Raw genomic sequence first — 230686 nt, 5'->3', positions numbered from 1 at the left:
ATTATTGACCAGCGCATGCAACGGATCATCGCCAAGTACGTCATTGGCCTGTGCGATAAAGGATTCGACTTCTTCAGGCTTGGAAAGATCGGCGCGGATATGAATACCTTGCGCCGGATCACGCGGACAAGATGGCGGCGGGGCTTCGCGTGAACAACAAATCACCCGCCAACCACGTTTGGCAAAATATCCAACAGTGACATGACCAATGCCACGACTGGCACCTGTCAGGACGACTGTTTTCGGGGCGTTGCTGTTCATTGGCTTTGCTCTCTTCGCGACTTAGATATGCAATCATGCTTTGACTGCTTTCTTATAGCATTGCCATGCCAAACCCTTGAAGGAAAAGCCCCGATTTGGGGAATAATTCTATCCCCGAACCTTGGAAAATCATCCGCAGGGCGTTTGGCAAGCCACCCTAAAGCCGGTATGCTGAATTTCGGACGGGGTGGATAAAGACATGTGCAGCCGATTTGATCTCAATAGCGATATTCAGGCGCTTCAAGTCCAGCTTGGCTTGGATATGGAAGATATCCGCCGCACGGCAACACCTGCTGGGATTGAAGATGCCCGCAATGCCCGTAATCCAGATGATTTGTCAGATGAATTTGAAGCGGCCTTTGAAAGTCTGACAGGTACGCGGCGCCCAACCGATCCGATTGCCGTCATTTTACCCGACCGCAAAGCCGCCATTCGAAACTGGGGATTAAGTGTGCCCGGCCTGAATGCGCCCATGATCAATGCCCGATCCGAAACACTCGAAGCAAAACCGACATTCCGTCTCCTTCTGGAACGACGCTGTCTGATCCCGGCGACGGGTTGGTATGAATGGCGCAAGGATGGCACAGCAAAACATAAAAACCAGATCACGCTTCCTGATCACCAACCGTTCCTGTTTGCCGGATTGGAAAACGGCCATGAGGCAACCATCATTACCTGCGCCCCGTCTGGTGCGATTGCCCATATTCACAATCGCATGCCGGTTGTGATCGGCCCCAATCACCTGTCGCACTGGCTTGACCCGGACAGCTCATTTCAAACCATCCGCCATGTGCTGGTTCCGCTTCCTGACCACGTTCTGGCATGGCAGGAACAAACATCGCCCCCGGCCAATGCCGGTCAGAAAGCCGATCAGAACAGCAATCAGATTGATTTTTTCTCGAAATAAAAACTTAAATCAGAAAACAGTGATCCTTCCCGCAAGCGCATCTACGCTTTGCAGCGATCAAACCTTATTTGCCATCGACATCGTTGGCCGCACACGGTGTTGCACCGCATTCATGCAAGACGCCACCAACAACCGCTTGGTCCGCAGCAACTGCGCCAAGATCGGACAAACCTGTTTTCGGGTTATTGAGTTCATGTACCAGGTCCTCGGACATGGCCGCGAAATCAATGATATCACGCATTGATAGCATGTGAATTCCCCTGTCAGACGCTTATTTTCCTCGATGCGAAACGCCTCGTTTATCGGGGTTTCGTCTTTGTAAGATTAGTGCAACCCTCTCGCGATTTGTTCGCGGATGCAACAAAAAAGGCGCATCAAAATGCGCCTTTTGAATTCGACCCTGTTGGGCAGATCATTTAATTTTGCGAAATCATATGGTTATGATGACCTATTGGTCAGTGCATTATCCAAAGGGGTAAGGCACATTTCGCCAGCATATCCTGCGTCACACCGCCAAGGATCATTTCCTTGAACCGGGAATGGCTATAAGCGCCCAGAACGATGGTATCGGCACCGCATTTTTCTGCTTCTGAAATCAAGGCGCTAGCAACATGGCCAGACTCGGTATTGTCAACGACCTTGGCATCGACTCCGTGCCAGCGGAATTGTTCGGCCAATGCGGTGCCACTGGCCCGGCCATAGGGCACATCGCCAATGCTAACAATTGTGACTTCCTTTGCCGTGCGCAAAAGCGGCATGGCCGAGGTTACGGCACGGGCGGCTTCAACCCCGCCATTCCACGCAATCATGACCTTTTCGCCAACTGTAGCCGGTGCGTTTTCCGGGGCGACAAGAATGGGACGGCCCGTTTCCATCAGGGCCGCATCAAATGTCAGGGATGCCGAAGCCTCCTTGGGATCGCGGCCAATCACCACCAGATCAAACAACCGCCCACGGCGGGCAACGGTTTCATCTTCGCGCCCGTTATCCTTGCGCCATGCGCAGGTCGCCTTGTTCTCGGTCGAGGAAGCTTCACTGACTTCAATACCAGCGGCTTCAAGTGCCGCCTTATAGGAAGCTTTACCGTTGGTTTCGCGTTTTTGAGTTTCCGTTTCAGCAGCACGGATCATTTCTTCTATGATCAGGCCCGACATGCCTTCACCGACAATCGGAATTGCATCCTGGGGTTCTGCTGCGACAAATAACGCCTCAAGATGGGCATCAAACCGTTTGGCCATTCGAAAGGCCGTATGCAAGACCCGCTGATCAATGGCAGTTCCTGCCACCGGCGCCAGAATTGTTCGTATTGCCATCGTACTCACTCCCGCATGTCAGCTTGATAACTTCGCCTGTCTCTCACCTGCCCCGTTTGGTGCAGGCTTGGCAAGAGACTGCGCTCTTTAATCGCGAATTTCTTTGTCCAAGATCAAAACGTTCCGAATGCGTTTAATGTTTCAGCATCCTATCGAAACCTGACCCGGTTTTCCTAGAGCGTAACATATAAAATGATTGTATCATCAATGGTTGTGATTACGATTAGGGTTTCATTATCGAAACCTGACGTACGCCCATAAAAACCTTATGCCTATAGGGATATGGGCAGATTATCCCGCAGAACAAGGAATGGGTTTTCCGCCAAATGGATTATGAAATGCTCCATGAGAATGCACGCGAAGCTGCGGAATTTCTTAAAACACTGGGCAATGAATGGCGTCTGATGATCCTGTGTTCCCTTGGGGATTCCGAGAAATCCGTTGGGACGCTTGAAAGCGAATTGGGCATCAAACAATCGGCCCTGTCCCAACATTTGGCACGTCTTCGCCGCGAAGGTCTGGTGAAAACCCGCCGGGATGCCCAGACCATTTTTTATTCGCTGGCCAATCGCGACATCATGAAAATCATTGCTGTCTTGCAGGAAACCTTCTGCCCGCCAGAACAGGACGCCTAAGGCACTTTCAATTGTCCAAAGAAAAACGCACAAAGTCACATGACCTTGTGCGTTTTGATGTTTCTGATCGGCCTAGCACTTCTTAAGGGAACAGCTTTTCAATGTTCCAACCGGCATCCTGATCATCGCGGGTGAAAAGCTTGCGGTCATGCAGGCGGAATTTTCCTTCGGCCCAAAATTCGATCCGATCCGGGATCAGGCGGAAACCACCCCAATGATCCGGACGCGGGACTTTGCCAAGGCCAAACTTGGCAGTGAATTCTGCAACCCGTTTTTCAAGATCAAACCGTCCACTCATCGGGCGTGACTGAATGGATGCCCAGGCACCAAGCTGGCTGCCGCGCGGACGCGATGCGAAATATTCATCGGATTCTTGCGCATCAACCTTGGAAACCTTGCCTTCAATCCGCACACATTTTTCAAGGGTCTTCCAATGAAAACACAGTGCAGCAAAGCTGTTTTCACCAAGCTGTCTGCCCTTTCGGCTTTCATAATTGGTATAGAAAACAAAGCCGCGCGGATCGAATTCCTTAAGCAAAACAATGCGTGCCGACGGGCGCCCTTGCGCATCCGCCGTCGCCAAGGTCATGGCATCCGGATAGGCCTTTTCTGCTGATTTAGCCTCATTAAACCAGGTATCAAACATCTCAAACGGGGCGTTGTGGGGTTCGTGCCCAATTTTTGGCGTATTTTTTTCGTCCATTGGGGAAAGATTTCCTTTGGCTGATTGAATTTCGTTGCCATACGGATCAACTAATTCGGAACATCGGTGGCAGACGCTACGTTCAGGTTATATATATACGCAAAGCATATCGGTTGGGACCGTAAAGACAAGATGGGCAAAACAAACATGAAATTCCGTCATATCGTAATTCCGGTCATGATGACCGCCTTTATTGCCGGCTGCGCCCAAGATCAGGGCCAAAAACAAACCGCTGGCACCTTGCTTGGTGCTGTTGGCGGTGCTGTTGCCGGTGCACAATTTGGTAAGGGCAGCGGGCAGCTTGTTGGTGTCGCCCTTGGTACGCTCGCGGGTGCTTTTATCGGCAGTGAAGTCGGCCGTTCGCTTGACAATGCGGACCGGGCCATCATGGCCAAAAGCACACAAAAAACGCTTGAAGCAACCCCGACGGGGCAAACCTCAACCTGGCAGAACCCCGATACGGGTGTTCAAGGTACGGTAACCCCGACGCGGACCTATCAGGCGCCTAAAACGCAGGAATATTGCCGCGAGTATCAGCAAACCGTCACCATCGGAGGGCAGGAAGAAACCGCCTATGGCACCGCGTGCCGTAAACCTGATGGCAGTTGGCAGGTTGTGAACTGATCAAAATGTGCGGCCTGCGTCGTACAGAATGAAACAGGCGGCGCGTTCCATGAGACAGCGTCGCCTTTTTCTTGTTCTGACAAACCCACCAATCAACCATCGCATGGTTCGCCCCATGCAAATAAGGTTCATATTTGACTGCTCATGATCTAATAATGAACCGACGTGCTTTTAGTTTTTACAACCGGTCAGTACATGCAGGATCCCTATAAGATACTTGGCGTTGCCAAAACCGCCAGTCAGGACGAAATCAAGAAAGCCTATCGCAAACTGGCGCGTGAGCTCCATCCCGACGTAAACCCCGGCGATGAAAAGATCGAAGAGCGTTTCAAAAAGGTCTCAAGCGCCTATCACCTTTTGGGCGATGCCGAACGCCGCAAGAAATTCGACAATGGCATGCTTGATGCCGATGGCCGCGAAACCGGACCGTTTGGCCGTGGTGGCGGCGGCGGTGCCCGTTCAGGCGGCACGAACGATCCATTTGGTTTCTCCGGGGCCAATGCAGAAGATATCTTTGACGAAATTTTCGGCAAAGGTGGTCGCGGCCGGGGCGGCGGTGGCGGTTTTGGGGGATTTGGCGGCGAACGACGCCCGCAAAAGGTCAAAGGCCCGAACATCTCCTATGAACTCAGCCTTGATTTTAGCGAAGCCCTGCTGGGTGCGACCAAACGCATCAACCTTGCCAGCGGTAAAAGCCTTGAAGTCCGCATTCCACCGGGCAGTGAAGATGAACAAACGCTGCGCCTGAAGAATCAGGGCATGGCCGGCATGAATGGTGGTGAGGCGGGCGATGCGCTGATCAAGCTGCATATTCATCCCGACAAAACATTCCGCCGCGAAGGCAATGACATTCATTGCGATCTTGCGATCACGTTGTCAGAAGCCATACTGGGTGGCTCCATCGAAGTGCCAATTGTCGCAGGCAAGGTCAATATGAAGCTACCCGCGAATGCCAATAGCGGAACCAAGCTGCGCCTGCGCGGCAAAGGGGCCCCCTATGATCGGGGGGACAAACGCGGTGATCAATATGTCCATCTGACGGTCAAGCTTCCCGAAGAACGCGATGATGAACTGATCGAATTCATCAAAACCTGGTCCGAAAACCATCCTTACAAAACGCGCTAATCCGACATTTTAAAAGCTGGCATCTGCCAGCTTTTTTCTTGCCCGTTTGAACCACCCTGTCCCGAACGACCGTAAAAAAACCAAGGGTCTGACGCCCCCAAACCAGCCGTGATACGCCTGACTGCCTGTAAATGCAGTTCCGTGTTACCATATGGTTTCAAAGGGTTTTGTTGCGGCAAAACACAACAGCCAATCAGGGAACAGATGGAACAGTTCACAAATCCGGATCAATATTTGCAATGGCTTGAACAAGCGATCGACTGGCTTTCGGCCAATGTATTGTTGGTCCCGATCCTGATCCAGATAGCGGCCTGTATTGTTGCAACCATCCCGGCCTATTTACTCCGTTCAAAACTGGCAGCCCTGCTTTCCCTGCTGCGAAACTGGAAACCGCTTTTGCCCTATGCCGGGTTCAGGCGCTTTGCCAATGTTCTGCCGGATCTGGCTTTCCCGCTGCTGTTTGTCGTTCTGATCTGGTTGATTGATGCCATCGCCATTCAGGCCGGTTACCGCCATAACATTGTCCGCCTTGTCGCAAGCTTGATGAATGCCTGGATCGTCATTCGCCTAGCCTCGGCTGTGGTCAACGATCCGGTATGGTCGCGCACCATTGCCACCGTGGCATGGGGGTTGGCCGCGCTTAACATTGTCGGCTGGCTTGACCCGGCCATTGGAATTCTTGACGGGCTTGCCATGCAGATCGGCGATTTCCGTGTGTCGGTCTATGGCATTCTGAAAGCCGTCCTGTCGCTTGCTGTCCTGCTGTGGGTCGCATCCTTTGCATCGCGCCTGTTCGAACAACGCATAAAAAAGACCCACCGCCTGACCCCGTCGGTTCAGGTATTGATGTCCAAGCTGCTCAAGTTTGTTCTTCTATCCGTTGCGGTTCTGTTTGCACTCTCGACCATTGGTGTCGATTTAACCGCCCTTGCGGTCTTTGGCGGTGCGGTTGGTGTCGGTCTTGGCCTTGGTCTGCAGCGCATTGCCGCCAACCTGATCAGTGGCGTGATCCTGCTTTTGGATCGGTCGATCAAGCCGGGCGATGTCATTGCCATTGGTGAAACGTTTGGCTGGATTCAATCGCTTGGCGCACGCTATACCGCCGTTCGGACCCGTGACGGGACAGAATTCCTGATCCCGAATGAAGACCTGATCACCACACAGGTCGAAAACTGGAGCCATTCAGACGTCAAGCTGCGCCTGAAAATTCCGGTTGGCATTGCCTATAGCTGCGATCCGCATTTCGCCATTACCCTATGCAACGAGGCGGCGGGAAAATGTTCGCGTGTGCTGGAAAACCCCGGCCCCAATACCCTGTTACGCGGATTTGGCGATAATTCCGTCGATCTTGAAATCCGGTTCTGGATTGATGACCCGCAAAATGGGCGCGGCAACATTATCAGCGAGATTTTGCTGAATGTCTGGGATGCCTTCAAGGAACACAATATCGAAATTCCGTTCCCGCAGCGCGATTTGCATCTGCGCAGCGGCGATGCCACCTTGCGTGTTCAGATGGAAACGCCTCAGCAACCTGTTTCCGAATAGGCAGGTGTGCGGTGTTAACTACACACGCCCCGCCCCTATTCGACGGTTTGCGCCATGTCGTTTTGATCAATCTCGGTTGGTCTTGGCGTTTCCGGGTCTTCCTTGATCTGTTCAGGAACCTTGTCAGCCTGTTTTGGCGTATCAAGCAATTCGCCAACGATAATATCCAGAACGACATGGCGGGTTTTCTCAAGCTCGATCAGGCGCTCGCGCATGCGCACCGGCCACCCGCCATCGGCCGGAACAACCAAAAGCCGATCATAATCAAGAAACAGCCCCAACCGTGCCATCAGATCGTTCAATGTTAGCCGTGACAGATTGCCTGACAGCAACCAGCGATGGTTTTCCGAACGGTCAATCAGCTTTTCCCGCCGCAAGGCCGCCAAGGCCCAATTTAAATCACGCCCGCCCAGTTTCAACTCGCGCAGCATACGACGATAGGTTGGTGGCTTCGTGGCATGATGGAAACCGTTTTGCAGATATTCCAGAACCCGAAGAACCGCGATAATCCGTTCCATATGGCCGGGAACAGCACCGCGTGGATCGGGGATCAGTCCGGCTGCGCGTGCCGCCCGCCATTCAGATCGTGCTGCGGCAACCTGTGCGCCAAGCAGGATCACAATCCAAGTCAGATACATCCACAAAAGAAAGATCGGAACAACGGCCACTGCACCATAAATCGTCTGATAGGTCGGGAAACTTGTGACATAGAAGCCAAATCCCTTTTTCAGGGATTCGAACAAGACTGCCGCCACCAAACCACCGACAAAACCATCAAGGATTTCAACAGACCGGTTGGGCATGCCGATAAACAGCAATGAAAACGCCGCAGCTGACAGCAAGAACGGCGCAAGGAACGTCAATTGCCCGATTTGTGTACCAAGTACATCGCCACCAACCATGTGACGCATGGCAAAGATATAGGATGCCAGCGACAGGCTAAGCCCCAGCAACATCGGCCCAACGGTCAGAAGCGTCCAAAAGACGACAAGACGCGATAGCAATTTGCGCGGGCTTGTGACGCGAAAGACATCATTCATCGCCCCTTCAATCGCGCCAAGCAACATAACCGCGGTCAGGCCCAGAACAATGGTGCCAATCGCCGTCATCTGGCCGGTATTTTGCAGGAAATTTCCAAGGTATTCTGTGACTTGTTCGCCGGTTTCGGGCAAAAAGTTATTTAAAACAACGTCCATGATTTGATCTTTGAACTGATCAAAAACGGGAAATGCCGACAGCACCGTCAAGGCAACCGCAAGGAACGGAACCATCGCCAAAAGCGTCGTATAAGACAGTCCAGCCGCACGTTGTATGGATTTGTCATGTATAAAACGCATAAGGGCATAGCGCCAGAATGCGGTTCGATCCGCGATCAATTTGTGAAATTCGACCATTAAACGCTTATCCCCGCGCATTTTCCGGTTATACTGCAATTGATCAACAGGATAGCGTGCCCGCACACGTTATAACAGGCCAGATTGACGTTGGCCTTGCTTTGTGTAGGATGCGCCCAATGACTAATAGCTCCTGTGCCGGTCGCGGCTTTAAGTGAATGCCTCCACCTGCCAGAGAGAGATCGTGGGAACGAGAGGGAATATGAGCCTGTCCACCGAAAACATTTCGGGCCTGATGGCCGGTAAGCGCGGCCTGATTATGGGCGTCGCCAACGACAAGTCGATTGCTTGGGGTATTGCACGCGCTGCTGCGAATGCTGGTGCCGAAGTTGCTTTTACCTATCAGGGTGAGGCACTTGAAAAACGTGTGCGCCCATTGGCGGAGTCTGTTGGCAGTAACATCGTCTTGCCATGCGACGTAACCGATGCAGCAAGCATCGATTCCGTTTTTGACGCGCTCAAGGAAAAATGGGGCAAACTCGACTTTGTCGTCCACGCCATCGGTTTTTCCGACAAAAACGAATTGCGCGGTCGCTATGTCGACACCTCGCTTGAAAACTTCACGATGTCGATGAACATCTCGGTCTATTCCTTTACCGCTGTTGCCCAGCGCGCGGAAAAGCTGATGACAGATGGTGGGTCGCTTTTGACCCTGTCCTATTACGGGGCAGAAAAAGTCATGCCGCATTACAACGTAATGGGTGTTGCCAAAGCAGCCCTTGAAGCCAGCGTGAAATATCTTGCCAATGACCTTGGCCCGGATCGCATCCGCGTCAACGCAATTTCGGCTGGTCCGATGAAAACGCTTGCCGCTTCGGGTATTGGCGACTTCCGCTATATCCTGAAATGGAATGAGTTTAACTCGCCTATGCGCCGCAACGTCACCCTTGATGATGTTGGTGGTTCGGGGCTGTACTTCCTGTCTGACCTGTCAACCGGTGTGACCGGGGAAACCCATCATGTCGATTGCGGCTATCATACCGTTGGCATGAAACAGCCAGACGCACCTGACATCAATGTTCAGAAATCCTGATCTGAGCATAGAATGATTTTGCGGGCTGCTCTGATGGGCGGCCCGCTTTGTTCTCTTTAATATTGAATTCTGGATTATCGGTTATGGCTGGCAACAGTTTTGGAACGCTCTTTCGCTTTACCACCTTTGGCGAAAGCCACGGCCCGGCAATCGGCTGTGTCGTTGACGGGGTTCCCCCGCTGCTTGATCTGTCTGAATCCGATATTCAGAGTTTCCTTGAAAAACGCAAACCCGGTCAGTCGCGCTTTACCACCCAGCGCCGTGAACCTGATCAGGTCAAAATTCTTTCGGGCGTGTTCGAAGGCAAAACCACCGGAACCCCGATTGGTCTTCTGATTGAAAATGTCGATCAGCGGTCCAAGGATTATGGCGAGATTAAAAATCAATTCCGCCCTGGTCATGCCGATTACACCTATTGGGAAAAATACGGCACACGTGACTATCGTGGCGGCGGACGTTCATCGGCCCGCGAAACAGCAATGCGTGTTGCTGCGGGTGCGATTGCCCGTAAAATTCTGGGCGATGACATCAAAATCCGCGCAGCCTTGGTCAAAATGGGCACCAAGGAAATTAACCGCGACAACTGGGACTGGGATGAGGTTGATAACAACCCGTTCTTCTGCCCGGACGCAAAAGCCGTTCCGGTCTTCGAAGAATATCTTGATGGCTTGCGCAAGGATGGCTCATCGGTCGGTGCTGTAATCGAAGTCGTCTGTTCGGGCGTTCCGGTTGGGCTTGGCGATCCGGTTTATGATAAACTTGATGCCGATCTGGCCAAGGCCATGATGACGATCAATGCGGTTAAGGGTGTTGAAATCGGCAATGGCTTTGAAGCGGCCGAACTGACCGGCATTGAAAATGCCGATGAAATGCGCCTTGGTAATGATGGCAAACCTGTCTTTGGCTCAAACCATGCTGGTGGCATTCTGGGTGGCATTTCGTCGGGTCAGGATGTTGTCATCCGTTTTGCGGTCAAACCAACCAGCTCGATCCTGACCCCGCGCAAAAGCATCGATATCTACGGCAAGGAAGTCGATGTCGTCACCAAGGGTCGCCATGACCCGTGTGTTGGCATTCGCGGGGTTCCGGTGGGCGAAGCCATGGCTGCCATCGTTCTGGCAGATCATTTATTGCGCCATCGCGGTCAGTGCGAAGGTTGGAACACCAACAAGCATTTTCCAAGCTAGAGCACCCACCGACTGAAATCCTGTCACAACCGGGTTGGTGCCACGTCGTAGAGGCATGAACCCGATCATGCTCAAAACCCTGATGACACTTGCCGCCTCCAACAACAAATCCGCACGCAGCGGATCAGTTGGCGAGGACGCGCAACTTAAAAACCGAACGGTCCTGTATCCGGACGAGACGGTTGACCTGCCCGAATGGGGCATTGCGGGCCTGCCTGCGATGATCCTTGGCGCAGCGCCGCAAACCTGTCTGTTCGTCAGCGACCTTAGCACCGATAGCACTGCTGACGAGAACAACGACAGTGACGACAGCGATGAAAGCAGCGAAGTCAAAACGGCCGATATCGCATCGTTCTCCCTCACCCTGAAATGCCCGCCGGATGCGCAAAGCAGCCTGAAATCACGCACCATTGTCTGGCAACTCGCAGCCCCCGTTTCCGGATATCGTGACATTCAAACAAGTGCCAATAGTGCCAGCGTGCGCGCGCCGGTGATCAAAACCCGCATGGTCTTGCATGGCATTGATCGGGATGTTGATATCGGCCTGCTTGAAATGGCCGGGCTGGAACAACCGCTTTTGATTGGTCAGGACACTTTGGGCGATAAATTCCTGATCCGCCCCGACCGGGCCAAAACCGACAAAACCCCGAAATCCCCGGCGGTCGACCTTAACCCTCCCCCGTCACAGAACACCCCAAAAACGGCACCTGCTGACAAGTCACCGGCACAAAGTGCTGAGGATGCAAAACCAACGGATGCCACTCAGCCAACGGTAACATCCGATGAGACTGACCAGACCACGCAACCCGATACGTCCAGCCCAACAGACGACAAACCCAACGCTGCCGACACAAGCGAAAACGAGCAAACTGCAACCACTCCGTCAAGTAGCCCCGATGAAACAAAAGACAGCAACGAAACGGCAGCCCAAACGGGCGCGGTCACAACACCGGCACCTGCAGAATCGGACGCACAACCGAGCGTAAACACATCTGATCAGCCACCACCGGCAGATACGGCCAGCAACCAAGCGACAGCCCCCGACGCAACGACGCCCGCAGCAGAAGCAACAACAACAGAAACAACGCAGCCCCCTGCAAACACCGAATCGGCAAACCCAGAGGCCAGACCGGAAACGGCACCAGCCACTTAACGGCCGAACATCCAACTCCCTCCCGAACCAACTGCGCCGCCCTGTCCCCGGGGCGGCGCCTTTGTAGATGCTAGTGGCTTTTCCGGCACACAGACTTGCCACGTCAGCGTTTTGCGATATCTCTAGGGTTAGGGTTTAAACAGAATGTCCCTTGCAACGGGGAAGGATGCGGCATTGATGTCACCCAGAACGGATCTATCGTTATTGTCGCGACGCGCGGTTCTTAAGGGCTGGCTTGCCGCGGGGTCTGCTGCCATCGGAAGCACGATCCTGGCCCCGGTTGCACAGGGAAATGACGCCAAACTGCCTGCCACCCCCAATTGCGGGACCGACAGCGGCCCGACACGTTCAAGCACCGAAGGCCCCTTCTATAGCGACAATCCACCTGAAAAGCGTGATTTCCGGCCCGATGCCAACGGAACACCCATAACCTTGATCGGTTTTGTTCTGACCACCAATTGCCTGCCGGTTGCCAATGCGATTGTCGATCTTTGGCATGCCAATGCCGATGGCGACTATGACAATCGCGGTTTCCGACTGCGCGGTTATCAGAAGACTGATGCACTGGGCCGCTATTACTTTGAAACCATTCGCCCGGCCGAATATGGCGGCCGCACGCCCCACTACCACGTAAAGATTCACACACCACCGGACAATACCCTGACCACCCAGCTTTACTTTCCCGATGAACCGCGCAATGAACGGGACTTCCTGTTCAATGACGCGCTTATGATGAAAATCGAAAAAGCCAGTGACGGGGAAATTGGCCGGTTTGATTTTATCCTGTCCTGACAGCACTTTGGCCAGCCCACCGCATTAGGTCCCTCCCTGCCCAATCATGTCACTTATCGCCAAGCTTTGATCTGCCAACACTCGGCAGATCAAGTGTTTGCATGTCCAGTTCATGTCCGGATAACGACATTTCGTAGAAATTTATCCTTGAAACCTGAGATGTCTCGCGTTAATGTTAACAAAGTTAACATAAGAAAAACGAGATGCGAGCTTATGGGGAAATACCATCACGGTGACGTCCGTAATGTGCTGCTGGAAAAAGCAGAAACCATCCTGACCAAGGAAGGCCCGACCGGCCTTTCCCTGCGCCGACTGGCCCGCATGACCGGGGTTTCAGAAGCAGCACCTTATCGTCATTTTGACGGTAAGGATGGCATTTTAGCGGCAGTGGCGATTTCCGCCTTTGAACGCTTTGCCGAACAGCTTGAAGCCGTCGCAGAGGCCATCGAAAGCCACGAAGAACGCATCATGAAACTGGGGGCCGCCTATGTCGCCTTTGCGGTCGAGCATCCTCAGCATTTTCGCCTTATCTTTGGCCGCGAACGCCCGCCCCTTGATCAATACCCGGAATTACGCGATGCGGCTGATAACGCATTCGACGTGCTTCAACGCGCTGTGACCTCGGTAGACCGCAAAGCCGACATGACCCTGACCGAAGCCGCCACCGCCTATAACCGGGCCTTGGCCGCCTGGAGCCGCGCACACGGCATTGCGATGCTTGTGATTGATGGCATGATCGTGCCACCTGCCGATCAGGACCTTGGAAGCTTTGTTCTTGGCCTTCTTGAAGAAGACCTGACCGCACCGACCGGAGCATAGGCCCTTAAACGACGGCACCATTCTCCCCTCACCCTAATCTGCTGTCTTTCAGGCGGGACCATCTGATGGAATATTTCACTGTTAAGTTCATTCACGTTCTTGGTGTCGTCCTTTTCCTTGGCAATATCATTGTATCCGCCGTCTGGAAAATGCAGGCCGACCTCACCAAAAACCCGGTGATTATCGCCTTTGCCTGTCGCTTGGTGAACATGACCGATTTGCTTTTTACCGCCCTTGGCTCGGCACTGATTGTGATTGGCGGCATTGGATTGTTTCATGCAACAGGCATTGCTCTTACCGATGCGCCACATCTGACAATCAGCATCAGCCTGTTTGGCATGGCAGCAGTCCTTTGGATTACCGGATTGCTTCCGCTGCAGATTTACATGTCCAAGCTTGCAGAACGGGCCGTCAATGAAGGTGAAACCGAAATGCCGCAAAGCTATGAGAAATGCCGCAAGCTTTGGAACATTATCGGGATCACAGCGGTTCTCCTGCCGATGGGTGCACTTTATTTCATGATCTATCGTTAGGGAATCGGACGTCCCCCAGACATATCGGCAAACGTTCCACCATGCGGAAAGACGTTTTATCTGATTGATCACTCTTTGGCAGGGCCCATAAGATGCCGCCAACTTAATTTAACCATCCCTTGGGAGACGTCCTATGCTGACCATCAAACGCCTGTCGATTGACGATGCCTATATCCTGATTGAAGGCGCACGCAACCGTGCCACTGAAATCGGCATTCCCATGTGTATCGCCATCACCGATGAATCCGGGGTTTTGATCGCCTTTGAACGCATGGATGGCGGCAAGGTCACCAGCACCACGATTGCACAGGACAAATCCTTTACCGCATCAGGTGCGCGCAAAGCGACCCACGAATATGCCGCCGCCGCACAGCCGGGCAAACCGGCTTATGGCATCGATTCCGAGATTGGTGGTCGACTTTCCATCGTTGCCGGTGGCCTTCCGGTCTTTGTTGACGGTGAATGTGTTGGTGGTATCGGGGTTAGTTCCGGCACCCCGCCACAGGATCAGGATTGCGCACAGGCCGGGATTGATTTCTTCATGAAGAAAATCGGCAAGTAAGCTCTAAGCAGGACCTCGGAAATTGGCCTATATTCAGGCCGATTTCCGCCCGCAGATCAAAAATTCCACATTGCCTTCTGGCCCGGTAATCGGGCTTTTGGTGATGCCCAAAACTTCCCAGCCCGGCAAACTGCCAAGCCATTCGGAAATCGTGTCGCAGACTTCTTGATGAAGCTCCGGTTCGCGAACCACGCCTTTTTTACCAACCCGTTCTTTGCCGACTTCAAACTGCGGTTTGATCAATGCGATCACATGCCCGCCATCCTTTACCCGCGCCAAACTGGCCGGAAGAACGGTGCGAAGGCCAATGAAACTGGCATCACAGACAACGATATCAATCGGATCAGGAATATCTTCTTCGGTAAGGTGACGGGCATTGGTTTTTTCCATGACGATCACGCGATCATCATTACGTAATTTCCAATCAAGCTGCCCCTGCCCGACATCCACGGCAAAAACCTTTGCCGCACCGTTTTGCAACAAGACATCGGTAAAGCCACCTGTTGATGCGCCAACATCAACACCGACAAACCCGGTGACATCAATTGCAAATTCGGCCAAGCCCTTTTCAAGCTTTAACCCACCACGCGACACCCATGGATGCGGTTGCCCGCGCACGGTAATTGCAATGTCTTCTTTGCACTGCAGTCCGGGCTTATCTAGCCGCTGTTCGCCGCTAAAGACATTACCCGCCATTATAAATGCCTGCGCCTTGGACCGGCTTTCCACCAATCCACGCTCCACAAGCAACTGATCTAAACGTTTCTTTGCCATGACTGCGTTTTAGCGCACCATCGAAAAAAGGTCACGTGCTTTAGGACAGGTTTTTGAAGGATAAATCAGCTCGCCAAAGGCTCCAGATAGCCGCGCGGGACAATGGCCAGAAGATCATTAAGGGCCTCGCCCTGAACCGCGACATGCTGATGCATTAAGGTCCCTGCGGTGTCGGCTTCGCCGTTTGCGATGGCACTTAGGATATCGGCATGTTCATTGTTTGAACGCTTCACACGTCCCGGACGATGAAGTTGTAGACGACGATAAGGTGCAAGGCGGTTGCGGACGTTTTTGGTCTGACGTTCAAGGAAACTATTGCGGCATCCGGCATAAATTGCTTCGTGGAAACTTACATTCGCCTCGTAATAGGCATCCGCATCAGAATGTTCCTGAAGCGCACTGCATTCATTGGCCAGTGCAATCATATTATCAATATCAACACGCGGCATCCGACGCGCAGCAAGACGTGCGCACATGGCTTCAAGTTCCGCCATGACTTCGAACATCTCGATCAATTCCCCCACCGTGATAGATGCAACAATGGTTCCGCGCCGTGGCATGGTTGCGACAAGTCCGGAACTGGCAAGCGTTTGTAAAGCTTCGCGCACGGGAGTCCGCGAAACTCCGAACCGTTCGCTCAGCGAACGTTCGTCAAGCTTGTCCCCCGGTTTAAGAACACCGGTCACAATGTCGCGTTCAAGTTTTTGCACCAAATCGGTGGCAAGCTTTCCAGTCTGCGCCATAAACGCCCTCATTTCGCATCCATTTACTGGTATACCAGAACACATTATCTGGTACTGATCAAAGCCTTTTCCTCGCTGCTTCGCACTGTTTTTGTATTGCGCTGCAAAAGTTCAGTCGCAGTTTCCCAATATGTGTAGGCAAATACTGATGATACGTCTTGTGGCACTGCAAAACGCATTTCTGGTATACAAAATTGCATAGACAGCATGCCAGAAATCTGTAACGCTTTCATCCAATGCGAAAACCGCATCAATAAAAAGACGCGTAAAAGCTTTTAAATGTGCCTCTAAAACACATGCTTCATCCGGGAGGAAAAGATGAAGACTTTCAAGAAGACCCTTACGGCGTCCGTCGCCGCCATTACCATGTCTGTTGCTGCTTTTGGCATGTCTGTATCGGCACAAGCCGAAACACTGAAGCTGTCGCATCAGTGGTCAACCAGTGACATCCGTCACAAAGTTGCACAGATCGTTGCCGACGAAGTCAAGGCCGCCAATGTCGATCTGGAAATTCAGATTTTCCCGTCAGGCTCCCTGTTCAAGGCGAAGGAACAGTGGACCCCGATGACACGTGGCCAGCTTGATATGATTGTTTACCCGCTGGCATATGCCGGTGGTCGCGTACCAGCCACCAACCTGACCTTGATGCCAGCCCTGGTTAAAAACCACGACCATGCAAACCGCATCAACGAATCTCCGTTCATGGAGAAAATTGAAGAACTCCTGCACGAAGACGGTGTTGTCACGGTTGCCAAAGGCTGGCTCGCAGGTGGCTTTGCATCGACCAAAGGCTGCATCCGCAAGCCTGCAGACGTAAAAGGCCTGCAGATTCGTGCGGCAGGTAAATCCTTTGAGCAGATGCTTGAAGGCGCAGGCGCATCGATCGCTGCAATGCCAAGCTCGGAAATCTATCCAGCAATGCAAACCGGCGTTCTTGACGCGACCAACACAAGCTCGTCTAGCTTTGTTTCCTATCGTATCTACGAACAGGTAAAATGCTATACTCCGGCCGCAGGCAATGCTTTGTGGTTCATGTATCAGCCGGTTCTGATGTCGAAGAAAAGCTATGACAACCTGAACGACGCACAAAAAGAAGCGTTGGCAGCAGCTGCGAAAAAGGCAGAAGCCTATTACACCGCAGAAGGCAGCAAGCAGGATTCTGACAGCATCGCAGTCTTTAAAGAAAACGGTGTTGAAATCGCAGAATTGAGCGACGAGGACTTCGCCGAATGGCAGAAACTTGCCATGGAAACTTCTTATAAGAAGTTCGTCGAAGAAACCCCGAACGGTCAGGAACTTCTTGATATGGCACTTGCCGTCAAGTGATCCGTCCGTGATGTGATTTGATGGTGGTGCCGGACGATCCGGCACCACCCCATCATTTCCCAAAGACTATAAACAAACAGAACAATACGGTTCCGTCAGAGGAGTACGCGCGTGTCGAACGCCATGTCCCCGCACACACTTCCGATTGATCTGCCCGATGATTTCGCGCAGACACCAAGTGCGTCGCATTCCGTTAAATCCGATATGCCGCCCCCACCGGATGTCGAGCCGATCGATCCGCAAGATGCACAGGCAGAAGATCGTAGACGACCGCCCAAAGGGCCGCTTGATACGTTCATTGCCACCATTCATTTTGCGTCAAGAGTTTGCGGCGTTGCCGCTGCTGCGATGTTTGCCTTGGCAATGCTGGTCATTTGCCAGTTGGTCTTCATGCGCTATGTGCTGAATGCCTCCACCGTCTGGCAGACCGAAGCTGTTATTTTCATGATGATTGGCGCCACACTTGTTGGCCTGCCATATGTTCAGTTGATCCGCGGGCATGTGAATGTCGATCTTTTGCCGCTGTATCTTAAAAGCACGGCCCGCATGACACTGGCCGTTGTGACCTTGCTATGTGGCATGGGGATCAGCGCCCTGTTTGCCTTCTATGGTTTGGAATTGGTTGTCGAGGCATTTGAAGGTGGTTGGCTTTCCGAAACCATCTGGGCTGTGCCTTTGTGGAAACCATATGCTGCTTTGCCCATCGGTTTTGGTTTGCTGTTTTTACAGTTCCTTGCCGATTTCCTGTCCCTGATCACCCGCCGGTCGACGCCGTTCGATCTGCGTGACGACGCATTCTAAGGAGGCCGCACCATGGATCCCTTGCTTCTTGCGGCCATCGTTGGCATCGCAACCACTCTTGTTCTGTTTTCTGGCATCCCTGTTGGCATCGGCCTTCTACTGGTAAGCCTTGGCTTTATCATCGTCTTTGATGGCACCGGTTCTTTGCCGCTTCTGCCAGAAATCCTGTTTGGTAAGCTTGAAAGTTTCGAAGTTCTCGCCATCCCGATGTTTATCCTGATGGGGGCGGTTGTTGCCTCCTCCCGGGCGGGGGGAGATCTTTATTCCGTGCTCGATCGCTGGTTGACCCGCGTTCCGGGTGGTTTGGTGATTTCAAACCTTGGCGCCTGTGCAATTTTCTCGGCCCTTTCGGGTTCCTCACCTGCAACCTGTGCGGCCATTGGTAAAATGGGTATCCCGGCAATGCGTGAACGCGGCTTCCCCGATACGGTTGCGGCCGGATCAATTGCCGCAGGCGGCACACTTGGCATTCTGATCCCGCCAAGTGTCACCATGATTGTCTATGGTATCTCTACCGAAACATCGATCGGGCGTCTGTTCCTTGCCGGTCTGTTGCCCGGACTAATGTTGACGGCACTGTTCATGGCCTGGTCGCTTTATTCGACCTGGCGTCAGGGCAATGCGCAAGGCGCGCTCAGTGCTGTCAAATATAGCTGGAAGGAAAAATTTGAAATCCTTCCACGTGTGTTGCCATTCCTTGTCATCATCGGTGCGGTTTTGTTTGCCCTTTATGGCGGCGTTGCGACCCCGTCCGAGACGGCTGGCGTTGGTGCCCTGTTCTGCCTGATCACAGCGATGATTGTTTATCGCATGTGGAAGCCGGGACAGCTGTGGAACGTCATGCGCGACACCACCAAAGAATCGGTCATGATCCTTCTGATCATTGGTGCAGCGGGCCTGTTTAGTTACATGCTGTCATCTTTGTTCATTACCCAGTCGATTGCACAGTGGATCTCGATGCTGGATGTCAACCGCTGGGTCCTGATGGGCTTCATCAATCTGTTCTTGCTGATCAGTGGCTTCTTCCTGCCACCGGTTGCCGTGATCCTGATGAGTGCGCCGATCCTGCTTCCGGTGATCATTAATGCCGGATTTGACCCATACTGGTTCGCCGTCATCCTGACCATCAATATGGAAATCGGCCTGATCACACCCCCGGTTGGATTGAACCTGTATGTGATTAACGGGATTGCCCCGGACATCCGTCTGCAAAGCATCCTGAAAGGTGCGATGCCCTATGTGATGTGCATGGTGGTTGCCATTATCGTTCTTTGCTTCTTCCCGCAAATCGCGACCTGGCTTCCTGAAACGGTTATTGGAGGACGCTAATGTCAGGCATTTCTGTCAGAAGCTGGATTTCAAGTATTGCCGACCGTGGTCGGGAACTCCTTGATCTGCCAATTTCCACCCCGCAGGAACCCTTCACGCAACTGGTTGCCATGTGCAAAGACCTTGTTTCGCAAAAGGGCGAAGCAAGGGGCACGGCAGTCGCCCGTGAAGTGGTCCGCCTGTGGGAAAACCTGCCGGAAAAGGATCATCTTCGCTTCTTCCAGATGATCCAGAATGACTTTAGCGCAAATCGCGCGACCGTCATCAAGGCAGCCGAAGCATTCGCCAAAGACCCGTCAGAACCCAATCTGGCGGTCCTGACCCACGCATCGGAACCTGTGCGTCAGGAACTGTTGCGCCGGATCAACATGGCCCCGAACGGGACGCGGGCAATTGTCGATATGCGCGAAACACTGGTTGGTCTTTTGAAAACCAATCGTGATCTTGAACCATTGAATGCCGATATGCAGCATCTGCTGACCAGTTGGTTTAACCGTGGCTTTCTCGAACTTCGTCATATTGATTGGGATACATCCGCCGCCGTTCTTGAAAAACTGATCCGCTATGAAGCAGTTCATGAAATTCAGGGCTGGGATGATTTGCGTCGCCGTCTGGCAACGGACCGGAAATGCTTTGCCTTCTTCCACCCGGCCATTCCCGATGATCCGCTGATCTTTGTTGAAGTCGCATTGGTGCATGGTTTGGCGGACAGTGTTCAGGCCCTTCTTGCGCCGGAAATTGACGAAAAAGCACCGAAGACAGCCAAGACCGCGATTTTCTATTCCATTAGCAACTGTCAGGCCGGGCTTAAGGGGATTTCATTTGGCAACTTCCTGATCAAACAGGTCGTCGAAGAACTCAAACGCGAATTCCCGCAGCTTAAAGAATTCGCCACCCTGTCGCCAATCCCGGGCTTTATGGGCTGGTTGCGCACCCGTCAGAAAAGCAAGGCCGATGACGCCGATCTTGCGGGCGAGGTTCTTGAAGGACTAAGCAACGAAGATTGGATCAACGATCCGGAAAAGGTCGAAGCCCTGCGCAAGCCGACGGTTGCCTTGTGTGCCACCTATCTTGCGACATGTAAGCGCGGCAAATCGCCACTTGATCCCACCGCACGGTTCCATCTTGGCAATGGTGCACAGCTTGAACGGCTGAACTGGTTGGGTGACACATCGGACAAAGGTCTGCGCCAAGCCGGTGGCATGATGGTCAATTATGCCTACCACCTTGACTATATTGAGAAAAATCACGAAGCGCTGATGAATGACGGAAAGGTTGCAACATCGAAATCCGTCGCACAGCTTGCCGGTATTTAAGTAGGTATGACCATGTCAGATAATCTTTTTCAAACTTTTCTGGACCGGTTTCCGGCCGATAAATCCGAGACGTTCCTTATTGAACGTGATGGTACCGAACGCAGTTTTGAATGGCTTTTGGACCGCACAGGCCGTTATGCCGCTGTTCTTGCATCGCATGGTGTGATCAAGGGGGACCGGGTTGCCGCACAGGTCGACAAATCATCCGATGTGATTGCGCTTTATCTTGCCTGCCTGCAAGTCGGTGCGGCGCACCTGCCGCTCAATACCGGCTATACCGGCGATGAAATTGGCTATTTCCTTGGTGATGCGGCACCGCGCGTTTTTGTCTGCCGTGCTGCCAACATTGATGCAGCCTTGGAACTGGGTCGTCAGAACAATGTCGGGGCCGTCCTGTCGCTTGGCACCGACGGGGATGGCAGCCTGAACGATCAGGCTGCATCGATTGCGCCAATGGTTGATGTGATTGCTGCGGATAAAGACGATGTTGCCGCGATCCTTTATACGTCAGGCACGACCGGCCGTTCCAAGGGCGCGATGCTGACCCACAACAATCTGGCGTCCAATGCCAAAACATTGCATGCGTCATGGGGTTTCAAACCCGGTGACACGCTGCTTCATGCATTGCCGCTGTTCCACACGCACGGCCTGTTTGTTGCGATCAACATCATGCTGATGAATGGTGGCAAGGTGATCTTGCTGCCGAAATTTGATGCCGATGATGTGATTGAACGTCTGCCACAGTCAACGGTCCTGATGGGGGTTCCGACCTTCTATACCCGTCTGCTGTCGCATCCCGGCTTTACCAAGGATGTTACCGCTAACATGCGGTTGTTCGTTTCGGGTTCCGCCCCGCTTTTGGCCGAAACCCACGATGCGTTCTTTGAACGCACCGGACATAAGATCCTTGAGCGCTACGGCATGACCGAAACCTGCATGAACACGTCCAACCCTTATGACGGCGAACGTCGTCCGGGTGCGGTTGGCCCGACCCTTCCGGGGATTGAGGCCCGCGTCTGTGACAAGGACGGCAACGTTCTTGGGGCTGGTGAAATCGGTGTTCTTGAAGTCCGTGGCCCGAACGTCTTTAAGGGCTATTGGCAGATGCCGGAAAAAACCGCATCGGAATTCCGCGATGACGGGTTCTTTATCACAGGCGATCTCGCAACCATCGGGCAAGACGGCTATGTCACCATCGTTGGCCGTGACAAGGATCTGATCATTTCGGGTGGCTTTAACGTCTATCCAAAAGAAGTCGAAGAAGTCATTGGCGAGTACGACGAAGTTCAGGAAGTTGCGATCTTTGGCCTGCCACACCCCGACTTTGGCGAAGCCGTTGCTGGCGTGATTGTGGCGACAAACGGTGATCAGACCGATACCGACGCACTGATCAAAAGAACCCAGGACAAACTGGCAAAATTCAAGGTTCCCAAACGCATCTGGGTGATCAAGGAATTGCCGCGCAATACCATGGGTAAAATCCAGAAGGCAGAATTGCGCAAACTGTATGCCGATACGTTTACCTCCCCTGCTGCATAACGAGATGTAGCTAATCTCCCGCTGCCTTGCCGGCAGCACCCACAGGGTCTTTGGACCCAACCTTCCGGTCAGAGCCGATCTGACCGGATTTTTTTTGTCTACTGCGTGGCCCCCAAAACCATTCCATCGCCTTGCTGCTTCCCCTTGCCCATTGCAATCGCCCCTGAACCAGACCATTTTTGCCAAGATTGGCCATATGGCTATTTCCAAATGCATATAACGTGAATGAACGGGACAGATATGAGCAATGCGTCTGATCAAAGGGTCGCTTTTGTAACCGGGGCGGCACAGGGCGTGGGCCTTGGCATATCAAAGCATCTTCTTGATCTTGGCTGGCGTGTGGCCCTGTTTGATCTTGATGAAGAAGCCGGGGGCGAAGCGAGAAAGTCGCTGACCGATGCACAGCAGGACCGCGCACTTTTCTTACACGGCGACGTGTCCGATGAAGCCTCCGTCAAGCTTGCCATACAGCAAACCGTTGATCGCTTTGGCCGGATTGATGGTCTTGTCAATAATGCCGGTATTGCCGATCCGCATTCGGGCAGCATTGAACATCTTGAATGGGATCAGTGGCAGCGCGTGATCAATGTCAATCTGGGCGGGGTGTTTCTGGTGACCAAGCACGCAACCCAGCATTTGCGCCAGACCAAGGGTGCTATTGTCAACATCACCTCGACCCGCGCATTTCAATCAGAACCCGATACGGAATCCTATGCCGCGTCCAAGGGCGGAATTGTTGCCCTGACCCACGCATTGGCGGTCAGTCTTTCCGGGGCAATACGGGTGAATGCCATCGCACCGGGCTGGATCGAAGTCGGCGACTGGCAAAAATCGGCAAACCAAACAGACCCCGACCACAGCGATATCGACAAATCACAGCACCCGGTCGGGCGCATCGGCACACCAAACGATATCGCACAGGCCGTAAGTTTCCTGCTTGATCCGGCAATGTCCGGCTTCATGACCGGCGAAACCATCCGTATTGATGGTGGGATGACGCATAAGATGATTTACGCTAATTAAGACCCTATTGCTGTTGGCAATAGTGCGCAGCCCTAACCCGGCCATACAAAAACAGCGCAGATGAACCATCTGCGCTGTTTAACTTCTAAGGCCGTCAAATCTACAAGCAATCAGGATCAGGCGCGCGCCTTGCTTTCGGAAATGCCCAATGCCCCAAGGGCGGTTTTGACAATCGCCTTGGCATCAAGACCGGCTTTTTCATACTGAATTTCCGGCTTGTCATGATCCATCAACATATCTGGCAATGCCATGGTGCGGATTTTAAGCCCGTTATCCAAAAGCCCCTGCCCCGCCATATGTTGCAGAACCATCGCGCCGAAACCGTTGATCGATCCTTCTTCGATGGTGATCAGGACTTCGTGGTTACGCGCAAGATCGGCAATCAATTCATGATCCAGCGGCTTGGCAAATCGCGCATCGGCAACCGTTGCCGGGAGCCCGCGCGCAGCAAGGTCTTCTGCCGCCAAAAGGGCTTCGGCCAGTCGTGTACCATAGGACAGAATAGCGATCTTGCCCCCTTCGCGCAGGATGCGGCCCTTCCCGATTTCAAGAACCTGGCCTTCGGTCGGCATTTCAACACCAACACCTTCACCGCGCGGATAACGGAACGCACTTGGGCGATCATCAATCGCCCAGGCGGTTGTCGTCATATGCACCAACTCGGCCTCATCAGCCGCCGCCATCAGAACAAAGTTCGGCAAACAGCCAAGATAGGCAATGTCATAGGCCCCGGCATGGGTCGCGCCATCCGCACCCACCAACCCCGCACGGTCCATAGCAAACCGCACCGGAAGGTTTTGGATGGCAACATCATGCACAACCTGATCATATCCACGCTGCAAGAAGGTCGAATACAGCGTGCAGAACGGTTTATATCCTTCGCAGGCCATACCGGCCGCAAAGGTCACAGCATGCTGTTCAGCAATCCCGACATCAAAGGCACGATCCGGAAAATGATCGGCAAAGATGTTTACACCGGTCCCCGAAGGCATAGCAGCCGTAATCGCGGTGACTTTTTCGTCCTTCTCAGCCAGCTTGACCAATGTTTCGCCGTACACCTTGGTGTAGCTTGGCGCATTCGGGGTCGGCTTGGCCTGCTTGCCGGTGACGACATCAAACTTGGCAACGCCGTGATATTTATCGGCAGCATTTTCAGCCGGACCATATCCCTTGCCCTTTTGCGTCACCGCATGGATCAGGATCGGGCCATCAACATCGGCATCGCGCACGTTTTTAAGAACCGGCAACAAATGATCCATGTTGTGACCATCAATCGGCCCGACATAGAAGAAGCCCATTTCTTCAAACAGCGTCCCGCCCGTGACCATGCCACGGGTATATTCTTCAAGTTTACGTGCGGCTTCTTCGATCTGGCGCGGCAGATGTTTGGTCAGGCCCTTGGCCGCATTGCGCAAACCCTGATAGCCCTTACCGGAAATAAGACGCGACAAATACCCCGACATGGAGCCCACCGGCGGGGCAATCGACATATCGTTGTCATTCAGGATCACGATCAAACGCTGATCAGTGGCCGCGGCATTGTTCATGGCCTCATAGGCCATGCCTGCACTCATCGATCCATCGCCAATCACGGCAATGACGTTTTTGCGTTTGCCATTGGAAAGCTGGTTGGCAACCGCCATGCCAAGACCCGCCGAGATCGAAGTCGAACTATGGCCCGCACCAAACGGATCATACTCGGATTCGCTGCGTTTGGTGAAACCCGAAAGCCCGCCACCCTGACGAATGGTCCGCATACGATCACGACGCCCGGTCAGGATTTTATGGGGATAGCATTGATGCCCGACATCCCAGATCAACCGATCAGACGGGGTATCAAACAGGTAATGGATCGCAACTGTCAGTTCGACAACACCAAGCCCCGCACCCAAATGGCCACCAGTAACAGATACCGCATCAATCACCTCGGCGCGCAGTTCGTCTGCCACCTGCTTCATCTGGGCAGGCTGCAATTTGCGCAGCTCGTCAGGGGTGTTAATCGTATCCAATAGCGGGGTTTTGGAGGTCGCAGTCATATCGATCTCAATTTTCAATTTTTATAGGACTTTGATGACAACAGGGTGACGTTTCCAAGTCCATGTTGCAAGCTGCGTAAAATAGCGGGGTTCAATCGAATTAGCGACCCTGAATTTCACCTGTTTTTACGCGATCAAGGAAACGATGGATGACCTGCTCGACCGTGCGGTGAATCACATCCCGATCCTGACCGAAATCCCGGCATAAATACCCGAAATTCTCCGCAATATATGGGGTGCATTTTGGCAAGAATGAATAATGCCCGGCACCTTTAACCTTCACGAATTTTGCCCGCCCGCGCAAAAGGTTACGGAAATGTGCCGCGTTGACGTGATCATGTAGGATTTCGTCTGTGTCCGCCTCGACAAACAACATCGGCACATCAACATTGCCCAGCCCCTCATCGGTTGCCGCCACGCCAAATGCCGGTGTGATGGCAATGATCGCGGCAATCCGGTCATCACGTTCAGAAATTACCGGCCCGCCATAGGTCTGATGTAACTGATCAATGTGATCATCTGATGGCGAAAACTGGCAAATTACCTTGTCAGTGTCGGCATTTACCGCGCAATAACTTTGCCAAGCTTGGGCATCAAAATCCCATCCGGCCATTTTAAGAACAGTCGCCCCGCCTGCGGAATGCCCCAGCGCATAGATTTTAGCGCGGTCAGTCTGATCGGCGATTTCGCTGTGATCCAACAGCAAATCAAGCGCAAGTCGCATTTCACGCGGGCGGCGTTCAATGATCGCCAATTGCCGTGCATCGGATGCATCAAGGTAATTGTCACCGGCATGTTGTGGGGCCGCAACGATATACCCCCGCCGTGCCAGATATTCCGCCAACCAGAACTGATTGAACCGATGGCCTTCGGATCCGTGCGAAAACATCACGATTGGAAATGGACCTTCTCCCTTGGCAAACGGCGCATTGCGTGCCGCACCCGATGCTACGCCCATATGGCGAACTGGTTTTTCGGGCACATTTGCCGGATACCAGATCGCCAAGGGAAACGGGTCTTTGTCAAACAGCCGGTCGCGAAAACCGGCTGTGTATTTTGGTTGTTCAGTCATTGTGGGACGCTTTGACTGTGAGGATGATGGGCTTATCGGCCGCGTTCGACAACAAAACGTGCAACGGCACGCAGCGGCTCCGCCTCGTTATCGAAACAGCCAAGATGATTGATCGCCTGATCACACAACATTGCCGCCTGATCACGGGCCTGATCAAGTCCCAGCAATTTAACAAACGTTGATTTATCCTGATCAACATCCTTGCCTGCGGTCTTGCCAAGTTCTTCGGAACTGGCTTCAACATCAAGCAAATCATCCTTGATCTGGAACGCCAACCCCATGTCATGGGCATAAGATCGCAGCGCCATGCGAATGCTTTTGGGCGCCTTGCCCAAAATCGCGCCTGCTTCACAGGCAAAGGCAAACATCCGACCGGTTTTAAGCAGGTGCAAATGGGTCACCTGTGCCTGATCAAATGACTGGCCTTCGCCCGCCAGATCGATCATCTGCCCGCCAACCATGCCATGCGGGCCAGCAGCCCGCGCAAGGGCGCGCACAAGATCGGTACAGACGCGCGGATCAGGATGGGTATCTTCATCGGCCAGCACTTCGAAGGCTTGCGTTAAAAGCGCATCGCCGGCCAGAATCGCCGTCGCCTCGTCAAATTGCTTGTGGCAACTTGGCTTGCCGCGTCTGAGATCATCATCATCCATCGCCGGCAGATCATCATGGATCAGCGAGTAGCTGTGGACCATTTCAACGGCTGCTGCAACGCGCAGTGCAGATCGGCGTGACACTTTGAAAAGTCCCGCCGAACTTAACACCAGAAACGGGCGCAGTCGTTTGCCATCGCCAAGCGTAGAATAGCGCATCGCCTGATACAGGCGTTGCTCAATCTGGCCATTGGCACGTGGTAAAATATCGTCGAGTGTCTCGCCAAGATCAGCAGACGCAGCACTCAGTCCGGCAAGCAGGTCGTAACTCACCACGGTCTCCGCAAGTTAACAGGCCAAAGCCCTATTCGATTTCAGTCGGCGTTGCTGCCGGGCGGCCATCCGCATTCAGGGTAATTTTTTCAATGCGCTCTTCAGCCACGCGCAGCTTGTCTGCACAGTGACGTTTCAGTGCGGCACCACGTTCATAGGATGCAATCGCATCATCAAGCCCAACCTGCCCCTGTTCAAGCTGACGGACAAGGGTTTCAAGTTGCCCCAATGCCTCTTCAAAGCTGAGTTTTGCGATATCGTCGGGGATGGTAGAAGATGAAGTAGCCTCGGACATGTAAGCTCCATTTCATTGAATGGCGCGGAGTTTACGCGCAAGTCCCGATCAGGGCAACCAGACAGAGCGGAATTCCTTACTCTGAAACAATCTTTATTTTGCCCCCAACCTTCTGAAAACAAACTGCTCCGTTTTCATTTGCCGGTCGTCAGGGACAGGACCTAGCCCGTCATAAGCGTGCGCACGTGATGCAAAACACTGTTGGCCAAAGATGGTAAGTCATATCCCCCTTCAAGAAGGGAGACCAACCGGCCTTCACAGTGCTGATCGGCCAAGGCCATCAATTGCTGGGTCATCCAGACGAAATCTTCTGTTTCAAACGACAACCCGGCCAATGGGTCGCATCGATGGGCATCAAACCCGGCAGAAACGATCAAAAGTTCCGGCTTGAACGCGGCGATTCCCGGCAGAACAGTCTGGGTGAAGACGTCTTGTAGCTCAGCCGTCCCTGACCCTGAGACCAGCCCGATATTAAGGATGTTATTGGCACATCCCCGTTCGGTTTCCGCCCCCGTTCCGGGATAAAGCGGCCATTGATGCGTCGAACAATAAAAAAGGTCGGGATCGTTATAAAAAAGATCCTGCGTGCCATTGCCGTGATGAACGTCAAAATCCATCACGGCGATCCGTTTCAGCCCATGGCGGGCGCGGGCATGATGGGCGGCGACCGCCGCATTGTTAAACAGGCAAAACCCCATCGCACGGTCATATTCCGCATGATGGCCCGGTGGGCGTGTTGCGACAAAGGCATTGCGTTCATGGCCATCAATCACCGCATCAACCGCAATACAGGCCCCACCCGCCGCACGTAATGCAGCCTTTCCCGATTTTGGCGAAACATATGTATCGCCATCAAGTGCGCTAATCCCGTGACCCGGAATGGCATCCATGACCTTGTCGACATAGGCCGGGTCATGGACCTTTTTAATCAGGTCTATATCGGCCAAAGGGGCTTCTTCGCGATGAAGAAACATGAATTCTTCGGCCTCCAGCACGCGTTGTATCACGCGCAACCGATCAGCACATTCTGGGTGGCCGGGACCGGTATCATGTTCAACGCAATCGTGATGGGTCACGAACAATGTCGCCATTTATCTGGGCCGCCTTCCTGATATTACCAAAGCAATCTGGTTTATGTGCCGCGCACTTATTTGAATGCTTTTTCATTTTAAACACACCATAAGGCATGCTGCTTTGTTCTAAATCATCACATCAAACAGGGATGCTGCAAGTGCTTTGGCAGGAATTTTGGAAATCTCTTTAGGGTGTAAATTACCAATTGCTGTGATGACTTGCACAGTTTTGCCGTTTTTTCAGTGTTATGTATTAGCAATCGGTCAACTTACCGCGCAACAGCATGGCAAGCAGGCTTGATCATATTTTGCCCTTAATTTGGCGCAAAATTACCTTTAAACCCTGCAATTAGTTGGGGTACTTACAAACTCGGAACTACCAGATAATACTCTGGTATTTGGACGAAAACTCGACAAAAAAGTGGGATTTCAACCAGACCACAGACCATCATGGAACTGTCGCTTATAAAGACTATACTTGACAGAACCGGCATATACTTGAGAATAACACATCTACCCGGCCATCAGAGTTCGGGAGATTCAAGAGCCACAACCTTTCAGGTTATATGAAGGATGGAATTCCCGCTGCGAGATCATTATTTCTTGAAATAGGATCAAACAGCAAATGTCGGATTTTCATTGGGACAATGGCCGTACGCGGTCAGGCTTAATAAGGAAGCCAAATGGAACTTAACCATTTAGAACAAAAGGCCCCACAGGCGAGCACCCTGTTAAAGGCCATGAGCAATCAGAGCAGACTGCTAATTCTTTGCCAACTTATCGAAGGCGAAAAGTCCGTTGGCCAACTCGAACGCATTGTCGGGCTGAGCCAGTCTGCCCTTTCGCAGCATCTTGCACGCCTGCGTCGTGACAAACTTGTCAAAACGCGCCGCGAAGCACAGACCATCTATTATTCGTTGCATGGCGATCAGGCATTATGTGTCATCAAGACACTTTATGCGCTGTATTGCCAGTCCACCAACGAAGCCGCTGCTGCGTAAATCATCAGGGTATTTTCCCCACAAAAAAAGCCTGCCATCCGTGGCAGGCTTTTTTTGTGGTTATGTCTCGTCCTGAAATACGTTGTCACCTATAGGAGATGACAATGTCGATGTCAGGCATAGAGCGCCGTAAGCGCACACAACGTGATTACAATATGGGCTTTAAGCTGGCTGTTGTAGATCAGGTCGAAAAGGGCGAAATGACCTACAAGCAGGCACAGATGCGGTATGGCATACAGGGCCGTAGTACTGTCCTGAAGTGGTTGCGCAAACATGGTAAGCTTGACTGGTCGACAACGAGGCACAAAGCCATGTCCCCATTGAAAGAAACGCCTGAACAGAAGATCAAGCGCCTTGAAAGGGAGCTTGAAGACGAACGGATCCGCGTCATGGTGATGGATGGCATGATCACCATCATGGATGAGGAATATGGAGCGGGTCTGCGAAAAAAGTACTTATCCGAACTGCGAGAACATTACAGGCGCAAGGGCAAGTCAGTCTGAGCCGGACCTGTCGATGTTTTGGTCTTTCAAGGCAGTCGGTTTACCAGTTGTTGCAACGCCGTTGCCGACGACAGGAACAGCTCGCACCACTTTATGATTGCGTCATGCGCTTGCGCCAGCATATGCCCCGGATTGGCGCACGTAAACTCTATCATTTGCTGCAGGATGACTTGCGTCGTCTTGGCATCAAGATGGGGCGTGACCGTTTGTTTGACTGGCTCAGAGAGCATCGTCTTCTGGTACAGCCACGAAAGAATTACACCAAAACCACCCACAGCAAACACTGGATGAGAAAGCATCCGAACCTGTTGGCAGGGCACAAGCCAAGCCGCCCTGAGCAAGTGTTTGTCAGCGACATCACCTATATCGAGAGTGATGAAGGTGTGCATTATCTGTCACTGGTGACAGACGCCTTCTCGCGCAAGATCATGGGGCATGTGCTGAGCCACAGCATGGCCGCTTCTGAGGTTGTCGGAGCCTTGAAGCAAGCAATCAAAAACCGGATCACCAAAGAGCCGCTGATCCACCATTCTGATCGGGGGCTCCAATATTGTTCAGGCTGTTATCAGGAGGTGTTGAGAAAACATCAAATTACACCGTCAATGACCGATGGCTATGATTGTTATCAGAATGCCTTGGCCGAGCGCATGAACGGTATTCTCAAACAGGAGTTCCTCTTACACCGGTGCAAAACTTTCGAGGATCTCCGTAAACTGGTCAAAGAGGCCGTTGATACTTACAATACCATCCGACCGCACATCTCTCTGGAAATGCAAACTCCAGAAAATGTGCATCAAAAAGCCAGCGGATGATCATCCGCTGGCTCAAGTAAAACCGTCAACGTATTTTAGGACGGCACATTAAATCCCGACCCCGACTGTTCGTCAGGGCAATGATCCTATGAACCGCATTCCGGTTGCGGCAACACCGAAACCTTATCAAGGGTTCCCAGAACTTCGAATTCGCCATAGTCAAAACGCATACTATGCGCGACACCATTCGCGCCGAAATCAACGGCCATCTCGGTTGACGGACCATTTTCCGCCTCGCCAATCGGATAAAATGCCAAACTCATGCGATGAAATTGTGTCGATGCGATTTTGTCGGGGTCATCCGCAGACGTCGCCGCATCCTTTGCCCCCGAAATGACCGCAGCAATGCGATTGGTCGGCGTTTCGCCACTGCCATCAAACACCAGATCATTGGCGAACTTCTCGCCCGCCTGTGCACGTTTAAGCAACATGGTCGAATGCTGGGTCGGGAACATTGTATCGGCGGGAAGTTCTTCGACCACTTCGACCGGGATTTCATAGGTCACCGTCACGCCATCGTCGTTACGAACAGCCGATCCGACAATCTCGTCTACTTTGGTGCCATCAAGATAATCACGCATGCGGAAACGGTATTGCGATCCGGCGAAGTCTTCCCATTGGGTCATGGAATAGGCTGAATTGATCGCAGTCCCTTCGGCACCTTGCAAGATCATGATCTGCTGCATTTCCGTAACCCAACCATCGCACATCTTCTCAAAGCGATAGCCAAGCACCCCGGATGCATCAACAATCGAGCTGCCCTGCTCGGCATTGACCATTTTAAAGTGATATTCCCCGACATGCGGGACCATCACATCATCAATGCTTGAAACATTACCTGCCTGCGCGGCACATCCGCTCAGACCCAAACACAAGATCAGCGTCCCTGCAAAGGAACGCCGACCGACTTCAATCTTCTGAAACAAAACCGACAACATCACTCTCCGGTGGCGGCAACTCCGACAATCCAGGGATCCTTGATCCCCTTTTTGGCAGCAAGAAGGCGCAGATCATGTGCATGCTGGGCCGAAAGCGGACCAACAGCAACCCGAAGATACGCCTGTCCGGCAACCTTTGCATCCAAAAGACGCGGTTGGTATTCCTCATAAAGTGCTAGGGCCTTTTGCGCCCGCACCTGATTAGAAAAACTTGCCAGCACAACGTAATCACCCGGAAGCGGGGTGCTCAAAACATCCCCGGCCAATCCATCACCATCGGCCTTAACATCAATTGGGGTGACAAACTGATCAACATCGTCGGTCATCACCGTCGTATCAACCAATGCCGCTGTGACCGTTTCGGGTTGTTTTTTCGGGGCGATCTTGTCGTCCGGGACATAGCCCGCAATCGCAGCGTCTGCTTCGCCCTGTGGATCAGGAACGCTGCTGATCTCAGCGCCATAAACCCCAATTTCATCGGCATTAAATTGTTCGGTCGCAGCGGCAACTTCAACAGGTTTAGCCTCGGCAACCGGTGCGCGCGGCGGCAAATCGGTCTTTACGATAACCTTCGCAGCGCCATTTTCCGGGCGTGACCAGTTTTCAGCCGGTGCGTTCACCGCGTAAATTTCAGGACGGGCAGCACGAATTTCTTTCTTGATTTCCGGTGCGCCCAAGTCGGCCAATGCTGCGGGTTCTTCCGCAAGGATTGTATCTTCATCCTTGCAGATATCTTCGTCCATAAACGGGCGGTGTAAGGCACAGTCCTGTTCTGCGACGAAGGAAACGGCATGATCGGTTGTGCTTTTGCCTGTCGTGACATAGCTGATCAAATCGCCTGCCAGTTTGGCAACCGTAAGCTCAATCGGTCCACCACATGCGCTAAGGGCCAAAGGTGCCAGCACAACAAGTATCTTTTTCACAAGGCCTTCCCCCGAAGGATAAATTTTATGATCTCCAAGGCACTGTGCGACAATGGCGGTTAATATTAGGTAAGCATCAGGGCCAGAACCGGGACAAAAGAAAACGGCCCGGTAAAAACCGGACCGTTTGTTTCTTTACTGGCTTTGGCCAATGACCAATGTCAAATCAGTCTTTTTTCGCTTTTGGCGGCAGCTGCACCCGCAGGTGCAATTCTTTAAGCTGCTTGTCTTCGACAACGGCCGGGGCATTCATCATCAAATCCTGTGCCTGCTGGTTCAGCGGGAAGGCAATGACTTCGCGAATGTTTGGCTCATCGGCCAGCAACATGACGATACGGTCAACACCCGGGGCCGAACCACCGTGCGGCGGGGCGCCGAATTTGAACGCGTTAAGCATGCCACCAAACTGTTCCTCGACCACTTCCTTGCCATAACCGGCAATTTCGAACGCACGGTACATGATGTCCGGACGGTGGTTACGAATGGCACCCGATGACAGCTCGATACCGTTACAAACGATGTCATACTGCCATGCTTTGATATCAAGCGGGTTCATGTTTTCCAGTGCGTCGAGGCCACCTTGCGGCATCGAGAACGGGTTATGGCTGAACTCGATCTTGCCGTCGTCGTCTTCCTCGAACATCGGGAAATCAACGATCCAGCAGAATTTGAACATGCCGTCTTCGCGCAGTTCAAGTTCGTCACACACCTTGTCACGAACTTTACCGGCAAATTTGGCTGCTGCCAGTTCCTTGTCACAGACAAAGAACACGGCATCGCCATCGGCAACACCGGTGATTTCCTTGATCTGTGCGATACGCTCTGCATCAAGATTTTTGGCAATCGGGCCTTTTGCTTCGCCGCCTTCGGCAAAGACGATATAACCAAGACCTGCCGCACCTTCATCACGCGCCCATGAATTGAGCTTATCAAAGAAGCTGCGCGGACGATTTGCTGCACCCGTTGCCGGGATGGCGCGCACGACCGAACCTTTTTCGATGTTCGATGCAAAGATGCCAAAGCTTGAACCACGGAACGGCTCGGTAACGTCCGAGATGATCAGCGGGTTACGCAGATCAGGCTTGTCCGACCCGTATTTCGCCATCGATTCATCAAACGGAATACGCGGGAACGGGAATGGCGTGACATCACGACCACCGCCAAACTCGACAAAGATGTCATGCAGAACCGGTTCGATCGCGGCAAAGACGTCTTCCTGAGTGGCAAAAGCCATCTCGAAATCAAGCTGATAAAACTCGCCCGGTGAACGATCCGCACGCGCGTCTTCATCACGGAAGCACGGTGCGATCTGGAAGTATTTATCAAACCCTGAAACCATCAGAAGCTGTTTGAACTGCTGCGGTGCCTGTGGCAGCGCATAAAACTTGCCCGGATGGGTCCGCGACGGAACCAGGAAGTCACGCGCACCTTCTGGCGAACTTGCTGTCAGGATCGGTGTCTGAATTTCAAGGAAGCCCTGAGCGGTCATTTTCTGGCGCATTGCCGAAATGACGTTCGAACGCAGAACGATGTTTGAATGCACACTTTCGCGACGCAGATCAAGGTAACGGTGACGCAGGCGAACTTCTTCACCATATTCAACATCGCCAAAGACCGGCATCGGCAGAACGTCTGCCGAAGACTGAACTTCGATGTTTGATGCGTAAACTTCGATCTCGCCGGTCGGCAGATTCGGGTTAATGGTTTCCGCAGTACGTTTGACAATCTTCCCATCAACCGTGATCACGCTTTCAGCGCGCGCTTTATCAAGCGTTTCAAACAGCGGGCTGGAGATGTCGATGACGACCTGGGTGATGCCGTAATGGTCGCGCAGGTCAACGAACAGAAGGTTGCCGTGGTCACGTTTACGGTGAATCCAGCCAGACAGGCGTACTTCCGCATCAGCGTCAGTCGCGCGGAGCGCATTACAATTGTGTGAGCGATAAGGATGCATTGTCATTCCAGGTTGCTTTATATTTTGGGCCGTAAATTTGGCCGCAAAGGTGCATGCCAGACCCGCGCTGTCAAACAAAAAAACGCACCACAACATCCGCGCCAAGCTTAAATCCCGGCGTTCCGTTGTAATGTGTTTCAGGCCAGCATAACGCGGCGTCCAAAATTTCAGCGGTATAAAACGCTTATGGGGGCTTCTCGTCAAGTGCCCGTCGTGTGAAAGATCAAATCATTCTGCGCCGATTTTAACGGCCTGCAGATCCTTGACCTTGGTGAAGCCGATCAGGCGGCCGGTTTGAAATGCGATATCCGTCCAGTTTTCCACATCAAATTCAAAATGTGCCAAACCACAGGTCGGATATTTGCGCCCCATCACCGCAAGGTCCTCTTGATCACCAGTGCCAAATAACTTTTGGGCAAAACTCTCGATCCCGGGATTATGCCCGATGATCATGACGGAGTTTGCATCTTCATGGGTGTGATGAAGACTATCAAGATGGACCGCCTCGCTGGCCATATAAAGGTCTTGGCTATAGATCACATCGGCATGGCTGGCAAAATCACGCCCCAGCAGGCCAAGTGTCTGAACCGCACGTGCAGCCGTCGAGCACCAGACAAGGTCTGGAACCAATGCATGTTGGCGCAAGAACCGCCCCATAAACGGGGCTGCTTTTTCACCACGGCGGTTAAGTTCGCGGTCATGGTCTGCTCGTCCGGGGTCGGACCAGCTTGATTTGGCATGCCTGAGTAACAGCAGCGTCTTCATGTCTTCGTTTCTTTACAGTCGCGAATGGTGATCAAACGGTGTTCTTCCATGCCATATCATGGGCTTGGACGCCATCAGAAAAACTGACATATAAATTTAAGAAAATTGCACCCACAGAACCAGTTATCCTATACTCCATTTGTAACCGGGAACTGTCGCGTAAATTCAAAGACATTCCCTCAATCCGCAGGAGGCATAGCGTGACACACGCCGCCGCAGTTCAATCAAGCGCGATCACTTTTGATTCGGAAAGCCGCTTTATCAACCGCGAACTTTCATGGTTGGCTTTTAACAATCGCGTTCTTGAAGAAGCCCAGAACAAGGGCCACCCGCTGCTTGAAAGACTGCGTTTTCTGTCGATTTCAGCCAGCAATCTTGACGAATTCTATATGGTACGTGTCGCCGGCTTGATCGGACAGCTACGTGCAGGCATGTCCAAGGTCAGCCAGGATGGCATGAGCCCGTCCGAGCAGCTCCGCGCCATTACCTTCGATGCCAACCAGTTGATGCAGGATCAGCAACGTGTCTGGCGTCAACTCAGCAGCGAAATGGAACAAAAGGGTATCTCGGTCATTGATCAGTCCGATCTGACCCAGACGGATCGCAAATGGCTTGATGGTTATTTCTTACGCGAAATCTTCCCGACCTTAACCCCCCTTGCGATTGACCCATCCCATCCCTTCCCGTTCATTCCAAACCTTGGCTTTGCCATTGTGATGCAGCTGTTTGATCCAGCCGATGGTCACAATATGCGCGGCCTGATCCCGGTTCCGCAAAAAATCGGGCGATTCTTGCGCCTTCCGGGCCGCAATGAACGCTATCTTCCGGTCGAACAGGCCATCTTGCTGTATCTTGGCAAACTGTTCCCTGGCTTTGATATGATCGAGCATGGTTTCTTCCGCGTCATCCGGGACTCGGATGTTGAGATCGAAGAAGAAGCCGAAGATTTGGTCCGCGTTTTCAAAACTGCGCTTAAACGTCGTCGCCGTGGCAACATCATCCGGCTTAAAGTCAATGCCGCAATGCCCGAAGACCTTTTGGACTTCGTGATTGACGAACTTAATGTCGCACGCGAAGAAGTCGTCAAGGTTGATGGTCTGCTTGGCGTTGTTGACGTCAAACAGCTTATTGATTCGGATTTGCACCACGACTTGCTGTTCGCCCCCTATGCCGCACGTTATCCAGAACGGGTCCGTGACTTTGGCGGGGATTGCTTTGCAGCAATCGGTAAAAAGGATCTGGTGGTTCACCATCCGTTTGAAGATTTCGACGTGGTGGTGCAGTTCCTTCTTCAGGCCGCGCGCGATCCGGATGTCGTGACCATCAAACAAACGCTTTACCGTACATCGGAAAACAGCCCGATCGTCAAAGCCCTGATTGCCGCGGCCGAGGCCGGGAAATCGGTTACTGCGATGGTCGAACTTAAAGCCCGCTTTGACGAAGAAGCCAACCTGCGCTGGGCGGCTGATCTTGAACGTGCTGGCTGTCAGGTGGTTTATGGCTTCCTTGACTGGAAAACCCACGCCAAAGTATCGTTGGTGGTCCGCCGCGAAACCCACGGGCTTCGGACCTATGTCCATTTTGGCACGGGTAACTATCACCCGATCACGGCGAAATTCTATACCGATATTTCGTTCTTCTCGTGCGATCCGGCCTTGGGACGTGATGCCGGCAGCATCTTTAACTTCATGACCGGTTATGCCACGCCAAGATCGCTTGAGAAAATCGCCATCGCCCCGCATACCATGCGGCCGACCATCCTGACCCATATTGATCAGGAAATCGAAAATTGCAACGCGGGCAAGCCATCGGGCATTTGGGCCAAGATGAACAGTCTGGTCGATCCGGTGGTGATTGATGCCCTCTATCGCGCAAGTCAGGCCGGCGTTCACATCGAGCTGGTTATTCGCGGCATCTGCTGTTTGCGTCCGGGAGTTCCGGGATTGTCGGAAAACATTCGGGTCAAATCGATTGTCGGCCGGTTCCTTGAACATTCGCGGATTGTTGCCTTTGCCAATGGTGCGAAATTGCCCTCGCGCAAAGCCAAGGCGTTTATTTCGTCTGCCGACTGGATGCCGCGCAATTTGAACCGCCGTGTTGAAACCCTTGTTCCGGTTGAAAACCCGACCTGTCAGCGCCAGATTATTGAACAGATCATGATTGCAAATCTAAAAGATACAGCGCAGGCTTGGCACCTTCAGCCGGATGGCTCGTATGAGCGGTGCGAAGCAGATGAAAACGCCTTTTCATCGCACAAATACTTTATGACCAATCCTTCCTTGTCAGGTCGCGGAAGCGCCCTGAACGAAGAGGACCCGAATGTCCCGGTTCTGCAACTTGATGACTAATATCAACAAGATGCAGGCAGACGACCAACAGGTGCCATCAATAGTATGCTAACTGACCAACGGGCTTCCAACCGCATCGCGATCATTGATGTTGGCTCCAACTCGGTACGCCTTGTAATTTTCGATGGCATGACACGTGCCCCCGTCCCGATTTTCAACGAGAAAGTCATGTGTGGATTGGGGCGCGACCCCGAAGATACCGGCAAGCTCAACTCAGAAGGTGTCGAGCTTGCCGTTGTTGCCATGCACCGGTTTGCGACACTTTTGCGCGCGATGAAAGTCACCCGCATCGATGTTCTTGCAACCGCGGCAGTTCGTGCCGCAAGCGACGGCAAGGAATTCTGTGATCGCGTCGCGGCGGAAACCGGATTAACGGTGAAGGTGATCGACGGGCTTGAAGAAGCCCGTCTTTCGGCCCTTGGCATTATTTCCGGAGATCCCGTTGCTACGGGCATCATGGGTGATATTGGCGGCGGGTCGCTTGAACTTGTTTTGCTTGAAAACGGCGAGATCAAAAAACGCGTCAGCCTGCCTTTGGGGGCGATGCGTCTACAGGCTGTTTTCGGATCAGATCGTGCGCGCCTGACGGCTGAGATTACCCGACATCTTGACAGTGTCGATTGGCTACAAGAAGCTGCAGGACAGCAATTATTTGCCGTTGGCGGATCATGGCGATCCATCGCCAAACTGTTCATTGCACAGGAAGATTATCCGATTTCGGTCGTGCATAATCTGGCCATGCCGCGATCTGAAATGGATGAACTGACCCATATCATTTCGCAGCAAAGCCGGGTGTCGCTTGAAAAGGTTGGCGGCGTTTCAAAACGCCGTATCGACAGCCTGCCCCATGCGGCCCTTGTGATGAATATGTTGATGGCCCGCATGTGCCCAAAAGAAGTTGTCTTTTCCGGCCATGGGCTACGCGAAGGCTGGATGTATGAAGTCCTGCCCGAAGATTTACGTCAACGTGATCCGTTGCTTGACGCCTGCCTAAGCTTTGCCGAAGACGGCGAACGGTTCCACCAGCACGGCGAAGAAGTCGCACGTTGGTGCGCACCGATTTTTGCCGAACTCCCGGCCAATATCGAACGCCTGCGTCTTGCGGCCTGCATCATCGGTGATATCGGCTGGAACGAACATCCTGATTACCGTGCCATCCAAAGCTATAACCGCATTTTGCGCCATCCCTATCTTGATCTGAACCATCATGACCGGGTGCTTTTGGCCTATACTATAGGGTCGCGCTATACCGGAAATTTCAAAGGTGATTCTTCAAGCGACCGTATTCTGGACGAAGACAATCGCCTTACCGGCCGCCTGTTTGGCCATGTCATTCGCCTGGGCCATACGCTTTCAGGCGGTGTCGAAGGCATTTTGCCGCAAACCCGGTTGTTGCTTGAAAACGACAAACTGGTCCTGCAGTTCGAAAAAAAGGCATCTGCCCTCTACGGCGAAGTCGTCGAACAGCGCCTTAACAAACTGGCCAAATTGATGAACCGCGAAAGCGAAGTCCGCTTGGCGTAATTTCAAGGCCACGCCAACCAGAACTCTTTGCATTTGCGGATAAACCCGTTATTTTGGGGCTGCTTTCCAAGCACCCCGTCCGCGGAAAGGGCTGCGCCCGGTATCGACCATTGAAACACACGGTTTCCTTGCCTGTCTTGCGGACACAGGCATTATAAACAGGGGAATCGTATGTCTGCTTCGCGCACATCGAAATCCGATAACACCAAAAACACCGAACAAACCTCAGCAACGCCACCACCCCGCAAAAGCCCGATCTTTGACGGCCGCCTCAACCTTGAACAGCAGCGTAAACGTGCCAAGGAACTTTTGCGCGATCTGCAAAATGGCAAACCCGGTGCCCTCGCCCGGTTCAAAAATGCCGGCCATCCCGTCTCCCATCCAGAAATCCCCGCCCTCAAACTTGCCGACGCACAGTTAATCATCGCGCGCGAAAACGGGTTTAGCAGCTGGCCTAAAATAAAGGCCCATATCGACAAGATTTCTGAACGCAACCGTCAGATCACGCAGGGCACGCTGCCGACCCTTGATGCCAAAACAACGCTGCATCTGCGCTGCGGATCAGATATCCGTCACGGGCTTAACATTGCCGGATTTGTCGGTGACTTCCTTGAATTCGCCGATCCGTTTTGTCAGGGCCCCGTCCCCAACCTACCACTCGATCAATTCATCCAGATCCGTGCGGACTTCATCGCCGATGCTTATCACATCACGCCAAAGGACGCCCTGGCACGAAGCCATCTGGAATACGCATCGCTTGCAACATTGGGCGATTACGAACAGGTCGTCTTGTGGTTCGAACATGACAGCTACGACCAGCTTATTCTGGCGTTTCTGATGGATTTCATCGCGACCACTCGGCCCAAGACCCGGATCGAAGTCATCTCGGTTGAGAAGGTGCCCGGTATTGATCGTTTCATCGGGCTGGGGCAACTCTCGCCAGAACTTCTGATCTGGTGTTGGGAAAACCACCGGGTGCCGATTACAGATGACATGATAAATTTTGGCCGGGATGCATGGTCCGCCATTCGATCCCAAACGCCTCTTGATTTGGCAACATTCATCAAAGCAGCGCCCACCGCCCAGCCCCTGCCTCATATGATCAAGGCCCTCAAACGTCATCACGCCGAACTGCCAGATCCAAATACCGGCCTTGGCTTAACCCAACAGTTGACCTTACAAATCATTCAGGATCACGGACCGCTGACAATTGGCAAAGTGTTCGGACACTTAATGCGAAGCTATGATCCATTGCCCTATTTGGGGAATTTGATGTTCTGGGCCGATGTCCAACGGATGATGGATTGCAATGATCCCCTATTCACCATCACATCCGATGTCCCCGATCAAAACTGGACAGACCAGACCATCACCCTTACCGAAACCGGCACGGCAACATTGGCAGGCAAAACCAACTTCCTTGAAAACTTCACCGGCATTCGCTGGGTTGGTGGCATACAGGTCACAAGTGCCTCAAAACGGGTTTTGTAAAAACATCATCCCCCTATCTGCATCGCTGTTCATTTTATTGCCAAGATGAACAATCTCTCATTGGACATTGTAGGCAGATTGAATATGTTCAGCCCCAAAGAGAAAGAACGCAGTACATAGGAAGTATTGATGGCGGCAAGAACGACTGTAATTACAATTACCCATAATGGGGGGCTGGTCATTGGTGGCTTGTTAAAGTCACTGCCTGCTGACCTTCCTTTGATCGTCGTTGATAATGCGTCGCGTGACGACACCCTTGATATTGTCGCTGCCATTCGTCCTGATGCGCAGATCATCCGAAATGAAACGGGTCTTGGATATGGGGCTGCGGCAAGTCAGGGCTTGGCTGCTGTCAAAACAGAATTCGCCTTGCTTGCAAACCCAGACTCATTAATGACCGCTGATGCCATCAATGCACTGGTCGAAGCAGCAGACACCTATCCCGAAGCCGCAATGTTTGGCCCCATCCACAAGGATGGTGATGGGAACATAGAACCCAGCCACAATGTTGAACTATGGAAACGTAAGTCATATGGAAAATCGGCGTATGACTGCGTTCCAGAAGGCCCAATTTCTGTCGAATTTCTTTCAGGCGCGGTCAACCTTGTGCGCATGAATGTCATGTCACAAATCGGCTCTTACGATCCGGAAATCTACCTTTATTACGAAGATGATGACATGTGTATGCGCTTGCGTCAGGCAGGCTACAGCCTCATCTTGGTGTCCTCATCTGTCGTCACCCATTTGAATGGCGGGTCCGTCAGGCCCAATCGCGCCTATTATTGGGAAAAGTTCTGGAACATTGCATGGTCCAGAATATACTTTGAAACCAAATATAAAGGACGGACCGCAGGAAGCTGTCTTGGTATCCGATACGCGCTTCGATTTGCCGGAAAAGCTTTGCTATATGGAATTACCATGCACCGCGCAAAAGCGTGGCGAGATTTGGCACGCTCATTTGGCTCTATCGCAGCCGTCATAGGTGTAAGAGCATCCAAACTACCCCGCGCGAACGCCCGCTAACGTTATTGGCAAACAAACCTGAATGAGTGGATATATTTTCAAATGAAGGCAGTAATTCTTGCTGGCGGGTATGGCAGCCGACTAAGCGAAGAAACATCCGTCAAGCCAAAACCAATGGTCGAAATCGGCGGCAAGCCGATTTTATGGCATCTGATGAAAATCTATTCTGCTCATGGTGTGAACGAATTCGTCATCTGCCTTGGCTACAAGGGCTATGTGATCAAGGAATATTTCGCCAATTACTTCCTTCATCATGCGGATGTCACCATCGATATGGCCTCCAACCAGCTAGAGTATCACAACGCCAATGCTGAACCGTGGAAAGTCACACTGGTTGATACAGGCCTTAACAGCATGACAGGTGGTCGCATCAAACGTGTTGCCGACTATCTTGACGATGACGAACCGTTCTGCCTGACATATGGTGATGGTCTGGGTGATGTTGATATTTCCGCCAGCATCGAATTCCATAAAAAGCAGGGGCGCAAGGCGACAATGACCGTTGTGTCTCCCCCCGGTCGTTTTGGTGCGACCGTCCTTGATGGCGACAAGGTTTCTGCTTTTCAAGAAAAGCCACTTGGCGATGGTGCACGGATTAATGCCGGATTTTTTGTCTGTGACAAATCCGTATTAAGTGAAATCAAAGAAGACAAAACTGTCTGGGAAGCAGAGCCTTTACGCAATCTTGCCGACAATGATGAACTTTCTGCCTGGCGCCATGACGGTTTCTGGCAACCGATGGATACACTTCGTGAAAAACAGTTGCTTGAGAATCTCTGGGCGACGGGTGATGCCCCTTGGAAGGCTTGGTAATCAGCATGCTTCCAAGTGAAAAACTTCATAAATTCTGGTCTGGAAAACGTGTTTTACTGACAGGTCATACCGGTTTTAAAGGCAGTTGGGCCGGCGCCTGGTTGATGCAGATGGGTGCGAAAGTCCATGGCTTTGCACTTGCACCAGATACAGAACCGAACCTACATGACCTGCTTGACCTTTCCTATGAGTCCGAAACAATTGCAGACCTGCGTGATCGCGCGTCCGTCGCCGACATGATCAACAAGGTTAAGCCGGAACTGGTTTTGCATATGGCCGCCCAGCCGCTGGTACGCCGCGGATACCGTGAACCGGTTGAAACCATGGCGACCAACATAATGGGGACGGCGCATCTACTGGATGCCTTGCGAAACTGTGAAACAGTATCGGGCATTCTCGTCGTGACCAGCGACAAGGCCTACGACAATGACAGTTATGATCAGGCCCACGGCGATATTGTTTTCCGTGAAGGCGATCCACTTGGCGGCCGCGATCCCTATAGTGCGTCAAAAGGATGCCAAGAGATTGTCGCACGCAGTTTTGAGCAAAGCTATTTCCGTGCCCGTAACATTCCGCTGGTAACAGCGCGTGCTGGAAATGTCGTGGGTGGTGGTGACTGGTCCGAAGATCGCTTGATGACCGATATCATCCGCGCAGCTTCACATGGACAAGATGTCGAACTCCGCAATCCCGGCACGACGCGCCCTTGGCAGCATGTCATTGAACCGGTAGCAGGCTATTTGATGTATCTGCAAGCTGCTGTCGAAGGACAGAGCGCCGTTCCAGCATTGAACTTCGGCCCCAAAGAATCTCATACTGTAGAACACGTAACACGACTGGTCCTTGATACGTGGGGGGGGGGCTTCAAAAACAGCACACCAGACGGGTGCTGAGGCCCGCAAAGAAGCACGAACCCTTGCCTTGGATTCAAGCCTTGCGACCACAACCCTTTCGTGGCAACCACGCCTTAATCTGGAGACGTGTGTTCAATGGATTGTCGATTGGCACAAGGCACATCTGGATGGCCAGAACATGCATATAATAACCGAGGCCCAGATTACCTCGTTTGAATCGATGATGGATACCAAATGACAACGCCAACCTGCCGCGCATGCGGAACGGATCTTACGCACACCCTTGTTGACCTTGGGCTCAGCCCGCTTGCGAACTCATATGTTCCGCTTGATCGCACAGATGCAAAAGATCCTCGATATCCCCTTCATGCCAGAGTCTGCAGTACCTGCTTTCTCGTTCAGGTTGACGACGTCGTTCCACCGTCAGACATCTTTAGCCATTATGCATATTTCTCCAGCTACTCAAGCAGCTGGGTCGAACACGCACGCAAATATTGCGTAAATGCATCCGAAAAACTGAACTTGAATGATCAGTCCTTTGTGGTTGAGATCGCCTCAAATGACGGTTATTTGCTCCAACATTTTGTCGAGAAATCTATCCCTGTCCTTGGGGTCGAACCCGCCGCCAACGTCGCTAAAGAAGCCGAAAAAAAAGGTGTTCGCAGTCTTGTCGCATTCTTTGGCAAAGAGACGGCGCAAAATGTCGTCGCCCAATACGGGCAGGCTGATTTGACCGCCGCCAACAATGTGCTGGCGCATGTTCCTGACATCAATGATTTCGTATCTGGTTTCGCCACAGTTCTTAAGGATGACGGTGTTGCAACCTTTGAGTTCCCGCACCTTTTGAACCTGCTGGAAAAAACGCAGTTCGATACAATTTATCACGAGCATTTTTCGTATCTGTCGTTATATGCCGTTGAAAAATGTTTTGAATTGAACGGCCTTAAAGTCTTTGACGTCGAAGAACTCCCCACCCATGGCGGCAGCTTGCGTATTTGGGCGCAGAAAGCCAGCGGAACGCGCGCCGAAACGGATCGCCTCAAAGCCCTCCGCGCCAAGGAAGAAACTGCTGGTATCGCGACCCTTGCCGCATACGAAGGCTTTGACGCCAAGGTCCGTAAAATCCGCGATGACCTTCTCGCATTCCTTAAAAAGGCCAAGGCCGTAGGAAAAACCGTTGCCGGATATGGGGCAGCGGCAAAGGGCAACACGCTTTTAAACTATTGCGGTGTTGATACCGGGCTGATTGACTTTGTTGTTGATGCTAACCCGCACAAGCAAAACACCCTTTTGCCAGGCAGCCACATCCCCGTTCATGCACCTGACAAACTCAAAGATGCCAAACCTGATTACGTTCTGATCTTGCCCTGGAACCTTCAGAGCGAAATCATGAAAGATGTCTCTTACGTTCAGGACTGGGGAGGGAAATTCCTTGTTGCTGTTCCCGAAGTGGCCGTTCTGCGATGATTTTTACCAAGACAGATATCGCAGGCGTTGAGCTTATCGAACTTGAGAAGTTCACAGACGACCGTGGATTCTTTGCAAGATCATTTTGCGTCGAAGAACTCAAACAAAATGGTCACGCCTTCGAAATAGAACAAGCCAATCTGTCTTTTAACCATCAATCGGGCACCTTGCGCGGAATGCATTTTCAACGCAACCCGGTAGGCGATCCCAAAATCGTTCGCTGCATTTCCGGAAAGATATTTGACGTTGTCATCGACCTTCGGGAAGGCTCCCCAACCTATTGCCAGTGGGTATCTGCGGAATTATCTGCTCAGAACCGCAAGTCATTCATCATCCCGTCTGGATGTGCTCACGGCTTCCTGACCCTAGAACCTGACAGTGAAGTCATGTATTTGATGGGCGCACCCTTTGTTCCAGACTTGGCAGCAGGCGTTCGCTGGAACGATCCTGCCTTTGCGATTGAATGGCCAAGCCCCCCAAAGGTCATCAACGATCGCGACGCAAATTACCCGGACTATGAGCGCCAGAAATGAAAGTCTTGGTCACCGGTGCAAATGGCCTCATTGGCCCCCATGCCTTTAAGACACTCATTGCTGCCGGACATGATGTCATTACATGCGGGCGATCAGCCCCTGCCACACCAACGTCGCACCATGTTACCGGCGATCTTTTAGATCCGACATTTAGGGATCAATTGATCCGTGATGAACGCCCGGACGGTTTGGTCCATCTTGCCTGGCAAACCAAGCACGGGCATTTCTGGAATGCTCCAGACAATCCTGATTGGCGCAAAGCGTCGATTGATTTGCTAAGTCGTTTCCTTGATGCTGGCGGCACGCGCGCGACACTGGCGGGAAGCTGTGCTGAATATGACTGGCTGAATTCTAAAGACGGCGCAAAACTCGGTGAAGATGCCTTTTGCGCACCAGCAACACTTTACGGACAAGAAAAACTCACCCTTGCGCGCCATTGTCTTGATCTGAATGCACAAGGCGCATCGATCGCCTGGGGGCGTCTTTTCCTGTTATGCGGACCAAACGAAAATCCGGCACGCTTCGTTCCTTCTGTCACCAAGGCCCTGCTGGCGAACGAAGCCGCTCGAATGAGTTCGGGCACACAGGTAAGGGACTTTATGCATGTCGCCGACGCTGGGGCAGCGTTCGCGCAGGTGCTAGACAGCCAATTTAACGGCATCGTAAATATTGCCAGTGGCGAAGGCCATAGCCTGCTGTCGGTTGCAAACAGTCTTCATGACCTCATCGGGCGCGGCACTGTTCTTGCCGGCAGCCTACCAGACAGGCAAGATGACCCGCCTTACTTGGTTGCCAATACTGACATCCTTGAAAATACCATTGGCTTCCAGCCGAAGTTTGACCTTACATCCGCGCTGAAAAACTGCATCGAATGGTGGAAAGACCATGAAGCTTAAACATCGCTTGCGTAAACTTCTGGGCCTGCCAGACAAAAAATTCAAACTTCCGGCAAACGTGTTCGTCGGCAAGCATTCCTATGGTCTCAGTAAAAATATGGTCGCCGGAGCCTCACCAGATGCGACCTTAACAATCGGATCATACTGTTCGATCGGCCCTGACGTCCTGTTCTTGTGCAAGGTCGATCACCCCCTAAACCTGCCGAGTACCTACCCTTTCAAAACATTGCTTTGGAATATAGATCAAGGCAACAATGACGCCATCACCAAAGGATCAATTAGCCTTGGTCATGATGTCTGGATTGGCGCAAGAGCCATCATCCTTTCCGGCGTAGAGATCGGAACGGGTGCTGTCGTGGCCGCTGGTGCTGTCGTCACCAAAGATGTCCCACCATATGCCATTGTTGGTGGTAACCCTGCCAAGGTAATCCGGAAACGCTTTGACGATCATCAAATTCAAAAGCTTTTAGCCACACGCTGGTGGGAACTAAGCGACGCAGAGCTGAAAGAAAAATCTCAGCTTCTTTACGGAGACGTCGACACATTTATCGACGGTGCCCCATCTAAGTAAATCAAGTCGTTTTCGTCAGTCAAAACTTCCTACTCTCACTCGAAAACAACCAGATCTTTACTTCTCCCAATCATCAAGTCCGATAAAAACGATCTATGGTAAATTTCGACTGATCTTGAACAACTCGCCGCGCAGCCATTTATGTGCGGCGTTTGCTGCGTTTCGGACGTGCCAATATTGTGCAAAGCTGTAATCAGGAAAATCAAGCGGCAAGTCACAATGTGCAAAGCCCTGCATCATGCATTCCGACAGACGCGATGGCAGGGTCGCGATGATGTTCGTACCACGGATCATATTGGCGACACTGGCAAAGGTTGAGACCTGTAACACTGTTTTGCGCGACTGGCCCAGACCGCGCAAAACATCATCAACGGCCGAGTTTTCATTCGCACCTAGCATCACACGCGCATGTTTGGCATCGCAATACCGATCAAGTGTATCGGGTGGTGTATCGTGGAATGGTGCATCATAAAAACACCGCGTCTGCTCCTCAAACAATCCTTGCTGCGTGATGTCACCATACTTGCCGGATGACTCGATGCTGATCGCGTGATCAATGGTGCCATCGCGCAGCCAATTGATCATTTGTTCTTCGCCCGTAATCGGGATGATTTTAAGCCTGATGTCCGCCGAACAGCGATCAAGGCGCTTCATCAAGGTCGGTAAAATGACTGCGACTTCATAATCGTTCGTCCCCAGAACAAACCGCGCAGAATGATCGGGGGTGCCCGGATCGAACGTCACCACACGGGTCAAATCACGCATGTTTTGCAATAACAAACGCACCTGCGGGGCGATTTCATCAGCATGCGCCGTCGGCGATATTGACCGGCCTGACCGCACAAAAAGCGGATCACCAATAATCTGGCGCAACCGATCCAGCCCATGACTAACCGTTGGCTGCCCGACAGCAAGCCGATTGGCCGCAGCGGTCACTGATCCCTCGTCATAGATGGTCAGGAACAACCGCAGCAAACGATAATCAAGGTCTAACTCATCGATACTCATGCATATATATTATCATATTAATCGAATTGATCATATGTATGATTGCGCGCAAATTTCTCCCATGAACAGGCAACGCCTGACCACCACATCGGAGAATGAAAAATGAAAACACTGATTACAGGCGCAACCGGACAGCTTGGCACCCTTGTCGTCACGCACCTTCTGAACCACCTTCCCGCAAGCGACATTGCGGTCAGTGTCCGCACACCGGGCAAGGCGACCGACCTTGCGGCCAAGGGGATTGACGTCCGCCATGGTGATTTTGATGATCTGCCCCTGATGACCGCTGCCTTTAAGGATGTGGAAACCGCGCTGATCATTTCAGCAGAAGCCGACAATGCCACCCGAATTGCCCAGCACCGAACGGCCATTGATGCCGCCAAAGCCGCCGGGGTCAAACATCTGGTCTATACAAGCATCATTGACCCGCGCGCTGATGCTGATTTCACCTATTCCGCCATTCATCTGGATACGGAAAACTACATCAAGGAAAGCGGCCTGAAATACACCCTGCTGCGCAACAGCTTCTATGCGGATCTGCTGTTGGCGGGTGTCCCCCACGCGCTTGAAACCGGCGATTTTGGTGCCCCGGCGGGGGATGCAAAAATCACCTATATCACCCGCAATGATCTGGCCGAAGCCGCCGCAATGGTTCTCGCCAACCCGCAAACACACGTGAACGCCACCTATGATCTGACCGGTGGCAAAGCCGTCACCCACAGCGAAATTGCCCGCTATATCGCAGACACCACAGGCAAACCGGTCAAGTTCGTTGATCTTCCGGCCGAGGTTCATGCCGGTATTCTAGGCAGCTTTGGCCTGCCGGACCATCTCGTCGAAGCCCTTGCCGGACTTTATGTCGGCGCGAAAAAGGGGGATTACGCGACTGTAAGCAATGATTTCCAAACCGTTGTCGGCCGCGCCCCGCAAAGCGTGCAGGAATTTATGACCGGAGCACTCAAATGATCCGATCAAAGTTCCTTTTGGCATCGGCATGCGTTGCCCTCAGCCTAAGCACAATGCAGCCACTTCATGCCGGTGAGATCGAAGACCGCAACACAACCAATGTCGTTGCGTTTTATGACACTGTGTTCAATCAGCATGACGTTGAAGGCGCGATTACGAAATATATTGGCGATGAATATATTCAGCATAATCCGTTTGTCGCAGACGGGGTTGACGGTTTCCGTGACGGCATCACGGGCTGGCTAAACTCGGACGCCACCATCCGCGCCGAGATCATCCGCACCATTGCCCAGGGCAATCTGGTCGCCGTGCATGTCCGCTCAACCACTGCAGGGGGCGAAAGTGCGGTGATGGATATTTTCCGTCTCGATGAGGATGGCAAGATTGTCGAACATTGGGATGTTTCCCAGCCGGTTCCCGCTGAACAGGCCCATGACAACACCATGTTCTAGAGTTTGCCCGCTGGAGTATCCCAGTGGATTTTTGAACCAGCCGAAAACAAAAAAACGGGGCCGTCATGGCCCCGTTCAAGTTTTTCAGGGAGGCATTCCTGAGAGATATCAGGGAACAAAAATCATAAGTGTGGACACAAAAAGCAAGGCGGTGGACGTAATCGAAAACAGCGTATATTTGACAATCATGTTCGTAATCCTTTGCGGATAGAGATAAGCGTCCCATGTGGGGAGCACGGTTCAACGCCGACCTTGATCAGGGTTGCTGGCCTTCCCTGCCGCCTCAAGCTTGGGGATTTGGGGACTTGGCAGAAGAGTCGCTACAGCGCATTAAAGTCCCAACTCGGACAATCCCGGGTGATCATCCGGACGACGTCCAAGCGGCCAATGAAACAGGCGTTCTTCGCTCGATATCGGCTTGTCATTAATTGAGGCCACGCGGCGCCGCATAAGACCGTGTTCATCGAATTCCCAATTCTCGTTGCCATAGGCCCGGAACCAGTTGCCGCTATCATCAGAATATTCATAGGCAAAGCGAACGGCGATGCGGTTCTCCTGAAATGCCCAGAGTTCCTTGATCAGACGGTAATTCAACTCTTTCTGCCACTTACGGGTCAGAAAGGAGACGATCTTGTCGCGCCCTTCAAAAATCTCGGCACGGTTGCGCCAACGACTGTCAACCGTATAGGCCAGCGAAACCTGTTCCGGCTGGCGGTTGTTCCAGCCATCCTCAGCCATGCGAACCTTTTGCTTGGCCGTTTCTAAATCAAAGGGAGGCAATGGTGGTCGTGACATGGTTCAGGTTCCTTAAATACTGACAGCGAAAAAAGGGGCCCCGGTCGACTGAAGGGCAACGAAGCGGTTGGGGGGAACCGTCGACCGGGGCATTCCTGAATGTTAGGCCGCAGCGGCACTAACAACCGGGAAATCAATAGGCGTGCCAAAGGCTTCGTTGAGATAGTTGGTCAAGGTATTCAAAGCCACATGGGCAACGATCTCGACCAGTTCGGCTTCGCTGTAACCGGCCTCTTTGACCGCTTGAACGTCGGTATCGCTGACCTGTCCGCGTTTCTGGACAAGCGCCACAGCAAAACCAACAGCAGCATCGGCTTTCGCGTCCGTCGAACCACCATTCCGGTTGGCCGCGATTTCGGCATCATCAAGCTTGGCAAGGTTTTTTCCGAGATAGGTATGTGCTGAAAGGCAATAGTTGCAGCCATTAATCTGGGCAACGGCAAGTGCAATACGTTCGCGGGTCTGGGCATCAAGCGCACCTTTTGCAAGTGCACCATTCAAACCAAGATACCCTTCCAAAGCAGCCGGGCTGTTTGATGTCAGACGAAACAGGTTCGGAACGGATCCAAGCAGTTTGTTCACACCTTCCAGAAGCGGCTGAGCAGCAACAGGAGCAGCGGAAATCGTCGTTGGTAGTGAAATACGGGTCATAAGAACTCTCCTAAACAGGATGGAATTGATCAGTTGATGAAAGATGTATACAGACTGGTCTGTCTATTTGTCAAATATATTTTTCGGAATAATCGTTCTGAAATTGTAAATGCTTGCTTTTCTGGCGTTCTCGCCGCAAAAGAATACAGACCGGTCTGACTATTGGAGATATGAAATTGAAGTCGAAACGCGACGATCTTGTTGATACTGCCCTGCGCCTGTTTTACACACAGGGCTTTAATGCGACCGGAATCGATAAAATTCTGGCCGAATCCGGCGTCGCCAAAATGACGATGTACAAGCATTTCAAATCAAAGGATGAACTGATCCTTGCCGTCCTTAACCGTCGCGATGAACAGTTCCGCGACTGGTTAACAGGTGAAATGGATAAGGCATCAGAAAACCCACGCGACCAACTGCTTGCCATGTTTGACGCGCTGGAAGACTGGTTCAAAGGTCGGGCTTTCAAGGGTATGGGCTTTGCCGGTTGCGCCTTTATCAATGCCGCAAGCGAGTTTTCCAAACTCAATCATCCTGCCCACCGCATCGCAATCGAACATAAGCAAAGCGTGCGTGACGATATTGCCAAACGATGTGCCGCGGCCGGGGCCCCTGCCCCTATGGAATTGGCTGAAAAGCTCGCCCTTCTTAAAGAAGGTGCGATTGTAACGGCACAGGTCCGTGGCCTGACCGAATCCGCTCAGATCGCCAAATCTGTTGCACAAGCCTTGCTGGATGACGCGTTACCGGTACCGGCAAACTGAACTTTCGTTATTTTTCCGCACAAACACAAAACGGGGCCATAAGGGCCCCGTTTTTGCGTTCCGTTCGTCTGTCGGTTTTTGGGCTTAGCTGCTATCGCCAAGCTCGACCAACGTAACTTCACCATTTTCAAGCTTCAAGCCAAGCTGACCGTGTTTAAGACGCAGGGCATATTGACCATAAAGGTCACGACGCCAGCCCCGCATGGCCGGAACATCGGCATTGTCGTCTGCGGCAATGTTCTGCAAATCATCACCAGAAGCAACAAGACGCTGTGCAACGCCTTTTTCTTCGGCGCAAAGCTTTAGCAGAACTTTCAGCAATTCGACCGTTGGTCCGATCCCAGCCGGAAGCTCGATACGATGTTTTGGCGTTGGCCACTGATCTTGCGGACTATCAAGGGCAGCCTTGATGGCATCGATAATCGCCTGGCCGGGCTTGGAACTTCCGAAATTGCGACCAACACCGCGTGTCTTGTCCAGATCAGCCTCGGTCATCGGCTGACGGGCAGCGATATCAAGCAATGTATCATCGCGCAAAACCCGATTGCGCGGCAGGTCTTTGCGCTGTGCTTCGGTTTCGCGCCATTCGCCCAATGCACGGGCAACAACCAGGAATTTCGGGCTGTTGGAACGGGTTTTAAGCCGCTTCCATGCTTCGGCCGGATCAACCGAATAAATCGATGGATCGGTCAGACGTTCCATTTCTTCATTCAGCCAGACGGCACGGCCATTGGCTTCAAGACGTTCATGGAAGTCTTCGAAAATCACCCGCAGATGGGTCACATCCGACAGCGCGTAACTGATCTGCTTGGTTGACAGCGGACGACGCGACCAATCGGTAAAGCGCATTGATTTATCAATGCTTTTGCGTGTGACCTTGTTGACCAGCGTTTCATAGCCAACCTGATCGCCATAGCCAAGCACCATCGCCGCCACCTGTGTATCAAACACCGGATGGGGGACTTTGCCAGACAGATGGACAAAAATCTCGATATCCTGACGGGCAGCGTGAAATACTTTGATCACGCTTTCGTCTTGCATCAGATCAAACAGCGGAGACAGGTCGATGCCTTCTGCAAGAGGGTCGATCGCGGCACCGTTGTCAGAAAATTCAGGACTCGCAAGCTGCACAAGGCACAGTTGCGGCCAATAGGTCGAATCCCGCATGAATTCGGTATCGACCGTGACAAATTCGAACTCCCGCAGCTTTTCACATAAGCTGCGCAGTTCTTCAGTGGTTGTAATAGGTTCCATGTCGATTGCTATAACATTGCACGCAACAATTCGCCAGTGGCTTCGATGCAGGGCTGATCTTCATCAATCACAACCTCGTAAGGCACCATAAGCCACGGTCTGAATTGGGGTTAGTACCTAGGGTCAGGACCTATTAATTTGGTTTGAATGGTCACCCGGATTTGTGCGGATACGCGAAGCAAGACCGCAGGAAGATATGCATCTTTCAAGGTTTTGCGACAAAGTAGCCCGTACAAATCCGGGTGATCCGTAGGACAGGTGTTATATTTGCAAACTCCTGCGTTAAACCCTTTGCCCGGGGGGATTACCCCGCGCTGCAGGCTTTATTCTTGTATTTCACAAATATAACGCCTGCCATTCCAATCAAATTAACAGGTCCTGACCCTAGATAATCTCGTCTTCATCAAGCAACGGATCGGATTGCAGATGGATCTCGATGGCATCCATGCGTTCCTGAACTTCTGAATGACGCTTGATCGATGCAATATGAAACAGCGCATCCCCCTGATTGACAATCGGGTGGTTGGTCCGCCCGATAATCAACCCGTCATCGCGTGCCAGAACTTCTTCATCGGTCTGGCCAAACGGATCGGCCACCGCGGCAACCACATCCCCCGCATAGACAAATTCACCGGCCAGTTTGAATGTCCGCAAAAGCCCGCCCACCGGGGCACGCAGCCAGTGACTGTTTGATGATCTAAAGGATGGCAACCGCGGTTCGCGCACGGTCCGCTGGGAAATCATGCCCAGCTTGCGCATCACACGCAAAACGCCCGAAACCCCGGCACGGATAGACATTTCATCAAACCGAAGCCCCTCGCCGGCTTCAAACAGCAAAATCGGCACATCAATTTCACGGGCCGCCTGGCGCAATGATCCTTCGCGCAGCGGACTGGTCAAAATGATCGGCGCGCCAAAGGCCTCGGCATATTCCATGATCTCGGGATCGTCTTCATTGACCCTGATCTGGGGCAAGTTAACACGGTTAACCGCCGCCGAATGAAGATCAATGCCAAAATCAGACCGCTCGACAATTTCGGTTAAGAACAAATGCGCAAGCTGTGCGGCAAGCGATCCGCGCGCATGCCCCGGAAAACACCGGTTCAGGTCACGACGGTCTGGCAAATAACGGGTGTGGTTTAAAAACCCGAACGCATTGACCACCGGCACGGCCAACAAAGTCCCACGCATACCGCGCAAGGCCGGTGATTTCAACACACGGCGGATAACTTCAACACCGACAATCTCGTCACCATGAACCGCACCGCTGACAAACAACACCGGACCGGGCCGTTTGCCGTTAACAACATTAACCGTCAGATTAACCGGTGTGTGGTTCGACAGCAGCGAAATCGGAATATCAACGATCTGACGCGTACCTGGAGCAACTTTTTGGCCACCAATTTCAAAATCAGGGACCTTGGAAGATTTGCGGCTTCCTTTGGTCGATCCGGTTTCGCTCATGCCGTCATCCTTTGCCTTTGGTCCGAACTTTGCCCGGACGGAAATCTTTTTCAAGGAAGTCGATAATCATTCCGGCAATATCCTTGCCCGTCGCCCCTTCGATGCCTTCAAGCCCCGGTGACGAATTAACTTCCATCACCACAGGCCCATGATTAGAGCGAAGAATATCGACACCACAAACATTTAACCCCATTGCCTTGGCTGCTTCAACGGCTGTTGAACGTTCCTGCGGGGTGATACGGATCGAACGGGCCGAACCACCGCGATGCATGTTCGACCGGAAATCACCTGCGGCGCCTGTGCGTTCCATGCTGGCAACAACCTTGCCACCAATCACAAAGCAGCGAATGTCGGTATTGCCGGCTTCCTTGATGAATTCCTGCACCATGATATCAACGCTCGCCCCTCGGAAAGCCTCGATCACGGATTTGGCCGACTTTTCGGTTTCGCCAAGAACCACACCAATACCCTGGGTACCTTCAAGCAGCTTGATCACCACAGGTGCGCCACCGACAATCGACAACACCTCGTCGGTTTTCTTTGGATCATGGGCAAAGGCCGTCACCGGCAGGCCAACACCACGACGGGACAGGATCTGCAAACACCGCAATTTGTCGCGCGAACGGCCAATCGCCACCGATTCATTAAGCGGATAAACCCCCATCATTTCGAACTGACGCAAAACCGCCAGACCGAAAGAGGTCACCGAAACGCCGATACGCGGAATCACCGCTTCATAACCAACCAGCTTGTCGCCGCCGTAATAAATTTCGGGTTTCATTGATGTGATATTCATCGAGACACGCAACGTGCTGATAATATCAATCTCATGCCCACGGGCTTCAGCGGCCTCTACAATCCGCTTATGGGAGTAGAGATTAGGGTTACGCGCAAGCATCGCGATTTTCATACAATGAACTCCCGTGGGTCGGCATGAACAGTCACACAAACGATCAATGACCGTCTGCCGGACCTAAAAATACTGTCAGAAAGAAAAAACGATCTTGGACGCATTTTGTTCCTGTCCATGATCGTTCTTCTGCGCATCTAACTCTGTTCTGGGTTCCCTGCAAGATAAGATTTTGATGGCAACACCAAAAATCTCCCTGCCTTCATTGCTGTGCGCCCCAAAAGCATGGGAAAGCCCATGATTGAACGGTTCGCAAGGGATACTTCAACTTTCAATTTGTGATGCCCGACAACAATATGCGTCGACACAACAAACCGTTTCTCGGCTTTTCCGTTTGATGAACGAATCTCGCGACGCTCGACCAAAGGTGCAAGACACTGGATTCGACCATGCCCGTCGCCACGGTAATGCGGCAAGGTAAACGCAACAAAGTCACGACCATCGCGTTCAACCTGTGTCGGGTTTAACGCATGCAACGACGACGTCCGCGCCCCTGTATCAACCTTGGCCTTGATCAGGGGAACGTCAAGGTCCGGAAGTCCGATCCATTCCCGCCACCCCAAAACATGACCGCCGTCAATCAAGGTATCGGTTTGGACTTTTAAGGATGGTTTTACATTAAGACGTTGTGGGCTCACATGCACTGTCCGTTGGTTGAAAGTGCCTTGAATATAGCGGTAATCAGCTGATCGACCTATGAATTTAACGCAAAAGACGCATTCAAGATCAAAGCAATGCAGTGTCGTTACGACGGATTTTGCATCTCGTCTATAACGCCGCGTACCAGCGGCAGCGTCACTGCACGTTTTTCGGCCAAGGCACGGCGATCAATTGCCGCGACCAGTTCGCTTAAGGAGGCAAAGGATCGCTCGATACGCGGCAGAATATAACTGATGGTCTGCGGACCCGCCTGAATTTGCCGATCAGCAAACAGCTTTAACAACAATCCAACAATCAGATCATCATCGGGTGGCGAAATTTCACACACCAATGCCGCGCCAAGCCGTGATTTCAAATCGGGCAAATCGACCTTCCACCGTGCCGGTGGCTGGGTTGCGGTCAGTAATAAATGCCCACGGCGTTCTTTCAGCATGTTGTAAAGGTGAAAGCAGACCTTTTCATCAATGCCGCTATCGGCATCTTCAATCACAAGACCCTGCGCATCCCCCAACAACGTGTCGGGATTGGCATCACGCAGATCAGACGCCGCAACGCTCAAGGCCGCCGATCGCGCCCGCCACACTTCGGCCAGATGACTTTTCCCGCACCCCTTTGGCCCATACAGGCACAATGCCGGCACCGGCCATTTCGGCCATTGGTCAATCCAGGCAACGGCTTCGCGGTTACATTGGGCAACCATAAAATCATCCCGACCAAGTGCTGGACGCATTTCAAGCGCAAGCGGCAATTGCTGCGGGGCAGCCTCTGCCATCACAGCATCGGGCAAAGCCTGTACATCCGCACCTGGCTTGGGGGTTTTATCCGCCGCTATGTGTTTCGCCCGGGTCACTGTGGTTTCATTTCTCGCCGTTTGCGACCGCACCATCATCGTCATGGTCCGGTCCATGGTCATATAACCGACTGTCGAGATACTGTCTTAAGCTATAACGCACAAGCACACCAATCACAGCCGCCACCGGAACGGCAAGCATCACGCCAAGCAACCCAAACACCGCAGCACCGGCAAGCAAGGCAAACATCACCCAGACCGCATGTAGTCCGACTTTGTCCCCAACCAGCTTGGGTGTCAGGAAATTACCTTCAAGAACCTGGCCAATACCAAACACCAGCGCAACCAGCCCCAGATCAAGGCCAAAGCCAAACTGCGCGATGGCAACCCCCATGCCAACCGCAAACCCGGCAAACATCCCAAAATACGGCACAAAGGATACAAGCCCGGTCATCAACCCGATGACAAAGCCAAACTCCAGCCCCACAAGCGTCAGGCCAAGACCGTAAAACAGACCAAGCAAGACGCAAACTGTCGCCTGCCCACGCACGAAGCCCGCAAGGGTTTCGTCAATCTCGCGGGCACATTGGCGGATATCGGTCGCGGACCGGCGCGGAAGATAACTATCAACCTTGGCAACAATCCGGTCCCAATCGCGCAGCAAATAGAACGACACGACCGGGGTAATGAACAGCAAACTGACAAAGTTCAGCAACGCCAACCCGCCCGAAAGCACATTGGTCAAAACATTGCCGACCCATTTAAGCGCATTGGCACTTTGTCCCTTTACCGCATCAGAAACACTTTGCAGGGTTTCCGGCGCAACCCGGTCAAGGATGTGCTGCAAATAAGGCGCGACATTGGTGCGCAGCGCATCAACATAGCCCGGCAACCGTTCAAGGAACCCGGCAAGCTGGCTGCCAATCATTGGCACGACAAGCAAAAGAACCAGAACAAACACAAGGAAGAACAACACCGTGATGATGCTGGTCGCCACCGTTCGGCTTGTACCGCGTTCTTCAAGCCTGTCTGCCAGCGGATCAAGGAAATAGGCAATCGCCATCCCGGTGACGAATGGCAAAAGAATGCTTGAAAACAGCCAGACCAGGAAAAAGAACCCGATCATGAAAATAAGCCAGAATCGTGCCTGTTGACCCAACCTCATGTCTGGTTCCCCTTTGATGTCCAGACGCCCGAAACGTATGGCGAAAAATACTGATGGATGTCGGTCCCCTGCCCGATGAGCAAGGGTAATCTCGTTACCCGCCCAACGATAAGCCCTGCAACCGGTCAGACCCTGTTGGCTGAATGAACCACAATTCACCCATCCGGCTCAGATTAAGGTTCTGCTGATTAAGGGCTGTCTGAAGCTGATCGGTCGAGCCGACGAATTCCAGCGACAATTGCACTTCACGGCGCGACATGGCGACAACACGCGAATTGCGCACCACCGGCAATCCGACCAGTTTGTCCTCAATCTTGGCCCAGTCTTGCAGACCCGTGATCGGAATAAACACCATCAAGCTACCGCCCGTGCTGTAATTGATCAGGTTTGCCCGTTTCCAGCCATCGGCCAGTTGATCCTGTACGGATTTTGCCGCCCGCACCAACGTTTCTTCAAGCGTCTCATCGGGCAAGGTGCTTTCCTGCACGCCAAAGACCTGCGGCGCACCATTCGGATCATACCGCGTGACCGAAACATTGACGGTTTCACCACCGGTTGGTCCGGAAATCTCGGCACTGGCAACCACGGCAACATCCGCGCCATAACGTTTTGCCAACATCGACAACTGGTCCATCGCGCCGTTTTCCGCCTGCTCGGCCGAAACCGTACCAATATCGGTCAGATCACCAATCGGCGCCTTGATCGGCACCAGTCCGGATGTTGCGATATTCCGCGACCAGACTTCACGCCACGGATTGGGATCATCCCACAAAGTGACATAGCCGGACGTGCGATAGACCGGCACAATCATCACCGGTTTGGACTGCAATTCAGCAAATGAAATATCGCGGAACCGAAGATATCTGCGCAATTCGTCATCTTTGAACCGAACGGTCATATCGGCGATATAGCGTACAGACGATGTTTTCTCGTCCGAAACACCGAAATCGCGCACCATATTGGTGATCTCGCCCGTGTCAGGTGACGCAAGTCCGGCGCGATCTTCTGGCAGGGTCAAGCGCGCAACCACTTCTTCAAATGCACGACGCTGACCAATCTCAAGCGCCTTTTCACGTGCGGCGGCGGCTGTTTCTGCACTTTCATCGACATGAACACCGGTAACGGTAAAAATGTCCTGCGCGAAAGCAGGAAATGCCATCATCGCCGAGATGGTTACGGCGCCAGCCAACAACTTGATATTTTTCAATGAAGTAAGCACGTATGCCTCTTTGTCCTAATCGTATCTTGTTGAATTTTATGTAATGCTCTTTGTGGCATGTTGCAGGCATTCTGCAAAGAAAACTCTGTCATGCGCAGGTGATCATTGCATATTGTCCGCGTTTGAGTATTTTCGGCCCAGCGGAAATTATCAAGCCCGCGTTTTTTATCAGTAGGACACACCTGTTTCTTACATCTGATTAAAGACGTCAGTAAGGCGGATTGGTCGAATAGTAGCATATTTGCTGCGACCCGGACCGCAAGTGACAGTTGGACGTCAGGACGTACTGATTAAAAACGCGGGTTATGCCGCCCTTTTTTCATGCATGCTTGATGCCAAGGATCACCAATATGACCGCCTCTAACGGCCTTACCTATAAGGACTCCGGTGTCGATATCGATGCTGGCAATGACCTTGTTGAACGCATTAAACCGCTTGCAAAAGCAACCACGCGCGCTGGTGTTTCCGGTGGCCTTGGCGGTTTCGGTGCCTTGTTCGATCTCAAAGCGGCCGGTTATAATGATCCGGTTCTGGTTTCTTGCACCGATGGTGTCGGCACCAAACTCAAAGTCGCCTTTCTGGCCGACAAACACGACACCGTCGGGATCGACCTTGTCGCCATGAGCGTGAACGATCTTGTCGTTCAGGGTGCTGAACCGCTTTTATTCCTTGATTACTTCGCAACTGGCAAACTCTCGGTCGATAATGCCGCCGACGTTGTTGCGGGTATTGCCGAAGGCTGCAAACAGGCTGGCTGTGCATTGATCGGTGGCGAAACCGCCGAAATGCCGGGCATGTATGCCGACGGCGAATATGATCTTGCCGGTTTTGCTGTCGGTGCGGCTGAACGCGGTGAACTTCTTGATGGCTCCAACGTGTCTGAGGGCGACGTAATCCTTGGTCTGGCCTCAAGCGGTGTTCATTCCAACGGCTATTCTTTGGTGCGCAAGGTTGTCGACAAGGCGGGCCTTGGTTACGGCGATGACGCCCCGTTTGCACCGGGCAAAACCGTTGGCGAAGCGTTGCTTGAACCCACCAAAATTTATGTCAAAAGCTGCTTGGCGGTTCATAAGGCTGGTCTGGTCAAGGCACTTGCCCACATTACCGGCGGCGGGCTAACCGAAAACGTTCCGCGCGTGTTGCCCGAAAACCTGACCGCTGTCTTTGACGCCAGCACGTGGGAATACCTTCCGATCTTTAAATGGTTGGGCGAAAATGGCGGCATTCCGGCCACCGAAATGGCGCGCACCTTTAACTGCGGCATTGGCATGTGCGTTGTTGTTCCGGCGGATAAAGCCGACGAAGCCGAAGCTTTTTTGCGCGAACATGGCGAAACCGTCAGCCAGATTGGCGTGATTGGTCCGCGTGCAGGCGATGGCCCACAGGTCGTGATTAAAAACATGGCCCGTTCATGGGAAAAGTAACCAAGCTAAAACTCGCCGTTCTGATTTCAGGCGGCGGGTCGAACCTTCAGGCCATTCTGGATGCCTGCAAGTCGGCGGATTATCCCGCCGAAGTCGTTCTGGTCTTTTCCAATCAGATTGATGCAGGTGGCCTGACACGCGGACGCGACGCCGGTATCCGGTCCGAAGCCATTTCGCACAAAGGCTATCCCGGCGGGCGCGAAGCCTATGACGCAGCAGTCAGTGCCCTGATCGAAGAAAGCGGTGCGGACCTTGTGGTTCTTGCCGGTTACCTGCGTTTGGTCAGTGAAAGCTTCGTGACACGCTGGAAAGACAAACTGATCAATATCCACCCCTCCCTTCTGCCAAGTTTCAAGGGCTTGCATGTGCATCAGGCAGCTCTGGATGCCGGGGTGAAATTTGCCGGATGCACCGTGCATTACGTCGTCCCCGAAGTTGATTCAGGACCGATCATTGCACAGGCCGTTGTTCCGGTTCTTCCGGGTGATGACGCAGGCAAACTGGCCCAGCGTATTTTGCGGCAGGAACATAAAATCTATCCGCAGGTCATCCGCTGGATCGCTAATGGGCGTGTATCGGTTGATGCCAAGGGCATTGTCACCGTCGCCGATGCCAAACCGGCTGAAATGGCCGAGTTTAATCCGGTGCTTGACCCCGGCTGAAAGAACCTTTGGCGCTGGTTGCGCAAGATGTTTTAAGGGCGGATTTTTCCGCCCTTTTTCATGCCTACTGCTTGCGAACTTACCATTTCACACCAGATTACGCGTGCCACTTACCTTATCCAACGATCCCCAAAGGCGCCCCGATGAAGAAATCCGTTCGCAATGCCGTCCTTGGCCTCATGCTTGTGTCCCTCACCCTGCCGATCGGCCTGTCGCTTACCCACAGCACAGCTCAAAGTGCAGCTCAAACCGCGGCCCAAACTGCAAGCTGGCGTGAAACCAAATGCGCGCTTTATCAACAGCACCGCGATGAAACCCGCGCAACAATGCCCGAAAACACAACAAGTGCGCTGTTTGATGATCAAGAAACCGCCTTCATCGCATCTGGTTGCACCCAACGCAGTTACGTTTGTCCCAACAGTCCGGGCGAACTTGATTATGCCAACCTGATGGCGGTCAAATTGATGAATGAAGGTGCCACCGGATCGTTTCTGCCCTTTGCCTGCAAGGAAACTGGCAGATAAGCCGGTGTGATCTTGGTCAAAGGAATAATATCAACGGTTAATTGACGTCTTGCACTGCACCAACTTCGTGGATATACATTTGAAAAATCCCAAATCGCAGGAGGCAAGTTTGCAGGGTAACGATTACGAACTCACCGAAACCCACGTCGATATCTATAACGGCTATACCGTCTTTATGAAGTGGGGCACCATTTCAGTGATCGCCATTCTGATCCTGATGGCGACCTTCCTTCTGTGATCTGCCAACCGGCATTGATCCGGGATGATATCCGAATTTAAAAGCTGCCGAATTTCGGCAGCTTTTTTTATGATCAGATCGTGTCGCTGTCATAGGTGATCATATCAAATCCCTCATCATCGCTTGGCGGTTCAAATGCCGCGCATATCTGATAAAACTGCGCGTCACTGGCAGCAAATTGATGCGTCCCGGCAAGGTTGCGCGCACGCAGTCTTTGCATGCAAATATCTTCATCCAGATCAAGAAAATGCAGCTTGTGCCCTGCCCCGACATCTTCAAACACATCGCGCATCCAGTTGCGCGAACTTACTGTATTTGCTTGGAAATCCAGCACCACAGACACTCCGCCAAGCAACAACATACTGATATGCGGCCCCATAACCGCACGAAGCTTGGCCGACAGGCGCACATAGTCCCCAACTGACCCCATCTGATCGCCAAACAGGGTCGATAGCCATTCATCTTCGGCAATCAAAACCGTACCGGGTTTACGTGCCAGTTCGGCCGCCAATGTCGATTTTCCCGCAGCAATTTTGCCGCACATCATATGCAGCATTGGCGTTGCGGGGTCAGGTGCGCTGCGCGGATTTCGGGGATGGGTTAATCCAGATTGCGGCATCGATGTGTCTCCTGTTTCGGACTTGGCCGGGAGACAGCCACAAAAAACCCGCCTCTCCGGCGGGTGGTATCAAATGGTCAAAACGCTCCTACCCCGCCTATCTATGAAAGGCGGTAAAAATTCGTGCGGTGCAGGTAGCACAAAGGGTCATGACGTTTTCCATCCGAAAATCATGGCATAGGTATTTAAGCGTGTCCAGTTCTTCGCAGCGCACAAAAAGACATAAAAATAAAAGCTATTCACCCATAGGTTAAATAACGCTAAGATTTCTCCGTTATCTTTGCGTGATAACGGGGGTGCCATGCCCCCAAATATTCCGAAACAATCGGGGAGGAAACAATGCAAGGAAGCGATTACGATACCGATCTTGTCGCCGTACACGAAGAAGGCTGGCACCACTGGACCAAGTTTATGCTTTGGAGTGTGATCTCCATCGCGGTCCTGCTGCTTTTGATGGCCGCAATCCTGATCGACTGATTAAATCGTCCAATTCGCCATAAAAAAACGCCCCGCAATTTGCGGGGCGTTTTTCGTTCCGGATGAACCGGAACGGGTATTCTAACGCTTAGCCGACGATTTCGGTCTGTGCGAAGAAGTATGCAATTTCGATTGCAGCATTTTCGAGCGAGTCCGAACCGTGGACCGAGTTCGCTTCGATGGATTCTGCAAACTGTTTGCGAATGGTGCCTTCCTCGGCATTTGCCGGGTTGGTTGCGCCCATTACTTCGCGATACGTCGCAACAGCGTTTTCGCCTTCCAGAGCCTGGACAACAACCGGGCCGGAAATCATGAAGTCTACCAGTTCGCCGAAGAACGAACGTTCTTTGTGAACTGCGTAGAAACCTTCAGCCTGAGCGCGGGTCAGAGCGACACGCTTCTGCGCAACAATGCGCAGGCCGGCTTCTTCGATGACGGCATTGATTTTGCCAGTCAGATTGCGGCGCGTTGCGTCCGGCTTGATGATCGAAAGTGTGCGTTCGACAGCCATTGGTTTCACCTAGCTACTTATAAAAAATTTTACCCAAAGACGGGTCTGCAGAAGATAAAGGAACATACATAAGCATTCCCTTATCATCTACAGACCCGAAGGTTGGCGCTATATAAACGGGGTTTGATCGCAACGCAACAGATAGTTCGGCCCGCGCAATCCAGACCTGCGGTAGGTGCATCCGTCCACAATGCACAATCAAAACGCCCCGAAACCCGCAAAACTGCGATTTTCCCGACAGTTGCATCGACCCGCATGTTCCCCGATCACCAGCCGTTACACTTTCAAGAAACCTTGATTCCAAGCGCACTCTGCCCTATTGAGGGCACAGAATTCCTGACGATTCCCCGGAACCGACCAAGAGAACGACCGAAAAAATGCTCCAAATTACCGATCTCACCTATCGCATTGGTGGCCGCGTCATTCTTGACCAGGTTTCCTTGACCATCCCCGCAGGGCACAAAGTTGGCCTGATCGGGCGCAATGGCGCGGGTAAATCCACCCTGCTCAAACTGATTTCCGGGGAACTGGCAACCGATGGCGGCGATGTGCGCCTCTCCAAGCGCGCCCGCATGGGGGTTGTCTCCCAGGAAGCGCCTTCTGGTAGCCGTTCCTTGCTTGAAACCGTTCTGGCCGCCGATACCGAACGCGCATCCCTGCTTGACGAAGCCGAAACAACAACCGATCCCAACCGGATCGCCGAAGTCCATACCCGTCTTGCCGATATTGATGCGCATACCGCCGAAGCGCGTGCAGCATCCATCCTTTCGGGTCTTGGCTTTGACGCCGATGCACAACAACGCGCCTGCGATGACTTTTCCGGCGGCTGGCGGATGCGTGTGGCCCTTGCTGCCACCCTGTTCCTGCGCCCTGATCTGTTGCTGCTTGATGAACCGACCAACCACCTTGATCTTGAAGCCACCATTTGGCTTGAAAACTATCTGATCAACTATCCCGGCACGATCATTCTGATCAGTCACGATCGCGACCTTTTGAACCGCGCAGTCAAAACCATTGCCCATCTCCATGATGGCACGGTCACCCTTTATGGCGGCAATTACGATAAATTCGCCAAGACCCGCCGCGAACAGATGGAACTGGCGTCTAAGCATTACGACAAACAGATCGCCCAGCAAAAGCACCTGCAATCCTTCATTGATCGCTTCCGCGCCAAGGCCAGCAAAGCCAAACAGGCGCAAAGCCGTATCAAGATGCTTGAAAAAATGGGCCCGGCAATTGCTGTTGTCGAAGATCGCAGCATTTCGTTTGACTTCCCAAGTCCCAAGGAACTGCCACCGCCCCTGATCAACATTCACGAGGGCGATGTTGGCTATTCCGAAGGCAATCCGGTCTTGCGCAATATCAGCCTGCGCATTGATATGGATGACCGCATCGCGCTTTTGGGTGCTAATGGTAACGGTAAATCGACCCTGGCAAAGCTTCTGGCCGACCGTCTTCAATTGATGTCGGGTGAAAAGGCGTCATCGAACAAACTGCGCATCGGCTATTTTGCACAGCACCAGACCGATGAGCTGCGCGGTGATGAAACGCCGTATCAGCACATGGCATCCTTAATGCCCGATGTGATCGAACATAAAGTCCGCGCTCAGCTTGGCCGCTTTGCCTTCGAAGGCCAAAAAGGCGACACCAAGGTCAAAGACCTTTCCGGTGGTGAAAAGGCGCGGCTTTTGTTTGCGCTGATGACGCTTGATGCGCCGCATATGCTGATCCTCGATGAGCCGACCAACCACTTGGACATCGACAGCCGAGATGCGCTCAACCATGCGCTGAATGCCTATGAAGGTGCAGTGATCATCATCAGCCACGATCCCTATCTGATCGAAGCCTGTGCGGATCGTCTCGTCCTTGTTTCTGATGGCACAGTCTCCGCCTTTGAAGGCGACGTTGCTGAATACCGTCAGTATCTTCTCGACCGTGCCCGCATGGAACGCCGTGCCAATAAAAACGGCGGCGATGATAGTGACGGCAATGGCAAAGGAAACGGCAAAGACGCCAAACGCGACCGCAAGGCCGAACGCCAACGGGCCGCTGAAAAACGCAAAGTCGCCGCCCCGGTCAAACGCGAAGTTCAAAAGCTTGAAGCCGACATGGAAAAGCTGTCAGCCAAAAAGGCAAAGATCGAACTCGATATGGCCGATCAATCGCTCTACGAAGACGCCAACGCCGACAAGCTCGCCAAAACCCGCCAAGAGCTTTCCAAAGTCGAAAACGACCTTGCCATGATCGAACAAAAATGGATCGAAAAGCAGGAAGAATATGACGCGATGGTCGCCTGATCGCGGCCTCGCAGCTTTCAGTAACTTCTGAAAACAAAAAGGACAGGCTGAGAAATCCAGCCTGTCCTTTTTTAGGGGCGTTTAACGCGAACCCGTCATCAAGAAGGTATATTTTTCCGCTCTTCCACCGACTTCCTGACCCGCTTTTGCTGATACATCTTATCATCTGCAAGGCCAAGAAGTGCGACCGTTTCCCGACTATCTTGCGGGAAAACAGCGATCCCGATACTGGCCCCGACCGATACATTCAGCCCGCCAATTTCCATGTCACGCTGGATCGATGCCGCAATTTTCTGCGCCACCCATTCGGCTTCCTCATGTCCTTTGACATCATCGGCAATCACGGCAAATTCATCGCCGCCAAGACGGGCGACGGTATCGCCCTGACGAATGGTGTTTTTGATCCGTTCGCCAACCTTGCGCAGAACCTGATCCCCCACTTCATGGCCATAGCGGTCATTGATCGGCTTGAACCCGTCCAGATCGATAAATAACAAGCCGATCGAATGGCCTTCGTTCTCGGCATGGCCACAGGCAACTTCCAGACGATCCTCAAACAGCAAGCGGTTCGGAAGACCGGTCAGGGCATCATGGTTGGCCTGGCGCCAAAGTTCCTGCGCATTTTCCATATGGCGTGAGATATCAAGCCCCATCTCGACGAAGTTAACTTGTGAACTGCCGGGGTCGGTAATCGCACTGACCACAATATTGGAATAGAAGAAATCCCCACCTTTGCGACGATTGCGGACTTCACCTTCCCAAATGCCGTTCGCACGTGCCGCCATCAGAATTTCATCAAGATGCTGCGCATCTTCACGTTCGGCGCGCAGGAAGGAAAGCGGTTTGCCAATCGCTTCGTTGGGCAGATAGCCGGTCATGGCGGTAAAGCCGGGATTGACCTTCAAGACCAAACCATTTTGATCGGCAACTACAACGCTGTTTTTCGAAGCGCGCAACACCTGTTCTGACAGGCGGGCATCGAAACTTGCCACAATCTGGCGCTGACGTGTCCACGCATAGGCCGCACTGCCAATCGTGATCAACAAGATAAAGGCGCCCGACACAATGATCAGCATGCCCCGCTCTGACCAAAGACGTTCATCTAAAATCTCAGGGGGCAGCCGTGCCCCGATATAAAGGCTCAGACGGCTTTCTTGGCCATCATCATCACCATAGATCACTGAAAGAGACCGCGTTGCATTGCGCGCAAGCAGCAAATCAGCAACGTCAAGCTGCTGTACGGAATAAAAACCGCTATCATCACGGAAACTTTCCGTACCCCGCTGCATGCTTTCCCACGCATCGGGGAACCGATCCGCGATGACGACCTCCTGACCGGTCAGTTCCTGGGCCCAGTTTTCGCCTTCTTGCCCGCCAAGTATCCAGTTCCCGTTCTTATCAAGGACAAATGGCTTTGCGCCATCAAGGGCCAGCGATGAAATCACTTCCTGCAGGATGGGTGCCGCCCGCAAGTTCAGAACAACAACCCCAAGACGTTCGCCAAATCTGTCAAAGACCGGCGCAGACAGACGTATCACGGGTTTGATCGGCTTTTCGATTTCGCCGAACTCTTCGTTCAGATCAATGCCTGAAATGTAAATCGTCCCGCGTGATGCGTTGCGGGCCTGCGTGAAATAGGTGCGATCCGCTTTGTTTTGAAGTTCACGCGAGGGCACAGAAAATGGAATACCACTACCATAATTAACCCGGACCACTTCCATTCCATCATTATCAATAAAACGGATTTGGTCATACACACCACGGCGCAAGGAAAATGTCGCATACTCGCCGGCCAGTTGGGTGTAATCGGCACGCCCTTCGATAATGGCGTCCAGATCCCGGCTTTCTGATAAAATCAAAAGGTCCGATACAACAACTTCGATACGTTCACGTAAGATCGAAATCGACTTTTCAAGGGTAAAGCGCTGGTCATCGACAATCGCCCGTTCTCGGGCCGAACCACCTTCCCACGCAAGAAAGCCGATAACAGAAAGGAAAACAGCACTCAGCGGCGCAAAACACACCAGAAACGACTTGATATGTCCAAAATTGATCATCGCTATTTGGGTCCTTGGGTAAGAAGGAGCATATAAACTCTTTGGCGGAAGGACACATAACAGACGTATGCAAATATCCATAAGGATGAAGACCTTCCATCCTATCCCATGAGGATCAAGACTCAAGAAAACTTCGCGTATTTTCAAGAAAACTGTTTGTTTTCAAAGACAAAAATCATTTTTATGTTTCAGACATCAAAACTGACCGAACCAGAAATCAGCGGATTCGCAAACCGTCCGTGATCTGCAACGACGTCAACTTCCTATAAACACGACGGCGCATCCCCTGTCGGGTTTTCATCATTTTATGACAAGAAAACCCCTTGTCCTCCGAAGGCTTAACCCCACTTGTTCTAATTATTTACATATTTAATTACATCATACATAATATGTATGATTAATCGCGATGAAGCCGTACCACAGCAACAGAACCAACAACCCGTTTTTGCCCTGATATCAAACCTGTTTGACGGTTTTCATCCAGACAACACACACCGAATTAAGACACCCGGTCCAAAGGCACGCCATGCTCTTGCCTGAAACTCTGACCTGAAAGTTCATGATGTTGCGCGTTTTCCTGACCCACACCCCGACGGCACTGTCATTGCAGTTCCCACCCACCGTCCGCACGGCACTGGCCCGGCATTGTGATCTTGTGCTAAATCCGACCGATAATGTGCTCGCCGGTGCGGCTTTGGCCCGTGCGGCTGCGGGATGCGATCTTGTCATTGCCGATCGGCAAACCGCCATTGACAAACAGTTTTTCGAATCCTCCCCTGATACCCTTGCTGTCATGCGCTGTGCCGTTGACATCAGCACGATTGATGTTGATGCCGCTTCTCAGCATGGTGTGCTGGTAACCCGATCTATTCCGACATTCGCAACATCGGTCTCGGAACTTGCACTCGGCTTTATAATCGATGGCGCGCGCGGCATCAGTCGGGCGGTTGCCGGATATCGTTCGGGACAAAAACCAAGCCTTCCCATGGGCAACCAGATATCTGGGCAAACGCTCGGGATTTGTGGATTTGGCGTCATCGGGCGGCAGCTCGCCACCATGGGACAGGCCCTTGGGATGAAGGTTATCATCACCGACCCGGCACCGGGGCCCTTGCCCGACGGCATCACGGATGTTGCCTTTGACACCCTGCTTGGTACTTCGGATTTCGTGGTGTGTCTCGCCCCTTCGACCCCGCAAACTGCCGGGATGTTCGGGACCAAGGCATTTTCCATGATGAAACCGACCGCAATGCTGATCAACCTCGCCCGCGGCGAGCTTGTCGATGAAGCCGCATTGGAACAGGCACTCGATAAAAAACTGATCGCCTGCGCGGCAATGGATGTTGGCAGCGCGGCGGATCAATGCCCGGCCCCATGCCTTGCCAGCCGGGAAGATGTTATTGCGACCCCCCATATTGGCGGACAAACCCCGCAAGCCAGCGAAGGCCAAGCCATGCATGTCGTCTCGCAGGTCATACAGCTCGCACAGCAGCAATTCCCGGACGAAGCGGTAAATGTCTCTGCCGCACGTCGGCTTCACGAACGCTTTGCCGCCCCTTCATCCCCCCGCATCGACACCAGCAACGACAAGGGAACGATATGACCAGTGACATGATCGTCCCAAAGGGGGCCTGCGACACCCACATCCACGTTTTCAAAAAGGGCGCACCAACGCTCCCCGGTGCCCTTGCCGCCCCAGAAGAAGATGACGCCCCCCGTTACCGGGCGATGCGTGACGCACTTGGTCTTACCCGTGCCGTCATTGTTCAGCCAAACGCCTATGGCACCGATAACAGCGTCACCGCCGATGGCATCAAAGCGCTTGGCTCTGATGACACGCGCGGCGTTGCGATCATTGACGAAACGGTCAGCGACGCCATGGTGTCCAATCTGACACAGGCCGGTTTTTGCGGCGCACGGTTTCACATGCTGCCCGGCGGTATCCTTCGCTGGGATCAGCTTGACCGGATTGCCGCACGGGTCAATACATATGGCTGGCACGTTCAGGTGCAACTCGACGGGCGCACCCTGCCCGACCGTACCGAACAAATTCTCTCTTGGCCCGGACGGATTGTCATTGATCATATCGGCAAATTCCTTGATCCCGTAACCCCCGACCACCCGGCGTTTCAATGTCTGCTACGCCTCGTTGATACCGGGCGCGTCTGGGTCAAACTTTCCGCCCCTTATGAAGTGTCGCGTATTGGCGCCCCCCGATATGACGATGTTTCAGCCCTTGCCTCTGCGCTTGTTGACCATGCGCCAGAACGGATGATGTGGGGGTCGAACTGGCCATATCTTATGACCACGCCCCGCCCCAATGACCGTAATCTTCTTGAATTGCTACAGGACTGGGCACCCGACACAGCCATCGCACAGCGCATCCTGTGCGACAATCCACAAGAATTTTATGGTTTTGACACCGCCACGGCCAAAGCATAACCGCAAAAAGAAGAAGTCTCTGAATGCATGTGACAGACCGGCAAACTAGGACAGCTATGCGCTCGCTCCATCAAGACGCCGTTGAAACCATTGCCAAATGGCTGATGATCGGGCGCTATACTGTCGGGGACATTCTGCCGAACGAGGCCGAGATCGGTGACGAGCTGGGCATTTCGCGAACTGTCGTGCGCGAAGCTGTCCGCACCCTTGTTGCCAAGGGTATGCTGCAAGTCCGCCGCAAGACCGGCACCATTGTCCGCCCCTTGTCGGGCTGGAGCCTGTTTGACCCCGAAGTTCTGGCATGGCGGTTCCGCTATAGCCGCGATCAGACCTTCGTTGATGATATGGCACGTTTTCGGGCGGCGATTGAAACGATTGCGGTTGAAATTTGCGCATCAAACCCCGATTTCGACTGCACTGTCCTGTATGATTGCTGTGATGCGATGGAAGCGGCCTTAAATGGCAAAGGCGACTGGTTCGTCGCCGACCATGCTTTTCACCGGCATATTTTGCAAGGAACCGGCAACCAGTTCATCCTGCATATGCAGCCGATGCTCGATAACTTTTTCGATGCCATGCTGTCACCGGAAGTCCTTCTGCCCGAAAACATGCGCATAACCCTGCCCTATCATCGGGCAATTGCCGATGCCATTGCCGCAGGCGATCCGGCACGCAGCCGTCAGGAAATGCTCCACCTCATCGAAAAAGGCCGCGAAGATATCCTAAGCCGGATCGAAACGATGGCAAATTAGGTGCGGAAAGCAAAAAGCAAAAATCCGACGCACATAGCAATAACGCCCTCGATTGCTGCGTGATAAACAACCAGCATCGGCATACAGACACGGATCAATTACCGGGAAAAGCTGCGAGGCGGACACATCGCATAAATTCCAGTCATCATCATTGATGGCTGTACCATGGAGTGGTACAATGGTGCATATGCGATGGAGAAAGCTGGATGATCGGAAGTTTTCGGGACAGGTGGCTCGAGACATTTTACGTCATGGATCAATCGGAAAAGAAAATCCCGGCCGATATTGATGCCCGGCTGTTCCGCAAATTGCAGTTGATCGACGATGCCACATGCAGCAACGATTTACGCATACCGCCCAGCAACCATTTCGAATCCTTGCAGGGCAAACTGGCGGACTATCATTCTATCCGAATAAATCGCCAATGGCGGCTGATCTTTTGCTGGGATGACGCCAAAGGCGAAGCCACCGATCTTTACCTCGACAACCACAGCTATCGATGAGGCGCACCATGATCATGACAACCAGAAAACCCGTCAGTGTCGGTGAAATGCTCACCGTCGAGTTCATGGAACCGATGGCACTGACCCAGACCGCCTTGGCCGACGCCATGGGGGTCCCGCGCAAGCATGTGAACGAACTGTGCAACAATCGCCGACGGATCACCGCCGATACCGCCCTTATTCTCGCCCGCGTCTTTGGCAACAGCGCTGAATTCTGGATCAATACCCAAACCCGCAATGACCTGTGGGATGCCCTGAACATCCCGGATCGCCGCGAACGCATCGAACGTGCGCGCCCGGTTGCTGCCTGATAAATATTTCTCGTCCTCACGCCTATTCCTGACATGAGCCTGTCAGGAGCGTCTTGCTAGTTTATCTCCGCCGATCAAATGGTTCGGCTGATAAACAACGAGCGCCCCATGACATAAGAAAAAGGGGACTGTCCCCTTTTTTTAAGACGTCATGCCCCCTTTCTCTTAGGCCGAAAGCTCGGTTTGCAGCCAGGTAATATACTCTTGAATCGCGCGATCATCACGCTGGCAATATGACCATTTCTGATGCTTCTTGACGGTAATGAACCCCGCCTGCCTAAGGATATCAAGATGCCGGCTCGCGGTGGGCTGTGCGACGCCAAGCGCCTTGGCAATCAGGGTCATGCACACCCCGAATGCCACCGGGTCGGCCGACCATTGATCTTTGAAATGCTTTTGCGGTTCCGCCAGCAGCCGAAGGATCGACATCCGAACCTCGCTGGCCATCGCTTTAATCTGTATTGACCTGTCCATCGATCAATCATATCGTTATTTAGCTAAATGACAATATGAGATCGTTATGCTGGAACTGCCAAACACATTGAACGTCGCGGGAAATGCCATCAAATGGGGTTGCATTGGCAACGGGCCGCCACTTGTTGCCCTTCATGGCACCCCCTTTTCGTCGCAGGTCTGGCGTCGGATCGCGCCACAAATCGCCGACCACCGCACCGTCTATTATTTTGATCTGGTCGGCTATGGCCAGTCGGAAATGCGCGACGGTCAGGATGTCTCGCTGGCTGTTCAAAACAATGTTCTCGCCGCGTTGGTACAGGAACTCGACCTTGGCCGCCCGGATATGCTGGCCCATGATTTTGGCGGTGCCACGGCCTTACGGGCCTATTACCTCAATGGTCTACGCTATGCGTCCCTGACAATCTTTGATGCGGTTGCGCTGGCCCCGTGGGGCTCCCCATTTGTTCAGCATGTCCGCGCCCACGAAGCCGCCTTTGCCGGGATGCCTGATTATATGCACCGCGCACTTCTGCGGGCCTATCTGCAAACCGCGGCCTTCAATCCATTGTCCGAAGATGCCTTAAACATCTATTGCGCGCCGTGGCTCGGCCCCGTCGGTCAGCCCGCCTTTTACCGTCAGATCGCCCAAATGGATCAACGCTTCACTGATGAGGTACAGGGCCTTTACAGCACGATGGAATGTCCCGTCACGGTCCTTTGGGGCGAACAGGACGACTGGATCCCCTATGAAACAGGCCCAAAACTGGCAAATTTGATCTCTGACACCGCCTGTGTCCCCATTCCCAGCGCCGGACATCTGGTACAGGAAGACCGACCAGAAGCCATCGTTGCCGCAGTACTGAAACAGCTGGCACATAACTATTCCTGACATGAGCCTGTCAGGAGCGCACTGCTAGTTTATCTCCGCCGATCAAATGGTTCGGCTGATAAACAACGAGCACCCCATGACATATGCTGAAAATCTCTGGCTGTTCTTCATCCTGCTTTCGGGCATCATCATTGTGCCCGGCATGGACATGTTTTTTGTCATTGCCAATTCCCTGACCGGCGGCAAACGCGCCGGGTTATCGGCCACCGCCGGCATCATGCTGAGCGGGGTCTATCACACGCTACTCGGCGCAATTGGCATCAGTGCGCTGCTGGCCATCGCCCCCTGGCTTTTAAATGCCCTGCTGTTTGTCGGGGCGGCCTATATGGTCTGGATCGGCATCACACTTTTAAAAAGCAGCATCACAGTCGACCGCATCCGGGCGGCCAAAATCGCATCGCTTTGGATTGCCTTTCGACAAGGTATGTTTACCGGCATCCTCAATCCAAAAGCCTACTTGTTCATTTTCGCCGTCTATCCGCAATTCATCCGCCCCCATTACGGCCCGCTTTGGTCACAGGCCCTTGTCATGGGCATCATGACCGCCCTCGTGCAGCTTGCCGTATATGGCGGGCTTGCCCTTGCTGCGGGAACCAGCCGGACCCTTATGACCGGCAACCCGGGGGCAACGATTTTCATCGGGCGTGCGGCGGGGCTGCTGTTTATCGGCGTTGCCCTTCTGACCGCATGGCAGGGCATGATCACGCTCGGGCTAACAACTTATGATTGACAGCGCGTTCTGAATGGATAAACACTTAACCCCATGGTTAAGTATCAAGAAGCCGAATTGAACGACATTTTCGCAGCCCTGGCCGATCCGACGCGCCGGGCATTGCTCGCCCGGCTCGAAGGTGAAGACGCCTTGTCCATCAGCGCGCTTGCCCAGCCGTTTGATGTGTCGCTGCCTGCGGTCATGAAACATTTGAATGTTCTGTCTGATGCCGGGCTGGTCACACGTGAAAAAACCGGGCGCACGGTCAGCATCCGGCTTCAGGCCAAACCAATGTCACACGCCATGGAATGGCTGGCGCGCTATGAACATTTCTGGACTGAACGCCTCGACCGGCTTGCCGCCTTTGTCGAAGCCACCCCGGATGCCGATCCTGATCCTGAAACGGCCAAATCGCCCAAACGGCGCAAGCGGCCTAAGCCAACTGCAAAAAAGGCCCTGTAATGGAACGACAAAAACCAAGCCTGACGATCCGACGCCGCCTTGCCGCCCCACCGGCAACGGTTTTTACCGCTTGGACCGATGGGCAAAAACTTGCGCAATGGTGGTCGCCACATGACTGCGAAATGATTGATGCCAATGTCGATCTCCGGGTTGGCGGCGGCTTCCGCATCCGGTTCAAGGAACCCGGCCAAGATGGGGAAATTCATGATGTCAGCGGCACCTATGATGCGGTTGAAACCAACCGCCTGCTGTCCTTTAGCTGGCAATGGATCACCATGCCCGAACGCGTATCCCACGTCACAGTTACCCTTGCACCGGATGCGAACGGCACGGCAACCATCCTTGTTCTGCATCACGAACAATTCGCCGATCAGGCCGCCCGCGACGGTCACGAAGGCGGCTGGAACAGCACATTGGACAAACTCGAAACCTTTTGCGCAGCAGGCAAATAATATTCTTGACCTTAACTATGGTTAAGATCCGACCATCGCCCCGCATTCAAACAGCATCACACTGGATGATACACCTTAAATCCCCGAAACCCCGCGACTGCCCCAATCTGTCGCACTCTGACGTCACCACAGAAGAAACTTTAGGAAACACAAGACATGAGCGCCCCGACCCGACCCGACGCCCCAATAGACAGCACCGCCGCCACTGGTGACAAGGCCACCAGCAAGGAATGGATCGGCCTTCTGGTTCTGACCCTGCCGTGCCTTCTGATCGCCATGGATATGACGGTCCTGCATCTTGCCGTGCCCCATCTGACCGCAAGCCTCAACCCGACCAGCGACCAATTGCTGTGGATTGTCGATATCTATGGCTTTTTCATCGCCGGATCGCTGATCACGATGGGCACCCTTGGCGACCGGATCGGTCGTCGCAAACTTCTGATGATTGGCGGTGGATGCTTTGGTGCGGCCTCGGTACTTGCCGCCTTTTCCGATACGCCGGAAATGCTGATCTTTGCCCGCGGTGTGCTGGGCGTTGCCGGGGCAACCTTGATGCCCTCTACCCTGTCGCTGATCCGCAACATGTTTCACAATGACAAGGAACGCTCCTTTGCCATTGCCGCATGGATGACCACCTTCATGGTTGGCACGGCGGCCGGGCCGCTTCTGGGTGGTGTGGTGCTGAGCTATTTCTGGTGGGGCGCTGTATTTTTGCTCAATGTGCCGGTGATGGCGCTGTTGTTGATCGTCGCCCCGATCCTGCTGCCCGAACATAAGGCCGAAAGCCTTGGCCGGCTTGACCTGTTCAGTGCCGCCCTATCGCTTTCCTCGGTTCTTGCCATCATTTACGGGGTCAAGGTCTTTGCCGCTTATGGCTTTGGCATGGATGCGCTTGCGTCCCTTGTCTTTGGTCTATTTGGGGCGTGGGTTTTCTTTCGCCGTCAGCGCAAACTGGCCGACCCGTTGCTTGATCTGGATCTGCTCAAACAGAAAACCATCGCACTTCCTATTGTCATTCAAACGGCAGTGATCTTTGCCGGGATGGCCTTTTTCATGTTCTTGTCCCAGGCTCTGCAACTTGTCATCGGCCTTACCCCCATTCAGGCCGGGCTATCGATGTTGCCCGCAACCATCGCCGGGATCGTCGGATCGATGGGCGCGCCGGTTCTGATCGGCCGTTATAAGCCGGGACAGGTCATGACAGCCGCCCTGATCCTGACAGCACTTGGCTTTGGCATGTTGTCCTGGCCGGGCAGTGTTGTCAGTCTCTATATGCTTGTCGCCGGTGCAACGATCTTTTCACTGGGCATCACACCGGTTGCCATGATCTGCACCGATATGGTCGTGGCCTCTGCCCCGTCGGATCGGGCCGGATCGGCCGCCGCCATGTCCGAAACCAGTGCCGAGCTTGGTGGCGCACTTGGCATTGCCATTTTGGGCAGTGTCGGCACCGCCATCTATCGCGGTGTCATGATCGATGCCGTGCCATCAGACATTGATGCCACGGCCGCAGATGCCATTCGCAGCACACTGGGCGGGGCGGTCAATGCGCTGACCGATCTTCCTGTGGCCCTGTCGTCCGATATCTTGCCCATAGCGCGCGCCGCCTTTACCGACGGGCTTCAGGTCATTTCGATCATCTGCACCATTTTGATGGTTCTATCGGCCATTGGCACCCTGATTGCGCTGCGCGATGCACGCTGTGACACCAGCGACAGTCATGACGCCAATGACGATGACGGGGCGGACGGCGATGCCGTGATTGATCCGACCATAAAACAGCCCGCCTATGTGTCGGGCACCATCGATTAGGAGAAGACAGCCATGCGAACACCTGAATTTCCCGTGCATTTTCTCAGCACACGGTTCGTCTTTCGCGACTTCACCGAAACCGACCGGGCAGGTTTCATCGCCTGTCAGATGGATGAACGCTACCGTGCATTGTATGGCCATCCCGACACCGCCGAAACGCGTGATCGCAGCAACGCCCTGTTTGACCGTTTTCTTGACTGGCAGCACGCGCAGCCCCGCCGCAATTTCCAGATCGGGATTTTTGATCGTGCCACAGCGGAGCTCATTGGATGCACCGGCCTGCGCTGCCGCGATACACCGGCCAACAGTGCGACGTTCGGCATCGAACTCTCCCCCACCCATTGGGGCCGTTACCGTGCCGCGATTGAGGCAACCGCATATATGATCGCCTATGGGTTTCGCGAACTCGATCTTGTGACGATCATCGGCGACACCGCCAGCGGCAATAAACGCATTGCCAAACTGGCGAACTGGTTCGGGGCGGAAATTACCGCCGAACGCCCCGGCCCCGACTGGATGGCCGAACGCGGCTGGACCGAACTCGACTGGTCCCTGCACCGCCATGTCTGGGAACTGGAAACCGCGCACATAACGCAAACAGAAACAGCAGAATCGATCCACGTGCCTTACCAAAATGACGCAGAAAACCAATGGACTTCAACGACTGACAACAGACAAGGAGAACCGATATGACGCGCCCCGACATTGTATCGCGTGCCGAATGGCTCAAAGCGCGCCTGGACCATTTGAAACGTGAAAAAGACCATATGCGGGCCTATGACCGCCTGTGTGAAGAACGCCGTTCCTTGCCTTGGGTCCGGGTGGACAAGGACTATGTCTTTGATACCCCCGATGGCAAAAAATCGCTGGCCGATCTGTTTGACGGGCGCAGCCAGCTGATTGTCTATCACTTCATGTTCGGGCCGGGCTGGAAAGAAGGCTGCGTTGGCTGTTCCTTTCTTGCCGATCATTTTGACGGGGCCAACCTGCATCTCAAACATCATGACGTGACGCTGGTTGTCGTCTCACGCGCACCGCTTGCCGAATTTGAACCGTTCAAAAAACGCATGAACTGGGATTTCCCGTGGTTTTCTTCGGCCGGGTCAGATTTCAATTATGATTTTGATGCCTCGTTCCGCCCGGAAGACGTCGCAGCGGGCACCGCAACCTATAACTTCCGCCCCTATCAAGGCAAGATGGAAGACCTGCACGGCGAAAGCGTCTTTGTCCGCGATTCCGAAACCGGCGAGATTTTCCACACCTATTCCAGTTATGCCCGTGCCGGTGATGCCTTGATCGGTGCACACACATTTCTCGACATGACCCCGAAGGGTCGAAACGAGGACGGGGTGATGAACTGGGTGAAGCTGCATGATTTGTATGAGGAATACAAACCGGCAAATCCGGGCTGTCATTAACCGGCCGAAACTGACCGGGAATTTCACCCGAAAATCCCGGAAAAAACCCGACGAAATCCGTATTATGTACGCACATAACAGCAACGCCCGCGCACCAGATGATGCGCGGGCGCTACTTATTTTGAATAATAGCTTTGATTATTCAGAAATTTTGAATACCGGAAGCACCGAACCTTCGTATTTGGTTTCGATGAATTCACGAACAGAATCATCGTGATAGGATTCAACCAGCGTCTTGACCCAAGGCGCATCTTTGTCCTGGGTGCGGGTGACGATCACGTTGGCATACGGGCTGTCATTGCCTTCGATCACAATCGAATCCTTGACCGGGTTCAGACCGGCTTCAAGGGCGTAATTGGTATTGATTGCCGATGCATCAAGATCGGCCAAGGAGCGCGGAAGCTGTGCGGCATCAAGCTCTACAAAGCTGATATTCTTCGGGTTTTCGATAATATCAAGCGGGCTGACAACCAGACCAGCCGCCGGATCAACCTTGATCAAACCCTGTGACTGCAGCACCAGAAGCGCACGGCCACCATTGGTCGGATCGTTCGGAATACCGATTTCCGCACCGTCTTTAAGCTCGTCCAGGCTTTTGATTTTATCGGAATAAATGCCCATCGGGGTCAGGATATTATAGCCAACCACCGCAAGGTCATAACCACGGTCTTTGATCTGGTTATCCAGATACGGCTTATGCTGGAAGCTGTTGGCATCCAGATCACCATCATCAAGTGCCTGATTCGGAATGACATAATCCGAGAAGCTGATGATTTCGATGTCCAAACCCTTGGTTGCCGCGACTTTGGCGACTTGTTCCATGACTTCTTCATGGGCACCCGGGGTCACGGCGACCTTGATTTTGTCATTGGCAATTGCCTGTCCGGTAAGGGCGGCAGTCAGAACGGCAGCAGCCGTAAGTTTAAGTAAAAACCGCATGATAAAGCTCCTTATATGCTTTGGTGTTTTGCGGGAATTCGAAAATCGAATGTGGGGCGTCAATTCTGTATTCCGGGATCAGATGTTGCGTTTATCGGCCTTGCGCGCCAAGCGATCGCCCAGCATCTGCACCGCCTGAACCACAACAATCAGCGTGATTACCACCAGCGCCATCACATCAGGACGGAACCGCTGATAGCCATAGCGAATGCCAAGATCGCCAAGCCCACCAGCACCGACCGCACCCACCATCGCCGAATAGCCAATCAATGTGACGGCAGTTAAGGTCAGGCCATGAATGATCCCCGGCAGGGCTTCTGGCAAAAGGACTTTAGAGACCACTTGTAACGGGCGTGCGCCCATGGCTTGGGCTGCTTCGATCAGGCCGCTATCCACTTCACGGATCGCCCCTTCGATGATGCGCGCAATGAACGGAATTGCCGCCACCGTCAGCGGCACAATCGCAGCCGACGTGCCAATTGAAGTCCCGACCACAAGACGGGTAAACGGAATGATTGCCACGGCCAGAATAATGAATGGTACAGAGCGGGTCGCATTGACAATCGGGCCGATGATTTTCTGAAACAGCGGCGCTTCAAGAAGCTCGCCGCGGCCTGATGTTGCCAGCAACACGCCAAGCGGCAAGCCCAGTGCGGTCGCAAGGAAAAGCGAAACGCCGACCATATACAGCGTTTCCCAAGTCGCCTGAAGCAGAATTGGTGCAAGTGTTGACAACATGGCTTATCCCTCCTGCCTGTCAGCTATCCCGGCATCCGTACCGGCACGAAATTCAATAAACTCATCAGCCAAAAGCGACTTGGTTGTCTCATGGACCGGATTGGCGAAAATACCGGCAACTTCGCCTTCTTCGACAATCACACCGCTATCCATGACCGCAACACGGTCACACAACGCCTTGACCACCGCCATTTCGTGGGTGATCACCACCATGGTCAGACCAAGACGACTATTGATGTCTTTCAGTAGGTTAAGGATTTGACGGGTGGTTTCCGGATCAAGGGCGGAGGTTACCTCGTCACACAAAAGAACCTTGGGATTGGATGAAAGTGCGCGGGCAATGCCAACACGCTGTTTCTGACCGCCCGACAATTCAGCCGGATAACGGTCGCGTTTGTCATCCAACCCAACCAGCGGCAAAAGCGGATCAACCGCAGCCGCGATCTCATCCTTCGTCGCGCCGGCCAATTCAAGCGGCAAAGCGATATTGTCGTAAACCGTGCGCGACGACAAAAGATTGAAGTGCTGAAACACCATGCCAAGTTGGCGGCGGAACAGCGGCAAGTCGCGCTTGGAAAGGGCTGTAACATCCGTACCATCAACAATGACGGAACCCGATGTCGGCATTTCAAGCAAATTGATGCAGCGGATCAGGGTTGATTTCCCGGCACCCGAACGGCCAATCACACCGACAATTTCACCTGCTGCAATATCAAGATCGATACCGCGCAATGCTGCGTGTGCTTCGCTACCGCGTCGGGCAGGATAAGTCTTCTGGACGTTCGAGAGCCTGATCATCGGTCTCAACCTTTCCGTACATACAAAAAAACCGCCGCGGCTTTACCGAGGCGGTCGTACATACAGAGCATATACGCCCTCTCGCTTTAGCCGCATTTTTATCGCGCCCGCAAGCTGAGGAGCAAATCGGCGCGTTCGATACCAGTCTACCTATCTGACTTAACGTCATTGTTCAATGGAGAAAAACATGCATTTTACGCATGGCGAGTATGCCTCCCTAATATACCACAGTATTTTTAGTGTTTAAAATGCCGTATTCCCCGCACAACGAGAACCTTGATCATACTCAGATTATTGCACGTAAGCAGCTTTTTCAGGGAGTTGCTGAATATTGCACCATTGTCGCGGTGATTTCCCATACATCCGTTTGAATTCCCGGCTGAATTGAGACGCGCTGACATACCCCACATCCATGGCTGCCTCATTGACCGTCATACCTGTGGCAATCTTCATCGCCGCACTGCTCAGCCGCATCGATTTCACAAACTGGATCGGCGACATTGTTGTTACGTCTTTGAATTTTCGGTGAAACACTGCACGGCTCATTCCCGCATGCGCGGCCATATCATCGATGGAGACGGGCTGGTTCAAATTGGATGAGACATGGGAGATAGACCGGGCAATTGCATTGCCAACACTGAAGGCCTGTCTGGCAAAGTAACCTGCTTCGCCCTTTAAGATGGCGTAATAAAGTTCCCGTAATCGCGTCTGCCCAAGGACGGCGGCATCTGACGGGCTACTGTCCAGCTTTAGCAAACGCAATAGCGCATCCGAGAATGCCTCATCCCAATCGGCAAGGACAATCCCTTGAGCGGTCGGATGCCCCTTATTTGATCCGACAACACCCCCGACACGATCCATTTCCATTGCCAGTTCGGTCATCATGCGCTGGTCAAGCGAGATGTAAACACCATAAAGCGGGTTGTCAGGCGAGGCGGCGGGTGTCCCTGCCCTTACCGGCATCGCCATGGGGCAACATAGATACCGGTTGTCGTCATAAACAAAGCTTTGCCCATTCAGGATGGCTTCTTTGGAGCCGCTCACGATAGCAATTACACTGGGTTCATACACCGCCGGGGCACAGGGGATCGGTTGGGTTGCACGAAAAACCTGCACCCCCTTCACACCGGTTTCCATCAGGCCGTCCTCGTGAAGGCGGCCTTCGATGAGTTGTCTGATCTGCCATTTGTTCATGTCACCAATGTAAATCTGATAAATGCTTATGGCAATCAAAACGATACAATTAGGCAAGTTTTCAAGACCATTTCGTCTATTTTTTATCCGCTCCAAGAGTTATTTGATCACTCAGGATACCCCCCATATCGCGCGACAACTCAACCGCCGCCAACAGGAGCATGAAGATGACAGACACCCAATTTGGTTCCAAAGGCTGGACGCCGGAACGCCTTGGTTCACTTGCAGGCAAAACCTACGTTATCACCGGGGCCAATAGCGGCACGGGATTTGAAGCCTCGCGCATCCTTCTATCCAAAGGAGCAAAATTGGTCATGCTGAACCGCAGCGCAGAGAAATCGGCTGCTGCTATTGAGAAGCTAAAACATGAGTTCGGCTCAAGCGCAGATGTGAGTTTTATTCGGATGGATCTAGCAGAGCTTGCAAGCGTGCACGCAGCAGCAACGGAGGTTTTGGAAACGGTTCCTCAGATTGATGCGCTGATCTGCAATGCCGCCATTGCACAGGTGCCTATGCAAAAATTAACGAAGGACGATTTCGAAAGCCAAATTGGCACAAACCATTATGGTCATTTCGTCCTGTGCGGAAAGCTCTTTGATCGCATAGATCTGTCTTTGGGACGGATCGTTATCGTAGCCAGCCTTGGTTACAAAATGGGGTTAAGAACGATCCAGTTCGACGACTTGAACTGGGACAACAATTATCGTGCCAATTCCGCTTACAGCCAAAGCAAGTTGGCACAGATGATGTTTGCATATGAGCTACAAGACCGGATCAACACCGCGAACAAGAATGCCAAAGTTCATGTGTGTCATCCCGGTGCCTCTGCAACATCGCTGATCAAAACCAGCGGCAGCCTCACCTCCCGGTTTGTTTTCGGCCTTATGTCGCTGTCACCGATGGTTCAATCAGCGAAAAAAGGAGCTTACCCGGAAGTCATGTGCGCGACTGAAGATGGCTTGGACCAGCGGGCTCTTTATGGTCCTACAGGTCGTATGGAATGGGTGGGGCCAGTCGGTAAATGCACGCTGGAACCCTACGCTTACGACAAAGAAACCATGGGCAGGTTATGGGGTCGATCAGAGAAGGACACAAATTTCAGTTGGAAATTGTGACGGAGAAGCTGCTTCAAGGCCGGAAGCAATCAGCTTTCGGCCTTTTTTTCCCACGCACCTTGCGGGGTTTGCTGCCAATAGGACAGTTTATGTCCTGCGTCTTTCCAGTCTTTCCAGCGTGTGCGGGCTTCGGCAACCGCATCGTGATCACGGTCATCAAACAGCATGATGACGCGTTCAAAATCCGTGATTTTTTCGCTGATTGCGCGGTCGGTCAAAAACAGGAACTGTGCGCCGTTGGGGTTTTCGTCGTCAGCCGTGATCCAGACCGGCTGCATTTCCGGATCACCATCGGTCTTTGCCCCGTGCGGCAGCCAGCTTGCAGCATCATAGGTCCAGAGCAACGTGTTGATCGCATCAATGCGCTGTTCATTGCCCGTCATCACCACAGCACGTTTTTCCCGCTCCAGTGTTTTGGACAGCAGGGTTGGCAATGCGCGTTCCAGCGGCATGCTGGTGAGATGATAAAACCAGATATCAGCCATAAGGCGTTTCTATCCCGAACACCAAAACGGGGCAAGGTGATCATCACCCTGCCCCGTCGATTGTTTTGAACTGAAACCTGAAAATCAGGCTGGATGCTTAAGATTCGTAGTTATCTGCAACAAAGCGATCCAGCAGACGTACCCCAAAGCCCGTCGCGCCCTTTGGTGTGACTTCCTTATCGGATGTCGACCATGCGGTTGCCGCAATATCAAGATGCGCCCAAGGACGATCTTTGGTGATAAAGCGTTTAAGGAACTGGGCTGCGGTGATCGAACCCGCGGCACGGCCACCGACGTTTTTCATATCGGCAATGTCAGATTTGATCTGCTTGTCATAGCCCGATCCCAGCGGCAAACGCCAAACGGTTTCATCAACCGAAAGACCCGCCGTGGTGATTTGCTGTGACAAGTCATCATTGTTGGAAAACAGACCGGCATTTTCATGACCAAGGGCAATGATCACGGCCCCCGTAAGGGTCGCCAGATCGACAATCAAACGCGGATTATGTTTTTCCTGAACATATGTCAGGGCATCACACAGAACCAAGCGGCCTTCGGCGTCGGTGTTGATGACTTCAATCGTCTGACCCGACATCGAGGTGACAACATCACCCGGACGCTGTGCAGTTGAAGACGGCATGTTTTCAACAAGGCCAATCACCCCGACCACGTTGCATTTCGCCTTGCGACCGGCCAAAGCCTTCATCAGGCCGGACACAACACCGGCACCGCCCATGTCAAACTTCATGTCTTCCATGCCGGCAGCAGGTTTGATCGAAATGCCGCCGGTGTCAAAGGTAACACCCTTGCCAACAAAGGCGACGGGGTCTTCTTTTTTCTTGCCGCCGTTCCAGCGCATGATGACCATATAAGGCTTGCGCGCCGAGCCCATGGCAACACCCAGAAGTGCGCCCATGCCAAGCTTTTTCATTTCTTTTTCGTCAAGCACGTCAATCTCGACACCGAGCTTTTCAAGTGCGCTGACTTCTTTCATGAAGCTTTCAGGATACAGCACATTGGCCGGTTCAGACACCAGATCACGGGTGAAGAACACGCCTTCGACGACCTTTTTGGAACTGTCGAACTGTTTCTTGGCTTCCTTATGATCGCGGGCTGCGATGCTCAACCCCTTAAGAACCGGCTTGTCATCTTTGGTCTGGGTGGTGCGGTATTTATCGAAACGATAATCGCGCAGCATGGCACCGGTTGCGAAATCACAAGCCAGACCTTCCATATCGAACAAAACCGAAAGGTCTTTTTCACCGGTTGAAAGGGCCCGTACTGCCACCGATCCGCCAAGCTTTTGCGCGGCGATCACGTCAAATTCGGCTTCTTTGCCAATCCCGAAAACAATCACGCGCGACAGATCAACATTCGACGGGGCAAGAATTTGCAGGCTTTGCCCTGCTTTGCCCTTAAAGGTCGATGCCTTGATCGCCTTGGTGATCAGACCACCCGTTGCTTCATCAAGTGCAACCGCACTTGGCATCAGATCGGCACCTTCGGTGGCAAAGGCAATAACGGCACCGCTGGCGGGGATGGCGAGATCGGTAAACGTGATCTTCATGGTGAACAGGACTCCTGTCATGTTTCAGGGCAGTACGACGTCATGCGCCGTATGTTTAAAATGCTGCCCCTAATCTAGCGCGTTATATCCGCTTGAAAAGGCTTATCATCGAAAAACATATGCGATTTCACGCAATAGCAACGCACCGGGTAACAAAACTTCCCTTTTGCCGATTGCGCAAAGTCAAAGACCTTCTGCACAAAGCGGCTATCATGGCGCATTCGAGCTTGCAGGAGTCTGCATCATGACGGCCAAAACTGCCCCTATTTCAATCAACGAACCGATCCCCGCCACCCATCCGTTCTGGAGCGGCGCATTTCGCCCGCTTTTTCTGTGTGCGGGCCTTCTTGCGATTGTGGCTGTGGTCTGGTGGGTTGCCGGATATGTCCATGGCATATCAACGCCAAGCCTTGGCACCCCGGCATTCTGGCATGCCCATGAAATGATTTTCGGGTTTGGCGGGGCGGCGATTGGTGGTTTTTTGTTAACCGCCATTGCAAACTGGACAGGACGCCCACAGATTTCCGGCCCTGTGTTAATGGCCCTTACATTCTCGTGGCTTTTGGGGCGGATTGCCATCGGGTTTGGCGAAACCCTGCCCGCCATATTGGTGATTGTTGGCGCCCTTGGCTATTTCGTCTTTTTGATTGCACTTGGCTTGCGGGAATTAATCGCGGCACGCAATTTCAAAAACATGCGCGTTCTGGCCGTGATTGCCGTGCTTGCGCTGTTTGACGGGCTTTTCACAGCTGCCTGTCTTGATGTTGTCGCCCTTGATGCCGCCCTGCTTTATCAAACCGCGATCTTGACGATCATTTTGTTGATTTCACTGATTGGCGGGCGGGTGATTCCGGCTTTTACCCGCAACTGGATGCAACGCGAACTGATCACTGCCCCGATGCCCGCGCAATTTGGCCGGTTTGATATGGTCTGCTTGGCAAGCGTTGTGGTTTGCATCATGATGGGAATTATCCAATCTGATGGCGCTTCATTTGGCTATGCCTTGTTGATTGCGGCCCTTTTGCAGACCATCCGTTTGGTGCGCTGGCGCGGCATTCATAGTTGGCGCGAACCTATTGTTGCCATGCTTCATCTTGGTTATTTCTGGGTCCCGGTCGGGCTTGGCCTTTTGGGCGTATCCATGATCTGGCCTGACACAATTACAAACCGCGATGCATTGCATGGACTGACCGGCGGGGCGATGGCCTGTATGATCATTGCCGTGGCTGGGCGTGCGGCCCTTGGCCATACGGGGCGCGAATTGCGGGCAAGCTGGATGCTTAATACCGCCTTTGGCCTGATCTGGTTTTCAACCATCTTTCGGATTGTTGCGGGCCAAAGCAATGCCCACTATGTCACCTTTCTTGCCATTGCGACCCTCATGTGGGTTGGTGGATGGCTGGCGTTTCTGATCGGTTATGGCCCGGTATTGCTTGGCCCATCGCGCAAGAAAACCCCTAGCATTCCGGTGCGCTAGGAAGCGTGTTTAAAAATCAAACAGCGACAGTGACGGGTTTGATTTGATGTATTCAATTTCATCGCCGTCGACATCGCCCGTGCTGTGCCAACCATGCATGTCATAAAATCCATGCGCACGGTTTTTGGGATCGACCCCGGTTGTCAGGGATATGTCGTCGCATCCTTGGGCAAACAGCCATTCTTCGGCCATGCGCAAAAGGGCCGCGCCAACGCCACGCCCTTCAAAATCGGGATCAACGAACAAGGCCCAAAGGGTGGATTCATGCGGGATGGCGATGGCAAAGCCCGCCGCCGATCCATCCAGATCGGCAATCCAGATGCCATAACCATCAGTTAGCCATTTGCCAAAGGCTGCTTTGGTGATGCCGCGTTCGGCAAGCTCGAATGCGGAAAGATGGTTTTCCCGAACACGGCTGCGGATGGCAAAAATGGCCCCGACATCGCCCAAGCGTGCTTTGCGAATTTTCATCCCGGCCATGCTGTTCTTTCCATACGCGTTCTAAACCGGCGGCACTTTAGCCAAGATGGGATAATGCACCAGCAAAAACGTCATTGAAGCTGTGTTTAAGCCCCAAGATAATCAGCATCACTGACCGGTTCGAGCCAATCAACCGGCGATCCGTTGAGCTTTTCCTGAATGGCGATGTGGGTCATGGCGGTATCGGGTCCGGCACCGTGCCAATGCTTTTCGCCCGGTGCGAACCATACGATATCACCAGGACGGATTTCCTCGACCGGGCCGCCTTCGCGTTGGGCGCGGCCAAATCCGACGGTGATGATAATTGTCTGGCCCAAAGGATGGGTGTGCCAGGTTGTGCGTGCACCCGGCTCAAACGTTACATTGGCGGCTGCCACCCGTGCCGGATCAGACGCACTGACGATGGGTTCAATGCGCACCTGTCCGGTGAAATATTCCGGTGATCCGATGGTGGATGCCTGTGATCCGGCGCGTTTGATTTCCATGATAAACTTCCTAATCTGTCTTTTAACTATGACTTGTAACTATGACTTGGTGATCAACCGAACCGGTTGGCGTTTTGGACCCCACGTACCCGGTCGGGTTTGAAACACGCCACCGCATTCAGTGCCGCAATTGTTGCATTTGCCATGGGCATCAAGGTTCCAGTCCGACAACTGATACCAGTCACGGCCGATCAAAACTTCGCCGCAGGAATGGCAATAGGTGCTTGATCCCGATTTGTCGTGGACATTGCCAACATATGCATAGCGAATGCCGTTCTTCATCGCGATATCGCGCGCCCGCAACAGGGTTTCGGGCGGGGTGCGCGGATGATCCATCATTTTCCAGTCGGGATGAAAGGCGGTGAAATGCATGGGCACATCGGGGCCAAGTTCATCACGCACCCAATTTGTCATTTCATCAAATTCCGCGTCCCCGTCATTTTCACCGGGAATGACAAGGTTGGTGAGTTCGAACCACACGCCGGTTTCATGTTTCAGGTATTTCAGCGTTTCCAGAACGTCATTCAAATGGGCCGAGCAAAGCTTGTGATAGAACCCCTCGGTAAAGCCCTTAAGATCGACATTGGCCGCATCCATATGGCGGAAGAATTCTTCGCGGGCTTTATCGCCGATATAGCCTGCCGTCACCGCCACAGTGCGCAGCCCCAATTCGCGGCAGGCCTGCGCAACATCGACAGCATATTCAAGAAAGATCACCGGATCGTTATAGGTAAAGGCAACCGACGAGCAGCCATGTGCCTTGGCGGTTTTGGCGATCATTTCCGGTGTGGCGAGCGAACTTAGCTTGTCCATCTCGCGTGCTTTGGAAATCTCGTAATTCTGACAGAACTTACACGTCAGGTTACAGCCCGCCGTGCCAAAGGACAGGATCGGGGTGCCGGGCAGGAAATGGTTCAGCGGTTTCTTTTCAACCGGATCGATGCAAAAGCCCGATGATCGCCCCCATGTGGTCAGAACCATCTGATCATCCTGGCGTGCCCGGACAAAACAAAGCCCGCGCTGCCCGTCTTTGAGCTTGCAAAAACGCGGGCAGACATCGCACTGAATCCGGCCATCCTCAAGGTGATGCCAGTAGCGTCCGGGGACCGTATCGACCAGCGGGATGGTCTCATTCATGGTGCGGGCTTTCTTTTGACAAAGCTTCCTCTTTGAAAACCTAGTCCCAATCGCTATCTTTTTCAAAGGAAGTCATGCGATTGGAGTGCGAATGACCATCATCCGACCACCTGCCGTTGCCGGATCGTTTTATCCTGCTGATGCCGATATTCTGCGCAGCGAGATTGACGGGCTGATTGATGCCGCTTTGCATTCCGATGTGACGCAGGATGACGCCATCCCCAAGGCGATCATTGTGCCGCATGCCGGATTGATGTTTTCAGGAGCGATTGCCGCCCTTGGTTTTGCGACGGTTCGGGCGTTGAAAGGCAAGATAAAGCGCATTCTGATCATTGGTCCGGCGCACCGCATGGCGTTTCAGGGCATTGCCTTGGCCAAGGCGGATGGTTTTGCCACACCGCTTGGCAATTTGCGCTGTGATCTTGGCGCGCTGCAAAGTGCCCTTGCCCTGCCGCAGGTTCAGATCCTTGATGACGCGCATAAGCAGGAACACGGGCTTGAGATCGAATTGCCGTTCATCCAGCGCCTGTTTGGCGAGAATGCGGATATCGGCATTGTGCCGCTTTTGGTTGGTCGGTGCAGCCCGCGTCAGGTCAATGAAGTCATTGAGAAACTTTGGGGCGGGCCAGAAACATTGATCGTGATTTCGTCCGATCTGTCGCATTTCCATGATTACGACACGGCCAAACGTATGGATGGCCGCACGCGCGCCATGATCGAGGCCTTTGATGCCGAAAACATCGGAAGCGATGATGCCTGTGGCGCGCTTCCGGTTACCGGGATGTTGTTATCGGCGCGCAAACGCAACATGCGGATTGCAACCCTTGGCATGCGCAATTCCGGCGATGTTACCGGGGATAAATCCCGTGTGGTCGGATATGGCGCATGGGCATTGTATGACGGGATACCGCAAGTGACAGCAACGCATGATCAGGAAAATGACTTTACCGGTGCGACGGAAAAGCTGATCAGCAACCATGGTGCGGCGATGCTTGATCTGTGCCGCAAATCGATCCTGAATGGGCTTGAACACGGAACGCCGCTTCGCGTTTCGCCAAATGACATTGACCCGGCGCTTAATGCCCCCGGTGCAAGCTTTGTTACTTTGAAAAAGGCCGGACAATTGCGCGGCTGCATCGGATCTATTATTGCCCATACGGGGCTTGCAAATGATCTGTGCGAGAATGCGTTTAAGGCCGCCTTTCGCGATCCGCGTTTTCCGGGATTAAGCATAGACGAGATCAAGGATGATCTGGAATTATCGATCTCGGTCCTGTCGCCACCGCATCCTTTTCCGTTTACCAGTCAGGCCGATTTAATTGGCAAGCTTACCCCGTTTGAAGACGGGATCATTTTGTCAGACGGCAATCGGCGGGGCTTGTTCCTGCCGCAAGTCTGGGATCAGTTGCCCGAACCCGCCGACTTTTTGGCCCATCTTAAACGCAAGGCCGGGCTTCCGATGGATCATTGGTCCGATACCCTGCGGGCTGAACGGTTTATTACGCGCGGCCTGTCGGCCAAGGATATCAGGCCGACAGGATTCTGGCAGATTGAAAGTTCCCGATGAGCGACGATAGATATAGCGATTTCATTGCAAAGGTCGCGCAATGGGAAGGGGTTTGGGCGCTGTATCATAATGGCTGGTTGCTCCATACCACGGATGACGGACAAAAATTCTGCCCGCTTTTTGCCACCCGCGAAGATGCGCAAAGCTGGGGTGCGAGCATTCAGACCAACCATGTCGCCACCGCGATTACACTGGTCGAGATGATGGAAGATTTGATCCCGGAATGGCGTGATCAGGATATTTTACCGGGCATTACCCCGACACCCGCCCTTGGCCCGGTCGTGGTTGATCCTGATCGATTTAGTTCGGATTTGCTGAGCGCCCTTAAGGCCGTTATGACCGCGCGGTTTGGAAAAAAATCCTGAAATCGTGATTTTGGGTCATCGCAGGCTGGACCTTGGTGCGAAAATTCCCTATCCCAACAGGCTAGGCCCTGCCCCTAGTGACTTCACGCCAACAAACGAGATCGCAATGACTCTTGCCCTGCCCGCCAATGCCGATGCGCTTGAAAACGGATTGATCGAAATTGCCCGCAAGGCCGGTGCAGCGATGATGGAAATCTACAAAACCGATTTCGACGTGCGGTCGAAGGATGATGCATCGCCCGTGACCGAGGCCGATGACGCGGCAGAGGCCGTTATTTTGCCGGGCCTGCGCGCACTGACCCCGGATGTTAAAATCGTCTCGGAAGAAAGTGCTGCGAAGGGCGATGTCCCGGACGTTAGTGCGGATACGGATTTTTTCTGGCTGGTGGATCCGCTGGACGGTACGAAGGAATTCATCAAACGCAATGGCGAGTTTACCGTCAATATCGCCCTGATATCCAAAGGTCAGCCGGTTCTGGGCGTGGTCTATGCCCCGGCGATTGAAAAGCTTTATTACGGCGGGCCCGATGGTGCGAAATTGATTGATGGCGATGCCGCCCCGGTCACAACCGACATCACCGTGCGCGACATGCCAGAAGACGGCGTTGTTGTGGTTGGATCACGATCGCATGGCGATCCCGAAGCCATGAAGGCGTTTCTCGGCGATCTTCCGGTCAAGGAACTGCGCCCGGCGGGAAGTTCGTTAAAGCTTTGTCTGGTGGCAGCGGGGGAAGCAGACCTTTATCCGCGCCTTGGCCCGACCATGGAATGGGACATCGGGGCCGGTCATGCGGTTTTGCTTGCTGCCGGTGGTCTGGTTGAAAATATGGATGGCAGCCGATTCCTTTATGGCAAAGCCGATTTTCGCAATCCGTTCTTCATCGCACGCAGCCCATCCGTTCCGGTAAAATACCAAGCGTAATTTGCCGCGCAGCGAAGGCATTGATAAATTAATACGCATGATCAGCGGCTTGTGTTGTGTGCAGCGCACATTATGTAGGCCGCTTTTGTTTCCGGTGAAGTTTTCATCGCAAAAACCCGCAGTTTTATTGACTTTTCGCGTATTTTAGATTACACACATCTTATCGCCACACACAGTGTAGGTGACGTAAATAGCCGCCGGAATCACGGCGACGCGGTCTTGTTTCACCACTGCAGGGCGAAACCGGGCTAGAGCGTAAATTGGAGCCGCCATTCTTTATGGCGGCTCTGCGCTGTTTGGGGAAAATCCCCCTTCTATGTCCCGATATTTTTAGCAATCCTCACCGTCAATTCCGCAATCGTCCTTGTCTTTGGCAAGTATCGTCGCTAGGTATTTGAGTAGCTTATCTTTTCAGAGATTGTTGCATGTGCCCTGCACTTACCATTCGCCCCTATTCCGAAGGTGCCTTAAGTCAGGCCGCAGGAAAACTGCGCGCGGGCGAATTGGTCGCCTTTCCGACAGAGACCGTTTACGGGTTGGGTGCGGATGCCACCAATGCCGATGCGGTTGCCGGTATTTATGCTGCCAAGAAGCGACCAAGCTTCAATCCCCTGATCAGTCATTTCCCCGACCGTGACGCTGCGGCCAAGCATGGTGTGTTTGACGCGCGTGCCGATAAACTTGCCGATGCATTCTGGCCCGGTGCCCTGACCCTTGTTCTGCCAAAACGCAAAGAAAGCACAGTGTGCGAGTTGGTAACAGCGGGCCTGCCCAGCATTGCGGTGCGTGTTCCGGCCCATCCGATGGCGCGTGAATTGCTGCGTGCGGTAAACCGCCCGATTGCCGCCCCGTCGGCCAACCGGTCCGGGCGCATCAGCCCGACGACGGCAGGCCATGTTGCCCATTCGCTGGGCAATGCCATTGGCATGATCCTTGACGGCGGGCCCTGTGGTGTTGGTTTGGAAAGTACGGTGATTGATCTGACGACGGATCGGGTGGTGATGTTGCGCCCGGGTGGCATCACGCGTGATCAGGTTGCCGACCTACTTGGCACCGATGTTGTCATGGCCGAAACCGATGACACTGCACCCAAAAGCCCCGGCATGCTGACCAGCCATTATGCGCCGGGCCTGCCTGTGCGCCTTGATGCCACCACCGCCAACACGGCGAAATACGGCAATGAAATCTTACTCGCGTTTGGCGATTGCACTACCAAGGGGTTTGATGCGGTTTTGTGGCTTTCGAAAAAGGGTGATGATGTTGAAGCTGCTGCCAATCTGTTTGCCAAGCTTCACGAAGCCGATCAGAAACGTTTTGACGGCATTGCGATTGCGCCGATCCCTGATCAGGGGCTTGGCCTTGCGATCAATGACCGGATGAAACGGGCCGCCGCCCCGCGCGCGCCGCACCCATCGCCTTAAGCGGAACCAACAATATGCCCTTTCTGCCCGATGCCGTGATCAACGAACTGAAAGACCTGCTTGGCCCCAAGGGCTGGAGCATGGATCTTGACGTTTTGACCACGCATAATCACGAGGCACGTGGCAAGTTCAAGGGCCATGCCGAACTTATCCTGTTCCCGGAAAACACCGACCAAGTTGCCAAGGCCGTTGCGATCTGTGCCGCACACAATATCAGCATCGTTCCGCAAGGCGGCAATACCGGGCGCTGTGGCGGTGCTGTGGCGGAACGTAAACAGGTTCTGGTGAACCTGAAACGCATGAACCGCATCATCGAAATTGATCCACGTGATTTCACGGCAACCGTCGAAGCCGGTGCGATCCTTCAGACCATTCAGGACGCCGCATCCGAACATGAACTGTTATTCCCCTTGTCGTTGGGGGCTGAAGGAAGCTGTCAAATCGGTGGGAACCTTGCGACCAATGCCGGTGGATTGAACGTTATTCGATATGGCAATGCGCGCGATCTTGTCCTGGGGCTTGAGGTCGTCTTGCCCGATGGCAGCATCTGGAACGGGTTATCAAAGCTTCGCAAGGACAATACCGGTTATGACCTGCGGGATCTGTTTATCGGGTCCGAGGGAACGCTTGGCATCATCACCAAGGCGAGTTTGAAGCTTTTTGTCCAGCCGATCCACATTGCCACCGCATGGATTGCCGTGCCATCGCCGGAATGCGCGATTGATCTTCTGGCCCTGTCGCGGCGTCACAGTGGCGATGCGGTATCGGCGTTTGAATTGCTAAGCCACTTTGCCCACGATCTGCCCGTCACCTATTTACCCAATCTGACACGCCCCTTGGCGACCAAGACGGACTGGCATGTTTTGATCGAGCTGACGTCTTCGCGCCCGGATGATGATTTGCAAGCGCTTCTTGTCGATTTGCTGGGCAAGGCGATTGAGATTGGTCTGGCAAGTGATGCGACACTTGCCCAATCAGATGCGCAGCGCAAAAACCTGTGGGCGATCCGCGAAGGCATCCCCGAAGCACAAGGGTTTGAAGGCGGATCGATCAAGCATGATGTGTCGGTTCCGGTATCACGTGTGCCTGATCTTCTCGAACGCGGCATGGCTGCGGCACAGGCGCTTATTCCCGGTATCCGCCCCTGCCCGTTCGGGCATGTGGGTGATGGCAATATCCACTTTAATTTCAGCCAGCCGGTTGGCATGGAGAAATCCGACTTTCTGGCACGTTGGGAAAGCTTGAACAGCGTCATTCACGACATCGTTGCCGATCTTGGCGGGTCGATCAGTGCCGAACACGGCATTGGCCAGCTTAAACGGGGTGAGCTGGCCCATTACGCCAGTGACGAGAAGATGAAACTGCTACGTGCGATCAAGTCGGCGATTGACCCGGACAACCATCTTAATCCCGGTAAAGTCGTTTAAGGCCGCAGCGCCTGCATCACCAACGGCACTGGCACTGGCACTCGCATGGGACCACCACTCCCGCATAGAAAAAGGGCGCCCCATAGGGACGCCCTTTCGACTTATTGTGTATCGAATGAGCTTATTCGCCCGGACCAGCCCATGGATCCATTGCGTTCAGCTTGTCCTGACGGCGTTCTTCGCCTGACTTGCCCCAGTCGCCACCGAAAGCTGCGGATTCCCATGAACCGTAGCTTGGGTTTGGCAACATGAACCAACGTTCGCCCCAATAGGTGCCGTATTTGTTCATGACTTCAAGGCGCTCATCAATGGTGCCTTCGATATCGTCGGTGAAATCACCGAAGTTATCACCAAACATCATGATGACGCGGTAATCGTCGGCAACGGCCTTACGGCGCGGTTCTTTGGCTGAACCCCATGCTTCGATCTCACCGCGCAGCATGACGTGTTTTTCATCCGCATACGGGAAACCATATTTTTTCAGGTTTTCAATCGTCGGGGCTTCTTCCGGTGCCTTACGATTTGAAATATAGAAAACTTCAACACCGTGTGCCGCAGCCGCCTTGGTGAATTCAAGCGCGCCCGGTGTCGGGGTCGAAACCATGTCATGAACGAATTTCGCCCAGGTTTTAGAACTGTAATAGGAATTTTCGGTCACAACCCAAGACTGATATTTAGAGTTATCGAGAACCGTTTCATCAACATCCAAAATCACGGCTGGCGGCTTGGCCATATAGTTGCCGTCCTGCTCAAGGGCGGCGGTCCAGCTGTGATCACCAATGGCAGCATCCAGCAAACGGGTCGCACCGGCAAATACTGACATCGCGGTCGTTTTATATTCGACCGAAGTTTGGAGCCAAAGTGTGCCGTTCAGACCATCATTCTGTGCAGGTTCTTGCGCCTGTGCGCCAAAGGCAACAAACGCACCGGTCGCCACAATGGCAGCAACGCCAAATGATTTAACAATAGAAGTCATTTTTATTCTCCCTGTTGGTTTCCCGTCCGGTGGATGTTGACCATCCAGACAAGATTGAACCAGCATGCCATCGCACCGCAGCAAATAAAAAGCCTTTTTCCAATATTCCAAGGAAAAAGGCTTATTAAGTTATTTTGACAATGCTGCCAGACGCAGGCCTTCAGGCCGTTCGGCGCTTTTCAAACGCTGTAAACCCGTCTTCAAGACCGGGTTCTTCATGAATGCGATCCACCCGCGCGTGCGGTGGTCCTTCATGGCAGGCCGTGATCATGGATTGCACGACATCGACCGGGCCACAGAAAACGGCTTCAACCGTATGATCGGTGCGATTGCGTACCCAGCCGGTCAGCCCCCGCTTGGTTGCCTGTTCAACCGTCCAGGCACGATACCAGACACCCTGAACCTTGCCTTCAATCCGCACTTGCACGGAAATATTGCCAGATCCGGTTGCGGGATCGGGACGCGTATCGGTCATGACAGGCCTCCTCCTTTGCCGGTTTGATCAGGGTCTGAACTCGCTTGAATTCAGGTCCTGATCGCCGATTACTTGGCACCCGGAATTTTGGCATGCAGATGGGCGGTGTCCTGAAACTTTTGTTTCTGCTCGTCCGATGCCGGTGCCTGATGGGTATCTTTCCATGCGTCATAGGTCATGCCATAGACGACTTCACGCGCCCCGTCATAATCCATTGCAACACCCTTTTCGCGCGCCGCTGCCAGATACCATTTCGACAGGCAATTGCGGCAGAACCCGGCAAGGTTCATCAGATCAATATTCTGAACGTCCTTACGGTCCTGCAGATGCGTGACCAAGCCCCGAAAAGCCGCCGCTTCAAGTTCAAGCCTGGTTTGCGGATCAAGATCGGCGGCCGGACCGTTGGCCAAGACAGCCTGTGTTGACATTTCAGAACCGGCGCAATCAGACATGTTCCATACTCCCTAAGGGCTCAAACTCACTCAAACTATGGCATCGGTCGATCGGATTTGTGCGGATGCCAGGAGCAAGACAGCAGGAAGATATACATCTTTCAATGTCTTGCGACAAAGCAGCCCGTGCAAATCCGGTCGATCGATAGACAGCTGTGATGACAGCAATCTCCATCGTCAACTCCCTTGACCGGGGACGAGCCCCGCTCTGCGGGAGCTTCCTTGTATCTCACTGTCATCACAGCTGCCGATGCTATAGTTTGAGTGAGTTTGAGCCCTTGTTCGGTGTTGTTCAAGTTGCTCGATCACCGAAGGCACATCCTTGATGGTTTCCGCCGTCACGACATTCTGATTGTCGATTTCGGTCTGGTCGACCATTTCATGGACCCAGGTGATTTCATAAGGAATGTGGATCGCAGCACCACCGCACGCAAGGACCGGCAAGATATCGGATTTCATCGAATTGCCGATCATGATCGCGTCTTCCGGCTCCACGCCATATCGGCCAAAGATATTGCGATAGGTTAGCGGATCTTTTTCCGAGACGATCTCGATCCCGTCAAACAGGTCTTCGAACCCGGACCGGTCGATTTTAAGCTGCTGGGCAATCAGATCGCCCTTGGTGATCAGAACCACCTTATAGCGCGGATTTTTCGCATATTGGTGCAACACATTTTCAGCCCCGTCAATGATACGGGTCGGCGCGCGCAACATGGATTTTCCGGTTTCGGCCAGTTTGTGGATGTCCTCGGCACTGATCTTGCGATCTGAAAGTTCAATCGCTGTTTCAATCATCGACAGGGTAAAGCCGGTGATGCCATAGCCATAGATCGAAAGATTGGCCAGTTCGGCCTGATACAAACGGTCATCGACCTGTTCTGCGGGAACATAATGACCGAGCATTTCGCGCAGCTGAATGTGGGCTTCGCGGAAAAGTGGCTCATTGTGCCACAGGGTATCATCGCCATCAAAAGCAATCAGTTTATACATAGTCACGCCTCGTTTCTTGTTATTGGATGGCCTTTGCATACGGGTATCAAACCCTTGATTAACGACCATATGGCACGCCAAATCCTGCGTAAAGCCCCGTTATGTGTATTTAATATGCGTTTGGATCGTTCGAAAGGGGTTGAAACGACAACAGTTTGAACAGGTTAAAACAAAAGACGCTGACGATTTGATCGCCAGCGCCTTTATCAAGCATCGCCACAGAGGGATCGGGCGGCCTATTCCTCTTTTTCAAACTCGATGATGATGGCATCAACCGACAGGTTTGCGCCCTGTTCGGCGTGGATTTTTTTCACCACGCCTTTGCTTTCGCATTTCAGGACGTTTTCCATTTTCATCGCTTCAAGAATGCAAAGCTCCTGCCCCGGCTGAACGGTCTGGCCTTCTTCGACCGAAACTTTGACCAGCAAGCCCGGCATCGGCGACAGCAGGAAGTTCGACATATCTGGCGGGGCCTTGAACGGCATCAGTTTTTGCAGTTCAGCAACGCGGGGCAACAACACCTTGAAGCCGCGCTGAACACCGTTCGAAGACAGTCGGAAACCAATGCCGTCAATATCGATCTGCACACAGACCGGTGCGCCATCAATTTCACCGACAAACATCGCATCGCCGATTTTCCAATCGGAAACAACGCCGTAACTGCGATCCCCGATCGCGACAATGTAATCGCCGTTAACACCGTCAAATTCGATATCAAACGGGGTGTGCTCATCGCCGCTGACCGCAACCCAGCTTTCGGCGATTTCCAGCGGATGATCGCTGACCTGTCCGGTGATGCCGGAATTACGTTCGACATAGCGTTGGTTAAGATAGGCCGCAACCACGATCAGGGTTGCCGGGTCATCATTTGGCAAATCATCAGAAGAGAACCCGTTGGGGTATTCTTCGGCAATGAAATTGGTGGTGATGTTGCCATCCTGGAACCGTTTATTGGCCATAACAGCGGCCAGGAACGGGATATTGTGCGAAATGCCACGAATGTAATAGGCATCAAGCGCGCTTCGCATTTCGGCAATCGCCTGATCACGGGTTTCGCCATAGGTGATCAGCTTTGCGACCATCGGATCGTAATACATCGAAATTTCGCCGCCTTCAAAGACGCCGGTATCGACACGCACCGTCGCACTTTCGGCTGGTGGCTGATAGCGCACCAGACGCCCGGTGGATGGCAGGAATTCGCGGAACGGGTCTTCGGCATAAACCCGGGTTTCCATCGCCCAGCCGGTCAGGGTGACGTCATCCTGTTTAAGGGTCAGTTCCTGACCATCAGCGATCTTGATCATCCATTCGACAAGGTCCTGACCGGTGACCAATTCGGTCACCGGATGTTCGACCTGAAGACGGGTGTTCATTTCAAGGAAGTAGAAATTTTTGTCCTTATCGACGATGAATTCCACCGTCCCGGCCGAACAATAATCAACAGCACGCGCGAGTGCGACGGCCTGTTCACCCATAGCTTTGCGGGTGGCGGGATCGATAAAGGGTGACGGGGCTTCTTCGACGACCTTCTGGTGGCGACGCTGTATTGAACACTCGCGTTCACCCAAATAAATCGCGTTGCCGTGCTTATCGGCCAGCACCTGAATTTCAATGTGGCGCGGTTCTTCGACGAACTTTTCGACAAAGACGCGGTCATCACCAAACGAGCTTGCGGCTTCCGACGTTGCGCGTTCGAACCCTTCGCGGCATTCGGCGTCATTGCGCGCAATACGCATGCCCTTGCCGCCACCGCCAGCCGATGCTTTGAGCATCACCGGATAGCCGACTTCATTGGCGATTTTAACCGCCTCGTCGGTATCCTTGATCACGCCCATATAGCCTGGAACGGTTGAAACACCGGCATCAGAAGCGATCTTTTTGGATGTGATTTTATCGCCCATGGCGGCAATTGCGCCGTTTGGCGGGCCGATGAAGGCAATTTTTTCGGCATCCAGCGCCTTGGCAAAGGCCTGATTTTCCGACAGGAACCCATAGCCCGGATGGACTGCCTGCGCCCCAGTGGATTTGCAGGCGGCAATGATCTTATCAATGATCAGATAGGACTGGTTGGTCGGGGCCGGGCCGATATGCACGGCCTCATCAGCCATTTGCACATGCAGGGCCGATTTATCGGCATCGGAATAAACCGCAACGGTTTTGATGCCCATTTTCCGGGCTGATTTGATCACACGGCAGGCAATTTCACCGCGGTTGGCAATCAGGATTTTCGTAAACATGGATGTCTCCCAATATGTCTTGGCGGCTTACAACGGAATGTTGCCGTGTTTCTTTTCCGGGTTCTTGATGTCTTTGTTGCGCAGCATACCCAGCGCCTTGCACACGCGCCGGCGCGTACCGTGCGGCATGATGACATCATCAATGAACCCCTTGCGACCCGCGACGAACGGGTTGGCGAATTTTTCGCGGTATTCTTCGGTGCGGGCCTCGATCTTGGCCGGATCATTCATATCCGCCCGGAAGATGATTTCGACCGCCCCCTTTGGCCCCATCACGGCAATTTCCGCCGTTGGCCAGGCATAATTGACATCGCCGCGCAGATGTTTCGACGCCATAACGTCATAGGCGCCACCGTAAGCTTTGCGCGTGATGACGGTGACTTTGGGGACGGTTGCCTCGGCATAGGCATAAAGAAGTTTCGCACCATGTTTGATGATGCCGCCATATTCCTGTGCAGTGCCCGGCATGAAGCCCGGAACATCAACAAAGGTCACAATCGGAATGTTATAGGCATCGCAGAAGCGCACAAAACGTGCAGCCTTTTTCGAACTGTCGATATCAAGGCAGCCGGCCAGAACCATGGGTTGGTTGGCAACAATACCGACCGTGCGGCCATCCATGCGCGCCATGCCAATGATGATGTTTTTGGCGTAATCGGACTGAACTTCAAAGAAGTCGCCTTCATCGACGACCTTGGTGATCAGTTCCTTCATGTCATAGGGCATGTTGGGGTTTTCGGGCACCAGGGTATCAAGCGAGATGTCATCACGCGTGATCGGGTCTTCGCACAGATGGGCGGGCGGGTCTTCCTTGTTACACAGCGGCAGGAAATCCATGAAACGCCGGGTCTGAAGCAAAAGATCGACATCATTGTCAAAGGCAAGGTCCGCCACACCCGACACACTGGTATGGGTGGATGCCCCGCCCAGTTGTTCATGGGTGACTTCTTCGTGGGTCACGGTTTTGACAACGTCCGGGCCGGTGACAAACATATAGGAGCTGTCACGTACCATGAAGATAAAGTCGGTCATGGCCGGGCTGTAAACAGCACCACCGGCACAGGGCCCCATGATCAGGGAAATTTGCGGAATGACGCCGGATGCCTCGACATTGCGTTGAAACACATCGGCATAGCCGGCAAGGCTTTCGACGCCTTCCTGAATACGGGCACCGCCTGAATCATTGATGCCGATCACAGGGGCGCCGACCTTCATCGCCTGATCCATGATCTTGCCTATTTTACGCGCATGTGCGCCCGAAAGTGCGCCGCCAAACACGGTGAAATCCTGTGAGAAGACAAAGACCAGACGGCCATTGATCGTGCCGTGGCCGGTCACCACACCATCGCCGGGAATGCGGTTTTCGGTCATGCCGAAATCCACACAATCATGTTCGACAAACATGTCCCATTCTTCGAACGACCCAACATCAAGCAACACATCAAGCCGCTCTCGCGCGGTAAGCTTGCCTTTGGCGTGTTGATTATCAATGCGGCGCTGACCACCGCCCATGGCGGCTTCGGCGCGTTTCGCTTCGAGTTTGGCGACGATATCTTGCATATTGCGTTTTCCTTGCTGTAACCGGCCGGTCCGCGCATTTCGCCCAATGCACGGGTCATGGGATTCAAATAGCATTATTCGGTACTGGAATGCCAATTATTTTTAGCATTGTCGAGGCACAACAAAAATCGGCGCAAACGCCTGATTTCCCTAACGTCATCCCGATATATGAGATTGGGCTGGACTAAAGTCTAGACACGGCTGAATTGTCACAGAGCCGGATCAACCTGATTTCGCGTTGATCACTGCTCCACCCAAGACTCAAAAAAGCAGGCCCGGCTAACAGAGCACGGTTTTGAAATCGACAAATTTCGGACTGTTGCCAACTGCAACAACAGCCCCAGATTAACAGTCCGTTGCGAGTAATTTCTTATTTTGAATAATCACAGAATAACTTTCCAAGAAGTTATTTATCTCTAAAACACTCGCACACAGACTTACAATTCCATGAAATACTACCCAAGCCTGCATAGGTCGTTTTTTTTGGGGAGGGGAGAGTAACTGCATGAACTCTAATCGGAAGAATCAAAAATGCCCGTGTGGCAGCGGTAGAAAGCTCAGATATTGCCACGGCAGAAAACTGAACCTTCCTGCACCAGATAGGGTTTGCTCAATAGATATCGACAGCAAAAACAACAACATAATTGTTGTATCAAAAGACATGCTAATCAATCAATTAAAACGTGACGGCCCCAAAATTGCTAAATCGTTTGATAAAATATTGTCAAAAGACATTGATGAAATCAGTGAGCTATTTTCAGTGTCTTCATCTTTACTACGCCGCCATTTTAAGCCTAACGATAAAAGCTTCAAATCCACGTGCGCGGGACTCTTATCAAGTAGTCAGACAACCTTTTTAGCTAGCATCGAAGTTGCTCGTCACGGATTCCGGCTCCCATATGGAACTCTTGCTCGACAAATCATCGAAACGCTCTGCACTATTCTAGACTTGGCAACTGACGAGGAATCACTATCAAAATTCCACGATGGAAACCTAAAATCCACGAAGTCGGTCACAAAGGCCAAAAAACTCATACCAAACATCGGTGAAATATATGGAATGTACAGCAACGAGTTTACTCACATCAGCAATACCCATTCCAAACTTCACCCTGTATCCCTCTACAAAGAAAGCGACTCTGAATTAGGATTTATACTACCGTCAATAAAATCGAACACTTGGATGATCTACATCATATCGGAATTGATATTCCACAATGACATCAGTCAGCCCCGCTACTGGAAAAGCGACGGGAACAACGGTTACAATTTCGCTCCATCTGATGAGGAAATTGCATGGGCTGAGAGATTTCTCGGGACACCAACAATGAAAACGGAGACGAACTAGTCCCTCAAGGATTCCAATGCCCTAACTCACAAAAGATCCAGATAACGGCCCGTTGCCAGAAGTTCGGCCTGATGACGATCCCGGCGGATGACGGCTTCGGCGTCGTCGCCCCATTGTTCGATGGCATATTCGTCATCAAGCATGGCGCATTCAAATGCCTTCTGCGCATCAATATGGCCTTTGACCGTTGCCAGGCCAATGATCACGGATCCCGACACCGTCGTCAGGCCATGCAAAGCCGTCAGGTAATAGTCATCCAGGCCTTCGACATGATCCTGCAGACGCAGCAAGGCGTGATCATCCTGATCGATCGGCATGACGCCTTCGGTCACGGCCAAGGCAACGCCAAGATCACTTTGCGCCCAATCGAGAAGCGGCTGCCATGCCTTTGCCTGACGTTCAATCAGGTCTTCGGGGAATGTCGCCCGGTAGCACAACAGGTCAGACCGCCCATACCCGACAATCTCGCCAATCACCATGGGACGGTGATGCGCCACACGGTCGATGGCGGTTGCAGCACGCTGCATGATCGGCATGGTATGGGGCAGGATTTTTTCACCCTGTGCTTCCCATTCGGCCGCAATTTCTTGCGCCAGAACTTCGGAAGGCAAGAGAAACTCGGCCTTTGCCGGTGATTTCACCGCACGCCCATCAAGATGCACGCGCCAGCCCGAACCGCTGTCATCTGCGACAGCTTCGGCTTTTTTATAGAATCGATTGATCGTTTTTGTAAGCATGATCGCCATATGCCTAAAAGCGGCGCCCTGTGCAAGGGGTTTAACAGGCACAGATCGCCAAATGAGCGATTATCAAGAAATTATGTATAATTTTTGGTCAATTTACCCCATTGACCAAAAAACAAACACCCTTACTGTGCGATATGGAAATTACAAACCCGCGAAAAGCGGGCGAATTCGCGACATGGCATGTACATTGCTATGTCATCAGGGAATTTATTCGGGTTCAGGGTCGGCATAATCGGCCCGAAACAGGAGGCTTCTTATAAAATGACCACGTTTACGAACCGACTATTAGGTGCGGCTGTTGGTGCGGCATTCGCACTTGGCGCACATTCGGCTATGGCTGAAATGGCGATCAAATTTTCACTTGATTGGAAATATGAAGGCCCGGCGGCACCGTATCTTCTGGCCAAGAAGAACGGATATTTTGACGAAGAAGGTCTGGATGTGACCATTGATTCGGGCAATGGCTCGGTCGGGGCGATCACCCGCGTTGCCAGTGGTGCTTATGACGTATCGCTTGCCGATATCAACTCGCTGGTCGAGTTCAATGCATCGAACCCGGACCGGGCGATGAAATCGATCTTTATGGTCTATGACCGCCCGCCTTTCGCGCTGTTCATGCTCAAGAAATCAGGCATCACCAAACCAGAAGACCTGATTGGCAAGACCCTTGGCGCACCGGTCTTTGATGCATCGCGCAAACTGTATCCGGCATTTGCATCGGCAACCGGCCTTGAGCTGGATGCCGTGACTTGGGAAAGCATGGACCCGCCGCTTCGTGAACCGATGTTGGTGCGTGGCGATGTGGATGCGATTTCCGGTCACTATTTCACCTCGGTGCTGAACTTGCAGGCACAGGGTATTACCAAAGATGACCTGACCGTCTTCCAATACAAAGATTTCGGCATGGACTTCTATGGCAACGGCCTTCTGGCATCGCCAGAAATGATGGAAGATCATCCTGAAGAATTGCGCGGCTTCCTGCGCGGTGTGGTTAAAGGCTGGCGTGCAGCCATTGCCGACCCGGCATCGGCCATCGCAGCCCTTAAAGAAGTCGATCCGCTGATCGATTCTGATCTGGAATTGCAGCGTCTTCAGATGGCGATTGATGAAAACGTCGTCACCCCTGATAGCATTGCAAACGGCATGGGCCTTGTGAAAACCGACCGTATGGCAAAGGCCATCGATCAGGTTGCACTGGCATTCGGCTTTGAAAACAAGCCAACCGTTGGCGATGTCTTCACCGATATCTTTATGCCGGGCGAAGAAGACCGTAAGATCAAGTAATCACCTTTGATATCCGGGGCGGCTGTGCTGCCCCGGATCACTTTGATCCAAACATATAATAAAAACGACCGAGACAAGCAGGGGGAATAACTGCAGTGTCGAAGAGCTTTGTCGAACTCAATAACGTGACACTTCGCTATAGCGAAGGCGATGAACTGGCACTTGATACCACCAACATGAAGATCGACAAGGGTGAGTTTATCGCTGTTGTTGGTCCGTCCGGTTGTGGCAAGTCTTCCTTGCTTAAGCTGGTATCCGGCCTGATGCCCGCCTCTGAGGGTTCCGTCATTGTGGATAATCAGGAAGTCACCGGGCCGCTCAAGATTGTTGGCATGGCGTTTCAGAACCCGACCCTTTTGCCATGGCGCACCACGCTTGATAACGTGCTGTTGCCCATGGAAATCGTCAAACCGCATCGCAATCGCCTGCGCAAGCATCGCGCAGAATATGAGGAACGTGCCCGCAAACTTCTGGCAAGTGTTGGCCTTGAAGGCCACGAAGGCAAATTTCCATGGGAACTATCGGGTGGCATGCAACAGCGCGCGTCCCTTTGCCGGTCCTTGATCCATGAACCTGATTTGTTGATGCTGGACGAGCCGTTTGGCGCCCTTGATGCCTTCACCCGTGAAGAGCTTTGGGACATTTTGCAGAACCTTTGGATGGTGCGTCCCTTTACCGTCATTCTGGTGACCCACGATCTGCGCGAAGCTTCCTATCTGGCGGACACAATTTATGTGATGTCCAAACGTCCGGGTAAAATTCTGGTTGAACGTAAAAACACCCTGCCCCGTCCACGGGATCAGGAAGTGACCTTTACCCCGCCTTTCATTGATCTTGTCCACGAATTGCGCAGTCACATCCGTGACGTGCGAGAATCTTGAAGGGGGACGGGCAGATATTATGACCAAGAAACTCAACCTTTCCAAAGCAGCCCCGTGGCTTAGTGCAATCGGCCTGTTCGTCCTGTGGGAATTGATTGTCCGCATTTTCAAAATCCCGCCCTATGTCCTGCCAACCCCGTCCGAAAGCCTCATTGTCGGCTGGCAGTATCATGAAGCGATCTGGATGCATGCGGTTCATACGCTTTATACAACGCTGGCGGGCTTTGCCATTGCGGTGGTGTTTGGCGTGGTCCTTGGGGCCCTTGTCGGATCAAGCCGGGCGATTTATGACGCAGCCAATCCGCTTTTGGTCGGGTTTAACTCCGTCCCGAAAGTTGCCCTTGTCCCAGTTCTGGTCATGTGGTTTGGCATCGGAACCGTTCCGGCAATCATCACCGCGTTCCTGATTTCGTTCTTCCCGATTGTTGTCAATGTGGCGACCGGGCTTGCAACGCTTGAGCCGGAATTACGCGATGTGTTGCGCTCCCTTGGCGCCACCCGCCGTGACATCCTGATCAAGGTCGGGTTCCCGCGCGCCATGCCGTATTTCTTTGCATCGCTTAAAGTCGCGATCACGCTGGCCTTTGTCGGATCGGTGATTTCCGAAACGGTGGCATCGAATGTCGGCGTCGGGTATCTGATGCTGTCAGCATCGTCGAAATTCAACATGCCGCTGGTGTTTGCCGGTCTTCTGGTGATCGCGGTGATGGGGATTGCGATGTATGAAATCTTTAACGTCATTGAACGCCGTTCGACCAAATGGGCCAATCGCGGCAATCAAAGCGTTTAAGAAACTCAGACCCGTTCAAAGATTAAAAGCAAGAAGGCCGGGCATCATGCCCGGCCTTCTTTGTTGCGCACAAGATCCGTGATCCGCGCTATGCCTTGTTCAGATGATATTTAAAGAACGCCATGGTGCGTTCCCAGGCAAGCATGGCATCCTCGCTGTCATAGCGGCCACCGGTCGGGTTGGCGAACGCATGATCGGCGTCATACCAATAGAATTTATAAAGCGACTTGCCCCCGATCCGTAAGGACCGCTCAAAGCCATCCACCATTTCCTTGTTGATGCTTTTATCAAGGCTACCGAAATGCCCCATCAAAGGCGCGTTCAAGGTCGCAACCTGTTCGGGTGTTTTATTGACATTGCCGTAATAGATCACAGCCGCATCAATATCGGTTGCAAGGGCGGTATTAAGCGACCAGCCACCGCCAAAGCACCAGCCAACCGATCCGACCTTACCTGTTGAATCCTTATGGTTTCTCAGGAACTCGACCGATGACTGCAATTTGCGCGTTGCGGCGACCGGGTCCATCCCCGACATCAAGGCACGCGCACCATCGGGTGTGGTTGCAGGTGGTTGACCATACAGATCAACCGCAAGGGCGATATATCCCTGTTTGGCATATTCCGCAGCAACTGCACGGATATGATCATTAAGCCCCCACCATTCATGGATCAGAATGACGGTCGGCGCAGGCAAGGTTGCCGGCATGGCGATTTCGGCCACCATGCTCTCACCTTCCGGCGTGGTGATGGTGACCTTATCAAGCATCGACCCCGCCGCATGGGCCAGCATCGGGTCGGCAAGAATAACTGCGAGTGGCAGGGCAACAGCACCTTTGAGAAACAGTCGGCGATCTTCGTCGGTTGCCTTGGGTGGCGGACCGAGATGTTCGTTGGAACCACATCCATCAAGCGTACACATGTTCAAGCCTCCTCTGATTCTTGTTTGTTGGATTTCCATCATTTGCGACAGCATGCCTGATTGGCAAATGACAATCGTGTCATCTGCGTTCAATCAGCCACTTGGTTGCCGTCTGGTTCTTTACGACATTGTTGCGCAATAAGATCAGGACATCGGACAGCTTTCAAGAAACTGCCGCTTGCGAATGCGTCCCTCAGCTGATTTAACGGGGCAATATTACGCTATTGCTGCAAGGAAATATCATGCGCACCATCGAAACCGTTCTGTTTGACCTTGGGGGTGTTCTTGTCGATTGGGACCCGCGTCATCTGTATCGCAAGATCTTTGACGATCCGGCCGAGATGGAAAAGTTCCTGAATGAAGTTTGTCATCCGCATTGGAATTTCCTGCATGATAAGGGTGCGCTAAGCTTTGCCAATTCGATCCCGGATTTGCAGCATCGCTATCCGCACTATCATGATGAAATTGCCGCATGGCAGGACCGCTGGCCGGAAATGATGAAAAGTGCGATTGAACGCACGGTCGCCATTCTTGAAGATTTGAAAACACGCAAGAAAGTCCGCCTGTTCGCCCTGACCAACTGGTCGGCGGAAACCTGGCCGCATGCCTTGGAACGGTTTGAATTTTTGAACCATTTCGAAGGCATTCTGGTGTCCGGTCAGGAAAAACTCGCCAAACCTGATCCACGGATTTTTGATCTGGTCTGTGAACGGTTCAAACTGAACCCGCGCGAAACGCTGTTTATCGATGACACTGAAAAGAACATCCAGCAAGCCCGCGAAATGGGTTTTCACACCCATTGGTTCCGTGATCCGGTCAAATTGCAGCGTGAACTGATCGAAGAACGCTTGTTCTAAAACCTGTAACGATCCGACATGGCAAAGGGCACCTCAATAGGTGCCCTTTTTCGTACGTTCGGTCCTGTTGGTCTTTACAGGTTTCTATTTGCGTGATGTGCGCAGGTAATTGGCAAAACATTCGCCAAAGACAAATTCCCAGCCCGAAAGATACCCATCGCGCAAGGTGGGTGCGATTTCGCCGAGATTTTCCCATGCTTTATGTTCAAGCCGGATCACGCAACGACCAAAGTCATTGAGATCAAAGCTCACATCAACCAGGGTAAAGTCGCCTGCACTCCATCCCGGATGCCAGGTAAAGGATAGATGTTCGCCGGGCTGCCATTTTTTAACGGTGCCCCAAATCACATCTTTTTGCCCCTTGGCACGCTCAATGATCTTTCCATCAACGCCTGAGCCGAACTCAATCGCGATACAGTCCTTTTTGGACAGGGAATGACTGTCAGTCGGCCACCAGTTACCAAATCCTTTGGTAAAGGCGTCAAACGCATCTTCTGGATCAATTGCCACGGTCAATTCAAAGCGGATTGGGGCAAGTTCGGGATTTTTAAGCGGCGTCACGGTTATTTTCCCAAATCTTGTCGAGAACAAAGGCAAGTTCGTCAAAATGGCTAATCACGGCATGCGCACCTGATGCATGCAGCGTATCAACGTCATGATAGCCCCAATCAACGCCAATGGCGATCATTCCTGCTGCACGGCCCATTTCGATATCATAGCTGGTATCGCCGACAATCACCGCATTGGGTGCATCAACGCCGGTTTCTTCAAGGGCTGCCATCAACATCGCCGGATTGGGTTTTGACGGATGATTGTCGCAGGTCTGGAGCGTTACGAAACGACCTTCCAGTTCATTGCGCGCCAAAACAGCATCAAGCCCACGGCGGGCTTTACCCGTCGCCACACCGCTGAGCCATTGGCGACGATCAAGTTCGGCAAGAACTTCGCACACACCGGGGAAAAGCGGTTCGTGGAAATCAGGTGTTTGGCGCAGGGCAAAGAACGCGTTCTTATAAGCAGCCGTCACCGCATCAATCAGATCAATTTCAATACGCTTGGGGGCTGCCAGCTTTGAAATGGCTTCTGGCAGGCTCAGACCAATGATTGTGCGGGTGTTTTCCAATCCCGGGCAATCCAGCCCATGCTCGGAAAACGCATGATCCATGCAATGTGCAATCGCATGCTGGCTATCAACAAGGGTACCGTCACAATCAAATATTACAAGTCTAAGCGGGTCATTGGCCATGTGGGGTCTTTCATCCTGATTTTCAGAAAGGCGGAGACTAATAGATCGGACACCAAAGATCGAGTCTCTCACTGCTGCAATGCGAAAGCATTTTTTGCCCCCTCCGAAGCAATGGAAATCAATGGTTAATTTTGATCGGCTTTTGATCACCCATAAGGAGGCGTATGATTTCTGTCTGGCTCATAACAACGGAGGCAGAAGATGCTCACGCTACGTGACTGTATCGATTTCAGCGATCTTAAGGAGGAAGAAATTCTCGCTATTGCTGAGTGTGAGCAAGTCCCAATTGGAACCGCCTTGGAGGAAGGCGAAAGCATGATCCACACACCGCAAGGCCGCAAACGGATTGCGGTCATGATAAAAGGCCAAGCTGAAATGTGTGAACGTACGGGAAACACGGTTCATGCCCGACATTTGAACCGGGTGCGAGATGCCTTCATCGAACGTTTCAGAAAACACTAATTACCGCTATCACCTACAAATGTCATTCAACGCCTTTTGGTTTTGACCTCTGACAGGGACGAAAAAGCCGACGCACTGCGTCGGCTTTTCGCGGTTTTAGGCCAGAATCAGATCGGCATTATCTTTTGCGCAAACGCGACGGCTTAGCCTTTGGTTTCGGCTTTTCTTCCTTTTCCCGATGAATTTCCGGGGTCAGGAATTTGGTCGGCGTTTTCGGATCAAAATTCAGCGCCTTGAGGCTTTCGGCGAAATGCGCAGGCACCGGTGCTTCGATGACCACACGATGTCCGGTGACCGGATGCGGGAAGTCAATCGCGCGCGCATGCAGATGCATCTGGTTGGACATGCCATCGACAAAGGCCTTTGGCCCACCATATTTACCATCGCCCAAGATCGGACATTCCATGGCTTCGCAGTGAACGCGCAGCTGATGGGTACGGCCGGTCAATGGTGACAATGCCAACCAAGCAGCCCGACGCCCTGCACGGTGCAGTTGGCGGTAAACGGTCTGGGCTGATTTACCCTGCTTTTCATCGATGACCATTTTCTCGCCGCCCTTGCCAGACAGCTTTGCCAGTGGCGCATCGATCAGGCCTTCGCGGTCAACCGGCGCACCGGTCACGATGGCCCAATAAAGTTTGCGTGTTGATTTGTCTTTAAACGCCTTGGTCAGCGCATGGGCTGCCGATGACGAACGGGCCAAAAGCAAGACACCACTGGTGTCTTTGTCCAGACGGTGAACAAGCTTTGGGCGTTCCTTGCTATCAAGTTTCAGCGCATCAAGCATGCCATCAATATGCAAGGATGTGTTGGTCCCGCCCTGCACGGCCAAGCCCGCAGGTTTATTGATCGCCATGACAACTTCGTCATAGAAAAGGACAGAATCGCGCAATGCCTGAAGTTCTGCTTCGCTGGCATCGGACTTTGCCGGACCGGCATGTTTGCGCTGCTGGACTTCGGACGGATCGTAAGACCCGTCTTTTGACCATGGCTCCTCGCCGCCACCCGACATGACAGGAACCGGCGGGACACGAATTTCCTGTCCCGGTTCAACACGCTGGTTGGCCTTGGCACGTTTGCCATCGACACGGATCTGACCGCCGCGCAGGAACTTTTGAACCTGCCCGAAGGTAAATTCAGGACAGTTGCGCTTAAACCAACGATCAAGCCGAATATCAGCTTCGTCAGCCTTGACCTTGCGCAGAGTGACACCACTCATTGCAGAATACCCCTTACCAGCGCAATAGCGCCAAACAGTGCCGAAATACCAACCACGACGGAAACAATCACATAAAGGGCGGCTGCGCCCATATTGCCCCGTTCATATAGGGTCGCTACATCCAGCGAGAAAGTCGAAAAAGTTGTAAACGCCCCAAGAAAACCGGTCACAAGGAGTGCGCGCATCTCAGGCCCCATCGAAAGTTTAAAGGCCGAGACTTCGATCAACACCCCCATCAGGAACGAACCGACGATATTGACCGTCAAGGTTCCCCAGGGAAATCCACTGCCGAGCATAGAGCCCATCATAACAGACACACTGTGACGTGCGACCGCACCAATGGCGCCGCCCAAGGCAATGGAAGCGATTAACAACGGTGAAAATTGCATGGCGCGGAACCTATTCTTTCAAGGATCAAAAGTCACGTGTGAAAACGGTATAGGGCCAAGGCAATAACAGGGCCTTAATTCAACCAAAGCCTGATCGTGAATTCGATCTGCTATCAGACCGCAATATACACGTATTTTCAATTGCCTAAGTTTGATCTAGCCCGCCTGCCCCATTCTGACCGTTACATCAGCAATCCACGCACGTGTACGCTTTTCATTTTGGCCAAGGTCCTCACTGCCATAGACCGATTGGGCAAACATGCAGAAGGTCACTTCATTGCCGGTTTCCGGCAAAACAAGTTCGACTTCAACCCAGTCGGGGAAATGAAAAACAGGGCTGCGTGCCAGAAAATACAATTTCCCGGGCTTTGCGCCATTTGCACCGCGCATCAAGGTCATGCCGTGCGCCGGTGCGGTTTCAATCAAAAGATCCGCCAAGGTCGAGGCGGCGGCATCAAAGACCGGACTTTGCATTTTCCGGTCCGTCTTGGGGACCAACCGATCCGGGCATGCGATAAAGAAGTTATTGCTTTGGGGTACATCAGCCCCCGGATCAAATGTGGAATTGGGTGGATCACCCGCAGGCAGCATATGATCAATCAGGCCGGAAAAGCGCACCACTACAAAGAGCCCGGCCAGCACGAGAAGTCCCCAGATAGCAACCATCGCAAACCGTTTCAATTGCACCACCCACCTGTTCAAGACGCTTCTTGGTCAAAACCACCGAACGCCGATAGGACATCACAATAGTACGGATTTCACCGAAATCAAAATGCCCGACTGAGGAAACAGTCGGGCATTCTTTTTATGCTAAATCCGGCACCCAACGATACGGGGGGAGGGGAAGCTCGTTGATTACCGGGTTCGCATTACGTTTGGTAAACTTGGCCTGATCTTAGGCAACAGACGGAAGGGCAACGGCTTCGACATTCGAGATCGCGCGCGCCATGGCTTCTTCGGCATTTACCGCGAAACCGGATGCATCGATGATTTCAATGTCGGAAATGCCGACAAAGCCGAGAACCTGTTTGAGATATGGCGATGCAAAATCAGCCGGGCTGTTAACCGGAACGCCACCCGTCGCAACAACAACATAGGCTTTCTTGCCGGTCAACAGGCCAACCGGGCCATTTTCGGTGTACTGGAAAGTCACACCAACGCGGGCAATCAGATCGACCCATGCTTTAAGCGTCGAAGGAACGCTGAAGTTATACATTGGCGCACCAATGACAACGACGTCAGCAGCTTGAAGTTCGGCAACCATTTTGTCGGAAACAGCAATGACTTCCTTCTGGGCGTCAGTGCGGTTTTCTTCCGGGGTGTAGAATGCGCCAACAACTTCGCCGGTCAGGGCGGTGAGTGCGTTGGTATCGCGCTCGACAACATTGGCAGAGCTGTTTGCGGAAACAATTCGGTTGATCAGTTTGGACGCGATCTGGCGGGAGTTGGAATTCTCACCATTCACAGATGCATTCACGTGCAGAATATTGGTCATTTGGGGTCTCCAAGTCGGTGTTGATTTGTTGACCTGAACCTAACCTGTCTTCTGTTTGGTGTTTATCCCATGAGTCTTCACCAGATTGTTTCCAAAATGACACCGAACCAATAGTCAGCTATTCATCGCGGCGTTTCTTCTGACGTTCCTGTCGCAGTTTATCGAAATATTCGACCCGCTTTTTAAGATCGCGTTCAAAACCACGTTCAACCGGCTCATAGAAATTCTGACGGCGCATGCCTTCGGGGAAATAATTCTGCCCGGAAAAACCGTCTTCCTGATCATGGTCATAGGCATAGCCATTGCCATACCCGATATCTTTCATCAGTTTGGTCGGCGCATTGAGAATATGAGCCGGTGGCGTGAGCGATCCGGTTTCCCGTGCGATTTTCAGGGACTTTTTATAGGCCGAGTAGCCGGCATTCGATTTCGGTGCCAGGGCCAGGTAAATTACGGCCTGTGCCAAGGCCAACTCGCCTTCGGGGCTGCCAAGCCGCTCATAAGATTCCCACGCACTGATGCAAAATTGCTGGGCTTGCGGATCGGCCAAACCGATATCTTCGACCGCCATGCGTGTGAGACGCCGGGCAAGAAATTTCGGGTCTTCGCCCCCGGCCAGCATCCGGTTAAACCAGTAAAGTGCTGCATCCGGGTCCGACCCGCGAATGGATTTATGTAGCGCACTGATCAGATTGTAATGGCTGTCATCGCCCTTGTCATAAATCGGCATGCGCTTTTGCACAGTGCGGGCAAGTTCGGCAACACCAAGCGGACCATCATCACTTGGCGGCATTGAGAACAGTTCTTCCGCCAGGTTCAGCAAATAGCGCCCGTCACCATCGGCCATCGCACATAGGGTTTCACGGGCTTCGGGCGTGACCGGAAGATCAAACCCCATTTCCTTTTCCGCACGCACCAGAAGTTCTTCAAGCCCCTGATCATCAAGACGCTTCAGCACAAGCACCTGACAGCGTGACAGCAAAGCAGCGTTTAGCTCAAACGACGGATTTTCGGTTGTTGCCCCAATCAGGGTGATGGTGCCGTCTTCGACATAGGGCAGGAAACTGTCTTGCTGGGCTTTGTTGAAGCGATGGATTTCATCGATAAACAGCAATGTCGCCCCGCCGGTTGACCGGCGCCCACGCGCCCGTTCAAACACCTTACGCAGATCCGCCACCCCGGAAAAGATCGCAGATAACGGCTCAAACGCCATATCGGCAACATCAGCCATCAAGCGGGCCAATGTGGTCTTACCGCAGCCCGGTGGGCCCCACAACACAACAGAGGGCACCCGACTGGTCTTAATCATGCGCGTGATCGGGCCGTCTTCGCCAAACAAATGTCCCTGCCCGACCACTTCGTCAAGCTTTGCCGGACGTAGTCTGTCGGCCAACGGGCGCGTTACCTGACTTTCAAACAGGGAAACCATGCAAAATCATTACAATGTTGACTGGGAAAGGGTGACTTTCGCGAAAAGTAACATGCTGATGACATCTGTGACAGACGAAACATCGACAATTGACACCTCGATGGTCGAGGCATAGTTTTCAGCAGCATCTGCAGTTCGAAAGCCAACCTCATGACACCTAGTGTTGATTACACCAACCGGGCCTATTGGCAAGGAACGATCAAGATGTCCTTGTCGAAGTTTTTCGTGCTGTGCGTTCTGCACCGAAAGCCGATGCATGGTTATGAGGTCGTTCAAGCGGTTGAAAAAACCACAAACGGCTGTTGTTCCCCATCCGAAGGCACTGTCTATCCGGTGCTTAATGAATTCGAAGCGGGCGGTTATCTCACATCCCGACCTGAAACCGTGCAAGGCCGGAAACGCAAAGTCTATGCCCTGACCGACAAAGGCCGTGATGCCTTTTTGATCGCAACCGAGGCATGGATGGAAGTCACCCAGCATATTGTCGCCAGCCGCGATATGGCGACCGCACCGAGTTTTCAATCCCCAAGCTTAAACGGAGATACTTGCTGTGAATAACGCCTTTCTCTGCGCCACATCCCCTTATGATCAAGGTGTAAGATGACAGCAGTAAATGCACCGGCCAAACTTCCCATTGTGATTGGGCTTGGCACCGGTCAGACCTTGGCCTTTGGCACTACGCTTTATCTGCCAGCCATTCTTGCCGAACCGATGGCCAATGAACTTGGCATCCCGCCGGGTTGGGCATTTGGGGCCTTTTCACTCGCTCTGGTCTTTGCCGCCTTGTTTGGGCCATCCGCAGGCGCGCGGATTGATCAATTTGGCGGGCGCACAGTCCTTGCGGTTTCCAGCGTGATTTTTGCTGCTGGATTAGCACTTTTGGGAATGTCGGACAGCCTGACCATGATGTGTATTGCATGGTGCGTGATCGGTGTTGGCATGTCGATGGGGCTTTATGAATCCGCCTTTGCCACACTGAGCTGGATTTTTGGTCATGATGCCCGCGGGCCGATTACCGGGATTACCCTGATCGCCGGTTTTGCCAGTACGATCTGCTGGCCAATTACCGCCGGACTTGAAGTTGAGTTTGGCTGGCGCACGGCATGCTATTTCTGGGCTGCCATGCATATCGTGCTTGGATTGCCCTTAAACCTGTTTTTGATCCCGCGTGTCAAACACACGCCATCAGATGACGCGATCAAAAGCAGCGATGATACGCCCCCTTCGGAAACATCACCTGCCCCCGCCCCGGTCAAGCTCGCCCGCAAAGATATCTTTAATCTTCAGATGGTGTTGCTTGCCATTGTCTTTGCGGCAAGCTGGTTTACCGCAACCGCCATGGCCACCCATTTGCCCAGATTGCTGCAACTCTCGGGAATGGATGCGACGGGTGCGCTGATTGCCGCATCGCTTGTTGGTCCGGCACAGGTTGCAGGCCGCCTTTTGGAATTTGGTTTTCTAAAGAAAATGCATCCGTTGATTTCATCACGGCTGGCCGCAATCACCCATCCGGTTGGTGCGGTGTTGCTTTTGGTGTTTGGTGGACCGGTTGGAATGCTATTCACCAGCCTACATGGGGTTGGCAATGGTATTTTGACCATCGCCAAGGGAACCTTGCCATTGGTGATCTTTGGCCCGGTTGGCTACGGCGCACGGCAAGGATATGTCATGGCCCCGTCTCGCTTTGCGCAGGCCGCTGCACCGTTTCTGTTTGGCCTGTTGATTGATGATTACGGGCAATACGCCATTATCCTGACCATCATTCTGGGGATATTGACCTGTGGCGCGCTGTTTATGCTCCGCCATACAGATACAGAAAAGGCGCGACCCGTGTAATGTTGGGATCACGCCTTTTGGGTTTGGTGTGCAGATTAATGACGTAACCTGATTACAGCGTAAACTCGCCGGTCAGAACTTTGCCATCGCGTTTGACCGCAATTTTCCATTCACGGCTGCGTTCGCCGGCACGGATTACTTCTTTAAGACGCGCGACCGTATCGATCTTTTGGCCATTGATTTCGACAATATAGTCACCCGCCTGAAGACGGGTACGGCGGGCAAGGCTGTCGCGTGCGACCGCTAGAACAACAACACCTTCGCTCAGGGTATCAATGCCAAGCTCATCGGCCAGCGCCGGGTTCATATTGGCAATATTGGAGCCACTAAACGGATTGGCACCATCAATCACGCTTTCGTCGCGTGCGGGCAATTCCGGGGCGACTTCAAGTGGCATCGGAAGCACGACTTCCTTGCCCTGACGCAGGACAGAAAGTTCCGCCCCTTTATCAAGTTCTAACGTCGCGATGCGGAATTTCAGCTCGTTGGGATTATCAACAGCCAACCCATTGACCGCGATCACAACATCCCCGGCGCGCAGACCACCTCGCCCGGCCGGGCTGCCTTCGCGTACATCACTGATCAAAACCCCGTGCGGGCGATCGAGTTCAAGCGATGATGCAAGATCGGCTGTTACCGCCTGCCCTGCGGCCCCCAACCATGGACGGCGCAAATCGCCACTGATCAGGCCGCGCATGACGACTTTGACCATATTGACCGGCACGGCAAAGCCAATGCCGTTTGATCCACCCGACTTTGTAAAGATCGCCGAGTTTACACCGATCAGCTTCCCGTCAATATCGATCAATGCCCCGCCGGAATTCCCAGGATTAATCGCAGCATCGGTCTGAATGAAAGACTGGTAATCCTGTCCGGTGACACCCGCACGCGCAAGGGCCGAGACAATACCGCTGGTCACCGTTTGGCCCACCCCGAACGGGTTGCCAATAGCCAAGACCAGATCCCCGACATCAACCGCATCCGAATCGCCAAAGGTAACGGCCGGCAATTCGTTTTCGACATCGCGCAATTTCAGAACGGCGAGATCGGTACGTTCATCCGAACCAACCAGATCGGCATCAAATTCGCGGTTATCATGCAGGACCACGCGAATTTCGCTGGCACCGTTGATCACGTGATGATTGGTAACGATTGTGCCGTCGCCCGAAACAATCACCCCGGAGCCCAGCGAGCGTTCAACACGCTGGCGCGGTGCACCAACCGCGCCGCCAAACCGATCACCAAAGAACTGTTTGAAAAACGGGTCGTTAAAGAACGGCGTGCGCTGACGTTCGCTGACCACCTTTTTGGTATAGATGTTGACCACAGCCGGTGCGGTTTGTTTGACCAGCGGTGAAAACGACATCTTGATTTCGGTCTGACTGGTCGGCAAGCGCCGGTCATCACTTTGGGCATGGGCTGTATGATTTACGCCAACAACTGCCATCATCGTGATCAGCGCAATTGTCAAAATGGTCGGGGTCCATCTTAGCTGCACGTCGCTCTCTCTCATTTCTGTCAATCTGTGTTTGGTCGGCATGTTCATCTAACAATGGGCGTGTTGGATACGCCCGGCCAGAATTATTGCATTAGGAAAACTAGAACTGCCGCGTAACCGTGTCGGAAATATGGACAATTTGACCAAAAATTCAAAGAGCAATGGTCAAAAGAAAACGGGCGACACCGTTTGGCGTCGCCCGTTTTTGTTTCTTAAAGGCCGAAGCGTTGCTTATTCAGCAGCTGCTTCTTCGCCTTCGCCCTCTGCTTCAACACGGGCGCGGTCTTCTGCACCCTTTGCATCTGCATTACGCTCAACAAGTTCGATAACAGCAACAGGTGCTGCATCGCCATAGCGGAAGCCGGCTTTAAGAACACGGGTGTAACCACCCGAACGCTCTTTATAACGCTCGGCAATTTCGCCGAACAGCTTGGCTACGATTTTGTCATCACGCAGGATCGAAATAGCCTGACGGCGTGCATGCAGGTCGCCCCGCTTGCCCAGCGTAATCAGTTTTTCGACATACGGGCGAAGATCTTTGGCCTTCGGAAGAGTCGTTTTGATCTGCTCGTGGGTGAGCAGCGAAACTGCCATGTTGGCAAACATCGCCTTACGATGGGACGAAGTACGATTAAGCTTACGGCCGTGCATACCGTGACGCATGGTAACTCTCCTTAATAACCTGGCTTCGCTCACGAAACCGATTGTAAAACCGCGCCGCCACCCTGAACAAAGTCAGGTCATGCACGTGCGGTGTGGGCAACTAGCCCGCCGGAAATGCCAAACAATTCGATCTTTCCGGTTTGGAGCAAGAATGCTCCGATAACAGCCCGAAGGCCGAAGACCCGTTCTTAGAACGGATCTTCGAACTTGCGAGCAAGTTCTTCGATGTTTTCCGGCGGCCAACCGCCGACTTCCATACCGAGATGCAAGCCCATCTGAGCAAGAACATCTTTGATTTCGTTCAGCGACTTACGACCGAAGTTCGGCGTACGAAGCATTTCTGCTTCGGTCTTCTGAACAAGATCACCGATATAGATGATATTGTCGTTCTTCAGGCAATTTGCCGAACGTACCGACAGTTCAAGCTCGTCAACCTTACGAAGAAGGTTACGGTTGAACGGAAGTTCGTCTTCTTTTTTCTCTTCGACAACCGCTTCCGGCTCATCAAAGTTGACGAACAACGACAGCTGGTCCTGAAGGATACGAGCAGCAAGTGCTACTGAATCTTCCGGGGTCAGTGCGCCGTTGGTTTCAACGGTCAATGACAGCTTGTCAAAATCGGTATCCTGACCAACACGGGTGTTTTCCACCTTGTAGGCCACTTTACGGATCGGGCTGAAGATCGCATCAATCGGGATAAGACCGATCGGTGCATCCGAAGAGCTGTGCGAGCTAGCTGCGACATAGCCTTTACCGTTATCAACAGTAAATTCGATGTTCAGCGATGCACCATCATCAAGATGGCAAATCTCGAGATCCGGGTTAAGGATTTCGATATCCGCACCAGTTTCGATCTGACCAGCGGTAACGGCACCAGGGCCGGTCGCTTTCAGAACCATTTTCTTCGGACCTTCAGCATGCATACGCACGCCCATGGTCTTGATGTTCAGGATGATGTCGGTGACATCTTCACGTACACCCGGAATCGACGAAAATTCGTGCAATACACCGTCGATCTGGATCGCGGTAACCGCCGAACCCTGGAGCGACGACAGCAGAATGCGACGCAGCGCGTTACCCAGAGTCTGACCAAAACCGCGCTCCAGCGGTTCCGCCACGATCGTACCAACGCGGCTGGCATCAGTACCCGGAGTAACATCAAGCTTGGTCGGCTTAATCAGTTCCTGCCAGTTCTTTTGAATCACGAGACCCACCTTCGCAACTGGAGCCTATATAAGGAGAGCAAGTTTTGCCCTCATGAGAAACGCGAAGAGGCCCGGGTGCACCGGGCCTAAACGCGGGATCGTCCGCAGATCGACGCGATTAGACGCGACGACGTTTACGCGGACGGCAACCATTGTGTGGAATCGGCGTTACGTCTTTGATCGACGTAATCGTGAAACCAACAGCCTGAAGCGCACGCAGTGCAGATTCACGTCCCGAACCCGGGCCTTTAACCTGTACTTCAAGAGTTTTCATGCCGTGTTCAGCAGCTTTTTTACCTGCGTCTTCACCGGCCATCTGTGCAGCATACGGAGTTGATTTACGCGAACCGCGGAAACCCATACCACCAGCGGTCGACCAGGAAATGGTATTTCCCTGAACGTCAGTGATGGTAATCATGGTGTTGTTGAAGGTCGCATTTACGTGCGCGATACCATTCGTAATGTTCTTCCGCTCGCGGCGACGTACGCGAGTCTGAGGAGCTTTCGCCATTGTCTGTCCCCTACCTTACTTCTTCTTGCCAGCAATCGGCTTAGCCGGGCCCTTACGGGTGCGAGCGTTGGTGTGGGTACGCTGACCGCGTACCGGGAGACCGCGACGATGGCGCAGACCGCGATAGCAGCCCAAATCCATCAGACGTTTAATGTTCATTGCGGTTTCACGACGAAGGTCGCCTTCAACGGTGTAATCAGCGTCGATGACTTCACGAACCTTGAGAACCTGGTCATCAGAGAGCTGATGAACGCGGGTTACGGATTCGATTCCAACCTTAGCGCAAATTTCTTTAGCTTTCGCCGGGCCAATGCCGGTGATGTAGGTAAGCGCAATCACGACGCGTTTAGCAGTCGGGATATTTACGCCAGCAATACGAGCCACTGTGTGAGACTCCTGTTTCCTGTTAACAAACCCTGCGGCAGATCCGGTAGAGCGGGGCGCGGCAAAAACGGGCCAGCATCACTGCTAACCCGCCAGCAAAAAAACGCCCTGCCCGGGAAATTACCCCAGGATGGCTTCAATTTCGCGCGTAACTTCGTCTATTTCAGCCATCCCGTCAACTGTTTTCAGCTTACCGACCTTTTCATAGTAAGGAATGATCGGTGCAGTCTGCTTGTGATAAGCAGTCAGTCGCGATGTGACCGTCTCGGCGTTGTCATCCGCACGGCGTTTGAATTCAGTGCCTGAACATACGTCACAGACACCGTCTTCGGCGGGTTTCTGGAACTCGTCGTGATATCCCTGCCCGCATTTAGCACAGGTATAGCGCCCGACAACACGGGCAACCAACGCTGCATCATCCACACGCAGTTCAATCACATAATCAAGTGCCAGACCTTTGGTTTCCAGCATGTCGTCCAAGGCTTCTGCCTGGGCCGTCGTGCGTGGGAACCCGTCCAGGATGAAACCGTCTTTGGTGTCATCCTGGTCAAGTCGTTCGGAAATCAGACCGATCATAAGATCGTCGGAAACGAGCTTCCCCGCATCCATGACTTCCTTTGCCTTCTGTCCCAGTTCCGTGCCGGCTGCAACCGCTGCACGAAGCATGTCGCCCGTTGAGAGCTGAATCATGCCGCGTCCTGTTTCAAGACGCTTTGCCTGAGTACCCTTTCCCGCGCCGGGAGGGCCTAGAAGGATAATATTCATGTTCGTCCGTCCCCCTGATATCCGTGGTCGCTCAGTTAACGGCGGCGACCACGTAGTTTGGATTTCTTGATCAGGCCTTCATACTGATGAGCCAGCATATGGGACTGAATCTGTGCAACGGTATCCATCGTAACCGTGACAACGATCAGCAAGCTAGTCCCACCAAAGTAGAAGGGCACGGACCATTCAGCGATCAACAGTTCCGGCAGGATACAGACAAATGCGAGATAAGCTGCACCGATAACCGTCAAACGGGTCAGAATGAAATCCAGATGATTCGCAGTATTTTTACCCGGACGAATGCCCGGAATAAAGCCACCGTGTTTCTTCAGGTTGTCTGCCGTATCTTCCGGGTTGAAAACAACCGCGGTGTAGAAGAAGGCAAAGAAGACGATCAGGCCGATATAAAGCGCGATATACAGCGGCTGGCCACGGCCAAGCAATGCCGTCGCAGTCGTCAGCCAGTCAGCACTATCCCCACCAGCGGTGAACTGGGCAACCGACAGCGGCATCAGCAGAAGCGAGCTTGCAAAGATCGGCGGAATAACACCGGCAGTGTTGATCTTGAGCGGCAGGTGCGAGCTCTGACCTTCCATAACCTTCATGCCAACCTGGCGTTTCGGGTACTGGATCAGAACACGGCGCTGTGCACGTTCAACAAAGACGATGAAGGCAATGACGGCAACCGCAAGAACGAGGATCGCGACAATGACCAGTGCAGAAATTGCACCGGTACGGCCAAGTTCCAGAGTACCGGCAATAGCGCTGGGCAGACCGGCAACAATACCGGCAAAGATGATCAGCGAAATGCCGTTACCGATGCCACGCTGGGTGATCTGTTCACCAAGCCACATCAGGAACATGGTGCCACCGACAAGCGTAATAACAGCGGTCAGACGGAAGAACATGCCAGGATCAACAACAGCAGCACCGGTAGAACCGGTCATGCTTTCAAGACCAACAGCAATGCCCCATGCCTGAACGGTTGCAATCAGCACCGTCAGATAGCGGGTATATTGATTAATTTTTTTGCGGCCCTGCTCGCCTTCTTTCTTGAGTTGCTCAAGCGTAGGCGAAACGGTTGTCATCAACTGGATGATAATCGAGGCCGAGATATACGGCATGATATTCAGCGCAAAGATCGTCATACGACCCAGCGCACCACCGGCGAACATGTCAAACATGCCCAGAACGCCGCCTGCATTCTGCTGGAAAATGTCAGCAAGAATGGACGGGTCAACACCAGGAACAGGAATATACGTTCCCAGACGGTAAACAATAAGCGCGCCCAAAGTGAACCAGATACGGTTTTTAAGCTCAGTCGACTTAGAAAAAGCTGACCAATTCAGGTTCGCGGCAAGCTGCTCGGCGGCCGATGCCATGCACTCATCTCCCAATACACATAAACTGGAGGGTCCGGTCCCGCAAATTACTGGAACCGGACCCTCACGAAGTCATTCTAGGCTTATTCTGCTTTTTCTGCTTCAGCAGCCGGAGCAAGAACTTTAACCGAACCACCAACTTTCTCGACGGCTTCGATAGCCGACTTGGAAGCACCGGTGATTTCGATGTTCAATTTTGCTTTCAGCTCGCCTTTAGCGAGAAGGCGCAGACCGTCTTTCTGCGGACGGGCAAGGCCATTTTCTTCAAGAATAGCGATGGTGACATTTGCACCTTCTTCAAGAACACCGTTATCAACGGCGGTCTGAAGGGTACCAAGATTCACGACACCAAACTGTTTCTTGAACAGGTTTTTAAAGCCGCGTTTCGGAAGACGGCGATAGATAGGCATCTGCCCGCCTTCGAAACCATTGATCGCTACACCGGAACGGGACTTCTGACCCTTCTGACCTGCGCCAGAAGTTTTGCCTTTGCCCGAACCAATACCGCGACCGACGCGGGTACGCGCTTTACGCGCACCCGGGTTATCGGCAAGTTCGTTGAGTTTCATCGTTCAACCCTTTTCGATCTGGGGTCAATCAAGCCTCGTCCACACGGACGAGGTGTTTGACCTTTGCGATCATACCGCGAACAGCTGGGGTATCTTCCAGCTCACGAGTCCGGTGCATTTTGTTCAGGCCAAGACCAACAAGGGTCTGGCGCTGATCAGCCGGACGTCCGATCGGCGAACCCGTCTGGGTAACGCGTACAGTCGCTTTTTTCTTAGCAGCCATATCGAATTACTCCTTTTCGAGAACGGCGGCCGCAGCCGAACCGCTATCGCGACGGGCAACGACGTCACCGACTTTCAGGCCACGCTTTGCAGCGACCTGACGCGGGGACGCACCGTTGACCAGAGCGTCAAGGGTTGCGCGGATCACGTTGTGCGGATTGTTCGAACCGGTACATTTGGACACAACGTCCTGAACGCCCATGGTTTCAAACACCGCACGCATCGCACCGCCTGCAATGATACCGGTACCAGCCGGAGCAGAGCGAAGGACAACCCTACCTGCACCGAAATGGCCTTTGGTGTCATGGTGAAGGGTACGCCCTTCACGAAGCGGAACGCGGATCATGTTGCGTTTAGCAGCTTCGGTTGCCTTACGAATCGCTTCTGGAACTTCACGGGCTTTACCCGTGCCGTACCCGACGCGACCGCGTTGGTCACCGACAACTACCATTGCGGAGAAAGCAAAGCGACGGCCACCCTTGACGACCTTGGCGACACGGTTGATTCCAACCAATTTGTCGACGAGTTCGTTTTCTTCACGGGCTTTCGGTGCCTGCTGCTGCTGTTGATTCTGGTTACGTGCCATGGTCGTGCTCCTTAGAAGTCCAGACCGCCCTCACGGGCGGCATCGGCCAGAGCTTTCACTCGGCCATGGAACAGATACCCGCCACGATCGAATACGACCGTTTTCACACCAGCTTTTACTGCGCGTTCGGCAATGGCTTTGCCAACCAGCGCAGCTGCGTCGGCATTGCTGCCTTTCGCATTCAGGTCTTTCTCCGCGGTCGAAGCAGCCACCAGGGTGGTGCCAGCGACATCGTCGATGATCTGAGCATAAATGTGTGCGTTCGAACGGTGTACGCTGAGGCGCGGGCGACCGGCCGCTTTTTGGCGGATCGCAAAACGAACGCGACGCTTGCGGCGTTCGAAGAGGTTTCTCGCGTTTTTCATCGTGCCAGTCCTTACTTCTTCTTGCCTTCTTTGCGCAAGATATACTCGCCTTCGTAGCGGACACCCTTGCCTTTGTAAGGCTCCGGACCGCGCCAGCCGCGTGCATTTGCAGCGAACTGACCAACGAGCTGTTTATCTGCGCCAGAAATGGCGATAAGGGTCGGCTTTTCTGCCACGACGTTAAGACCCGTAGGGATCTCCATTTCTACGTCATGTGAGAAGCCAAGCTGCAGAACAAGTTTAGCACCCTGAACCTGCGCACGGTAACCAACACCGGTGATTTCCAATTTCTTGGTAAAACCTTCCGAAACCCCGGAAACGAGGTTCGCGATGTTCGCACGGGTGGTACCCCAAAGGGCACGAGCGCGCTTGCTATCGTTGTTCGGTTTCACCCAGATCTGGTTATCTTCCTGGGTAACGATTACGTCCGAGGTCAGAGACAGGTTAAGCTCACCGAGCTTGCCTTTTGCACTGATCTGCTCTTCGGTCAAGGTGATGGTCACGCCGCTAGGCACTTCCACCGGATTTTTTCCTACTCGCGACATCGATGGCCCTCCTTAGAATACCTTGCAGAGGATTTCGCCGCCGACATTCTGTTCGCGAGCCTCCTGATCCGAAAGAACTCCTCGCGGAGTGGACAGGACTGCGATGCCGAGGCCGTTATATACCTTCGGAAGATCTTTGATCTTCGAATATACACGACGACCCGGGGTCGAAACGCGGTCGATCTGCTTAATCACGCCATCACCCTCAAAATATTTGAGTTCGATGGTGATTTCGCTGATGCCCTTGCGAATTTCACTAACATTGTAACCACGAATATAACCTTCGCGCTGGAGAACATCCAACACACCGGTACGCAGTTTCGAAGCCGGCGAAGCGACGGTGGATTTACCAACGCGCTGTCCGTTGCGGATACGCGTGAGCATATCGCCTACTGGATCAGTCATCATGTGATGGGTGCTCCCTTACCAGCTGGATTTCACCATGCCCGGGATCTGACCGCGTGAAGCAAGTTCACGAAGTGCGATACGGGACAGGCGGAATTTGCGATAGACACCGCGCGGACGACCGGACACCTGGCAGCGGATACGCTGACGGATGGGGGCCGAATTACGCGGCAGCTGGGCGAGTTTGATCACAGCCACGATACGATCCTCAGGGGATGTCTCGCGATCCGCGATGACCGCTTTAAGGGCGGCACGCTTGGCAGAAAACTTTTTTGCCAAGCGTTCACGTTTAATTTCACGCTCTACTGAGCTCTTCTTGGCCATGGGCCAACCTCCAGTTAGTTTCCGAACGGAAGATCAAAGCCCTTAAGCAGGGCGAGAGCTTCGTCGTCGGACTTTGCCGTGGTGCAAATGATAATGTCCATCCCGCGGACCGAGTCGACTTTGTCGTACTCGACTTCAGGAAAGACAAACTGTTCCTTCAAGCCCATGGCAAAGTTGCCACGACCATCAAAGGATTTTTTGTTCAGGCCGCGGAAGTCACGAACGCGCGGAAGCGCGACAGTGACCAAACGGTCCAAAAATTCAAACATACGGTCGCGACGCAAGGTCACTTTACAACCGATGTTCATGCCTTCACGAAGCTTGAAAGCCGCCACGGACTTTTTCGCTTTGGTGAAGATAGGACGCTGACCGGTGATAGCCGCGAGATCCGCAACAGCACCGTCCAGCTTTTTGCGATCCTGGGTGGCGTCGCCGACACCCATATTGATCACGATCTTTTCGAGGCGCGGAATCTCCATCGTGTTCTCGTAGGAGAACTCCTTCAGGAGTGCGTCACGCACCACTTCTTTATAATGTTCGCGCAGGCGCGTCATTTTTCCGTCCCTCACTTGTCGATGACTTCGCCGCTAAGCTTCGCGAAGCGAACCTTGCGACCATCATCAAGGGTCTTGAAACCGACGCGGGTCGGCTTGTTTTCTTTCGGGTCAGCAATCGCGAGATTGGAAACAGCAATTTTTGCTTCCTTCTCGACAATGCCACCGGCATCAGCACCGGACGGGCGCTGGTGACGTTTCACCAGATTGATGCCCGAAACCAGAACCTTGTTCTCGGTCGGGAATGAGGCGAGAACTTCGCCCGTCTTCCCTTTGTCTTTACCCGTCAGAACAATGACGCGGTCGCCCTTTTTAATTTTGGCAGCCATTACAGCACCTCCGGAGCGAGCGAAATGATCTTCATGTAACCACGCGAACGAAGTTCACGAGTTACCGGGCCGAAAATACGCGTGCCGATCGGCTCGCCGTTCGCATTAATGAGAACGGCAGCGTTACGGTCGAAGCGAATCGCCGATCCATCGGACCGACGAATTTCCTTTGCGGTGCGAACGATGACAGCTTTGTGAACTGCACCCTTCTTTACGCGACCGCGCGGGATGGCTTCCTTAACGGAAACCACGATAACATCACCAACATGTGCGGTTTTGCGCTTCGAGCCGCCCAGCACCTTGATGCACTGGACGCGGCGAGCGCCGCTGTTGTCGGCAACGTCCAGATTGGACTGCATCTGGATCATGGGTTTACCCCTTGACTATGATTGGGCTGAGGAATCACTCCTCGACCACGACTTCCCAAGACTTCAATTTCGAGATCGGTTTGCATTCGCGAATACGAATAACGTCACCCGTCTTGAAGCGGTTCTCTTCATCGTGCGCGTGGAATTTCTTCGACTTGCGCACGTACTTTTTATACAGCGGGTGCATGACCTGGCGTTCCACACGGACCACCACGGTCTTGTCGTTTTTCGTCGAAACGACTGTCCCCTGCAATACACGCCTCGGCATGTGTGTTTACTCCTATGCGTGTCCAGTTAGGCCGCGTTCGCACCCTTCTCGTTTCCGAGAAGGGTTTTGATGCGGGCGATATCACGACGGACCTGTCGGACCCGCGCAGTGTTCTCAAACTGACCGGAGGCCTGCTGGAATCGCATATTGAACGACTCCTTACGCAGGTCCAGCAGCATCTGTTTCAGTTCGTCAGCGCTTTTAGCGCGGAGATCAGCAACTTTCATCACTAATTACTCCCCTTCACCAAGACGTGTGACAAACTTGGTCTTGATCGGCAATTTTGCCGCTGCCAGCTCGAAAGCTCGGCGTGCAAGATCCAACGGAACACCGTCGAGTTCAAACATAATCCGACCCGGTTTAACGCGTGCCGACCAATACTCGATCGAGCCTTTACCTTTACCCTGACGGACTTCGGCAGGCTTCTGCGAAACCGGTAGATCCGGGAAAACGCGAATCCACACACGGCCTTGACGGCGCATGTGGCGGGTGATCGCGCGGCGAGCCGCTTCGATCTGACGCGCCGTTATACGCTCCGGCTCCAAGGCTTTCAAGCCATAAGCGCCGAAATTAAGTTCGGTACCACCTTTGGCTTGCCCTTTCAGGCGGCCTTTGAAGGCTTTACGGAACTTTGTACGTTTCGGAGAAAGCATATCGGGATCTCCTTACTTACGACCGGAACCAGCCGACTCGAGAGCTTTACGCTCAGAAGCCAACGGATCGTGTGCCATGATTTCGCCTTTGAAGATCCAGACCTTCAGACCACAAACACCATAGGTGGTGTGTGCTTCTGAAGTGCCATAATCAACGTCCGCACGCAGCGTGTGCAGCGGAACGCGACCTTCACGATACCATTCGGTACGAGCGATTTCAGCGCCACCAAGACGACCAGCAGCATTAATACGAATGCCGCCAGCACCGAGACGCATTGCATTCTGAACCGAGCGCTTCATAGCGCGACGGAACGAAACACGGCGCTCAAGCTGCTGGGCGATGTTGTCAGCGACCAGCTTGGCATCGATTTCCGGTTTACGGATTTCGATAATGTTAACCTGCACTTCTGACTTGGTCAGTTTCTGCAGATCATTCTTGAGCTTCTCGATGTCCTGGCCTTTCTTGCCGATCACAACACCCGGACGGGCGGTGTGAACAGAAATACGGGCTTTTTTCGCCGGACGTTCGATGATCACCTTCGCGACACCGGCCTGCTTAAGCCGGTCGAAGATGAATTTACGGATCGCAATGTCTTCATGAAGAAGACCTGCGAAATCGGCTTTGTTGGCGTACCAGCGGGAATCCCAGGTACGGTTAATCCCAACACGAAGACCGATTGGATTTACTTTTTGACCCATTATTCGGTCTCCTCACGTTCGCAAACGACGATGCGGATGTTGGAGAACGGCTTAATGATCTTGCCGACACGACCGCGTGCACGGGCGCGCCAACGTTTCATCACGAAGGCCTTTCCAACAGACGCCTCTTTGATAAAGAGACGATCGACATCAAGCTGATGGTTGTTCTCGGCATTAGCAATTGCCGATTCCAGCAGCTTTTTGACGTCCTGCGAAATACGTTTATTGGAGAAGGTCAGTTCTGCCAAAGCAGCTTCTGCCTTCATTCCACGGATCGACTCGGCGACGAGGTTGAGCTTACGCGGGGATATGCGCAAAGCCCGGAGCGAAGCAGCAGCCTCGTTATCCGCCAGCCGACGGATGTCAGCTTTCTTACCCATCGTTACTTCCTCTTCGCCTTTTTGTCGGCCGCGTGACCATAATAGGTACGGGTCGGCGAGAATTCACCGAACTTGTGACCGATCATATCTTCGTTCACGAGTACCGGCAGAAACTTCTGGCCATTGTAAACCCCAAAGGTGAGGCCTACGAATTGCGGCAATATCGTCGAGCGCCGCGACCAGGTCTTAATTACCTCATTCCGGCCTGAGGCACGGACAGTATCGGCTTTCTTAAGAAGGTATCCGTCAACAAACGGACCCTTCCAAACGGAACGCGCCATAGTCTAGCCTCCTCCGTTAGCTCTTGTGACGACGGCGCATGATAAGCGCGTCGGTCTTTTTGTTCGAGCGGGTACGTTTGCCCTTGGTAGGCTTACCCCACGGCGTAACCGGATGACGACCACCCGATGTACGACCTTCACCACCACCATGCGGGTGATCGATCGGGTTCATGGCTACACCACGAACCGAAGGACGTTTGCCAAGCCAGCGATTACGGCCGGCTTTACCAAGGTTGATATTCTGATGGTCCTGGTTGGACACGGCACCAATGGTAGCCATGCATTCACCACGAACCAAACGTACTTCACCGGAGGACAGCTTAAGCTGGGCGTAACCTTGGTCCTTACCAACGAGCTGCACGTATGCACCTGCTGAACGTGCGACCTGACCACCTTTACCGGCTTTCAGTTCGACGTTATGGACAATGGTACCGACCGGAATATTCTTCAGCGGTGCGGCGTTACCCGGCTTAATATCTACGCGGTCGGCAGCAACAATGTTGTCGCCAACAGCAAGACGCTGTGGTGCGAGGATGTAGGCCAATTCGTCGTCAGAATAACGAACCAACGCGATAAACGCGGTGCGGTTCGGATCATATTCCAAACGCTCGACGGTACCGACAACATCAAACTTGGTACGTTTGAAGTCGATCATACGGTAACGACGTTTGTGACCACCACCAATACGGCGGGCGGTGATACGACCAGTGTTGTTACGGCCACCTTTTTTGCGAAGACCTTCGGTCAACGCTTTAATCGGCTTGCCCTTGTGGAGATCGGAGCGATCAACAAGAACCAGCTGACGGCGACCTGGAGAGGTTGGTTTAAACTTCTTCAAAGCCATTGTCTTAGATTCCCGTAGTCACGTCGATGGACTGACCCTCTTCGAGGGTAACCATCGCTTTCTTGAAATCACTCCGACGACCGGAAATACCGCGAAAACGCTTGGTCTTTCCTTTTACCACAGAGGTATTGACCGCCTTGACCTTCACCCCGAACAGACCTTCCACAGCAGCCTTAATCTCCGGCTTGGTGGCGTCGATCGCAACTTTGAACGCAACTGCGTTGTGTTCAGAAATCAGCGTCGACTTTTCAGTAATATGCGGGGCGCGGATGACTTCGTACATCCGCTCTTTGCTGATGATCGTCATTTGAGACGTGCCTCCAACGCTTCGACCGCCCCCTTGGTGAGCACCAAGGTGTCACGGCGAAGGATGTCATAGACGTTAGCACCGATCTCAGGCAACACATCAATTTGCGGGATATTGCGCGCTGCGCGTGCAAAGCCCTCATTGACCTGCGTACCGTCGATGATCAGTGCAGATTTCCAGCCGAGTTTATCGAAAACTGCGACCAGACTCTTGGTTTTGGCATCCGAGAATTCCGCATTATCAAGAACGATAAGTTTACCGTCCTTTGCTTTAGCCGACAGAGCGGTTTTAAGCGCGAGTTTACGGAACTTCTTGGTCAGATCATGTGCGTGGTCACGAACACGTGGACCATGCACAACACCACCACCACGGAACTGTGCAGCCTTACGGGAACCGTGACGAGCGCCGCCACTACCCTTCTGACGCACGAATTTTTTCGTGGTAGCAGAAATTTCTGACTTTTCTTTCACTTTATGGGTACCGGCACGACGCTTCGCGAGCTGCCAGTTAACCATACGGTGAAGAATGTCACGACGTACTTCCAGACCAAAGATCTCTTCTGGGAGATCGATGTTACCTGCCTTGGAAGCGTCAAGTTTAAGAATGTCGAGCTTCATGATGCTTATTCCTTATCCTCGGCGACAGCTTCTTCAGCAGCCGGGGCAGCACCCTTAAGCGCGGCTGGGAACGGAAGACCTTCCGGCGCAGCACGTTTAACAGAATCCTTTACAAGAACATATGCGCCCTTGTGACCTGGGATTGCACCATGGATCAGGATCAGGCCTTTGGCTTCGTCAGAAACGACAACCTTAAGGGACTGAACCGTTACACGTGCGGCACCCATGTGACCTGCCATCTTCTTACCTTTGAAGACGCGGCCCGGATCCTGACACTGACCAGTAGAACCATGCGAACGGTGCGATACAGACACACCGTGCGACGCACGAAGACCACCGAAGTTATGACGCTTCATCGCACCGGCAAAACCTTTACCGATGGAGGTGCCGATTACGTCAACGTACTGACCTTCAACAAAGTGAGCAGCAGAAAGTTCTGCACCAACTTCGATCAGGCCATCTTCGCTAACGCGGAATTCAGCAAGTTTGGCTTTCGGCTCAACCTTGGCTTTGGCGAAGTGACCGCGCATCGGTTTCGATACGTTTTTCACTTTCGCTTTGCCATAACCAAGCTGAACAGCGACGTAGCCGTCAGTGTCGTTGGTACGGTTGGCGACAACCTGAAGATCTTCGACCTTCAGAACGGTTACAGGAAGGTGGGAACCATCGTCTTTAAAGACGCGGGTCATGCCGACCTTCTGGGTAATAAGTCCACTACGCATTGCGGCTTACTCCCGATTAAAGCTTGATCTCGACGTCGACGCCGGCAGCCAGATCGAGCTTCATAAGAGCATCGACGGTCTGCGGGGTCGGGTCGACAATGTCGAGAAGACGCTTGTGCGTACGGATTTCGAACTGTTCACGCGATTTCTTATCGATGTGCGGAGACCGCAGAACAGTATACTTTTCAATGCGGGTCGGCAGCGGAATTGGGCCGCGGACCTCTGCGCCAGTGCGCTTCGCCGTATTGACGATCTCACGTGTGGACTGATCCAGCACGCGATGGTCAAACGCCTTAAGGCGAATGCGAATGTTCTGACTATCCATGTAATTATGTACCGGAGCCCTCAAAAGGACACCGGCCCCTCAACTGGAGTTGACGATTGCCGCAAAAGTGTTGCGGGCGGCTTAAATAGCCGCCCGCTCCACAAAGATCAAGAGAAAAATTACTCGAGGATCTTGGCAACAACGCCCGCGCCGACGGTACGACCGCCTTCACGGATTGCGAAACGCAGACCTTCGTCCATTGCGATCGGTGCAATGAGGGTTGCGGTCATCTGAACGTTGTCACCCGGCATAACCATTTCGGTGCCTTCTGGCAGTTCAATCGAACCGGTCACGTCAGTCGTACGGAAGTAGAACTGAGGACGGTAGTTCGAGAAGAACGGCGTATGACGGCCACCTTCATCCTTGGTCAGGATGTAGGCTTCTGCAGTGAACTTGGTGTGCGGTTTGATCGAACCAACATGGGCAAGAACCTGACCACGTTCAACGTCTTCACGCTTGGTACCACGCAGCAGCGCGCCAATGTTGTCGCCAGCTTCACCCTGATCGAGCAGCTTGCGGAACATTTCAACGCCGGTAACGATGGTTTTAACGGTGTCTTTAACGCCGACGATTTCAATCTCTTCGCCAACTTTAACAACGCCGGTTTCAACACGACCGGTAACAACCGTACCACGACCCGAAATCGAGAACACGTCTTCGATCGGCATCAGGAACGGCTTGTCTTTCGGACGGTCCGGGGACGGAATGTATTCGTCAACAGCTTTCATCAGTTCGATGATTGCGTTTTTGCCGATTTCATCATCACGACCTTCAAGGGCTGCAAGGGCAGAACCTTTTACGATCGGAATATCGTCGCCCGGGAAGTCGTAAGAAGACAGAAGCTCACGGATTTCCATTTCGACGAGCTCAAGAAGCTCTTCGTCATCGACCTGGTCAACTTTGTTCATGAAGATGACAAGGGCAGGAACGCCAACCTGACGTGCAAGCAAGATGTGCTCGCGGGTCTGTGGCATCGGGCCGTCAGCTGCAGAAACAACGAGGATACCACCATCCATCTGGGCTGCACCGGTGATCATGTTTTTCACATAATCGGCGTGGCCCGGGCAATCTACGTGTGCGTAGTGACGGTTCTCGGTTTCATATTCAACGTGCGCGGTCGAGATCGTGATACCACGAGCTTTCTCTTCCGGTGCTTTGTCGATCATGCTGTAATCCTGGAACGATGCACCGCCGGCTTCTGCCAGAACTTTGGTGATCGCTGCGGTCAGCGTGGTTTTACCGTGGTCAACGTGGCCGATGGTGCCTACGTTAACGTGTGGTTTTGTACGGGCAAACTTTTCTTTAGCCATTTCTAACTCCGTTTATTCTGGCTTGGCATCAGCCAGCCGATTTGGCTTTAACTTCGTCCGCAACTGCCTGCGGGACATCGGCATAGTGATCGAACTGCATCACGAACTGGGCACGGCCCTGAGACATGGAGCGCAGTGTGTTGACGTAACCGAACATGTTCGCCAGCGGAACGAACGCGTTAACAACGCGTGCAATACCACGGGAGTCCATATCGCGGACTTGACCGCGACGGCTGTTCAGATCGCCAATAATGTCGCCCATATACTCTTCCGGGGTCACTACTTCGACTTTCATGATCGGCTCAAGCAGCTTAGGAGCAGCTTTGGCAAGACCTTCGCGGAATGCTGCGCGTGCAGCGATTTCGAAGGCCATGACGCTCGAGTCGACGTCGTGGTAGGCACCGTCGGTCAGCTTGATCGACAAGTCAGTTACCGGGAAGCCTGCGATCACGCCGTTCGGAAGGGAACTTTCGAGACCTTTGGCAACACCCGGGATGTATTCTTTAGGAACGTTACCGCCAACAACACTATCGGTGAAGCTGAAGCCCGTACCCGGTTCACCCGGTGTAAAGGTGAGTTTGATACGCGCGAACTGACCCGAACCACCCGACTGTTTTTTGTGGGTGTAGTCAACGTCGATCTCTTTCGAGATCGTTTCACGGTAAGCAACCTGCGGCGCGCCGATGTTTGCTTCAACTTTGAATTCACGCTTCATACGATCGACAAGAATGTCGAGGTGAAGCTCGCCCATACCGGAGATGATGGTCTGGCCGGATTCGTGGTCGGATTTAACGCGGAATGATGGATCTTCCTGAGCAAGACGCGCAAGAGCGAGACCCATTTTTTCCTGGTCAGCTTTCGATTTCGGCTCAACAGCGATCTCGATAACAGGATCCGGGAATTCCATACGCTCAAGAATGATCGGCTTGGCCGGATCACAAAGGGTATCACCAGTGGTGGTATCCTTCATGCCAACCAGAGCAACGATGTCGCCCGAGCATGCGTATTTGATTTCTTCGCGGTTATTTGAATGCATAAGAAGCATACGGCCGATACGTTCTTTTTTCTCTTTAACAGAGTTGAGAACGTAGGAACCAGCTTCGAGTACACCCGAATAAATACGCACAAAGGTAAGCGAACCAACAAACGGGTCACTCATGATTTTGAACGCAAGACCCGAGAAAGGTGCATCGTCGTTAAGCGGACGTGAATCCGGCTCATCTTCGGTGCCCGGCTTAATGCCGCGCACGTCGTCGATGTCATCCGGAGCCGGCATGTAATCGATGACCGCATCAAGAAGCGGCTGAACGCCTTTATTCTTGAACGCAGTACCAAGAAGAACCGGAACCAGTTCGCCTTTCAGCGTACCTTTACGAAGGCACTTCTTAAGAAGTTCCTCAGACGGCATTTCGCCTTCAAGGTAAGCTTCCATTGCTGCTTCGTCGAAATCGATCGCCTGTTCAATCAGGGCTTCACGATATTCAGCAACCTGGTCTTTGAGCGAATCGCGAACATCGCGGTATTCGAATTCTGCGCCGAGATTCTCGTCTTTCCAGACGATCTCCTGGTTTTTTACCAGATCGACAACACCTTCGAATTCCATTTCAGAACCAATCGGCAGCTGCATAACAGCAACATTGGCACCGAGACGTTCTTTCATCATTTCAACACAACGGAAGAAGTCTGCACCGGTACGGTCCATTTTGTTGACAAAGCACATACGCGGTACGTGGTACTTGTCAGCCTGGCGCCATACAGTTTCGGTCTGCGGTTCGACGCCAGAAACGGCGTCAAACACTGCGCATGCACCATCGAGAACACGAAGCGAACGTTCAACTTCAATCGTGAAGTCAACGTGGCCCGGGGTGTCGATGATGTTAATGCGGTTTTCTTTCCAGAAGCAGGTCGTCGCAGCAGACGTAATCGTAATGCCACGTTCCTGTTCCTGTTCCATCCAGTCCATCGTCGCGGCGCCGTCATGGACTTCGCCGATTTTGTAGGACTTGCCGGTGTAGAAAAGAATTCGCTCGGTGGTCGTAGTCTTACCAGCATCAATGTGAGCCATGATGCCGATGTTACGATACCGAGAGATCGGAGTACGTTGTACCATAATCGACTCTTGATCTTGAGGTCAGAATTACCAGCGGTAATGAGCGAATGCTTTGTTAGCTTCGGCCATACGATGGGTGTCTTCGCGTTTCTTGACGGCCGAGCCACGGTTGTTGGCTGCGTCCATCAATTCACCGGCGAGACGACCAACCATGGTCGTTTCAGAACGTTTGCGCGAAGCTTCGACCAACCAACGAATGGCCAGTGCCTGACGACGCTCGGAACGAACTTCAACCGGAACCTGGTAGGTAGCACCACCAACACGACGCGAACGAACTTCAACGTTCGGCTTCACATTGTCCATGGCTTCATGGAACTGGGCTACAGGGTCTGCACCCTTGCCTTCCATAACTTCCAAAGCACCGTAAACGATCTTTTCTGCAGCGGATTTTTTACCGTCGAGCATCAGACCATTCATGAATTTAGTGAGAACCTTATCGCCATATTTGGCATCAGGTAATACTTCGCGCTTTTCAGCAGCGTGACGACGTGACATCTGAGCTGCTCCCTATTTCGGACGCTTCGCGCCGTATTTCGAACGACGCTGTTTACGGTCTTTGACACCCTGTGTATCGAGGGTACCGCGAATGATGTGGTAACGCACACCTGGCAAATCCTTCACACGGCCGCCGCGAATCATCACGACAGAGTGTTCCTGAAGGTTATGGCCTTCACCCGGAATGTAAGAGGTTACTTCGTAGCCGTTGGTCAAACGAACACGAGCAACCTTACGAAGTGCCGAGTTCGGCTTCTTCGGGGTGGTGGTATAAACACGGGTGCAAACGCCGCGTTTCTGCGGGCATGCTTCCAGTGCCGGAACCATATCGCGCTGCGTGCGCGGTGATCGCGACTTGCGGATCAACTGGTTAATAGTGGGCATTAATTTTCCCTTTGTACTTCAACGGACGCCACAAGGGCGCTGCTCTTATCGACGCACGACGAGCGACCACGCGTCTTCGTACAAGTACGAAAACACGCGAGGACGCCCATAAAATGCAGGAGTTCCTGCCCTCGACGGCCGTCAGAGTCGCACTCAAGCGATGGGGGGCGAAAACCGCCCGCTACCGCACAAAACGGTACCGGCACAGTTACACCCCCCTAGATTTGGTGGGCGCATACTAGTGACGGCCCCCTTTTGCGTCAAGCAAAACCATTTGGACCTTCGAGTTGGCGCTTCAAACGCCGAGACGAACCGGTGCGTCGATAAGATTTCCGGTTCGCCTCTGATGCTTTAACTATCTGGCGCGACGAGGTTATTCGCCTGCCGGCAGTGAAGGAGCGTCGCCATCGGCCTGCGGGCCGAAGTTGTCGCCAATTTCTTCTTCTGCTTCGATCTGTACCGTTTTGTCGCGTTCGGCGGCCAGTGCACGGAAGCGGTTCATCACCGCACCGGTACCTGCCGGGATCAAACGACCCACGATGACGTTCTCTTTCAGACCGATAAGAGTATCGGTTTTGCCCGAAACAGCTGCTTCGGTAAGAACGCGCGTGGTTTCCTGGAACGATGCGGCCGAGATGAAGGAATGCGTCTGGAGCGAAGCTTTCGTGATCCCCTGGAGGACCGGAGCGCCTTCTGCCAGTTCACCGCCTTCTTTAACAGCGCGGTCGTTTTCAGCATCGAAATCAACGCGGTCAATAATTTCGCCAACCAGAAGCGTCGTATCACCCGGTTTGGTAATTTCCACTTTCTGGAGCATCTGACGAACGATGACTTCAATGTGCTTGTCGTTAATCTTCACGCCCTGCAGTCGGTAAACTTCCTGGATCTCGTTGACCAGGTAGTCGGCCAGTGCCGGAACGCCCATAACACGCAAGATATCGTGCGGAACTGGTGAACCATCAAGGAGCTGATCGCCTTTTTCAACGAAGTCCCCTTCCTGAACGGCAAGATGTTTGCCTTTCGGGATCATGTATTCAACCGGTTCAGTCAGCCCGGAGTCTTCGAGCGGATGAACGATAACGCGACGTTTGTTCTTATAGTCCTTGCCGAATTCGACGCGCCCCGGAATGTCCGAGATAATTGCGTGTTCTTTCGGTTTACGGGCCTCGAACAGCTCGGCAACACGCGGCAGACCACCGGTGATGTCACGGGTTTTCGAACCTTCACGCGGAATACGTGCAAGCACGTCACCCGCAGCGACTTTCTGACCGTTCTCGATCGAGAGAATAGCGTCAACCGACAGGAAGTAGCGGGCTTCAAGACCGTTATCCAGGTTGATGACCTCACCCGATTCGTTACGCAAGGTAACGCGCGGCTTAAGGTCGGACGCCTTGGGCATGCTCTTCCAGTCGATAACCGTCTTGGCCGCAATACCGGTCGCTTCGTCATAGACTTCGCGAATGGTTACGTTCTCAAGAAGGTCGACATAGTTCACATAGCCTTCTTTCTCGGTGATGATCGGCAAGGTGTACGGATCCCACTCGGCCAGTTTCTGGCCACGTGTTACCTGTGCGCCTTCATCAGTCAGAAGTTTGGCACCGTAAGGGACGCGATATTTCGCACGTTCACGACCGGTTTTGTCGATCAGGAGAATTTCGAGGTTACGCGCCATGACGATATTCACGCCCGACGAGTTTTCAACAACTGCGCGGTTTTTCAACTTAACAGTCGCATCGAAATTCGCTTCGACACCGGAAACCTCTGCACCACGCTGTGCCGCACCACCAATGTGGAACGTACGCATCGTAAGCTGAGTACCCGGCTCACCGATTGACTGTGCGGCAATAACACCAACAGCTTCGCCGATATTGACCGTCGTACCACGGGCCAGGTCACGACCATAGCAATGGCCACAAACACCGGTTTCCGCGTCACAGGTCAGAACGGAGCGAATCCGCGACATTTCAACGCCGGCCTTTTCGATCACATCAAGGTGATCTTCTTCGACCATCGCATTCTTCGGTACGATGATTTCACCGGTCGACGGATTAACAATCTCGTCAGCAGTGAAACGACCGAGGATACGATCAGACAGGGTTTCGATAACTTCACCGGAATCGACAACTGCTGCGATGTCGAGGCCACGATCAGTACCGCAATCATGCTGAGTGATGATGCAATCCTGGGCCACGTCCACCAGACGACGGGTCAGATAACCCGAGTTCGCCGTTTTCAGTGCGGTATCGGCAAGACCTTTACGCGCGCCGTGAGTGGAGTTGAAGTACTCCTGCACGGTCAGGCCTTCTTTAAAGTTCGAAATAATTGGCGTTTCAATGATCGAGCCATCAGGTTTCGCCATCAGGCCGCGCATAGCAGCCAGCTGACGCATCTGAGCGGCAGAACCACGGGCACCGGAGTGCGCCATCATGTAAACCGAGTTCACATTGTCACCTTCAGCCGTCGCCGAAATGACTTTCATCATCGCTTCGGAAACGTCATCGGTGCACTGTGACCAAGCATCAACAACCTTGTTGTATTTCTCACCACGGGTGATGAGACCATCCTGGTATTGCTGCTCGTATTCCTTGACCTTGTCATGGGTGCCGCCAACCAGTGGTTCTTTGGCATCCGGAATGATCATGTCATCCTTACCAAACGAAATACCGGCTTTACATGCCCAGTTAAAACCAAGGCCCATCATGCGGTCAGCAAAGATAACAGTCTCTTTCTGGCCACAGTGACGGTAGACGACATCGATAACGTTCGAGACGTCTTTTTTGGTCAGCAGCTTGTTGATGGTCGAGAACGGAATGCGCGGATGACGCGGCAGAAGTTCCGACAGCAACATGCGGCCCGGGGTCGTCGCAACACGAACCGTGATCGGTTCATTATTGGCATCAACCGTGTGGTAACGGGCATTAACCTTGGAGTGCAGGTTAACAACACCTTCATCCAGTGCCTGCTCGATTTCGGCGATGTTTACAAATGACATCCCCTCGCCCGGCTGACCATCACGTTCCATCGAGATGTAATACAGACCCAGAACAATATCCTGCGACGGCACGATAATCGGTTTACCCGATGCTGGTGAAAGGATGTTGTTGGTCGACATCATCAAGGTACGTGCTTCAAGCTGGGCTTCAAGCGACAGCGGGACATGAACAGCCATTTGGTCACCGTCGAAGTCTGCGTTAAACGCAGTACAAACGAGCGGGTGAAGCTGAATCGCCTTACCTTCAATCAGGGTAGGTTCGAAGGCCTGGATACCAAGACGGTGCAAGGTCGGTGCGCGGTTAAGCATGACCGGGTGTTCACGGATAACCTGTTCAAGGATATCCCAAACTTCGGCACGCTCTTTTTCCACCATACGCTTTGCAGCTTTGATGGTGGTTGCCATCCCGTACAGTTCCAGCTTCGCGTAAACGAACGGCTTGAACAGTTCGAGTGCCATTTTCTTTGGCAGACCGCACTGATGCAGTTTCAGGTTCGGACCCACGGTAATAACGGAACGACCGGAATAGTCGACGCGTTTACCCAAAAGGTTCTGACGGAAACGACCCTGCTTACCTTTAAGCATATCCGACATCGATTTGAGCGGACGCTTGTTGGCACCAGTGATTGGACGACCGCGACGACCGTTGTCAAACAGCGCATCAACCGATTCCTGAAGCATACGTTTTTCGTTACGCACGATGATATCAGGCGCACGAAGCTCGATCAGGCGCTTCAGACGGTTGTTACGGTTGATCACACGACGGTAAAGGTCGTTCAGATCGGAGGTCGCAAAACGGCCACCATCAAGCGGCACCAGCGGGCGCAGCTCTGGCGGAATAACCGGAATAACTTCAAGGATCATCCATTCCGGGCGTGCGCCAGATTCCTGGAAGGCCTCAATCAGTTTGAGACGCTTGACCAGCTTCTTGCGCTTGGCTTCGGAATTGGTTTCCTTGAGGTCGATTTTCGCGGTTTCGCGTTCTTCATCAAGATCGATTGCCGCAAGCATATCGCGGATGGCTTCTGCGCCGATACCGGCACGGAAGCTGTCTTCGCCATACTCTTCCTGAGCAGTCATATACTGGTCTTCGGACAGGAGCTCACCCATTTTAAGCGGGGTAAGGCCCGGTTCGATAACCACATAGTTTTCGAAGTACAGAATGCGCTCAAGATCCTTGAGCGTCATGTCGAGCAGCAAGCCAAGGCGGCTCGGCAGTGACTTCATGAACCAGATATGGGCAACAGGTGCCGCCAGTTCGATATGGCCCATACGTTCACGACGTACTTTAGCCAGAGTCACTTCGACGCCGCATTTTTCACAGATAATGCCGCGATACTTCATACGCTTGTACTTGCCGCACAAGCATTCGTAATCCTTCACCGGACCAAAAATGCGCGCACAGAACAAACCGTCGCGTTCCGGCTTAAAGGTCCGGTAGTTGATGGTCTCCGGTTTCTTGATTTCACCAAAGGACCAGGAGCGAATACGCTCCGGGCTGGCAATCTGAATCCGGATCTGATCGAAGCTCTGGGTGCCCTGCGGCTGCCCGAAGATCTTCATCAACTCGTTCATAAAGGCTCTCCCGCTATGCCCGGTCTCGCCGGGTTTCGCCAATTTCAGGCCGAAAGATGCGTCATGGCGATCGGGATGTCCGGTTGGACATCCCGATCAGCCAAACACTTAAAAGTCGTTCTGCTCAAGCTCGACATTGAGACCAAGCGAACGGAGTTCTTTAACGAGAACGTTAAACGACTCCGGAATGCCAGCCTCGAAGGTGTCTTCGCCACGAACGATAGCTTCGTAAACCTTGGTACGGCCCGAAACGTCATCCGATTTAACCGTAAGCATTTCCTGAAGCGTGTATGCAGCACCGTAAGCTTCGAGTGCCCATACTTCCATCTCCCCGAAACGCTGGCCACCGAACTGCGCCTTACCACCCAGCGGCTGCTGGGTAACAAGTGAGTACGGACCAATCGAACGTGCGTGGATCTTGTCGTCGACCAAGTGGTGCAGTTTGAGCATATAGATATACCCAACAGTCACCTTGCGATGGAATTTCTCACCAGTACGACCATCATAAAGGTCGACCTGGCCAGAACCATCAAGGCCGGCTTTCTCAAGCATACGAACAACATCAGGCTCACGTGCACCGTCGAAGACCGGAGTGGCCATCGGGACGCCGCGACGCAGGTTGTTGCCAAGCTCAATGACATCACCATCAGAAAGCTCTTTGATGCCAGCGATGTATTCATCGCCTTCATAGACATCATTAAGCTTGCTGCGCAGATCTTCCATCTGACCACGACCGTCGGCAACAGCATCGACAAGTTCGCCGATCTGTTCACCAAGACCACGTGACGCCCAACCAAGGTGGGTTTCAAGGATCTGGCCAACGTTCATACGCGATGGAACACCAAGCGGGTTCAGAACGATATCGACCGGCGTACCGTCTTCGAGGTGCGGCATGTCTTCAACCGGCATAATGCGCGATACGACACCCTTATTCCCGTGACGGCCAGCCATCTTATCGCCCGGCTGCATTTTACGTTTAACAGCAACGAAGACTTTAACCATCTTCATCACGCCCGGCGGCAATTCGTCACCAGCCTGCAGCTTGTTAACTTTGTCATCGAAACGGGCCTGAAGAACAGTAATCGATTCTTCGAACTGTTTTTTCAGAGCTTCGATATCAGACATGACAGCGTCATCAGCAACGGCAATCTGGCGCCAAAGACCACGTGCAACACCCGAAAGGCTGTCTTCGGTGATCTCGCCTGAGAGGGCCTTAGGACCATCAACAAGCGACTGGCCAAGCAGAAGGTTTTTCAAACGACCATAGAAGTTGCGCTCAAGAATGGCGCGTTCGTCATCACGGTCCTTTGCGAGACGTTCGATTTCCGAACGTTCGATTGCCAGGGCACGTTCGTCCTTGTCGACGCCACGACGTGAGAACACGCGGACTTCAACAATGGTACCGAACTGTCCCGGTGGGACACGCAGCGACGTATCACGGACGTCAGATGCTTTTTCACCGAAGATGGCACGCAGAAGTTTTTCTTCCGGTGTCATCGGGCTTTCGCCCTTCGGCGTTACCTTACCGACAAGGATATCGCCCGGTTTGATTTCCGCACCGATGTAAACGATGCCCGCCTCATCGAGGTTTTTAAGGGCTTCTTCACCGACGTTCGGAATATCACGGGTGATTTCTTCCTGACCCAGCTTGGTATCGCGGGCCATGACTTCGAATTCCTCGATGTGGATCGAGGTGTAAACGTCATCACGTGCGATACGCTCGGACAGAAGGATGGAATCCTCGAAGTTGTAACCATTCCACGGCATGAACGCGACAAGCACGTTACGGCCGAGGGCAAGTTCACCCATATCGGTACACGGACCATCCGAAATGATGTCGCCTTTTTCAACAACATCGCCAACTTTAACCAACGGACGTTGGTTAATGCAGCTGCCTTGGTTGGAACGCTGATATTTCAGCAGGGTGTAGATATCCACACCCGATTCCGAGGCGGCAATGTCACCGGTTGCGCGAATAACCATACGGGTCGCATCAACAGATTCCACAACACCATCACGGCGTGCGACCAGGGTTGCACCCGAATCACGTGCCACTGGAACTTCCATACCGGTCCCGACATACGGTGCTTCAGAACGGATCAACGGAACCGCCTGACGCTGCATGTTCGACCCCATCAGTGCGCGGTTCGCGTCATCGTTCTCAAGGAACGGAATGAGCGCGGATGCGACCGATACCAGCTGCTTCGGCGAGACGTCCATAAGGTCGATCTCTTCGGAGCGGGCCATATAGTGGTCACCGGCTTTACGTGTATTGATCAGTTCGTTTGCAAAGTTAAAGCCTTCGGTCAACGGTTCGTTGGCCTGTGCGATAACATAACGACCTTCTTCGATCGCCGAAAGATAGATAACTTCCGGGGTCACGTTGCCGTCGACAACCTTACGATACGGGCTTTCGATGAAGCCGTACTGGTTGACACGGGCGAAGGTTGCCAGCGAGTTGATCAGACCAATGTTCGGACCTTCCGGCGTTTCAACCGGGCAGATACGACCATAGTGGGTCGGATGAACGTCACGAACTTCAAAGCCTGCACGCTCACGGGTCAAACCACCTGGTCCAAGCGCCGAAAGACGACGTTTGTGGGTGATTTCCGAAAGCGGGTTGGTCTGATCCATAAACTGCGACAGCTGCGAAGAGCCGAAGAATTCACGAACAGCAGCTGCAACCGGCTTTGCATTGATCAGGTCATGCGGCATGACGTTGTCGATCTCGACCGAGCTCATACGCTCGCGGATCGCACGTTCCATACGCAAAAGACCAACACGGAACTGGTTTTCCATCAACTCGCCAACCGAACGCAAGCGACGGTTACCAAGGTGATCGATGTCGTCGATTTCGCCGCGACCGTCTTTCAGGTCGATGAGAACACGAACGACTTCCATAATGTCTTCACGACGCAAGATACGAACGGTGTCTGCACATTCAAGATTAAGACGTGCATTCATCTTCACCCGGCCAACAGCCGAGAGATCGTAACGTTCTGAATCGAAGAACAGGCCTTTGAACATAGCTTCCGCACCCTCAAGGGTCGGCGGCTCGCCAGGGCGCATAACGCGATAGATATCCACAAGGGCTTCTTCGCGGTTGCTGTTCTTGTCCAGTGCGATGGTGTTCCGCAGATACGGACCAACCTTGTTGTGATCGATCATCAGCAGACGAATGGAATCGACATTCCATTCTTTCAGCTGCTCGAACACTTCTTCGGTCAGTTCGTGACCGGCTTCTGCCAGAATTTCACCGGTTTCGCCGTCAATAAGGTCATCGGCCATGAACCAGCCGTTAAGCTGCTCTTCCGGTACGAGGATCTCTTTGACACCGTCTTCGGTGATCTTGGCAGCAGAACGCTTGGTAATTTTCGAACCTGCTGCTGCAAAAACGTCGCCGTTGCTTGCATCAACAAGATCGTGAACCAGCTTCTGGCCGATATAACGGTCTGCATTGAATTCGGTAACCCAACCATCTTTGGTCCGGCGGTATTCTGCCGACTCATAGTAGTAGTTGAGAATTTCTTCCGGGGTAAGACCCTCGATTTCCGACGGATCGACAGAGCGCCCTTCTTCGGCACGCTGTGCACGCAGCTGTTCAGACTCAAGATTTTCAAGAGCCATAAGCAGCGTGGTCGCCGGCAATTTGCGGCGACGGTCGATACGGACATAAAGAATGTCTTTTGCGTCGAATTCAAAATCGAGCCACGAACCACGATAAGGAATAACACGCGCAGCAAACAGATATTTGCCAGAGCTGTGGCTCTTCCCTTTGTCATGGTCGAAGAAGACGCCCGGCGAACGGTGCATCTGAGAAACGATCACACGCTCGGTGCCGTTCACGATAAAAGTACCGTGTTCGGTCATAAGCGGCATGTCGCCCATATAGACGTCTTGTTCTTTGATATCGCGGATCGAACGGGCACCCGTGTCCTCGTCGATATCCCAGACAACCAGACGCAGTGTTACACGCAGCGGTGCGGCAAAAGTCATGCCCCGCTGGCGACACTCTTCTGTATCGTATTTCGGCTGCTCAAGTTCGTACGACACGAATTCAAGAGTTGCGCGTTCCGAAAAATCTTTAATCGGAAAGACGCTCTTGAAAACTTCCTGAAGACCTGCATCATTCCGCTGCTCCTGCGGCGTTCCGGTCTGCAAAAACTTATCGTAGGAATTCTTTTGAACCTCAATGAGGTTCGGGAGCGGAGCGACTTCGCTGATCCGTCCAAAGCTTTTGCGGATGCGCTTTCGACCAGTAAAGGACTTATCCATCATCGTTCCTTTAATCGCGCCTCCCCACACCGTCCGAACTCGTTCGTCTTCATCCTGTACCGTTCCCGATTTACGCAAAACGCATACAGCACGACGACGCCCGAGCCCCGTACGGGGCGGGCGTTCACTTGATTATGACCGTGGATGTTATGTGACATCCAACTTGAATGAGATCACTGATCCCTCGGCTGTCGACGCCGTCAAAGATAACCTTTGACCTAAACAGCCTACCGTTATGTACGATTACCTTTGGCAGCGTCAACCGTTAAATTCCTGTTCGCGTCGCTGCATCACCCGAAACACAATTGCCCGGTGCACAGAGACGGATGGGCCGGCGCCCGAAGGACGCCGACCCAGACCTTGGCAAGAAGCCGTCGATTATTTAAGTTCGACGGTTGCGCCTGCTTCTTCAAGTTTCTTCTTGATTTCAGCAGCTTCGTCTTTCGACGCGCCTTCTTTAACAGCTTTCGGTGCGCCTTCGACCAGGTCTTTGGCTTCTTTGAGGCCAAGACCGGTGATGCCACGTACTTCTTTAATGACGTTGATTTTCTTTTCGCCAGCGGCGGTCAGAATAACGTCAAATTCGGTCTGCTCTTCAGCAGCAGCGGCAGCAACGCCACCAGCAGCAGCTACAGCAACCGGAGCAGCGGCAGAAACGCCCCATTTTTCTTCGAGCAATTTGGAAAGCTCTGCAGCTTCCAGAACGGTAAGAGCGGAAAGATCTTCAACAATCTGATTGAGATCGGCCATTGTAGTAGTCTCCTAGGCTTGAACTTAGATATCAAAGATATCTGGATAATTTGGTTTACGCGGCTTCGCCTTTTTCGGCGTGTGCCTTCAGCACCTGGGCGATCTGAGCCGCCGGCTTGGAAGTCAGCGTAGCGATACGCTGTGCCGGGGTCTGGATCATACCAACCAGTTTCGCACGAAGTTCGTCCAGCGACGGCAGTTCTGCCAGAGCTTTAACGCCCTGTTCGTCCAGAATCTGTTCGCCAATGGCACCAGCAACAATAACGAGCTTGTCGTTGGTTTTTGCGAACTCGGAGGCTACTTTTGCGACCGATGCAGGATCAGCTGAATAGCCGATTGCAACCGGGCCGGTAAAGTAGTCTGCAAGACCAGCAAATTTAGTGCCTTCAAGAGCAAGTCGCGTAAGCCGGTTTTTGGTGACCTTGAAGCCCGCACCAGATTCACGCATCTGTGCACGAAGAGCGGTAATTTGTGCAACCGTCAGCCCTTTATACTGGGTAACGATTACGCCTTCCGCTGCTCCGAACACTTCGCGCATTTCTGCTACGAACTGTTGTTTTTCTTCGCGGTTCACTTTTAGTCTCCGACATTGCTTATTGCCCTGAACCCCATAAAGAGGTTCACAGACGCGACCAATCCTTTCGAACTGGTCTGTGACGCCCATCCGTTTGCCAGATGTCCAAGCCTTTTGTGAGCCCCATACGGGGAAAACCAAGAACCGGAACCTCTGCCTATGCAGGAAATTAAGAGCGATTAATCTCACTCACCTGCAGTCTGGGACAGACAGGTAGAGAGGGCATAAAACCCCCTCCGGTCCTGACCGATCCGAAGACCGGTCAGAATTCGAAAAATTCTTATTTCGACGCGATGTCAGCAATCGACAATTTGACGCCAGCACCCATGGTGGAGCTGATCGCCGCACGCTGAAGGTAGATACCTTTTGCGCCAGCCGGTTTTGCTTTTACGATCGCGCTGATGAATGCCTTGGCATTCTCGATGATCTGATCTTCGCTGAACGAAGCTTTGCCGATACCAGCATGTACGATACCGGTTTTTTCCGCACGGAACTGGACCTGGCCAGCTTTTGCGTCGGAAACTGCGGTAGCAACATCCATGGTTACGGTGCCGAGTTTCGGGTTCGGCATCAGGCCACGTGGGCCGAGAACCTTACCGAGACGACCGACAACAGCCATCATGTCCGGGGTTGCAATAACGCGATCATAGTTCAGATCGCCTTTCTGCATTGCTTCCATCAGGTCTTCTGCACCAACAGTGTCAGCACCAGCTTTAAGCGCTTCTTCTGCTTTGGCGTCTTTTGCGAAGACTGCAACGCGCATGGTTTTACCGGTACCATGCGGAAGAGAAACAACACCACGGACCATCTGGTCAGCGTGACGCGGATCAACACCAAGGTTCATTGCCATTTCGATGGTTTCATCGAATTTAGCTTTTGCACCTTCTTTGACGAGTTTGACAGCAGCTGTCAGCTCGTACTGGGTGTTACGGTCGATGCCCTCATAGGCCTGGGCAAGGCGTTTACCAGTCTTGGCCATCGTCTTACTCCACAACCTCGAGACCCATTGCACGGGCAGAGCCCTCGATCATTGCCATCGCGCCTTCAACGTCAAATGCGTTGAGATCAACCATTTTGGCTTCTGCGATTTCTTTGACCTGTGCTTTGGTAACTTTACCAACAAAACCTTTACCGGTGGTGCCGGAACCTTTTGCAATGCCTGCTGCCTTTTTCAGGAAGTAGGATGCTGGCGGGGTTTTGGTAACAAAGCTGAACGAACGGTCGGAATAAACGGTGATGACGACCGGAATCGGCATACCTGGTTCCATCTGCTGGGTAGCAGCGTTAAATGCTTTGCAGAATTCCATGATATTCACGCCGCGCTGACCAAGAGCCGGACCGACAGGCGGTGACGGATTGGCTTTGCCGGCGGGAATCTGCAGCTTAAGATAGCCGTCGATTTTTTTCGCCATTAGAGTACCTCTTACAGAAGCGCGCGGTCCGGTCATGGCTGACCTCCCGCGCTTTAAAGTCCGGCCTGCGTATAGCAGACCGGGACATCATTTTACAAGATCGTTTTTTAAAGCTTCTCGACCTGGGCGTATTCCAGCTCGACCGGCGTTGAACGACCGAAGATCGAAACAGACACCTTAAGGCGTGCTCGTTCTTCATCAACACCTTCGACAACACCGTTAAACGATGCAAACGGGCCGTCGGAAACGCGTACTTCCTCGCCAACCTCGAAAGCGATGGTCGGCTTCGGACGATCAACACCTTCCTGCACCTGATGCAGAATGTGCTGAGCTTCCTTTTCGGAAATCGGCATTGGCTTACCACGGCTACCGAGGAAATCGGTAACTTTGGCGGTATTTTTGACCAGATGCCAGCTTTCGTCAGTGAGATCCATCTTCAGCAGGACATAGCCCGGGAAAAACTTCCGCTCGGCATTGACCTTGGTGCCGCGACGCACCTCGACAGTTTCTTCCGTCGGAACCAGGACCTCTTCGATTTCGCCCTCAAGACCTTTCTTGATGGACTGCTCGCGGATCGACTGGGCGACCTTTTTCTCAAAACCGGAGTGAACGTGCAAAACGTACCAGCGATGCGCCATGACCTTAACCCCCAACACCAAAGACCAGCTTAACACCCCATGCGAGGAGCTGATCGACAACAAAGAAGAAAATCGACGCAAGAGCCACCATTACGAAGACCATAATGGTAGAAACAGTCGTTTCCTTACGGGACGGCCACGAGACTTTCTTTGCCTCGGTGCGGACCTGCTGTACGAATTGTGCTGGCGACGTTTTAGCCATTGTTGGGGTTACACCGCTTTCTAATACTTTGTTTCACAACCCGGAAAAAATTGGCAGGAGAGGAGGGACTCGAACCCCCGGCACTCGGTTTTGGAGACCGATGCTCTACCAACTGAGCTACACTCCTACAAGATCGACAGAAAGTTGAAAAGTTTATCTTCTTTCTGGCTCATCCCTGCCCGGGCGGCAGGGTGTGCGGGCGGGTTATAGCCGCCCGCACATCCAAGATCAAGCACTCAATCGTGCAAAATCTCAAAAATTACTCGAGGATCTTGGCAACAACGCCCGCGCCGACGGTACGACCGCCTTCACGGATTGCGAAACGCAGACCTTCGTCCATTGCGATCGGTGCAATGAGGGTTGCGGTCATCTGAACGTTGTCACCCGGCATAACCATTTCGGTGCCTTCTGGCAGCTCGATCGAACCGGTGACGTCAGTCGTACGGAAGTAGAACTGAGGACGGTAGTTCGAGAAGAACGGCGTATGACGGCCACCTTCATCCTTGGTCAGGATGTAGGCTTCTGCAGTGAACTTGGTGTGCGGCTTGATCGAACCAACATGGGCAAGAACCTGACCACGTTCAACGTCTTCACGCTTGGTACCACGCAGCAGCGCGCCAATGTTGTCGCCAGCTTCACCCTGATCGAGCAGCTTGCGGAACATTTCAACGCCGGTAACGATGGTTTTAACCGTGTCTTTAACGCCGACGATTTCAATCTCTTCGCCAACTTTAACAACGCCGGTTTCAACACGGCCGGTAACAACCGTACCACGACCCGAAATCGAGAACACGTCTTCGATCGGCATCAGGAACGGCTTGTCTTTCGGACGGTCCGGGGACGGGATGTAATCGTCAACAGCTTTCATCAGTTCGATGATTGCGTTTTTGCCGATTTCATCATCACGACCTTCAAGGGCTGCAAGTGCAGAACCTTTTACGATCGGAATATCGTCGCCCGGGAAGTCGTAAGAAGACAGAAGCTCACGGATTTCCATTTCGACGAGCTCAAGGAGCTCTTCGTCATCGACCTGGTCAACTTTGTTCATGAAGATGACAAGGGCTGGAACGCCAACCTGACGTGCAAGCAGGATGTGCTCGCGGGTCTGTGGCATCGGGCCGTCAGCTGCAGAAACAACGAGGATACCACCATCCATCTGGGCTGCACCGGTGATCATGTTTTTCACATAATCGGCGTGGCCCGGGCAATCTACGTGTGCGTAGTGACGGTTCTCGGTTTCATATTCGACGTGCGCGGTCGAGATCGTGATACCACGAGCTTTCTCTTCCGGTGCTTTGTCGATCATGCTGTAATCCTGGAACGATGCACCGCCGGCTTCTGCCAGAACTTTGGTGATCGCTGCGGTCAGCGTGGTTTTACCGTGGTCAACGTGGCCGATGGTGCCTACGTTCACGTGCGGTTTTGTACGCGCAAACTTTTCTTTAGCCATTGTACTCAGATCCTAATCCGAACCAAAAAAAACACGTAGAAACCCACCGCACGAGCCGACGGGTTACATAGTAAACTTGGAGCGGGTGAAGGGAATCGAACCCTCGTCGTAAGCTTGGAAGGCTTCTGCTCTACCATTGAGCTACACCCGCATATTTCTAGTGCGAGCTCTCGCGAGGGGCGAGAGAATGGTGGAGGGGGCAGGATTCGAACCTGCGTAGACTAAGTCGGCGGATTTACAGTCCGCTGCATTTGACCGCTCTGCCACCCCTCCATCAGGGTCGTAACGCCATCCGGGTTTGACCCCGGCCTCGTTGCGGCGAGGGAGGGAATACGGCGGAGGGCCATGTGTTGTCAACAGCAAAAAAAACACGAAATCGTATTTCCTTTCCTATATGTTCCCCAAGCTTTGCCGATCTCGCCAAGCAAAACGCATTCAGTTCCTTACGGCCCGGAGGTTTCCGCCATTATGTCGCGTCGCAATAACTCACGTTCAGGAAATCGTCATCAAGGTGACGTCGGGCAGGATAACCTCCCGCAAAACGATGAAAACCAAGAACGCAATTCGCGCCGTGGACGAAAGCGCGGCCGCGATGGTGGTTCTTCGGGTGGAAATTCACGCCTGATTCTCTTTGGGCGTCACCCGGTTATCATGGCAATTGCCAACCCGCAGCGCACGATTCATAAAATCTGGGCGACAGAAAACGTCCGGGACGAAATCAATGCCGCCCTGGCGGATGCTGAACGCACCGACATTGCTGTTGATACCGCCGGGCGTACCGACCTTGACGAAATGCTGCCACCGGGCACTGTGCATCAAGGTATGGCGATGCATTGCGCGCCCCTGCCCCAGCTTTCCGTCGAAGAATTGATCGCCGATCATAAGGATTCGGAACAATGCACCGTGCTTGTTCTTGATCAGGTCACCGACCCGCACAATGTTGGCGCAATCCTGCGCAGTGCCGCCGCATTTGGCGCATCTGCCGTGATTGTTCCGGATCGTCATGCCCCGCTTGAAACCGGTGTGTTGGCAAAATCGGCCAGCGGTGCGCTTGAAACCGTGCCCTATATCCATGCCGGCAACTTAAACCAGACGCTGGACAAGCTTAAAAATGCCCATTTCTGGTTGGCGGGCATGGATGGCTATGCCGAACAGACCATGGCCGAAGCCAAACTGCATGGCCGCGTCGGGATTGTGATGGGATCCGAGGGCGAAGGCCTGCGTCGTTTGACCCGCGAATCTTGTGATTTTCTGGTCAAGTTGCCGATGTCTGACCGCATCGAAAGCCTTAATGTCTCTAACGCGGCGGCCGTTGCGCTTTACGAGCTTTACCGCAAGTAAGAATGGTGCGAATCTAGGGGGAAATCAGAGATGCAAAATTCTGTGATTCACCCCCTTGCATTCAGGAACAGTCTGGACTAAGTTTCGCGCCGCCTGAGCCGGCATAGCTTTAACTGGTAGAGCAGCGGATTTGTAATTCGAAGGTTGGGAGTTCGAGTCTCTCTGCCGGCACCATTAAAAAGAAAACCCCGCATGCCTTTTGGCTGCGGGGTTTTCTTTTGCCCGAATGGGCATTCTGGCACACCGTCGCGGATTACATCGGATCTAATGGAATGTCATTCCGGGTGGCAAGTTATTGCCAAATACTTTGCGATAAGCATCTTCGACCGTGTTGTCAGAAACCATCTCTTGCAGCACCTGATCAAGTTGTCCCACCAGCGCTTCGTTGCCAGGACCAAAGGTGGTGAATTGCGGCTCGGACGATAGGATCGGCAACAATATCTTGAGCGGCAGTTTTTCCTGGTTGATCACCGTTATCGCCCAAGGAACATCAACGATCGTAAAATCGATCCGCTTTAAAGCAAGCTTCCGGAGATTGAATATTGCATCGGGGGCAAACTGCACATCAAGCGTATCGTAGACCCCTGCCAGCAGGTCTGAATAGGAATAGCTTTTAACAAGCCCCACACTGTTTCCAGAAAAATCCTCCAGCCTGTCAAATGTCTCAGCAGGCCAATCTTGATGGACAACCACACCAAGATCCCAACTCAACAATGAGACATCCGTTGCAATCCCGTCATGACTTAAAGACTCTGCAAGAATGGCGTCATACTGCCCTTCTTGCATCGATTTTCGGCATCGTTGATAGGGTACGGAATGAAAGACCACCGTTCGATCAATCCTCGCCAATGCTTCTTCCATCAATGAAATTTGTATTCCTTGGGCTACCCCGTCGCGAGTGTAGGCAAATGGCGCCCATTCCTCAAAGCAAATCGTGACAACTTCGTCGGCGCGTGCGCCAACTTCCATCATTACAGAAAAGATAAACCCAAGCCCAAAGGCGAATTGTCGTATCAATGCTCGTTTTTCCAAACCCACTCTATGCCAAACGCGACCCCGGCAGACATGCCCGCGCACAAGCATCTGCCCTACCTAATATGGGATATGTTTGACAAATGTCATGATGACAAACCATCAAGCTTTATGACTACCTCATTGTATGTATTCCCATCACGAACAATAAAGCCCCGCAAGGCCATGAACCTGCGGGGCTTTACATCAAATCTCCTGACCGGCGTTTTTAACCATCCCGACGCGAAGACGCATAGCGCTCAGACGTTTCGTAATAATCATCAAAGCCAATCCGCTGACGCAAATCAGGCCACGTCATCAGCTTATCATCGCGCGGAACACCCGCCTTCATAGTCTGCAAAGTCTCAACCATCGCCTTCATTGCCGCTGCCATGAGCGACAATGGATAGGCCGCAATCTGATAGCCGATTTCTTTCAGCTCATCTGGTGACAAATCGGGGGTTTCCCCACCTTCGACAATATTGGCCATCTTGGGTCCCGATAGTTCGGAACAGACTGTGCGCATTTCATCGACGGTTTTAGGTGCTTCGACAAACAAGATATCGGCGCCCAACTCCTTGAACTTTGCCGCACGGTCAATCGCCTCAGCCAACCCATGCTGATGACGGGCATCGGTGCGCGCCAGGATCAGGATATCGGCCCCGGATTCGCGGGCATCAACGGCAGCACGGATGCGATCAAACGCCTCGTCGCGGCCGACAACTTCCTTGCCCTTGGTATGGCCGCAGCGTTTCGGGGCAAGCTGATCTTCGATCATGACCGCCGCACAGCCCGCCTTGGCAAAGCCGGTCACAGTCCGCCTGACATTCATCGCATTGCCATAACCGGTATCGCCATCGCCAATCAGGGGGATGGAAATCGCATCGGTAATGTTGCGCGCCTGATCAAGGACTTCGCCATAAGACATCAAGCCAAGATCAGGGGCACCAATCCGGGCGGCAGATGTTGCGAATCCCGACATAAAGGTCAGGCCGAATCCTTCCTGTTCAATCAGCTTGGCCGAAAGGGCGTCAAAACAACACGGCATGGTGATCAGATCACCGGTGGCAAGAAGGGCGCGGAGCATATCCGCAGGTGTTTGGTTATGTGTCATCAATCATCACATTTTGAACGGAATATAAAGGGCGAGGTCATGCCAGAGATACAAAAGTGCTGCACAGGCAAACATCAGGATCAGGAACGGCGCGACACCACTTGCCACCTCGCCCAGCCGGGCCTTGGCGACAGACTGGATCACATACAGGTTCAATCCAACCGGCGGCGTGATCAAAGCACATTCCACCATGATCACCATATAAACCCCGAACCAGATCGGATCAAAACCAAGCACCAAGGCAGCCGGCAACAGAACCGGCGTCATGATCAGCACCATTGATAAGGCCTCAAACACAAGCCCCATCACCAACAGAACCGCTGTGACAATCAGGATAAAGCCAAGTTCGGTATCAATCCCTTGGGTGATCATCACCGAAATATCCTGCGGGATTCGATATAACGTGATCGCCTTGCCGAAAATCTTTGCCCCGGCAATGATCAGAAGGATTGCAACCGTGGTTGCCATACTGTCAAACACGGCCTTTTTAAACGCATCCCACGTCAGAACCCGCATGATCGGTCCGGTAATGATCAAGGATGCCGCAAAGCCGATTGCCGCGGCCTCGGTCGGGGTAAAGGCCCCTGAATAAATCCCCGAAATAATCAAAACCGCCAAAACCACCGCCGGAAGCGCGCGCAATGTCGCACGGCGTCGCTCGGTCCAGCCTTGTTTGGCTTCGCGTTCCTGACCGCCAAAGCGGGCATAGATCATTGAGAACACGATAAAGAACAACAGCAACGCAATCCCCGGCCCGATCCCGGCCAGAAACAGCGAAATCACCGATTCTTCGGTGACAAAGCCATAAATGATCATGGGGATGGAAGGCGGGATCAAAATACCAAGCGTTCCGCCTGCGGCCAAAAGGCCATAAACAAACTTCTTGTTATAGCCCCGGTTAATCATTTCCGGGATGGCAACCGTGCCAATGGTTGCCGCCGTTGCAACAGACGATCCTGAAATCGCGGCAAACACACCACACGATAAAATCGTCGCAACCGCCAAACCACCGGGCCAATGTCCAACCCATGCACTGACCGCAGCAAACAGATCATTGCCCACACCCGCACGCAGCAAAATATTGGACATCAACAAAAACAGCGGTACGGCCAAAAGGATAAAGCCATCCAGTGTCGATAAAACCGCCTGTGGTGCCATCAGAGGGGAAAACCCGCCCAACACCAACATGGCAAGGCCAAGACCGCCCAGCGCAAAGGCAACAGGTACCCGCATCAACAAAAGGCCAAACATCGCCCCAAGGGTCAGAATAATCGTCATTCGTGTACCCCTTTGGGAATGTCTTTGCCACGCAAAAGACCAATAATTTCAATCAATGCCTGAATGGATAAAAGCGCAAATCCCACCGCGATGGGCAATTCGGCAACCCATGCCGGAAGATCCAGCATCGTGCCGCTGGTCCGTCCGCGTTCAAAACTTTCAAAGAAAATCTCCCAGCCCTTAAAAGTCACCATCACCGAAAAGGCCAGCACGCAAACCATGGCAACAATCTCCGCACCGCGCTGGACCGCAGGGGCCAGCAACCGGGTCACCGCATCAACCGAAATGTGGCGACGTGCGGCCAATGCCCAAGGCATGCCCAGCAGCGATCCCCAAATCAGGCAAAGCTGCGATAGTTCCGCCGCCCAGATTGTAGGACGCACAAAGAAATACCGCGCCAGAACTTCGTAGGTCAGCATGCAGCCCGCCAGTACAAACAAAACGGCTGCGACCCACGCCAAAAGCAGCATCAATCGATCAAACATCATTTAAATAATGCTGCCTTGGCGTTGCGATACGAACCGCAATCGTCAAACAGCCATCTCCTTGATCAATAAGGGGCAAGAAAATATCAGGTGAAATGAAGAAAAGCAGTCAACTGGTCACCACCGCATGCGATGGCAACCGGTTGGCGTTATTAGAATTTCTGAGCTGCCTCGAATACCTGCTTGCCAAGATCGCCAGCATCTTCAAGGAAGGCATCATAGACCGGCTGGGAAACAGCACGCCATTTGGCGAATTCTTCCTCGGTTGGTTGATACACATTCATGCCAGCTTCTTCTGCTGCGGCATAAGCAGCGGCTTCGATATCGCTCATGCGGTCACGCACATCGGCTTCCGCAAACAGGGCGGCATTGTTGATGATTTCGCGCTGCGCATCGGTAAGGCCATTCCAGAAGTCGGTATTGACCACGACAATGAACTCGATATCGGCGTGGTTGGTCACGGTGATATTATCCATGACTTCCCAAAGCTGACGGGATTTAACCCCCGATACACCGGTCATGCCGATATCGACCGTGCCACGCTGATAAGCAATATATTGTTCCGAACCAGAAACAAGGGTCGGCGCACCGCCCGCAGCAACGGTAAAGTCACCAAGGGTTTTGCCAAAGACACGGACTTTTTTGCCTGCCATGTCTTCTGGACCATGAAGCGGTGCGTCTTTCGACAGCATGATCGCCCCACCATAGGCCTGCCACCACAAAACGGTCGCACCGGTTTCGGCAATTGCCGCATCAAGCGGGCCACGTACCGGCGATCCTTTGGCAACGGCCTTGCGGACCTTTTCCTCGGAATCAAATACAAACGGCTGATAGAAAATATCAACTGCCGGAACATCACCAACATAACGGGTCAGCGACGCAACACCCATTTCGATGGAACCGGAGCCGACGGCTGCCGGGACTTCCTTGTCCTTGTAAAGCTGGGCTGAATCATAAATCTGAACTTCAATATCACCGTTCGATTTTTCCTCGACCTCTTGCTTGAACATCAACAAGTTCTGGCCAAGGTGACTTTTCAACGGCAACTGCAACGAAATGCGCAGGGTGAGGTCGGCTGCATTCACAGCACCGGAAAATCCGACTGCCGCCACCAAGGCTGCGGCAAGGGCAAGTTTCTTCATGATGAACGTCCTCCGAGAACTTTTATTTTAATTGCTTCTGCAAGTTCGCAAGGATGCGCCTAATTTCAAATGCGGTTCAACATGTTTCGACCTGTGTAATACCTCTATCCAAAAACCCTTAGTGCGCCGCACAAGTCATTGAACAGTTACGGAAGAAACGACTTTCGCGCACTACACGCTTCTTATTACGGCGACGCAGTATTTCAATTTGTGATTGCCGGGCCTCTGATTCCCATGATTGTGGCATGCCAAAACAATCATTCTAGATACCGGTGCCGAGAATCGCCCTCAAAACCAATCACCTAAACACTCAGATGTTTAAACATCACCGTGGTGGCGCTTAGCTTTTCGGAAAACGGATCGCGGGCATATTCCGGGATCACGCCGGCACGCACGAACCCAAGCGATGCATAAAGCGTTTCGGCACTGTCCCCGGTACGGGTATCAAGGGTCAGCAAACTGCGTCCCAATTCCCGTGCCCGGTCTTCTGCCGCCATCATAAGGATCCGGGCAATCCCGCGCCGACGGCAATCGGGGCGGACCATCAATTTGCTGATATCGCCCCGGTGGCGCTGATTGGGCATGGTGTCATAATCAAGCTGGACCGTGCCAACCACCCGGTCATCGTCAAGGGCGACAAACAAGCTGCGTTTGCCCCCACGCAGGGCAGGAACAATCCGGTCGCGCCAAAACGCAACCGCTTCTTCCATCACAAACGGTTCGATAAAGCCTATACTGGCCCCGTCATGAACGCAGGCATGCAGCATCTCGCCAAACTGCTCGATCCTGTAGGTCAAACCATCTGCATCAAGGCTGATGATCTTTGGGGCATTGGAGGTCACGGTCATAATCGCCTCGATTTCCTTCGCATTACGCGACGATAAACAAATGATAGCGGGCACCGGCATGTTTCGGGGTTTGAAACACACTCGCCCCGCGCAACTGATAGCGCAGGCAATCCCCGGCATTCAGTTTGTGGGATTGCCCATCGATCTCCATGAAAAGTTCGCCTTCCAACATCACCAGATGATGTTCCATCCCGTCACGCGGCGTTCCGGCATATTCAATCCGTTTCCCCGGATCGATGTCCACTTCAATAACCTCGCCAGACAGGTTCTTTGATGTTGGCGATACCAGTCGACGCCGATACCCGGTTTCTGGATCGGTCCAGATTTCCTGTGCTGCACGGGTCACCAAGGGCGCAAAATCATCTTCGACCATCTGCATCAGGCGCGACAAGGTAACGCCAAACGCGACACATAATTTGCCCAGCACGCTGGCCGTCGGGCTGACATCGCCATTCTCGATGCGTGACAGGCTTGCCCGGCTGACCGAACTGCGCTTTGCCAATTCATCAAGTGACCATCCGCGTTCTGCCCTTAAGCTTGATAAACGTGTGGCAAGCCGTGTTTCGATCTCGTCCATATCCTCACCTCGAATCTCAATAACGGGATATTTTTCCATTTTCGGGAATTCGTCAAGATAGAAAAACCGGCCAAGCGGCCGGTTGTGTCGATCGTTTCTTCACATCCGTCTTATTCAAACGTCATGGATGGGCCTGTGCCCTATTTCCCGTCTTCAAGATCAAATCCGGCACGGGTCCAGCTTTGAATACCGCCCTTAAGATTGGACACCGCGCAATCAACATGGGGCAAGATGGCATTGGCCGCGCCAAAAGATCGCTGACCAACGGCACAGACAAACACCAGATCGGTTTCGGTTTCATCCGTAAGATCAACCAAGGCCGGGATATCGAAATTCGAGGTCGGGATATTGATCGCGGTTTCAATGTGACCGGCAGCGAATTCTTCTGGTTCGCGCACATCAATCACAGTGACATTTTCCTGCCCGATCAAAAGATCAAGTTCATGGGGTTCGACAAACTTTACGGTACCGTCGGTCATTTGGGTCGATATCCATCATATGTTTGGAATGGTCGCTCGATGGTGCTTGATCGCATCCAGATATCGCTCAGTGATAATGGGCACTTTGCCTATTGTGCAAATGCAAAATATTTTTGGGCATCTTTCGGACAATAAAACGCGCCCCCAAACGCCCGGATATCGTTGCCTGCCCCGCGGTTTCACGCCTCACCAAGACGTGACCACATTGATGGAAATTCCGTCAATAATCGTCACACGTTACCTTGCGGAACCTATTGGGGATTCCCAAGTCAAATAGAGAAGATATTTTACAGTGACCAAAACCGCGATCCCGTATCAGGGGGTTACCAAAACGGTTTTCAAGTAGACACCAAAGGGCCCTTTAACATCGGCCAAATATCAAGACCAGAATCAGAGAATACCGAACTGAAGCATGAAAATATAAGCAACCTCAAACTCTTGGCAAATTCTGCCGCTTATTAATCAGACGCTAAACAGAACTCTTTAAAATATTGACAGTCCGGCAATTGCATCTAAACGACTTTTGCCGACGTAAGCAGAACAAGGCGGCCATTCGCAGGCCTGCTGCAACGCAAAACAGGCAAGACAGGAAACGTAAGTTTGACACGCATGAGATAACGTTTGAAAGGAGACCGCGCCATGCCTGAAGACAAGGATATCTTCGAGCTGTATGCGGAAGGCTATGACGGCAAACAAGAAACCGAACTGACCATCCGCGATTACCTAAATCTATGTCGCGAAAACCCAACGGCCTATGCTTCTGCTGCTGAACGCATGATTTCGGCAATTGGCGAACCTGAACTGATCGACACATCGACAGATTCTCGCCTTGGCCGCATATTCCTGAACCGAACCATCAAACGTTACCCTGCCTTTGCAGACTTCTATGGCATGGAAGAAACCGTCGAACGCATCGTCGGGTTCTTTAAATATGCCGCTCAGGGGCTGGAAGAACGCAAACAGGTTCTTTATCTGCTCGGCCCGGTTGGCGGGGGTAAAAGTTCGCTTGCCGAACGGCTCAAAGAGCTGATGGAGCACGAACCGATTTACGTCCTCAAGGCTGGCGATGACATCAGCCCGGTTTTCGAAAGCCCGCTTGGCCTGTTTAACCCGGCCAAAATGGGCGATGCAATCGAAGACAAATACGGTATTCCCAAACGCCGCCTGACCGGCCTTATGTCGCCATGGGCGGTCAAACGCCTTGATGAATTTGACGGTGATCTGACGAAATTCTCGGTCGTTAAACTGATCCCGTCGCGTCTGCGTCAAATCGGCATCGCCAAAACCGAACCCGGCGATGAAAACAATCAGGATATCTCATCGCTTGTCGGTAAGGTCGATATCCGCAAACTTGAATATTTCAGTCAGAACGACCCGGATGCCTACAGCTATTCCGGTGGCCTGAACCGCGCCAATCAGGGCTTGCTTGAATTTGTCGAAATGTTCAAAGCCCCGATCAAGATGCTCCATCCCTTGCTGACCGCCACACAGGAAAGCAACTATATCGGCACGGAAAATCTCGGCTCCATTCCGTTTCAGGGCCTGATCCTTGCCCATTCAAACGAAGCCGAATGGCAGACATTCAAGGCCAATAAAAACAACGAAGCCTTCATTGACCGCATCAGCGTGATCAAGGTGCCTTATTGCCTGCGCGTCAGCGAAGAAACCATGATCTATGACAAGCTTCTGCAAGGATCAGAACTTGAACAAGGGGCCTGTGCGCCCGGAACGCTTAAGATGCTTGCGCAATTCTCGGTTCTGTCGCGTTTGCAGGAACATGAAAATTCCAACCTCTATTCCAAGATGCGCGTTTATGATGGCGAAACCTTAAAGGACGTCGATCCCAAAGCAAAATCGATGCAGGAATACCGCGACACCGCCGGTGTTGACGAAGGGATGGACGGCATTTCCACCCGCTTTGCTTTCAAGGTTCTCTCGGAAACCTTCAACCATGACACCAACGAAGTCGCCGCAGACCCGGTTCATCTGATGTATGTCCTTGAACAGGCGATCCGGCGCGAACAATACCCCGAAGAGCGCGAAAAGGACTATATGGACTTCATCAAGTCCGAACTGGCACCGCGTTATGCCGAATTTATCGGGGCTGAAATCCAGAAAGCCTATCTCGAAAGCTATTCCGATTACGGCCAGAACCTGTTTGATCGTTATGTATCCTATGCCGATGCATGGATCGAAGATCAGGACTTCAAAGACCCCGATACCGGACAGCTTCTGGATCGCAAGATCATTGATCAGGAACTGTCTAAAATCGAAAAACCGGCTGGCATTGCCAATCCGAAAGACTTCCGCAACGAAGTGGTTAAATTCGCCCTGCGCGCACGCGCGAATAACAAGGGCAAAAACCCGTCATGGACGTCTTACGAGAAGCTCCGTGAAGTTATTGAAAAACGGATGTTCAGTCAGGTCGAAGACCTGCTGCCGGTGATTTCTTTCGGATCGAAAAAAGACAGCGAAACCGAAAAGAAACACAACGAATTCGTCAAACGCATGATCGACCGGACCTATACCGAACGTCAAACCCGCCGTCTGGTCGAATGGTATATGCGCGTGAACAAGGCCGGTTAAGCCAAATCCTGGGCTACCGGCTCACCGGGCGGTTTCTCCCCTTGTGTCCGCCCGGTGTCTTTCTAACACGGGATGCGCCGTGTGCCTGCGCATCCCGGATGATCAGGACCATAAGTAACCTGCACACCGCCTTACGAACCCGTGCAAGGATGTGACTGCCCATGCTCTATATCGTTGATCGTCGCAAGAACCCGACAGGTAAAAGCCTTGGCAACCGACAGCGTTTCATGCGCCGGGCCAAGGCACAGATCAAAAAGGCCGTCGAAGACACCATCCGGTCGCGCGGCATCACCGATATCAGCAGCGGCGACCAAATCACCATTCCCGGCAAAACATTAAAAGAACCGGGCTTTCACCATGCCGGGCGTGGTGGCAATCGCAATTATGTCCTTCCGGGGAACAAGAAATTTGTCCAAGGTGATCGTATTGCCCGACCACAAGGCGGGGATAGCGGTGCGGGCGGATCACAGGCAAGCCCCGATGGCGAGGGCGAAGATGAATTCCAGTTCACCCTAAGCCGCGATGAATTCCTTGATATCTTTTTCGAGGATCTTGAACTTCCCGATCTTTTGAAAAAAAGCCTGAAACAAACCACCGCGTTTCGCAATGCGCGTGCCGGGTTCTCGGTCGAAGGAACCCCCGCCAATCTTAGCCTGGTGCGCACCATGCGCAATTCATTGGCACGGCGCATTGGGTTGCGACGCCCCAAAACCGCTGAAATCTGCGAACTCGAAGAACAAATCACCGCCCTTCAGGCCAAGGCGGAAAAACGTCCATCCGGCAAACTGACCAAACTTGATGATGAAAAACTTCATCTGTTGCTGGCCGATCTGGAAAACGCCAAACGACGCATGAAGGCGATCCCGTTCATTGATCCGATTGACACCCGCTATAACCAATTTCAACAAATCCCAACGCCGAACACACAGGCGGTGATGTTCTGTTTGATGGATGTCTCAGGCTCGATGTCCGAACAAATGAAGGAACTGGCCAAACGGTTCTTCATGTTGCTGCATCTGTTTTTGCACCGTCGCTACAAGCATGTCGAAGTGGTGTTTATCCGCCATACATCGCGCGCATCCGAGGTTGACGAAGAAACGTTTTTCTATTCACGCGAAACCGGCGGCACGATTGTTTCCACCGCCCTTGAAGAAATGAAAAAGGTGCTCAAAGACCGCTACCCGACCGATCAATGGAACATCTATGCCGCACAGGCATCGGATGGCGATAACTATTCCAATGACGGATCAAAATGCACCGCCCTTCTGGCCGAAGACCTTCTGCCGAAATGCCAGTATTACGCCTATATCGAAATCACAGACGAGCGCGAGGCCGAAATTTTCGCCGCTGCCGAAGGCGAAACCGCCCTTTGGAAGGCGTATGCGCCACTGGCCACAAACAATGCACGCTTTGCCTTAAAACGTGTGACCAAGGCGTCTGATATTTTCCCGGTCTTTCGCGAACTGTTTGCCAAAAACCGTGCGGAGGCCAAGATATGAGCCCCAAACCAAACCCCGCCGATAAATTGCTTTTCACCAGTGCCGACTGGGATTTCGAGACGCTCAAATCAACCTATGACGCGATTGAAGACATCGCCCTGAACGAGCTGAAACTCGACGTCTATCCCAATCAGGTCGAGGTGATCACATCCGAACAGATGCTTGATGCCTATTCATCCATCGGCATGCCCTTGATGTATCACCACTGGTCGTTCGGCAAACGCTTTGTCCGCGATGATGTGATGTATCGCAAAGGCTATCAGGGGCTTGCCTATGAAATCGTGATCAATTCCAACCCGTGTATTTCCTATGTGATGGAAGAAAACACCGTTGTCATGCAGACCTTGGTCATGGCCCATGCGGCCTTTGGCCATAATCACTTTTTCAAAAACAACTATCTGTTCAAACAATGGACAGACGCCGAAGGCATTCTTGATTACCTGCAATTTGCCAAACGCTATATCGCCAAATGCGAAGATCGCCATGGTTTTGATGCGGTCGAACGAGTACTTGATGCGGCCCATGCCCTGATGGAACAAGGGGTTAACCGATATTCCCATCCTGAAAAACCAAACCTGGCGGCCGAACTTGCCCGCGAACGCGAACGGGCAAAATACGAAGACGAAACCTATAACGATCTATGGCGCACCCTGCCCCAGCCGGACGCCGATGATCAGGATATAGATGAACTTAAACGCAAAATGCGCATCGAAGAACGCCGCGCACAGTTTGGTTTGCCTGAAGAAAACCTTTTGTATTTTCTGGAGAAAAACGCCCCAGCAATGCAGGCGTGGGAACGCGAACTTTTGCGGATCGTGCGCAATATCGGGCAATATTTCTATCCGCAGAAACAAACCAAGGTGATGAATGAAGGCTGTGCCTGCTATGTGCATTACGCCATCATGAACAGCCTCTATGACAAGGGCCTGATTTCCGAAGGTGCGATGATGGAATTCATCGACTACCATTCGCGCGTCGTGTTTCAGGCGGAATTTGATGATCAACGCTATTCCGGGTTCAATCCCTATGCTCTGGGCTTTGCCATGATGCAGGATATCCACCGGATTTGCGAAGATCCGACCGAAGAAGACCGTGAATGGTTCCCTGATATCGCAGGCAATGGTCAGCCGGTTGAGACCCTGAAAGAAGCATGGGCGAATTACCGCGATGAAAGCTTCATCTTGCAATTCTTATCACCCAAGCTCATGCGCGATATGCGGATGTTCATGATCAATGATCAAAGCACAACCCCGCATCTCGAAGTTGCCGCCATCCATAATGACAATGGCTATCGTAATGTGCGCCGCTCCCTTGCCCGGATGCATGATATTTCGGTGCGCGAACCAGACATGCAGGTCGTTGATGTCGATATTCGCGGCAACCGCCAACTCTATATCCAGCACACCGAACATGAAGGCATCCGCCTTGAAAAGTCAGAAGCCGAAATGACGCTTGGTTATATCGGGCAGCTTTGGGGCTATGGCGTGACCCTTCAGGCAGTCGACAACGAAACCGGCGAAATCCTACACGAAACGAATTACAAGCCCGACGACTTGGCTGGCAACTAACCTGCGATCAATTTTGGTGTGATCTGTCGTTATCTCCATACGGATCTATATTCACCGCACGGTTTCCTTTTGCTCCACGCAACAGGTTTGAAATCATATTGCCCGTCAGCAACCGCGACGACTCCCTCCTAAATTTCCCCTGCCCGCACAAACAGTTCTCCAGACACCCCCACAAAAAACCATCATGACGCGTATTTTGATGTCATCGCACACGCAGTGATCCTCACCTGCGTATGAAAAAGCTGCCTTTGGCTAATTAAGAACGAAAATCAGTTGCGCCAATAGATTGCGAATGGTTATTACTTTCGAAACTCGTCCCAGCAAACCAATCTCGTCCCGATTGCGCCGAAATGAAAGGCCGCTTTATGGCTTCACGCGTGACCGCACGCATAACCCATGCCCTTATTTTGCTGTTCGTCGTCTCTGTTGTCGGCTTTGCCCTTTTGCGTCTGATGCCCGGCGATTTTGCCGAAATCCTGTTGATGGCGCAGATGGATGGCACCCTGCCCAATGCAAATCAGGTTGCGCTTTTTGCCGATCAGAACGGGCTGAATGATCCATTGCCGCAACAATACCTGCGCTGGTTGTTTGCCCTGTTCCAGGGCGATCTTGGCAAATCCTTTATCACCAACGAGCCGATCATAAACGACATCACCCTGCGCCTTGGGCAGTCCTTGCTGCTTGCGGTTTGGTCCTTGATCGTCGCCCTTGTGATTGCGGTTCCGCTTGGCATTTTATGCGCCCGCTATCCCGGCAGCCGGATCGACCGGGTTGCCGGAATGATCAGCGTGATTGGCATGTCGATCCCGAATTTCTGGTATTCGCTGTTACTGGCATTGTTGTTCTCGCTTGTGCTGGGCTGGTTGCCAACCGGCGGGCATGGCACATGGGCCCATGCGGTTTTGCCCACCATGGTCATTTCAACATCCATCGCCGGAGTTTTATCGCGCTATGTCCGCGGTAGCCTGCTTGAAGAACTCTCCAAACCCTATATCCGTACCGCCAAGGCCAAAGGGTCCAGCCGCTTGCGGGCGGTTCTATGTCACGCTGCACCCAATATTGCGCCGGGCGTTCTGACCTTTTCGGGCATGCAGTTCGCCCGGATTTTTGACGGCATGATCATAGTCGAAACCCTGTTTGCCTGGCCGGGCATTGGCCGGTTTTTGGTTGAATCACTTTTGAACCGCGATTACCCCGCCATTCAGGCCTGTTTCCTGTTGATTGCCGCTTCCTACATTCTGGTCAATCTGATTGTTGATCTGTGCATCGCGCTTTATGACCCCCGCTCGCGGGAGATCGTGTGATGCAGATGCAAAAAATGTCCTTTACCGGTGGCAAGCTTTTCCATGCCGGGCGCACTGTTTTTCGCGGATATACGCTGGTGATGGTGTTGATCATTCTTGCGGTGTTGATCCTGCCATTCTTTGCGCCCAATGATCCCTATGCTGCTCAGTTCCTCTATCGCCTTAAACCGCCAAGCTTTGAATATCCGCTAGGCACCGATGCGCTTGGACGATGTGTTTTATCGCGCCTGATGCATGGCGCGCGTCTGACCACCGCATCGGCCTTGGCGGTTGTGCTGTGTGCATCCGTGATAGGCAGCCTGATTGGCGCAATAGCCGGTATGGTGGGTGGCATCCTTGATCGTGCCTTGATGCGGTTTTGCGAAGGCATGTCGGTGTTTCCCGCCCTTGCCATTTGCATGATCATTGCCGGAACCCTTGGGCTTGGCCTTCAGGCCGTGATCATTGCCCTGATCACGGTGCATTGGACCGATTATGCCCGGGTTGTCCGCAATGCCGTGATTGTCGAACGCACCAAACCCTATGTCATGGCGGCTGTTGCGCTGGGTGCGCGCCGCCACCGCATTGCGCGCCGTCATATCTTTCCCAACATCATCGGGCCTCTGCTGACCCTCGGGGCCTATTCCATGTCTTGGGCGATCCTGGCCTTTGCCGGGCTGAGCTTCCTTGGACTGGGGGTCGAGCCCGGCACGCCGGAATGGGGCCTGATGATTGCTGAATCCCGTAATTACTTGCGCGATTACCCGCGTCTGGTGCTTGCACCGGGCCTGACCATTGCGGCCTTTGTGGTTGCGGTCAATCTGCTCGGAGACGTGTTGGGAGACCGTTTCCGACTTCGCCAGATCAACTATCTTCACTAATGGACAGAGACAGTAAGATGATCAAAAAGACACTTCTTGGGGCTGCCTTCGCAGCATTTGCGATAACTGCTATTACCAGCACACCCCATGATGCCAAGGCATCAGATGACAAAACCCTTGTCATTGGCACGATGTGGGAATCACAACCCCTTGCCATGCAGCCGCGCCGTTCACGCTTTTTCAATGAAAGCGAAATCTTAGATACGCTGGTCAAGCTTGATTATGATCTTAAACCGATCCCCGGTCTTGCCACCGCATGGAACCGCGTTTCGCCGACCGTTTGGCAGTTTAAACTGCGCGAAAATGTTGTTTTCCATGACGGCACCAAACTGGATGCCGAAGCCGTCAAGTTTTCGATCGAACGTGTGATTGCACTTTTGCCCTATGCCGCGGACCTTCTAAACATCAAATCGATTACCGCACTCTCTCCGCTGGTTCTAGAAATTGAAAATACAGAACCTTACGCCGCCCTTCCCAACCAGCTCTCTGATGCGATCACGGTCGTCTATGCCAAATCATCGTTTAACGATGCGGGCGAGTTTGTTTCACCGGTCGGTACCGGTCCGTGGAAATTCGAAGAATACCGCAAGCAGGACCGCACCATCGTCTCGCGCTTTGATGGCTATTGGGGGGAGAAACCAGCGCTTGAAAAAATCGAGTATCGCTTCATCCCCGATCATAATTCGCGCACGCTGGCGCTTGAAGCAGGCGAAATTGATTTCGTCACCAATATGCTGCCCTCTGATGTCAAACGCCTGTCAGAAGACAAAGACTTCAAGGTCTATTCTCAGCCGACCTCGGGCCTTTATTACGGCGCGTTCAATGCCGGTGATAAAAGCGTTCTTTCCGATGTCCGCATCCGACGTGCTGTCAATGCACTGGTTGATCGTAACCTGATTGTCGAAGCAGCCCTTGAAGGCATCGGCCAACCTGCTTGGGAATTCTTTGCCCCGAACTTTAACTGGGCACCACAGGCTGATCATAAATACAAACTTGATACCGACCTTGCCGCATCGCTTCTGAGTGATGCCGGGTATGAGAAGGTTGATGGCAAATGGGTTAAGGATGGCGCACCGCTGACCTTGCGGATACTGAGCTATTCCTCGCGCACCGAAATGCCAATGATCACCGAAGCAATGGCAGCCCTTCTGAACCAGCAAGGCATTACCACCGAAGTTGGCATGTATACTTGGGGCGGGATGCTTGATCTGGTCAAACGCGGTGAATATGACGTTTCGGTTGTTTTCTGGACTCCGGAAATGACCGGCCACCCGGACCTGCATCTTAAATCACAGTTCCATTCCAAGGCCGGCCTGAACTATCAGTTCTGGGAAAATGCCGATTTTGATGCCGCTGTCGACAAGGGCCGTACCCTTGATCTCGGCGATGAACAGGAATCCACCTATACCAAGGCGATGAACATCCTGCATGCCGATGCACCGATCATTCCACTGGTGCATAAGGTCTTTGTCGTTGCCGCGACCAAGGATGTTGAAAACTACCACATCCATCCATCCGGCTTCTTCTTTGATTTCAAAAACGTCTCGAAATAACCCGGTGTATGAGCCGTCCGGTTGGGCGGCTCATTGCCTGAGTACAGACACATAGCGGGTCTGAAACACCACGGTTACCAACAAAAAATCCGCACCAACTACAGGTGCGGATTTTTTGTTTCGGATGTGAAACGCATCTATTTCGATCAGGTAATTAATCCTATTTGGATTAAACGGCCTGAACATTCTGCACAAATTTTTCCACTGTATGGGTCAACCGTGTGGACTGTGTTTCAAGATCCTTGCTCGCCGAACTGACCGACATGGCTTCGGTTCGGGTTGTCTCAGTGATGTGCTGGATGGTGGTTACACTGCCCGACACATCCCGTGCGCCTGCGGCAACCTGATCAATGCTGCGGCTGATTTCTGTCGACGCACTCGATTGTTCTTCGACCGCAGCCGCAACCGTCGCCGAGATGGTATTAATCTCGGCAATGATATCGCCAATCATCTCAAACTGTTCGGTCGAGTTTTTTGATGCCGACTGAATGGCTTCAATCTGTTCTGCGATATCATCCAAGGCGCGGCTTGTCTGTGTTGCAAGATTTTTAACTTCACCTGCCACCACAGCGAACCCTTTGCCGGCTTCACCTGCACGTGCTGCCTCGATGGTCGCGTTCAAGGCCAGAAGGTTTGTTTGCTGGGCAATATCGGTTACCAGATTGACAACATCGCCAATACGCGCCGTCGCTGTATTCAGGGCAATGATGTATTCCCTGCTTTCTTCGGTCCGCTCGACTGCCGCACCGGTTGTGTCGGAAATCTTGTTCATCTGGCTGGCAATTTCGCGGATTGAAACCGACATTTCTTCGGTCGCGGTTGCCACTGTCTGCGAATTGACATGTGCTTCTTCGGCGGCGGCGGCAACCGTTGCGGCAGTGGTCTGTCCATCCTCTGCCTGCTGTTGCATGGTCGAGGCCGATTTTTTTAACGTGTCTTCCGCCTTTTTGAACAGGGCCAGAAGTTCATGGACATCAATCCCGAACTGATCTGTCAGCGATTGGCGCTTATTGGCTTTTTCCAAATCTTCACGCTGGCGCGCTTCGGCCTCACGTTTTAGTGCCTCATTTTCGCGAAGGCTTTCACTAAAGGTCTTCATCGCCTGCATCATGCTGCCGATTTCATCCCGGCGTTGAAGGGCCTCGATCTTCACATCAAGCTGCCCGTTCGTCATCGCCTCCATGATCGACGTCACCATTTTGACCGGATGGGTGATATTGGAATTGAGCAACCTGCCAAGAACAAGCGCCGTTATAACCGTCAGCAGCCCTGCAACAATCAACGTCCAGATCAGGGTATTGATACTATTTCCCTTGGCCTGATTGGCGGCTTCGACCTCGATTGCGATTTTCTTCTTCAATCCCGACACAGCATCAAACAACGGTTTGACCATCGGATAGACCTTGTTATCGGTCATCATCTTGCGCGCGGCATCAACCTGTGCCGGATCGTCAATCATTTTGATCAATGGCATCAGCGCATCCGCACTGACCTTTTGCACCGTCGCCCGCAATTGATCGATATCCTTCCTGATTTCGGGCTGTTCAGATGCATGTTCACCCGCAGCATCAAGCTGTGGTCCCAAGCGTTCCTGATATCCAAGATAGATCGGAAGAAACGTATCAGCCTTACCATCAAGCAACATGCTTTTGAGCAAAGAGTATTGTTCAAGAACAGCGACTTGAATTTCATCGACATCAAGTGCTGTCTGATAAGCCTTTTCTGCATGATCCGCCGCCGAATTCACTCGGAAGACCGACTGTAAAACAACCCCGAACGCGACAATCGTAATCGCAATAACAATCCCGAATGCAATCGCAAGTTTGCGTGAAATGCGCTGATTCTTCATAACCTATACTCTCCCTCAACACATGGCCTCGCACCATGTCCCCTCACCCATATAGGTGCTTCTCTTGGTAGCAGAAAACACACCTAACAGACTAGAATGACTTTAATATTAAAGTTATATGGAATATCGGTTTCATCAAAGGAATGTTCTAAAACACCGGTGCAAAATGCATGATTTCCGGACGATAAAAATCACTGATCGACATGTCTGAAACAGGTGCACTCATGCCAAGAGATGATTTTTCCCTTGACGATTTGTTATGATATAACATAACAAATCGTATCTTGATCATCCCACCCCTGACCGGATCGAAACCATGCACCCCTTTCCCAAGAATCTCCGCCGTTTTCTCCTTGCCGCCCCGATGATGGCAGCAGCCCCCTTCGTAAGTGCTGCTTCTTCCCCAGCTGGGGCTCACGGCCATGACGTTCCCAATGTCGTGACCACCATAAAACCGATCCATGGTATCGCCAGTGCGATTATGAAAGATGTTGGCGAACCTGTTCTTCTGCTTAACGGGGCATCATCGCCGCATGCCTATTCCCTTCGCCCAAGCGAAGCCCGCGCTCTGCGCGATGCTGATCTTGTGGTTTATGTCTCCCACGCGCTTGAAAGCTTCTTGCAAAAACCTTTGCAGTCCTTGTCAGACAAAAGCCACGTTCTTGAACTGATCGATATTAAGGGTCTTGCTCTTCGGAATATGCGCGAAGGCGGTGCATGGGAATCCCATGGTCACGATGCCGACCATCATGATGACCACGACGGTCACGACGGTCACGATCATGAAGAACACGCGCATGACGATCACGAAGACCATCACGACGGCGAGCATGACCACGCCGCGGAACATGACCATGATCACGAAGAACACGCCGATCATGACGACGATGACCACCATGAAGAACATGGCGGGATTGATCCGCATATCTGGCTTGATCCGGCCAATGGGGCGACGATTGCCATGGCAATCACCGACGAACTTTCCCATCTCGACCCGGACCATGCCGACGACTACCGCGAAAATCTAAAAACGCTGCTTGCCAGCCTGCATTCTCTTGGCAATGATCTAAGTGCAAAGATCGCACCGATCCGCGATAATCCCTATGTCGTTTTCCACGATGCCTATCAGTATCTGGAAACCGGCTTTGGGTTAAATGCGGTTGGGTCGATCACGGTATCACCTGATCAAAAGCCCGGAGCCAAACGCCTTCATGAAATCGAAGACAAAATTCGTGATACAAAGGCAGTCTGCATCTTTGCCGAACCGCAATTCCGCCCGGCAATTGTTCAGGCCGTTGTTGCCGATACCGGCATTCGCACCGGAACGCTTGATCCGTTGGGTGCGGATATCAGCGCAGGACCGACTGCCTATCAGGACATCCTTACACAGAATGTTGACGCCCTTGTTAAGTGCCTTTCAGACGGCACGTAAAACCGTTCTGGCATCGCTGGTTGCGGGCATCTCAATGCTGGCAACCAGCCCATCGGCATTGGCTCATCCACATGTCTGGATTGATGCCAATGCCGAATTCGTTTTTGAAAACAATCAGATCACAGCAATACATATGCATTGGGTGTTCGATGATCTGTTCAGTCTGACCTTGATCGATGAATTTGATAAGAACCATGACACAAGGTTCTTTGATGCAGAAAACACTTCTGTGCGCGACAATGCCTTTAGCGCCCTTGCCGAAGTTTCATGGCTGACACATCTGCGCCAGAATGAAGAACTGATCAGTTTTGCCGGCGCGACAGATTTCAAAGCCGACATTACCGATGACCGCCGGGTAAGTTATGATTTCAAACTGATGCTTGATACCCCGCTTGATCCGACCAAGGACGATATCAGCCTGTCAGTCTATGACGCGGAATATTATATCGACATTGCCTTCACACAAATCGACCCCGTTCTGTTTGCCAACACCAAACAACTCTCCTGCCATTTCGAAATGAGCGAAGATGAAAAGAACCGCATCTATTTTGACCTTGTCGCACCGATCCGTGCTGACCTTGTTTGCGCAGATAAGGTGGCAGATAACAGCAGTTCTGGCGGCCTTGCTCCTGGTGATTTCGTTCTCGTCAAGTAACCTTGCCTTTGCGCAATCATCGAACCTTTTGGGGCGTGGGGCGACCGATAGCAGTGCGCAAACATCCCCGACATCCCAAACATCCCCGTCTGCCGATGAAAGCCTGATCACCCTGCCCGACTGGCTGTCTGATATCGTCGGGCAAACCGTGATCATTCAGACCAAACTCAACCGCGAAATCACAGCAACCCTGCGCGAAGCCAAAAATGGCGACAGTTTCTGGCCGGGGCTAATGATCATTGCCCTGTCATTTGCCTACGGGGTTTTCCATGCCGCCGGGCCCGGTCATGGCAAAATGGTCACCACCACCTATTTCCTGTCGCGTGACGCCGGATGGAAACAGGGTGTCGCCATGGGAAGTTTGATCGCAGCCGTTCAGGCCGTAACGGCCATTCTTCTTGTCGGCTCTTTAACCCTGATCCTTAATCTTGGCCCTGCCGCGATCACGCAGAACGGCCTGGTGATGGAGGCCGTGTCATACGCCCTGATCGTGGTTCTTGGCGCGGTGATGTGCCTGCGCATTGCCCAAGGCCGCGATGATTGCTGTGATCATGGGGCACATGATCATGATCACCATCATGCGCACGACCACCATAGCCATGCTCATGACCATCACCATGACCACAAGTCCGAAACGCTTCAGAACCGCTGGCAAATGATCGCAAGCGGCATTGTTGTCGGCTTGCGCCCCTGCACCGGATCGATTCTGGTTTTGCTGTTCACACTGGCAAACGGGATGTTTTTAATCGGGATTGCTGCCGCCTTTGCCATGGCGCTTGGCGTTGCCCTGACCATCAGCCTGATCGGGCTGGCCGCGATTGGCATTCGTACCGGCACACAGCATCTGTTTACTGTATCGGACAGCACATCAGGCATACTGCGCCGCGTAGTCGGCTTTGCCGGTGCGGGTATGATTACGTTGTTTGGTGTGATGCTTTTACTGGCCTCGGCCCGCCAGTTGGGTTGGCTCTAAACATAAACAGCCCGCAAGGCCATGATCCATGCGGGCTGTTGAAATAATTGTCTCAGGCCGGTTTATTCGGCGTGAACGACCTTCATGACAAGCTTGCCATCCGGCTTGATCGGGCCGTCTTCTTTGGCGCCAAGGGTATATTCAAACACACCGGTTTTCATGCCACCGGCCTCGGAATGCACCATCAGCATCAACATTTCACCAGATTTAACCGGCTCTTGCAGAATGGCGGCAACATCCATGTTCTCGCCCTTTTTAAGCGGCGCATAGCCAATCACCGGGCCCGGCTTCATGTCTTTGCCGGTACGATGAATAACCAGCCAGCCATTTTCACCTGCCATGACTTTCGAAGCAGTGACCGTCCCGCTTGAGACATCCTGGTCCATAGATTCAACCATCGGGCCCATGGCGCTTGCGGTGCCTGCTCCACCAAACACGAGTCCTGCACTAAGCATCATTGCAGTCATAACACCGGTTGCTTTTGCTGTTGATTTGGCTTTGAACGTCATGTGAAGTCTCCTTTGCTATTGATCTGGAACACGCCTTTTTTGCGGTCCGCTCGTGTCATGCGTTTCATCGCACACACAGAAGCTACGCAGGCAATCCGATCGGGTTTCAGCAAAGGAGATATTTTTATCGTTTTTTTTTAATTTCAGTGTTCGACAGAAATCAAACGCCCATGAATAGCCGGTCCGGTTGGTTGTCCGGTCGGTGATCCGCCTTCGGGCTCCAGACTAATGCCAAAGGTCGCATTTCTAAGCATTGCCGGGTCAAACTGACCAAGCTGTTTTTTGGTCGGTTGCGCGATATTTTCCAACAAACCAAGCGATTTTGGCTTGGGTCCGGTTTGTTCAGTCACGATCCACAACTGATAGGTTTTGCCTTCGGGTATGGAGGCCTCGATCGGGCGAATGGTGACTTCGCGGGTATCGATATCGACACTCATGACGAATGCTGGTTGCGTATCATCGCGGTGAAACACCGCAACAAACTGACCGCTCTGAACCGGTGATGCGATATCTGTTGCCAGAACCGCAATGATCAAACTGGCCGCAATTGCCCCGGCACCAAGTGCCCCTGCGCGCCAAGCGGCAAGGTTGCGTTTCATTCTGGCAAATTCGGCAAGGCTCGGGATCTGATCGATGGTCGATTTTCCAATCGCATCAATCTTGCTTCGAATAGAGGCAAAAAGGTTTTCCGATGGCTCGATGGCACCATAATAGGTATTCAGCGGTGCCAGACGCTGTTCCCAATCGGCAATCGCCGCATCAAGGTCAGGCTCGTTCATACGACGGGCCACAACAGACGTCCTTTGCGTCGGGTCAAGTGTCCCCAACACATATTCCGCCGCCAACATATCGATATCATCCCGGTCGGTCATGATCCCAGGCATTCCTTTAATTGTCGCAGGCTGCGATGCAGCCACGTCTTGATCGTTCCGACAGGCTGGGCGAATTTCTCGGCCAACTCGGCCCGCGACCATCCCTCAAGATAAGCCAATTTGACCATGTTCTGGCGATCATCTTCCAATCCGGCCAGACAATTTTCAAGTTGTCGCACGTCACTGGCAAGGGCGACATCCTCAAACACGGTATCGGTTGAAGCCATCATTTCGATATCAGCATCATCGATATCCACCTCTGGCCGCTGGCGGCGCACGATATCAATCGCCCGGTTGCGTGCAATCGTTGCCATCCATGTGATGATTGACGCACGGCCCGGCTCAAAATCAGCCGCCTTCTGCCAAATGCGGACATAAATATCCTGAAGCACTTCCTCGCTTTGGGCGCGGTTTCTTAAGATACGCAAGACAATGCCGAAAAGTTTCGCCGATGTTGCATGATAAAGATGCTCGAAGGCGTTCGTATCGCCATTGCGCGACTGTCTAAGCAGGTTTTCCAGGTCTCGGGTCGATGTCATATTCACCGCCTGCTGCGTGCGTCAAACCGGGGTTCAGGCACGAAAATACACATATACGGGATTAAAATCCCGAACCACTTTCTCATACGATGCAAAACCGATACTTGATCAGACAGACATCACAACAATTATTGCGGGTCACGATTTATATTCTGCCGGGATGTTTTCGGTCGCTTTGACCAAGGCATCCATGACCATCCGCACACCGGGTGATCGGCGCATGTCGGGATGGACAACCAACCAGACAGGTTTACTGGCCTCACCCTTCTTATCATCAATCACAATTTCAAGTCGGTCGTCTAAATCTGCCATGTAGCGTGGCAAGAGTGCAAGTCCGTGTCCCGCAGCGACAAAGGCAAGGATCGTCTGACTGTCATCGGCTTTAACCCGCATGAGCAGTTTACGTTCAAGTACCTTCCACACCCATTTCTGTTGATAATCACCAAATCGATTACTGCCATCTGGACAAAACTCCCACTCGGCTTCCGGAACACGCGCGGTGTAGCCCTTTGCCGCATAAACGGCATATCGCAAGTTGGTCAATTTGCGCGCAATCAATCCACTTTGATCCGGGGTTGCCATCCGCACCGCCACATCGGCTTCGCGTCGCGACAGATTGGCAATCACGCTTGATCCCAGAATTTCATATTCAAGGTTCTTCTGATCGCGCAACAACTCGGCCAGACGCGGGGCGAACAACAACCGTCCTGCTGCTGGCGGGACCGCAATTCGCACCACACCATGGGCGGTTTCATCGCCACGGGCTTGGCGTTCAAACGCCAAAACATCTTCTTCGATCCGTCCGGCCACCGGGACAAGGTTTTCACCCGCATCGGTCAATTTCCACCCCGTAGCAAGCCGATCAAACAAATGCGCACCCAAATGGGTTTCAAGTGCTTCCACCCGCCGCGCAACCGTCGTGTGATCCTTGCCCAAACGACGTGCCGCCCCCGACAGGGTGCCTTCCTGTGCCACCGCAACGAAAAACCGAAGATCGTTCCAATTCATAACCGTAATCCTCAAACCCGCCGTGAAACTGCGCAAAATGCACCTTGCGCAATTTTGCACAACTATAGCGCATTTTATCTGAATTCAACTGTATTTCTGCGCATGTCATTCTGCGTGTCATGACATCAGCCAACACGATACAGGAGCATCAAAATGGCTATCTTAAACCCGTTCGAATGCAATCGCGCTGTTGGATGCCTTTCGACCAAAACATCGCCGGACATGATCGCGCAATGCCTAACCACCCCCGCCTCGCGCCCCAGCAAAACCAAGGGTGTTAGCGCTATCATTCCGGTGATCCTTGATGCGGTTATCGCGTCTTATAAACGCTATCAAAGCCGTGTCGCTTTGACCCGTTTAAACGATAATCAATTGCGCGATATTGGTCTGGAACGCAGTCGTGATGGCTTTGTTTATCGCGACAGGCTTTAGGTCCAGACCATAAATCCATCAAAGCAGCCTGAAGTTCACACTCTGGCAATCGACATGCTTTGATATGCCTCCCTCAGGCATCAAAAAGGCTCCTGTTTTGCAGGAGCCTTTCTTGTTCATAATGATCTGGGGCCGATTAAACCTGAAATTCTTCGGCGATGTTATCTGCGGCTGTGATCAAGGCATCCATCACCAGTCGCACGCCGGGTGATCTGCGCATATCGGGATGGACGACCAACCAGCCGGTTTCGCGGCTTTGGCCATCGACATCGGCATGGATCAGTTCAAGTTCGTCATCCTTGTCGCCAAGATATCGTGGCAAGACCCCAACCCCGTGACCTGCGGCAATGAACTGCCGCACGGTTTCGGTTTCATCGGCCCGGAAACGACACGGTAATTCACGCCCCAACACATTGCGCACCCATTCTTTTTTCGCTGCGCCATAGGCAGTGTCTTCGTAACCACAAAATTCCCAATCGATTTCTGGTACCCGGTCGCGATACCCCACCGCGCCATATAATCCAACACCAAGTTCGACCAGTTTTCGGGTAATAAGCCCCGGCTCGCGCGGGGTGACCATGCGCACGGCAACATCGGCTTCGCGCCGGGCCAGATTGACCACATTGGCCGCCCCGATGATTTCAAATTCAAGCCCCTTATGGGCTTTAAGCAACCGTGCCAAACGCGGGGCAAACAAAACCCGCCCCGCCACCGGGGGCACGGAAATGCGCACCACCCCGTGGGCGGCTTCATCCCCCTTGGCCTGACGTTCGAACGCCAATGCTTCTTCTTCAACCCGTTCAGCCACCGGCACAAGATTATGCCCCGCTGTGGTCAATTGCCAGCCACGCGGCAAACGGTCAAACAGCTTGGTGCCAACATCGGCTTCAAGGGCCTCAATCCGGCGGGCAACAGTTGTGTGTTCCTTACGCAGACGGCGTGCAGCCCCCGAAAGGCTTCCTTCGCCCGCAAGGACAAGGAAATAACGTAAATCGTTCCAGTTCATATCTGCACCTTAGACGTTCGACCCTTCGAATGTCCGGTCATTTTTGCACATCAAATATGCAAAACAACCTAATTCCTGTTTTATTTTGCATATGTCATTGTCTGTTCATCAACCAAGTAATTCAACCCTGAGATATCAGGAGGCCACCATGGCACAGCCAATTACCGACCACACACACTTTGATGTCGAAACCGATCCTTTCACCAAACGCATGCCGTTTGGTGCGTTGCTCAACCGCATTGTTAAATATTCGATCGCGGCCCGTAAACGCAAAACCCAGCGCAACGTTATGGACGACCTGAGTCATGCTCAGCTTGCCGATCTTGGTCTGCAGCGCAAATTTAACGGCATGACTTGGTATGTCGACCGGATTTCAAACGATCTCCCGGCCGGTAAAAAACGTTAAACACACGCCCCGATCGCGCCACCACGGAAAAAGGGACCCGAGCTTAACCGGGTCCCTTTTTCTATTTGTATGACTATTACCGTTTGATCAGCCGCGCAGAGCGTTGACCCGGTCTGTTGCCTCTTGGGCAAGCTTCGTAATTCTGGTCCAATCACCGGCCTTGACCGCATCTTTAGGTGCAAGCCAGGAACCACCAACCGTAATAATATTCGGCAAATTCAAATAATCAGCCAGATTATTCAGCGAAACACCACCTGTCGGACAGAACTTCACCTGCGGCAAGGGTCCGGAAAACGCTTTAAGCATCGAAACACCACCCTGCTGTTCAGCCGGGAAGAATTTCAAAACATCATAGCCATGATCAAGCAGGTTCATGATTTCCGATGGTGTCCCGGCACCGGGCAAAAGCGGACAACCGGTATCAGCAGCAGCCTTGAGCAAACCGGCACTATGTCCCGGTGATACGGCAAAGGCACAGCCGATTTCAGCCATGCATTCCATTTGTTTGGCATTGATCACGGTCCCGGCACCTGTAATCGCATCGGGGACTTCGGCGATAATGCGCTTAATGCTTTCTTCCGCAGCAGCACTGCGCAAGGTGATTTCCAGAACCGGCAAACCACCGGCAACCAGTGCCTTGGCCAACGGGACGGCATCGTTGACATCTTCAATCACCAGAACCGGCACCACCGGGGCTTTGGACAGAATCTCACGCGATGAAAGGCTCATAAACTCTTCCTCCAGTTTCCCGGTCAGGCCGTTAAAATCTTGGCACAACCGATCAGGGCCGGGTATTTCGCCGTCATCAGGCGCACCGGCACATCATTCATCAAATCATGGAAACGGCCTTTGGCGATCATACGATCTTTCAGGCCGCTTTTTTTCATATAATCGGCAATCCGCGGGCCAATGCCGCCGCCGATAAACACCCCGTCAAACGCCCCAAGTGTCAGCACAAGGTCACCGGCAACCCCGCCCATAAACAGGCAAAACCGATCCAGAACCTTAAGACATAGCGGGTCATTATTTTTAAGCGCACCATCAACGATTTCGGCTGCCGTTTTGGCATCAACCGTAACCCCGTCAATCGCAGCCAGCGCCCGATACAGGTTTTCAATTCCCATACCCGACAAGATGCGTTCGGCCGACACCCGACCCAATTCGTTGCTCAGGAATTTGACGATTTCATAATCAAGGTCATCGACTGCTGGCAAAGACACATGCCCACCTTCGCCCTGGATGGGCAACCAATGCCCTTCATGGGGTAAAAGCCCGGAAACACCAAGCCCGGTCCCTGCCCCGATGACTGCCAATGGCAGTCCGGGACGCCCCGGACCATCAAAGAGCGTGATCAGGTCTTCTTGCCCCAGATAGGGCACAGACATCGCAAGGCCGGTGAAATCATTGACCACTACAAGACGGTCAAGATTGAACTCGGCCTTAAGGGCTTCTTTGGAAAATACCCACGGATTATTGGTGAATTTGATCGTATCGGCCATGGCAGGGCATGCCACGGCCACGGCAAATTCACGCAATTCCGTGCTGTTGGTTTTTGCCATAAAGTCCCGCATGGCATCACCGATGGTGGCGTATTCACGCACCGGCAATGTCATCGGGGTAAACGGATTACCGTCATCGTCAAGCCAGGCAAAGCGGGCATTGGTCCCGCCAATATCACCAACCAGCATCATTACGCGACTTCAGCCTTCCCCGGAAACACCGCACTGGCACCCAATTCTGCCAGACCAACATGTTCACGGAACACACCAAACATCTCGCGGCCAAAGCCGTCCTGATGTTCGGCCTTGTTGTCAAAGGTTGCGAAATCGCGCTTGGCCAGTTCGGCCTCGGTCACATTCAGGATCAACTCGCCGGTTTCGGCATCCAGACGAACGATATCGCCATCTTGTACCTTGGCAATCGGACCGTTCATCATGGCTTCTGGCGTGACGTGGATTGCCGCGGGCACCTTGCCCGACGCACCCGACATACGACCATCGGTGACCAGCGCAACCTTGTAACCAAGATCCTGAAGAACACCCAAAGGCGGGGTCAGTTTGTGCAGTTCAGGCATCCCGTTGGCTTTCGGGCCCTGGAAGCGGACAACGCAGATCACGTCACGATGCAGTTTGCCTTCCTTAAAGGCATCCATCATTTCTTCTTGCGATGTAAAGACCGCAGCCGGGGCTTCGATCACGCGGTTTGCTGGCTTAACAGCGGATACCTTGATCACGGAGCGGCCAAGATTACCGGCAAGCATGCGCAAACCACCATCGGCGCTAAAGGCCTTTTCGGTCGGACGCAGAATTTCTTCATCATGGCTGTTTTCCGGTGCATCGCGCCATGCAAGCTTGCCTTCATTGAGATACGGCTCGGTACCGTATGCCGCCATACCACCGGTATGAATGGTTTCAAGATCGGGATGCAGAATGCCGTTTTTCAAAAGATCGGCAATGACAAAGCCCATGCCGCCAGCAGCATGGAAATGGTTCACATCGGCCTGGCCGTTCGGATAAACACGGCACAGAAGAGGCACAAGACGCGACAATTCGTCAAAATCATCCCAGCGCAGTTCAATCCCGGCTGCACGCGCCATTGCAGGCAAATGCAGCGTATGGTTGGTGGACCCACCGGTTGCCAGCAGGCCGACAATCCCGTTCACAAAGGCCTTTTCATCCAAAATCTTACCAACCGGGCGATAGTCATTGCCAAGCTTGGTAATCGCAAGCGCACGGCGTGCGGCTTCTTCGGTCAGGGCATCGCGCAGATCGGTGTTTGGATTAACAAACGCCGCACCTGGCAAATGCAGCCCCATAACTTCCATCAGCATCTGGTTGGAGTTTGCCGTACCATAGAAGGTGCAGGTTCCGGGACTGTGGTAAGACGCGGTTTCGGCTTCCAACAGTTCTTTCCGACCAACCTTGCCTTGGGCATAAAGCTGGCGAATACGGGCCTTTTCATCGTTCGGAAGGCCAGATGGCATTGGACCGGCAGGCACAAATACTGCTGGAATATGGCCATAGGACAACGCCCCCATCACCAAACCCGGAACGATTTTGTCGCACACGCCAAGATACATGGCGGCATCAAACACATCATGGGACAGCGAAACGGCGGTCGACATTGCAATCACATCGCGCGAGAACAAGGAAAGCTCCATGCCCGGACGGCCCTGTGTCACGCCATCACACATGGCCGGAACGCCGCCGGCAACCTGTGCGGTGCCGCCTGCTTCATAGACGGCCTTTTTAATGCGATCTGGATAAACACCCAGTGGCTGATGGGCGGACAGCATATCGTTATAGGACGTCACGATGCCAAGATTGGCACCCTCGCCCTCATTGATGCGTTCTTTGTCAGCCGCACTACAACCAGCTGATGCATGGGCAAGGTTGCCACATGACAAGGATGACCGATGCGGGCGGTCGGATGCAGCGGCTTCGATCTTGGCAAGATAGGCTTCGCGGGTTGGTTTGGAACGCTCGATAATGCGTTTGGTAATCTGATCTATTTCACGTTTCATGGGGTTCAGCCTTTCGGGTTCTCGGCGCTCCACCACAGATCGACGGGCACGTCAGTCTGTTGCAAGATTGCGCGAACCGGCATTTCTTCGATTTCGCTGCCGTTTTTCGCGGTTTCATAGGTCGACCATTTGGACTGTCCGGTAATATGGATACCAATATACCGGGCATTGAGGATGGCGGGTAACGTCATGCTGATGCGCGGGACCGGTGATACGGTCGGGCGGGCAGCGGCGACGATTTCGCCATGTTCGGGATAAAGCCCTTTACGCAGGGCTTCGGGCGTTGAGGATGGGAAAAGCGATGCGGTATGCCCGTCATCGCCCATCCCCAAAAATACGATATCAAGCGGCCAATGCAGTTCGGTGCGCAAACGCGCACTGACGGTATTGACCGCATCTTCCGGGCTGCTGTCAGATGTTTTCAGCGATACAAAGCGGGCGTGCTGTGCTTCGTTGATAAACAGGTAATCACGCACCAGCTTTTCATTGGACTGATCATCATCCAACCCGACCCAGCGATCATCGCCAAGGGTCACGGTGACTTTTAACCAATCAAGCCGGGCGCGTGAAAGTGTTTCAAACAATGGTTTTGGAAAACGTCCACCGGCAACCGCAATGCTGGCATGGCCACGGGTTGCGACTGCAAATTCAAGCCGCTCGATGGTTTCTTTCACCATTGACGCAAGCATTTCATCGCCGCTTTTAAAAACGCGTTCGTTTGTCATGTCTTCTTCCCGAATTTGGGGTCGTACAAGGCGTCTCGCAAGTCCCCTGCCGGTCTTGGCAAGGGACTAGACATCTTAAGAAGCCGGCCTAAAACCCGGCTTCTTCGTTCCAGGTCCGTCCATCGCGTTCAATCAGTGCGATGGCAGCAGATGGCCCCCACGTCCCGGAGGTATAACCTTTGGGTGTGACGTGGTTATTGCGCCATGCATCCTGAATCGCATCAACCCACTGCCATGCAATATCCTGTTCATCACGACGGACAAACAGGGTGTTATTGCCATCAATCGCATCCAGCAAAAGACGCTCATAAGCATCCGGGCTGCGCCCGCCAAACGCCTCGGCGAATGACAGGTTAAGCGCGGTTGGACGCAAGCGTACAAGGCCCGGCCCCGGATTTTTGTTATTCAACACAAGATGGATGCCATCATCGGGCTGCAACCGCAGAACAAGGCGGTTGGCCTGATAATTGGTCATGGATTTGGCTAGCGGGAAAATCTGATGCGGCACATCGCGGAATTGTATGACGATTTCCGAATGACGTTTCGGCAAGCGTTTCCCGGTGCGCAAATAGAACGGCACACCAGACCATCGCCAGTTATTAAGCTCGGCCCGGATCGCGACGAAGGTTTCCGTCGTGCTGTCGACATTGGCACCTTCTTCTTCAAGATAACCCGGCACTTCTTTGCCGCCAACAGCCCCTTTGCGGTATTGGCCGCGCACGGTGGAACTATCGATATTGCTGTCATTGATCGGGTGAAGTGCCTTAAGCACTTTGACCTTTTCATCGCGTACTGCGTCCTGATCAAGAACATAAGGCGGTTCCATCGCGACAAGGCATAAAAGCTGCAACATATGGTTTTGAACCATGTCGCGCATCGCACCGGCATCATCGTAATAGGACCAACGTCCTTCGGCACCGACTTCTTCACCGACCGTGATCTGCACATGATCGATATGCGCACTGTTCCACAGCGGTTCAAACATCGCATTGGCAAAGCGCAGAATCATAAGGTTCTGCACAGTTTCCTTGCCAAGATAATGGTCGATACGGAAAATCTGGTTTTCGTCAAACACCTCGCCGATCTGACCGTTGATTTCGCGGCAACTATCAAGATCATGGCCCAGCGGCTTTTCAAGCACGACACGGGAATTTGGTGTCACCAGACCGACCTTTTTCAGATTGAAGGCCATATCAGCAAACAATGCCGGACTGGTTGAGAAGTAATAAACGCGGTCACGATCAGGTTGATCGGACAGTTTTTCGTGAAGAACCTTAAACCCGGCTTCGTCGCCTGCAGAAACCTGAACATAGGCAACGCGGCTTTCGAATTTTTTCCAGGTTTCGGTGTCAAATTCGCCTTCGGGAATGAATTTTTTGCCAGCTTCTTCAAGCTTTGCCCGAAACTCTTTGTCGCTATGTTCGCTACGCGATGCGCCAAAGATACGGGTGGCATCATCGAAACGCCCGGTACGTTCCATTTCGTAAAGTGCCGGGAAAAGCTTGCGTAACGCCAAATCGCCGGTCCCACCGAAAATTACGATATCGGCGATACGGTGCTTCAGCCTTTGGCGCTGCGTCGTCGTTTGTGTCATCTTGCCCTAAGCCTTCCAACGTTTCCTTCCCGTCGCCAAGGTGGGACCCTGAGCCCAAAGGACTCTGGCAAACGACCGGGCACGGTATTTACCGTGATAACAACACCGGGTTTTCCCCGGCACTGTCGATGTGCTTTTGCCTGCAAGCCCCCTGTGGCAAGCGCCATGTTGGCCGGATGCAGGCTGTTTTTCACCGTCAAACAACGCGCATTTCTGCCGCAAGGAACTTCTGCCCGCGATCATCGCGAATGGCGTTGTTCACTCATTTGACCGGTTTGATCGTAACAAACATCCATGCTGTGTCCTGATCAGCAAGGCTGCCACATTCCAATCCTAAAGCGCACTGTTACACGATCTCTGGGGGTAAGACCACTGCGATCAAGCGCGAAAACGACCGCTTTACCGGAATCCGGTTGAACCGTAACAATTTGTTGCAAAACGGCATCCCCAACCTCCGGGCTGAACCCCATTTTAGGGCAGTATGCATATCCTGCAACAATTTGATTTCAGCCACATTGATCGGATTTCAGCAAACGCGGCCCTACGGCACCCTAATCTAAAATGAATCGATCCAATAATCACCTCTCGGCGCCGCGCAATTATACCTAGCCACGCATTTAACGGCGATGAAATGCAAACTTTGATGACGTTTTGAAATTTTCAGAACACGCTTGCTCATTGCTTGCCTATTGGTGGGGTCACCAGAACACCCATTCGAGAACACAAAGAACGCGAGAAAGAACAAAAACAGCCCCGATTACATAAAGACTCGCGTAAAAGCACCTGTTTCTGCGGCTTGCATTCAACCCGACTCTCATGTTTCGGACCAAATGTTCTCATTTTCAGCACAAAATGAGAACATTTAAATCCAATATTAAATCATTTAATATCAAATAGATAACCTACATCAAGAAGATTTGTTCCAATTTTGTTCTTGCGAGAACAAAATCAGAACAGTATGGTTTCTTCAGACAGATTGAGGAGGACAGACCATGTTGAAACTGATCGAAAACCCGACCCGCTTGAACGAGCTTTGCAGCACCGTTGCTGTTGTCGGCAGCACAGGATTTTTCCTGTTCGTGATCGCGGTTGGCATGGCGCAATCCCTTCGCGGTCTTGTCTGAATAGTTCCCTATTGAAATCGACTTGAAATCTGTGAGGCCCGGACCTTAAGCCACCCAGCTTTAGTCCATCACGGGCATCTGATCGGCAGGCTACCCCGCACCCAAACCCTGTCCCGCCTGCCGATCAGACTTCCCTATGCCCGTCTTCCCCAAGGGCCTCCGACCGCAATAACAATCTCCGCACGACTTGGCGCTGCTATTCCCCAATAGCAGCGCCTTTTCTTTGCCCCGGTGAAAGCCGCCCATATTTCCGGCTGGCGTACATCAAAGCTTAGATCCGGCGAGTCTTCAATTGTCGGACAATTTGTCATCACACTGCAGTTGAACGCCATTTCGGCAGTTAAAACATTTATTGCATCGCAATAACTTACGCTGCATTGCAAAATTTAACTCGACATAGCGGTGAAATTTAGTTTGAATCAACGTGAAAAACGATAATTTGGAATTTCATCATACTTTATGGCTATTGCATGAAAGCCTAACTATCGTAGGCTTCAAAGCAATTATCGGGTTTCTGCCAACTGATAAGCAGTCATAATGCGCTGCACATCAGATGGCATCGGCTTAATCCCGGTGCCCAGATCAGGCCCCAAAGCGCCAAGCCGCGTCATGCTGATATGGTATGCGCGACAAGAAAACAGGATGAAAAGCCGTAACCAGTTCGGTGACCTCGGCAATGATATGCCCGTCACCCGGGAGTGAGAGTAAATGCTGTATCACCTATATGAATTGCAGCACGCCACAATAAGTCCGCTTCGTATGGCGGCAGACGCCAGCAAAAAGTGGCTGCGCAATCCGGCAAATCCATTGTCCTATACCCATCAGGGGCGGGCAGCGGCAGCAGCGTGTGACGTGTTCACCCATATCACTCATCGATACGGCAAACCCGAATTCGGCCTGGACAGCACCATCATTGATGGTGAAACCGTTCCGATCACCGAAGAAATCGTTCACAGCGAAGCGTTTTGTGACCTGTTGCATTTCAAACGTGAAACAGACCACCTTAAAACGCAGCCTGATGACCCGCGCCTGTTGATTGTCGCCCCGCTTTCCGGGCACTTTTCAACCTTGCTGCGCGGCACGGTCGAGGCATTGCTGCCAGATCACGACGTTTACATCACCGACTGGATCGATGCGCGCACGGTCCCTGTTCATCAGGGGCATTTCGATCTTGATACCTATGTCGATTATATCATGCGGTTTTTACGCACCCTTGGTCCGAACACCCATATGATGGCTGTTTGCCAACCATCGGTTCCGGTGATGGCGGCGGCCTCCCTGATGGCGGCCGGCAACGAAGAATGCCAACCGGCATCCATGACCCTTATGGGTGGCCCGGTTGATACACGCGAAAACCCGACCGAAGTGAACAAATTCGCCAAACAGCACAGCCTTGACTGGTTTGAGCAGCATGTGATTTCCCATGTGCCGATGCCCCATTCAGGTGTCATGCGCCGGGTCTATCCGGGCTTCATGCAGCTTGCCGGTTTCATGAGCATGAACTGGGACCGCCACCTTTCGGCCCATCATGACATGTTCAATCATCTGGTCGAAGGTGACGGCGAAAGTGCAGATGCCAAGCGTCATTTCTATCAGGAATATCTTGCGGTCATGGATATGACGGCGGAATTCTATCTTCAGACGTTAAAAGTTGTGTTCCATGAACATAACTTGCCCGAAGGTACGCTTCGCTGGCAGGGTGTTCAGGTTGACCCATCGGCCATCACCAAAACCGCCCTTCTGACGATTGAAGGTGAGCGTGATGACATTACCGGTGCGGGACAGACCCGTGCGGCGCATAAACTTTGCACCAATTTGCCTGACAACATGCGCATGCATCACTTGCAAAAAGGTGTTGGTCATTACGGCGTCTTTAACGGCCGTCGTTGGCGCGAACAGATCAGTCCGCGTTTGAAAGAATTCATTCGCCGCCATGATCATGAGGGCAAAGGCGCACGTAGTGCCCCGAATGTCACCCATATCAACGCTGCTGAATAACCAACACACAATCAAATTGAAAAGCCGCCCGATAAAACGGGTGGCTTTTTTTGTGCGGATGCAACAGCTGTGGGCTTCTGCTTGACCGCAAAGCAGGCTAACGTAATGGCAACATATCAAAACGCACCGGAGACACTCATGGCATCAGGCATCGGGCAAAACAGTCCCGCAAACCAACGACATTGCGCGGAGATCGCCTGATGGAACTCCTGTCTTCTGCCTTTGTCTATCTGGTCGCGGCTGTGGTGGCGGTTCCGATTGCGCAACGATTGGGGCTTGGTTCGGTACTGGGCTATTTAATCGCCGGGGTGATCATTGGACCGGTTCTGGGCATCGTCGGCGCAGAAGCCGCCGATCTTCAGCATTTCGCCGAGTTTGGCGTGGTGATGATGCTGTTTCTGGTCGGGCTGGAACTGCGCCCGGCAATGTTATGGTCCATGCGCGGACAATTGATTGGCTTGGGCGGGCTTCAGGTTCTGGGCACGACCGCGATCATTGCGGCAGCTAGCTATGCCCTTGGACTAAGCTGGCAGCAATCTGTTGCGATTGGCATGGTGCTTGCTCTGTCTTCAACGGCGATTGTCTTGCAAACGCTGGGCGAAAAAGGCTGGCTTGGCACGGTTGGCGGCAAAAGTTCCTTTTCGGTTCTTCTGACACAGGATGTCGCGGTCATCCCGATGCTTGCCATCATGCCGCTTCTCGCCGTTGCCGCCCCTGGCAGTGATGTCACCCATGATGCGGGTCACGGTGGCATGTTGCTTGATCTCGTCGCCGAATGGGCCCAGCCACTGGTCATTATCGGGGCCATTGCCGCCATCATTGTCGGTGGCCGTTATCTTATTCGTCCGGTATTCCGCTTTATCGCCAAGGCGCATCTGCGCGAGGTCTTTACCGCCGCCGCACTTCTTTTGGTGATCGGAACGGCACTTTTGATGAATGCCATTGGTCTGAGCCCCGCCCTTGGCACATTTTTGGCCGGTGTTGTTTTGTCCGACAGTGAATATCGCCACGAACTTGAAAACGATATCGAACCGTTCAAGGGATTGTTGCTTGGCCTTTTCTTCCTGACCGTTGGTGCCGGGATCGATTTCAATCTGCTTTTTGATCAACCCGGAACGTTGATTTCGATTGCCTTGGGCATCATGGTGATCAAGGCCCTGGTTTTGTTTGCCATTGCGACCACGGTCCGGATGTACGGTGTGGACCGGATGTTATTCACCCTTGGCCTTGCGCAGGCCGGGGAATTTGCATTCGTTCTGTTTGGCATGGCACTTGGTGTCGGTGTTTTACCGCTTGAACTGGTGCAGAAACTGACCTTGGCCGTCGCATTGACCATGATGCTAACACCGCTTGCCTTTATCATTCATGAACGCTGGCTTGCCCCGAAACTGGTGAAAACCGGAACACGCGAAGCCGATGAGATAGACAAGACCGGCTGTATTGTGGTTGCCGGTATTGGCCGCTTTGGCCAGATCATTACCCGCCTGCTTGCGACAAACGGCTATAGCGTGATCATTCTTGATCATGACCCGCAGGTGGTTGAAAACCTTGGCCGTGTCGGTTTCCCGGCATATTACGGCGATGCCACCCGACCAGACCTCCTGCATACAACGGGCATCGACAAAGCCAAACTGTTTGTCGCGGCAATTGATGACCGTGAAAAGCTGACCGAACTGGTCGCCCATGTTGCCAAGCATTATCCGAATGTCCGCATTCTTGCCCGCGCGCATGACCGGCATCATGTCTATGAACTTGAAAATGCCGGGGCACACCATGTTGAACGCGAAACCTTTGAAAGTGCGCTGAAACTTGGGCGTGACGGGTTGATGGCATTGGGTTTGACAGCCAATCAGGCCGACAGACGCCAGAACAAGTTCCGTAAACACGATTTAGAAACGCTTGCCGAACTGCGTACGCGCTGGAATGAGCACGGGGTCGACAAGGGGTATTTCGATACCCTGCGATCGCAAAATGAAACCCTGTTTCAGATCATGCGTGAAGAACGCGATGAAATGGATGAACGCGAGACAGGTACCGATGCCCATAAAGCAACGGACACCAACCCTGCGCAATAACCCGACATTTTGAACCATGTGTAGAATTGCACCGTAACAAGGCCTGCAACAGAAAAAGGCCGCCCGAATGACCAATGTCCCGATACCAACCCTTGAAAGCTTTGCCGACGGCGATATCGCAATCGTCGTCGGTGCAACCGGCGGTATTGGCTGCGCATTTGTTCATCATTTGAAAGCATCCAACCGCTTTTCCAAGGTGTTGGAATATGCCCGCGCAACGGTGCCGTCGCTTGATTTCACGGATCCTGAGAGCATCGCAATTTGTGCAAAAGATGCGGCTGGTCAGGCAACGCAGTCGGGGCGCAAGATCCGCCTTGTGATTGATGCCACCGGCTATCTTCATGACGAGGCATTTCAACCGGAAAAATCCCTGCGCCACATTGATGCCGATTACATGGCCAAACAGTTTCAGATCAATGCAATTGGCCCGGCCTTGCTGATGAAGCATTTCTGTCCGTTGCTGCCGCGCGACGGAAAATCGGTCTTTGCAACCCTTTCGGCCAAGGTCGGGAGCATTGGCGATAACCGGATGGGGGGATGGTATGGCTACCGCGCGGCCAAGGCAGCCCTCAATCAACTGGTCAAATGCACCGCCATTGAAATTGGCCGATCCAAACGTGATGCCATTTGCATTGCCCTTCATCCCGGCACAGTCGATACCGGACTGTCTGGCCCGTTTGCCAAATCAGGGCTGAATGTTCAAAGCCCGCAACAGGCGAGCGCCAATATGCTTAATGTCATTGATGGTCTTGATGCCCGCCAGACCGGTGGATTTTTTGCCTATGACGGACAGGAACTGCCTTGGTAAAGGCTGTGCTTAGTCAAACAAGCCGGTCAAAAGCGCATGCTGTACCAAGATGACGGTCTTGGCATCGCGGATGCGTCCATCGGCCATCATGGGCACCAGGTCAGCAAACGAGATTTCAAGAACGTGGATGTCCTCGCCTTCTTCTTCCAGCCCACCGCCCGCACCTTTCTGGTGATCACGGGTGACTTCGGCAACAAACAGATGCAGCCGTTCGGTCACCGAACCCGGGCTCATGAAAAGATCAAAGACCAGACTTGGTTTGCCGATTTTATACCCGGTTTCTTCCTCGACCTCGGCAATCACCGCAGATGCCGGATCGCGATCATCTAAAAGACCGGCGGGCACTTCGATCAACATGCCGTCTTCATTGCCATTAACAAAACTTGGCAAGCGAAACTGCCGGGTCAGGATGACGGTTCGATCCCTGCGGTTATACAGCAATATCCCGGCACCATTGCCCCGATCATAGGCCTCGCGTTCCTGGGTTTGCCATGTCCCGTCTGATCGTTTCAGATCAAAGCTGACGCGATACAAATGATACCAATTGTCTGACAGACAGGTGATGTCGCTTAGACGCACATGGTCCTGATCAGGGATGGACCAGCCTTTTGGAAGATCGGTCATCTGGCGGCCTCCGGGGGATGATTACGATTGGCGTTTTAAAAACGCTGACAATGTCAGCAAAACCGCATCGGGCTTTTCCGCATGCACCCAGTGACCGGCCCCTTTGATGCTGGTAAAGGCCGCCTTGGGGAACAGGGATTTGATATGATCACGGTCCTTGGAATCGACATAGTGCGAATTCGCGCCGGAAATAAACAGCACATCGCCATCATAATGATCCGAAAGCCCGTTTTGGGGCCAGCCGGTAATGTCCGATAAGTGCGATGCCATGGCATCGATATTGACCTGCCATGCCATTTTGCCGGTTTCTTTGTCGGATGTGACATTCTGGGCAAGGAATTGACGCACACCTTTTTCCGAAACACCCGATGACAATGCATCTTCCACTTCGACGCGGCGGGTAATGGCATTAAAATCCACCCCGCGCATGGCCGAAATATAGCCGCTATAATCATGGTCATAGACCACAGGTGCGATATCAACGATCACGAGATCGGACACCAACCCGGCATCTTGCGACAAGCTCAGAACCATGGATGCCTTGCCCCCCATGGAATGGCCGACAAGATGCACCGGTTGATCCGAAACATCGCCAATCAGTTCGGCAAGATCGGCCGCCATGGCAGGATAGGTCATTTCCCCGTCCCAGTCGGACCGACCGTGATTGCGCAGATCAGCTGTCACCACATGGTATTTTTCCGCCAAACGCCTAGCAATCGCCGTCCAGTTCCGGGCCTGACCGAACAGACCATGGACGATGACGATGGTGCCGTTATCGCGGTTTTCTTCACCAAAGGCGTAATGGGCGAGTTTCATGGGGCCAACTTCTCCGGGCAACTAGACGGGTTCTAGTCCCATTCATAACCGGGAGACGGGCCAAGGTGAAGCATACATACAAAAACACCCCCGCATGGGAGGAATGCGGAGGTGCTTTTAAAGGTGCCAGATCAACCGGCACCGGAATTTTGTGTGTCGCGAACTTACGCGCCAGCCGGTACGCCGCCATGCGGTTTACGGTTTACGCCAAAGACGCCGCCAATTTTGCGAACAAACGCGACTGCCATATTGCGAATAGCCTGTGCACGGAGACGCTCGGCTTCGCGCTGGAGGGCAACCAGGTCATAACCACGATACATTTCCATAACCGTTTCCTTTTAAAATCATCCAGCGCTACTCGCGCTTGGGTTTCTCGTTTCGCTCTGTTGAGACCGATGTACGCCTGTTCCGGCACTCCTACGAGAAGAGATTCCTCAGCTCACCCATGCATTCAGCGCATATCGTGAAACATTTTCGCCACAAATCCATCATGCACCAGACGCATGAATGTCTCATGACAAATAAAACGTTCGATTTGCTGGATATTTTGGACAGGCACCTTGGAAGACCCAAGCAAGGTCTAATGTTTCACGCCGGTTTCCGACGCGGGAAACGGCCCATTCGCGCACAGGGGTAGAAGAAACATTGCTTAAAAATACTTTGAACAGCATGGATTTTCGGTCAAAGCAGGGAAAAACCATTCAATTTTCTTCGGAGTCCTACCAAACAATTTTGCATGGCTTGTTCAAAAGCAGAAAACGGCAATACCATACGATGATATTGCCGTTTTGCGATCTTTGAATTTCTGGCTTTGCCGGGGAATTTTCCGTTTAATTCCCGCCAAGGGCATAATTGAGGTATTTGGGTTCAAGATATTCTTCGAATCCCCAATGCCCGCCTTCGCGCCCCTGCCCGCTTTCCTTGACCCCGCCAAATGGCGCACCTTCGTGGCTGGTGGTGCCGTCATTAATTCCGACCACACCGGCTTCTAGCCGATCGGCAATGCGCTGAATGCGGCCAATATCCCGGCTATAAAGGTATGACGACAGACCTGTCCGCACCCGATTGGCAAGGCTGATGACCTCATCCTCGGTTTTAAACCGATAGATCGGTGCGACGGGGGCAAACAGTTCTTCGTCAAAACAATCGGCATCGATGGGAACATCGGTCATGACAAGGGGCCGGATGAAATGGCCCTGCTCCGGAACATCAGCTCCATAAAACAGGGTTGCCCCGGCCTTCTTGGCATTATCAACCAGACGTTCGACCTTTGCCACCGCCTGACGGTTGATCAGCGGCCCGATGTCCGTACCGGGCACAAACCCGTTGCCAATGGTCTGGGCATTGCTCGCCGCAATGAACTTTTCAACAAAGGCATCATAGACGCCGTCCTGAATAAAAATGCGATTGGCACAGACACAGGTTTGACCACTGTTGCGGAACTTTGAAATCATTGCACCGGCCACGGCGGCATCCATATCGGCGTCATCCATCACAATAAACGGCGCATTACCGCCCAGTTCCACTGACAGCTTTTTCATCGTCGGCGCACATTGCGCCATCAAACGTTTGCCCACCTCGGTCGAGCCGGTAAAGGACAGCATCCTTACGCGTTCATCGCCTGTCAGGGCCTCGGCAATCGGTTGGGGCAATCCGGTCACGACGTTAAACACGCCGGGCGGAAAGCCTGCCTGATCAGCAAGCTTGGCTGCGGCAAGGGCTGAAAGCGGGGTATCTTCGGCTGGTTTGACAACAACGGTGCAGCCCGCGGCAAGGGCCGGGGCGCATTTCCGCACAACCATCGTCAACGGGAAGTTCCATGGTGTTATGGCAGCAACCACGCCGACGGGATGTTTTTGCACCACCACACGTCGATCACGCTGGGTAGCAGGCATGGTTTGACCATAGGCACGTTTGGCTTCTTCGGCATACCATTCGGCATAGGCAATGGCACCGACAACTTCACGCAGGGCCTGATCATATGGTTTGCCCTGTTCTAACGTGATCAGGGATGCCAATTCTTCCATATGGCTTTCAAGCAAATCACGCCAGCGGCGCAGGATGATTGAACGGTCCTTTGCCAGCATCCGTGACCAGCCCGGAAAGGCATCATGGGCAGCATCAATCGCACTTCGAGCTTCGGATGTCCGCATGAACGGAACGCCGCCAATGACGTCACCTTTTGCCGGATCAATAACGTCAAGAACCTCGCGGCTATCGGCATCGCGCCATACGCCATTGATATAGGCGTGTTTTAAATCCCAACCGCGAATGACATTGCGCGCACGGGCACGGCCCTCGCGAATGGCGGTTTCATTGGCATCTGACGAAGAATTTGGGGCGACGGACGACATATTGCGGCGGTTCCTTTGACGCGTGCTGCAAAAAATTATGCGATTTCACGCGCTTGTGATTCCGGTTTCGGGGGCGTTACTGGGACACTAAGCCGAGCGACGGGCACGAAGCAACAAGATGCTTCTTAAACAGATAAGAAACCAATGCCCAATTCGCGATCAGAGAAACAAACAAAACGACCATAGAGGGAAGCCATGAAGCACCTTGTTACTGCAGGCCTGCTCGGCGTGATCTTTGCCGCCGGAGCCATTACGCCACTGACAGCCAATGCTGACGAGACGATGGACAATGCGACTGTTGAAAACCGCAAAATGCTGATGGATGGCATTGGTGGTGCGATGGGAACCCTTGGCTGTTATCTGAAAGGGCAATGTGATCTTCCAGACCCGGTTTTGCGCAATCTGGCAAACGGCATTGCCTTTGCCGCAAGCGCAGCCCCGGCTGCGTTTGAAGCCAAAACCATGAATGCAACTGTCAAAACAACTGCAACCGAAAAAGTCTGGACCGACTGGGACGATTTTTCGGGCCGGTTCGCTGGCTTGAAAGAAGGTGCCATTGCGATGGCGGCTGCGGCTGCGGCTGGCGATAAATCGGCCATGGGTGCTGCCATGGGTGAACTCGGTAAATCCTGCAAATCATGCCATGACACCTATCGTTCGAAATAAGGAACCCCAAGCCCGCTCTTTCCCTTGGGCTGGCGCCCCGGTCTGATTTTCTCCCCCCAATGCTGTACCCTCAGCAAACCCGGAAATTCTGACCGGGGATTTCCTTAAACAAAGAAGGCCACCTTTCCGAAGTCGGTAAGGTGGCCTTCTTTGTAAGAACAGGCAGAAATCTTAACGCATGGGACGTGGGCCAAACATTACCCCCGGGCCAAGGTAACGCCCCCCCAAACCAGCAACCCGCAAACAATGAGAATACCGATCCCCAGAATGGGCGACGCAAAGCGGATTTCGGAAAATCGGCTGACCAAGTCAGCAGGCACTTTGCGCGCACCGGTCACCATTGCACCGATCAGGTTTTCGCGTTTCACCACCAGATAGAACAGGGCTGCAAAGACATGCAGGCCGATAGCGGCATAGATCAGATTGATATTGGTGTGATGAATCCAGTTCATGGTGCTGGCGAAGTCTGAACTGACATAGGCCACCAAGGGCCCATCAAAGAACAGGAAGGTATCCTCGCTGGCAAACAGGCCTGTCACCGCCTGCACACCGACCAGAACAAGCAGAACAGCAACCATCCAGCCCCCCGCCGGGTTATGCCCCGGATAGGTCAGTTCGGCCATCGATCCGTTCGGGATTTTAAGCGCATAGCCAATGACTTTTTTCGGGCCGGTAAGGAAGGCTTTGAACTTGGCGTTTGAGCTGCCGACGAACCCCCAGATAATTCGAAACAGCACAAGGGTCAGGACGCTGTATCCGGCAATCGCATGGATATCGATCATTAGTTCCCGGTTGGTCCACCATGATGTCACAATCGCGATCACCAAGGCCCAGTGAAACAGGCGCACGGGGAAATCCCAAAGTTTGACTTTTTTCTGATCCGACGTCTGATCGCTCATCATGCCCTCTCTCGACGTGATAGGTTACTCCGGCTTGCGACAATAATGCCTTCTATCGGTGCCAACGCCAGTTCATTTTGCCGTTACCACATTCAAAAACCGTAAAAAACTCATCAGTTTCGGATTCTCTAATTGAAAATCATTCTCACAAGCAGTATCACTTATCTAGAAGCAGAGTGATCAGGGTCACATTTCAGATACAATTGCAGTCATTTGCACTTGTTGTTTTTTTACCCTGATCCATGGGGCTTTGCCCTTGGCTCACCTTTCAGGGATAGATGGGAACTCCTATGAAGATCGCAAAAATTTTGGGCACGGCCGCACTGGTCTCGACCCTTGGCGCGCAGGCATATGCCGCACCGGGCGCAAAAGACGTACTGACGACTTATGCGGATATCGCGCATGCCGGTTACGATGATTCGCTTATCACCGCACAGAAACTGCAGGTTGCCGTTGACGCACTGGTCGCGACACCATCTGCTGAAACCTTTGCTGCGGCAAAATCGGCATGGTTGGCATCGCGTGCGCCCTATCAGCAGACCGAAGTGTATCGTTTTGGCAATGCCATCGTTGATGACTGGGAAGGCAAGGTGAATGCCTGGCCGCTTGATGAAGGTCTGATCGATTATGTCGAAACCGGCCTTTATGGCGAAGAAAGTGAAGAAAACCCGGCTTACACCGCCAATGTCATTGCCAATCCGACACTGAACATTTCCGGTGAAACCATTGACGCATCGACCATTGATGCGGCCCTTCTTGAAAGCCTGCATGAAATCGATGATGTCGAGTCAAACGTTGCGACCGGCTATCACGCGATTGAATTCCTGCTTTGGGGTCAGGACTTGAACGGTACCAATGCAGGTGCAGGCGCACGTGCATGGACCGATTATGCAGCTGGTGATGCTTGCACCAACGGCAATTGTGATCGCCGTGGTGATTATCTGAAAGCAGCCACCGGGCTTATGATTTCCGATCTCGAATGGATCACGGCACAGTGGGCCGATGGTGGCGAAGCACGCCAAACCGTTCTTGAAGGCGACGGCGTTCCGGGCTTGACCGCGATTGTTACCGGCATGGGTTCGCTGTCATACGGCGAACTGGGCGGCGAGCGCACCAAACTTGGTCTGTTGCTGCATGATCCGGAAGAAGAGCATGATTGCTTCTCGGACAACACCCATAACAGCCATTACTTCGACGCGCTGGGCATCCAGAACGTTTATCTTGGTCGTTACACCCGTGTTGACGGATCGGTCGTCGAAGGCGCATCGCTTTCCGATCTGGTTGCGGCCAAAGACGCAGCCCTTGATACCGAACTGCGTGGCAAACTAGCAAGTTCGGTTCTGGCAGGCAAAACCATGGTGACCCGTGCAGAAGGCGGCGAAGCCTTTGATCAGCTGATTGCTATGGGCAACGATGATGGCAATGCGGTTGTTCAGACCTTTGTCGATGCGCTTGTCGATCAGACCAAATCGATCGAACAGATCATTGCCGCTGTTGGCATTGATGGTATCGAGTTCGAAGGCTCTGACAGCCTCGACAATCCTTCTTCTGTGAACTAAGCCTTTTATCAGGCACCTGTCTGATTGGCGTTAAACGGCGGGGGATGTTTCTCCCGCCGTTTGCTTTTGATAAATCACAAGAAACATTACCAAGAAACACAACACCGATGAAACGTCCCGCCGCCATTCCCTTTGTGCTTATCTGTCTTGGTCTTGGCATTGCCATGGCCCCGGTCACTGTTTTGGCACAAGGAACGAATGATCACGCCTTTCCCGGCGGCGACACCACATGGCAAAAACCCGATGGACGCAATGCCTTTACCCACTATTCCGCAAATATGGACTTTGAAAAGCGGCTTGATTTCAAGCTTGGCGAGGCCCTTTTTCAAAGACTTTGGGTAACGGCCCCGACCCGGACCAAGGCCGCCGATGGTCTTGGCCCGCTGTTTAATTCGCGGGCCTGCAATGGCTGCCATATCCGCAATGGTCGCGGTCATCCGGTGGATGAAAATGATCCATCTGCCGGGGGAACATCGATGTTGTTGCGCCTGTCGATCCCGCCACAGACAGCCTGCCAATTACGCGATCATCTGGATGGCAAACTCGCAAATGTGCCCGACCCGGTTTACGGCGGACAGTTTCAGGACTTTTCAGTTCCCGGCATTGATGCCGAAGGCCGCGTTAAGGTCAGCTATGACAATTTTGAAGTCGCATTGGCCGGGGGTGAAATCGTCACCCTTCAAAAACCCCGCTATGAAATGACCGATCTGGCCTATGGCCCGCTTCATCCCGATATCATGGCATCACCGCGATTGGCCCCGCCGATGATCGGACTTGGATTGCTAGAAGCCATTCCAGATGAAGTCCTGCTTGCCGCCTCTGATCCGCAGGATGTGGACGGGGATGGCATATCTGGCCGGGTAAATTACGTCTGGGACATTGCAAAAAATGACCTTGCAATCGGGCGGTTTGGCTGGAAGGCCGGAATGCCGAGCCTTGATCAGCAAAACCAGAATGCCTTTCAATTTGATATCGGTCTTTCAACCCCGCTTTACCCGAACGGGTCCGGTGATTGCACAGCTGCACAGGAAGATTGTCTGACCGCCCCGAACGGCAACAGCCCGGAATTCGAAAATCTTGAAGCCCATTCCGTGATCACGGATCTGGTTTTGTATTACACACGCAACATCGCCCCGCCCATCCGGGCAAACGCCAATGACGCCGATGTTATTACCGGGCAGAAGATATTTAACGATATCGGCTGCGCGTCCTGTCACACGCCGCATTATCAATTGCCAGAACGTGCCGATATGACAGAGCAATCGGGTCAGAATATTTGGCCCTATAGTGATCTGTTGCTGCATGACATGGGCGAAGGACTGGCCGATCACCGCCCCGAAGCACAGGCATCAGGGCGTGAATGGCGTACCCCGCCGCTTTGGGGCATTGGCCGGGCACAAGACATAGATCCCCGTGCGCAGTTCTTGCATGATGGACGGGCACGTACCATTCTTGAAGCCGTTTTATGGCATGACGGCGAAGCGGCATTGGCACGCGATGCGGTCGCTAAGCTGCCACCATCGGAGCGCAGTAAACTGCTGGCGTTTCTAAAGTCTCTTTGAACCTGTATAAGTTTTCCAAATTTTATGAATAGTCGGAAAAGATATATGTCCCCACAAATTTGCTGGCGCACCGTGCTGCTGTCGACAACGGCCGCAATGGTTGTAGGTTTTAGCGCCCCTGTCGCACAGGCCGACATTCCCGATGAGGCATATCAACCCATCCTGTCGCACCTTCTGAGTAACGTGATTCCGCCAAAGCTTGATGCGTTTCATGATGCGAATGCCGCGCTATCGGACACCATCGGTGATTTCTGTGCCGAGCCCGATGCCGGTGGCCTAGAAAAAACGCAAGGCGCATTCCACTATGCGATGGACATTTGGCAGGAAATCCAGCCGTGGCGCATGGGTCCGCTAGTGGCCAATGGCCGTGATCAGCATATCGAATACTGGCCCGACAAACATGGCACAGCCACCCGTCAGTTCCGAAAACTGATGTTTGACAAACCGGCGGCCTATACCGACCCGGCCAAGCTTTCTGACGCCAGTGCCGCGCTTCAGGGTTTCCCGGCACTTGAAGAAGTTTTGTTTGATGATGAACGTGCAGGCCAATTGATCAGTGCGGATGAGGACGGCATATATCTTTGCCAATATGGCCAAGCCATTGCCAGTAACCTTCAGACCCTTTCGGGTGAGCTTCGCGATGAATGGCCGGACTTTGCCCAAGCCATGAGCACGGCTGGTCCCGACAGCATGGATTATCCCACCGCCAAATTTGCGGCGACGGATCTTTACCGCGCCCTGCATGAAGGGCTGTTGATCATATCAAGCCAAAAGCTTGGCCGTCCGCTTGGCGAGGATGAAAAAGACGCCAAAGCCAGTCGGGCCGAAAGCGAAACATCCAGACGATCCCTTCGCAATATCGAGCATAACCTGATTGGTCTGTTTGCCCTTTATGACGGTAAATGGGGGGATATTGGCGAAGAAGGCAAAGGCTTGGCTGCGTTGATCGACAGCAGCCTGCTTGACCGGTCTTTCCGGCTTAATTGGCAAACGGTTCAAGATGAACTTTCCGAACTGCCGTCATCGGTTGGTGAATTGCTTGAACAGCCAGATGGTTACGCCAAGCTTTTGGACTTTGCGGGTCAGATCGACTTTCTGACAACTCTTGTTGAAAATGACGTCGGCGGCAACACCCAGCTTGGCGGCGGGTTTAATTCGCTCGATGGCGATTAGGGTGCAAACAGGGCGCACGGAGCGGAGATTGAAATGAGACATCAACGTCGGGAGTTTTTGAAGCTCATGGGTGTTGGCGGGGCATTTACCCTGTTGCCGCTTGATACCGCGCGTGCCGCCAGCGTTCCCACCATTGATGACCGTGCGGTTTATATCGCAGCCAGTGCCAGGGACAATACCGGGGACAGCGATAACTATTATGTCAGTGCGTTTAATGCATCGGGTAAAATCCTGTTTGAACAGCCTCTGCCCGGTCGGGGTCACGATATTGGCCTGCGCCCCGATCATGTGGATGTCGCCGCAGTCGAACGCCGACCGGGGCTTTATGGCTTGATCCTTGATCGCCATACCGGGGAAGTTCGGGCCAAACTGCACTGCCCGGAAGATCGCCGGTTTTATGGCCACGCCATTTATTCCAATGATGGTCGGTTTCTATACATCACCGAAAACGATTTTGAACATGCCCGCGGCGTGGTCTCGGTCTGGGATGCAGTGGATGGCTATCGCCGGGTGGCAGAGTTCGATAGCTTTGGCACCGGCCCGCATGAATTGCATCTGATGCCGGGCGGTGATCAGTTGGTGATTGCCAATGGCGGGCTTCATACCCACCCCGATGAAGACGGCCGCACACCACTTAACATCGCATCGATGGAACCGAACCTGTCGATCATTGACCGCCATAGCGGCAAACTAGTCCATCAGGCGGCCTTGAAAGCCGATTGGCATCAATTATCGATCCGGCATCTGGATGTTTCAGCCAACGGAACCATTGCCGCCGGTTTCCAGTATCAAGGCGCATTGACCGATCAGGTTCCCTTGGTCGGCATCTGGCAACCGGGCAAGGACATTCGCCCGATTGAAGCCCCCGATACGGTTCAATACCGCATGCGCCAATATTGTGGATCGGTGCGATTTGATACATCTGGTCAGGTGTTTGGTATTTCCTGCCCGCGGGGTGGGTTGATTACGTTCTGGGATGCCAAGTCGAATGATTTCCTGACCCATATTGCCGCCCCGGATGGCTGTGGCCTTGCGGCGACGGGTCGTGCGGGCGAATTTGTCGGCACCAGCGGACTTGGCAATAGCTGGCGCATGGATGCGATTCGCCGAAAACGGGTTGAATTGCCCGACGATTCGCATAAATCGCTTCATTGGGACAATCATCTTAGACGCATTACTGCCTAATAACAGCATCAAGCAGATACTTTAAACCCGCACGTTTGGTGCGGGTTCTATGCTTTAGTGGCCCCTAAAATCCGCAGGAAACCAGCAAATTATCCGAGTATTCAGGTCGGGATAAATACATAAGACAATCATCAATCAAAAATTATTTGCAATTGATAACGATTTTCACTTGCGCCCATCTTTTTCGCCCCCTATAACAGGTCTCGACACAGCCCGCGAATGCAACCCATTCGCATTTGTCCCCAAATGGCTTGTCTCTCACCTACGGGTCCTCTCTCCCCGTAGGTCTCTCAAGGTGGATCAGCGGTGGTTATCGATGCGGGAAACGATAACCGCCGCTTCCTCTTTATGCCTCGGTGATCGAGTAAGAGCCTGGCAGCAGAAGAGGACAAAGACACAACACCTTCATTTCAGCTCTCTGCACGCAATCCACATTCCTGTTCCCAAACAATTGGTTCCCGCGACAACTCTGAAACGATTGCATTCATCAATCCTTTGTCAGATGAACCAATTGGATTGTAAAACCCTGTTGCACGTGGCTGAGCAATAACCGCACTATCCCCCAATGTTGCTTTTATAGCACCGAGAGCCATTATCGAGTTCTGCACAGTCGTATTGTTCAATTCGTTCGGCATAGGAATTGAAGCACGAACTTTGTCGCCGGTAATGCCAAGAGTCTGAACAACCAATGTACCCGTAAGGTTATTCGCACTTGCCTCAAAACCAATTGCGCCAAGGCTTGTGATTTTTGTATTCGCCTTGATAACGGTTACATCTGCGGTAATGCGCAACCCTACGCCAATGTAAACCGGGATAACAATTTGATCCGCCCCGACATAAAAATCAGACGTTATAGCCTGATCACTATCGATACGTCGCACAGACCCGGAATACCCCATCTTTGCCGCTTCATCAGCTGACATTGCATAGAAGGGTCTGGGATCACTCCCCTCGCGTACCCAAGAAATCGCGAAGCGGACGTTGGCCGTATCAGCATTGATATAATCTTGAACAACCTTGAACTGCTCGTTCTCCCCGCCAACCGAACCAACACCGAATTGAATATTGCCATCTGCATCGAACGATCCGATTGCCATTCGCAGATAATTGTCTGGCAGGGTATTTAAGAAGACATAATCTGAGGCCGATGGATCGCAATTGGACCCCGACGCAATCACAACTTTTAAAGGATCAATCGGGATATAGGTCGAAGCAGCAGCTTTCGCGCCTAAGGTGTCAGGAGTTGACTGAGGCAACCATCCTGCACATCCACCAAGTAGCATCGCAGTGAGAATTAGTGCATTTCGCATATCCTACCCCTCCTGTATATTTGGAGGTCAGAATACCACCTAAATCCTCACATTCAAACATTCTACTTCAACCTATGGTAATCCATTGGTAGCCCCTATCAATCCTTGGACATTGTGTCGGCCGACTTTAAAGCAATTAGCAAACGCAGACTATTGATTGTGACCAGAACAGTCGCGCCTGTGTCGGCCAGAACAGCCAACCAAAGGCCCGTCAGGCCGGTGATGGATGTCACCAGAAATACCGCCTTAAGTCCGATTGCCAGCGCAATGTTTTCACGGATCACCCCGCGCGCCGCACGCGACAGTTTCACCAGATTGACCACATCGCCCAGGCGATCCTTAATCGCGACCGCATCGGCGGCCTCAAGAGCGATATCCGTTCCGCCACCAATCGCAATCCCGACATCGGCCGCTTTCAGCGCAGGGGCATCATTAATGCCATCGCCGACCATCGCGACCGGACCGGACCGATCCGGATCATTGCGCAGGGCGGCAATCGCGTTGAGTTTGTCTTCGGGCAAGAGTTCCGCCCGATAGTCCATACCCAATTCAGACGCCATGCGTCGGGCAACCCGGTCCGCATCACCGGTCAGCATGACCGGGGTAATGTTAAGCCTGTTAAGTTCGGCCAGTGCCGATTTGGCATCTTCGCGGGCAACATCGCGCAAGGCCAAGGCACCAATCACCTGACCGTCCTTTAGAACAACCACGGCGGTAGAGCCGTCATCTTCCTGATCTTCAAGCCATTTGGCCGTTGCATCATCGACGGATGCCTTCAGGCGTTTAACCGCCCCGACCTGATACATCACACCATCAATGCGCCCTTCGACCCCTGCCCCGGCAATGGTCTTGGCATTTTCAACCACCGGCAGGGCAAGATGGCGGTTTTCTGACGCCTCCACCACAGCACGGGCAAGCGGGTGTGAGGTCACGGTTTCCAGTGCTGCTGCAATGGTCAGAATCCCATTTTCACCATAGTCATCCCGGGTTTTAATCGCTGTCAGCTTTGGCTTGCCTTCGGTAAGGGTTCCGGTTTTATCAAACGCCATGGTGCGCACCGCCCCAATCAGTTCAAGCCCGGCCCCACCTTTGACCAACAAGCCAATTCTGGTCGCACGGGCCAAGGCCGACGTAACAGCCGCCGGGGTTGAGATCACCAAGGCACAGGGGCAGCCGATCAGAAGCAATGCCAACCCGCGATAGACCCATTCATCCCATGCCTGCCCGAACAATACGGGCGGAATGATAATCGTGGTTGCGGCCAAACCCATAATGATCGGGGTATAGATGCGGGCAAATTTGGCGACAAACCGTTCGACCGGGGCTTTGTGCTTTTCACTTTGTTCAACCAGCTCGATCACGCGATCAAGCATGGTCTGGCCTGCTGCACGGGTGACGCGCACCCGAACCGGGCTGTCGGTCACAATCGCACCGGCAAAGACTTCGGCATCCATTTCGCAATAGACAGGGACAGATTCACCTGTGAGGTGGCTGTTATCGATTTCGGCCGCACCGGATGCGATCACGCCATCTGACGGTATGCGTTCGCCCGGACGGACTTCAACAATGTCATTTATCGCAAGATCACGCGGCGAGATGCTTTCAAAACCACCGCTATTGACACGCCGGGCCTGTTCCGGGGTCAGCTTCATCAGGGCCTTCACCCCGCTGCGTGCGCGCCCGGCAGCCACACCTTCAAGCCGTTCACCAATGGCAAATAACAGCACGACCATGCCGGCTTCAAGGCTTTCGCCAATCGCAACCGCACCAAGCACGGCAACCGACATGAGAAGTTCGATTGAAAAGATCGCCCCGCTTTGCGCCAGACGCACGGCCTTTTTCATCACCGGAATTGCCGCCAAAACCGATGCCACAGACATCGCATAAGGGGCCGTTACCGGCACAATCGCCCCGATCAATCCGCCCAGCAAAAGACAGATCGCGGCAAAGGCAATCTCGTCATTATCCGATGACCAGGGGGCAATGCGCCGCAACAGACTTTGCGGGGCTGCGTCTTTGCCATCTGCATGGGTGCTGGCTTTGACATCACTGCCACAACTTGCGCCATTGCCACAGCAGGATGCGCCGGAGTCTTTGACCGATGAACTGCTTGCGCCTTTTTCCTGTGCCGGGTAGCCAAGCTTGGTCAATGTGGAGGCGATCCCGTCGCGGTTATGCGCATGGGCGTCATCAAAGCCCAGTGTCACATTTTCACGCATCATCGACACATCAACGCAGGAAACCCCGTCAATCTTGCCAAGGGCGGTTTCGATTTTGGCAACGCATGAACCGCAATCCATGCCCGATACCTGCCATTGATAATGGGCAATCGATGTGCCGTGGCGGGCAAGGACGTTGCCGATAATGGCTTCATCTTCCGCACTGATCGGGTTTGTGGTGGATATCCCGGTCCCGTCACTGACAAAGCCATGGTCTGGCAAAGCGCCATTCACAGCCGCAAGCAGGGATTCCTGACACTGTGCGCAATTTCCAATCGCCGGAAGATCGTTCCATTTCGCGATGAAAGACATTCGCTCCTCACAAAATCAAATTTTCATTCATATGTTATATTCAAACTATGATTCATGTTTTGCTTTGTCAACAACATTCAAATGACGGTTTGAATGTTAGATTCCGGTATAGCCATCCGCACCGCCCCACTTTCAGCAAGCAGCAGCACAAAACATTGAAGTTACAAATGAAAATGGATTTGTGATCGCGCGCAGATGTTAGTCGTGCGTCACATGGGCAAACACATCACGGACCACGCGCGAGATATGTTCATCATCAATCTGATAGAAAATATGCCGCCCACGCCGCTCAGATGCGAGAATCCGTTGATGGCGGAGATGGCGCAAATGATGACTGCACAGTGATTGCGACATATCGGTCGCATCGGCCAGCTCGCCAACAGTTTGCGGTTTTTCCATACAGCGCAGGACAAGTTGCAACCGCCCGGCATCCCCCAAAAGCGAAAAGATTTTCGCCGCCGCCTCGATATCAGGCAATGCCAATTCCGCCCCGACCGCGCGCGATGCATCACGGGTTACGGCTTCGCCCTGCTCGGTGCTCAGACCAAGACGGGCAGCAGTATCGCATTCCTGACAATCTGCATCATCTGCGGACGTCTTGGTTGCGGTCATTGGGGATTTGGTTTTGCTTTCTGACATGGGGTCTATTTTCCATGCCTGCCGGTCGATGGCAAGGGGAACCATGCAACACAGCCATCAAACCAGCACATATCACCGCCCAATCATCCCCAAGGTCGGTCCAAAAAGTGAGATCCACATAAGGGCGCGACCGACATTGGCAAGTGTCACATCCGGCTTTAATTCTCGGGCTGTAAATTCATATATTGACTCAATTCATGAATATATTCATGTTTTACGTTAATAAATTGATCGATTCGCGAACACCCCACGACAAAGGAAGCCCCAAATGTCCACGATCCTCAAAACAGATACACTTAAAAATGTGCGCAATGTCAGCACAGTCCTTTACTGGGCCTGTGCCTTGGCGATCATTTTTCAGATTTGCCTTGTTCCTTTGATCTGGTACGTACCCGGCTGGGTCGAAGCAAGCAGCAGTCAGATGACCGTGAGCATTGCCGAACTGCACAGTCTTTCGGGCTGGCAAAAATACGCCACCATGGGCGTCATGATGATCCCGTCGCTTGTCATGAGCTATGGGCTGGATCGGCTACGCCGGATGTTTGGCGCCTTTGCCAAAAACACCATTTTTCACAGTGAACCGATCATGCATCTGCGAGCCTTTGGCATTGCGTTATTGGCGCAAACACTGATCAAACCCCTTGCCGGGGCGGCAACATCGGTATTGGCGACGTTTCACCGGCCGGCAGGCGAACGGGTTCTGTCTATCGGGCTCAGCAACGCCGAAGCCAGCACGTTGTTCCTTGGCGCCTTGATCATTGTTATTGCCTGGGTTCTTGGCGAAGCTGTGCGGATTGATGATGAAAACCGGAGCTTCGTCTAATGGGTATTATCGTGCGACTGGATGTGATGCTCGCAACCCGCAAGATGAAGTCCAAAGACCTTGCCGCGCGCATCGGCATCAGTGAACAGAACCTGTCGCTGTTGAAATCGGGCAAGGTCAGGGGCGTGCGGTTTGAAACACTTGCCGCCATCTGTCACGAACTTGACTGTCAGCCGGGTGATCTTCTGGAATTTGAAAAGGATGGTTAGGGGCATTACATCGCGCAGCGGATGGAAATGCTGTTATCCTGCACCGCCTTTCCGACTGACGGCGGGATGAATGCCCCAAAATTGCCTTTGATCTGACATTGATCGGCATCATTGCCGCTTATGTTACGGGTGATGGCAATTTCATAAGGAAGCTCCCATGACGCCCCGCCCTATTCCAGAGCATGCCAAGCTTCAACAGACCTTCAAGGACTGGGAATTTGGCTTGTCGGCACATTACAAGAATGCCAAAACCGGCCTTGAACAGCTACCAAGCGAAGTGGTTCAAGCATGGGATGACATGGAAGTTGCGTGGAACGCGATGAAGGATCACGCCCCCAACCCGTCCCCGGCCGAAATTGCACGGTTTCATGCAGCCAACCGCCGCATGCAGCAGGTATGGGACAAAATGATACCGCCCCAAAAGAAAACTTGATGGCGCTTCATCGCATTCACTTCATGCATAAATCCATTCGGGATCAGTTAAACCGGACAACGTGGACATCTAAAACTGATCCGGATGGCGGGCATTTTGCGTAAGCCATTTATCTGTCGCAAAATTCTGGATTTTCCCCGTGACCTATGAACTTTCCATTCTTGTTGTCAACGCCTTGCTCTGCCTCGCTTTCCCGTGGGTCTATAATTATGCCTATGCCAAGCAGCGCGGGGTTGGTGGCAAGAGCCTTATGGGCAATCGCGACAATCTTCCTGAACGCGAAGGGGCTGCTGCACGGGGTCTTCGTGCCCATCAGAACCATCTGGAAAATCTAGTACCCTTTGCGATCCTTGTCCTGATCGCGCATGCCATCGGCGTTTCAAACAGCATCACCATTGCTTGTGCAACGATCTTCCTGATTGCGCGGATTGCGCATGGCGGTTTCTACCTTGCTGGCATATCTCGCGTTCCGGGCATTAACGGCGTGCGTTCGATTGCCTATTTTGTCAGTCTGTTTACCATGCTGGTTTATGCGACGCAGTTGTTTTAACCCATCTCCAAATCGAACTTTCAAAACACCGATGTGATCGGGCACTTGCCGCATCCGGTTTGTTTTGCCTAAATGGCACCAACAATTGGTCGCTGTGCAATGTGCGCGCGCCAAACCGATGACCCAAGGTCACGGTTATAGGGAATGTTTCAGGAAAGGACATTTGGAATGACGCAAAAGATCGCCTTGGTGACCGGATCGGCCCGTGGAATTGGACTGGCAACAGCCAAACTGTTCATCGAACAGGGTTGGAACGTTGCCATGGTCGACCGGGACAGCGATGAACTCTCAACCGCGGCAGCCCCCCTAACCGAGGCAAAACCGTTCGCCTATGACGTATCGATCCCCGAACAGGTCGATCAAATGATCGATGCGGTGCTGTCCGAATTCGGGCGGATTGATGCTGTTGTGAACAATGCCGGCGTTGCCGATTTCCTGCCGATTGGCGAAACCAGCTTTGCCACATGGCGCCGGATCATGGACACCAACCTTGATGGCGTCTTTCTGGTATCTCAGGCCGCGACACCGGCCTTGAAGGAAACCAGCGGTGCGATTGTCAATATCGGCTCGATCTCCGGCCTGCGGGCATCTACCTTGCGCGTTGCCTATGGCACATCAAAAGCCGCCGTCATTCATATGACCAAACAACAGGCCGCAGAATTGGGTGAATTTGGCATCCGCGCCAATTGCGTCTGCCCCGGCCCGGTCAAAACCAAACTTGCGATGGCGGTGCACTCAACAGACATAATTTCGGCCTATCTTGATGCCATGCCACTTAATCGCTATGGCTCTGAGTCCGAAATTTCCGAAGTAATTACGTTCCTGTGCTCGGACAAAGCAAGTTTTGTGACCGGTCAGATCATTGCCGCAGATGGCGGGTTCGAGACCACAGGTGTTGGACTACCTGCTTTGAGAAAATAGAGGCTTTGGAACCATGCGCCCGCTTCGCCTGATCATTACAATCGCCGCAGTCCTATCCCTGTCGTCCTGCCTGACATTTAACTGGCAGCGCAGTGTGCAGCAGGCATTGTCAAATGCGTGCAATTCGACGGGAGATTGCGGATCGGAAGGACCTCGTCACGACTAACGCCCTGACGAGACAACCAATTTTTTGCTACTATTCGCGCAACTTACTTCAAAATTGGTGTCAGTCGCTCAAAACATTCCATCGAACTGGTTCACCGCGAAAAACGTCACATTTAACTTTCTTACCAATTACCACTGAGTAGTGTTTTGGCTCTAACCCAAAACCTGGACGAATCCTACGCACATCTCTGTCCGTTAGCTGAGTACCTGCGGCAACATCTCGAACAAAGTAAAGAGATCGACGGAAAGCTTTGCTTGCGTTTTCCACCCCTGCCCGAGCAAACTTCGTTTGACCGAGAGCAAGCCAAGCCTCTTTTGTATGGTTGACTAGCGAAGCAAGCTCATCTGGCTCCAAAGAGAATTCACTATCAGGGCCTTTCTCAGCACGGCTTAACGTAAAATGCTTCTCAATCGCCACCGCTCCCAATGCAACTGCCGCAATTGCAGCTGTATTGTTTAACGTGTGGTCAGATAATCCAACTGCGACATTAAACTCCTGCTTAAGATACAAGATATTGTTGAGATTGCATTGTTCTGTTGGTGCCGGGTAGCTGCTTATACAATGGAAAAGCAATATTTCTTCAACACCACAACTTCTAGCCACTTCAACCGCTTCACCGATTTCAATCTCAGAGGCCATACCTGTTGACATCAACAATGGTTTCTTTGCCGTAGCTATCCTCTCAATCAAGAGATGGTCTGTTAGCTCAAATGAGGCGACCTTGTAGGCAGGAGCATCCAAAGACTGCAACAAATCCACCGCAGTTTCGTCAAATGGCGAAGAGAATATTGTTATGCCTATTTCTTTGGCAAACTCGAAAAGATGCTTGTGCCATTCGTATGGTGTGTGTGCTTCGGCATAGAGATCATATAAACTATAGCCATCCCACAATCCGCCCTTAATCATGAAATCTGGCAGGTCACAATCAATTGTCATGCTGTCAGCCGTATAGGTTTGCAACTTTACTGCGTGCGCCCCGGCCTGCTTAGCTGCCAGTATGCTTTTTTTGGCCCTTTCGATAGACCCATTATGGTTAGCTGAAAGCTCCGCGATAATATACGGCGCGTTTGAACTGCCAACAACTCGACCAGAAATACTAAACAAATTACTCACTCGATATATTGTATGGTTCTGCCAATGAAAACGTCGTCTGAATTTCTACCCAACCCATCTTGGAAAGACGTTCTTTCATGTCAATATTTCCTGTTGGAACATTGATATAAAAGTGAGAAGGACGTAAGGACTTCAATTCTTCCAGAGGTTTGTGATTACTTAAAATGAATTGTATAACACCATCCAAGTATTCCTCTTCGCCATCGACCAGAAAGGCTGACACGGAATTACTTTCCATAACATAGCACGTTCCAATTGGTAAATCGTCTTTCACAACGATGTACCAAAATCGATACGGGTGGTTGAGCACAAAATCCCTATGCTCCTCGTATGACGGATTTTTACTATGGCTGATATTGTGAACACGCTTGTTCAACATGTCGTAAAGGCACTGGATCTGCGATTCTGTCCCATCAATTTTACAAAATGTGATCTTTGCCATTAGTCCCATCCTCTTACTACAATAGATTATTATCGGGCCAGAATGAACTCGCGCACACCATTCTCCACCTTCGTTTCGTGGAAACCTGCTTTACTAAACAACTTGCAACTGGCAACATTTTCATCCCTCACGCAGGCATAAATGGGACAATCTCTAACTTTGTGGAAAGCCTCTATGCTTACCAATAAAAATGGAACGGAGATCCTTTTCCCACGAAACTGAGGATTTAGATTAATCGATACTTCAGCCAATATTTTTGCTGGGTCATAGTCAAACCGAACAACACCGGTTTTTTCGCCACCTTTCTCTCCAATATACAGAGAGCAATTGGGATCGCTGCATTTGTTTGCAAACCAGCGTTCGTGAACAGCTTTCGAAACTAAATCCGTACTCAAAGACATTTCTCGGGTCAACGGGTCATTCCGCCAAGCGAACAAATCTTCGCTGTCGTGTTCGTCACAACTCCTAATGAACATTTTCTTCTCTTTTGACTTCATGAACTCGATAACAATCAATATCGGCACAAACCTAAGCCCAAGTGAACACGCTGTTTGGTTAGAGTACAATTCACTCGTGCAATATACACTGAGACTCCTATGATTTCATAACAAAACGGCGCGCCCAATGGACGCGCCGTTTATGGTTTCCGGTATCGGAAAACTTATTCCCACTCGATGGTTCCCGGTGGTTTGGATGTGAAGTCGTAGGTGACACGGTTGATGCCGTTGACTTCATTAATGATCCGGTTGGCGATGCGGCCCAGAAGTTCCGGCGGATATGGATAGAAGTCCGCGGTCATGCCATCGGTTGAGGTCACTGCACGCAGCGCACAGGCATAATCGTATGTCCGACCATCGCCCATCACGCCAACGGTGCGCACCGGAAGCAGAACGGCAAAGGCCTGCCAGATCGCATCATACAGACCCGCATTGCGGATTTCTTCAAGATAGATCGCATCGGCCTTGCGCAGGATATCAAGCTTTTCACGCGTGATCGGCTGGCCCGGAATACGGATCGCAAGACCAGGTCCAGGGAACGGATGACGACCAACGAAGCTGTCAGGCAAACCAAGTTCACGGCCAAGATCACGGACTTCATCCTTGAACAATTCACGAAGCGGTTCGACCAGCTTCATGTTCATGCGCTCGGGCAAGCCACCGACATTGTGGTGTGATTTGATCGTTACGGACGGACCACCGGTGAAGGACACACTTTCGATCACATCAGGGTACAACGTCCCTTGTGCCAAGAAATCAGCACCGCCGATTTTCTTGGCTTCTTCTTCAAAGGTTTCGATGAAGAGACGACCAATGGTTTTGCGTTTGGTTTCCGGGTCGATCTCGCCTTCGATGGCACCGATGAAGGTGTCAGAGGCATCAACATGCACCAGCGGAATGTTGTAATGGTCGCGGAACAGGTTCACCACCTGATCAGCTTCGCCCGACCGCATGAAACCATGATCAACAAATACGCAGGTCAACTGATCGCCAATCGCTTCGTGGATCAGAACGGCTGTGACCGAGCTATCAACACCACCTGACAGGCCACAGATGACTTTGCCATCGCCGACCTGTTTGCGGATTTTATCAATCGCATCGTCTTTATAGGCATTCATTGTCCAATCGCCAGAACATCCCGCAACACCGTGGGTGAAGTTCTTAAGCAGCTGTGCGCCATGCGGGGTATGAACCACTTCCGGGTGGAACTGAACCGCATAGAATTTCTTCTCGTCATTGGCGATGGCGGCAAACGGTGCGCCCTCAGATTTACCAACAACGCGGAAACCATCCGGCAATGCGTCAACGCGGTCACCGTGGCTCATCCAGACCTGTTCGCGCGCCCCTTCGGCCCACGCACCGGTAAACAGCGCGCAGTCTTCGATCACGTCGACAAAGGCGCGGCCAAATTCACGATGGTCAGATGTTGCGACTTTGCCGCCCAACTGGTTGACCATGGTTTGCTGACCATAGCAAATGCCTAAGATCGGAACGCCAAGCTCAAACACCTTGGTCGGGGCGGAAGGTGCCTTGTCCCAATGGACAGACGCCGGACCACCCGAAAGGATCACGGCCTTTGGGGCATATTCATCAAGGAATTCATCCGAGATGTTATTAAAAGGATGGATCTCACTATAGACACCGCTTTCACGCACACGACGTGCAATCAGCTGGGTGACCTGAGATCCAAAATCAATAATCAGCACGCGATCAGTCATCGGGCCGTATCTCCGTCGAAGATGGGGTTGCGCCGTACATACGCCAAACCATCATGTTGGGCAACCCGGCGCAGATGGTCCCCCAATGATGCATTCGAAAATCCTTTGCCCTGAAACCGGACATTTGGGGAGGATTGCGGCGTTTTTGCGCGCATCTTCCCCTGAAAAATACACAATTGGTCCCTTTTTCCATCGCAATGATCGGGCAGATTACCCATCAACGGAACGCGGGAAACATCGCGTCCGATCATGAGCACAGCACACTTGATCAAAGCAAGGGACACAAGATTATGAGCACTTCCAAAGGTAGTAAAATCGCAATGGCCGTTGCTGGCCTTATTCTGATTGCCGGTACCGCGACCGCGATCGCCATGACTCAAAAAGACGACGGCGCGACGCTTCCATTGTTTGGTACTGAAGACAGCAGCAATGCGACCGGCGCTGTTAACATCCCGAAAATTCCGGCCCCTGATGCCGAAGTCGGTGAAGCACCGATGACGTCCGACCCGATGACAAATAGCCAGAACGAAGCCAAACCACAGGCACAAGAAGATGGCAGCACAGTTCCGGGCATGGACAAATTGTTTAACAACGATGGTGCCGCCAAGGAAGATCCTCTTAACGAACCGGCCCAGAAGATAGAATAATTGATCTGTCCAGTCCTCTAAGCCCGGTTTGATTTGGTTGCCTGAGCAGCCTGTAGAAGATGTCTTCAACGCAATCTTGCGTTTACGGTAAAACAAAACTGGCCCTGCGACATATGTGCGCAGGGCCTTTTTTTGTGCAGGCAGATTAAGGGCGGCAGCGGGCTGGATCTGGGTTCCATATGCCATTGCCGCAGGTGCCATTATTTTTTTGCCGTCCGTTCGAACACCGCAACAAAGAAACCGTCTGTTCCATGAACGTTTGGCGAAAGACGCAGCCACGGCTTGTCTTTCCCACCCGGAACCGGAACGGATTTCGGTGCGTCCGGCCAGATATCACTGATCGGAACCGGTTTGAAATCCTTGCGATCACGCATAAAGGTTTCAATCAGGCGTTCGTTTTCTTCGGGCATGATCGAACAGGTCGCATAAATCAGACGTCCACCGCGCGTTACCCGCGCAGCACCGGCTTTCAGAATTTTGCTTTGTTCTGCCATCATCGCACGGACATCGCGTTGACCAATACGCCAGCGCAAAGCCGGATTACGGCGCAACGTTCCCAGTCCCGAACATGGGACATCAAGCAAAACACGGTCAAAGAAACCGGACTTGCTGCGCAACCATGTATCGCGTTCATCGGAAATGATGCGTTGCTGAATGCAATCACCAGCGCCAGCACGACGCGCACGTTTGCGCGTATTATCCAGACGGGCACCATGGGTATCACAGGCAAGAATACGACCCTTGCCGCGCATGTCCGCCGCAATACCAAGCGTCTTGCCACCGCCACCTGCACACATATCAAGAACGGTCATGCCCGGCTTGGCATCAACGACATTGACGCAAATCTGGGATGCTTCGTCCTGAATTTCGATCAGGCCATCTTTATAGGCGGCCGTCACCAGCATGTTGACACCCAGCGGCAACCGAAGACCATGCGGGGCATAAGGCGTTCTTTCGATCACTTTGACGCCATCCGCATTGAGCGATTTGATGGCATCATCAACGGTGCCTTGCAGGCGGTTGACACGCAGATCAAGCTTGGCTGGCTTATTATACGCCGCCATTTCGTCAGCAAGATTTTCGTGATGAAGTTTCATCAATTCCGCATACAGCCATTTTGGCAGTTCGGTTTTAACCGCACCTGGCTGTGCATCATGGTCAAGCTTCTGGCCAGACAATTTGTTGATCAGATGCTTTTCATTGGGGTGAAGCGGGTCCGGGCAGAATTGTTCGCCACAAAAACGGTCTTCAAGGTCGACCATTTTCAAACTATCATGCAACACCAGATCAGCGATCATGCGTGCACGACCGTCCTGAAACTCATACCCGCATTCGGCCAACCACCAACCCAGACGGGCTTGATGACGGATCAGGTTATAGAAACGTTCGCTGATTTCACGGCGATCGCCACCACCGATATAACGGCGTGATCCGAAATAGGCTGATACAACGCGGTCTGCGTCGTCTCGGGTATGGGTCCAACCGTCATAAAGTTCAATAACGGCGGCGATACGTGCACCGGGTTTCAAAGCGAAAATCCAACCTGTCTGTGGGTAATGCTGCTGCTTCGGATATGGGAAGTGCCAGCACACCTTGCGATAAATACGATAAAAAAGACGATGACGGCAGGAAAGCCTGCCGTCACCTTACAAATTCTGTGCCGCTCATATCATGGCTTTATCGGTTCGCCAACCGCATGAAATGCAGAGCAGACCAGCCAATCAAGAAGCAAAGCAGCGCAGCCTAGCTGCCCGGACGGTAGTTCGGGGCTTCGCGCGTGATCGTCACATCATGGGTGTGGCTTTCACGAAGGCCCGCATTGGTGATGCGGACAAACTCTGCACGTTCGCGGAAATCAGCCAAGGTTGCGGCACCGGTATAGCCCATGGATGCTTTCAAACCACCCACCAACTGGTGGATAATCTGACCAGCCGGGCCTTTGTACGGGACGCGACCTTCGATACCTTCGGGGACCAGTTTCAGGTTGTCCTGAACGTCCTGCTGGAAGTAACGATCCGCCGAACCACGTGCCATTGCACCAACTGATCCCATACCACGATAGGATTTATACGAACGGCCCTGATAAAGAATAACTTCGCCCGGTGCTTCGTCCGTACCAGCCAAAAGCGACCCCACCATGCAGGTACTTGCACCTGCTGCCATTGCCTTGGCGATATCACCGGAAAACTTGATCCCGCCATCAGCGATGATTGGAATATCAAGTGTCTGCGCCATTTCGGCACATTCAAGAATGGCGGTAAGCTGTGGCACACCAACGCCGGCAACAATACGGGTCGTACAGATCGACCCCGGACCGATACCAACTTTGACCGCATCGGCACCGGCTTCGGCCAAGGCCTTGACCGCCGCAGCGGTTGCAACGTTACCGGCAATGATCTGGGTATCGCCGACTTGTGCCTTGATCTGCTCAACTGCCTTGATCACGCCTGCTGAATGGCCATGTGCGGTATCAATCACCAGAACGTCAACCCCGGCTTCAACAAGGGCAGCAGCCCGTTCAAAGCCCGCTTCGCCAACGCCGGTTGCTGCTGCAACGCGTAGACGGCCGCTTTCATCTTTACAGGCATTCGGGTGGAGTTTGGCTTTTTCGATGTCCTTGACCGTGATCAGGCCGGTACAACGATAGGCTTCATCAACCACCAGAAGCTTTTCAATGCGATGTTGGTGCAGAAGCTTTTTGGCTTCTTCGGTATTCACATTCTCGGTCACCGTCACCAGACCTTCGTGGGTCATCAGTTCGGAAACCGGCTGTGCGCGGTTGGATGCAAAACGAACGTCACGGTTGGTCAGAATGCCGACCAGCTTGTTCGAAGAACGTTCAACAACCGGAATACCGGAAATATGGTTAACATCCATCAGGTCGAGCGCATCTGCCAGCGTCTGATCGGGATGAATGGTGATTGGGTTGACCACCATGCCCGATTCGAACTTCTTCACGCGGCGCACGGCTTCGGCCTGCTGGGCGATATCGAGGTTCTTGTGAATGACCCCCATGCCGCCATGTTGTGCCATGACAATCGCCATTGCACTTTCGGTCACGGTATCCATAGCCGAGGAAAGCAGCGGGATTCTGAGGTCAATCTTCTTGGTAATGCGGGTATTGGTCTGCACCTGAGCAGGCAACACATCTGATGCTGCGGGTTTGATCAGTACGTCGTCAAACGTCAGGGCTTCGGCTATGCGGGTCATCTGGCCACCTCGTTAATCTGAGTTGGCGCGGAACTTATACACGTTACGGCCTAAATGCCAAGTTTTCTGCGCCCATAACAGCCTTGTGTTTTTATTGCTGCAATCTTTTGCACATTCCGTTAGAAACTGGTCGATGGGGCTGCTGTCAGGCAAGCTCCTTTTTTGTTCCCCCCTCTCAGACGCAACATATCACCATATTTGACGCAGTTCCCCCTTAGGAACGTGCGACAAATTGGTGCAGACGCATCTCAAAGGGTGAAAACGAACTCGTCATAATCCATCCCGGCATCTGACAGAAGTTTCCCAACCATGGCGGCTCCACGCGCCATGCCTTCCTTGCGATTACGTTCTTTGCCTTCTTCTTCGCAAAGTGCGGCATAAAGCGGGATAACTTTTTCCAAAGCATCACGGCGCGGCACACGGCGATTGGAATGATACCCAATGATCTTCCCGCCCGGCCCGAACGTCGGCGTGACATTGGCCAAGACCCAATAATGATCACCATTTGCCGAACGATTAATGACATATGCGAAAATTTCGCGCCCGGCCTCGATCGTTTGCCACAGCAATGAAAAGACGCATCTGGGCATATCAGGATGGCGGATAATGCTGTGTGGTTGGCCAAGAATATCACGTTCGCGATACCCTGCGATGCGCAGGAACGTATCATTGGTATATGTGATCCGACCTTTTAGGTCGGTTTTCGAAACGATAATTTCGTGTTCGTCAAAATGACGTTCAACACCCGTCAGGAATAGCTTTTCCTGCTTCATCAAAAATACCCCACCAACAATGACCGCACCGGGCGGCCTGCCTGTCAACCATGCAAAGCTTGCAAATTTATCTTGCAACTATAGCTGGTTAACGGGGAATGGGGGTTTGATGTAGCGCAAAGCAAGGGAGACGAATTTTCGCCTTCCTCATCAAACAAACAATCAGCGCCGGTTCACTCTATTCGACCGGCTATTCGACAGGCGACCAGTTATCGTCTTCGCGAAGTTCGGCTTTGCTAATATCTTCCTCGGCATTGTTTTGCCCGCGGAACCCTGTCGCGATCAAATAAGCTTCCGGGCTTTCGGGGCGCGATGCCGGTGGTTTGGCGTGCTTGGAAACGCGGAAATTTTTCTTAACCCGGTTCAAAAGATCGTTTTCCGTACCGCCCTTAAACACCTTGGCGATAAAAATACCGCCTGGTGCCAGAACTTCTTCGGCAAATAAAAGCGCGTGTTCAACCAGATCAATAATCCGGATATGGTCGGTTTGACGGTGACCGGTGGTTTCCGGAGACATATCGGAAATCACGGCATCAACCGGCCCCTGCAGGGCATGTTTGATCATGTCTGGCGCAGCCGGATCAAGGAAATCGCCCTGAAGGCACGTCGCACCAGAAATCCCTTCCCATTCAAGGATATCAAGGCCAACAACCTGACCATTGCCATGTTTGGAGCCAACCATATCAACAGCAATCTGTGTCCAGCCGCCCGGAGCGGCTCCAAGATCAACAATGCGCATGCCCGGACGGAGCAGATCAAACTGGTTGTTGATTTCAATCAGTTTGAACGCTGCACGTGACCGATAGCCAAGGCGTTTGGCTTCCTGGACATAGGGATCGTTCAGTTGCCGATCGAGCCAGCGCGTCGACGAGATTTTGCGCCCCTTGGCACTTTTGACACGCGTACGCAGGCCACGCCGTGCACCGGTATCAATGGCTGCAATGGCCGAACCTTTGCGGCGACGTGTACCGCCTTTTCCGCTGCCTTTATCGCTCATGATCGTTCCTGAACTGAATTCTGTGTTGGCCACTACCCTGTCGGGACGTTTACGTCTAACCGGTCAGGATGAGGCTGGAATATGCGACACTGTATGACGGCGCGCGTCGCATGGGTCAATAGCATGACCGTCAGCACGCATCAAATCGACCAAAATACCCTCGCGCAGGCCACGATCAGCGACTTTTAACGTCGCCAAAGGCCAAATATCACGAATCGCGGCAAAGATCGCCGCCCCGGCATCCATCAATTCGGCGCGCTGATTGCCGATGCATGGATGCCCTTTGCGTTTATCTGATTCCATGCGCAGCAAAAGTTCTGTCACCCGTTCAGCATCATCAAAGCGAAGATCGGACCCATCAACCTTATGGCGTTCATACCGCTCAAGGCCAAGCGCGATCCCGCAGAAGGTCGTGACTGTGCCCGACGTTCCGACCATCTGCACCTTGTCATCATCAAGCATGTCTGTGCAGCAATTGCGCTTGGCAAATTCTTCAAGACGCTGACGGATTTCGGTGCGCATGGCCTCAAACCGTTCTCGGCGTTCCTCGACCGAGGCATACCGTTCGGTCAGACACAAAACACCGCAAGGCATGGATAAGGTTTCAATGCATTGGGTCTTGCCCGTCTGATCAACCTTGATCCAGCAAATTTCCGTACTACCACCGCCAATATCAAACACCACCGCATAAGGGCGATCATCAAGAAGCGCCGAACAGGCCTGAAGGGCCAAACGGCTTTCTTCGTCGGGGTTGATGATATCAAGCGATATGCCGGTTTCATCAATAACCCGTTTTAGGAACTCATCGCGGTTATTGGCCGTGCGCAGCGCCTCGGTCGCAACCGCGCGAAGCCGTGCACCGGGATGACGGCGGAGTTTTTTGGAACAAACCCGAAGCGCATCAATCGCACGTTCCATCGCAGCTTCGCAAAGATACCCCTTTTCACGGACACCTTCGCCAAGACGCACAACGCGCGAAAACGCATCAATGACCTTGAACCCGTCATTGCAGGGACGCGCGACCAAAAGTCGGCAATTTGAACTGCCAAGATCAATCGCGGCATAAAGCGGGGCTGTGATGCAATCGACAATCCTTGATGCTTTATTGCCGCCTTCAGGTATGTGAACGGCGGTACCGGGCTTGGGCATGCCGGGTTTGTCAGGTGCATCAAGCACGGCGTGCTCGCCCATTGCAGCGCCGCTAGCCGGGCGTTCTGCCCTGTGCGAGTTGCTATGGGGAGATACGTGTTTCACCTTATCAAAACCTGACTTCAAATGTCGTTGCACCAAACTTGTCGCTGACGATCACGACAATTATATGACGATCTCGCGAATCAGCTATATGAGTGTAACGACAATCGAGAACAAGGCAATTCCCGTATGCAGGAATCGCATGGTTGGCGTGATTGGAATAAAAAAGTGTTGCCAAAACCGGGCGGGTTTTATACATAGCGCCCCACGCCACGACGCATCACGTGTCGGGCGGGCCTAAGTTTTGTTGGGGAATAGGTTAACGGTAGACCTACGGACTCTGACTCCGTCAGTCCTGGTTCGAATCCAGGTTCCCCAGCCATCCGTCTTCACTAATTTTGCCTTTGGCAAAATTTAGCTTCGACGAGACTGTGTCGAGACGAAGCGTGTGAAACGGAATGCCTCGCCATAGTGAAGCGAAGCGTAACGAAGGCGGGCGCTATGTATTATGTGTACATTCTCCAAAGCCTGAATACTCCAGAACACTTTTATGTCGGCATCTCCTGCGATCTGAACAAACGTTTGGCGCAGCACAATGATGGAATGTCTGTTCACACGAACAAGTTCAAGCCATGGAAAATTCGAACAGCCATCAGATTTGACGATTCATCCAAAGCCGAAAAGTTCGAAAAATACTTGAAATCGTCCTCCGGGCGAGCTTTTGCCAAGAAGCATTTTTAACATTCCACACGTCATTTAAGACGAACAATCATTCCGTTTCAGCCTGCTCAACAGCCGCCTTGACAATCAAATTCCAATCCATTACGACACACCTCCACAGCGTCCAGTGCTTGTGTTGAACACTCTGGATCACCCTGCTGGGGAATAGGTTAATGGTAGACCCGCGGACTCTGACTCCGCTAGTCCTGGTTCGAGTCCAGGTTCCCCAGCCACTTTGATCCTTCCCAATCACATCCGATCATAACAAAATCCGTTCGCGCTCGAATTGCGCCAAAATGCTGGTTTGTTATAAACTTGGTGTTCTCTTGCGTTCAAAGGAGACATAAAATGGATCAAGTTACCGGCGGTTGCGTGTGTGGCAAGGTACGGCTCATTGCAAAAGGTGCGCCTTATCGGGTTGGAATTTGTCATTGCCTTGATTGCCGTAAGTATCACGGTGCACTTTTCCATGCCTCGGCCATATTTCCACAAACCTCTGTCACGGTCAGCGGTGCAACCGGCAACTATCAAGGACGGCATTTCTGCGCCAAGTGCGGATCGTCCGTTTATTCGCAAAGCGATGATGAGATTGAAGTCAATCTTGGCACGTTGGATGAACCTAGTCAGTTCAAGCCGACCTATGAATTATTTACGGATCGGCGCGAAAACTGGCTGCCTGCCTTTCCCATCCGCAAACTTTATGAACGTGATCGCGAAGGTGCTGCACGCACCGAAGACTGAAATCACGGACTGATCAGCACAACCCCTGCCGATTTCAAGCTCAGTCGCTTAGATGACATGGCGGTGACGTCTGGTCTGCTTTCTCTGCTTCGGATGCTGTGCGCTCGGAAATATAGCGCACACCCTGTTCGGTGATTACAACATCCATCGGAACGTCATATTGATGCGGCAGGATGTCATCAAGGCGGGCGGCTTCAAAGCCAATGCCAACAACAAGCGGTTTGCGCTTTAGCGCGACCAATGTGCGATCAAAGAACCCACCGCCATAGCCAAGCCGATACCCGGCCGGGTCAAACCCGACCAGTGGGGCGAGCAATACATGGACCTGAACTTCTTCTGTATCACGCGGTTCAGGAATGCGGGCAAAACCCGGTGCCATTTCCGTATCCATCGTCCAATTATGGAAAACCATCGGCTGATCTTTGCCCGGCACAACGGGTAAGGCCGCCCTGCCCCCTGCATCCAGATGATTTGCCATCACCGGACGCAAATCGACTTCATTTTGGATCGGCCAATAGAATCCGACGGCCGCCGCAGCCCGATCTTTGAGAAAAGCCGCAAAATGTAGTCGGATTTGATCGGAAAGATGTTTGTGCGTTGCTGCGTCCAAGGCCGCACGCCATCCAAGCAATGCCCGCCTTACGGCATGACGCCATTCTGATTGGCAATTGGTATCTTTGGTTATGGGTGCAGACGGCAGGTCAAGGCGCATAGAAAGGAATACAGTGCGTTGATGTTCATGTTGGCACAGCCTACAACAAAACATCACAAACGCATAACGCGCCGGAAACCCGGCGCGTTAACGGTTGTCAGCAAAAGCTGCAATCCAAAATTAATTACCCGATGGAGAGTTCTTCTGCCGACATGCGGCCGTTACGACCTTCAATCAGCTCGAATTGAACCTTCTGACCCTCATCAAGTCCCTGCAGACCAGCACGCTGAACAGCGGTGATATGCACGAATGCATCTTTGCCGCCTTCGTCAGGGGTGATGAAGCCATAACCCTTGGTCGCATTGAACCACTTAACCGTTCCGGTAGCCATATCCGTAGTCGTCCTTAGTTTAGTAAGCGCATTTCCCTTTTGAGGAACTGCTAGATAATCGTCCTACAATACACCCGAAAAGGGCATGACATCCATCAACCAGAAGGCAACCATGCCCCAGCAAGATGTACTGCACCGTTTCAATAATTACCGAATTTTGGCCTTAGTGCAATGGATTCATGTATGAAGTTCTTTTTTCGCTACCAACCATTCATAACCGTGTAACGGCTTTCGTCTGGTTGCGATTGTCGCAAGCTTGACACCCCCATAGATGAATCGAAGCCATCGACGAATTCACGTAAGGGTTCTGTATCCCGACAAATAAGAGACAAATTTACGGTTATCACAGGCGGAAGATCGGCCTGAACAATTTCAGCTCGCCCAAACATTCGAATATTCGTGACATCAGCTATGATTGCATCAACGCGGCCCGTGGCGAGCAACTCGACAGCCTGATCCAGGTTCCGAAGGTCATGCCATATGACCTCAGAGCTCAGCGGAACATCCGGCCTTGGCAAATTGGCAAGGATGCCGATATTGACCACCGGTAAAGATCGCAGATCAACACCCGCACGACGAAACAATCTTAACTCGAAACGGATCTTGCTGACTGTTGCGATGTTGTTTTCAAAGTCCTTCGGCCTCGCGCCCATCACGCAATCTATCTTGCCACTTCGCAAAACATCCTGAAATCGATTGTAAGGAGCACGTTCGAACACGACAGGACGCTTTTGCGCACGAAGTCGGGTTACAAATTTTCGCTGATCCGGTAGCGCATGCACAAGCCACTTTGCATCAAACCCGATATTGCTCGCGATCCGAACCGGAGCCTCTGCATGTGCGGAAACAGGAAAGCAAAGCAGACCAAACAACACAACCAGATACCGGCACCCAAAGCGTGCAGAAGACTTGCCCTGATGTTTCAATTCGCGCTTCCTGTTTAACTGCAAAACAGCATTCTGTAATCTTTTCAAGAGCCTGCTTCGTGAGAACCGTGCCTTGAAGATACGCGTAAAAACAAGCTTTGGCTCACCGGCGACTGAAACACAGGACTCTGTTATCAACAGTCATGTGGCGACTGCCAGAGGTTACGTCAACGCACAAGGTTGGACGAGGCCAGTACTGCCCCATCAGGAAACATTGTTCCTTTTTCGCGGCCTGCCTTCAAAGGTACGACTGTTGCTATTTTCATATTCTTGGCGCAAGCGCGCATCGAAGGCCGCAATGAAGGTACGGGCAGACGGGGTGTCATGACACTGTACTGTCAGTTCAACCACATGAACGGGCGGGAATGGCATTTCTTCGATTACGCGATCACCGTCAAAAAAACCGTTATGAGCAATCAGCACATCAATTCGGCCGATCTTGATCAAATCAGTTCCCTGCTGGATCGTCCTTAAACCATACCATTCAACCGGCTGAACAAATGGCAAATCAAATCGGGGCAAGGTGGCAAGATATCCAGCTGTGATTGTGTCCCGCTTTAGAAGAAATTCACCACGCCGTCCAAACATCACCATCTCAAAGCGGATATCATAGGCGGAAAAGACCTTTCCCTCTCTTGGGAAATACGTCGGGCCAACAATACAATCAAGATCGCCGCTTTCGTACAGACTAACCAGACAGTCATACGGCACGCCATCATTCCACTCAATATTCGGCGCCGATATTAGTGTGTCGTAAAATATGAACGGGGAATCGGTAAGGCGGCTTTGCCATTCCGGTGTCGTCGAAGCAACATTCCCGACTTTTACGGGCACAGAAACGCCTGACGACACCGACGCACCTGTGGCATTAGCATTACTTACGACAATCCCCGCGAGCCCATTGACGCCAAAAACCAGCAACGCCCCAATCAATAATGATCGCAAAAATACCATATATATGATCCTGACGGCAAACTTGGTGATTATGGGCATGTGGCACGGGGCACGTCTCACTTCAAGAAGCTGTTGTGCTCAGTCACTTGATTGCCCACATAAAAGAAATGTCTGATTTTGTCATTTTTCATCAGACAGTTTCACGTGACAATCACCTACTGTTCGAACGATGATAGGCAAAAGATAATAAAACGCGTAAATGTTAATGGCAGACGCGTCCTTCAACGGCATCAGCGATAAGATGCGAGAAACACAAAACGGGACACTGATACCTAAATGGGAAAGACTTTCGGATCGGAAATTAGGCAGTGACAGCGACAACCAAGATCGCAAACCCGCGTGACATTGCACATAACGTCATGATGCTTATCGAAGAACTCAACTTGCAGCCGACGCCGCAAGTTTATCACGTGTTTTATAGCTACCTTACAAATGAAGTCCCGGAACTCAGCCAGCTTATTAAAGTTCTCATCCGCAATACTCAAGAACTTGATGAGGAGACCGTTTTTCGGATTTACCACAAGTATCTGGGAACGCATGCGCTACAGCAGCACATTAATCAGGGCGTAGAAGGACTTCAGGCCGCCGTTGAGCGTGTGGAAGAAGCCGTTCATACGGTTATGCGCGACACTGAACAGTTTTGTAGCGAGTTAGATACGGCATCCCATCGACTGCTTACTGATGACATCACCCTTGAGGATGCCCGCACTGTCAGCCGCAGCCTTTCTGACACAACCAGCAAGGCGCGGGATTGTTTTGGCTCTTTTAACGGTAATCTTGAAGAATACCACAATGAAGTCCGCAGGGTTCGCACCGAGCTTGAGATGGTGCGCCGAGATGCCTTGACCGATACGCTCACGGGAATTGCCAATCGCAAGAACTTTGACACATCCTTACGTGATGCGGTTACAACGACCATGGAATCCGGAGCACCGTTGTCCTTGCTGATGATCGATATCGATCACTTCAAAGACTTTAACGACAATTTTGGACACCGTGCTGGTGACGGTGTTCTTAAAGCGGTCGCACGGGTTTTGGTACGTTCGACCAAAGGTGCAGATACTGTTGCGCGATATGGTGGCGAAGAATTCTCTGTCATATTACCCGACACATCCAAGGAAAACGCCGAAAAACTGGCGAACAAGTTGCGTGAAAATGTGTCAAACCAGCGTATTATAAACAAAAAAACCGGCAAGGATTTCGGTAAGTTAACCGTTTCTATTGGCTTGACGTCCTACCAGCTAGGGGAGAATATACTTGAGTTTGTTGACCGTGCTGACAACGCGCTCTATCAGGCAAAACAGGAAGGAAGAAATACCTGTATTTCGCACTGATCTGCAAACGCGCAAAACGGCAAAAATCAAGTAAACAAGCGCCTAAATCTCTGACAAAAGAGATAGCTACAACAATAATTACAATTAGAAAAAGACATCGAGCTAACACAGGTGCCCTGACGAGCTATAATCTACAGGATCGAGCCTCTTACAATCGCTCCTGAGATGTACAACATAAAAGTACAAAGGCTTTGCAGGGCGGAGCAACCATATGAAGACACCCAAAACCGAACGCAAGATCGAGCTTGAACACAAGATTTTCAAAACGTTCGAAGAATGCCATTTTCAGAAGTCTGATATTTCAGACGAGGCTCTTTTTGTCCTTAAAATGGCAGAAGGATCAGTTGTGTCTTTACCACTTCTCGCCATTTGTCGAGAATTCGACATTGATCCTGAGTCCAAGGATGGGGATCTTATTAGCCTGATCGACAAGGCCCTTAACTTCATTAATATCCTGCGTCCTGGTGATAATCTTCCGCTTGAAATCCTGACCGGCGAAGCATCATGGGAAGTCGATGAAGCCCATCAGGCGATTGCCTATAACCGTATCACCATGCAGTTGGTGACCTGGATGTCGGGCAGTGAAGAACTTATCACCGACCCGGACGAACTGATGCAGATCGCCGAAGACCCGAACACCAAGAAAAAGATCAATCAGGCCTTTGACGAAGTCGCCGAAAAACTTGGTATCGGCAAAGGAAACCGCGAAGAAGTCGTCAATCTTGTTCATCAGGTTGCTGATGAGTTGTCCTATATTGAAACGCTTCGTGTGCGCTATCGCAAAATCTTGATGGTCGATCGTAAGCTACAAGAACTGCGCCGAATTTACGCCCATGAAAAGGGCATTCTTGAAACCGTCACGCAATCCATTCGCTTGCTTGACGACGCCAAGAAAAAATTCGAGACAACCTTTGAAGAAGTTGACGCCAATACAGGCGAGATCATGTCTGTTTTGCGTAACTTCACATCACAGCGCCAATATATTCGCGCCAAACGTGATGACCTGTATAAGCGCCTGCGCGCTTGGCAGCCGCTGATCATTCAGTGGGAAGAACTTGAACTTGAACGTGGTCCGCTTGCCGTACGGTTGGTCAAAGACACATACCAGTTCCTTGCCCCACGGTTTATGAAGGTCAAGCAATGGCTGCTCATGACCAAAATGCAAGATGGCATTGCATCGGGTCAAAACTTCAAGAATGAAGATGATCGCATGGGTGCGCTCAAAGGCAAAATGATGCAGTGGTAAAACACTGGTCGCATCCCCAAGACGTAACAAAGGCGCGGAACATGAACCGCGCCTTTCGTTTATTTATTGCCAACCGCACAGGTTCTTCACATGCCCGCAGAACTGTTATCAATCGATCCCTAGTCCGGACGCATGGTAATTTTCAGTGCGACATGTCCGTCAATCACGGTAATTGATTTGGCGGCATGTGCAGGAACAGGTACCCTTCGGTCAATACAATAAGCAATCATCGCAGCGGCCAATTGCGCACCGGATGTTGGCACAATCGTCTTTTCCCCCGCGTCAGAGGTAATCACCATCCGTGCGATAACTTCCGGGGTTCTTTCGATTTCAAAACTGCTGATTTGGCCTGGCGGCATCGCCTTGCCGGTACGCTGCCCATGGGCAATAAGCGCCTTGATCAGTTCACCATCTTCAAAAACAATGCAGCGCAGTTCACGCATCACTGATCATCCTGCAATAATTATTTTGTTACATATAGTTACTACAGATCGACAAAACAAACATTAACACACCAAAAATAACGACTTATCGGCACATCAACGAAGGAACCGTCAAACCAACGATAAACCGACTAGCTGGTCGCCAACCACACACCAACGCCGATCATCAACGTACCGGCAACCCGGTTCAAGACGCGGACATTGCCGCTTTTTTCAAGGAACTTGCGCAAAGACCGCCCCCCCGTTGCATAGAGCGTCATACAAATCAGTTCCGTGACCAGAATGATCGCAACCAGAACGGAAAGCTGCGGCGCAATTGCATGTTCCAGGCTGATGAATGGCGGCAAAAGCGAAACCATGAAAGCCCAGCCCTTCGGATTGGCAATTGCTGTGACAAAACCCTGCGTCATCAATCCAACCGCAGTTGCTGTTTTGGCCCCTTCCACCTCGGATGAAATTGCCATACGGCCACGCGAACGCCAAAGCTGAATGCCAAGCCATGCCAGATAGGCGCCACCGATATATTTAAACACGGCAAATACGTCAGGGTACTGCAACATCACAGCAGCAACACCAAGGGCCGATGCAACAACCACAATCCCCACACCGACAAGTTCGCCCACCATCATCCAGAGTGTGCGCTTTAGACCAATTGTCATGCCAAGGGTCAGTGCCAATGTCATGCACATGCCGGGTGTGATCGAGACAAAAAAGGCCGTCGGGATGAAAGCCCCGATCAATGATAAACTGATCATGGAATATTCCTGTGACTTCGGGTGGCGCGCGGTCCTGACGGTCATAAATGGGGCATGACTTTTGTCGGGGGAAAAATCACTACCTGATAACCCAATTCCCGACCAGCATCTTTTTAGAATGGCTGGAATACCGACCCATTTGCACACGTCCGACACACGCCCCGGACCCGGAAAATACGGTGGAAATCGCACAACACCCGAACTTCGACAAAGCCGCCCCGCTAAATTCCGCCCAAAAAACACACTCAAAAGTACAAAAATTACTTGACCTCGGCGGGCGGTCCAACGAAATTGGGGGCGTCGCCAGCTCTGACTGGCATGTGAAGCCAATTGATGAAGACCGATGACCGCAGACATTTGCAACATTGATGCATATGCCGATTGCACTGAAGCAAAAGCTTCGGGCGCTTTTGCGCTGTCTGCCCTGAGCCTACTTCTCGGTCTCCTTGGTCTCGCAGCCTTAGGCTCGCTACGACTTACTCGCCCCTGAGCGAAAAAGCCGGTTCGGATCACAAAGACGATATGTCGATCCACTTACCGCAGCTCAGGGGAAAAAGTCGCGCCAGACGGCCCGCACTCCTTCCAGACAGAAATTATATACCGGGCAATGCCCGTTTGATCAGGAAACAAGATAATGGCTAGTGCAAACGACAATCGCGTCATCATTTTTGACACCACCTTGCGTGATGGGGAACAGTCCCCCGGTGCATCGATGACGCTTGATGAAAAGCTGCGCGTGGCGCATGCACTGGCGGAATTGAAGGTCGATGTAATCGAAGCGGGCTTTGCCATCGCATCGAACGGCGATTTCCAGTCCGTCAATGAAATTGCCAAACAGATCTCTGGCCCGACCATCTGTTCGCTGGCACGTGCTGCCAAGGGCGATATCGAACGTGCGGCCGAGGCATTGGAGCCCGCTGAAAACAAGCGTATCCATACATTCATCTCAACAAGCCCGCTGCATATGAAATACAAATTGCAGATGGAACCGGAACGCGTTCTGGAAAAGGTGATTGAAAGTGTCACGCTGGCACGCAAATTCACCGACGATGTTGAATGGTCGGCAGAAGACGGATCGCGTACCGAGCATGACTTCCTGTGCCGCTGTGTTGAAGCTGCGATCAAAGCCGGTGCGACGACAATCAACATTCCGGACACGGTGGGCTACACCACACCGACCGAATATGCCGACCTGATGACCATGCTGTTTAACCGCGTGCCAAACATCGACAAGGCGATCTTGTCCGTTCACTGCCACAATGATCTGGGGATGGCGGTTGCCAACTCGATCTCTGCGGTGAATGCCGGTGCCCGTCAGATCGAATGTACGATCAATGGTCTGGGCGAACGTGCAGGTAATGCCGCCCTCGAAGAAATCGTCATGGCGATCAACACCCGTAACGATGCTTTCCCGTTCACCACAGGCATTGACAGCACCAAAATCATGAACGCATCACGTCTGGTTTCAGCCGTCTCTGGCTTTGTCGTCCAACCCAACAAGGCAATTGTTGGTGCGAACGCCTTCGCCCATGAAAGCGGCATCCATCAGGATGGCTTCCTGAAGAATTCCGAAACCTATGAAATCATGAAACCGGAATCCATTGGCCTGAACAAATCAAGCTTGGTCATGGGCAAACATTCCGGTCGCCATGCTTTCCGTGAAAAGCTGAAAGAACTGGGCTTTGCAGACTTGGGTGACAACACCATTCAGGATGCCTTTGCCCGCTTCAAGGATTTGGCTGACAAGAAAAAAGAAGTCTATGACGATGACATCGTCGCGCTGGTCGATGATGGCATGCGCGACAACGAACACATCAAATTTGTTGGCCTGACGGTTACCTGTGGCTCAAAAGGCCCACAGACTGCAGAACTGGAACTGAGCGTTGATGGCGAAGTCCGCTCAGCCAAGACCACCGGCGATGGCCCGATTGACGCGACCTTTAACGCGATCAAGGAAATCTACCCGCATGACTGGCGCCTGAAACTCTATCAGGTACATGCCGTGACCGAGGGTACTGACGCCCAAGGGACCGTCACCGTCAAACTCGACGGCGAAGACCGCACCGTGGTTGGCAATGCATCTGATACCGACACGGTTGTCGCATCGTGCATGGCCTATGTCACTGCGGTGAACAAGCTGATTGAGAAAAGCAAGAAAACCGCGCCGGACGCCATGGCATCCTAAGCGACTTTCTTGCCTGTAAAGCTTTTGAAGGGTGGCGGTTTCGCCGCCCTTTTTTATGTGCATCTGCCATCAGCCCGCCCAAACCACCCGACACAGTGCTGTGAATATTCAAATACCCTTCCCTGTGCTATATTCAAGCACGCGAAAGGGATTTACACATGTTCAAACGTGATGCCTTTGTAACCAACCATCTGGGTCAGATAACGGCTGGTCTGTTCCTGTGCGCAGCTACAATCGGCTTTAATCCCGTAAAAAGCTTCGCCGCCCCGGCCGTTGAAGGGCAATCGGTAACCGTTCCCGCCCTGCCATACCCCAAAAGCGCGCTCCGTCAGCGCCTCGCATCACAAGGCAAGACGGTCCCAGACATCGATAACAGCCTGCAAGCAGACATTCCCGCACAGTATTATCCGCCAACGTCGTCGGCACTGGCATCTGAAACTGGACACGCCGCAATCGTTGCCCTGCCCGACTGTAATGATCGTTTCCCAGATAGCTGGATCAAAAAACTACAAGACGACGGGATCGGTGTGCTGCTGATCTCACCAAATCAGGCACATCCGTCTCAGGCCTATTGCACCGAAGGGTCCCTTGAAGCCCCCAAACACGGCCTGACCTATTGGGCCTTTGATGCCCTGAGCGCACTTCAATATTTGACCACGCAAGACGAAATTGATCCAAACCGCATTGCTGTTTTTGGCTATGGCTATGGTGCAGGGGCCGCACAATTGGCGATTTATCGCCACGGACACGCCAAACATTCGAAAACCCGGTTTAAGGCGTTAATTGGTCTCCGCCCGCAATGTATGTCGGAAATGGACAATTTAGCTCCCAGTCTTCTGATCGGGCTGAAAGATGATCCGTTTAACCCGCCTGCCTGGTGTCATTGGCGACTGGACAGGGACCTTTCACCTGACCTTGCACCCAACCGCGAACCCGTCCGTTTTGAAGTGTTCGAAAGTGGTGAAACAATTGAAAAACAAGCGACTCGCAAACTCTTTTCAATAGAAAGCAGTCCTGCGATAGTCGCCATGGTGACGAATTTCCTTTTGGAAAGCCATGTAACAGAAAAAAATACGCAAAATTGAATTAAACCGCCAAGACCATATTCCTGATCATGTTTTTGCCGCCTTATTTCAGGAAAATGACGCGCCTTAATTATTCCTCAATCCCCTGCGCAGATTATTCGTGCATCGGCTTAATCCTTAGGCTATCAAAGCCGGTACATTCGTATTCAAGATTTTACTATTAACCGGGGCATAGGGCAGGAATGTTTTCCAAGCTTCTTGGGGTTTTATCCTCCGACATGGCGGTGGATTTGGGTACCGCCAACACACTGGTTTACGTCAAAGGGCGTGGCATCGTCCTGAACGAACCATCCGTGGTGGCCATCACCGACGAAAAAGGCAAGAAACAGGTACTTGCAGTTGGTGAAGAGGCCAAACAAATGCTCGGTCGTACCCCGGGGTACATTCAGGCGATCCGCCCGTTACGTGACGGTGTTATTGCGGAATTCCACATCGCCGAGGAAATGATCAAGCATTTCATTCGTAAAGTTCACAATCGCCGCAACTTCGCAAGTCCGGAAGTCATCATTTGTGTGCCTTCAGGGTCGACCGCTGTTGAGCGCCGCGCCATTCAGGAAAGTGCCGAGAGTGCTGGCGCCCGCAAAGTCTGGCTGATTGATGAACCAATGGCTGCTGCAATCGGTGCCGGTCTTCCGGTAACCGAGCCGACCGGCTCTATGGTTGTTGATATCGGTGGTGGCACCACCGAAGTTGCCGTTCTGTCGCTTGGCGGTATCGTGTATGCACGGTCCGTTCGCGTTGGCGGCGACAAAATGGATGAAGCGATCATTGCTTACATCCGTCGCACCCATAACCTTCTGGTTGGTGAAAGCACGGCTGAACGCATCAAGAAAGAAATCGGATCGGCTTGCGCCCCTGATGATGGAGATGGGGCAACCGTCGAAATCCGTGGTCGTGACCTGATGAATGGCGTTCCAAAGGAACTGCTGATTTCTGAACGTCAGATCGCAGAAAGTCTTGCAGAACCAGTATCGGCGATTATCGAGGCGGTGAAAGTCGCACTTGAACAAACCCCGCCGGAACTTGCTGCTGACATCGTTGATAAGGGTATTGTCC

The 230686-nt window shown here is 52.7% G+C and carries 237 protein-coding genes, 6 tRNA genes and 1 pseudogene (2 of these 244 running past the window's edge); 103 read left to right on the top strand and 141 right to left on the bottom strand.

Annotated features, from left to right (window positions below; translation table 11 throughout):
- Positions 1–261, bottom strand: the 5' end (the start) of a protein-coding gene (locus ACQ0MK_RS04155) for an SDR family NAD(P)-dependent oxidoreductase (RefSeq protein ID WP_430474945.1). 483 nt of this gene lie to the left of the window's left edge; the window shows 261 of its 744 coding nt (coding positions 1–261); its start codon is at positions 259–261; its stop codon lies off the left edge, out of view.
- 199 nt (positions 262–460) lie between these two features.
- Here ACQ0MK_RS04155 and ACQ0MK_RS04150 point away from each other — a divergent pair, with 199 nt between their 5' ends.
- On the top strand, positions 461–1168 hold the full coding sequence (locus tag ACQ0MK_RS04150; RefSeq protein WP_430474944.1) for an SOS response-associated peptidase: 708 nt from the start codon (positions 461–463) through the stop codon (positions 1166–1168).
- A gap of 64 nt (positions 1169–1232) precedes the next feature.
- On the opposite strand, the gene ACQ0MK_RS04145 is transcribed toward ACQ0MK_RS04150, so the two are convergent.
- Together ACQ0MK_RS04145 and ACQ0MK_RS04140 are read right to left on the bottom strand one after the other, a co-directional pair.
- Entirely contained in the window at positions 1233–1418 is a 186-nt protein-coding gene (locus tag ACQ0MK_RS04145) for a hypothetical protein (protein ID WP_430474943.1), read from the bottom strand.
- Between the two features lie 205 nt (positions 1419–1623).
- The gene (locus ACQ0MK_RS04140; RefSeq protein ID WP_430474942.1) at positions 1624–2481 is read right to left on the bottom strand and encodes a universal stress protein; all 858 of its coding nucleotides are present in this window, start codon (positions 2479–2481) and stop codon (positions 1624–1626) included.
- 326 nt (positions 2482–2807) lie between these two features.
- Here ACQ0MK_RS04140 and ACQ0MK_RS04135 point away from each other — a divergent pair, with 326 nt between their 5' ends.
- Entirely contained in the window at positions 2808–3116 is a 309-nt protein-coding gene (locus ACQ0MK_RS04135; protein WP_430474941.1) for an ArsR/SmtB family transcription factor, read from the top strand.
- An 82-nt stretch (positions 3117–3198) separates the two neighbouring features.
- Here ACQ0MK_RS04135 and pdxH read toward each other — a convergent pair whose 3' ends face one another.
- Positions 3199–3819: a pyridoxamine 5'-phosphate oxidase gene (pdxH, locus tag ACQ0MK_RS04130; protein ID WP_430474940.1), complete on the bottom strand. Its 621-nt coding sequence runs from the start codon at positions 3817–3819 to the stop codon at positions 3199–3201.
- A gap of 132 nt (positions 3820–3951) precedes the next feature.
- Between pdxH and ACQ0MK_RS04125 the strand changes: the two genes are divergently transcribed.
- From ACQ0MK_RS04125 to ACQ0MK_RS04115, 3 genes are all read left to right on the top strand, one after another.
- Positions 3952–4443, top strand: a complete 492-nt coding sequence (locus ACQ0MK_RS04125; RefSeq protein WP_430474939.1) for an RT0821/Lpp0805 family surface protein — start codon at positions 3952–3954, stop codon at positions 4441–4443.
- Between the two features lie 195 nt (positions 4444–4638).
- Positions 4639–5568 (top strand): DnaJ C-terminal domain-containing protein, encoded by a 930-nt coding sequence (locus ACQ0MK_RS04120; RefSeq protein WP_430474938.1) that lies wholly within the window; start codon positions 4639–4641, stop codon positions 5566–5568.
- A 204-nt stretch (positions 5569–5772) separates the two neighbouring features.
- On the top strand, positions 5773–7113 hold the full coding sequence (locus ACQ0MK_RS04115) for a mechanosensitive ion channel family protein (protein ID WP_430474937.1): 1341 nt from the start codon (positions 5773–5775) through the stop codon (positions 7111–7113).
- A 35-nt stretch (positions 7114–7148) separates the two neighbouring features.
- Here ACQ0MK_RS04115 and ACQ0MK_RS04110 read toward each other — a convergent pair whose 3' ends face one another.
- Positions 7149–8507, bottom strand: a complete 1359-nt coding sequence (locus ACQ0MK_RS04110; protein WP_430474936.1) for a YihY family inner membrane protein — start codon at positions 8505–8507, stop codon at positions 7149–7151.
- Positions 8508–8709: 202 nt separating this feature from the next.
- Between ACQ0MK_RS04110 and fabI the strand changes: the two genes are divergently transcribed.
- From fabI to ACQ0MK_RS04075, 7 genes are all read left to right on the top strand, one after another.
- Positions 8710–9540 (top strand): enoyl-ACP reductase FabI, encoded by an 831-nt coding sequence (fabI, locus tag ACQ0MK_RS04105; RefSeq protein WP_430474935.1) that lies wholly within the window; start codon positions 8710–8712, stop codon positions 9538–9540.
- An 83-nt stretch (positions 9541–9623) separates the two neighbouring features.
- A complete protein-coding gene (gene aroC / locus ACQ0MK_RS04100; RefSeq protein ID WP_430474934.1) occupies positions 9624–10727 on the top strand; it encodes a chorismate synthase in 1104 nt (367 codons plus the stop codon).
- Positions 10728–10794: 67 nt separating this feature from the next.
- Positions 10795–11880, top strand: coding sequence for a hypothetical protein (locus tag ACQ0MK_RS04095; RefSeq protein ID WP_430474933.1), 1086 nt, complete (start codon positions 10795–10797; stop codon positions 11878–11880).
- A gap of 177 nt (positions 11881–12057) precedes the next feature.
- A complete protein-coding gene (locus ACQ0MK_RS04090) occupies positions 12058–12672 on the top strand; it encodes an intradiol ring-cleavage dioxygenase (RefSeq protein ID WP_430474932.1) in 615 nt (204 codons plus the stop codon).
- Between the two features lie 213 nt (positions 12673–12885).
- A complete protein-coding gene (locus ACQ0MK_RS04085) occupies positions 12886–13491 on the top strand; it encodes a TetR/AcrR family transcriptional regulator (protein WP_350047113.1) in 606 nt (201 codons plus the stop codon).
- Between the two features lie 65 nt (positions 13492–13556).
- The gene (locus ACQ0MK_RS04080) at positions 13557–14024 is read left to right on the top strand and encodes a DUF2269 family protein (protein ID WP_430474931.1); all 468 of its coding nucleotides are present in this window, start codon (positions 13557–13559) and stop codon (positions 14022–14024) included.
- Between the two features lie 133 nt (positions 14025–14157).
- A complete protein-coding gene (locus ACQ0MK_RS04075) occupies positions 14158–14586 on the top strand; it encodes a GlcG/HbpS family heme-binding protein (RefSeq protein ID WP_430474930.1) in 429 nt (142 codons plus the stop codon).
- Positions 14587–14619: 33 nt separating this feature from the next.
- Here ACQ0MK_RS04075 and ACQ0MK_RS04070 read toward each other — a convergent pair whose 3' ends face one another.
- Together ACQ0MK_RS04070 and ACQ0MK_RS04065 are read right to left on the bottom strand one after the other, a co-directional pair.
- A complete protein-coding gene (locus tag ACQ0MK_RS04070; protein WP_430474929.1) occupies positions 14620–15360 on the bottom strand; it encodes a TlyA family RNA methyltransferase in 741 nt (246 codons plus the stop codon).
- A 65-nt stretch (positions 15361–15425) separates the two neighbouring features.
- Positions 15426–16103, bottom strand: a complete 678-nt coding sequence (locus ACQ0MK_RS04065; RefSeq protein WP_430474928.1) for a GntR family transcriptional regulator — start codon at positions 16101–16103, stop codon at positions 15426–15428.
- Between the two features lie 318 nt (positions 16104–16421).
- On the opposite strand from ACQ0MK_RS04065, the gene dctP (ACQ0MK_RS04060) reads away from it, so the two are divergent.
- The 6 genes from dctP (ACQ0MK_RS04060) (at position 16422) to ACQ0MK_RS04035 (ending at position 23437) form a co-directional block, all read left to right on the top strand.
- Positions 16422–17429, top strand: a complete 1008-nt coding sequence (gene dctP, locus ACQ0MK_RS04060; RefSeq protein WP_350159505.1) for a TRAP transporter substrate-binding protein DctP — start codon at positions 16422–16424, stop codon at positions 17427–17429.
- Positions 17430–17540: 111 nt separating this feature from the next.
- Positions 17541–18230 (top strand): TRAP transporter small permease, encoded by a 690-nt coding sequence (locus tag ACQ0MK_RS04055; RefSeq protein WP_350043904.1) that lies wholly within the window; start codon positions 17541–17543, stop codon positions 18228–18230.
- A gap of 12 nt (positions 18231–18242) precedes the next feature.
- Positions 18243–19559, top strand: a complete 1317-nt coding sequence (locus ACQ0MK_RS04050) for a TRAP transporter large permease (RefSeq protein WP_430474927.1) — start codon at positions 18243–18245, stop codon at positions 19557–19559.
- Positions 19559–20875 (top strand): malonyl-CoA decarboxylase, encoded by a 1317-nt coding sequence (locus ACQ0MK_RS04045; protein ID WP_430474926.1) that lies wholly within the window; start codon positions 19559–19561, stop codon positions 20873–20875. Before ACQ0MK_RS04050 ends, ACQ0MK_RS04045 begins: the two co-directional genes overlap by 1 nt.
- A gap of 12 nt (positions 20876–20887) precedes the next feature.
- Positions 20888–22414, top strand: coding sequence for a malonate--CoA ligase (locus ACQ0MK_RS04040; RefSeq protein WP_430474925.1), 1527 nt, complete (start codon positions 20888–20890; stop codon positions 22412–22414).
- A gap of 240 nt (positions 22415–22654) precedes the next feature.
- Positions 22655–23437, top strand: a complete 783-nt coding sequence (locus tag ACQ0MK_RS04035) for a glucose 1-dehydrogenase (RefSeq protein ID WP_430474924.1) — start codon at positions 22655–22657, stop codon at positions 23435–23437.
- A 116-nt stretch (positions 23438–23553) separates the two neighbouring features.
- On the opposite strand, the gene dxs is transcribed toward ACQ0MK_RS04035, so the two are convergent.
- The 5 genes from dxs to ACQ0MK_RS04010 form a co-directional block, all read right to left on the bottom strand.
- Positions 23554–25473 (bottom strand): 1-deoxy-D-xylulose-5-phosphate synthase, encoded by a 1920-nt coding sequence (gene dxs, locus ACQ0MK_RS04030; RefSeq protein ID WP_430474923.1) that lies wholly within the window; start codon positions 25471–25473, stop codon positions 23554–23556.
- Positions 25474–25573: 100 nt separating this feature from the next.
- Positions 25574–26545, bottom strand: a complete 972-nt coding sequence (locus ACQ0MK_RS04025) for an alpha/beta hydrolase family protein (RefSeq protein WP_430474922.1) — start codon at positions 26543–26545, stop codon at positions 25574–25576.
- Between the two features lie 32 nt (positions 26546–26577).
- Positions 26578–27474, bottom strand: coding sequence for a polyprenyl synthetase family protein (locus ACQ0MK_RS04020; RefSeq protein WP_350047124.1), 897 nt, complete (start codon positions 27472–27474; stop codon positions 26578–26580).
- Positions 27475–27502: 28 nt separating this feature from the next.
- Positions 27503–27766, bottom strand: a complete 264-nt coding sequence (locus ACQ0MK_RS04015) for an exodeoxyribonuclease VII small subunit (RefSeq protein ID WP_430474921.1) — start codon at positions 27764–27766, stop codon at positions 27503–27505.
- Positions 27767–27927: 161 nt separating this feature from the next.
- On the bottom strand, positions 27928–28857 hold the full coding sequence (locus tag ACQ0MK_RS04010; protein ID WP_430474920.1) for a histone deacetylase family protein: 930 nt from the start codon (positions 28855–28857) through the stop codon (positions 27928–27930).
- A gap of 665 nt (positions 28858–29522) precedes the next feature.
- Between ACQ0MK_RS04010 and ACQ0MK_RS04005 the strand changes: the two genes are divergently transcribed.
- Together ACQ0MK_RS04005 and ACQ0MK_RS04000 are read left to right on the top strand one after the other, a co-directional pair.
- Positions 29523–29840, top strand: a complete 318-nt coding sequence (locus tag ACQ0MK_RS04005) for an ArsR/SmtB family transcription factor (protein WP_350043914.1) — start codon at positions 29523–29525, stop codon at positions 29838–29840.
- 104 nt (positions 29841–29944) lie between these two features.
- Positions 29945–31155, top strand: a protein-coding gene (locus ACQ0MK_RS04000) for an IS3 family transposase (RefSeq protein WP_430474919.1) whose coding sequence is annotated in 2 segments (ribosomal slippage) — positions 29945–30284 and positions 30284–31155 — 1212 coding nt in all. Because the reading frame shifts where the segments join, the coding sequence is not laid out codon by codon here.
- An 86-nt stretch (positions 31156–31241) separates the two neighbouring features.
- Here ACQ0MK_RS04000 and ACQ0MK_RS03995 read toward each other — a convergent pair.
- The 4 genes from ACQ0MK_RS03995 to ACQ0MK_RS03980 all read right to left on the bottom strand — a co-directional run bounded on the left by ACQ0MK_RS03995 (position 31242) and on the right by ACQ0MK_RS03980 (position 35735).
- Positions 31242–32093, bottom strand: coding sequence for an EipB family protein (locus ACQ0MK_RS03995; protein WP_430474918.1), 852 nt, complete (start codon positions 32091–32093; stop codon positions 31242–31244).
- Positions 32093–33016, bottom strand: coding sequence for an SPOR domain-containing protein (locus ACQ0MK_RS03990; RefSeq protein WP_430474917.1), 924 nt, complete (start codon positions 33014–33016; stop codon positions 32093–32095). Before ACQ0MK_RS03990 ends, ACQ0MK_RS03995 begins: the two co-directional genes overlap by 1 nt.
- A 166-nt stretch (positions 33017–33182) precedes the next feature.
- On the bottom strand, positions 33183–34970 hold the full coding sequence (aspS, locus tag ACQ0MK_RS03985) for an aspartate--tRNA ligase (protein ID WP_430474916.1): 1788 nt from the start codon (positions 34968–34970) through the stop codon (positions 33183–33185).
- Between the two features lie 228 nt (positions 34971–35198).
- A complete protein-coding gene (locus ACQ0MK_RS03980) occupies positions 35199–35735 on the bottom strand; it encodes a SixA phosphatase family protein (protein WP_430474915.1) in 537 nt (178 codons plus the stop codon).
- 200 nt (positions 35736–35935) lie between these two features.
- On the opposite strand from ACQ0MK_RS03980, the gene ACQ0MK_RS03975 reads away from it, so the two are divergent.
- From ACQ0MK_RS03975 to ACQ0MK_RS03930, 10 genes are all read left to right on the top strand, one after another.
- Positions 35936–38083 (top strand): RNA degradosome polyphosphate kinase, encoded by a 2148-nt coding sequence (locus ACQ0MK_RS03975; RefSeq protein ID WP_430474914.1) that lies wholly within the window; start codon positions 35936–35938, stop codon positions 38081–38083.
- Positions 38084–38128: 45 nt separating this feature from the next.
- Positions 38129–39607 carry an exopolyphosphatase gene (locus ACQ0MK_RS03970; RefSeq protein WP_430474913.1) on the top strand — a complete coding sequence of 493 codons (1479 nt, stop codon included), beginning with the start codon at positions 38129–38131 and terminating at the stop codon, positions 39605–39607.
- 171 nt (positions 39608–39778) lie between these two features.
- Positions 39779–41098, top strand: a complete 1320-nt coding sequence (locus tag ACQ0MK_RS03965) for a DUF1835 domain-containing protein (protein ID WP_430474912.1) — start codon at positions 39779–39781, stop codon at positions 41096–41098.
- Positions 41099–41227: 129 nt separating this feature from the next.
- Positions 41228–42121 (top strand): glycosyltransferase family 2 protein, encoded by an 894-nt coding sequence (locus tag ACQ0MK_RS03960; RefSeq protein ID WP_430474911.1) that lies wholly within the window; start codon positions 41228–41230, stop codon positions 42119–42121.
- A 42-nt stretch (positions 42122–42163) separates the two neighbouring features.
- Positions 42164–42934, top strand: a complete 771-nt coding sequence (gene rfbF / locus ACQ0MK_RS03955) for a glucose-1-phosphate cytidylyltransferase (RefSeq protein WP_430474910.1) — start codon at positions 42164–42166, stop codon at positions 42932–42934.
- Positions 42935–42939: 5 nt separating this feature from the next.
- On the top strand, positions 42940–43827 hold the full coding sequence (gene rfbG, locus ACQ0MK_RS03950; RefSeq protein ID WP_430474909.1) for a CDP-glucose 4,6-dehydratase: 888 nt from the start codon (positions 42940–42942) through the stop codon (positions 43825–43827).
- 195 nt (positions 43828–44022) lie between these two features.
- A complete protein-coding gene (locus ACQ0MK_RS03945) occupies positions 44023–45255 on the top strand; it encodes a methyltransferase domain-containing protein (RefSeq protein WP_430474908.1) in 1233 nt (410 codons plus the stop codon).
- Entirely contained in the window at positions 45252–45788 is a 537-nt protein-coding gene (rfbC, locus tag ACQ0MK_RS03940) for a dTDP-4-dehydrorhamnose 3,5-epimerase (protein WP_430474907.1), read from the top strand. The genes ACQ0MK_RS03945 and rfbC overlap by 4 nt, the downstream gene beginning before the upstream one ends.
- Complete coding sequence (locus ACQ0MK_RS03935; RefSeq protein WP_430474906.1) at positions 45785–46684, top strand: NAD-dependent epimerase/dehydratase family protein; 900 nt, start codon at positions 45785–45787, stop codon at positions 46682–46684. The genes rfbC and ACQ0MK_RS03935 overlap by 4 nt, the downstream gene beginning before the upstream one ends.
- A complete protein-coding gene (locus ACQ0MK_RS03930) occupies positions 46674–47255 on the top strand; it encodes a CatB-related O-acetyltransferase (RefSeq protein ID WP_430474905.1) in 582 nt (193 codons plus the stop codon). The genes ACQ0MK_RS03935 and ACQ0MK_RS03930 overlap by 11 nt, the downstream gene beginning before the upstream one ends.
- Positions 47256–47348: 93 nt before the next feature.
- Here ACQ0MK_RS03930 and ACQ0MK_RS03925 read toward each other — a convergent pair whose 3' ends face one another.
- A complete protein-coding gene (locus ACQ0MK_RS03925; RefSeq protein ID WP_430474904.1) occupies positions 47349–48263 on the bottom strand; it encodes a LysR family transcriptional regulator in 915 nt (304 codons plus the stop codon).
- A 102-nt stretch (positions 48264–48365) separates the two neighbouring features.
- Here ACQ0MK_RS03925 and ACQ0MK_RS03920 point away from each other — a divergent pair, with 102 nt between their 5' ends.
- Both ACQ0MK_RS03920 and ACQ0MK_RS03915 read left to right on the top strand, forming a co-directional pair.
- Positions 48366–49229 carry an SDR family oxidoreductase gene (locus tag ACQ0MK_RS03920; RefSeq protein ID WP_430474903.1) on the top strand — a complete coding sequence of 288 codons (864 nt, stop codon included), beginning with the start codon at positions 48366–48368 and terminating at the stop codon, positions 49227–49229.
- Positions 49226–49681 (top strand): nuclear transport factor 2 family protein, encoded by a 456-nt coding sequence (locus ACQ0MK_RS03915; RefSeq protein ID WP_430474902.1) that lies wholly within the window; start codon positions 49226–49228, stop codon positions 49679–49681. Before ACQ0MK_RS03920 ends, ACQ0MK_RS03915 begins: the two co-directional genes overlap by 4 nt.
- A gap of 330 nt (positions 49682–50011) precedes the next feature.
- On the opposite strand, the gene ACQ0MK_RS03910 is transcribed toward ACQ0MK_RS03915, so the two are convergent.
- Together ACQ0MK_RS03910 and ACQ0MK_RS03905 are read right to left on the bottom strand one after the other, a co-directional pair.
- Complete coding sequence (locus ACQ0MK_RS03910) at positions 50012–50476, bottom strand: DUF1348 family protein (RefSeq protein ID WP_430474901.1); 465 nt, start codon at positions 50474–50476, stop codon at positions 50012–50014.
- Between the two features lie 102 nt (positions 50477–50578).
- A complete protein-coding gene (locus ACQ0MK_RS03905) occupies positions 50579–51127 on the bottom strand; it encodes a carboxymuconolactone decarboxylase family protein (protein ID WP_430474900.1) in 549 nt (182 codons plus the stop codon).
- 176 nt (positions 51128–51303) lie between these two features.
- On the opposite strand from ACQ0MK_RS03905, the gene ACQ0MK_RS03900 reads away from it, so the two are divergent.
- Positions 51304–51891 (top strand): TetR/AcrR family transcriptional regulator, encoded by a 588-nt coding sequence (locus ACQ0MK_RS03900; RefSeq protein WP_430474899.1) that lies wholly within the window; start codon positions 51304–51306, stop codon positions 51889–51891.
- 84 nt (positions 51892–51975) lie between these two features.
- On the opposite strand, the gene rnd is transcribed toward ACQ0MK_RS03900, so the two are convergent.
- The 7 genes from rnd to ACQ0MK_RS03865 form a co-directional block, all read right to left on the bottom strand.
- Entirely contained in the window at positions 51976–53145 is a 1170-nt protein-coding gene (gene rnd, locus ACQ0MK_RS03895; RefSeq protein ID WP_430474898.1) for a ribonuclease D, read from the bottom strand.
- A 384-nt stretch (positions 53146–53529) separates the two neighbouring features.
- Positions 53530–54609 carry a succinylglutamate desuccinylase/aspartoacylase family protein gene (locus ACQ0MK_RS03890; RefSeq protein WP_430474897.1) on the bottom strand — a complete coding sequence of 360 codons (1080 nt, stop codon included), beginning with the start codon at positions 54607–54609 and terminating at the stop codon, positions 53530–53532.
- A gap of 4 nt (positions 54610–54613) precedes the next feature.
- Positions 54614–55519: a 30S ribosomal protein S6--L-glutamate ligase gene (rimK, locus tag ACQ0MK_RS03885; protein WP_430474896.1), complete on the bottom strand. Its 906-nt coding sequence runs from the start codon at positions 55517–55519 to the stop codon at positions 54614–54616.
- A gap of 137 nt (positions 55520–55656) precedes the next feature.
- Entirely contained in the window at positions 55657–56157 is a 501-nt protein-coding gene (locus ACQ0MK_RS03880; protein WP_430474895.1) for an ATP-dependent zinc protease family protein, read from the bottom strand.
- A 107-nt stretch (positions 56158–56264) separates the two neighbouring features.
- A complete protein-coding gene (locus ACQ0MK_RS03875) occupies positions 56265–57074 on the bottom strand; it encodes an HdaA/DnaA family protein (RefSeq protein ID WP_430474894.1) in 810 nt (269 codons plus the stop codon).
- Positions 57037–58134, bottom strand: coding sequence for an AI-2E family transporter (locus ACQ0MK_RS03870; RefSeq protein ID WP_430474893.1), 1098 nt, complete (start codon positions 58132–58134; stop codon positions 57037–57039). Before ACQ0MK_RS03870 ends, ACQ0MK_RS03875 begins: the two co-directional genes overlap by 38 nt.
- 94 nt (positions 58135–58228) lie before the next feature.
- Complete coding sequence (locus tag ACQ0MK_RS03865) at positions 58229–59353, bottom strand: DUF2066 domain-containing protein (RefSeq protein ID WP_430474892.1); 1125 nt, start codon at positions 59351–59353, stop codon at positions 58229–58231.
- A 350-nt stretch (positions 59354–59703) separates the two neighbouring features.
- Here ACQ0MK_RS03865 and purM point away from each other — a divergent pair, with 350 nt between their 5' ends.
- The 4 genes from purM (at position 59704) to ACQ0MK_RS03845 (ending at position 62201) form a co-directional block, all read left to right on the top strand.
- Positions 59704–60777 (top strand): phosphoribosylformylglycinamidine cyclo-ligase, encoded by a 1074-nt coding sequence (gene purM / locus ACQ0MK_RS03860; protein WP_430474891.1) that lies wholly within the window; start codon positions 59704–59706, stop codon positions 60775–60777.
- Positions 60765–61439 (top strand): phosphoribosylglycinamide formyltransferase, encoded by a 675-nt coding sequence (purN, locus tag ACQ0MK_RS03855; RefSeq protein WP_430474890.1) that lies wholly within the window; start codon positions 60765–60767, stop codon positions 61437–61439. The genes purM and purN overlap by 13 nt, the downstream gene beginning before the upstream one ends.
- 143 nt (positions 61440–61582) lie before the next feature.
- Positions 61583–61963, top strand: a complete 381-nt coding sequence (locus tag ACQ0MK_RS03850; protein WP_430474889.1) for a hypothetical protein — start codon at positions 61583–61585, stop codon at positions 61961–61963.
- Between the two features lie 79 nt (positions 61964–62042).
- Positions 62043–62201: an aa3-type cytochrome c oxidase subunit IV gene (locus tag ACQ0MK_RS03845; protein ID WP_430474888.1), complete on the top strand. Its 159-nt coding sequence runs from the start codon at positions 62043–62045 to the stop codon at positions 62199–62201.
- A gap of 73 nt (positions 62202–62274) precedes the next feature.
- Here ACQ0MK_RS03845 and ACQ0MK_RS03840 read toward each other — a convergent pair whose 3' ends face one another.
- Positions 62275–62820, bottom strand: a complete 546-nt coding sequence (locus ACQ0MK_RS03840) for an AAA family ATPase (RefSeq protein ID WP_430474887.1) — start codon at positions 62818–62820, stop codon at positions 62275–62277.
- 339 nt (positions 62821–63159) lie between these two features.
- Between ACQ0MK_RS03840 and ACQ0MK_RS03835 the strand changes: the two genes are divergently transcribed.
- Positions 63160–63297 carry a hypothetical protein gene (locus tag ACQ0MK_RS03835; RefSeq protein WP_430474886.1) on the top strand — a complete coding sequence of 46 codons (138 nt, stop codon included), beginning with the start codon at positions 63160–63162 and terminating at the stop codon, positions 63295–63297.
- Between the two features lie 88 nt (positions 63298–63385).
- Here ACQ0MK_RS03835 and ndk read toward each other — a convergent pair whose 3' ends face one another.
- Positions 63386–63808 carry a nucleoside-diphosphate kinase gene (ndk, locus tag ACQ0MK_RS03830; RefSeq protein ID WP_022734236.1) on the bottom strand — a complete coding sequence of 141 codons (423 nt, stop codon included), beginning with the start codon at positions 63806–63808 and terminating at the stop codon, positions 63386–63388.
- A 377-nt stretch (positions 63809–64185) separates the two neighbouring features.
- Here ndk and ACQ0MK_RS03825 point away from each other — a divergent pair, with 377 nt between their 5' ends.
- A complete protein-coding gene (locus ACQ0MK_RS03825; protein ID WP_430474885.1) occupies positions 64186–66105 on the top strand; it encodes an ABC-F family ATP-binding cassette domain-containing protein in 1920 nt (639 codons plus the stop codon).
- Positions 66106–66203: 98 nt separating this feature from the next.
- Here ACQ0MK_RS03825 and ACQ0MK_RS03820 read toward each other — a convergent pair whose 3' ends face one another.
- Positions 66204–68162, bottom strand: a complete 1959-nt coding sequence (locus ACQ0MK_RS03820; RefSeq protein WP_430474884.1) for a diguanylate cyclase domain-containing protein — start codon at positions 68160–68162, stop codon at positions 66204–66206.
- 559 nt (positions 68163–68721) lie between these two features.
- On the opposite strand from ACQ0MK_RS03820, the gene ACQ0MK_RS03815 reads away from it, so the two are divergent.
- From ACQ0MK_RS03815 to ACQ0MK_RS03795, 5 genes are all read left to right on the top strand, one after another.
- A complete protein-coding gene (locus ACQ0MK_RS03815) occupies positions 68722–69765 on the top strand; it encodes an NAD(P)-dependent oxidoreductase (RefSeq protein ID WP_430474883.1) in 1044 nt (347 codons plus the stop codon).
- On the top strand, positions 69762–70604 hold the full coding sequence (locus tag ACQ0MK_RS03810) for an amidohydrolase family protein (protein ID WP_430474882.1): 843 nt from the start codon (positions 69762–69764) through the stop codon (positions 70602–70604). The genes ACQ0MK_RS03815 and ACQ0MK_RS03810 overlap by 4 nt, the downstream gene beginning before the upstream one ends.
- 56 nt (positions 70605–70660) lie before the next feature.
- Positions 70661–71356: a FadR/GntR family transcriptional regulator gene (locus ACQ0MK_RS03805; RefSeq protein WP_430474881.1), complete on the top strand. Its 696-nt coding sequence runs from the start codon at positions 70661–70663 to the stop codon at positions 71354–71356.
- Positions 71357–71562: 206 nt separating this feature from the next.
- Positions 71563–71859 (top strand): type II toxin-antitoxin system RelE/ParE family toxin, encoded by a 297-nt coding sequence (locus tag ACQ0MK_RS03800; RefSeq protein WP_430474880.1) that lies wholly within the window; start codon positions 71563–71565, stop codon positions 71857–71859.
- 14 nt (positions 71860–71873) lie between these two features.
- On the top strand, positions 71874–72170 hold the full coding sequence (locus ACQ0MK_RS03795) for a HigA family addiction module antitoxin (protein WP_350040564.1): 297 nt from the start codon (positions 71874–71876) through the stop codon (positions 72168–72170).
- A gap of 165 nt (positions 72171–72335) precedes the next feature.
- Here ACQ0MK_RS03795 and ACQ0MK_RS03790 read toward each other — a convergent pair whose 3' ends face one another.
- Positions 72336–72617, bottom strand: a complete 282-nt coding sequence (locus tag ACQ0MK_RS03790) for an ArsR/SmtB family transcription factor (protein ID WP_430474879.1) — start codon at positions 72615–72617, stop codon at positions 72336–72338.
- A gap of 73 nt (positions 72618–72690) precedes the next feature.
- Here ACQ0MK_RS03790 and ACQ0MK_RS03785 point away from each other — a divergent pair, with 73 nt between their 5' ends.
- From ACQ0MK_RS03785 to ACQ0MK_RS03755, 7 genes are all read left to right on the top strand, one after another.
- On the top strand, positions 72691–73515 hold the full coding sequence (locus ACQ0MK_RS03785) for an alpha/beta fold hydrolase (protein WP_430474878.1): 825 nt from the start codon (positions 72691–72693) through the stop codon (positions 73513–73515).
- Between the two features lie 76 nt (positions 73516–73591).
- Positions 73592–74245 (top strand): LysE family translocator, encoded by a 654-nt coding sequence (locus ACQ0MK_RS03780; protein ID WP_430474877.1) that lies wholly within the window; start codon positions 73592–73594, stop codon positions 74243–74245.
- 33 nt (positions 74246–74278) lie between these two features.
- Positions 74279–74689: an ArsR/SmtB family transcription factor gene (locus ACQ0MK_RS03775; RefSeq protein ID WP_430474876.1), complete on the top strand. Its 411-nt coding sequence runs from the start codon at positions 74279–74281 to the stop codon at positions 74687–74689.
- Complete coding sequence (locus ACQ0MK_RS03770) at positions 74689–75141, top strand: SRPBCC family protein (RefSeq protein WP_430474875.1); 453 nt, start codon at positions 74689–74691, stop codon at positions 75139–75141. Before ACQ0MK_RS03775 ends, ACQ0MK_RS03770 begins: the two co-directional genes overlap by 1 nt.
- 156 nt (positions 75142–75297) lie before the next feature.
- Complete coding sequence (locus ACQ0MK_RS03765; RefSeq protein WP_430474874.1) at positions 75298–76953, top strand: MFS transporter; 1656 nt, start codon at positions 75298–75300, stop codon at positions 76951–76953.
- 12 nt (positions 76954–76965) lie between these two features.
- Positions 76966–77646, top strand: a complete 681-nt coding sequence (locus ACQ0MK_RS03760; RefSeq protein ID WP_430474873.1) for a GNAT family N-acetyltransferase — start codon at positions 76966–76968, stop codon at positions 77644–77646.
- Entirely contained in the window at positions 77643–78371 is a 729-nt protein-coding gene (locus ACQ0MK_RS03755) for a DUF899 domain-containing protein (RefSeq protein WP_430474872.1), read from the top strand. The genes ACQ0MK_RS03760 and ACQ0MK_RS03755 overlap by 4 nt, the downstream gene beginning before the upstream one ends.
- 138 nt (positions 78372–78509) lie before the next feature.
- Here the strand turns inward: ACQ0MK_RS03755 and ACQ0MK_RS03750 are convergent, their stop codons facing one another.
- The 4 genes and pseudogenes from ACQ0MK_RS03750 to ACQ0MK_RS03735 all read right to left on the bottom strand — a co-directional run bounded on the left by ACQ0MK_RS03750 (position 78510) and on the right by ACQ0MK_RS03735 (position 81983).
- Positions 78510–79310, bottom strand: coding sequence for a MetQ/NlpA family ABC transporter substrate-binding protein (locus ACQ0MK_RS03750; RefSeq protein ID WP_430474871.1), 801 nt, complete (start codon positions 79308–79310; stop codon positions 78510–78512).
- A 78-nt stretch (positions 79311–79388) separates the two neighbouring features.
- On the bottom strand, positions 79389–80048 hold the full coding sequence (locus ACQ0MK_RS03745) for a methionine ABC transporter permease (RefSeq protein WP_430474870.1): 660 nt from the start codon (positions 80046–80048) through the stop codon (positions 79389–79391).
- A 69-nt stretch (positions 80049–80117) separates the two neighbouring features.
- A pseudogene (locus ACQ0MK_RS03740) lies at positions 80118–80846 on the bottom strand (methionine ABC transporter ATP-binding protein); the annotation flags it as partial.
- A gap of 291 nt (positions 80847–81137) precedes the next feature.
- Positions 81138–81983: an AraC family transcriptional regulator gene (locus tag ACQ0MK_RS03735; protein ID WP_430474869.1), complete on the bottom strand. Its 846-nt coding sequence runs from the start codon at positions 81981–81983 to the stop codon at positions 81138–81140.
- Positions 81984–82207: 224 nt separating this feature from the next.
- Here ACQ0MK_RS03735 and ACQ0MK_RS03730 point away from each other — a divergent pair, with 224 nt between their 5' ends.
- A complete protein-coding gene (locus ACQ0MK_RS03730) occupies positions 82208–83155 on the top strand; it encodes an SDR family oxidoreductase (RefSeq protein ID WP_430474868.1) in 948 nt (315 codons plus the stop codon).
- 29 nt (positions 83156–83184) lie between these two features.
- On the opposite strand, the gene ACQ0MK_RS03725 is transcribed toward ACQ0MK_RS03730, so the two are convergent.
- A complete protein-coding gene (locus ACQ0MK_RS03725; protein ID WP_430474867.1) occupies positions 83185–83640 on the bottom strand; it encodes a DNA polymerase III subunit chi in 456 nt (151 codons plus the stop codon).
- A gap of 97 nt (positions 83641–83737) precedes the next feature.
- Positions 83738–85207 (bottom strand): leucyl aminopeptidase, encoded by a 1470-nt coding sequence (locus ACQ0MK_RS03720; RefSeq protein ID WP_430474866.1) that lies wholly within the window; start codon positions 85205–85207, stop codon positions 83738–83740.
- Positions 85208–85451: 244 nt separating this feature from the next.
- Between ACQ0MK_RS03720 and ACQ0MK_RS03715 the strand changes: the two genes are divergently transcribed.
- A complete protein-coding gene (locus ACQ0MK_RS03715) occupies positions 85452–86684 on the top strand; it encodes an NnrS family protein (RefSeq protein WP_430474865.1) in 1233 nt (410 codons plus the stop codon).
- Between the two features lie 9 nt (positions 86685–86693).
- Here the strand turns inward: ACQ0MK_RS03715 and ACQ0MK_RS03710 are convergent, their stop codons facing one another.
- The 3 genes from ACQ0MK_RS03710 to amrS form a co-directional block, all read right to left on the bottom strand.
- A complete protein-coding gene (locus ACQ0MK_RS03710; RefSeq protein ID WP_430474864.1) occupies positions 86694–87164 on the bottom strand; it encodes an N-acetyltransferase family protein in 471 nt (156 codons plus the stop codon).
- A gap of 86 nt (positions 87165–87250) precedes the next feature.
- Positions 87251–87649, bottom strand: coding sequence for a (R)-mandelonitrile lyase (locus ACQ0MK_RS03705; protein WP_430474863.1), 399 nt, complete (start codon positions 87647–87649; stop codon positions 87251–87253).
- A 39-nt stretch (positions 87650–87688) separates the two neighbouring features.
- Positions 87689–88786, bottom strand: coding sequence for an AmmeMemoRadiSam system radical SAM enzyme (gene amrS, locus ACQ0MK_RS03700; protein WP_430474862.1), 1098 nt, complete (start codon positions 88784–88786; stop codon positions 87689–87691).
- Between the two features lie 91 nt (positions 88787–88877).
- Between amrS and amrB the strand changes: the two genes are divergently transcribed.
- The 5 genes from amrB to ACQ0MK_RS03675 all read left to right on the top strand — a co-directional run bounded on the left by amrB (position 88878) and on the right by ACQ0MK_RS03675 (position 94488).
- On the top strand, positions 88878–90353 hold the full coding sequence (gene amrB, locus ACQ0MK_RS03695) for an AmmeMemoRadiSam system protein B (protein ID WP_430474861.1): 1476 nt from the start codon (positions 88878–88880) through the stop codon (positions 90351–90353).
- A complete protein-coding gene (locus ACQ0MK_RS03690) occupies positions 90350–90718 on the top strand; it encodes a DUF2750 domain-containing protein (protein WP_430474860.1) in 369 nt (122 codons plus the stop codon). Before amrB ends, ACQ0MK_RS03690 begins: the two co-directional genes overlap by 4 nt.
- 106 nt (positions 90719–90824) lie before the next feature.
- Positions 90825–91640: a 3'(2'),5'-bisphosphate nucleotidase CysQ gene (gene cysQ, locus ACQ0MK_RS03685; RefSeq protein WP_430474859.1), complete on the top strand. Its 816-nt coding sequence runs from the start codon at positions 90825–90827 to the stop codon at positions 91638–91640.
- Between the two features lie 425 nt (positions 91641–92065).
- Positions 92066–93061, top strand: a complete 996-nt coding sequence (locus tag ACQ0MK_RS03680; protein ID WP_430474858.1) for an L-threonylcarbamoyladenylate synthase — start codon at positions 92066–92068, stop codon at positions 93059–93061.
- Between the two features lie 14 nt (positions 93062–93075).
- Positions 93076–94488, top strand: a complete 1413-nt coding sequence (locus ACQ0MK_RS03675) for an FAD-binding oxidoreductase (protein ID WP_430474857.1) — start codon at positions 93076–93078, stop codon at positions 94486–94488.
- 121 nt (positions 94489–94609) lie between these two features.
- On the opposite strand, the gene ACQ0MK_RS03670 is transcribed toward ACQ0MK_RS03675, so the two are convergent.
- The 6 genes from ACQ0MK_RS03670 to ACQ0MK_RS03645 form a co-directional block, all read right to left on the bottom strand.
- Entirely contained in the window at positions 94610–95464 is an 855-nt protein-coding gene (locus ACQ0MK_RS03670) for a 5'-nucleotidase, lipoprotein e(P4) family (protein ID WP_430474856.1), read from the bottom strand.
- Between the two features lie 160 nt (positions 95465–95624).
- Entirely contained in the window at positions 95625–95939 is a 315-nt protein-coding gene (locus tag ACQ0MK_RS03665) for an acylphosphatase (protein WP_430474855.1), read from the bottom strand.
- A gap of 68 nt (positions 95940–96007) precedes the next feature.
- Positions 96008–96391: a DUF1244 domain-containing protein gene (locus ACQ0MK_RS03660; RefSeq protein ID WP_430474854.1), complete on the bottom strand. Its 384-nt coding sequence runs from the start codon at positions 96389–96391 to the stop codon at positions 96008–96010.
- Between the two features lie 177 nt (positions 96392–96568).
- A complete protein-coding gene (locus tag ACQ0MK_RS03655) occupies positions 96569–97381 on the bottom strand; it encodes an HAD family hydrolase (RefSeq protein WP_430476002.1) in 813 nt (270 codons plus the stop codon).
- 236 nt (positions 97382–97617) lie between these two features.
- Entirely contained in the window at positions 97618–99618 is a 2001-nt protein-coding gene (accC, locus tag ACQ0MK_RS03650; protein ID WP_430474853.1) for an acetyl-CoA carboxylase biotin carboxylase subunit, read from the bottom strand.
- Between the two features lie 27 nt (positions 99619–99645).
- Positions 99646–101178 carry an acyl-CoA carboxylase subunit beta gene (locus ACQ0MK_RS03645; RefSeq protein ID WP_350047192.1) on the bottom strand — a complete coding sequence of 511 codons (1533 nt, stop codon included), beginning with the start codon at positions 101176–101178 and terminating at the stop codon, positions 99646–99648.
- 505 nt (positions 101179–101683) lie between these two features.
- Here ACQ0MK_RS03645 and ACQ0MK_RS03640 point away from each other — a divergent pair.
- Positions 101684–102526 carry an SEC-C domain-containing protein gene (locus ACQ0MK_RS03640; RefSeq protein ID WP_430474852.1) on the top strand — a complete coding sequence of 281 codons (843 nt, stop codon included), beginning with the start codon at positions 101684–101686 and terminating at the stop codon, positions 102524–102526.
- A gap of 26 nt (positions 102527–102552) precedes the next feature.
- Here the strand turns inward: ACQ0MK_RS03640 and ACQ0MK_RS03635 are convergent, their stop codons facing one another.
- Complete coding sequence (locus tag ACQ0MK_RS03635; RefSeq protein ID WP_430474851.1) at positions 102553–103263, bottom strand: ATP12 family chaperone protein; 711 nt, start codon at positions 103261–103263, stop codon at positions 102553–102555.
- Between the two features lie 270 nt (positions 103264–103533).
- Here ACQ0MK_RS03635 and ACQ0MK_RS03630 point away from each other — a divergent pair, with 270 nt between their 5' ends.
- The 3 genes from ACQ0MK_RS03630 to ACQ0MK_RS03620 all read left to right on the top strand — a co-directional run bounded on the left by ACQ0MK_RS03630 (position 103534) and on the right by ACQ0MK_RS03620 (position 106227).
- Entirely contained in the window at positions 103534–104556 is a 1023-nt protein-coding gene (locus tag ACQ0MK_RS03630) for an ABC transporter substrate-binding protein (RefSeq protein ID WP_430474850.1), read from the top strand.
- 95 nt (positions 104557–104651) lie between these two features.
- Positions 104652–105437, top strand: a complete 786-nt coding sequence (locus ACQ0MK_RS03625) for an ABC transporter ATP-binding protein (RefSeq protein ID WP_430474849.1) — start codon at positions 104652–104654, stop codon at positions 105435–105437.
- A 19-nt stretch (positions 105438–105456) separates the two neighbouring features.
- Positions 105457–106227 (top strand): ABC transporter permease, encoded by a 771-nt coding sequence (locus ACQ0MK_RS03620; protein ID WP_430474848.1) that lies wholly within the window; start codon positions 105457–105459, stop codon positions 106225–106227.
- Positions 106228–106315: 88 nt separating this feature from the next.
- Here the strand turns inward: ACQ0MK_RS03620 and ACQ0MK_RS03615 are convergent, their stop codons facing one another.
- On the bottom strand, positions 106316–107146 hold the full coding sequence (locus ACQ0MK_RS03615; protein WP_430474847.1) for a dienelactone hydrolase family protein: 831 nt from the start codon (positions 107144–107146) through the stop codon (positions 106316–106318).
- 242 nt (positions 107147–107388) lie between these two features.
- On the opposite strand from ACQ0MK_RS03615, the gene ACQ0MK_RS03610 reads away from it, so the two are divergent.
- On the top strand, positions 107389–108003 hold the full coding sequence (locus ACQ0MK_RS03610) for an HAD family hydrolase (protein WP_430474846.1): 615 nt from the start codon (positions 107389–107391) through the stop codon (positions 108001–108003).
- 84 nt (positions 108004–108087) lie between these two features.
- Here the strand turns inward: ACQ0MK_RS03610 and ACQ0MK_RS03605 are convergent, their stop codons facing one another.
- Both ACQ0MK_RS03605 and ACQ0MK_RS03600 read right to left on the bottom strand, forming a co-directional pair.
- Positions 108088–108564: an SRPBCC domain-containing protein gene (locus ACQ0MK_RS03605; protein WP_430474845.1), complete on the bottom strand. Its 477-nt coding sequence runs from the start codon at positions 108562–108564 to the stop codon at positions 108088–108090.
- Positions 108551–109249: an HAD-IA family hydrolase gene (locus ACQ0MK_RS03600; RefSeq protein ID WP_430474844.1), complete on the bottom strand. Its 699-nt coding sequence runs from the start codon at positions 109247–109249 to the stop codon at positions 108551–108553. The genes ACQ0MK_RS03605 and ACQ0MK_RS03600 overlap by 14 nt, the downstream gene beginning before the upstream one ends.
- A gap of 201 nt (positions 109250–109450) precedes the next feature.
- On the opposite strand from ACQ0MK_RS03600, the gene ACQ0MK_RS03595 reads away from it, so the two are divergent.
- Positions 109451–109711: a hypothetical protein gene (locus ACQ0MK_RS03595; protein ID WP_430474843.1), complete on the top strand. Its 261-nt coding sequence runs from the start codon at positions 109451–109453 to the stop codon at positions 109709–109711.
- 118 nt (positions 109712–109829) lie between these two features.
- Here ACQ0MK_RS03595 and ACQ0MK_RS03590 read toward each other — a convergent pair whose 3' ends face one another.
- The 5 genes from ACQ0MK_RS03590 to ACQ0MK_RS03570 all read right to left on the bottom strand — a co-directional run bounded on the left by ACQ0MK_RS03590 (position 109830) and on the right by ACQ0MK_RS03570 (position 114243).
- Positions 109830–110930, bottom strand: a complete 1101-nt coding sequence (locus ACQ0MK_RS03590) for an RluA family pseudouridine synthase (RefSeq protein WP_350041619.1) — start codon at positions 110928–110930, stop codon at positions 109830–109832.
- Positions 110927–111319 carry a fluoride efflux transporter CrcB gene (gene crcB / locus ACQ0MK_RS03585; RefSeq protein WP_350047201.1) on the bottom strand — a complete coding sequence of 131 codons (393 nt, stop codon included), beginning with the start codon at positions 111317–111319 and terminating at the stop codon, positions 110927–110929. The genes ACQ0MK_RS03590 and crcB overlap by 4 nt, the downstream gene beginning before the upstream one ends.
- Before the next feature lie 156 nt (positions 111320–111475).
- Complete coding sequence (locus ACQ0MK_RS03580) at positions 111476–112000, bottom strand: DUF1499 domain-containing protein (protein WP_430474842.1); 525 nt, start codon at positions 111998–112000, stop codon at positions 111476–111478.
- A 214-nt stretch (positions 112001–112214) separates the two neighbouring features.
- Positions 112215–112814 (bottom strand): FMN-dependent NADH-azoreductase, encoded by a 600-nt coding sequence (locus ACQ0MK_RS03575; RefSeq protein WP_430474841.1) that lies wholly within the window; start codon positions 112812–112814, stop codon positions 112215–112217.
- 118 nt (positions 112815–112932) lie between these two features.
- Positions 112933–114243: a replication-associated recombination protein A gene (locus tag ACQ0MK_RS03570; RefSeq protein WP_430474840.1), complete on the bottom strand. Its 1311-nt coding sequence runs from the start codon at positions 114241–114243 to the stop codon at positions 112933–112935.
- Positions 114244–114393: 150 nt separating this feature from the next.
- Between ACQ0MK_RS03570 and ACQ0MK_RS03565 the strand changes: the two genes are divergently transcribed.
- Positions 114394–114801, top strand: coding sequence for a PadR family transcriptional regulator (locus ACQ0MK_RS03565; protein WP_430474839.1), 408 nt, complete (start codon positions 114394–114396; stop codon positions 114799–114801).
- A gap of 42 nt (positions 114802–114843) precedes the next feature.
- Positions 114844–116079 (top strand): MFS transporter, encoded by a 1236-nt coding sequence (locus ACQ0MK_RS03560; protein WP_430474838.1) that lies wholly within the window; start codon positions 114844–114846, stop codon positions 116077–116079.
- Between the two features lie 52 nt (positions 116080–116131).
- Here ACQ0MK_RS03560 and ACQ0MK_RS03555 read toward each other — a convergent pair whose 3' ends face one another.
- The 44 genes from ACQ0MK_RS03555 to ACQ0MK_RS03340 form a co-directional block, all read right to left on the bottom strand.
- Positions 116132–117592, bottom strand: a complete 1461-nt coding sequence (locus tag ACQ0MK_RS03555) for a DegQ family serine endoprotease (protein ID WP_430474837.1) — start codon at positions 117590–117592, stop codon at positions 116132–116134.
- 216 nt (positions 117593–117808) lie between these two features.
- A complete protein-coding gene (gene rplQ, locus ACQ0MK_RS03550) occupies positions 117809–118240 on the bottom strand; it encodes a 50S ribosomal protein L17 (RefSeq protein WP_350041629.1) in 432 nt (143 codons plus the stop codon).
- 188 nt (positions 118241–118428) lie between these two features.
- Positions 118429–119445, bottom strand: coding sequence for a DNA-directed RNA polymerase subunit alpha (locus ACQ0MK_RS03545; RefSeq protein WP_350041630.1), 1017 nt, complete (start codon positions 119443–119445; stop codon positions 118429–118431).
- Between the two features lie 118 nt (positions 119446–119563).
- Entirely contained in the window at positions 119564–119956 is a 393-nt protein-coding gene (gene rpsK, locus ACQ0MK_RS03540) for a 30S ribosomal protein S11 (RefSeq protein ID WP_350041631.1), read from the bottom strand.
- A 15-nt stretch (positions 119957–119971) separates the two neighbouring features.
- Positions 119972–120340, bottom strand: coding sequence for a 30S ribosomal protein S13 (rpsM, locus tag ACQ0MK_RS03535; protein ID WP_350041632.1), 369 nt, complete (start codon positions 120338–120340; stop codon positions 119972–119974).
- A 120-nt stretch (positions 120341–120460) separates the two neighbouring features.
- Positions 120461–121105 carry an adenylate kinase gene (locus ACQ0MK_RS03530; protein ID WP_430474836.1) on the bottom strand — a complete coding sequence of 215 codons (645 nt, stop codon included), beginning with the start codon at positions 121103–121105 and terminating at the stop codon, positions 120461–120463.
- 35 nt (positions 121106–121140) lie between these two features.
- Positions 121141–122487: a preprotein translocase subunit SecY gene (gene secY / locus ACQ0MK_RS03525; RefSeq protein WP_350041634.1), complete on the bottom strand. Its 1347-nt coding sequence runs from the start codon at positions 122485–122487 to the stop codon at positions 121141–121143.
- A gap of 83 nt (positions 122488–122570) precedes the next feature.
- A complete protein-coding gene (gene rplO / locus ACQ0MK_RS03520) occupies positions 122571–123056 on the bottom strand; it encodes a 50S ribosomal protein L15 (RefSeq protein WP_350041635.1) in 486 nt (161 codons plus the stop codon).
- 28 nt (positions 123057–123084) lie between these two features.
- The gene (gene rpmD, locus ACQ0MK_RS03515) at positions 123085–123279 is read right to left on the bottom strand and encodes a 50S ribosomal protein L30 (RefSeq protein ID WP_022734163.1); all 195 of its coding nucleotides are present in this window, start codon (positions 123277–123279) and stop codon (positions 123085–123087) included.
- 6 nt (positions 123280–123285) lie between these two features.
- The gene (gene rpsE, locus ACQ0MK_RS03510) at positions 123286–123864 is read right to left on the bottom strand and encodes a 30S ribosomal protein S5 (RefSeq protein WP_350041636.1); all 579 of its coding nucleotides are present in this window, start codon (positions 123862–123864) and stop codon (positions 123286–123288) included.
- Positions 123865–123875: 11 nt separating this feature from the next.
- Entirely contained in the window at positions 123876–124229 is a 354-nt protein-coding gene (rplR, locus tag ACQ0MK_RS03505) for a 50S ribosomal protein L18 (RefSeq protein WP_430474835.1), read from the bottom strand.
- An 11-nt stretch (positions 124230–124240) separates the two neighbouring features.
- Complete coding sequence (gene rplF, locus ACQ0MK_RS03500; protein WP_350041638.1) at positions 124241–124774, bottom strand: 50S ribosomal protein L6; 534 nt, start codon at positions 124772–124774, stop codon at positions 124241–124243.
- 12 nt (positions 124775–124786) lie between these two features.
- Complete coding sequence (rpsH, locus tag ACQ0MK_RS03495; protein ID WP_350041639.1) at positions 124787–125182, bottom strand: 30S ribosomal protein S8; 396 nt, start codon at positions 125180–125182, stop codon at positions 124787–124789.
- 15 nt (positions 125183–125197) lie between these two features.
- On the bottom strand, positions 125198–125503 hold the full coding sequence (gene rpsN, locus ACQ0MK_RS03490) for a 30S ribosomal protein S14 (protein WP_430474834.1): 306 nt from the start codon (positions 125501–125503) through the stop codon (positions 125198–125200).
- A gap of 14 nt (positions 125504–125517) precedes the next feature.
- Complete coding sequence (gene rplE, locus ACQ0MK_RS03485) at positions 125518–126057, bottom strand: 50S ribosomal protein L5 (RefSeq protein WP_350041641.1); 540 nt, start codon at positions 126055–126057, stop codon at positions 125518–125520.
- A gap of 11 nt (positions 126058–126068) precedes the next feature.
- Entirely contained in the window at positions 126069–126386 is a 318-nt protein-coding gene (gene rplX / locus ACQ0MK_RS03480; RefSeq protein WP_350047207.1) for a 50S ribosomal protein L24, read from the bottom strand.
- A complete protein-coding gene (rplN, locus tag ACQ0MK_RS03475; RefSeq protein ID WP_350047208.1) occupies positions 126386–126754 on the bottom strand; it encodes a 50S ribosomal protein L14 in 369 nt (122 codons plus the stop codon). Before rplN ends, rplX begins: the two co-directional genes overlap by 1 nt.
- A gap of 34 nt (positions 126755–126788) precedes the next feature.
- On the bottom strand, positions 126789–127022 hold the full coding sequence (gene rpsQ, locus ACQ0MK_RS03470; RefSeq protein WP_350047209.1) for a 30S ribosomal protein S17: 234 nt from the start codon (positions 127020–127022) through the stop codon (positions 126789–126791).
- A 26-nt stretch (positions 127023–127048) separates the two neighbouring features.
- Complete coding sequence (gene rpmC, locus ACQ0MK_RS03465) at positions 127049–127249, bottom strand: 50S ribosomal protein L29 (protein WP_350047210.1); 201 nt, start codon at positions 127247–127249, stop codon at positions 127049–127051.
- A 6-nt stretch (positions 127250–127255) separates the two neighbouring features.
- A complete protein-coding gene (gene rplP, locus ACQ0MK_RS03460; protein ID WP_022734153.1) occupies positions 127256–127675 on the bottom strand; it encodes a 50S ribosomal protein L16 in 420 nt (139 codons plus the stop codon).
- 12 nt (positions 127676–127687) lie between these two features.
- Positions 127688–128374 (bottom strand): 30S ribosomal protein S3, encoded by a 687-nt coding sequence (gene rpsC / locus ACQ0MK_RS03455; RefSeq protein ID WP_350047211.1) that lies wholly within the window; start codon positions 128372–128374, stop codon positions 127688–127690.
- On the bottom strand, positions 128374–128754 hold the full coding sequence (gene rplV / locus ACQ0MK_RS03450; protein WP_022734151.1) for a 50S ribosomal protein L22: 381 nt from the start codon (positions 128752–128754) through the stop codon (positions 128374–128376). Before rplV ends, rpsC begins: the two co-directional genes overlap by 1 nt.
- Positions 128755–128756: 2 nt before the next feature.
- A complete protein-coding gene (gene rpsS, locus ACQ0MK_RS03445) occupies positions 128757–129035 on the bottom strand; it encodes a 30S ribosomal protein S19 (protein WP_022734150.1) in 279 nt (92 codons plus the stop codon).
- A 16-nt stretch (positions 129036–129051) separates the two neighbouring features.
- On the bottom strand, positions 129052–129879 hold the full coding sequence (rplB, locus tag ACQ0MK_RS03440; protein WP_430474833.1) for a 50S ribosomal protein L2: 828 nt from the start codon (positions 129877–129879) through the stop codon (positions 129052–129054).
- 4 nt (positions 129880–129883) lie between these two features.
- Positions 129884–130186, bottom strand: a complete 303-nt coding sequence (locus tag ACQ0MK_RS03435) for a 50S ribosomal protein L23 (RefSeq protein WP_008892176.1) — start codon at positions 130184–130186, stop codon at positions 129884–129886.
- A complete protein-coding gene (gene rplD / locus ACQ0MK_RS03430) occupies positions 130183–130803 on the bottom strand; it encodes a 50S ribosomal protein L4 (protein WP_430474832.1) in 621 nt (206 codons plus the stop codon). The genes ACQ0MK_RS03435 and rplD overlap by 4 nt, the downstream gene beginning before the upstream one ends.
- Positions 130804–130808: 5 nt before the next feature.
- Positions 130809–131525 carry a 50S ribosomal protein L3 gene (gene rplC, locus ACQ0MK_RS03425; protein WP_430474831.1) on the bottom strand — a complete coding sequence of 239 codons (717 nt, stop codon included), beginning with the start codon at positions 131523–131525 and terminating at the stop codon, positions 130809–130811.
- Between the two features lie 16 nt (positions 131526–131541).
- Complete coding sequence (rpsJ, locus tag ACQ0MK_RS03420) at positions 131542–131850, bottom strand: 30S ribosomal protein S10 (protein WP_007091508.1); 309 nt, start codon at positions 131848–131850, stop codon at positions 131542–131544.
- A gap of 119 nt (positions 131851–131969) precedes the next feature.
- Positions 131970–133160 (bottom strand): elongation factor Tu, encoded by a 1191-nt coding sequence (gene tuf, locus ACQ0MK_RS03415; RefSeq protein WP_430474830.1) that lies wholly within the window; start codon positions 133158–133160, stop codon positions 131970–131972.
- A gap of 28 nt (positions 133161–133188) precedes the next feature.
- Positions 133189–135270 carry an elongation factor G gene (gene fusA / locus ACQ0MK_RS03410; protein WP_430474829.1) on the bottom strand — a complete coding sequence of 694 codons (2082 nt, stop codon included), beginning with the start codon at positions 135268–135270 and terminating at the stop codon, positions 133189–133191.
- A 27-nt stretch (positions 135271–135297) separates the two neighbouring features.
- The gene (rpsG, locus tag ACQ0MK_RS03405) at positions 135298–135765 is read right to left on the bottom strand and encodes a 30S ribosomal protein S7 (RefSeq protein WP_350041674.1); all 468 of its coding nucleotides are present in this window, start codon (positions 135763–135765) and stop codon (positions 135298–135300) included.
- Positions 135766–135777: 12 nt separating this feature from the next.
- Positions 135778–136149 (bottom strand): 30S ribosomal protein S12, encoded by a 372-nt coding sequence (gene rpsL, locus ACQ0MK_RS03400; protein WP_350041673.1) that lies wholly within the window; start codon positions 136147–136149, stop codon positions 135778–135780.
- Positions 136150–136522: 373 nt separating this feature from the next.
- Positions 136523–140716, bottom strand: coding sequence for a DNA-directed RNA polymerase subunit beta' (rpoC, locus tag ACQ0MK_RS03395; RefSeq protein ID WP_430474828.1), 4194 nt, complete (start codon positions 140714–140716; stop codon positions 136523–136525).
- Between the two features lie 108 nt (positions 140717–140824).
- Entirely contained in the window at positions 140825–144991 is a 4167-nt protein-coding gene (gene rpoB / locus ACQ0MK_RS03390; RefSeq protein WP_430474827.1) for a DNA-directed RNA polymerase subunit beta, read from the bottom strand.
- Positions 144992–145369: 378 nt separating this feature from the next.
- Positions 145370–145741 (bottom strand): 50S ribosomal protein L7/L12, encoded by a 372-nt coding sequence (rplL, locus tag ACQ0MK_RS03385; RefSeq protein WP_350041670.1) that lies wholly within the window; start codon positions 145739–145741, stop codon positions 145370–145372.
- Positions 145742–145796: 55 nt separating this feature from the next.
- Positions 145797–146315: a 50S ribosomal protein L10 gene (gene rplJ / locus ACQ0MK_RS03380; RefSeq protein ID WP_350041669.1), complete on the bottom strand. Its 519-nt coding sequence runs from the start codon at positions 146313–146315 to the stop codon at positions 145797–145799.
- Positions 146316–146595: 280 nt separating this feature from the next.
- Complete coding sequence (gene rplA / locus ACQ0MK_RS03375; protein WP_430474826.1) at positions 146596–147294, bottom strand: 50S ribosomal protein L1; 699 nt, start codon at positions 147292–147294, stop codon at positions 146596–146598.
- Between the two features lie 4 nt (positions 147295–147298).
- A complete protein-coding gene (rplK, locus tag ACQ0MK_RS03370; protein WP_350041667.1) occupies positions 147299–147727 on the bottom strand; it encodes a 50S ribosomal protein L11 in 429 nt (142 codons plus the stop codon).
- 107 nt (positions 147728–147834) lie between these two features.
- On the bottom strand, positions 147835–148365 hold the full coding sequence (gene nusG, locus ACQ0MK_RS03365; RefSeq protein WP_350059743.1) for a transcription termination/antitermination protein NusG: 531 nt from the start codon (positions 148363–148365) through the stop codon (positions 147835–147837).
- A 4-nt stretch (positions 148366–148369) separates the two neighbouring features.
- A complete protein-coding gene (gene secE / locus ACQ0MK_RS03360; protein WP_044828413.1) occupies positions 148370–148567 on the bottom strand; it encodes a preprotein translocase subunit SecE in 198 nt (65 codons plus the stop codon).
- Positions 148568–148618: 51 nt separating this feature from the next.
- A tRNA-Trp gene (locus ACQ0MK_RS03355) sits at positions 148619–148694 on the bottom strand.
- 132 nt (positions 148695–148826) lie between these two features.
- Entirely contained in the window at positions 148827–150017 is a 1191-nt protein-coding gene (tuf, locus tag ACQ0MK_RS03350; RefSeq protein ID WP_430474825.1) for an elongation factor Tu, read from the bottom strand.
- A 77-nt stretch (positions 150018–150094) separates the two neighbouring features.
- A tRNA-Gly gene (locus tag ACQ0MK_RS03345) sits at positions 150095–150168 on the bottom strand.
- 37 nt (positions 150169–150205) lie between these two features.
- Positions 150206–150290: transfer RNA gene (locus ACQ0MK_RS03340), tRNA-Tyr, on the bottom strand.
- A gap of 195 nt (positions 150291–150485) precedes the next feature.
- Here ACQ0MK_RS03340 and rlmB point away from each other — a divergent pair.
- The gene (rlmB, locus tag ACQ0MK_RS03335; RefSeq protein ID WP_430474824.1) at positions 150486–151358 is read left to right on the top strand and encodes a 23S rRNA (guanosine(2251)-2'-O)-methyltransferase RlmB; all 873 of its coding nucleotides are present in this window, start codon (positions 150486–150488) and stop codon (positions 151356–151358) included.
- 97 nt (positions 151359–151455) lie between these two features.
- A tRNA-Thr gene (locus ACQ0MK_RS03330) sits at positions 151456–151532 on the top strand.
- A gap of 90 nt (positions 151533–151622) precedes the next feature.
- On the opposite strand, the gene ACQ0MK_RS03325 is transcribed toward ACQ0MK_RS03330, so the two are convergent.
- From ACQ0MK_RS03325 to ACQ0MK_RS03290, 8 genes are all read right to left on the bottom strand, one after another.
- Positions 151623–152390: a substrate-binding periplasmic protein gene (locus tag ACQ0MK_RS03325; protein ID WP_430474823.1), complete on the bottom strand. Its 768-nt coding sequence runs from the start codon at positions 152388–152390 to the stop codon at positions 151623–151625.
- Between the two features lie 208 nt (positions 152391–152598).
- A complete protein-coding gene (locus ACQ0MK_RS03320; protein ID WP_430474822.1) occupies positions 152599–153483 on the bottom strand; it encodes an isocitrate lyase/PEP mutase family protein in 885 nt (294 codons plus the stop codon).
- A gap of 6 nt (positions 153484–153489) precedes the next feature.
- Entirely contained in the window at positions 153490–154761 is a 1272-nt protein-coding gene (locus ACQ0MK_RS03315) for a TRAP transporter large permease (RefSeq protein WP_430474821.1), read from the bottom strand.
- Positions 154758–155249 carry a TRAP transporter small permease gene (locus ACQ0MK_RS03310; RefSeq protein WP_430474820.1) on the bottom strand — a complete coding sequence of 164 codons (492 nt, stop codon included), beginning with the start codon at positions 155247–155249 and terminating at the stop codon, positions 154758–154760. Before ACQ0MK_RS03310 ends, ACQ0MK_RS03315 begins: the two co-directional genes overlap by 4 nt.
- A 149-nt stretch (positions 155250–155398) precedes the next feature.
- Complete coding sequence (gene dctP, locus ACQ0MK_RS03305) at positions 155399–156388, bottom strand: TRAP transporter substrate-binding protein DctP (RefSeq protein ID WP_430474819.1); 990 nt, start codon at positions 156386–156388, stop codon at positions 155399–155401.
- Between the two features lie 302 nt (positions 156389–156690).
- Positions 156691–157236 carry a GNAT family N-acetyltransferase gene (locus ACQ0MK_RS03300; RefSeq protein ID WP_430474818.1) on the bottom strand — a complete coding sequence of 182 codons (546 nt, stop codon included), beginning with the start codon at positions 157234–157236 and terminating at the stop codon, positions 156691–156693.
- Between the two features lie 22 nt (positions 157237–157258).
- On the bottom strand, positions 157259–157813 hold the full coding sequence (locus ACQ0MK_RS03295) for a helix-turn-helix domain-containing protein (protein ID WP_430474817.1): 555 nt from the start codon (positions 157811–157813) through the stop codon (positions 157259–157261).
- A 140-nt stretch (positions 157814–157953) separates the two neighbouring features.
- Complete coding sequence (locus ACQ0MK_RS03290) at positions 157954–158292, bottom strand: rhodanese-like domain-containing protein (protein ID WP_350044106.1); 339 nt, start codon at positions 158290–158292, stop codon at positions 157954–157956.
- Between the two features lie 639 nt (positions 158293–158931).
- On the opposite strand from ACQ0MK_RS03290, the gene ACQ0MK_RS03285 reads away from it, so the two are divergent.
- From ACQ0MK_RS03285 to ACQ0MK_RS03260, 6 genes are all read left to right on the top strand, one after another.
- Positions 158932–160878 carry a PrkA family serine protein kinase gene (locus tag ACQ0MK_RS03285; RefSeq protein ID WP_430474816.1) on the top strand — a complete coding sequence of 649 codons (1947 nt, stop codon included), beginning with the start codon at positions 158932–158934 and terminating at the stop codon, positions 160876–160878.
- 161 nt (positions 160879–161039) lie between these two features.
- Positions 161040–162377 (top strand): YeaH/YhbH family protein, encoded by a 1338-nt coding sequence (locus ACQ0MK_RS03280; protein WP_430474815.1) that lies wholly within the window; start codon positions 161040–161042, stop codon positions 162375–162377.
- The gene (locus ACQ0MK_RS03275; protein ID WP_430474814.1) at positions 162374–163945 is read left to right on the top strand and encodes a SpoVR family protein; all 1572 of its coding nucleotides are present in this window, start codon (positions 162374–162376) and stop codon (positions 163943–163945) included. The genes ACQ0MK_RS03280 and ACQ0MK_RS03275 overlap by 4 nt, the downstream gene beginning before the upstream one ends.
- A gap of 365 nt (positions 163946–164310) precedes the next feature.
- Positions 164311–165249, top strand: coding sequence for an ABC transporter permease (locus ACQ0MK_RS03270; protein WP_430474813.1), 939 nt, complete (start codon positions 164311–164313; stop codon positions 165247–165249).
- Complete coding sequence (locus ACQ0MK_RS03265; protein WP_430474812.1) at positions 165249–166109, top strand: ABC transporter permease; 861 nt, start codon at positions 165249–165251, stop codon at positions 166107–166109. Before ACQ0MK_RS03270 ends, ACQ0MK_RS03265 begins: the two co-directional genes overlap by 1 nt.
- Before the next feature lie 17 nt (positions 166110–166126).
- Positions 166127–167662, top strand: a complete 1536-nt coding sequence (locus tag ACQ0MK_RS03260; RefSeq protein WP_430474811.1) for an ABC transporter substrate-binding protein — start codon at positions 166127–166129, stop codon at positions 167660–167662.
- A gap of 169 nt (positions 167663–167831) precedes the next feature.
- Here the strand turns inward: ACQ0MK_RS03260 and ACQ0MK_RS03255 are convergent, their stop codons facing one another.
- A complete protein-coding gene (locus ACQ0MK_RS03255) occupies positions 167832–169511 on the bottom strand; it encodes a methyl-accepting chemotaxis protein (protein WP_430474810.1) in 1680 nt (559 codons plus the stop codon).
- Between the two features lie 148 nt (positions 169512–169659).
- Positions 169660–169929 (bottom strand): hypothetical protein, encoded by a 270-nt coding sequence (locus tag ACQ0MK_RS03250; RefSeq protein ID WP_430474809.1) that lies wholly within the window; start codon positions 169927–169929, stop codon positions 169660–169662.
- Between the two features lie 21 nt (positions 169930–169950).
- Between ACQ0MK_RS03250 and ACQ0MK_RS03245 the strand changes: the two genes are divergently transcribed.
- The 3 genes from ACQ0MK_RS03245 to ACQ0MK_RS03235 are packed head-to-tail and all read left to right on the top strand — an operon-like array spanning position 169951 to position 172571.
- Positions 169951–170943, top strand: a complete 993-nt coding sequence (locus ACQ0MK_RS03245; protein ID WP_430474808.1) for a zinc ABC transporter substrate-binding protein — start codon at positions 169951–169953, stop codon at positions 170941–170943.
- Positions 170903–171598 (top strand): DUF1007 family protein, encoded by a 696-nt coding sequence (locus ACQ0MK_RS03240; protein WP_430474807.1) that lies wholly within the window; start codon positions 170903–170905, stop codon positions 171596–171598. Before ACQ0MK_RS03245 ends, ACQ0MK_RS03240 begins: the two co-directional genes overlap by 41 nt.
- Positions 171576–172571, top strand: coding sequence for a nickel/cobalt transporter (locus ACQ0MK_RS03235; RefSeq protein ID WP_430476001.1), 996 nt, complete (start codon positions 171576–171578; stop codon positions 172569–172571). The genes ACQ0MK_RS03240 and ACQ0MK_RS03235 overlap by 23 nt, the downstream gene beginning before the upstream one ends.
- Positions 172572–172633: 62 nt before the next feature.
- Here the strand turns inward: ACQ0MK_RS03235 and ACQ0MK_RS03230 are convergent, their stop codons facing one another.
- From ACQ0MK_RS03230 to ACQ0MK_RS03215, 4 genes are all read right to left on the bottom strand, one after another.
- Positions 172634–173080, bottom strand: coding sequence for a DUF7282 domain-containing protein (locus ACQ0MK_RS03230; RefSeq protein ID WP_430474806.1), 447 nt, complete (start codon positions 173078–173080; stop codon positions 172634–172636).
- A 143-nt stretch (positions 173081–173223) separates the two neighbouring features.
- Positions 173224–173952, bottom strand: coding sequence for an anti-sigma factor (locus ACQ0MK_RS03225; RefSeq protein ID WP_430474805.1), 729 nt, complete (start codon positions 173950–173952; stop codon positions 173224–173226).
- Positions 173949–174491 (bottom strand): sigma-70 family RNA polymerase sigma factor, encoded by a 543-nt coding sequence (locus ACQ0MK_RS03220; RefSeq protein ID WP_430474804.1) that lies wholly within the window; start codon positions 174489–174491, stop codon positions 173949–173951. The genes ACQ0MK_RS03225 and ACQ0MK_RS03220 overlap by 4 nt, the downstream gene beginning before the upstream one ends.
- 138 nt (positions 174492–174629) lie before the next feature.
- Positions 174630–175499, bottom strand: a complete 870-nt coding sequence (locus ACQ0MK_RS03215) for a LysR family transcriptional regulator (protein WP_430474803.1) — start codon at positions 175497–175499, stop codon at positions 174630–174632.
- Positions 175500–175652: 153 nt separating this feature from the next.
- Here ACQ0MK_RS03215 and ACQ0MK_RS03210 point away from each other — a divergent pair, with 153 nt between their 5' ends.
- Positions 175653–175931, top strand: coding sequence for a DUF1127 domain-containing protein (locus tag ACQ0MK_RS03210; RefSeq protein WP_430474802.1), 279 nt, complete (start codon positions 175653–175655; stop codon positions 175929–175931).
- Between the two features lie 136 nt (positions 175932–176067).
- Here ACQ0MK_RS03210 and ACQ0MK_RS03205 read toward each other — a convergent pair whose 3' ends face one another.
- Positions 176068–176937: a LysR family transcriptional regulator gene (locus tag ACQ0MK_RS03205; RefSeq protein WP_430474801.1), complete on the bottom strand. Its 870-nt coding sequence runs from the start codon at positions 176935–176937 to the stop codon at positions 176068–176070.
- Between the two features lie 148 nt (positions 176938–177085).
- On the opposite strand from ACQ0MK_RS03205, the gene ACQ0MK_RS03200 reads away from it, so the two are divergent.
- Positions 177086–177343: a hypothetical protein gene (locus tag ACQ0MK_RS03200; RefSeq protein WP_430474800.1), complete on the top strand. Its 258-nt coding sequence runs from the start codon at positions 177086–177088 to the stop codon at positions 177341–177343.
- Positions 177344–177430: 87 nt separating this feature from the next.
- Here ACQ0MK_RS03200 and ACQ0MK_RS03195 read toward each other — a convergent pair whose 3' ends face one another.
- The 5 genes from ACQ0MK_RS03195 to zwf form a co-directional block, all read right to left on the bottom strand.
- Positions 177431–178072, bottom strand: coding sequence for a bifunctional 4-hydroxy-2-oxoglutarate aldolase/2-dehydro-3-deoxy-phosphogluconate aldolase (locus tag ACQ0MK_RS03195; protein WP_430474799.1), 642 nt, complete (start codon positions 178070–178072; stop codon positions 177431–177433).
- Positions 178073–178095: 23 nt separating this feature from the next.
- A complete protein-coding gene (gene glk / locus ACQ0MK_RS03190; protein ID WP_430474798.1) occupies positions 178096–179034 on the bottom strand; it encodes a glucokinase in 939 nt (312 codons plus the stop codon).
- Complete coding sequence (gene edd / locus ACQ0MK_RS03185; RefSeq protein WP_430474797.1) at positions 179034–180866, bottom strand: phosphogluconate dehydratase; 1833 nt, start codon at positions 180864–180866, stop codon at positions 179034–179036. The genes glk and edd overlap by 1 nt, the downstream gene beginning before the upstream one ends.
- A 5-nt stretch (positions 180867–180871) precedes the next feature.
- Positions 180872–181591, bottom strand: a complete 720-nt coding sequence (pgl, locus tag ACQ0MK_RS03180) for a 6-phosphogluconolactonase (protein WP_430474796.1) — start codon at positions 181589–181591, stop codon at positions 180872–180874.
- An 88-nt stretch (positions 181592–181679) separates the two neighbouring features.
- Positions 181680–183185: a glucose-6-phosphate dehydrogenase gene (gene zwf, locus ACQ0MK_RS03175; RefSeq protein ID WP_430474795.1), complete on the bottom strand. Its 1506-nt coding sequence runs from the start codon at positions 183183–183185 to the stop codon at positions 181680–181682.
- A 992-nt stretch (positions 183186–184177) separates the two neighbouring features.
- Between zwf and ACQ0MK_RS03170 the strand changes: the two genes are divergently transcribed.
- From ACQ0MK_RS03170 to ACQ0MK_RS03155, 4 genes are all read left to right on the top strand, one after another.
- On the top strand, positions 184178–184309 hold the full coding sequence (locus ACQ0MK_RS03170) for a hypothetical protein (protein ID WP_430474794.1): 132 nt from the start codon (positions 184178–184180) through the stop codon (positions 184307–184309).
- A 708-nt stretch (positions 184310–185017) separates the two neighbouring features.
- Positions 185018–186307: a polyhydroxyalkanoate depolymerase gene (locus tag ACQ0MK_RS03165; RefSeq protein WP_430474793.1), complete on the top strand. Its 1290-nt coding sequence runs from the start codon at positions 185018–185020 to the stop codon at positions 186305–186307.
- Between the two features lie 200 nt (positions 186308–186507).
- The gene (locus ACQ0MK_RS03160; RefSeq protein WP_430474792.1) at positions 186508–188382 is read left to right on the top strand and encodes a monovalent cation:proton antiporter-2 (CPA2) family protein; all 1875 of its coding nucleotides are present in this window, start codon (positions 186508–186510) and stop codon (positions 188380–188382) included.
- Positions 188383–188449: 67 nt separating this feature from the next.
- The gene (locus tag ACQ0MK_RS03155; protein ID WP_430474791.1) at positions 188450–189190 is read left to right on the top strand and encodes an SDR family oxidoreductase; all 741 of its coding nucleotides are present in this window, start codon (positions 188450–188452) and stop codon (positions 189188–189190) included.
- A gap of 9 nt (positions 189191–189199) precedes the next feature.
- Here the strand turns inward: ACQ0MK_RS03155 and ACQ0MK_RS03150 are convergent, their stop codons facing one another.
- The 4 genes from ACQ0MK_RS03150 to ACQ0MK_RS03135 all read right to left on the bottom strand — a co-directional run bounded on the left by ACQ0MK_RS03150 (position 189200) and on the right by ACQ0MK_RS03135 (position 192984).
- On the bottom strand, positions 189200–189814 hold the full coding sequence (locus tag ACQ0MK_RS03150; protein ID WP_430474790.1) for an NUDIX domain-containing protein: 615 nt from the start codon (positions 189812–189814) through the stop codon (positions 189200–189202).
- A 21-nt stretch (positions 189815–189835) separates the two neighbouring features.
- Positions 189836–190630: an alpha/beta fold hydrolase gene (locus ACQ0MK_RS03145; protein WP_430474789.1), complete on the bottom strand. Its 795-nt coding sequence runs from the start codon at positions 190628–190630 to the stop codon at positions 189836–189838.
- 164 nt (positions 190631–190794) lie between these two features.
- Positions 190795–190956 carry an RSP_7527 family protein gene (locus ACQ0MK_RS03140; RefSeq protein WP_350044077.1) on the bottom strand — a complete coding sequence of 54 codons (162 nt, stop codon included), beginning with the start codon at positions 190954–190956 and terminating at the stop codon, positions 190795–190797.
- Positions 190957–191460: 504 nt separating this feature from the next.
- Positions 191461–192984 carry an NAD-dependent succinate-semialdehyde dehydrogenase gene (locus tag ACQ0MK_RS03135; protein WP_430474788.1) on the bottom strand — a complete coding sequence of 508 codons (1524 nt, stop codon included), beginning with the start codon at positions 192982–192984 and terminating at the stop codon, positions 191461–191463.
- Positions 192985–193179: 195 nt separating this feature from the next.
- Here ACQ0MK_RS03135 and ACQ0MK_RS03130 point away from each other — a divergent pair, with 195 nt between their 5' ends.
- Complete coding sequence (locus tag ACQ0MK_RS03130) at positions 193180–193650, top strand: c-type cytochrome (protein WP_430474787.1); 471 nt, start codon at positions 193180–193182, stop codon at positions 193648–193650.
- Positions 193651–193847: 197 nt separating this feature from the next.
- On the opposite strand, the gene ACQ0MK_RS03125 is transcribed toward ACQ0MK_RS03130, so the two are convergent.
- Complete coding sequence (locus ACQ0MK_RS03125) at positions 193848–194549, bottom strand: cytochrome b/b6 domain-containing protein (protein WP_430474786.1); 702 nt, start codon at positions 194547–194549, stop codon at positions 193848–193850.
- 290 nt (positions 194550–194839) lie between these two features.
- On the opposite strand from ACQ0MK_RS03125, the gene ACQ0MK_RS03120 reads away from it, so the two are divergent.
- The 4 genes from ACQ0MK_RS03120 (at position 194840) to ACQ0MK_RS03105 (ending at position 200028) form a co-directional block, all read left to right on the top strand.
- Positions 194840–196108, top strand: a complete 1269-nt coding sequence (locus ACQ0MK_RS03120) for an imelysin family protein (protein ID WP_430474785.1) — start codon at positions 194840–194842, stop codon at positions 196106–196108.
- A 107-nt stretch (positions 196109–196215) separates the two neighbouring features.
- On the top strand, positions 196216–197670 hold the full coding sequence (locus ACQ0MK_RS03115; RefSeq protein WP_430474784.1) for a di-heme oxidoredictase family protein: 1455 nt from the start codon (positions 196216–196218) through the stop codon (positions 197668–197670).
- 45 nt (positions 197671–197715) lie between these two features.
- On the top strand, positions 197716–198843 hold the full coding sequence (locus tag ACQ0MK_RS03110; RefSeq protein ID WP_430474783.1) for an imelysin family protein: 1128 nt from the start codon (positions 197716–197718) through the stop codon (positions 198841–198843).
- 33 nt (positions 198844–198876) lie between these two features.
- A complete protein-coding gene (locus ACQ0MK_RS03105; protein ID WP_430474782.1) occupies positions 198877–200028 on the top strand; it encodes a DUF1513 domain-containing protein in 1152 nt (383 codons plus the stop codon).
- Between the two features lie 410 nt (positions 200029–200438).
- Here ACQ0MK_RS03105 and ACQ0MK_RS03100 read toward each other — a convergent pair whose 3' ends face one another.
- From ACQ0MK_RS03100 to ACQ0MK_RS03090, 3 genes are all read right to left on the bottom strand, one after another.
- Entirely contained in the window at positions 200439–201338 is a 900-nt protein-coding gene (locus tag ACQ0MK_RS03100; protein WP_350046183.1) for a hypothetical protein, read from the bottom strand.
- 98 nt (positions 201339–201436) lie between these two features.
- Positions 201437–203869 carry a heavy metal translocating P-type ATPase gene (locus ACQ0MK_RS03095; protein WP_430474781.1) on the bottom strand — a complete coding sequence of 811 codons (2433 nt, stop codon included), beginning with the start codon at positions 203867–203869 and terminating at the stop codon, positions 201437–201439.
- Between the two features lie 198 nt (positions 203870–204067).
- The gene (locus tag ACQ0MK_RS03090) at positions 204068–204508 is read right to left on the bottom strand and encodes an ArsR/SmtB family transcription factor (RefSeq protein ID WP_430474780.1); all 441 of its coding nucleotides are present in this window, start codon (positions 204506–204508) and stop codon (positions 204068–204070) included.
- Positions 204509–204776: 268 nt separating this feature from the next.
- Here ACQ0MK_RS03090 and ACQ0MK_RS03085 point away from each other — a divergent pair, with 268 nt between their 5' ends.
- The 5 genes from ACQ0MK_RS03085 (at position 204777) to ACQ0MK_RS03065 (ending at position 207444) form a co-directional block, all read left to right on the top strand.
- Positions 204777–205331 carry a DUF2975 domain-containing protein gene (locus tag ACQ0MK_RS03085; RefSeq protein ID WP_430474779.1) on the top strand — a complete coding sequence of 185 codons (555 nt, stop codon included), beginning with the start codon at positions 204777–204779 and terminating at the stop codon, positions 205329–205331.
- Entirely contained in the window at positions 205331–205540 is a 210-nt protein-coding gene (locus tag ACQ0MK_RS03080; RefSeq protein ID WP_350160681.1) for a helix-turn-helix domain-containing protein, read from the top strand. The genes ACQ0MK_RS03085 and ACQ0MK_RS03080 overlap by 1 nt, the downstream gene beginning before the upstream one ends.
- 157 nt (positions 205541–205697) lie before the next feature.
- A complete protein-coding gene (locus ACQ0MK_RS03075; protein ID WP_430474778.1) occupies positions 205698–205973 on the top strand; it encodes a hypothetical protein in 276 nt (91 codons plus the stop codon).
- Positions 205974–206112: 139 nt separating this feature from the next.
- Positions 206113–206523, top strand: a complete 411-nt coding sequence (locus ACQ0MK_RS03070; protein ID WP_430474777.1) for an MAPEG family protein — start codon at positions 206113–206115, stop codon at positions 206521–206523.
- Between the two features lie 168 nt (positions 206524–206691).
- Entirely contained in the window at positions 206692–207444 is a 753-nt protein-coding gene (locus ACQ0MK_RS03065; RefSeq protein ID WP_430474776.1) for an SDR family NAD(P)-dependent oxidoreductase, read from the top strand.
- Positions 207445–207670: 226 nt separating this feature from the next.
- Here the strand turns inward: ACQ0MK_RS03065 and pseI are convergent, their stop codons facing one another.
- The 4 genes from pseI to guaA form a co-directional block, all read right to left on the bottom strand.
- Entirely contained in the window at positions 207671–208723 is a 1053-nt protein-coding gene (gene pseI / locus ACQ0MK_RS03060; RefSeq protein WP_430474775.1) for a pseudaminic acid synthase, read from the bottom strand.
- Positions 208716–209165 carry a hypothetical protein gene (locus ACQ0MK_RS03055; RefSeq protein WP_430474774.1) on the bottom strand — a complete coding sequence of 150 codons (450 nt, stop codon included), beginning with the start codon at positions 209163–209165 and terminating at the stop codon, positions 208716–208718. The genes pseI and ACQ0MK_RS03055 overlap by 8 nt, the downstream gene beginning before the upstream one ends.
- 29 nt (positions 209166–209194) lie before the next feature.
- A complete protein-coding gene (locus ACQ0MK_RS03050) occupies positions 209195–209689 on the bottom strand; it encodes a GNAT family N-acetyltransferase (protein ID WP_430474773.1) in 495 nt (164 codons plus the stop codon).
- Positions 209690–209826: 137 nt separating this feature from the next.
- Positions 209827–211380: a glutamine-hydrolyzing GMP synthase gene (gene guaA / locus ACQ0MK_RS03045; RefSeq protein ID WP_430474772.1), complete on the bottom strand. Its 1554-nt coding sequence runs from the start codon at positions 211378–211380 to the stop codon at positions 209827–209829.
- 290 nt (positions 211381–211670) lie between these two features.
- Here guaA and ACQ0MK_RS03040 point away from each other — a divergent pair, with 290 nt between their 5' ends.
- Positions 211671–212027, top strand: coding sequence for a hypothetical protein (locus tag ACQ0MK_RS03040; RefSeq protein ID WP_430474771.1), 357 nt, complete (start codon positions 211671–211673; stop codon positions 212025–212027).
- A 200-nt stretch (positions 212028–212227) separates the two neighbouring features.
- Here the strand turns inward: ACQ0MK_RS03040 and ACQ0MK_RS03035 are convergent, their stop codons facing one another.
- The 5 genes from ACQ0MK_RS03035 to ACQ0MK_RS03015 all read right to left on the bottom strand — a co-directional run bounded on the left by ACQ0MK_RS03035 (position 212228) and on the right by ACQ0MK_RS03015 (position 218198).
- Entirely contained in the window at positions 212228–213556 is a 1329-nt protein-coding gene (locus ACQ0MK_RS03035) for an RsmB/NOP family class I SAM-dependent RNA methyltransferase (protein WP_430474770.1), read from the bottom strand.
- 214 nt (positions 213557–213770) lie between these two features.
- Positions 213771–215237 (bottom strand): IMP dehydrogenase, encoded by a 1467-nt coding sequence (gene guaB, locus ACQ0MK_RS03030; RefSeq protein WP_430474769.1) that lies wholly within the window; start codon positions 215235–215237, stop codon positions 213771–213773.
- A 248-nt stretch (positions 215238–215485) separates the two neighbouring features.
- Positions 215486–216010: a PAS domain-containing protein gene (locus ACQ0MK_RS03025; RefSeq protein WP_430474768.1), complete on the bottom strand. Its 525-nt coding sequence runs from the start codon at positions 216008–216010 to the stop codon at positions 215486–215488.
- Positions 216011–216200: 190 nt separating this feature from the next.
- Positions 216201–217007, bottom strand: a complete 807-nt coding sequence (locus ACQ0MK_RS03020) for an RlmE family RNA methyltransferase (RefSeq protein WP_430474767.1) — start codon at positions 217005–217007, stop codon at positions 216201–216203.
- A gap of 63 nt (positions 217008–217070) precedes the next feature.
- On the bottom strand, positions 217071–218198 hold the full coding sequence (locus ACQ0MK_RS03015; protein WP_430474766.1) for a Ppx/GppA phosphatase family protein: 1128 nt from the start codon (positions 218196–218198) through the stop codon (positions 217071–217073).
- 308 nt (positions 218199–218506) lie between these two features.
- On the opposite strand from ACQ0MK_RS03015, the gene ACQ0MK_RS03010 reads away from it, so the two are divergent.
- The 4 genes from ACQ0MK_RS03010 to ACQ0MK_RS02995 all read left to right on the top strand — a co-directional run bounded on the left by ACQ0MK_RS03010 (position 218507) and on the right by ACQ0MK_RS02995 (position 219659).
- Positions 218507–218580: transfer RNA gene (locus tag ACQ0MK_RS03010), tRNA-Gln, on the top strand.
- 119 nt (positions 218581–218699) lie between these two features.
- Positions 218700–218939 (top strand): GIY-YIG nuclease family protein, encoded by a 240-nt coding sequence (locus ACQ0MK_RS03005; protein ID WP_430476000.1) that lies wholly within the window; start codon positions 218700–218702, stop codon positions 218937–218939.
- A 138-nt stretch (positions 218940–219077) separates the two neighbouring features.
- A tRNA-Gln gene (locus tag ACQ0MK_RS03000) sits at positions 219078–219151 on the top strand.
- A 115-nt stretch (positions 219152–219266) separates the two neighbouring features.
- Positions 219267–219659 (top strand): GFA family protein, encoded by a 393-nt coding sequence (locus ACQ0MK_RS02995; protein WP_430474765.1) that lies wholly within the window; start codon positions 219267–219269, stop codon positions 219657–219659.
- A 40-nt stretch (positions 219660–219699) separates the two neighbouring features.
- Here the strand turns inward: ACQ0MK_RS02995 and ACQ0MK_RS02990 are convergent, their stop codons facing one another.
- From ACQ0MK_RS02990 to ACQ0MK_RS02975, 4 genes are all read right to left on the bottom strand, one after another.
- A complete protein-coding gene (locus ACQ0MK_RS02990; RefSeq protein ID WP_430474764.1) occupies positions 219700–220371 on the bottom strand; it encodes a 5-formyltetrahydrofolate cyclo-ligase in 672 nt (223 codons plus the stop codon).
- 124 nt (positions 220372–220495) lie between these two features.
- Entirely contained in the window at positions 220496–220702 is a 207-nt protein-coding gene (locus tag ACQ0MK_RS02985) for a cold-shock protein (protein WP_350044051.1), read from the bottom strand.
- A gap of 200 nt (positions 220703–220902) precedes the next feature.
- Positions 220903–221628, bottom strand: a complete 726-nt coding sequence (locus ACQ0MK_RS02980; RefSeq protein WP_430474763.1) for a hypothetical protein — start codon at positions 221626–221628, stop codon at positions 220903–220905.
- Between the two features lie 204 nt (positions 221629–221832).
- A complete protein-coding gene (locus ACQ0MK_RS02975; protein WP_430474762.1) occupies positions 221833–222621 on the bottom strand; it encodes a hypothetical protein in 789 nt (262 codons plus the stop codon).
- 269 nt (positions 222622–222890) lie between these two features.
- Here ACQ0MK_RS02975 and ACQ0MK_RS02970 point away from each other — a divergent pair, with 269 nt between their 5' ends.
- Both ACQ0MK_RS02970 and ACQ0MK_RS02965 read left to right on the top strand, forming a co-directional pair.
- Positions 222891–223916 (top strand): GGDEF domain-containing protein, encoded by a 1026-nt coding sequence (locus ACQ0MK_RS02970; protein WP_430474761.1) that lies wholly within the window; start codon positions 222891–222893, stop codon positions 223914–223916.
- A gap of 211 nt (positions 223917–224127) precedes the next feature.
- On the top strand, positions 224128–225162 hold the full coding sequence (locus ACQ0MK_RS02965; protein WP_430474760.1) for a hypothetical protein: 1035 nt from the start codon (positions 224128–224130) through the stop codon (positions 225160–225162).
- Positions 225163–225281: 119 nt separating this feature from the next.
- Here ACQ0MK_RS02965 and ACQ0MK_RS02960 read toward each other — a convergent pair whose 3' ends face one another.
- Complete coding sequence (locus ACQ0MK_RS02960) at positions 225282–225605, bottom strand: hypothetical protein (RefSeq protein ID WP_430474759.1); 324 nt, start codon at positions 225603–225605, stop codon at positions 225282–225284.
- 131 nt (positions 225606–225736) lie between these two features.
- Positions 225737–226360 (bottom strand): LysE family translocator, encoded by a 624-nt coding sequence (locus ACQ0MK_RS02955; protein ID WP_430474758.1) that lies wholly within the window; start codon positions 226358–226360, stop codon positions 225737–225739.
- A gap of 634 nt (positions 226361–226994) precedes the next feature.
- On the opposite strand from ACQ0MK_RS02955, the gene ACQ0MK_RS02950 reads away from it, so the two are divergent.
- The 3 genes from ACQ0MK_RS02950 to ACQ0MK_RS02940 all read left to right on the top strand — a co-directional run.
- Positions 226995–228545 carry a 2-isopropylmalate synthase gene (locus ACQ0MK_RS02950; protein ID WP_430474757.1) on the top strand — a complete coding sequence of 517 codons (1551 nt, stop codon included), beginning with the start codon at positions 226995–226997 and terminating at the stop codon, positions 228543–228545.
- Between the two features lie 158 nt (positions 228546–228703).
- Entirely contained in the window at positions 228704–229630 is a 927-nt protein-coding gene (locus tag ACQ0MK_RS02945; RefSeq protein ID WP_430474756.1) for an alpha/beta hydrolase family protein, read from the top strand.
- A gap of 182 nt (positions 229631–229812) precedes the next feature.
- Positions 229813–230686: the 5' portion of a rod shape-determining protein gene (locus tag ACQ0MK_RS02940; RefSeq protein WP_350044042.1), read on the top strand. 167 nt of this gene lie beyond the right edge of the window; 874 of the gene's 1041 nt are visible here — the first part of the coding sequence; it begins with the start codon at positions 229813–229815; its stop codon lies off the right edge, out of view.

It is taken from the genome of Thalassospira lucentensis, from assembly GCF_050516545.1.
Lineage (GTDB): Bacteria > Pseudomonadota > Alphaproteobacteria > Rhodospirillales > Thalassospiraceae > Thalassospira > Thalassospira lucentensis_C.
The sequence above is the reverse complement of the archived record's forward strand: the minus strand, read 5'-3'. Positions and strand labels throughout refer to the sequence as shown.

Coding starts and splice junctions, on each gene's coding strand:
- ACQ0MK_RS04150 (WP_430474944.1), top strand. CDS start 461: ATGTGCAGCCGATTTGATCTCAATAGCGATATTCAGGCGCTTCAAGTC.
- ACQ0MK_RS04145 (WP_430474943.1), bottom strand. CDS start 1,418: ATGCTATCAATGCGTGATATCATTGATTTCGCGGCCATGTCCGAGGAC.
- ACQ0MK_RS04140 (WP_430474942.1), bottom strand. CDS start 2,481: ATGGCAATACGAACAATTCTGGCGCCGGTGGCAGGAACTGCCATTGAT.
- ACQ0MK_RS04135 (WP_430474941.1), top strand. CDS start 2,808: ATGGATTATGAAATGCTCCATGAGAATGCACGCGAAGCTGCGGAATTT.
- pdxH (WP_430474940.1), bottom strand. CDS start 3,819: ATGGACGAAAAAAATACGCCAAAAATTGGGCACGAACCCCACAACGCC.
- ACQ0MK_RS04125 (WP_430474939.1), top strand. CDS start 3,952: ATGGGCAAAACAAACATGAAATTCCGTCATATCGTAATTCCGGTCATG.
- ACQ0MK_RS04120 (WP_430474938.1), top strand. CDS start 4,639: ATGCAGGATCCCTATAAGATACTTGGCGTTGCCAAAACCGCCAGTCAG.
- ACQ0MK_RS04115 (WP_430474937.1), top strand. CDS start 5,773: ATGGAACAGTTCACAAATCCGGATCAATATTTGCAATGGCTTGAACAA.
- ACQ0MK_RS04110 (WP_430474936.1), bottom strand. CDS start 8,507: ATGGTCGAATTTCACAAATTGATCGCGGATCGAACCGCATTCTGGCGC.
- fabI (WP_430474935.1), top strand. CDS start 8,710: ATGAGCCTGTCCACCGAAAACATTTCGGGCCTGATGGCCGGTAAGCGC.
- aroC (WP_430474934.1), top strand. CDS start 9,624: ATGGCTGGCAACAGTTTTGGAACGCTCTTTCGCTTTACCACCTTTGGC.
- ACQ0MK_RS04095 (WP_430474933.1), top strand. CDS start 10,795: ATGCTCAAAACCCTGATGACACTTGCCGCCTCCAACAACAAATCCGCA.
- ACQ0MK_RS04090 (WP_430474932.1), top strand. CDS start 12,058: ATGTCACCCAGAACGGATCTATCGTTATTGTCGCGACGCGCGGTTCTT.
- ACQ0MK_RS04085 (WP_350047113.1), top strand. CDS start 12,886: ATGGGGAAATACCATCACGGTGACGTCCGTAATGTGCTGCTGGAAAAA.
- ACQ0MK_RS04080 (WP_430474931.1), top strand. CDS start 13,557: ATGGAATATTTCACTGTTAAGTTCATTCACGTTCTTGGTGTCGTCCTT.
- ACQ0MK_RS04075 (WP_430474930.1), top strand. CDS start 14,158: ATGCTGACCATCAAACGCCTGTCGATTGACGATGCCTATATCCTGATT.
- ACQ0MK_RS04070 (WP_430474929.1), bottom strand. CDS start 15,360: ATGGCAAAGAAACGTTTAGATCAGTTGCTTGTGGAGCGTGGATTGGTG.
- ACQ0MK_RS04065 (WP_430474928.1), bottom strand. CDS start 16,103: ATGGCGCAGACTGGAAAGCTTGCCACCGATTTGGTGCAAAAACTTGAA.
- dctP (WP_350159505.1), top strand. CDS start 16,422: ATGAAGACTTTCAAGAAGACCCTTACGGCGTCCGTCGCCGCCATTACC.
- ACQ0MK_RS04050 (WP_430474927.1), top strand. CDS start 18,243: ATGGATCCCTTGCTTCTTGCGGCCATCGTTGGCATCGCAACCACTCTT.
- ACQ0MK_RS04045 (WP_430474926.1), top strand. CDS start 19,559: ATGTCAGGCATTTCTGTCAGAAGCTGGATTTCAAGTATTGCCGACCGT.
- ACQ0MK_RS04040 (WP_430474925.1), top strand. CDS start 20,888: ATGTCAGATAATCTTTTTCAAACTTTTCTGGACCGGTTTCCGGCCGAT.
- ACQ0MK_RS04035 (WP_430474924.1), top strand. CDS start 22,655: ATGAGCAATGCGTCTGATCAAAGGGTCGCTTTTGTAACCGGGGCGGCA.
- dxs (WP_430474923.1), bottom strand. CDS start 25,473: ATGACTGCGACCTCCAAAACCCCGCTATTGGATACGATTAACACCCCT.
- ACQ0MK_RS04025 (WP_430474922.1), bottom strand. CDS start 26,545: ATGACTGAACAACCAAAATACACAGCCGGTTTTCGCGACCGGCTGTTT.
- ACQ0MK_RS04015 (WP_430474921.1), bottom strand. CDS start 27,766: ATGTCCGAGGCTACTTCATCTTCTACCATCCCCGACGATATCGCAAAA.
- ACQ0MK_RS04010 (WP_430474920.1), bottom strand. CDS start 28,857: ATGGCGACATTGTTCGTGACCCATCACGATTGCGTTGAACATGATACC.
- ACQ0MK_RS04005 (WP_350043914.1), top strand. CDS start 29,523: ATGGAACTTAACCATTTAGAACAAAAGGCCCCACAGGCGAGCACCCTG.
- ACQ0MK_RS03995 (WP_430474918.1), bottom strand. CDS start 32,093: ATGTTGTCGGTTTTGTTTCAGAAGATTGAAGTCGGTCGGCGTTCCTTT.
- aspS (WP_430474916.1), bottom strand. CDS start 34,970: ATGCATCCTTATCGCTCACACAATTGTAATGCGCTCCGCGCGACTGAC.
- ACQ0MK_RS03980 (WP_430474915.1), bottom strand. CDS start 35,735: ATGAAGACGCTGCTGTTACTCAGGCATGCCAAATCAAGCTGGTCCGAC.
- ACQ0MK_RS03970 (WP_430474913.1), top strand. CDS start 38,129: ATGCTAACTGACCAACGGGCTTCCAACCGCATCGCGATCATTGATGTT.
- ACQ0MK_RS03965 (WP_430474912.1), top strand. CDS start 39,779: ATGTCTGCTTCGCGCACATCGAAATCCGATAACACCAAAAACACCGAA.
- ACQ0MK_RS03960 (WP_430474911.1), top strand. CDS start 41,228: ATGGCGGCAAGAACGACTGTAATTACAATTACCCATAATGGGGGGCTG.
- rfbF (WP_430474910.1), top strand. CDS start 42,164: ATGAAGGCAGTAATTCTTGCTGGCGGGTATGGCAGCCGACTAAGCGAA.
- rfbG (WP_430474909.1), top strand. CDS start 42,940: ATGCTTCCAAGTGAAAAACTTCATAAATTCTGGTCTGGAAAACGTGTT.
- ACQ0MK_RS03945 (WP_430474908.1), top strand. CDS start 44,023: ATGACAACGCCAACCTGCCGCGCATGCGGAACGGATCTTACGCACACC.
- rfbC (WP_430474907.1), top strand. CDS start 45,252: ATGATTTTTACCAAGACAGATATCGCAGGCGTTGAGCTTATCGAACTT.
- ACQ0MK_RS03935 (WP_430474906.1), top strand. CDS start 45,785: ATGAAAGTCTTGGTCACCGGTGCAAATGGCCTCATTGGCCCCCATGCC.
- ACQ0MK_RS03930 (WP_430474905.1), top strand. CDS start 46,674: ATGAAGCTTAAACATCGCTTGCGTAAACTTCTGGGCCTGCCAGACAAA.
- ACQ0MK_RS03925 (WP_430474904.1), bottom strand. CDS start 48,263: ATGAGTATCGATGAGTTAGACCTTGATTATCGTTTGCTGCGGTTGTTC.
- ACQ0MK_RS03920 (WP_430474903.1), top strand. CDS start 48,366: ATGAAAACACTGATTACAGGCGCAACCGGACAGCTTGGCACCCTTGTC.
- ACQ0MK_RS03915 (WP_430474902.1), top strand. CDS start 49,226: ATGATCCGATCAAAGTTCCTTTTGGCATCGGCATGCGTTGCCCTCAGC.
- ACQ0MK_RS03910 (WP_430474901.1), bottom strand. CDS start 50,476: ATGTCACGACCACCATTGCCTCCCTTTGATTTAGAAACGGCCAAGCAA.
- ACQ0MK_RS03905 (WP_430474900.1), bottom strand. CDS start 51,127: ATGACCCGTATTTCACTACCAACGACGATTTCCGCTGCTCCTGTTGCT.
- rnd (WP_430474898.1), bottom strand. CDS start 53,145: ATGGAACCTATTACAACCACTGAAGAACTGCGCAGCTTATGTGAAAAG.
- ACQ0MK_RS03890 (WP_430474897.1), bottom strand. CDS start 54,609: ATGAGCGAAACCGGATCGACCAAAGGAAGCCGCAAATCTTCCAAGGTC.
- rimK (WP_430474896.1), bottom strand. CDS start 55,519: ATGAAAATCGCGATGCTTGCGCGTAACCCTAATCTCTACTCCCATAAG.
- ACQ0MK_RS03875 (WP_430474894.1), bottom strand. CDS start 57,074: ATGACGATGATGGTGCGGTCGCAAACGGCGAGAAATGAAACCACAGTG.
- ACQ0MK_RS03870 (WP_430474893.1), bottom strand. CDS start 58,134: ATGAGGTTGGGTCAACAGGCACGATTCTGGCTTATTTTCATGATCGGG.
- purM (WP_430474891.1), top strand. CDS start 59,704: ATGACCGCCTCTAACGGCCTTACCTATAAGGACTCCGGTGTCGATATC.
- purN (WP_430474890.1), top strand. CDS start 60,765: ATGGGAAAAGTAACCAAGCTAAAACTCGCCGTTCTGATTTCAGGCGGC.
- ACQ0MK_RS03850 (WP_430474889.1), top strand. CDS start 61,583: ATGAAGAAATCCGTTCGCAATGCCGTCCTTGGCCTCATGCTTGTGTCC.
- ACQ0MK_RS03840 (WP_430474887.1), bottom strand. CDS start 62,820: ATGCCGCAATCTGGATTAACCCATCCCCGAAATCCGCGCAGCGCACCT.
- ACQ0MK_RS03835 (WP_430474886.1), top strand. CDS start 63,160: ATGCAAGGAAGCGATTACGATACCGATCTTGTCGCCGTACACGAAGAA.
- ndk (WP_022734236.1), bottom strand. CDS start 63,808: ATGGCTGTCGAACGCACACTTTCGATCATCAAGCCGGACGCAACGCGC.
- ACQ0MK_RS03825 (WP_430474885.1), top strand. CDS start 64,186: ATGCTCCAAATTACCGATCTCACCTATCGCATTGGTGGCCGCGTCATT.
- ACQ0MK_RS03820 (WP_430474884.1), bottom strand. CDS start 68,162: ATGATCAATTTTGGACATATCAAGTCGTTTCTGGTGTGTTTTGCGCCG.
- ACQ0MK_RS03815 (WP_430474883.1), top strand. CDS start 68,722: ATGATGTTGCGCGTTTTCCTGACCCACACCCCGACGGCACTGTCATTG.
- ACQ0MK_RS03810 (WP_430474882.1), top strand. CDS start 69,762: ATGACCAGTGACATGATCGTCCCAAAGGGGGCCTGCGACACCCACATC.
- ACQ0MK_RS03805 (WP_430474881.1), top strand. CDS start 70,661: ATGCGCTCGCTCCATCAAGACGCCGTTGAAACCATTGCCAAATGGCTG.
- ACQ0MK_RS03800 (WP_430474880.1), top strand. CDS start 71,563: ATGATCGGAAGTTTTCGGGACAGGTGGCTCGAGACATTTTACGTCATG.
- ACQ0MK_RS03795 (WP_350040564.1), top strand. CDS start 71,874: ATGACAACCAGAAAACCCGTCAGTGTCGGTGAAATGCTCACCGTCGAG.
- ACQ0MK_RS03790 (WP_430474879.1), bottom strand. CDS start 72,617: ATGGCCAGCGAGGTTCGGATGTCGATCCTTCGGCTGCTGGCGGAACCG.
- ACQ0MK_RS03785 (WP_430474878.1), top strand. CDS start 72,691: ATGCTGGAACTGCCAAACACATTGAACGTCGCGGGAAATGCCATCAAA.
- ACQ0MK_RS03780 (WP_430474877.1), top strand. CDS start 73,592: ATGACATATGCTGAAAATCTCTGGCTGTTCTTCATCCTGCTTTCGGGC.
- ACQ0MK_RS03775 (WP_430474876.1), top strand. CDS start 74,279: ATGGTTAAGTATCAAGAAGCCGAATTGAACGACATTTTCGCAGCCCTG.
- ACQ0MK_RS03770 (WP_430474875.1), top strand. CDS start 74,689: ATGGAACGACAAAAACCAAGCCTGACGATCCGACGCCGCCTTGCCGCC.
- ACQ0MK_RS03765 (WP_430474874.1), top strand. CDS start 75,298: ATGAGCGCCCCGACCCGACCCGACGCCCCAATAGACAGCACCGCCGCC.
- ACQ0MK_RS03760 (WP_430474873.1), top strand. CDS start 76,966: ATGCGAACACCTGAATTTCCCGTGCATTTTCTCAGCACACGGTTCGTC.
- ACQ0MK_RS03755 (WP_430474872.1), top strand. CDS start 77,643: ATGACGCGCCCCGACATTGTATCGCGTGCCGAATGGCTCAAAGCGCGC.
- ACQ0MK_RS03750 (WP_430474871.1), bottom strand. CDS start 79,310: ATGCGGTTTTTACTTAAACTTACGGCTGCTGCCGTTCTGACTGCCGCC.
- ACQ0MK_RS03745 (WP_430474870.1), bottom strand. CDS start 80,048: ATGTTGTCAACACTTGCACCAATTCTGCTTCAGGCGACTTGGGAAACG.
- ACQ0MK_RS03735 (WP_430474869.1), bottom strand. CDS start 81,983: ATGGAAACCGGTGTGAAGGGGGTGCAGGTTTTTCGTGCAACCCAACCG.
- ACQ0MK_RS03730 (WP_430474868.1), top strand. CDS start 82,208: ATGACAGACACCCAATTTGGTTCCAAAGGCTGGACGCCGGAACGCCTT.
- ACQ0MK_RS03725 (WP_430474867.1), bottom strand. CDS start 83,640: ATGGCTGATATCTGGTTTTATCATCTCACCAGCATGCCGCTGGAACGC.
- ACQ0MK_RS03720 (WP_430474866.1), bottom strand. CDS start 85,207: ATGAAGATCACGTTTACCGATCTCGCCATCCCCGCCAGCGGTGCCGTT.
- ACQ0MK_RS03715 (WP_430474865.1), top strand. CDS start 85,452: ATGACGGCCAAAACTGCCCCTATTTCAATCAACGAACCGATCCCCGCC.
- ACQ0MK_RS03710 (WP_430474864.1), bottom strand. CDS start 87,164: ATGGCCGGGATGAAAATTCGCAAAGCACGCTTGGGCGATGTCGGGGCC.
- ACQ0MK_RS03705 (WP_430474863.1), bottom strand. CDS start 87,649: ATGGAAATCAAACGCGCCGGATCACAGGCATCCACCATCGGATCACCG.
- amrS (WP_430474862.1), bottom strand. CDS start 88,786: ATGAATGAGACCATCCCGCTGGTCGATACGGTCCCCGGACGCTACTGG.
- amrB (WP_430474861.1), top strand. CDS start 88,878: ATGACCATCATCCGACCACCTGCCGTTGCCGGATCGTTTTATCCTGCT.
- ACQ0MK_RS03690 (WP_430474860.1), top strand. CDS start 90,350: ATGAGCGACGATAGATATAGCGATTTCATTGCAAAGGTCGCGCAATGG.
- cysQ (WP_430474859.1), top strand. CDS start 90,825: ATGACTCTTGCCCTGCCCGCCAATGCCGATGCGCTTGAAAACGGATTG.
- ACQ0MK_RS03680 (WP_430474858.1), top strand. CDS start 92,066: ATGTGCCCTGCACTTACCATTCGCCCCTATTCCGAAGGTGCCTTAAGT.
- ACQ0MK_RS03675 (WP_430474857.1), top strand. CDS start 93,076: ATGCCCTTTCTGCCCGATGCCGTGATCAACGAACTGAAAGACCTGCTT.
- ACQ0MK_RS03670 (WP_430474856.1), bottom strand. CDS start 95,464: ATGACTTCTATTGTTAAATCATTTGGCGTTGCTGCCATTGTGGCGACC.
- ACQ0MK_RS03665 (WP_430474855.1), bottom strand. CDS start 95,939: ATGACCGATACGCGTCCCGATCCCGCAACCGGATCTGGCAATATTTCC.
- ACQ0MK_RS03660 (WP_430474854.1), bottom strand. CDS start 96,391: ATGTCTGATTGCGCCGGTTCTGAAATGTCAACACAGGCTGTCTTGGCC.
- ACQ0MK_RS03655 (WP_430476002.1), bottom strand. CDS start 97,381: ATGTATAAACTGATTGCTTTTGATGGCGATGATACCCTGTGGCACAAT.
- accC (WP_430474853.1), bottom strand. CDS start 99,618: ATGTTTACGAAAATCCTGATTGCCAACCGCGGTGAAATTGCCTGCCGT.
- ACQ0MK_RS03645 (WP_350047192.1), bottom strand. CDS start 101,178: ATGCAAGATATCGTCGCCAAACTCGAAGCGAAACGCGCCGAAGCCGCC.
- ACQ0MK_RS03640 (WP_430474852.1), top strand. CDS start 101,684: ATGAACTCTAATCGGAAGAATCAAAAATGCCCGTGTGGCAGCGGTAGA.
- ACQ0MK_RS03635 (WP_430474851.1), bottom strand. CDS start 103,263: ATGCTTACAAAAACGATCAATCGATTCTATAAAAAAGCCGAAGCTGTC.
- ACQ0MK_RS03630 (WP_430474850.1), top strand. CDS start 103,534: ATGACCACGTTTACGAACCGACTATTAGGTGCGGCTGTTGGTGCGGCA.
- ACQ0MK_RS03620 (WP_430474848.1), top strand. CDS start 105,457: ATGACCAAGAAACTCAACCTTTCCAAAGCAGCCCCGTGGCTTAGTGCA.
- ACQ0MK_RS03615 (WP_430474847.1), bottom strand. CDS start 107,146: ATGTGTACGCTTGATGGATGTGGTTCCAACGAACATCTCGGTCCGCCA.
- ACQ0MK_RS03610 (WP_430474846.1), top strand. CDS start 107,389: ATGCGCACCATCGAAACCGTTCTGTTTGACCTTGGGGGTGTTCTTGTC.
- ACQ0MK_RS03600 (WP_430474844.1), bottom strand. CDS start 109,249: ATGGCCAATGACCCGCTTAGACTTGTAATATTTGATTGTGACGGTACC.
- ACQ0MK_RS03595 (WP_430474843.1), top strand. CDS start 109,451: ATGCTCACGCTACGTGACTGTATCGATTTCAGCGATCTTAAGGAGGAA.
- ACQ0MK_RS03590 (WP_350041619.1), bottom strand. CDS start 110,930: ATGAGTGGTGTCACTCTGCGCAAGGTCAAGGCTGACGAAGCTGATATT.
- crcB (WP_350047201.1), bottom strand. CDS start 111,319: ATGCAATTTTCACCGTTGTTAATCGCTTCCATTGCCTTGGGCGGCGCC.
- ACQ0MK_RS03575 (WP_430474841.1), bottom strand. CDS start 112,814: ATGACCAATATTCTGCACGTGAATGCATCTGTGAATGGTGAGAATTCC.
- ACQ0MK_RS03570 (WP_430474840.1), bottom strand. CDS start 114,243: ATGGTTTCCCTGTTTGAAAGTCAGGTAACGCGCCCGTTGGCCGACAGA.
- ACQ0MK_RS03565 (WP_430474839.1), top strand. CDS start 114,394: ATGACACCTAGTGTTGATTACACCAACCGGGCCTATTGGCAAGGAACG.
- ACQ0MK_RS03560 (WP_430474838.1), top strand. CDS start 114,844: ATGACAGCAGTAAATGCACCGGCCAAACTTCCCATTGTGATTGGGCTT.
- ACQ0MK_RS03555 (WP_430474837.1), bottom strand. CDS start 117,592: ATGAGAGAGAGCGACGTGCAGCTAAGATGGACCCCGACCATTTTGACA.
- rplQ (WP_350041629.1), bottom strand. CDS start 118,240: ATGCGTCACGGTATGCACGGCCGTAAGCTTAATCGTACTTCGTCCCAT.
- rpsK (WP_350041631.1), bottom strand. CDS start 119,956: ATGGCGAAAGCTCCTCAGACTCGCGTACGTCGCCGCGAGCGGAAGAAC.
- ACQ0MK_RS03530 (WP_430474836.1), bottom strand. CDS start 121,105: ATGAATATTATCCTTCTAGGCCCTCCCGGCGCGGGAAAGGGTACTCAG.
- secY (WP_350041634.1), bottom strand. CDS start 122,487: ATGGCATCGGCCGCCGAGCAGCTTGCCGCGAACCTGAATTGGTCAGCT.
- rplO (WP_350041635.1), bottom strand. CDS start 123,056: ATGAAACTCAACGAACTTGCCGATAACCCGGGTGCGCGTAAAGCGCGT.
- rpmD (WP_022734163.1), bottom strand. CDS start 123,279: ATGGCTGCTAAGAAAAAAGCGACTGTACGCGTTACCCAGACGGGTTCG.
- rpsE (WP_350041636.1), bottom strand. CDS start 123,864: ATGGCACGTAACCAGAATCAACAGCAGCAGCAGGCACCGAAAGCCCGT.
- rplR (WP_430474835.1), bottom strand. CDS start 124,229: ATGAAAAACGCGAGAAACCTCTTCGAACGCCGCAAGCGTCGCGTTCGT.
- rplF (WP_350041638.1), bottom strand. CDS start 124,774: ATGTCGCGAGTAGGAAAAAATCCGGTGGAAGTGCCTAGCGGCGTGACC.
- rpsH (WP_350041639.1), bottom strand. CDS start 125,182: ATGATGACTGATCCAGTAGGCGATATGCTCACGCGTATCCGCAACGGA.
- rpsN (WP_430474834.1), bottom strand. CDS start 125,503: ATGGCCAAGAAGAGCTCAGTAGAGCGTGAAATTAAACGTGAACGCTTG.
- rplE (WP_350041641.1), bottom strand. CDS start 126,057: ATGACGCGCCTGCGCGAACATTATAAAGAAGTGGTGCGTGACGCACTC.
- rplX (WP_350047207.1), bottom strand. CDS start 126,386: ATGGCTGCCAAAATTAAAAAGGGCGACCGCGTCATTGTTCTGACGGGT.
- rplN (WP_350047208.1), bottom strand. CDS start 126,754: ATGATCCAGATGCAGTCCAATCTGGACGTTGCCGACAACAGCGGCGCT.
- rpsQ (WP_350047209.1), bottom strand. CDS start 127,022: ATGCCGAGGCGTGTATTGCAGGGGACAGTCGTTTCGACGAAAAACGAC.
- rpmC (WP_350047210.1), bottom strand. CDS start 127,249: ATGAAAGTTGCTGATCTCCGCGCTAAAAGCGCTGACGAACTGAAACAG.
- rplP (WP_022734153.1), bottom strand. CDS start 127,675: ATGCTTTCTCCGAAACGTACAAAGTTCCGTAAAGCCTTCAAAGGCCGC.
- rpsC (WP_350047211.1), bottom strand. CDS start 128,374: ATGGGTCAAAAAGTAAATCCAATCGGTCTTCGTGTTGGGATTAACCGT.
- rplV (WP_022734151.1), bottom strand. CDS start 128,754: ATGGGTAAGAAAGCTGACATCCGTCGGCTGGCGGATAACGAGGCTGCT.
- rpsS (WP_022734150.1), bottom strand. CDS start 129,035: ATGGCGCGTTCCGTTTGGAAGGGTCCGTTTGTTGACGGATACCTTCTT.
- rplB (WP_430474833.1), bottom strand. CDS start 129,879: ATGGCTTTGAAGAAGTTTAAACCAACCTCTCCAGGTCGCCGTCAGCTG.
- ACQ0MK_RS03435 (WP_008892176.1), bottom strand. CDS start 130,186: ATGACGATCATCAGCAAAGAGCGGATGTACGAAGTCATCCGCGCCCCG.
- rplD (WP_430474832.1), bottom strand. CDS start 130,803: ATGAAGCTCGACATTCTTAAACTTGACGCTTCCAAGGCAGGTAACATC.
- rplC (WP_430474831.1), bottom strand. CDS start 131,525: ATGCGTAGTGGACTTATTACCCAGAAGGTCGGCATGACCCGCGTCTTT.
- rpsJ (WP_007091508.1), bottom strand. CDS start 131,850: ATGGATAGTCAGAACATTCGCATTCGCCTTAAGGCGTTTGACCATCGC.
- tuf (WP_430474830.1), bottom strand. CDS start 133,160: ATGGCTAAAGAAAAGTTTGCCCGTACAAAACCACACGTTAACGTAGGC.
- fusA (WP_430474829.1), bottom strand. CDS start 135,270: ATGGTACAACGTACTCCGATCTCTCGGTATCGTAACATCGGCATCATG.
- rpsG (WP_350041674.1), bottom strand. CDS start 135,765: ATGTCACGTCGTCACGCTGCTGAAAAGCGCGAAGTATTACCTGATGCC.
- rpsL (WP_350041673.1), bottom strand. CDS start 136,149: ATGCCCACTATTAACCAGTTGATCCGCAAGTCGCGATCACCGCGCACG.
- rpoC (WP_430474828.1), bottom strand. CDS start 140,716: ATGAACGAGTTGATGAAGATCTTCGGGCAGCCGCAGGGCACCCAGAGC.
- rpoB (WP_430474827.1), bottom strand. CDS start 144,991: ATGGATAAGTCCTTTACTGGTCGAAAGCGCATCCGCAAAAGCTTTGGA.
- rplL (WP_350041670.1), bottom strand. CDS start 145,741: ATGGCCGATCTCAATCAGATTGTTGAAGATCTTTCCGCTCTTACCGTT.
- rplA (WP_430474826.1), bottom strand. CDS start 147,294: ATGGCCAAGACTGGTAAACGCCTTGCCCAGGCCTATGAGGGCATCGAC.
- rplK (WP_350041667.1), bottom strand. CDS start 147,727: ATGGCGAAAAAAATCGACGGCTATCTTAAGCTGCAGATTCCCGCCGGC.
- nusG (WP_350059743.1), bottom strand. CDS start 148,365: ATGGCGCATCGCTGGTACGTTTTGCACGTTCACTCCGGTTTTGAGAAA.
- secE (WP_044828413.1), bottom strand. CDS start 148,567: ATGGCTAAAACGTCGCCAGCACAATTCGTACAGCAGGTCCGCACCGAG.
- tuf (WP_430474825.1), bottom strand. CDS start 150,017: ATGGCTAAAGAAAAGTTTGCGCGTACAAAACCGCACGTGAACGTAGGC.
- rlmB (WP_430474824.1), top strand. CDS start 150,486: ATGTCGCGTCGCAATAACTCACGTTCAGGAAATCGTCATCAAGGTGAC.
- ACQ0MK_RS03320 (WP_430474822.1), bottom strand. CDS start 153,483: ATGACACATAACCAAACACCTGCGGATATGCTCCGCGCCCTTCTTGCC.
- ACQ0MK_RS03315 (WP_430474821.1), bottom strand. CDS start 154,761: ATGACGATTATTCTGACCCTTGGGGCGATGTTTGGCCTTTTGTTGATG.
- ACQ0MK_RS03310 (WP_430474820.1), bottom strand. CDS start 155,249: ATGATGTTTGATCGATTGATGCTGCTTTTGGCGTGGGTCGCAGCCGTT.
- dctP (WP_430474819.1), bottom strand. CDS start 156,388: ATGAAGAAACTTGCCCTTGCCGCAGCCTTGGTGGCGGCAGTCGGATTT.
- ACQ0MK_RS03300 (WP_430474818.1), bottom strand. CDS start 157,236: ATGACCGTGACCTCCAATGCCCCAAAGATCATCAGCCTTGATGCAGAT.
- ACQ0MK_RS03295 (WP_430474817.1), bottom strand. CDS start 157,813: ATGGACGAGATCGAAACACGGCTTGCCACACGTTTATCAAGCTTAAGG.
- ACQ0MK_RS03290 (WP_350044106.1), bottom strand. CDS start 158,292: ATGACCGACGGTACCGTAAAGTTTGTCGAACCCCATGAACTTGATCTT.
- ACQ0MK_RS03285 (WP_430474816.1), top strand. CDS start 158,932: ATGCCTGAAGACAAGGATATCTTCGAGCTGTATGCGGAAGGCTATGAC.
- ACQ0MK_RS03280 (WP_430474815.1), top strand. CDS start 161,040: ATGCTCTATATCGTTGATCGTCGCAAGAACCCGACAGGTAAAAGCCTT.
- ACQ0MK_RS03275 (WP_430474814.1), top strand. CDS start 162,374: ATGAGCCCCAAACCAAACCCCGCCGATAAATTGCTTTTCACCAGTGCC.
- ACQ0MK_RS03270 (WP_430474813.1), top strand. CDS start 164,311: ATGGCTTCACGCGTGACCGCACGCATAACCCATGCCCTTATTTTGCTG.
- ACQ0MK_RS03265 (WP_430474812.1), top strand. CDS start 165,249: ATGCAGATGCAAAAAATGTCCTTTACCGGTGGCAAGCTTTTCCATGCC.
- ACQ0MK_RS03260 (WP_430474811.1), top strand. CDS start 166,127: ATGATCAAAAAGACACTTCTTGGGGCTGCCTTCGCAGCATTTGCGATA.
- ACQ0MK_RS03255 (WP_430474810.1), bottom strand. CDS start 169,511: ATGAAGAATCAGCGCATTTCACGCAAACTTGCGATTGCATTCGGGATT.
- ACQ0MK_RS03240 (WP_430474807.1), top strand. CDS start 170,903: ATGTTGACGCCCTTGTTAAGTGCCTTTCAGACGGCACGTAAAACCGTT.
- ACQ0MK_RS03230 (WP_430474806.1), bottom strand. CDS start 173,080: ATGACGTTCAAAGCCAAATCAACAGCAAAAGCAACCGGTGTTATGACT.
- ACQ0MK_RS03225 (WP_430474805.1), bottom strand. CDS start 173,952: ATGACCGACCGGGATGATATCGATATGTTGGCGGCGGAATATGTGTTG.
- ACQ0MK_RS03220 (WP_430474804.1), bottom strand. CDS start 174,491: ATGACATCGACCCGAGACCTGGAAAACCTGCTTAGACAGTCGCGCAAT.
- ACQ0MK_RS03215 (WP_430474803.1), bottom strand. CDS start 175,499: ATGAATTGGAACGATCTTCGGTTTTTCGTTGCGGTGGCACAGGAAGGC.
- ACQ0MK_RS03210 (WP_430474802.1), top strand. CDS start 175,653: ATGGCTATCTTAAACCCGTTCGAATGCAATCGCGCTGTTGGATGCCTT.
- ACQ0MK_RS03205 (WP_430474801.1), bottom strand. CDS start 176,937: ATGAACTGGAACGATTTACGTTATTTCCTTGTCCTTGCGGGCGAAGGA.
- ACQ0MK_RS03200 (WP_430474800.1), top strand. CDS start 177,086: ATGGCACAGCCAATTACCGACCACACACACTTTGATGTCGAAACCGAT.
- ACQ0MK_RS03195 (WP_430474799.1), bottom strand. CDS start 178,072: ATGAGCCTTTCATCGCGTGAGATTCTGTCCAAAGCCCCGGTGGTGCCG.
- glk (WP_430474798.1), bottom strand. CDS start 179,034: ATGATGCTGGTTGGTGATATTGGCGGGACCAATGCCCGCTTTGCCTGG.
- edd (WP_430474797.1), bottom strand. CDS start 180,866: ATGAAACGTGAAATAGATCAGATTACCAAACGCATTATCGAGCGTTCC.
- pgl (WP_430474796.1), bottom strand. CDS start 181,591: ATGACAAACGAACGCGTTTTTAAAAGCGGCGATGAAATGCTTGCGTCA.
- zwf (WP_430474795.1), bottom strand. CDS start 183,185: ATGACACAAACGACGACGCAGCGCCAAAGGCTGAAGCACCGTATCGCC.
- ACQ0MK_RS03170 (WP_430474794.1), top strand. CDS start 184,178: ATGTTGAAACTGATCGAAAACCCGACCCGCTTGAACGAGCTTTGCAGC.
- ACQ0MK_RS03165 (WP_430474793.1), top strand. CDS start 185,018: ATGCTGTATCACCTATATGAATTGCAGCACGCCACAATAAGTCCGCTT.
- ACQ0MK_RS03160 (WP_430474792.1), top strand. CDS start 186,508: ATGGAACTCCTGTCTTCTGCCTTTGTCTATCTGGTCGCGGCTGTGGTG.
- ACQ0MK_RS03155 (WP_430474791.1), top strand. CDS start 188,450: ATGACCAATGTCCCGATACCAACCCTTGAAAGCTTTGCCGACGGCGAT.
- ACQ0MK_RS03150 (WP_430474790.1), bottom strand. CDS start 189,814: ATGACCGATCTTCCAAAAGGCTGGTCCATCCCTGATCAGGACCATGTG.
- ACQ0MK_RS03145 (WP_430474789.1), bottom strand. CDS start 190,630: ATGAAACTCGCCCATTACGCCTTTGGTGAAGAAAACCGCGATAACGGC.
- ACQ0MK_RS03140 (WP_350044077.1), bottom strand. CDS start 190,956: ATGGAAATGTATCGTGGTTATGACCTGGTTGCCCTCCAGCGCGAAGCC.
- ACQ0MK_RS03135 (WP_430474788.1), bottom strand. CDS start 192,984: ATGTCGTCCGTCGCCCCAAATTCTTCGTCAGATGCCAATGAAACCGCC.
- ACQ0MK_RS03130 (WP_430474787.1), top strand. CDS start 193,180: ATGAAGCACCTTGTTACTGCAGGCCTGCTCGGCGTGATCTTTGCCGCC.
- ACQ0MK_RS03125 (WP_430474786.1), bottom strand. CDS start 194,549: ATGAGCGATCAGACGTCGGATCAGAAAAAAGTCAAACTTTGGGATTTC.
- ACQ0MK_RS03120 (WP_430474785.1), top strand. CDS start 194,840: ATGAAGATCGCAAAAATTTTGGGCACGGCCGCACTGGTCTCGACCCTT.
- ACQ0MK_RS03115 (WP_430474784.1), top strand. CDS start 196,216: ATGAAACGTCCCGCCGCCATTCCCTTTGTGCTTATCTGTCTTGGTCTT.
- ACQ0MK_RS03110 (WP_430474783.1), top strand. CDS start 197,716: ATGTCCCCACAAATTTGCTGGCGCACCGTGCTGCTGTCGACAACGGCC.
- ACQ0MK_RS03105 (WP_430474782.1), top strand. CDS start 198,877: ATGAGACATCAACGTCGGGAGTTTTTGAAGCTCATGGGTGTTGGCGGG.
- ACQ0MK_RS03100 (WP_350046183.1), bottom strand. CDS start 201,338: ATGCGAAATGCACTAATTCTCACTGCGATGCTACTTGGTGGATGTGCA.
- ACQ0MK_RS03095 (WP_430474781.1), bottom strand. CDS start 203,869: ATGTCTTTCATCGCGAAATGGAACGATCTTCCGGCGATTGGAAATTGC.
- ACQ0MK_RS03090 (WP_430474780.1), bottom strand. CDS start 204,508: ATGTCAGAAAGCAAAACCAAATCCCCAATGACCGCAACCAAGACGTCC.
- ACQ0MK_RS03085 (WP_430474779.1), top strand. CDS start 204,777: ATGTCCACGATCCTCAAAACAGATACACTTAAAAATGTGCGCAATGTC.
- ACQ0MK_RS03080 (WP_350160681.1), top strand. CDS start 205,331: ATGGGTATTATCGTGCGACTGGATGTGATGCTCGCAACCCGCAAGATG.
- ACQ0MK_RS03075 (WP_430474778.1), top strand. CDS start 205,698: ATGACGCCCCGCCCTATTCCAGAGCATGCCAAGCTTCAACAGACCTTC.
- ACQ0MK_RS03065 (WP_430474776.1), top strand. CDS start 206,692: ATGACGCAAAAGATCGCCTTGGTGACCGGATCGGCCCGTGGAATTGGA.
- ACQ0MK_RS03055 (WP_430474774.1), bottom strand. CDS start 209,165: ATGGCAAAGATCACATTTTGTAAAATTGATGGGACAGAATCGCAGATC.
- guaA (WP_430474772.1), bottom strand. CDS start 211,380: ATGACTGATCGCGTGCTGATTATTGATTTTGGATCTCAGGTCACCCAG.
- ACQ0MK_RS03040 (WP_430474771.1), top strand. CDS start 211,671: ATGAGCACTTCCAAAGGTAGTAAAATCGCAATGGCCGTTGCTGGCCTT.
- guaB (WP_430474769.1), bottom strand. CDS start 215,237: ATGACCCGCATAGCCGAAGCCCTGACGTTTGACGACGTACTGATCAAA.
- ACQ0MK_RS03025 (WP_430474768.1), bottom strand. CDS start 216,010: ATGAAGCAGGAAAAGCTATTCCTGACGGGTGTTGAACGTCATTTTGAC.
- ACQ0MK_RS03020 (WP_430474767.1), bottom strand. CDS start 217,007: ATGAGCGATAAAGGCAGCGGAAAAGGCGGTACACGTCGCCGCAAAGGT.
- ACQ0MK_RS03015 (WP_430474766.1), bottom strand. CDS start 218,198: ATGGGCGAGCACGCCGTGCTTGATGCACCTGACAAACCCGGCATGCCC.
- ACQ0MK_RS03005 (WP_430476000.1), top strand. CDS start 218,700: ATGTATTATGTGTACATTCTCCAAAGCCTGAATACTCCAGAACACTTT.
- ACQ0MK_RS02995 (WP_430474765.1), top strand. CDS start 219,267: ATGGATCAAGTTACCGGCGGTTGCGTGTGTGGCAAGGTACGGCTCATT.
- ACQ0MK_RS02990 (WP_430474764.1), bottom strand. CDS start 220,371: ATGCGCCTTGACCTGCCGTCTGCACCCATAACCAAAGATACCAATTGC.
- ACQ0MK_RS02985 (WP_350044051.1), bottom strand. CDS start 220,702: ATGGCTACCGGAACGGTTAAGTGGTTCAATGCGACCAAGGGTTATGGC.
- ACQ0MK_RS02975 (WP_430474762.1), bottom strand. CDS start 222,621: ATGCCCATAATCACCAAGTTTGCCGTCAGGATCATATATATGGTATTT.
- ACQ0MK_RS02965 (WP_430474760.1), top strand. CDS start 224,128: ATGAAGACACCCAAAACCGAACGCAAGATCGAGCTTGAACACAAGATT.
- ACQ0MK_RS02960 (WP_430474759.1), bottom strand. CDS start 225,605: ATGCGTGAACTGCGCTGCATTGTTTTTGAAGATGGTGAACTGATCAAG.
- ACQ0MK_RS02955 (WP_430474758.1), bottom strand. CDS start 226,360: ATGATCAGTTTATCATTGATCGGGGCTTTCATCCCGACGGCCTTTTTT.
- ACQ0MK_RS02950 (WP_430474757.1), top strand. CDS start 226,995: ATGGCTAGTGCAAACGACAATCGCGTCATCATTTTTGACACCACCTTG.
- ACQ0MK_RS02945 (WP_430474756.1), top strand. CDS start 228,704: ATGTTCAAACGTGATGCCTTTGTAACCAACCATCTGGGTCAGATAACG.